This is a genomic window from Gottfriedia acidiceleris, assembly GCF_004138285.1.
Taxonomy (GTDB): domain Bacteria; phylum Bacillota; class Bacilli; order Bacillales; family Bacillaceae_G; genus Gottfriedia; species Gottfriedia acidiceleris_A.
In genome coordinates, this window is sequence record NZ_SCFN01000004.1 from 57,672 (window position 1) to 288,357 (window position 230,686).

Annotated in this window: 223 protein-coding genes, 1 pseudogene and 1 other annotated feature (2 of these 225 only partly in view); of the genes and pseudogenes, 48 read left to right on the forward strand and 176 right to left on the reverse strand. The window is 33.0% G+C overall.

All coding sequences use genetic code 11. From position 1 onward, the window contains the following. From fabG to EP747_RS06980, 9 genes are all read right to left on the reverse strand, one after another. A protein-coding gene (fabG, locus tag EP747_RS06940; protein WP_098861808.1) for a 3-oxoacyl-[acyl-carrier-protein] reductase crosses the window boundary here: on the reverse strand, nucleotides 1-742 show its 5' portion. Its footprint begins 2 nt before the window's first position; the window shows 742 of its 744 coding nt (coding positions 1-742); its start codon is at nucleotides 740-742; the stop codon is cut by the window's left edge — 1 of its three bases falls inside, at nucleotide 1. Continuing rightward, nucleotides 736-1,686 (reverse strand): ACP S-malonyltransferase, encoded by a 951-nt coding sequence (gene fabD / locus EP747_RS06945; RefSeq protein ID WP_129689152.1) that lies wholly within the window; start codon nucleotides 1,684-1,686, stop codon nucleotides 736-738. Before fabD ends, fabG begins: the two co-directional genes overlap by 7 nt. A 13-nt stretch (nucleotides 1,687-1,699) precedes the next feature. After that, the gene (gene plsX / locus EP747_RS06950; protein WP_129689153.1) at nucleotides 1,700-2,695 is read right to left on the reverse strand and encodes a phosphate acyltransferase PlsX; all 996 of its coding nucleotides are present in this window, start codon (nucleotides 2,693-2,695) and stop codon (nucleotides 1,700-1,702) included. 12 nt (nucleotides 2,696-2,707) lie between these two features. Continuing rightward, nucleotides 2,708-3,274, reverse strand: coding sequence for a transcription factor FapR (gene fapR / locus EP747_RS06955; RefSeq protein WP_025568940.1), 567 nt, complete (start codon nucleotides 3,272-3,274; stop codon nucleotides 2,708-2,710). 103 nt (nucleotides 3,275-3,377) lie between these two features. Beyond that, nucleotides 3,378-5,426: an ATP-dependent DNA helicase RecG gene (gene recG, locus EP747_RS06960; protein WP_129689154.1), complete on the reverse strand. Its 2,049-nt coding sequence runs from the start codon at nucleotides 5,424-5,426 to the stop codon at nucleotides 3,378-3,380. Then, nucleotides 5,426-6,307, reverse strand: a complete 882-nt coding sequence (gene sdaAA, locus EP747_RS06965) for an L-serine ammonia-lyase, iron-sulfur-dependent, subunit alpha (RefSeq protein WP_129689155.1) — start codon at nucleotides 6,305-6,307, stop codon at nucleotides 5,426-5,428. The genes recG and sdaAA overlap by 1 nt, the downstream gene beginning before the upstream one ends. 17 nt (nucleotides 6,308-6,324) lie before the next feature. Beyond that, complete coding sequence (gene sdaAB / locus EP747_RS06970) at nucleotides 6,325-6,987, reverse strand: L-serine ammonia-lyase, iron-sulfur-dependent subunit beta (protein WP_129689156.1); 663 nt, start codon at nucleotides 6,985-6,987, stop codon at nucleotides 6,325-6,327. 229 nt (nucleotides 6,988-7,216) lie between these two features. Further along, on the reverse strand, nucleotides 7,217-8,905 hold the full coding sequence (locus EP747_RS06975; protein ID WP_129689157.1) for a DAK2 domain-containing protein: 1,689 nt from the start codon (nucleotides 8,903-8,905) through the stop codon (nucleotides 7,217-7,219). Nucleotides 8,906-8,928: 23 nt separating this feature from the next. Next, a complete protein-coding gene (locus EP747_RS06980; protein ID WP_088012978.1) occupies nucleotides 8,929-9,291 on the reverse strand; it encodes an Asp23/Gls24 family envelope stress response protein in 363 nt (120 codons plus the stop codon). Nucleotides 9,292-9,640: 349 nt separating this feature from the next. Here EP747_RS06980 and rpmB point away from each other — a divergent pair, with 349 nt between their 5' ends. Continuing rightward, a complete protein-coding gene (rpmB, locus tag EP747_RS06985) occupies nucleotides 9,641-9,829 on the forward strand; it encodes a 50S ribosomal protein L28 (RefSeq protein WP_025568947.1) in 189 nt (62 codons plus the stop codon). Nucleotides 9,830-9,926: 97 nt separating this feature from the next. On the opposite strand, the gene spoVM is transcribed toward rpmB, so the two are convergent. From spoVM to EP747_RS07065, 16 genes are all read right to left on the reverse strand, one after another. Beyond that, complete coding sequence (gene spoVM, locus EP747_RS06990) at nucleotides 9,927-10,010, reverse strand: stage V sporulation protein SpoVM (protein ID WP_129689544.1); 84 nt, start codon at nucleotides 10,008-10,010, stop codon at nucleotides 9,927-9,929. A 94-nt stretch (nucleotides 10,011-10,104) separates the two neighbouring features. Continuing rightward, complete coding sequence (locus EP747_RS06995) at nucleotides 10,105-10,746, reverse strand: thiamine diphosphokinase (protein ID WP_165346896.1); 642 nt, start codon at nucleotides 10,744-10,746, stop codon at nucleotides 10,105-10,107. Between the two features lie 90 nt (nucleotides 10,747-10,836). Continuing rightward, a complete protein-coding gene (rpe, locus tag EP747_RS07000; RefSeq protein WP_129689159.1) occupies nucleotides 10,837-11,481 on the reverse strand; it encodes a ribulose-phosphate 3-epimerase in 645 nt (214 codons plus the stop codon). Nucleotides 11,482-11,483: 2 nt separating this feature from the next. After that, a complete protein-coding gene (rsgA, locus tag EP747_RS07005; protein ID WP_129689160.1) occupies nucleotides 11,484-12,365 on the reverse strand; it encodes a ribosome small subunit-dependent GTPase A in 882 nt (293 codons plus the stop codon). Nucleotides 12,366-12,385: 20 nt separating this feature from the next. Continuing rightward, nucleotides 12,386-14,365 (reverse strand): Stk1 family PASTA domain-containing Ser/Thr kinase, encoded by a 1,980-nt coding sequence (pknB, locus tag EP747_RS07010; protein WP_129689161.1) that lies wholly within the window; start codon nucleotides 14,363-14,365, stop codon nucleotides 12,386-12,388. 8 nt (nucleotides 14,366-14,373) lie between these two features. Further along, on the reverse strand, nucleotides 14,374-15,126 hold the full coding sequence (locus EP747_RS07015) for a Stp1/IreP family PP2C-type Ser/Thr phosphatase (protein WP_129689162.1): 753 nt from the start codon (nucleotides 15,124-15,126) through the stop codon (nucleotides 14,374-14,376). 4 nt (nucleotides 15,127-15,130) lie between these two features. Continuing rightward, on the reverse strand, nucleotides 15,131-16,189 hold the full coding sequence (gene rlmN / locus EP747_RS07020; RefSeq protein WP_129689545.1) for a 23S rRNA (adenine(2503)-C(2))-methyltransferase RlmN: 1,059 nt from the start codon (nucleotides 16,187-16,189) through the stop codon (nucleotides 15,131-15,133). A gap of 35 nt (nucleotides 16,190-16,224) precedes the next feature. After that, nucleotides 16,225-17,571 carry a 16S rRNA (cytosine(967)-C(5))-methyltransferase RsmB gene (gene rsmB, locus EP747_RS07025; protein WP_129689163.1) on the reverse strand — a complete coding sequence of 449 codons (1,347 nt, stop codon included), beginning with the start codon at nucleotides 17,569-17,571 and terminating at the stop codon, nucleotides 16,225-16,227. Nucleotide 17,572: 1 nt separating this feature from the next. Then, nucleotides 17,573-18,517, reverse strand: coding sequence for a methionyl-tRNA formyltransferase (gene fmt, locus EP747_RS07030; RefSeq protein WP_129689164.1), 945 nt, complete (start codon nucleotides 18,515-18,517; stop codon nucleotides 17,573-17,575). A gap of 8 nt (nucleotides 18,518-18,525) precedes the next feature. Further along, entirely contained in the window at nucleotides 18,526-18,999 is a 474-nt protein-coding gene (gene def / locus EP747_RS07035) for a peptide deformylase (RefSeq protein ID WP_129689165.1), read from the reverse strand. Nucleotides 19,000-19,098: 99 nt separating this feature from the next. After that, a complete protein-coding gene (priA, locus tag EP747_RS07040) occupies nucleotides 19,099-21,498 on the reverse strand; it encodes a primosomal protein N' (protein ID WP_129689166.1) in 2,400 nt (799 codons plus the stop codon). After that, nucleotides 21,495-22,700: a bifunctional phosphopantothenoylcysteine decarboxylase/phosphopantothenate--cysteine ligase CoaBC gene (gene coaBC, locus EP747_RS07045; RefSeq protein WP_129689167.1), complete on the reverse strand. Its 1,206-nt coding sequence runs from the start codon at nucleotides 22,698-22,700 to the stop codon at nucleotides 21,495-21,497. The genes priA and coaBC overlap by 4 nt, the downstream gene beginning before the upstream one ends. 361 nt (nucleotides 22,701-23,061) lie before the next feature. Further along, entirely contained in the window at nucleotides 23,062-23,274 is a 213-nt protein-coding gene (rpoZ, locus tag EP747_RS07050) for a DNA-directed RNA polymerase subunit omega (RefSeq protein ID WP_129689168.1), read from the reverse strand. A gap of 3 nt (nucleotides 23,275-23,277) precedes the next feature. Further along, nucleotides 23,278-23,895, reverse strand: coding sequence for a guanylate kinase (gmk, locus tag EP747_RS07055; RefSeq protein ID WP_098808997.1), 618 nt, complete (start codon nucleotides 23,893-23,895; stop codon nucleotides 23,278-23,280). Between the two features lie 154 nt (nucleotides 23,896-24,049). After that, a complete protein-coding gene (locus tag EP747_RS07060) occupies nucleotides 24,050-24,919 on the reverse strand; it encodes a YicC/YloC family endoribonuclease (protein WP_129689169.1) in 870 nt (289 codons plus the stop codon). A 147-nt stretch (nucleotides 24,920-25,066) separates the two neighbouring features. Next, on the reverse strand, nucleotides 25,067-27,739 hold the full coding sequence (locus EP747_RS07065; protein WP_129689170.1) for a calcium-translocating P-type ATPase, SERCA-type: 2,673 nt from the start codon (nucleotides 27,737-27,739) through the stop codon (nucleotides 25,067-25,069). A gap of 330 nt (nucleotides 27,740-28,069) precedes the next feature. Here EP747_RS07065 and EP747_RS07070 point away from each other — a divergent pair, with 330 nt between their 5' ends. Continuing rightward, complete coding sequence (locus EP747_RS07070) at nucleotides 28,070-29,770, forward strand: Rqc2 family fibronectin-binding protein (RefSeq protein WP_129689171.1); 1,701 nt, start codon at nucleotides 28,070-28,072, stop codon at nucleotides 29,768-29,770. A gap of 577 nt (nucleotides 29,771-30,347) precedes the next feature. Here EP747_RS07070 and EP747_RS07080 read toward each other — a convergent pair. Together EP747_RS07080 and murI are read right to left on the reverse strand one after the other, a co-directional pair. Continuing rightward, nucleotides 30,348-30,533 (reverse strand): hypothetical protein, encoded by a 186-nt coding sequence (locus EP747_RS07080; RefSeq protein ID WP_129689172.1) that lies wholly within the window; start codon nucleotides 30,531-30,533, stop codon nucleotides 30,348-30,350. A gap of 135 nt (nucleotides 30,534-30,668) precedes the next feature. Continuing rightward, entirely contained in the window at nucleotides 30,669-31,442 is a 774-nt protein-coding gene (murI, locus tag EP747_RS07085; RefSeq protein WP_129689173.1) for a glutamate racemase, read from the reverse strand. Between the two features lie 421 nt (nucleotides 31,443-31,863). Here murI and EP747_RS07090 point away from each other — a divergent pair, with 421 nt between their 5' ends. The 3 genes from EP747_RS07090 to EP747_RS07100 all read left to right on the forward strand — a co-directional run bounded on the left by EP747_RS07090 (nucleotide 31,864) and on the right by EP747_RS07100 (nucleotide 34,583). Next, the gene (locus tag EP747_RS07090) at nucleotides 31,864-32,343 is read left to right on the forward strand and encodes a MarR family transcriptional regulator (protein WP_129689547.1); all 480 of its coding nucleotides are present in this window, start codon (nucleotides 31,864-31,866) and stop codon (nucleotides 32,341-32,343) included. Nucleotides 32,344-32,499: 156 nt separating this feature from the next. Further along, nucleotides 32,500-33,732, forward strand: coding sequence for an MFS transporter (locus tag EP747_RS07095; RefSeq protein WP_129689174.1), 1,233 nt, complete (start codon nucleotides 32,500-32,502; stop codon nucleotides 33,730-33,732). A 218-nt stretch (nucleotides 33,733-33,950) separates the two neighbouring features. Then, nucleotides 33,951-34,583 carry an NUDIX hydrolase gene (locus EP747_RS07100; protein ID WP_129689175.1) on the forward strand — a complete coding sequence of 211 codons (633 nt, stop codon included), beginning with the start codon at nucleotides 33,951-33,953 and terminating at the stop codon, nucleotides 34,581-34,583. An 80-nt stretch (nucleotides 34,584-34,663) separates the two neighbouring features. On the opposite strand, the gene EP747_RS07105 is transcribed toward EP747_RS07100, so the two are convergent. From EP747_RS07105 to spoIIGA, 33 genes are all read right to left on the reverse strand, one after another. Beyond that, nucleotides 34,664-35,221 (reverse strand): DUF4240 domain-containing protein, encoded by a 558-nt coding sequence (locus tag EP747_RS07105; protein ID WP_129689176.1) that lies wholly within the window; start codon nucleotides 35,219-35,221, stop codon nucleotides 34,664-34,666. 543 nt (nucleotides 35,222-35,764) lie between these two features. Continuing rightward, a complete protein-coding gene (locus EP747_RS07110; protein WP_129689177.1) occupies nucleotides 35,765-36,199 on the reverse strand; it encodes a GNAT family N-acetyltransferase in 435 nt (144 codons plus the stop codon). A gap of 23 nt (nucleotides 36,200-36,222) precedes the next feature. Beyond that, entirely contained in the window at nucleotides 36,223-37,998 is a 1,776-nt protein-coding gene (locus EP747_RS07115; RefSeq protein ID WP_129689178.1) for an ABC transporter ATP-binding protein, read from the reverse strand. Continuing rightward, the gene (locus EP747_RS07120; RefSeq protein WP_129689179.1) at nucleotides 37,995-39,734 is read right to left on the reverse strand and encodes an ABC transporter ATP-binding protein; all 1,740 of its coding nucleotides are present in this window, start codon (nucleotides 39,732-39,734) and stop codon (nucleotides 37,995-37,997) included. The genes EP747_RS07115 and EP747_RS07120 overlap by 4 nt, the downstream gene beginning before the upstream one ends. A 358-nt stretch (nucleotides 39,735-40,092) precedes the next feature. After that, nucleotides 40,093-41,292 (reverse strand): hypothetical protein, encoded by a 1,200-nt coding sequence (locus EP747_RS07125; protein WP_129689180.1) that lies wholly within the window; start codon nucleotides 41,290-41,292, stop codon nucleotides 40,093-40,095. A 65-nt stretch (nucleotides 41,293-41,357) separates the two neighbouring features. After that, nucleotides 41,358-42,080 carry a YiiX/YebB-like N1pC/P60 family cysteine hydrolase gene (locus tag EP747_RS07130; protein WP_129689181.1) on the reverse strand — a complete coding sequence of 241 codons (723 nt, stop codon included), beginning with the start codon at nucleotides 42,078-42,080 and terminating at the stop codon, nucleotides 41,358-41,360. A 328-nt stretch (nucleotides 42,081-42,408) separates the two neighbouring features. Then, entirely contained in the window at nucleotides 42,409-42,954 is a 546-nt protein-coding gene (locus EP747_RS07135) for a DUF1572 family protein (protein ID WP_129689182.1), read from the reverse strand. Between the two features lie 364 nt (nucleotides 42,955-43,318). Further along, nucleotides 43,319-43,957 carry an orotate phosphoribosyltransferase gene (gene pyrE, locus EP747_RS07140; protein ID WP_088013014.1) on the reverse strand — a complete coding sequence of 213 codons (639 nt, stop codon included), beginning with the start codon at nucleotides 43,955-43,957 and terminating at the stop codon, nucleotides 43,319-43,321. Continuing rightward, nucleotides 43,954-44,667 (reverse strand): orotidine-5'-phosphate decarboxylase, encoded by a 714-nt coding sequence (pyrF, locus tag EP747_RS07145; protein WP_056471007.1) that lies wholly within the window; start codon nucleotides 44,665-44,667, stop codon nucleotides 43,954-43,956. The genes pyrE and pyrF overlap by 4 nt, the downstream gene beginning before the upstream one ends. Continuing rightward, on the reverse strand, nucleotides 44,639-45,580 hold the full coding sequence (locus EP747_RS07150; RefSeq protein WP_129689183.1) for a dihydroorotate dehydrogenase: 942 nt from the start codon (nucleotides 45,578-45,580) through the stop codon (nucleotides 44,639-44,641). The genes pyrF and EP747_RS07150 overlap by 29 nt, the downstream gene beginning before the upstream one ends. After that, nucleotides 45,577-46,347 carry a dihydroorotate dehydrogenase electron transfer subunit gene (locus EP747_RS07155; protein ID WP_129689184.1) on the reverse strand — a complete coding sequence of 257 codons (771 nt, stop codon included), beginning with the start codon at nucleotides 46,345-46,347 and terminating at the stop codon, nucleotides 45,577-45,579. Before EP747_RS07155 ends, EP747_RS07150 begins: the two co-directional genes overlap by 4 nt. Then, complete coding sequence (gene carB, locus EP747_RS07160; RefSeq protein ID WP_129689185.1) at nucleotides 46,344-49,556, reverse strand: carbamoyl-phosphate synthase large subunit; 3,213 nt, start codon at nucleotides 49,554-49,556, stop codon at nucleotides 46,344-46,346. Before carB ends, EP747_RS07155 begins: the two co-directional genes overlap by 4 nt. Then, complete coding sequence (locus EP747_RS07165; protein ID WP_129689186.1) at nucleotides 49,541-50,641, reverse strand: carbamoyl phosphate synthase small subunit; 1,101 nt, start codon at nucleotides 50,639-50,641, stop codon at nucleotides 49,541-49,543. Before EP747_RS07165 ends, carB begins: the two co-directional genes overlap by 16 nt. Continuing rightward, nucleotides 50,638-51,924 (reverse strand): dihydroorotase, encoded by a 1,287-nt coding sequence (locus EP747_RS07170; protein ID WP_129689187.1) that lies wholly within the window; start codon nucleotides 51,922-51,924, stop codon nucleotides 50,638-50,640. Before EP747_RS07170 ends, EP747_RS07165 begins: the two co-directional genes overlap by 4 nt. After that, nucleotides 51,908-52,819, reverse strand: a complete 912-nt coding sequence (locus EP747_RS07175; RefSeq protein ID WP_129689188.1) for an aspartate carbamoyltransferase catalytic subunit — start codon at nucleotides 52,817-52,819, stop codon at nucleotides 51,908-51,910. The genes EP747_RS07170 and EP747_RS07175 overlap by 17 nt, the downstream gene beginning before the upstream one ends. A 79-nt stretch (nucleotides 52,820-52,898) precedes the next feature. After that, the gene (locus EP747_RS07180; RefSeq protein ID WP_129689548.1) at nucleotides 52,899-54,197 is read right to left on the reverse strand and encodes a solute carrier family 23 protein; all 1,299 of its coding nucleotides are present in this window, start codon (nucleotides 54,195-54,197) and stop codon (nucleotides 52,899-52,901) included. A gap of 138 nt (nucleotides 54,198-54,335) precedes the next feature. Next, nucleotides 54,336-54,878, reverse strand: coding sequence for a bifunctional pyr operon transcriptional regulator/uracil phosphoribosyltransferase PyrR (pyrR, locus tag EP747_RS07185; protein WP_129689189.1), 543 nt, complete (start codon nucleotides 54,876-54,878; stop codon nucleotides 54,336-54,338). A gap of 186 nt (nucleotides 54,879-55,064) precedes the next feature. Next, on the reverse strand, nucleotides 55,065-55,973 hold the full coding sequence (locus EP747_RS07190; RefSeq protein WP_129689190.1) for an RluA family pseudouridine synthase: 909 nt from the start codon (nucleotides 55,971-55,973) through the stop codon (nucleotides 55,065-55,067). Beyond that, the gene (lspA, locus tag EP747_RS07195; protein ID WP_129689191.1) at nucleotides 55,970-56,428 is read right to left on the reverse strand and encodes a signal peptidase II; all 459 of its coding nucleotides are present in this window, start codon (nucleotides 56,426-56,428) and stop codon (nucleotides 55,970-55,972) included. The genes EP747_RS07190 and lspA overlap by 4 nt, the downstream gene beginning before the upstream one ends. Before the next feature lie 71 nt (nucleotides 56,429-56,499). Beyond that, nucleotides 56,500-56,823 (reverse strand): TraR/DksA family transcriptional regulator, encoded by a 324-nt coding sequence (locus EP747_RS07200; RefSeq protein WP_129689192.1) that lies wholly within the window; start codon nucleotides 56,821-56,823, stop codon nucleotides 56,500-56,502. 256 nt (nucleotides 56,824-57,079) lie between these two features. Then, a complete protein-coding gene (locus EP747_RS07205; RefSeq protein ID WP_129689193.1) occupies nucleotides 57,080-57,772 on the reverse strand; it encodes a CAP domain-containing protein in 693 nt (230 codons plus the stop codon). A gap of 115 nt (nucleotides 57,773-57,887) precedes the next feature. Beyond that, nucleotides 57,888-58,253 (reverse strand): hypothetical protein, encoded by a 366-nt coding sequence (locus EP747_RS07210; RefSeq protein ID WP_129689194.1) that lies wholly within the window; start codon nucleotides 58,251-58,253, stop codon nucleotides 57,888-57,890. 160 nt (nucleotides 58,254-58,413) lie between these two features. After that, nucleotides 58,414-61,170, reverse strand: coding sequence for an isoleucine--tRNA ligase (ileS, locus tag EP747_RS07215; protein WP_129689195.1), 2,757 nt, complete (start codon nucleotides 61,168-61,170; stop codon nucleotides 58,414-58,416). Between the two features lie 197 nt (nucleotides 61,171-61,367). Then, nucleotides 61,368-61,590: a binding site (T-box leader), on the reverse strand. Nucleotides 61,591-61,645: 55 nt separating this feature from the next. After that, nucleotides 61,646-62,134 (reverse strand): DivIVA domain-containing protein, encoded by a 489-nt coding sequence (locus tag EP747_RS07220; protein WP_129689196.1) that lies wholly within the window; start codon nucleotides 62,132-62,134, stop codon nucleotides 61,646-61,648. Nucleotides 62,135-62,223: 89 nt separating this feature from the next. Further along, a complete protein-coding gene (locus tag EP747_RS07225; RefSeq protein ID WP_129689197.1) occupies nucleotides 62,224-62,997 on the reverse strand; it encodes an RNA-binding protein in 774 nt (257 codons plus the stop codon). A gap of 67 nt (nucleotides 62,998-63,064) precedes the next feature. Further along, the gene (locus EP747_RS07230) at nucleotides 63,065-63,325 is read right to left on the reverse strand and encodes a YggT family protein (RefSeq protein WP_129689198.1); all 261 of its coding nucleotides are present in this window, start codon (nucleotides 63,323-63,325) and stop codon (nucleotides 63,065-63,067) included. A 4-nt stretch (nucleotides 63,326-63,329) separates the two neighbouring features. After that, nucleotides 63,330-63,839, reverse strand: coding sequence for a cell division protein SepF (locus tag EP747_RS07235; RefSeq protein ID WP_129689199.1), 510 nt, complete (start codon nucleotides 63,837-63,839; stop codon nucleotides 63,330-63,332). A gap of 5 nt (nucleotides 63,840-63,844) precedes the next feature. Next, a complete protein-coding gene (locus EP747_RS07240; protein WP_129689200.1) occupies nucleotides 63,845-64,519 on the reverse strand; it encodes a YggS family pyridoxal phosphate-dependent enzyme in 675 nt (224 codons plus the stop codon). Between the two features lie 4 nt (nucleotides 64,520-64,523). Further along, nucleotides 64,524-65,348: a peptidoglycan editing factor PgeF gene (gene pgeF, locus EP747_RS07245; RefSeq protein WP_129689201.1), complete on the reverse strand. Its 825-nt coding sequence runs from the start codon at nucleotides 65,346-65,348 to the stop codon at nucleotides 64,524-64,526. A gap of 249 nt (nucleotides 65,349-65,597) precedes the next feature. Beyond that, a complete protein-coding gene (locus tag EP747_RS07250) occupies nucleotides 65,598-65,879 on the reverse strand; it encodes a YlmC/YmxH family sporulation protein (protein WP_056471068.1) in 282 nt (93 codons plus the stop codon). Between the two features lie 602 nt (nucleotides 65,880-66,481). Further along, a complete protein-coding gene (sigG, locus tag EP747_RS07255; RefSeq protein ID WP_056471070.1) occupies nucleotides 66,482-67,261 on the reverse strand; it encodes an RNA polymerase sporulation sigma factor SigG in 780 nt (259 codons plus the stop codon). A 269-nt stretch (nucleotides 67,262-67,530) separates the two neighbouring features. After that, nucleotides 67,531-68,250, reverse strand: coding sequence for an RNA polymerase sporulation sigma factor SigE (gene sigE / locus EP747_RS07260; RefSeq protein ID WP_056471072.1), 720 nt, complete (start codon nucleotides 68,248-68,250; stop codon nucleotides 67,531-67,533). Nucleotides 68,251-68,260: 10 nt separating this feature from the next. Beyond that, entirely contained in the window at nucleotides 68,261-69,166 is a 906-nt protein-coding gene (gene spoIIGA / locus EP747_RS07265) for a sigma-E processing peptidase SpoIIGA (protein WP_235832794.1), read from the reverse strand. Between the two features lie 201 nt (nucleotides 69,167-69,367). Here spoIIGA and EP747_RS07270 point away from each other — a divergent pair, with 201 nt between their 5' ends. Beyond that, nucleotides 69,368-70,036, forward strand: coding sequence for a class I SAM-dependent methyltransferase (locus tag EP747_RS07270; RefSeq protein ID WP_129689203.1), 669 nt, complete (start codon nucleotides 69,368-69,370; stop codon nucleotides 70,034-70,036). A 48-nt stretch (nucleotides 70,037-70,084) separates the two neighbouring features. Here the strand turns inward: EP747_RS07270 and ftsZ are convergent, their stop codons facing one another. From ftsZ to EP747_RS07355, 17 genes are all read right to left on the reverse strand, one after another. Next, the gene (gene ftsZ, locus EP747_RS07275; RefSeq protein WP_056471082.1) at nucleotides 70,085-71,227 is read right to left on the reverse strand and encodes a cell division protein FtsZ; all 1,143 of its coding nucleotides are present in this window, start codon (nucleotides 71,225-71,227) and stop codon (nucleotides 70,085-70,087) included. A 33-nt stretch (nucleotides 71,228-71,260) separates the two neighbouring features. Further along, on the reverse strand, nucleotides 71,261-72,541 hold the full coding sequence (ftsA, locus tag EP747_RS07280) for a cell division protein FtsA (protein ID WP_129689204.1): 1,281 nt from the start codon (nucleotides 72,539-72,541) through the stop codon (nucleotides 71,261-71,263). 224 nt (nucleotides 72,542-72,765) lie between these two features. Continuing rightward, nucleotides 72,766-73,521, reverse strand: a complete 756-nt coding sequence (locus EP747_RS07285) for a cell division protein FtsQ/DivIB (RefSeq protein ID WP_129689205.1) — start codon at nucleotides 73,519-73,521, stop codon at nucleotides 72,766-72,768. Nucleotides 73,522-73,691: 170 nt separating this feature from the next. Next, nucleotides 73,692-74,600, reverse strand: coding sequence for a UDP-N-acetylmuramate dehydrogenase (gene murB / locus EP747_RS07290; protein ID WP_129689206.1), 909 nt, complete (start codon nucleotides 74,598-74,600; stop codon nucleotides 73,692-73,694). Nucleotides 74,601-74,675: 75 nt separating this feature from the next. After that, a complete protein-coding gene (murG, locus tag EP747_RS07295; RefSeq protein ID WP_129689207.1) occupies nucleotides 74,676-75,767 on the reverse strand; it encodes an undecaprenyldiphospho-muramoylpentapeptide beta-N-acetylglucosaminyltransferase in 1,092 nt (363 codons plus the stop codon). A gap of 238 nt (nucleotides 75,768-76,005) precedes the next feature. Beyond that, nucleotides 76,006-77,079, reverse strand: a complete 1,074-nt coding sequence (gene spoVE, locus EP747_RS07300; RefSeq protein WP_213083851.1) for a stage V sporulation protein E — start codon at nucleotides 77,077-77,079, stop codon at nucleotides 76,006-76,008. A gap of 61 nt (nucleotides 77,080-77,140) precedes the next feature. Then, on the reverse strand, nucleotides 77,141-78,493 hold the full coding sequence (murD, locus tag EP747_RS07305) for a UDP-N-acetylmuramoyl-L-alanine--D-glutamate ligase (protein WP_129689209.1): 1,353 nt from the start codon (nucleotides 78,491-78,493) through the stop codon (nucleotides 77,141-77,143). Next, nucleotides 78,494-79,468, reverse strand: coding sequence for a phospho-N-acetylmuramoyl-pentapeptide-transferase (gene mraY, locus EP747_RS07310; RefSeq protein ID WP_129689210.1), 975 nt, complete (start codon nucleotides 79,466-79,468; stop codon nucleotides 78,494-78,496). A gap of 105 nt (nucleotides 79,469-79,573) precedes the next feature. Next, nucleotides 79,574-81,040, reverse strand: a complete 1,467-nt coding sequence (locus EP747_RS07315) for a UDP-N-acetylmuramoyl-L-alanyl-D-glutamate--2,6-diaminopimelate ligase (protein WP_129689211.1) — start codon at nucleotides 81,038-81,040, stop codon at nucleotides 79,574-79,576. A gap of 25 nt (nucleotides 81,041-81,065) precedes the next feature. Continuing rightward, nucleotides 81,066-83,018: a stage V sporulation protein D gene (locus EP747_RS07320; RefSeq protein WP_129689212.1), complete on the reverse strand. Its 1,953-nt coding sequence runs from the start codon at nucleotides 83,016-83,018 to the stop codon at nucleotides 81,066-81,068. Nucleotides 83,019-83,150: 132 nt separating this feature from the next. Then, nucleotides 83,151-85,343 carry a penicillin-binding protein gene (locus EP747_RS07325; protein ID WP_129689213.1) on the reverse strand — a complete coding sequence of 731 codons (2,193 nt, stop codon included), beginning with the start codon at nucleotides 85,341-85,343 and terminating at the stop codon, nucleotides 83,151-83,153. 11 nt (nucleotides 85,344-85,354) lie between these two features. Continuing rightward, entirely contained in the window at nucleotides 85,355-85,720 is a 366-nt protein-coding gene (ftsL, locus tag EP747_RS07330) for a cell division protein FtsL (protein ID WP_129689214.1), read from the reverse strand. 12 nt (nucleotides 85,721-85,732) lie between these two features. Next, entirely contained in the window at nucleotides 85,733-86,665 is a 933-nt protein-coding gene (gene rsmH / locus EP747_RS07335) for a 16S rRNA (cytosine(1402)-N(4))-methyltransferase RsmH (protein ID WP_129689215.1), read from the reverse strand. A gap of 31 nt (nucleotides 86,666-86,696) precedes the next feature. After that, complete coding sequence (gene mraZ / locus EP747_RS07340; RefSeq protein WP_129689216.1) at nucleotides 86,697-87,128, reverse strand: division/cell wall cluster transcriptional repressor MraZ; 432 nt, start codon at nucleotides 87,126-87,128, stop codon at nucleotides 86,697-86,699. Between the two features lie 206 nt (nucleotides 87,129-87,334). After that, nucleotides 87,335-88,963: a bacillithiol biosynthesis cysteine-adding enzyme BshC gene (gene bshC / locus EP747_RS07345; RefSeq protein ID WP_129689217.1), complete on the reverse strand. Its 1,629-nt coding sequence runs from the start codon at nucleotides 88,961-88,963 to the stop codon at nucleotides 87,335-87,337. 26 nt (nucleotides 88,964-88,989) lie between these two features. Then, on the reverse strand, nucleotides 88,990-89,382 hold the full coding sequence (locus EP747_RS07350; protein WP_129689218.1) for a DUF3397 family protein: 393 nt from the start codon (nucleotides 89,380-89,382) through the stop codon (nucleotides 88,990-88,992). A gap of 6 nt (nucleotides 89,383-89,388) precedes the next feature. Then, a complete protein-coding gene (locus tag EP747_RS07355; protein ID WP_165346900.1) occupies nucleotides 89,389-90,276 on the reverse strand; it encodes a 2-dehydropantoate 2-reductase in 888 nt (295 codons plus the stop codon). A gap of 147 nt (nucleotides 90,277-90,423) precedes the next feature. Here EP747_RS07355 and EP747_RS07360 point away from each other — a divergent pair, with 147 nt between their 5' ends. Further along, on the forward strand, nucleotides 90,424-90,834 hold the full coding sequence (locus tag EP747_RS07360) for a GNAT family N-acetyltransferase (protein WP_235832782.1): 411 nt from the start codon (nucleotides 90,424-90,426) through the stop codon (nucleotides 90,832-90,834). Nucleotides 90,835-90,885: 51 nt separating this feature from the next. On the opposite strand, the gene EP747_RS07365 is transcribed toward EP747_RS07360, so the two are convergent. From EP747_RS07365 to EP747_RS07380, 4 genes are all read right to left on the reverse strand, one after another. Further along, complete coding sequence (locus EP747_RS07365) at nucleotides 90,886-91,467, reverse strand: RsfA family transcriptional regulator (protein WP_129689220.1); 582 nt, start codon at nucleotides 91,465-91,467, stop codon at nucleotides 90,886-90,888. A gap of 76 nt (nucleotides 91,468-91,543) precedes the next feature. Beyond that, nucleotides 91,544-92,311 (reverse strand): enoyl-CoA hydratase/isomerase family protein, encoded by a 768-nt coding sequence (locus EP747_RS07370; RefSeq protein ID WP_129689221.1) that lies wholly within the window; start codon nucleotides 92,309-92,311, stop codon nucleotides 91,544-91,546. Nucleotides 92,312-92,497: 186 nt separating this feature from the next. Further along, nucleotides 92,498-92,671 carry a 50S ribosomal protein L32 gene (rpmF, locus tag EP747_RS07375; RefSeq protein WP_025672195.1) on the reverse strand — a complete coding sequence of 58 codons (174 nt, stop codon included), beginning with the start codon at nucleotides 92,669-92,671 and terminating at the stop codon, nucleotides 92,498-92,500. A gap of 55 nt (nucleotides 92,672-92,726) precedes the next feature. Continuing rightward, complete coding sequence (locus EP747_RS07380) at nucleotides 92,727-93,242, reverse strand: YceD family protein (protein WP_114341854.1); 516 nt, start codon at nucleotides 93,240-93,242, stop codon at nucleotides 92,727-92,729. Nucleotides 93,243-93,653: 411 nt separating this feature from the next. On the opposite strand from EP747_RS07380, the gene EP747_RS07385 reads away from it, so the two are divergent. Next, nucleotides 93,654-94,889: a nucleotidyltransferase gene (locus EP747_RS07385; protein ID WP_129689222.1), complete on the forward strand. Its 1,236-nt coding sequence runs from the start codon at nucleotides 93,654-93,656 to the stop codon at nucleotides 94,887-94,889. Between the two features lie 97 nt (nucleotides 94,890-94,986). On the opposite strand, the gene EP747_RS07390 is transcribed toward EP747_RS07385, so the two are convergent. Together EP747_RS07390 and EP747_RS07395 are read right to left on the reverse strand one after the other, a co-directional pair. After that, a complete protein-coding gene (locus EP747_RS07390) occupies nucleotides 94,987-96,012 on the reverse strand; it encodes a SepM family pheromone-processing serine protease (protein ID WP_129689223.1) in 1,026 nt (341 codons plus the stop codon). Further along, nucleotides 95,987-96,793 (reverse strand): patatin-like phospholipase family protein, encoded by an 807-nt coding sequence (locus EP747_RS07395; RefSeq protein WP_129689224.1) that lies wholly within the window; start codon nucleotides 96,791-96,793, stop codon nucleotides 95,987-95,989. The genes EP747_RS07390 and EP747_RS07395 overlap by 26 nt, the downstream gene beginning before the upstream one ends. A 140-nt stretch (nucleotides 96,794-96,933) precedes the next feature. Here EP747_RS07395 and ylbJ point away from each other — a divergent pair, with 140 nt between their 5' ends. Then, on the forward strand, nucleotides 96,934-98,190 hold the full coding sequence (ylbJ, locus tag EP747_RS07400; RefSeq protein WP_129689225.1) for a sporulation integral membrane protein YlbJ: 1,257 nt from the start codon (nucleotides 96,934-96,936) through the stop codon (nucleotides 98,188-98,190). Between the two features lie 569 nt (nucleotides 98,191-98,759). Here ylbJ and coaD read toward each other — a convergent pair. After that, the gene (coaD, locus tag EP747_RS07405) at nucleotides 98,760-99,251 is read right to left on the reverse strand and encodes a pantetheine-phosphate adenylyltransferase (RefSeq protein WP_129689226.1); all 492 of its coding nucleotides are present in this window, start codon (nucleotides 99,249-99,251) and stop codon (nucleotides 98,760-98,762) included. Between the two features lie 17 nt (nucleotides 99,252-99,268). Further along, on the reverse strand, nucleotides 99,269-99,826 hold the full coding sequence (gene rsmD / locus EP747_RS07410; RefSeq protein WP_129689227.1) for a 16S rRNA (guanine(966)-N(2))-methyltransferase RsmD: 558 nt from the start codon (nucleotides 99,824-99,826) through the stop codon (nucleotides 99,269-99,271). Between the two features lie 368 nt (nucleotides 99,827-100,194). Between rsmD and EP747_RS07415 the strand changes: the two genes are divergently transcribed. Further along, a complete protein-coding gene (locus EP747_RS07415; RefSeq protein WP_129689228.1) occupies nucleotides 100,195-100,584 on the forward strand; it encodes a DUF7147 family protein in 390 nt (129 codons plus the stop codon). 185 nt (nucleotides 100,585-100,769) lie between these two features. Here the strand turns inward: EP747_RS07415 and EP747_RS07420 are convergent, their stop codons facing one another. From EP747_RS07420 to EP747_RS07445, 6 genes are all read right to left on the reverse strand, one after another. Then, nucleotides 100,770-101,042: a YlbG family protein gene (locus EP747_RS07420; RefSeq protein ID WP_056468449.1), complete on the reverse strand. Its 273-nt coding sequence runs from the start codon at nucleotides 101,040-101,042 to the stop codon at nucleotides 100,770-100,772. A 471-nt stretch (nucleotides 101,043-101,513) separates the two neighbouring features. Beyond that, entirely contained in the window at nucleotides 101,514-101,969 is a 456-nt protein-coding gene (locus EP747_RS07425) for a YlbF family regulator (protein ID WP_129689229.1), read from the reverse strand. 61 nt (nucleotides 101,970-102,030) lie between these two features. Continuing rightward, nucleotides 102,031-102,603: a histidine phosphatase family protein gene (locus EP747_RS07430; RefSeq protein WP_129689230.1), complete on the reverse strand. Its 573-nt coding sequence runs from the start codon at nucleotides 102,601-102,603 to the stop codon at nucleotides 102,031-102,033. 75 nt (nucleotides 102,604-102,678) lie between these two features. Beyond that, nucleotides 102,679-102,960: a YlbE-like family protein gene (locus EP747_RS07435; RefSeq protein ID WP_129689231.1), complete on the reverse strand. Its 282-nt coding sequence runs from the start codon at nucleotides 102,958-102,960 to the stop codon at nucleotides 102,679-102,681. Between the two features lie 11 nt (nucleotides 102,961-102,971). Continuing rightward, the gene (locus EP747_RS07440; RefSeq protein ID WP_129689232.1) at nucleotides 102,972-103,385 is read right to left on the reverse strand and encodes a YlbD family protein; all 414 of its coding nucleotides are present in this window, start codon (nucleotides 103,383-103,385) and stop codon (nucleotides 102,972-102,974) included. 115 nt (nucleotides 103,386-103,500) lie between these two features. Continuing rightward, complete coding sequence (locus EP747_RS07445) at nucleotides 103,501-104,544, reverse strand: CAP domain-containing protein (RefSeq protein WP_129689233.1); 1,044 nt, start codon at nucleotides 104,542-104,544, stop codon at nucleotides 103,501-103,503. 176 nt (nucleotides 104,545-104,720) lie between these two features. Here EP747_RS07445 and EP747_RS07450 point away from each other — a divergent pair, with 176 nt between their 5' ends. Next, a complete protein-coding gene (locus EP747_RS07450) occupies nucleotides 104,721-105,092 on the forward strand; it encodes a YugN family protein (protein WP_129689234.1) in 372 nt (123 codons plus the stop codon). A 61-nt stretch (nucleotides 105,093-105,153) separates the two neighbouring features. Here the strand turns inward: EP747_RS07450 and EP747_RS07455 are convergent, their stop codons facing one another. The 12 genes from EP747_RS07455 to cyoE form a co-directional block, all read right to left on the reverse strand. Beyond that, entirely contained in the window at nucleotides 105,154-105,618 is a 465-nt protein-coding gene (locus tag EP747_RS07455) for a DUF420 domain-containing protein (RefSeq protein ID WP_114341836.1), read from the reverse strand. 11 nt (nucleotides 105,619-105,629) lie between these two features. Next, complete coding sequence (gene ctaG / locus EP747_RS07460) at nucleotides 105,630-106,529, reverse strand: cytochrome c oxidase assembly factor CtaG (RefSeq protein ID WP_129689235.1); 900 nt, start codon at nucleotides 106,527-106,529, stop codon at nucleotides 105,630-105,632. Nucleotides 106,530-106,911: 382 nt separating this feature from the next. Then, nucleotides 106,912-107,985: an ethanolamine utilization protein EutH gene (gene eutH, locus EP747_RS07465; protein WP_129689236.1), complete on the reverse strand. Its 1,074-nt coding sequence runs from the start codon at nucleotides 107,983-107,985 to the stop codon at nucleotides 106,912-106,914. Between the two features lie 71 nt (nucleotides 107,986-108,056). Then, on the reverse strand, nucleotides 108,057-109,121 hold the full coding sequence (locus EP747_RS07470; RefSeq protein WP_328590714.1) for a Xaa-Pro peptidase family protein: 1,065 nt from the start codon (nucleotides 109,119-109,121) through the stop codon (nucleotides 108,057-108,059). After that, nucleotides 109,118-110,221 carry a M24 family metallopeptidase gene (locus tag EP747_RS07475; protein ID WP_129689238.1) on the reverse strand — a complete coding sequence of 368 codons (1,104 nt, stop codon included), beginning with the start codon at nucleotides 110,219-110,221 and terminating at the stop codon, nucleotides 109,118-109,120. The genes EP747_RS07470 and EP747_RS07475 overlap by 4 nt, the downstream gene beginning before the upstream one ends. 366 nt (nucleotides 110,222-110,587) lie before the next feature. Next, a complete protein-coding gene (locus tag EP747_RS07480; RefSeq protein ID WP_129689239.1) occupies nucleotides 110,588-112,279 on the reverse strand; it encodes a sigma-54 interaction domain-containing protein in 1,692 nt (563 codons plus the stop codon). A gap of 560 nt (nucleotides 112,280-112,839) precedes the next feature. After that, nucleotides 112,840-113,013: a hypothetical protein gene (locus tag EP747_RS24190; protein ID WP_165346902.1), complete on the reverse strand. Its 174-nt coding sequence runs from the start codon at nucleotides 113,011-113,013 to the stop codon at nucleotides 112,840-112,842. Between the two features lie 963 nt (nucleotides 113,014-113,976). Next, a complete protein-coding gene (gene ctaF, locus EP747_RS07485) occupies nucleotides 113,977-114,315 on the reverse strand; it encodes a cytochrome c oxidase subunit IVB (RefSeq protein WP_129689240.1) in 339 nt (112 codons plus the stop codon). 4 nt (nucleotides 114,316-114,319) lie between these two features. Next, entirely contained in the window at nucleotides 114,320-114,943 is a 624-nt protein-coding gene (locus EP747_RS07490; RefSeq protein ID WP_088013072.1) for a cytochrome (ubi)quinol oxidase subunit III, read from the reverse strand. Continuing rightward, the gene (ctaD, locus tag EP747_RS07495) at nucleotides 114,943-116,799 is read right to left on the reverse strand and encodes a cytochrome c oxidase subunit I (RefSeq protein ID WP_129689241.1); all 1,857 of its coding nucleotides are present in this window, start codon (nucleotides 116,797-116,799) and stop codon (nucleotides 114,943-114,945) included. The genes EP747_RS07490 and ctaD overlap by 1 nt, the downstream gene beginning before the upstream one ends. Before the next feature lie 32 nt (nucleotides 116,800-116,831). Next, the gene (gene coxB, locus EP747_RS07500; protein ID WP_129689242.1) at nucleotides 116,832-117,872 is read right to left on the reverse strand and encodes a cytochrome c oxidase subunit II; all 1,041 of its coding nucleotides are present in this window, start codon (nucleotides 117,870-117,872) and stop codon (nucleotides 116,832-116,834) included. Between the two features lie 95 nt (nucleotides 117,873-117,967). Continuing rightward, nucleotides 117,968-118,888, reverse strand: a complete 921-nt coding sequence (gene cyoE, locus EP747_RS07505) for a heme o synthase (protein WP_129689243.1) — start codon at nucleotides 118,886-118,888, stop codon at nucleotides 117,968-117,970. 399 nt (nucleotides 118,889-119,287) lie between these two features. On the opposite strand from cyoE, the gene EP747_RS07510 reads away from it, so the two are divergent. After that, a complete protein-coding gene (locus EP747_RS07510; protein WP_129689244.1) occupies nucleotides 119,288-120,223 on the forward strand; it encodes a COX15/CtaA family protein in 936 nt (311 codons plus the stop codon). A 119-nt stretch (nucleotides 120,224-120,342) separates the two neighbouring features. Here the strand turns inward: EP747_RS07510 and pyc are convergent, their stop codons facing one another. The 3 genes from pyc to EP747_RS07525 all read right to left on the reverse strand — a co-directional run bounded on the left by pyc (nucleotide 120,343) and on the right by EP747_RS07525 (nucleotide 125,481). Next, nucleotides 120,343-123,792: a pyruvate carboxylase gene (gene pyc, locus EP747_RS07515; protein WP_129689245.1), complete on the reverse strand. Its 3,450-nt coding sequence runs from the start codon at nucleotides 123,790-123,792 to the stop codon at nucleotides 120,343-120,345. A 79-nt stretch (nucleotides 123,793-123,871) separates the two neighbouring features. Beyond that, entirely contained in the window at nucleotides 123,872-125,014 is a 1,143-nt protein-coding gene (locus EP747_RS07520) for an FtsW/RodA/SpoVE family cell cycle protein (RefSeq protein WP_129689246.1), read from the reverse strand. 176 nt (nucleotides 125,015-125,190) lie between these two features. Beyond that, the gene (locus EP747_RS07525) at nucleotides 125,191-125,481 is read right to left on the reverse strand and encodes a YlaN family protein (protein WP_056468514.1); all 291 of its coding nucleotides are present in this window, start codon (nucleotides 125,479-125,481) and stop codon (nucleotides 125,191-125,193) included. Between the two features lie 278 nt (nucleotides 125,482-125,759). On the opposite strand from EP747_RS07525, the gene EP747_RS07530 reads away from it, so the two are divergent. Next, complete coding sequence (locus tag EP747_RS07530) at nucleotides 125,760-126,248, forward strand: peptidyl-prolyl cis-trans isomerase (protein ID WP_129689247.1); 489 nt, start codon at nucleotides 125,760-125,762, stop codon at nucleotides 126,246-126,248. Between the two features lie 67 nt (nucleotides 126,249-126,315). Here the strand turns inward: EP747_RS07530 and EP747_RS07535 are convergent, their stop codons facing one another. Beyond that, nucleotides 126,316-127,644 carry a PhoH family protein gene (locus EP747_RS07535; RefSeq protein ID WP_129689248.1) on the reverse strand — a complete coding sequence of 443 codons (1,329 nt, stop codon included), beginning with the start codon at nucleotides 127,642-127,644 and terminating at the stop codon, nucleotides 126,316-126,318. 158 nt (nucleotides 127,645-127,802) lie between these two features. Continuing rightward, nucleotides 127,803-128,258: a pyridoxamine 5'-phosphate oxidase family protein gene (locus tag EP747_RS07540; RefSeq protein ID WP_129689249.1), complete on the reverse strand. Its 456-nt coding sequence runs from the start codon at nucleotides 128,256-128,258 to the stop codon at nucleotides 127,803-127,805. A 159-nt stretch (nucleotides 128,259-128,417) separates the two neighbouring features. Between EP747_RS07540 and EP747_RS07545 the strand changes: the two genes are divergently transcribed. Next, nucleotides 128,418-128,618, forward strand: coding sequence for a YlaI family protein (locus EP747_RS07545; protein ID WP_056468526.1), 201 nt, complete (start codon nucleotides 128,418-128,420; stop codon nucleotides 128,616-128,618). 204 nt (nucleotides 128,619-128,822) lie between these two features. Here EP747_RS07545 and EP747_RS07550 read toward each other — a convergent pair whose 3' ends face one another. The 3 genes from EP747_RS07550 to typA all read right to left on the reverse strand — a co-directional run bounded on the left by EP747_RS07550 (nucleotide 128,823) and on the right by typA (nucleotide 131,434). Beyond that, nucleotides 128,823-129,095, reverse strand: a complete 273-nt coding sequence (locus tag EP747_RS07550; protein ID WP_088013082.1) for a hypothetical protein — start codon at nucleotides 129,093-129,095, stop codon at nucleotides 128,823-128,825. 30 nt (nucleotides 129,096-129,125) lie between these two features. After that, the gene (locus EP747_RS07555; protein WP_235832783.1) at nucleotides 129,126-129,443 is read right to left on the reverse strand and encodes a YlaH-like family protein; all 318 of its coding nucleotides are present in this window, start codon (nucleotides 129,441-129,443) and stop codon (nucleotides 129,126-129,128) included. 143 nt (nucleotides 129,444-129,586) lie between these two features. Then, nucleotides 129,587-131,434 (reverse strand): translational GTPase TypA, encoded by a 1,848-nt coding sequence (typA, locus tag EP747_RS07560; protein ID WP_129689550.1) that lies wholly within the window; start codon nucleotides 131,432-131,434, stop codon nucleotides 129,587-129,589. A 200-nt stretch (nucleotides 131,435-131,634) separates the two neighbouring features. On the opposite strand from typA, the gene EP747_RS07565 reads away from it, so the two are divergent. Further along, nucleotides 131,635-131,820, forward strand: a complete 186-nt coding sequence (locus tag EP747_RS07565) for a DUF5325 family protein (RefSeq protein ID WP_129689250.1) — start codon at nucleotides 131,635-131,637, stop codon at nucleotides 131,818-131,820. 80 nt (nucleotides 131,821-131,900) lie between these two features. Here EP747_RS07565 and EP747_RS07570 read toward each other — a convergent pair whose 3' ends face one another. Continuing rightward, nucleotides 131,901-132,704 carry an inositol monophosphatase family protein gene (locus EP747_RS07570; RefSeq protein WP_129689251.1) on the reverse strand — a complete coding sequence of 268 codons (804 nt, stop codon included), beginning with the start codon at nucleotides 132,702-132,704 and terminating at the stop codon, nucleotides 131,901-131,903. A 214-nt stretch (nucleotides 132,705-132,918) separates the two neighbouring features. Next, nucleotides 132,919-133,107, reverse strand: a complete 189-nt coding sequence (locus EP747_RS07575) for a hypothetical protein (protein WP_056468536.1) — start codon at nucleotides 133,105-133,107, stop codon at nucleotides 132,919-132,921. Nucleotides 133,108-133,302: 195 nt separating this feature from the next. Here EP747_RS07575 and EP747_RS07580 point away from each other — a divergent pair, with 195 nt between their 5' ends. Continuing rightward, nucleotides 133,303-133,932, forward strand: a complete 630-nt coding sequence (locus EP747_RS07580) for a YktB family protein (RefSeq protein ID WP_129689252.1) — start codon at nucleotides 133,303-133,305, stop codon at nucleotides 133,930-133,932. Nucleotides 133,933-134,153: 221 nt separating this feature from the next. Here EP747_RS07580 and EP747_RS07585 read toward each other — a convergent pair whose 3' ends face one another. Next, the gene (locus EP747_RS07585) at nucleotides 134,154-134,423 is read right to left on the reverse strand and encodes a UPF0223 family protein (RefSeq protein ID WP_129689253.1); all 270 of its coding nucleotides are present in this window, start codon (nucleotides 134,421-134,423) and stop codon (nucleotides 134,154-134,156) included. Between the two features lie 276 nt (nucleotides 134,424-134,699). Here EP747_RS07585 and EP747_RS07590 point away from each other — a divergent pair, with 276 nt between their 5' ends. Both EP747_RS07590 and EP747_RS07595 read left to right on the forward strand, forming a co-directional pair. Beyond that, a complete protein-coding gene (locus EP747_RS07590) occupies nucleotides 134,700-136,151 on the forward strand; it encodes an aminotransferase class I/II-fold pyridoxal phosphate-dependent enzyme (RefSeq protein ID WP_129689254.1) in 1,452 nt (483 codons plus the stop codon). 154 nt (nucleotides 136,152-136,305) lie between these two features. Then, nucleotides 136,306-137,130: a protein-glutamine gamma-glutamyltransferase gene (locus tag EP747_RS07595; RefSeq protein ID WP_235832795.1), complete on the forward strand. Its 825-nt coding sequence runs from the start codon at nucleotides 136,306-136,308 to the stop codon at nucleotides 137,128-137,130. A 173-nt stretch (nucleotides 137,131-137,303) separates the two neighbouring features. On the opposite strand, the gene EP747_RS07600 is transcribed toward EP747_RS07595, so the two are convergent. Both EP747_RS07600 and EP747_RS07605 read right to left on the reverse strand, forming a co-directional pair. Beyond that, complete coding sequence (locus tag EP747_RS07600) at nucleotides 137,304-137,426, reverse strand: GapA-binding peptide SR1P (protein ID WP_098234026.1); 123 nt, start codon at nucleotides 137,424-137,426, stop codon at nucleotides 137,304-137,306. 166 nt (nucleotides 137,427-137,592) lie between these two features. Continuing rightward, nucleotides 137,593-137,886, reverse strand: a complete 294-nt coding sequence (locus tag EP747_RS07605) for a DUF3055 domain-containing protein (RefSeq protein WP_129689257.1) — start codon at nucleotides 137,884-137,886, stop codon at nucleotides 137,593-137,595. Between the two features lie 160 nt (nucleotides 137,887-138,046). Between EP747_RS07605 and EP747_RS07610 the strand changes: the two genes are divergently transcribed. Further along, complete coding sequence (locus EP747_RS07610; protein WP_129689258.1) at nucleotides 138,047-138,442, forward strand: DUF1885 family protein; 396 nt, start codon at nucleotides 138,047-138,049, stop codon at nucleotides 138,440-138,442. Between the two features lies 1 nt (nucleotide 138,443). Here EP747_RS07610 and EP747_RS07615 read toward each other — a convergent pair whose 3' ends face one another. From EP747_RS07615 to EP747_RS07640, 6 genes are all read right to left on the reverse strand, one after another. After that, entirely contained in the window at nucleotides 138,444-138,683 is a 240-nt protein-coding gene (locus EP747_RS07615) for a hypothetical protein (protein WP_056468558.1), read from the reverse strand. Nucleotides 138,684-139,171: 488 nt separating this feature from the next. Next, nucleotides 139,172-140,584, reverse strand: a complete 1,413-nt coding sequence (gene lpdA / locus EP747_RS07620) for a dihydrolipoyl dehydrogenase (RefSeq protein ID WP_129689260.1) — start codon at nucleotides 140,582-140,584, stop codon at nucleotides 139,172-139,174. Nucleotides 140,585-140,589: 5 nt separating this feature from the next. Beyond that, nucleotides 140,590-141,945: a dihydrolipoamide acetyltransferase family protein gene (locus EP747_RS07625; RefSeq protein WP_129689551.1), complete on the reverse strand. Its 1,356-nt coding sequence runs from the start codon at nucleotides 141,943-141,945 to the stop codon at nucleotides 140,590-140,592. Between the two features lie 126 nt (nucleotides 141,946-142,071). Then, the gene (locus EP747_RS07630) at nucleotides 142,072-143,049 is read right to left on the reverse strand and encodes an alpha-ketoacid dehydrogenase subunit beta (protein ID WP_129689262.1); all 978 of its coding nucleotides are present in this window, start codon (nucleotides 143,047-143,049) and stop codon (nucleotides 142,072-142,074) included. A gap of 3 nt (nucleotides 143,050-143,052) precedes the next feature. After that, on the reverse strand, nucleotides 143,053-144,132 hold the full coding sequence (gene pdhA, locus EP747_RS07635; RefSeq protein ID WP_235832796.1) for a pyruvate dehydrogenase (acetyl-transferring) E1 component subunit alpha: 1,080 nt from the start codon (nucleotides 144,130-144,132) through the stop codon (nucleotides 143,053-143,055). 465 nt (nucleotides 144,133-144,597) lie between these two features. Next, entirely contained in the window at nucleotides 144,598-145,245 is a 648-nt protein-coding gene (locus EP747_RS07640) for a YkyA family protein (RefSeq protein ID WP_165346906.1), read from the reverse strand. Between the two features lie 163 nt (nucleotides 145,246-145,408). Between EP747_RS07640 and EP747_RS07645 the strand changes: the two genes are divergently transcribed. Continuing rightward, nucleotides 145,409-145,552, forward strand: coding sequence for a YjcZ family sporulation protein (locus tag EP747_RS07645; protein ID WP_069035541.1), 144 nt, complete (start codon nucleotides 145,409-145,411; stop codon nucleotides 145,550-145,552). A gap of 187 nt (nucleotides 145,553-145,739) precedes the next feature. After that, nucleotides 145,740-146,297 carry a peptide deformylase gene (def, locus tag EP747_RS07650; RefSeq protein WP_129689266.1) on the forward strand — a complete coding sequence of 186 codons (558 nt, stop codon included), beginning with the start codon at nucleotides 145,740-145,742 and terminating at the stop codon, nucleotides 146,295-146,297. A 63-nt stretch (nucleotides 146,298-146,360) separates the two neighbouring features. On the opposite strand, the gene EP747_RS07655 is transcribed toward def (EP747_RS07650), so the two are convergent. Further along, a complete protein-coding gene (locus EP747_RS07655; RefSeq protein WP_129689267.1) occupies nucleotides 146,361-147,134 on the reverse strand; it encodes a Cof-type HAD-IIB family hydrolase in 774 nt (257 codons plus the stop codon). A gap of 15 nt (nucleotides 147,135-147,149) precedes the next feature. Next, nucleotides 147,150-148,058, reverse strand: coding sequence for a DMT family transporter (locus EP747_RS07660; protein WP_129689269.1), 909 nt, complete (start codon nucleotides 148,056-148,058; stop codon nucleotides 147,150-147,152). Between the two features lie 348 nt (nucleotides 148,059-148,406). Here EP747_RS07660 and EP747_RS07665 point away from each other — a divergent pair, with 348 nt between their 5' ends. Together EP747_RS07665 and rnjA are read left to right on the forward strand one after the other, a co-directional pair. Beyond that, the gene (locus tag EP747_RS07665; RefSeq protein WP_056468578.1) at nucleotides 148,407-148,619 is read left to right on the forward strand and encodes a DNA-dependent RNA polymerase subunit epsilon; all 213 of its coding nucleotides are present in this window, start codon (nucleotides 148,407-148,409) and stop codon (nucleotides 148,617-148,619) included. Between the two features lie 3 nt (nucleotides 148,620-148,622). Then, nucleotides 148,623-150,290 (forward strand): ribonuclease J1, encoded by a 1,668-nt coding sequence (rnjA, locus tag EP747_RS07670; RefSeq protein ID WP_097975708.1) that lies wholly within the window; start codon nucleotides 148,623-148,625, stop codon nucleotides 150,288-150,290. A 75-nt stretch (nucleotides 150,291-150,365) separates the two neighbouring features. Here the strand turns inward: rnjA and EP747_RS07675 are convergent, their stop codons facing one another. From EP747_RS07675 to EP747_RS07720, 10 genes are all read right to left on the reverse strand, one after another. Beyond that, the gene (locus tag EP747_RS07675) at nucleotides 150,366-151,400 is read right to left on the reverse strand and encodes a cytochrome d ubiquinol oxidase subunit II (RefSeq protein WP_129689270.1); all 1,035 of its coding nucleotides are present in this window, start codon (nucleotides 151,398-151,400) and stop codon (nucleotides 150,366-150,368) included. Between the two features lie 157 nt (nucleotides 151,401-151,557). Further along, complete coding sequence (locus EP747_RS07680; protein ID WP_129689272.1) at nucleotides 151,558-152,013, reverse strand: TlpA family protein disulfide reductase; 456 nt, start codon at nucleotides 152,011-152,013, stop codon at nucleotides 151,558-151,560. Nucleotides 152,014-152,261: 248 nt separating this feature from the next. Then, nucleotides 152,262-152,804: a peroxiredoxin gene (locus EP747_RS07685; protein WP_056468592.1), complete on the reverse strand. Its 543-nt coding sequence runs from the start codon at nucleotides 152,802-152,804 to the stop codon at nucleotides 152,262-152,264. Nucleotides 152,805-152,915: 111 nt separating this feature from the next. Next, nucleotides 152,916-154,031 (reverse strand): N-acetyldiaminopimelate deacetylase, encoded by a 1,116-nt coding sequence (locus EP747_RS07690; protein ID WP_129689273.1) that lies wholly within the window; start codon nucleotides 154,029-154,031, stop codon nucleotides 152,916-152,918. A 245-nt stretch (nucleotides 154,032-154,276) separates the two neighbouring features. Continuing rightward, nucleotides 154,277-154,993 (reverse strand): 2,3,4,5-tetrahydropyridine-2,6-dicarboxylate N-acetyltransferase, encoded by a 717-nt coding sequence (dapD, locus tag EP747_RS07695; RefSeq protein WP_069035532.1) that lies wholly within the window; start codon nucleotides 154,991-154,993, stop codon nucleotides 154,277-154,279. 76 nt (nucleotides 154,994-155,069) lie between these two features. Continuing rightward, nucleotides 155,070-155,945, reverse strand: a complete 876-nt coding sequence (locus EP747_RS07700; RefSeq protein WP_056468602.1) for a LysR family transcriptional regulator — start codon at nucleotides 155,943-155,945, stop codon at nucleotides 155,070-155,072. A 118-nt stretch (nucleotides 155,946-156,063) separates the two neighbouring features. Next, complete coding sequence (cbpB, locus tag EP747_RS07705; RefSeq protein WP_069035530.1) at nucleotides 156,064-156,510, reverse strand: cyclic-di-AMP-binding protein CbpB; 447 nt, start codon at nucleotides 156,508-156,510, stop codon at nucleotides 156,064-156,066. A 294-nt stretch (nucleotides 156,511-156,804) separates the two neighbouring features. Then, on the reverse strand, nucleotides 156,805-156,996 hold the full coding sequence (gene abbA / locus EP747_RS07710; RefSeq protein WP_088013915.1) for an antirepressor AbbA: 192 nt from the start codon (nucleotides 156,994-156,996) through the stop codon (nucleotides 156,805-156,807). Nucleotides 156,997-157,049: 53 nt separating this feature from the next. Continuing rightward, entirely contained in the window at nucleotides 157,050-157,523 is a 474-nt protein-coding gene (locus tag EP747_RS07715; protein ID WP_419179289.1) for a ribonuclease H-like YkuK family protein, read from the reverse strand. Between the two features lie 177 nt (nucleotides 157,524-157,700). Then, nucleotides 157,701-157,937, reverse strand: a complete 237-nt coding sequence (locus EP747_RS07720; protein ID WP_056474223.1) for a YkuJ family protein — start codon at nucleotides 157,935-157,937, stop codon at nucleotides 157,701-157,703. A 251-nt stretch (nucleotides 157,938-158,188) separates the two neighbouring features. Between EP747_RS07720 and EP747_RS07725 the strand changes: the two genes are divergently transcribed. Together EP747_RS07725 and EP747_RS07730 are read left to right on the forward strand one after the other, a co-directional pair. After that, entirely contained in the window at nucleotides 158,189-158,422 is a 234-nt protein-coding gene (locus tag EP747_RS07725) for a glutaredoxin family protein (protein WP_129689274.1), read from the forward strand. A 514-nt stretch (nucleotides 158,423-158,936) separates the two neighbouring features. Then, the gene (locus EP747_RS07730) at nucleotides 158,937-159,668 is read left to right on the forward strand and encodes a class I SAM-dependent methyltransferase (protein WP_129689275.1); all 732 of its coding nucleotides are present in this window, start codon (nucleotides 158,937-158,939) and stop codon (nucleotides 159,666-159,668) included. Nucleotides 159,669-159,869: 201 nt separating this feature from the next. On the opposite strand, the gene EP747_RS07735 is transcribed toward EP747_RS07730, so the two are convergent. Next, nucleotides 159,870-161,084 carry an EAL domain-containing protein gene (locus EP747_RS07735; protein WP_165346908.1) on the reverse strand — a complete coding sequence of 405 codons (1,215 nt, stop codon included), beginning with the start codon at nucleotides 161,082-161,084 and terminating at the stop codon, nucleotides 159,870-159,872. 13 nt (nucleotides 161,085-161,097) lie between these two features. Beyond that, on the reverse strand, nucleotides 161,098-161,862 hold the full coding sequence (fadH, locus tag EP747_RS07740; RefSeq protein ID WP_129689279.1) for a 2,4-dienoyl-CoA reductase: 765 nt from the start codon (nucleotides 161,860-161,862) through the stop codon (nucleotides 161,098-161,100). A gap of 122 nt (nucleotides 161,863-161,984) precedes the next feature. Here fadH and EP747_RS07745 point away from each other — a divergent pair, with 122 nt between their 5' ends. From EP747_RS07745 to EP747_RS07765, 5 genes are all read left to right on the forward strand, one after another. Next, nucleotides 161,985-162,818 (forward strand): metallophosphoesterase, encoded by an 834-nt coding sequence (locus tag EP747_RS07745; protein ID WP_165346910.1) that lies wholly within the window; start codon nucleotides 161,985-161,987, stop codon nucleotides 162,816-162,818. 131 nt (nucleotides 162,819-162,949) lie between these two features. After that, entirely contained in the window at nucleotides 162,950-163,318 is a 369-nt protein-coding gene (locus EP747_RS25185; RefSeq protein WP_328590712.1) for a hypothetical protein, read from the forward strand. A gap of 146 nt (nucleotides 163,319-163,464) precedes the next feature. After that, the gene (locus tag EP747_RS07755) at nucleotides 163,465-164,007 is read left to right on the forward strand and encodes a YkyB family protein (RefSeq protein WP_129689282.1); all 543 of its coding nucleotides are present in this window, start codon (nucleotides 163,465-163,467) and stop codon (nucleotides 164,005-164,007) included. 243 nt (nucleotides 164,008-164,250) lie between these two features. After that, nucleotides 164,251-164,514 (forward strand): phage holin, encoded by a 264-nt coding sequence (locus EP747_RS07760; protein WP_088013908.1) that lies wholly within the window; start codon nucleotides 164,251-164,253, stop codon nucleotides 164,512-164,514. 282 nt (nucleotides 164,515-164,796) lie between these two features. Next, a complete protein-coding gene (locus tag EP747_RS07765; RefSeq protein ID WP_129689284.1) occupies nucleotides 164,797-166,110 on the forward strand; it encodes a DUF3967 domain-containing protein in 1,314 nt (437 codons plus the stop codon). Nucleotides 166,111-166,223: 113 nt separating this feature from the next. Here EP747_RS07765 and EP747_RS07770 read toward each other — a convergent pair whose 3' ends face one another. Then, nucleotides 166,224-167,531 (reverse strand): sensor histidine kinase, encoded by a 1,308-nt coding sequence (locus tag EP747_RS07770; RefSeq protein ID WP_129689286.1) that lies wholly within the window; start codon nucleotides 167,529-167,531, stop codon nucleotides 166,224-166,226. Between the two features lie 164 nt (nucleotides 167,532-167,695). Further along, nucleotides 167,696-168,640 (reverse strand): magnesium/cobalt transporter CorA, encoded by a 945-nt coding sequence (corA, locus tag EP747_RS07775; protein WP_129689288.1) that lies wholly within the window; start codon nucleotides 168,638-168,640, stop codon nucleotides 167,696-167,698. A 146-nt stretch (nucleotides 168,641-168,786) separates the two neighbouring features. Here corA and EP747_RS07780 point away from each other — a divergent pair, with 146 nt between their 5' ends. Then, nucleotides 168,787-169,947, forward strand: a complete 1,161-nt coding sequence (locus EP747_RS07780; protein ID WP_129689289.1) for an aminotransferase A — start codon at nucleotides 168,787-168,789, stop codon at nucleotides 169,945-169,947. 44 nt (nucleotides 169,948-169,991) lie between these two features. On the opposite strand, the gene EP747_RS07785 is transcribed toward EP747_RS07780, so the two are convergent. Then, nucleotides 169,992-170,441 (reverse strand): RDD family protein, encoded by a 450-nt coding sequence (locus EP747_RS07785; protein ID WP_129689291.1) that lies wholly within the window; start codon nucleotides 170,439-170,441, stop codon nucleotides 169,992-169,994. Between the two features lie 22 nt (nucleotides 170,442-170,463). Then, the gene (locus EP747_RS07790; RefSeq protein WP_129689553.1) at nucleotides 170,464-171,354 is read right to left on the reverse strand and encodes an NAD(P)-dependent oxidoreductase; all 891 of its coding nucleotides are present in this window, start codon (nucleotides 171,352-171,354) and stop codon (nucleotides 170,464-170,466) included. A gap of 231 nt (nucleotides 171,355-171,585) precedes the next feature. On the opposite strand from EP747_RS07790, the gene EP747_RS07795 reads away from it, so the two are divergent. Beyond that, nucleotides 171,586-172,200, forward strand: coding sequence for a nitroreductase family protein (locus EP747_RS07795; RefSeq protein WP_088013903.1), 615 nt, complete (start codon nucleotides 171,586-171,588; stop codon nucleotides 172,198-172,200). A gap of 65 nt (nucleotides 172,201-172,265) precedes the next feature. Here EP747_RS07795 and EP747_RS07800 read toward each other — a convergent pair whose 3' ends face one another. The 5 genes from EP747_RS07800 to glcT all read right to left on the reverse strand — a co-directional run bounded on the left by EP747_RS07800 (nucleotide 172,266) and on the right by glcT (nucleotide 178,045). Then, nucleotides 172,266-172,565, reverse strand: a complete 300-nt coding sequence (locus tag EP747_RS07800) for an ArsR/SmtB family transcription factor (protein WP_129689292.1) — start codon at nucleotides 172,563-172,565, stop codon at nucleotides 172,266-172,268. A gap of 174 nt (nucleotides 172,566-172,739) precedes the next feature. Next, complete coding sequence (ptsP, locus tag EP747_RS07805) at nucleotides 172,740-174,449, reverse strand: phosphoenolpyruvate--protein phosphotransferase (RefSeq protein WP_129689294.1); 1,710 nt, start codon at nucleotides 174,447-174,449, stop codon at nucleotides 172,740-172,742. Then, complete coding sequence (locus EP747_RS07810) at nucleotides 174,449-174,712, reverse strand: phosphocarrier protein HPr (RefSeq protein ID WP_129689296.1); 264 nt, start codon at nucleotides 174,710-174,712, stop codon at nucleotides 174,449-174,451. The genes ptsP and EP747_RS07810 overlap by 1 nt, the downstream gene beginning before the upstream one ends. A 142-nt stretch (nucleotides 174,713-174,854) precedes the next feature. Then, nucleotides 174,855-176,906, reverse strand: coding sequence for a glucose-specific PTS transporter subunit IIBC (gene ptsG, locus EP747_RS07815; RefSeq protein WP_129689298.1), 2,052 nt, complete (start codon nucleotides 176,904-176,906; stop codon nucleotides 174,855-174,857). A gap of 287 nt (nucleotides 176,907-177,193) precedes the next feature. Then, a complete protein-coding gene (gene glcT / locus EP747_RS07820; RefSeq protein ID WP_129689554.1) occupies nucleotides 177,194-178,045 on the reverse strand; it encodes a glucose PTS transporter transcription antiterminator GlcT in 852 nt (283 codons plus the stop codon). Nucleotides 178,046-178,225: 180 nt separating this feature from the next. Between glcT and EP747_RS07825 the strand changes: the two genes are divergently transcribed. Then, nucleotides 178,226-179,008: an HAD family hydrolase gene (locus EP747_RS07825; protein ID WP_129689300.1), complete on the forward strand. Its 783-nt coding sequence runs from the start codon at nucleotides 178,226-178,228 to the stop codon at nucleotides 179,006-179,008. Nucleotides 179,009-179,475: 467 nt separating this feature from the next. Here EP747_RS07825 and EP747_RS07830 read toward each other — a convergent pair whose 3' ends face one another. From EP747_RS07830 to EP747_RS07860, 8 genes and pseudogenes are all read right to left on the reverse strand, one after another. Continuing rightward, nucleotides 179,476-188,010 carry an InlB B-repeat-containing protein gene (locus EP747_RS07830; RefSeq protein WP_129689302.1) on the reverse strand — a complete coding sequence of 2,845 codons (8,535 nt, stop codon included), beginning with the start codon at nucleotides 188,008-188,010 and terminating at the stop codon, nucleotides 179,476-179,478. 470 nt (nucleotides 188,011-188,480) lie between these two features. Then, a pseudogene (locus EP747_RS24705) lies at nucleotides 188,481-188,643 on the reverse strand (manganese catalase family protein); the annotation flags it as partial. Between the two features lie 287 nt (nucleotides 188,644-188,930). Then, nucleotides 188,931-189,668, reverse strand: coding sequence for a GntR family transcriptional regulator (locus EP747_RS07835; RefSeq protein WP_129689304.1), 738 nt, complete (start codon nucleotides 189,666-189,668; stop codon nucleotides 188,931-188,933). Next, nucleotides 189,668-190,378: a glucosamine-6-phosphate deaminase gene (nagB, locus tag EP747_RS07840; RefSeq protein ID WP_129689305.1), complete on the reverse strand. Its 711-nt coding sequence runs from the start codon at nucleotides 190,376-190,378 to the stop codon at nucleotides 189,668-189,670. The genes EP747_RS07835 and nagB overlap by 1 nt, the downstream gene beginning before the upstream one ends. Further along, a complete protein-coding gene (nagA, locus tag EP747_RS07845) occupies nucleotides 190,375-191,511 on the reverse strand; it encodes an N-acetylglucosamine-6-phosphate deacetylase (RefSeq protein WP_129689307.1) in 1,137 nt (378 codons plus the stop codon). Before nagA ends, nagB begins: the two co-directional genes overlap by 4 nt. A 250-nt stretch (nucleotides 191,512-191,761) precedes the next feature. Next, nucleotides 191,762-192,649, reverse strand: a complete 888-nt coding sequence (locus EP747_RS07850) for a ComEC/Rec2 family competence protein (RefSeq protein WP_129689309.1) — start codon at nucleotides 192,647-192,649, stop codon at nucleotides 191,762-191,764. A 194-nt stretch (nucleotides 192,650-192,843) separates the two neighbouring features. Further along, nucleotides 192,844-193,665 carry an HAD family hydrolase gene (locus EP747_RS07855; protein ID WP_129689310.1) on the reverse strand — a complete coding sequence of 274 codons (822 nt, stop codon included), beginning with the start codon at nucleotides 193,663-193,665 and terminating at the stop codon, nucleotides 192,844-192,846. Between the two features lie 10 nt (nucleotides 193,666-193,675). After that, nucleotides 193,676-194,404, reverse strand: a complete 729-nt coding sequence (locus EP747_RS07860; protein ID WP_129689312.1) for a hypothetical protein — start codon at nucleotides 194,402-194,404, stop codon at nucleotides 193,676-193,678. Between the two features lie 298 nt (nucleotides 194,405-194,702). On the opposite strand from EP747_RS07860, the gene deoD reads away from it, so the two are divergent. Continuing rightward, entirely contained in the window at nucleotides 194,703-195,407 is a 705-nt protein-coding gene (gene deoD / locus EP747_RS07865; RefSeq protein WP_129689314.1) for a purine-nucleoside phosphorylase, read from the forward strand. Between the two features lie 225 nt (nucleotides 195,408-195,632). Beyond that, nucleotides 195,633-196,046 carry a disulfide oxidoreductase gene (locus tag EP747_RS07870; RefSeq protein ID WP_088013893.1) on the forward strand — a complete coding sequence of 138 codons (414 nt, stop codon included), beginning with the start codon at nucleotides 195,633-195,635 and terminating at the stop codon, nucleotides 196,044-196,046. On the opposite strand, the gene EP747_RS07875 is transcribed toward EP747_RS07870, so the two are convergent. Next, nucleotides 196,043-196,891 (reverse strand): DUF72 domain-containing protein, encoded by an 849-nt coding sequence (locus EP747_RS07875; RefSeq protein WP_129689316.1) that lies wholly within the window; start codon nucleotides 196,889-196,891, stop codon nucleotides 196,043-196,045. The two genes, EP747_RS07870 and EP747_RS07875, sit on opposite strands and share 4 nt — an antisense overlap. Nucleotides 196,892-197,017: 126 nt before the next feature. Here EP747_RS07875 and EP747_RS07880 point away from each other — a divergent pair, with 126 nt between their 5' ends. Beyond that, the gene (locus EP747_RS07880) at nucleotides 197,018-198,241 is read left to right on the forward strand and encodes a two-component system sensor histidine kinase NtrB (RefSeq protein ID WP_129689318.1); all 1,224 of its coding nucleotides are present in this window, start codon (nucleotides 197,018-197,020) and stop codon (nucleotides 198,239-198,241) included. Between the two features lie 604 nt (nucleotides 198,242-198,845). Here EP747_RS07880 and EP747_RS07885 read toward each other — a convergent pair. The 6 genes from EP747_RS07885 to EP747_RS07910 all read right to left on the reverse strand — a co-directional run bounded on the left by EP747_RS07885 (nucleotide 198,846) and on the right by EP747_RS07910 (nucleotide 204,324). Beyond that, nucleotides 198,846-199,814 carry a quinone oxidoreductase family protein gene (locus tag EP747_RS07885; RefSeq protein ID WP_129689320.1) on the reverse strand — a complete coding sequence of 323 codons (969 nt, stop codon included), beginning with the start codon at nucleotides 199,812-199,814 and terminating at the stop codon, nucleotides 198,846-198,848. A gap of 18 nt (nucleotides 199,815-199,832) precedes the next feature. Then, a complete protein-coding gene (gene nrdF, locus EP747_RS07890) occupies nucleotides 199,833-200,801 on the reverse strand; it encodes a class 1b ribonucleoside-diphosphate reductase subunit beta (RefSeq protein ID WP_114341736.1) in 969 nt (322 codons plus the stop codon). Nucleotides 200,802-200,937: 136 nt separating this feature from the next. Then, nucleotides 200,938-203,022: a class 1b ribonucleoside-diphosphate reductase subunit alpha gene (gene nrdE, locus EP747_RS07895; protein ID WP_129689322.1), complete on the reverse strand. Its 2,085-nt coding sequence runs from the start codon at nucleotides 203,020-203,022 to the stop codon at nucleotides 200,938-200,940. Beyond that, nucleotides 203,009-203,368, reverse strand: a complete 360-nt coding sequence (gene nrdI, locus EP747_RS07900) for a class Ib ribonucleoside-diphosphate reductase assembly flavoprotein NrdI (RefSeq protein WP_129689324.1) — start codon at nucleotides 203,366-203,368, stop codon at nucleotides 203,009-203,011. The genes nrdE and nrdI overlap by 14 nt, the downstream gene beginning before the upstream one ends. A 359-nt stretch (nucleotides 203,369-203,727) precedes the next feature. Further along, a complete protein-coding gene (locus EP747_RS07905; protein WP_025671747.1) occupies nucleotides 203,728-203,922 on the reverse strand; it encodes a hypothetical protein in 195 nt (64 codons plus the stop codon). Between the two features lie 93 nt (nucleotides 203,923-204,015). After that, nucleotides 204,016-204,324, reverse strand: coding sequence for a spore germination protein GerW family protein (locus tag EP747_RS07910; RefSeq protein WP_129689326.1), 309 nt, complete (start codon nucleotides 204,322-204,324; stop codon nucleotides 204,016-204,018). A 175-nt stretch (nucleotides 204,325-204,499) separates the two neighbouring features. On the opposite strand from EP747_RS07910, the gene EP747_RS07915 reads away from it, so the two are divergent. Next, entirely contained in the window at nucleotides 204,500-204,685 is a 186-nt protein-coding gene (locus EP747_RS07915; RefSeq protein WP_069035503.1) for a YkvS family protein, read from the forward strand. A 213-nt stretch (nucleotides 204,686-204,898) separates the two neighbouring features. On the opposite strand, the gene EP747_RS24710 is transcribed toward EP747_RS07915, so the two are convergent. Beyond that, nucleotides 204,899-205,009 (reverse strand): DUF6254 family protein, encoded by a 111-nt coding sequence (locus EP747_RS24710; protein WP_235832784.1) that lies wholly within the window; start codon nucleotides 205,007-205,009, stop codon nucleotides 204,899-204,901. A 260-nt stretch (nucleotides 205,010-205,269) separates the two neighbouring features. Here EP747_RS24710 and EP747_RS07920 point away from each other — a divergent pair, with 260 nt between their 5' ends. Beyond that, nucleotides 205,270-208,347 carry an efflux RND transporter permease subunit gene (locus tag EP747_RS07920; RefSeq protein ID WP_129689328.1) on the forward strand — a complete coding sequence of 1,026 codons (3,078 nt, stop codon included), beginning with the start codon at nucleotides 205,270-205,272 and terminating at the stop codon, nucleotides 208,345-208,347. 168 nt (nucleotides 208,348-208,515) lie between these two features. Here EP747_RS07920 and EP747_RS07925 read toward each other — a convergent pair whose 3' ends face one another. The 4 genes from EP747_RS07925 to mtnB all read right to left on the reverse strand — a co-directional run bounded on the left by EP747_RS07925 (nucleotide 208,516) and on the right by mtnB (nucleotide 212,245). Continuing rightward, on the reverse strand, nucleotides 208,516-210,210 hold the full coding sequence (locus EP747_RS07925; protein WP_129689330.1) for a M3 family oligoendopeptidase: 1,695 nt from the start codon (nucleotides 210,208-210,210) through the stop codon (nucleotides 208,516-208,518). Between the two features lie 227 nt (nucleotides 210,211-210,437). Next, on the reverse strand, nucleotides 210,438-210,884 hold the full coding sequence (locus tag EP747_RS07930) for a MarR family winged helix-turn-helix transcriptional regulator (RefSeq protein ID WP_129689332.1): 447 nt from the start codon (nucleotides 210,882-210,884) through the stop codon (nucleotides 210,438-210,440). A 74-nt stretch (nucleotides 210,885-210,958) separates the two neighbouring features. After that, complete coding sequence (locus EP747_RS07935; RefSeq protein ID WP_129689334.1) at nucleotides 210,959-211,150, reverse strand: aspartyl-phosphate phosphatase Spo0E family protein; 192 nt, start codon at nucleotides 211,148-211,150, stop codon at nucleotides 210,959-210,961. A 459-nt stretch (nucleotides 211,151-211,609) separates the two neighbouring features. Next, nucleotides 211,610-212,245, reverse strand: a complete 636-nt coding sequence (gene mtnB / locus EP747_RS07940) for a methylthioribulose 1-phosphate dehydratase (protein ID WP_129689335.1) — start codon at nucleotides 212,243-212,245, stop codon at nucleotides 211,610-211,612. A gap of 528 nt (nucleotides 212,246-212,773) precedes the next feature. Between mtnB and EP747_RS07945 the strand changes: the two genes are divergently transcribed. Continuing rightward, nucleotides 212,774-214,516, forward strand: coding sequence for a B12-binding domain-containing radical SAM protein (locus tag EP747_RS07945; RefSeq protein ID WP_129689337.1), 1,743 nt, complete (start codon nucleotides 212,774-212,776; stop codon nucleotides 214,514-214,516). A 582-nt stretch (nucleotides 214,517-215,098) separates the two neighbouring features. Further along, entirely contained in the window at nucleotides 215,099-215,446 is a 348-nt protein-coding gene (locus tag EP747_RS07950) for a DUF3905 domain-containing protein (protein WP_129689340.1), read from the forward strand. A 61-nt stretch (nucleotides 215,447-215,507) separates the two neighbouring features. Here EP747_RS07950 and EP747_RS07955 read toward each other — a convergent pair whose 3' ends face one another. Then, nucleotides 215,508-215,909, reverse strand: a complete 402-nt coding sequence (locus tag EP747_RS07955; protein ID WP_165346912.1) for a DinB family protein — start codon at nucleotides 215,907-215,909, stop codon at nucleotides 215,508-215,510. A 233-nt stretch (nucleotides 215,910-216,142) separates the two neighbouring features. On the opposite strand from EP747_RS07955, the gene EP747_RS07960 reads away from it, so the two are divergent. After that, on the forward strand, nucleotides 216,143-216,622 hold the full coding sequence (locus EP747_RS07960) for a spore coat protein (protein WP_129689343.1): 480 nt from the start codon (nucleotides 216,143-216,145) through the stop codon (nucleotides 216,620-216,622). A 28-nt stretch (nucleotides 216,623-216,650) separates the two neighbouring features. Here the strand turns inward: EP747_RS07960 and EP747_RS07965 are convergent, their stop codons facing one another. The 6 genes from EP747_RS07965 to EP747_RS07990 form a co-directional block, all read right to left on the reverse strand. Further along, complete coding sequence (locus tag EP747_RS07965) at nucleotides 216,651-217,157, reverse strand: DUF3189 family protein (protein WP_129689345.1); 507 nt, start codon at nucleotides 217,155-217,157, stop codon at nucleotides 216,651-216,653. Nucleotides 217,158-217,181: 24 nt separating this feature from the next. Further along, nucleotides 217,182-217,850 (reverse strand): DUF421 domain-containing protein, encoded by a 669-nt coding sequence (locus EP747_RS07970; protein ID WP_129689347.1) that lies wholly within the window; start codon nucleotides 217,848-217,850, stop codon nucleotides 217,182-217,184. Between the two features lie 98 nt (nucleotides 217,851-217,948). After that, nucleotides 217,949-219,160 (reverse strand): NAD(P)/FAD-dependent oxidoreductase, encoded by a 1,212-nt coding sequence (locus EP747_RS07975; RefSeq protein WP_235832797.1) that lies wholly within the window; start codon nucleotides 219,158-219,160, stop codon nucleotides 217,949-217,951. 150 nt (nucleotides 219,161-219,310) lie between these two features. After that, nucleotides 219,311-220,375: a class III poly(R)-hydroxyalkanoic acid synthase subunit PhaC gene (gene phaC / locus EP747_RS07980; RefSeq protein ID WP_098429934.1), complete on the reverse strand. Its 1,065-nt coding sequence runs from the start codon at nucleotides 220,373-220,375 to the stop codon at nucleotides 219,311-219,313. 63 nt (nucleotides 220,376-220,438) lie between these two features. Further along, nucleotides 220,439-221,182, reverse strand: coding sequence for a 3-oxoacyl-ACP reductase (locus EP747_RS07985; protein WP_165346932.1), 744 nt, complete (start codon nucleotides 221,180-221,182; stop codon nucleotides 220,439-220,441). 21 nt (nucleotides 221,183-221,203) lie between these two features. After that, nucleotides 221,204-221,716: a polyhydroxyalkanoic acid synthase subunit PhaR gene (locus EP747_RS07990; protein ID WP_129689352.1), complete on the reverse strand. Its 513-nt coding sequence runs from the start codon at nucleotides 221,714-221,716 to the stop codon at nucleotides 221,204-221,206. 208 nt (nucleotides 221,717-221,924) lie between these two features. Between EP747_RS07990 and phaQ the strand changes: the two genes are divergently transcribed. From phaQ to EP747_RS08020, 6 genes are all read left to right on the forward strand, one after another. Further along, on the forward strand, nucleotides 221,925-222,344 hold the full coding sequence (phaQ, locus tag EP747_RS07995; RefSeq protein ID WP_129689354.1) for a poly-beta-hydroxybutyrate-responsive repressor: 420 nt from the start codon (nucleotides 221,925-221,927) through the stop codon (nucleotides 222,342-222,344). Between the two features lie 47 nt (nucleotides 222,345-222,391). Further along, nucleotides 222,392-222,901, forward strand: a complete 510-nt coding sequence (locus tag EP747_RS08000; protein ID WP_056474090.1) for a hypothetical protein — start codon at nucleotides 222,392-222,394, stop codon at nucleotides 222,899-222,901. A 61-nt stretch (nucleotides 222,902-222,962) separates the two neighbouring features. After that, nucleotides 222,963-223,406, forward strand: a complete 444-nt coding sequence (locus EP747_RS08005) for a MaoC family dehydratase (protein WP_129689356.1) — start codon at nucleotides 222,963-222,965, stop codon at nucleotides 223,404-223,406. A 90-nt stretch (nucleotides 223,407-223,496) separates the two neighbouring features. Then, nucleotides 223,497-223,685: an alpha/beta-type small acid-soluble spore protein gene (locus EP747_RS08010; protein WP_129689358.1), complete on the forward strand. Its 189-nt coding sequence runs from the start codon at nucleotides 223,497-223,499 to the stop codon at nucleotides 223,683-223,685. A gap of 186 nt (nucleotides 223,686-223,871) precedes the next feature. Further along, complete coding sequence (gene nagE / locus EP747_RS08015) at nucleotides 223,872-225,236, forward strand: N-acetylglucosamine-specific PTS transporter subunit IIBC (protein WP_129689360.1); 1,365 nt, start codon at nucleotides 223,872-223,874, stop codon at nucleotides 225,234-225,236. A gap of 293 nt (nucleotides 225,237-225,529) precedes the next feature. Next, nucleotides 225,530-226,636: an SDR family oxidoreductase gene (locus EP747_RS08020; protein WP_235832785.1), complete on the forward strand. Its 1,107-nt coding sequence runs from the start codon at nucleotides 225,530-225,532 to the stop codon at nucleotides 226,634-226,636. A 410-nt stretch (nucleotides 226,637-227,046) separates the two neighbouring features. Here the strand turns inward: EP747_RS08020 and EP747_RS25325 are convergent, their stop codons facing one another. Further along, complete coding sequence (locus EP747_RS25325) at nucleotides 227,047-227,310, reverse strand: cyclic-phosphate processing receiver domain-containing protein (RefSeq protein ID WP_419179290.1); 264 nt, start codon at nucleotides 227,308-227,310, stop codon at nucleotides 227,047-227,049. Nucleotides 227,311-227,693: 383 nt separating this feature from the next. On the opposite strand from EP747_RS25325, the gene EP747_RS08030 reads away from it, so the two are divergent. Continuing rightward, nucleotides 227,694-228,506 carry a CAP domain-containing protein gene (locus EP747_RS08030; protein ID WP_129689362.1) on the forward strand — a complete coding sequence of 271 codons (813 nt, stop codon included), beginning with the start codon at nucleotides 227,694-227,696 and terminating at the stop codon, nucleotides 228,504-228,506. A gap of 100 nt (nucleotides 228,507-228,606) precedes the next feature. Here EP747_RS08030 and EP747_RS08035 read toward each other — a convergent pair whose 3' ends face one another. From EP747_RS08035 to adhE, 3 genes are all read right to left on the reverse strand, one after another. Continuing rightward, a complete protein-coding gene (locus EP747_RS08035; protein ID WP_129689364.1) occupies nucleotides 228,607-229,296 on the reverse strand; it encodes a copper homeostasis protein CutC in 690 nt (229 codons plus the stop codon). 10 nt (nucleotides 229,297-229,306) lie between these two features. Next, entirely contained in the window at nucleotides 229,307-230,215 is a 909-nt protein-coding gene (locus EP747_RS08040) for an RluA family pseudouridine synthase (protein WP_129689366.1), read from the reverse strand. A 99-nt stretch (nucleotides 230,216-230,314) separates the two neighbouring features. Next, on the reverse strand, nucleotides 230,315-230,686 hold the end of the coding sequence (adhE, locus tag EP747_RS08045; RefSeq protein WP_129689368.1) for a bifunctional acetaldehyde-CoA/alcohol dehydrogenase. It continues 2,232 nt past the right edge of the window; 372 of the gene's 2,604 nt are visible here — the last part of the coding sequence; the start codon falls outside the window, past its right edge; its stop codon occupies nucleotides 230,315-230,317.

The window sequence follows — 230,686 nt, forward strand, 5'->3', positions numbered from 1 at the left end:
AATTCATTACAAGTCCACCATCAACATTGATTGTTTGTCCAGTAATGTATCTACTTGCATCCATTGCTAAGAATACTACTGCATTTGCAATATCTTCTGGTTGACCAAAAGATTGCAATGGAATATTCGATAACATTTGTGTTCTGATTTGCTCATTTAATTCATTTGTCATATCAGTTTCAATAAAACCAGGTGCAATTGCATTAACTGTAATATTTCTAGAAGCTAATTCCTTTGCTGCTGTTTTTGTTAAACCTAATACGCCAGCTTTTGCAGCTACATAGTTCATTTGTCCTGGATTACCAATTTGTCCTACAACTGAACTAATATTAATGATGCGGCCATTACGTTGACGAGTCATAAACTTCGCTGCTGCTTTGATACAATTGAATACACCTTTTAAGTTTGTATCAATTACATCATCCCAATCAGCATCTTTCATACGTAACAAAAGACCATCTCTTGTAATACCTGCGTTGTTTACTAGTATATCAATACTACCAAATTCATCAACAGTATTTTTTACTAATGCAGCAACTTCTTCACCATTTGATACATTTGCTTTATATGCAATTGCTTTAACTCCAAGAGCTGTAATTTCTTCTACAACTTTAAGAGCAGCCGCTTCATTACCAGAATAATTAACAACTACATTCGCACCATTTTTTGCTAAAGATAATGCGATTGCTCGTCCGATACCTCGAGATCCACCTGTAACTAATGCAACTTTACCATTTAGCATGATTTTATTTCCTTCCATTCATTTAAAAATTGGTTTAATGTTTCAACATCATAAACATTTACTAATTTTGATGATGGAGAGATCGCTTTTACTAATCCAGTTAAAACTTTACCAGGTCCAATTTCAACGAATGTATCAACACCAAGGTCAACTAATTCTTGAATAGATTGGTTCCATTTTACCGGAGAATATAATTGATTAACTAGCAATTCCTTAATTTCATTTGCATCTGTAACAACTTTAGCAGTAACATTTGAAATTAATGGCGTTACACAATCATTCACATTTATTTTACCAAGCTCATTTTGGAATTCTTCGCTTGCAGGTTTCATTAAAGATGAGTGGAATGGACCACTTACTTTTAAAGGTAATACACGTTTAGCTCCAGCTTCTTTTAGTAAACCAGAAGCAATTTGTACACCCTCTGCATCTCCAGTAATAACTACTTGTGTAGGAGAATTATAATTCGCAATACCTACAGAATGACCATTTTTATTCACTTCAGAAATAACTTCTTCAATTTTTTCTGGAGCTAAAAATAATACAGCTGCCATAGCACCTTGTCCTACTGGTACAGCTTGCTCCATTAATTGACCACGTTTATGTACTAATTTAACACCGTCTTCAAATGAAATGCTATTTGCTGCTACAAGCGCTGTAAACTCACCTAAACTATGACCAGCGACAAAGTCTGGTTTAATTCCAGCTGATTTAATCTTCTCAAGCATAGCAATTGAAGTTGTTAAGATTGCTGGCTGTGCATGATATGTAGCAGTTAACTCTTCATCAGTTCCATTGAAAATAATCTCAGAAAGACTAAAACCAATTTGTTCGTTAGCAGTTTCAAAAATAGATCCACATTCATTATAGCTCTCAGCTACATCTTTACCCATTCCAACTTTTTGTGATCCTTGTCCAGGAAAAATAAACGCCACTTTACCCATTGGAGTGACCCCCTTATGCATTTGATTCGATTTTCTCCATATGATCACTTACTAGTTTTACAACATTATGTTCAACCATCGTTTGAGTTTGCTTAATTGCACTAAAAATCCCCATAGCATCAGAACTTCCATGAGCCTTAATGACAGGTGATTTTAAGCCAAATAACGCTGCTCCACCATACTCAGAGTAATCCATTTTCTTTTTAACACCTTTTAAGTTTGGTTTTAATACAGCTGCTGCAAGCTTCGATGTGAAATTAGTAAGCATCGCATCTTTAATTAATGAAAACATTGCAAGTGCAGTACCTTCAATAGCTTTTAAAGCTATATTTCCAGTATACCCGTCTGTAACTACTACATCTGCTACTGAGTTCATTAAGTCTCTAGCTTCAACATTTCCTATAAAATTCAAATTACTTTCTTTTAGTAACTGGAATGTTTGTTTAGCAAGTTCATTACCTTTTTTATCTTCCGTACCGACATTTAGTAATCCTACAGTCGGATTATGTATACCTCTTACTTTTTGGGCATATACAGATCCCATTATCGCATATTGGAGTAAATGATTTGCTTTTGCATCAACATTAGCACCTACATCGAGGAATACAAAGCCTTTGCCATCTAAAGTAGGCATTGTAGGTGAAAGTGCAGGTCGTTCTACACCTTCCATTCGACCAACAACTAATAGGCCCGCTGTCATTAATGCCCCGGTATTTCCAGCAGAAATACATGCATCAGCATTACCTTCTTTTACTTGGTTTGCCATTAAGACCATAGAAGCATTCTTCTTTCTTCTAACCGCTCTAACTGGCTCTTCAGTTCCTTCAATTACTTCATCTGTATGGATAATCGTTATATTTTTATCATTCGTTAAGAATGGCTTTATTTTAGATTCATCACCAATTAAAGTAATATGTATATCATTCAATTTTTCAATTGCAAGCATCGCACCTTCAACGATAGCTTTTGGGGCATGATCTCCACCCATTGCATCGATAGCTATTTTCATCTTGTTCACTTCCTATTCTTCAATACTTCGGTGGTACATTTCGAACAAGCCATGGAATACATGTTCTTTTTCAACATAGCCATTGATATCAACTGTAGTACGCCTCGGATCTCCTTTTTGCGGTAAAACCTTTGCCTTCGCAATTACTCGATCATTCGTTCTTACTGGTTTAATAAAAACAAAATTGGATTTAGCTGTAAGAGCTAAATCATCATGAATAACTGCAACTGCTAAAGAATTAGCCTGGGCAAATAAGTGATGACCTCGGGCAATTCCATTTCTACTAAAAGTATGCTCTTCCTTAACGTCAAATATAGAAATGGCACTTTCGTTTAAATGAATATCAATAACTTCACCGATTATTTCATCTACTGGTAGTGATTTTACATCTTCTAATTGCTGAGTGGCAACATTTTTGATGCGCTCCCTTAACTCAGGAATTGATAATTCAAGACGATCAAGACGAATAGTTTGTATGCTTACAGATAATTGATTAGCTAAATCTTCATCTGTAATAAACGGATTTTCTTTTATAATTTTTTTTAACAATTCATGACGATCTTTTTTATTTCTTCTCATATTACATACCTCAACTACTAATTTGTGACCAGGTATTAAATACAGTTTATATTAAAAATCCACGTATTACAATAGTTTTTTGACAAACTTTTAATACCTAGTACTAATCTAATTTTTCTGAATTAAATATTCCCGTTCTGTCTAAGTACATTCTTAATCCTTGATAATCATTAGCTTTCCAAAATACATCTGAATTAACTAATAATGTTGCATCATTTCGCGCAACTTCTAATGCACGATAGTCATGTACCATATCAGCCATTTTAAATTCGGGTACACCACTTTGTTGTTTTCCAAAGAAATCTCCTGGTCCTCTAAGTTCTAAATCCTTTTCACTTAACTCAAAACCATCGTTTGTTTCTGTCATGATTGTTAGTCTTTCTTTTCCTACTTCACTTTTTGGATCACCAACTAAAATACAATACGATTGTTCTGAACCTCGTCCAACTCGTCCTCTTAGCTGATGTAATTGTGAAAGTCCAAAGCGATCTGCATCATAAATAACCATCACAGTTGCATTCGGTACATTTACACCTACTTCCACAACTGTCGTTGAAACTAATATTTGAACATCATTAGCTGCAAAAGCCTTCATCACGTCATCTTTCTCTGTTGATGATAGCTTTCCATGCATCAATCCAACCTTCGCTAAATTTTGATAATGAAACGATAGAACACTATGTAAATCTAATGCATTCTGAAGGTCTAATTTCTCTGACTCCTCGATAAGTGGACAGATTAGATATGCTTGTCGTCCATTTTTAATTTCTTTACCGATAAAATCTAAAACGCGATCAAACATTTCTTGTTTGACCCAATACGTTTCTATTTTTTTACGACCAGCTGGATATTCATCTATAATCGATACATCCATTTCACCAAAAGCTGTTATTGCCAAAGTTCTTGGGATTGGAGTTGCTGTCATAAATAATACATCAGGGAAATAACCTTTTTCTCTTAAAACTCTTCGTTGCCCAACACCAAATCGATGTTGTTCATCTGTTATTACAATGCCTAATTTATTAAATTGAACCTCATCTTGAATTAAAGCATGAGTACCGACTAAAATATGTACCTCACCGTTTTTTAAACGTTCCAGGATTTCACGACGCTTTTTACCTTTTACAGAACTTGTAAGAAGTTCAACATTTACTTCTGTATGTTGTAGCATTTTTGCTAAAGATTCAAAATGTTGCTCAGCTAAAATTTCTGTAGGCACCATTAATGCCCCTTGATAACCATTAAGTGTACATGCATACAATGCTATTGTTGCGACAACGGTTTTCCCCGACCCAACATCACCTTGTAATAAGCGATTCATTCGATAAGGACTTTCTAAATCTGTGAATATTTCTTGTACAACTCGATTTTGAGCTGATGTCAGAGGAAATGGTAAGGATTGGATTAGTTGTTGAATTTTTTCAATGTTTAATGTTTTTGGGATACCTTTTGATTGATTACGCTGAATTTTTCGAAGTGCTTGCATTTTTAGTTGAAAAAGAAAAAACTCTTCATAAACAAAGCTTCTTCTAGCTTGTTTTAAACTATTCGCATCAATTGGGTGGTGAAGTAATCTCATTGTTTCTGAACGATTTAAAAGTTTATATTTTTGAATTAGTTCATTTGGCACTAAATCATTTATTAAATGTCCAAATTTTTTAAAAGACTGCTCAACAAATTTACGCATTGTTTTTACAGACATTTTACCCTTAATTGAATAGACAGGCTCAATTTCATGACTATTCGTACGTGAACCAAATACAAGGTCTGATAATGAAATGGTTTGTTTATGTTGGTCCCACTTACCAGAAACAGTTACATGCTCATTTAAGTTTAACTTTGTTTTAAAATATGGTCGATTAAAACAAATAACAGTAATTAAGTATCGATCAACTAAAAGTCGAAATGTTAGTCGTGATTTATTTTTGCCAAAATATTGAAGAAGAGGAGCGCTATGAACAATCCCCTCGACAGTCACGCGCTCTTCATGCTTCACTTCTGATAAATCCTTATTTCGAAAATCCTCATATCGATACGGTAAATATTCGATTAAGTCATTTATAGTAAAAATACCCATATCATTTAATTGTGTTTCAGTTTCTTCGCCAACACCACTTAATACAGATATTTTTTGTTCAAGTTCATTACTCACTATTTTTTTAGCGAAACACCAAATATTTTAGCTTCCAATTCACGTCCTGTTGGCGTTGCCGCTAGTCCTCCTTCTGCAGTTTCTCTTAACGCAGATGGCATTGTTTGTCCAATTCGATACATAGCATCAATTACTTCGTCACATGGGATTCGACTTGTAATACCTGCTAATGCCATATCTGCTGCTACCATAGCGTTAGCAGCACCCATTGCATTTCGCTTAACACATGGTACTTCTACTAAACCTGCAACCGGGTCACATACTAAACCAAGCATATTTTTTAATGTAATGGCAAATGCTTCAGCACTTTGACTTGGAGTACCGCCAGCCATTTCAACGATCGCTGCTGCTGCCATACCACTTGCAGAGCCTACTTCCGCTTGACAGCCACCTGCAGCACCTGAAATTGACGCATTATTGGCTACAACAAAACCGAAAGCACCTGATGCAAATAAGAATTCAATCATTTGCATTCGAGTAGGATTTAATTTCTCTTTTACAGCAAAAAGAGTTCCAGGAACTACACCAGCAGAACCTGCTGTAGGAGTTGCACAAATCGTACCCATTGCAGCATTTACTTCATTTGTCGCAACCGCTTTACTAACAGCATCTAAAAGTAAATGACCTGAAAGCGAATTACCTTTTGCAATGTAATTTTGAAGTAATACAGCGTCTCCTCCTGTTAAACCTGTTGGCGAGTGAACACCTGCAAGTCCTCTTTCAACTGCCTTTTCCATAACAACAAGATTTTGCTCCATTTTACCGATAATCTCTTCACGGCTTCTTCCTGTAAAAGACATCTCTTGTTGGATCATTATTTCTGAAATTTTAACATTTTTTGACTCAGCTAATTCAACTAATTCAGCAACATTTTTAAACATTTAAGTTCCCCCTCTCCTTAATCAACCATTTTCGTAACGCGAATGATATGTGGTAAAGATTCAATTTCTTTAATAATTTTATTATCTAAATCTTGGTCGACCTCAATTGCCATCAATGCAATTTGTCCGACTTCTTTACGTGAAACTTCCATATGGCCAATATTTACCGCATATTTCATTAGGACATTTGTTACACCAGCAATCGAACCAAAACGGTCATTATGAACAACAAGGATTGCAGGGTAATTACCCGAAAGTTTAAGTTCAAATCCATTCAACTCAATAATTTCAATTTTTCCACCACCGATTGAAATTCCCACTAACTCAAATGGTTGGTCATCATCGAGAATAGAAATTTTCACTGTATTTGGATGCTCCGTTACTGCATCTTCTTCAATGAAATCAACTGACATCCCTTTTTCTTGTGCAATATTTAATGATTCTGGAATACGCTCATCAAATGTATCAAAATCTAATAATCCACCAATAAGCGCAACATCTGTACCATGTCCACGATATGTTTTAGCAAATGAACCATATAATGAAATCAAAATCTTTTTTGGTTCTTTTCCATAAAGATTTCTTGCTACACGACCAATTTTAGCCGCTCCCGCTGTATGTGAACTAGAAGGACCAATCATAATTGGACCAATTATGTCAAAAACACTTTTATATTTCATCACGTTTCCCCCAATACGTTATTGTAAAAGCGTATTATATTTAGTTTTTGTTTTGTTAGAACAAATCATTTATATAAAAAGTTGGTATTATGGACAAAACAATGTCCACCTTATAGTGTAATACGAAATTCTACAGAGTTCTACGTTATTTTACATTAGTCTTTAAATAAATTACAAAAAAAAAAGAAGAAGTGATCACACTTCCTCTTTTATCTTGCTATATTTTATCTTATTCAATCGAAAAAATATATGAATATAAAGGTTGACTTCCGTTATGAACTTCAATCTCTAAGTGATCAAAGCTCTCTTCGGCAAATTCGACTAATTTTGAAATTTCTTCATCTGATACGTCTTGACCATATAAGATTGTTAATATTTCAGAATCTTCATCAATCATATCTTGTAATAATTTTTTTGCAGCCTCTAATTGATTTGCATCTGTTGTAACAATTTTACTTTCAAGGATCCCCATGAAATGATTTTTTGTTATTTCAACACCATCAATTTCAGTATCTCGAACCGCATAAGTTATTTGACCTGTTTTTACTGTCTTTAAAGCATCTTGCATTCCAGATTTATTTTCATTTAATGATGCTGTAGGATTAAATGCTAATAAAGCGGACATACCTTGAGGTACTGTTTTAGACGTTACAACTGCTACATTACATTCTGCAACAGATGCAGCTTGCTCGGCAGCCATCACAATATTTCCGTTGTTAGGAAGTACAATAACATTTTCTGCGTTGCATTGTTCAATCGCTTTTACAATGTCTTCTGTACTAGGATTCATTGTTTGACCGCCTTCAATTACAACAGTTGCCCCAATACTTTCAAATAATGCTTTAATCCCTGATCCCATAGCTACCGTAACGATACCAAATTCTTGTTTTTCAGTAGATTGTTCAGACTCATTTTTAGAAGGAGATTCATTTGAAACCTCTTCATGTAGTAAGTTAGTATGTTGTTCGCGCATATTTTCAGCTTTTAGTTTTAAAAAGCTTCCAAATCGTTGACCTAAATTAAATACTTCCCCAGGGTACTCAGCGTGAATATGAACTTTTACAATTTCATCATCAGCAACTACTAATAAAGAATCACCCCACGCACTTAACTCTTTACGGAAAGTGTCTATGTCAAAAGGATGTTTTTTTAATTTATCTTTTTCAAATCGCACCATAAATTCAGTACAGTATCCGTAAACAATGTCTTCAGTATTTAACATACTTTGTACATTACGATGTTCTGCTTCAACAAGTTCCTCAATTGAAAGTGTCGCCTCAGCACCTTCTAGGGAAATTTCTTCACCTTTTAATGCCGCTAAGAATCCTTCATAGACAAGTACTAATCCTTGGCCTCCACTATCAACTACACCAACTTGTTTTAACACAGGTAGTAAGTCTGGAGTACGGTTTAATGATGCATTTGCTTCAGTAATTGTTTCCTCAAGAAAAGGAATAAATTCTTCATGCGTTTTTGCTATGACAACTGCTTTTTTTGCTGTTTCTCTTGCAACTGTTAAGATTGTTCCTTCAATAGGCTTCATAACAGCTTTATAAGCAGTTTCTACCCCTGCTTCTAATGCTAAAGCAAAATCAGTTGTTGAAATTGTATCCTTTGTTTCAATTGATTTAGAAAAACCTCTAAATAATTGAGAAAGGATTACACCAGAATTACCACGCGCCCCCATCAATAAGCCCTTTGCGAAGCTTTGACCAACTTTCCCTACATGACTATTTGGTTTTTCTTTTACTTCCTTAGATCCTGAAGTAATAGAAAGATTCATATTTGTTCCAGTATCACCATCTGGTACCGGGAATACATTTAATGAATCTACAAATTTTACATTTTTCGTTAAGTTATTTGCACCTTGAATCACCATATCTGCAAATAATTTACCGTCAATACGTTTTATCGACACAAATTCTCCTCCTTAATGCGTCTTTACAGGTTAGCTACTTTCACACCTTGAACAAAAATATTAACAGAGTCAACTGACAAGCCTAATGTTTGATCAAGAGTATACTTCACTTTATTTTGTACGTTATTAGCAACTTCAGAAATCTTCGTACCATAGCTTACAATTATGTACATATCGATATTAACGTCTTCACCTACTTGACGAACAATAACACCTTTTGTAAAGTTATCTTTTTTTAGGATTTCTGTAAGACCATCCTTAATTTGTTTCTTAGAAGCCATTCCAACAATACCGTAGCAATCAATGGCAGCTCCACCAGCAATTGTAGCGATCACATCTGTCCCAATCTCGATTGTTCCATATTGAGTTTTCATTTCTAATGACATAATTTGGTCCCCCTTATTGGATAATCCAAGTATAGTTAGTTATACTACTTACTTATTATTGTATACCTTTTTCCAAAATAATTCTATTGACTCACTACTATTATTAGCATTTCAATAATATTCATGGTTAATTATAGAAAATACAATTTTTGAAGAATTTCTTTTCAATAAGTCAGGGAGGTCCCTCTTTAATATTTAGTATATCATACATTTCGATGTCAAGGTTTTTTTCTTGAACAACTTACCAATAACTGTTGCATTAACCGAAACGGTATGATAAATTATAGTAGTGTTTGAATGAAAATAATCATTTGAAATGTTATTCCGTTTTTTGTTAGGAGGGAAATAGATGGCTCGTGTTTGTGTAATCACAGGAAGAAAATCTCGTTCTGGTAACAGTCGCTCTCACGCTATGAATGCTTCAAAACGTACTTGGGGTGCTAACCTTCAAAAAGTTCGTATTTTAGTAAACGGTAAACCAAAGCGTGTTTACGTTTCAGCGAGAGCATTAAAATCAGGTAAAATTGAGCGCGTTTAATTTATTAACGTACTAAAAAGCATAGCGATCCGCTATGCTTTTTTACTTTTTTTATGATACCTATTGCCTCTAACCAAAAAAACCTACTCCAACTAATCTAAGCGTCTTTTTTAAATGTACTCAGCATAGCGCGAACAAGTCCGCCAAGAAATCTAGGTAATTTAATCGTATAAAATTTCATGCTTTCCCTCCTACAAGCTTTCTAGCATTTTTAAGGAAAAGATTAATCCTATTACATTCTACTTGCGATGAGCGAAAACTATGACATGAAATTGTTAATCTTTGCTCCTTACTACTAATGCTATGCCTTCGCTAAATGAAATAGACCCTTCACTCTCTAGCAGTTCATTGCTTACACATAGTGATGATCCAATCTCCAATAAATGATTAGTTAGTGGGTATTTAAACCCCTTTAAAGTTAAATTTTCTACTTTAGCACCTAATGAAAAAAAGGATACGTATTTAAATTGCTGCAGTTTACTAATAAAATGGGTACCTTCCTGAATGACATATATTTCGTTATATTCATCAACGATTTTTATTGGAACACCAGAATCCATAAATTTTATTAATAATGTAATACTGCCAAATTCATGATCTAAGCGTTTTCCCGTTACACAATGGATGAAAATCTTTTCTGGTTTTTGTTTAATTGCCCATTGAATAGCAAGTTCTAAATCTGTTTCATCTTTTTCAGGAGGGTAAATAAAAACATTTGGGACAAGTCTTTTTATCTTTTCTAAATTTTCATCGCTTAAAGAATCAAAATCACCGAATATTGCCTCTGGAATTAATCCTTCTTCAATTAAGTAATGAGCTCCATTATCTACGCCAATCAGCACCTGGTTTTCGTCTTTCTGAGTTATTTCAGTAATTGTATTCGATTTCGGTCCTGCACCTACAATATGTATAGTCAACTTTTTTCCACCTTTAAAAAAATGCAATCGAATGTCGATTGCATTTTTTGTTTCATAATTAGATTTTCCATGCAATTTTAGATGATTACATTATCCTCTAATTTTCGCTATTGCTTCTTTTCTGTCTTCCTTATTATAAACTGCTGAACCGGCTACTAATACGGTAGCACCTGCTTCTTTACAAAGTTTAGCCGTATTTTCGTCAACGCCACCGTCTATTTCGATTTCAACTGATAAATTGCGTTCTTTAATCAAATTAGCAACTTGTTTAATTTTAGGAACAACTGAATGAATAAATTTTTGTCCTCCAAAGCCTGGATTTACTGTCATTAAAAGGACCATGTCAACATCATCTATAATCTGTTCAATTGATGAAACTGGAGTCGCTGGATTAAGAACTACACCTGCTTTAATACCAAATGATTTAATAGTTTGAATCGTACGGTGCAAATGTGTACACGCTTCAACATGAACCGTAATAATGTCCGCTCCAGCTTTTACAAATTGCTCTATGTATTGATCAGGTTTTTCAATCATTAAATGTACATCAAGTGGGAGCTTCGTCACTGGTCTAATTGCTTCTACAATTAGTGGTCCAATTGTAATATTTGGTACAAAATGACCATCCATTACATCGACGTGAATATAATCTGCTCCTCCACGTTCTACATCTAAAATTTCTTCTCCAAGTTTAGCAAAATTCGCTGAAAGGATTGATGGTGCAATTTTAACCATGATTAATACCTCGGCTTTCTATCTCTTATTTCTTCTATGAATGATACATAATGATCATATCGTTTAGGAGAAATTTCCCCACTTTCAACTGCAGCTTTTACTGCACATTTTGGTTCTTTTAAGTGGGTACAACCTCTAAATTTACATTCTTGACTTTTTTCTCGCATTTCCACAAAACAATACGATAAATCTTCAGATTCGATTCCCATAAATTCCAATGAACTAAAACCAGGAGTATCTGCAACTAGCCCCTGTCCAATTTTTATTAATTCAACATGTCTAGTTGTATGTTTTCCTCGTCCTAAATGAGAGGAAATAATACCAGTTTTTAAATCTAACTCTGGATTAATCGCATTTAGTAAAGTTGACTTACCAACGCCAGATTGTCCTGCAAATACAGATATTTTATTTGACATATGTGGAAGTACTTTTTCCAATCCTTCCTCAGTTTTTGAAGAAGTTAAACATACTTCATATCCAATTTGGCGATAATAAGAAACGTATTCATATACTAATTTTAATTGTGTTTCTGAACACAAATCGATCTTTGTAATCACAATTAAAGGTGTAATTTCATTAAACTCAATTAATACAAGGAATCGATCTAATAATATTGGAGAAAAATCAGGCTCTACTGCTGAAAAAACTAAAATTGCTTGATCAACATTTGCAATTGGAGGTCGAACAAGTTCATTCTTTCGCTCTTTAATTTCAAGTAGATAACCCTCTCCACTTTTTTCGATATGATATTCTACCTCGTCTCCAACTAAAGGTGTAATTTTCTTATTACGAAAATTCCCTCTACCACGACAAGTAACAACTGTCTCATCTGTTTCGACATAATAGAATCCACTCAATGCTTTTATGATTTTGCCTTCTGGCATATACTCACTCCTACAGCTCTTTAATTCGATGGATAAGGTACATCTCTTTCTGCAATAACTTGACCATCTTTAACAATTTTATAGGAAGCAGTTTGTCCAGGATCAATTGTCACTTCTACTGGTATAGTAGTTGTTTCGGTGATCGATTTTGAAATTGCAGGTTTTTCACCATTATTATTTTTATCCCTAATAAATACCTCAATTAGCTGAGGTGAACTAGGATTGGTTGGTGTATATGGTACTTGTACATTGATTGTTACTTTTTTCGTCTTTTCTTTTTGTTTTCCAGAAGAAATAACGACATTTAATGTATCCCCTTCTTTTACTGCAACGTTAGCAGATGGAGATTGAGAAATAACATGATTTTCAGCAACTGTTCCAGAATCTTCTTTCGTTACGTTAAGCTTTAGGTTATTGTCGCCTGCATAGGTTTCAACATCTTTTCTAGACCATCCTTTTAGGTCACGAAGAGTGATTGTAGATGACCCTTTACTAATCCATACATTTAAATCTGTTTCTGATGGAACGACTTCAGCCCCAACATTCGGAGATTGGTCTATTATTTCACCTTCTGGTTCATCACTTTCGATAAAATGCGTTGTAACAGAGCGATAATCGTCTTGTAATCGAGATTTTATCGTGTTGTATTGGAACCCTTTTAGGTCTTCCATCTCGTTACTTTTTTTACCTTTTGATTTATAAATCGTTATCGATGAATTTTCTTTAACAGTTTCCCCAATATTAGGAGACGTTTTAACTACTTTCCCTTCATCAACTTCATCATCAAAAATTTCTTTTGGATCGCTTATCTTTAACCCTTTTGATGCAAGCAACGTAACCGCACTTTCGTATGTCATATCCTTAACATCCGGAATTTCTACGTCTTCAGGTAAAAATAACGCAGGAATCAATGTTATAGCTAATAAACCACCAATTAAAAGTGCAATAAATGTACCTATAATAAACTTTGCAAAAGAATTTTTCTTCTTCCGTTTTAATTTATCAGGTTCATTTTTGACAGGTTCTTTTTTGATTGGTTCTTTTTCTTTGTTTGATTTTTTCTTTGTCGGTACGACAACAGTATCATCATTAGTTGATACAGGAATATCCTTTATGATCGGAATTACCTTCGTTTCATCATCATTTGTAGGAATCACAAAAGGTTTTTCATTCAAACGATCACTATTTAAAGCAGTTTGTAAATCTAGCTTCATCTCATCTGCAGTATCATATCGATAAAAGATATCTTTAGCAGTAGCTTTTAAAACGATATTTTCAACGCTTTGTGGTATTTCTGGATTAAATTTTGTTGGTGGTGGAACTTCACTTTGTAAATGTTTTAATGCTATCGCAACAGCACTCTCACCCGAAAATGGTAGTTTGCCAGTTAAAAGCTCAAACATTACAATACCTAAAGAATAAATATCTGATTTTTTATTCGCAACTCCACCTCTTGCTTGTTCAGGTGAAAGGTAGTGAACAGAACCAAGTACTGAATTTGTTTGTGTAATTGTTGCAGCTGTCGAAGCTGTTGCAATTCCAAAATCAGTTATTTTTACATTTCCTTCTTTATTTAGTAAAATATTTTGCGGTTTTACATCTCTATGAACAATTTGAAAATGATGCGCATGAGCTAATGCTGAGGCTAATTGTTCCATAATCCTCAATACTTCTTTTGGCTTTATTGGTGTATGATGCTGAATATACTCCTTTAAAGTCTCACCTTCAACGTATTCCATGACGATATACTGTAATCCATCTTCTTCCCCAACGTCATATGAGCTTACGATATTTGGATGAGATAGCGAAGTAACTGAATATGCTTCACGTTGAAATCTTCTTAAGAAGTCAGGGTCGTTTGAAAAATCAGCTTTCAACATTTTTACAGCTACATCTCGATCTAATATCATATCACGGGCTAAATAAACGTTTGCCATACCGCCAACACCAATTAATTTTAAAATCTTATATCGGTCGTTTAGGCGTCTACCTATCATCAAGCTCATCATCACCCTTTCTCTATATTTCTAGGCTCAAACTTAATAATGGCAAGCGTGATGTTATCTTCTCCACCAAGATCATTTGCGAGTGAAATCAACTGGTTACCGAGAATATCAATTGGTAGATTTTCATTTAATTTTTCATTAAAAAGTTCATTTGATATTTTATTCGATAAACCATCTGAACATAAAATGATTAAATCATCTTCTTCCCAAGTTAAAGTTTTAATATCAACATCAACTGTTTCCTCTGTACCAAGTGCTCGCGTAATAACATTTTTACGAGGATGAATTTCTGCATCCTCCATAGATATTTGCCCAAATTTAACGAGTTCAGCGACAAAAGTATGATCTTCTGTTATTTGCTTAAACCCTTCATCATTCCTCAAATAACTTCTACTATCACCTATATGTGCAATCGTAAAAAATAAAGGAGTACAAATAATCGCTTCAAGAGTTGTCCCCATACCCTTGCACTCTTCATTTTGCTCTGAATGAACTAATAAGTTTGTATTTAATTGCGCTACAATATTTTTTAGCCAAGATTCGGCTTCTATCGGTGTTTCAAAATTACTAGTATTTTTCCACTCTGCTTCGAGGAAATTGATCGCCATCATACTCGCAACCTCACCCGCTAAATGGCCACCCATTCCGTCAGCAACTACAGCTAATACGATTCCTGAATCGTTCGTAAATATACCTACACTATCCTCATTATGCTCTCGAACTTTCCCCGTATCAGTTTGAAAAAAAGTTTGCATTGTTTCACCTCGTCTCCTCTTTACGCTCCTTTGCACGCAACTGTCCACAAGCTGCATCTATATCATGACCTTGTTCACGACGAATTGTAACATTAACTCCATTATTTTTTAGTACTTTTTCAAATGCAAAGATTTGTTCCTTAGGTGTTCTTACGTAATCTCTTTCAGGTACATAGTTAACCGGAATTAAATTAACATGACATTTAACTCCTTTAAGTAAGTTAGAAAGTTCTTCAGCATGCTCAACTTGGTCATTTTCACCACCGAATAAACCATATTCAAACGTTACACGTCTACCTGTCTTTTCAACATAGTAACGAACAGCGTCCATTAAATCCGGTAATTTGTATGCACGATTAATTGGCATTAATTTAGAACGTAACTCACTGTTAGGAGCATGTAATGAAATCGCGAAATTAATTTGAAGTCCTTCATCAGCAAAGCTATAGATTTTTGGAATGATTCCACTTGTTGATACTGTAATATGTCTTGCACCAATGTTAAGACCTTTATCAGAATTAACAATTCTTAAGAAATCCATTAAACCATTATAGTTATCAAATGGTTCGCCTATACCCATAACTACGATTGAGCTAACTCTTTCTTCAACTTCATCAATAGCACGTTGTACTTCTAATACTTGTGCAACGATTTCACCTGCTTCAAGATTTCGTTTTAAACCGCCAAGAGTCGATGCACAAAAAGTACATCCAATTCGACAACCTACTTGTGTCGTTACACATACAGAATTGCCATAATTATGTCTCATTAAAACAGTTTCAATCGAATATCCATCATGTAATTCAAATAAAAATTTCATAGTACCATCTGAAGAGGTTTGTTTAACTAATGTTTTTAATGTCGTTATTGTAAAATTCTCTTCAAGTAACATACGTAGATCTTTTGGAATATTTTGCATTTCTTCAAAGCTTTCAACTCGTTGTACGTATAGCCAATTATAAATTTGCTTAGCACGGAAAGCCTGCTGCTTTTGCGCCTTTAACCAATCCTCTATATCACTCACTTTTAACGAGTAAATTGAGGGTTTATGAGTTTTTTCTATTTTGACTGAATTTGTAGTATTTTCTAATTTCAACGTTACACCTTCTTCCTTAATCTTGCAATAAAAAATCCATCCGTTCCAAAATAATGTGGTAGAAGCTGTACATACCCTTTTTGAACTGATTTATTTTTATTTAATTTTTCCGGAACATGATCAATTAATGAATGATCTAATTCATAATCATGATGCTCATCTAAAAAAGCTTCGACCACATCAATATTTTCTTCATGTCCAACTGTACAAGTGCTATATACTAAAGTTCCACCTGGTTTAACTAACTTTGAAGCTTCGTCTAAAATAGACTTCTGAACTCTTTGTAAATTTGTTACATCAGTAGCATTCTTTTTTAATAAAATATCTGGTTTACGACGAATAACCCCTAAACCAGAACATGGAGCATCTACTAATACTTTGTCAAATAATCTTCCTTCAAACTCTTCAGGTGCTTTTCTTGCATCTAGAGCTTTCGTTTCTATATTATCTAACCCTAAACGATTAGCTTGTTCTTTTATTAGCTTTACTTTATGATTGTGTAAATCTAATGAAGTGACTGATCCAGTACCGCCTAACAACTCAGCAATATGTGTTGATTTCCCTCCAGGTGCTGCACATGTGTCCAATATATCTTCACCTTTTTTAACTCCAAGTGCTTGTGCAACTAACATCGAGCTTTCATCTTGAATTGAAAGGTAACCTTCTTTAAATGCATTCGTATGAGCAACATTTCCTTTTTGGATTTCTATTGCAAATGGAGACAGTTTTCCTTCCTTGACCTGTACTCCTTCATCTTCAAGCATTTTAAGCACTTCTTCTCTTGTTGATTTCATTGTATTTACTCTTGCAGTTTGAAACGGTGGAAGTATGTTCACTTCACAAATTTTTCTCGTTTCTTCTTCTCCGAACTCTTTTACCCATTGTTCAATTAACCAATTTGGATGATTCGTTTCAATTGAAAGCTTTTCGATCGGGTCCTTTATTTCATCGATTGAGCGTAAACCATTTCTTTGAATATTTCTTAAAACCCCATTTACTAAAGAAGCAATTCCTTTATGTCCTCGCTTTTTAGCAATATTAACAGCCTCATTTAAAACTGCGTGAGGAGGTATACGATCTAAAAAATGCAATTGATATAATGAAAGTTTTATTAATATATAAACCCATTCTTCTAATTTCTTCTGATTTTTAATGAATGGTTCTAAATAAAAATCTAATAATTGATCTCTTTGGATTGTTCCATAGATTATTTCTGTTAAAAGTCCTGAATCAGCAGAAGATAAATCATTCTTTTGTATATAGTTATTTACTAACAAATTACTATACGATTGATTTTTATAAACTGAAAGAAGAGCCTCTAAGGCAATCTCTCGTACATTTTTACTCATGTTATTCTCCTAACTTCATTCCACGTTCAATAAAAGAACCTGCACCATTTATATATTGTTTTGCTTCCATTCTCTTTTTACCAGCAGGCTGTAGATCAGTAATTTTGATAGCAGTATGATTACCTGTTGCCACTAATATGCCATCGTTTAAAACATCAATTATTTCACCTGGTGTAGAATTTTGATTCGTATTTGTTTTTTCACTCCACCAAACTTTTAAAACTTCTCCGTTTAATGTAGTATAAGCTACTGGCCAAGGGTGTAAACCTCTTACGTGATTATAAATCTCTTCACCAGTTTTTGACCAATTAATTTGTTCTTCCTCACGCTTAATATTTTTTGCTAAGCTTACTTTACTTTCATCTTGCTTTACTGCAGTAATTTCACCTTTTAATAATGGTGGGATTGTTTCTGAAAGTAAATTCGCACCCGCAATACTTAATTTATCGTGAAGCGTTCCAACGTGATCTTTTTCTTCAATTGGAACAACCACTTTGGCTAACATATCACCAGCATCTAACTTTTCAACCATATACATAATTGTTACACCAGTTTCACTCTTTCCTTGAATGATTGAATAGTGAATTGGAGCCCCACCTCGTAATTCTGGTAACAATGAAGCATGTACATTTATACAACCAAATTTAGGAGCTTCAAGAATATCTGTAGGAAGAATTTGTCCAAAAGCTGCAGTTACAATTAAATCTGGCTTCAATGCCAACACTTTTTCTGTTTCTTCTGGAAGTCTAATTTTTTCAGGTTGTAAAACTGGAATATTATGTTTTAAAGCCTCTACTTTAACAGGAGGTGGAGTTAGCACTCTTTTTCGACCAACAGGGCGATCTGGCTGAGTTACTACGCCTACTACATCATATCCTTCTTCGATTAATCTTCTTAAAACAGGAACAGAAAAATCTGGCGTCCCCATAAAAACAATCTTTGTCATTTTTTTGCCTACCCTTCTAATTCACTTTCTTCATAGTATTTCGAGACTTTAGAAGTGAATAAAACTCCATTTAAATGATCAATTTCATGTAAAAGTGCACGAGCTAAAAATCCACGAGCTTCTATAATAAAATATTTTCCTCGTTTATTTTGCGCTTTGATTTTTGCATAGCTAGGTCTTGTTACATCACCATATAAGTTAGGGAAACTTAAACAACCTTCAACATCAGTTTGCTCGCCTTTTGTTTCCATTACGATTGGATTAATTAAATCAATTCTTCCATTCTCATCTTCAACATCAACAACAGCTACTTGTTGCAGAATTCCAATTTGTGGAGCTGCTAAACCAACACCATCTGCTGCCAGCATTGTCTCATACATGTTATTTAAAAGTTTTACTAAATTTTTATCAAATGTCGTCACTTTTTCACAAGGTGTTTCAAGTACTTCATTTGGATATTCTACTATTTTTAATAAAGCCAATTTCACAACTCCTATCTTGATTGTACGTTTAATTTAATTTCTAAAGAAAGACCTTTGTCTTATGCTTGTCGGGGCTGAGCAAACGCCATCCGCTTTTCTTCACATAAACATAGTAGGTTGAAAGTCGATTGTTAATTGTAGTTTTCCTTTGTCCGTTTCGTCTTGGTAGTATTGTTGGATTCGGTTTAGTACGTCATAGAGTGCAGGTTCAGATTTGTATTTTATCACACATTGATATCGAAAATGGTCTTTTATTTTTGCAATTGGTGATGCTACTGGTCCGAGTACAATTGATCCTTCTGACAAGTACTCTCTTAAATAGCTTGCAATTTGTTCACTTACTTTTACTGTTTTTATCAAATCATTATGTGCTATTGATATTAAAACTAAATAATAAAAAGGTGGATATCGAAATGAACGTCTTATTTTCATTTCTTCTTCATAAAACGCAACATAGTCCTGTGTTTTAGCTAATTCAATACTATAATGCTCTGGTGAATATGTTTGTATAACTACTTCACCTGGTTTTTCATGACGACCAGCTCTTCCACTTACTTGTGTCAATAAGCTAAATGTTCGCTCACTTGCTCTGAAATCAGGTAAATGAAGTGAACTATCTGCTGCTAAAACACCAACCAATGTAACATTTGGAAAATCAAGTCCTTTTGCAATCATTTGTGTACCTAGTAATATATCAGCCTCACCGTTACCAAATTGCTTAAGCATTTTTTCGTGGGCACCTTTACGACTAGTTGTATCATTATCCATTCTAATCACTCGTGCTTCTGGATACGTTTTTGTAATAGCTTCCTCTACCTTCTGAGTTCCAGTTCCAAAAAATCGAATATGTTCACTCTGGCAAGATGGGCATTGTTTTGGCATATATGTTTCATATCCGCAATAATGACATTTTAGATGATGGTTATGTTTATGATAAGTTAAGGAAACCTCGCAATGGGGGCACTGAATTGTGTAACCACAATCTCTACACATTACAAACGAAGAATAGCCTCGACGGTTTAAAAATAAGATGATTTGTTCCTTCTTCTCTAATCGATCAATTATTTTTTCATGTAAAGCTGTAGAAAACATCGTACGATTACCGATTCTTAACTGCTCTCTCATATCGACTATTTCCACTGCAGGTAAAGGGCCTTGGTTAACCCTTTTGGACATTGTATTTAGCTCATAAACACCTTTACCAGCTCTAGCAAATGATTCTAAAGTAGGAGTCGCACTTCCTAAAACGATAGGACAATGATGATATTCTCCTCTCCAAATTGCAATATCTCTTGCATGATATCTTGGATGTTCATCTTGTTTATAAGTCGTCTCGTGTTCTTCATCAATAATGATCATGCCAATGTTTTCAAATGGTGCAAAGATAGCTGAACGGGCACCCACTACTACCTTAACTTCTTTTCTTTGAATCTTTCTCCATTCATCATATTTCTCACCAATAGATAGACCGCTATGTAGAACTGCAACATCATTTCCAAATCTACTTTTAAAACGTCCTACAATTTGTGGGGTAAGTGAAATTTCTGGTACTAATACGATTGCTTCTTTCCCAACAGATAGGACCTCTTGAATAGTTTGCAAATAAACTTCTGTCTTTCCACTACCTGTTACTCCATGTAAAAGATGAATCCTATTCTTTCTTTCATGAAATGAAGAAACTATTTGCTCAAAAGCAATCTGTTGTTCTTCTATTAGAGGTAAAGGCTTAGAACGTTCAATTTCCTTACCTTCATAAGGATCACGATAAACTTCTACTGTTTTAATTGAAATTACCTCGTTTTTCTCCAATGTCTTTATAGGTGAATCAGTAATTCCAAGACATTCTTTTAACTCCTTCACACTTGTTTGACCATTCATACGTAAGTATTCAATAATGTCTTTTTGTTGTGGAGATTTGATCATAGGCAATTCTTCGTCTAATACCTTTAATAGAGAAACTACACGTTCTGTTTTTTTATTTACTTTATTTTTCACTTCATATTCAATTTCAAGCAATCCATCTTTAATTGCTCGTTGAACTAATGAAATTTTACTAACAAGATTTTCTATTTCAGTCCATTCTCTTCTTTTTACGATAGAAAATAGATTTGCTAATTCAGGAACTAATTGATCTAAAGCTTCTTCAGATGTTACTTGAACATGTTTTTTATATACAGCTTTAATGGCAGTAGGAAGCATTGCTTGATATGCAGAAATGAAAAAACAAAGTGTTTTTTGAGATAGATAAGAACCTAACAGAAGAAGTTCTTCTGTTAAAACTGGCATGACATCAAGAACTTCTTCGATTTCTTTAACCTTCTCTAAATTAGTTGTTTCTTTTATAGACAATACGAATCCTTGAACTTTCCTTGGCCCAAATGGAACAATTACACGCATTCCAGGTTGTATTGCATCCTGCCACCTAGTTGGTACTTTATAATCAAAAGGACGGTCTGTTTGTCTGACTGATACATCAACTAAAACTGATGCGTATGTCATCTTTCTACCTCATTTAATAAGTGATGAACTTCAAGTAGTATTTGTTCTGCTACTTCTTTTTTACTCATTTTAGGAAGTGGCTTAACATCACCATTCCGCTTAAAAATTGTTACAATATTCGTATCAGATCCAAAACCAGCCCCTGCTTTTGTTACATCATTTGCAACAATCATATCAGCATTTTTCTTTAAAAGTTTACTTTTTGCATACTCATCTACTTGATCAGTTTCTGCAGCAAACCCTACTAAAATTTGATGTGTTTTATGTTGACCTAAAGTTAGTAGAATATCTTTCGTACGTTTAAAAGGAATTGAAAGATCACCATCAGCTTTTTTCACTTTTTGATCATAAGTAATTGAAGGTGTATAATCAGCAACTGCAGCTGTTTTTATTACAACATCCGCCTCATTATAATAAGACCAAATCGCTTCAAACATTTCCTCAGCAGACTCGGTTTGGATAAATTGACACCCTTTAGGTGGTGTTAAATTAGTTGGTCCAGAAACAAGAATTACCTCTGCTCCTAACGAAACTGCAACTTCTGCGATACTATAGCCCATCTTACCCGTTGAATGATTTGAAACAAAGCGAACTGGATCAATTTTTTCAACTGTTGGACCGGCAGAAATGATAATTTTTTTACCTTTTAATAATCCAGCTTCTCTTTGGAAATGTTCATTCACAAATTGAACAATTTCTTCCGGCTCTGCTAATCTACCTTTTCCTACATATCCACATGCTAAATACCCTTCATTTGGCTCAATAAATCGATGACCAATCTCTTTCAATATGTTCATATTCTTTTGAACAATCGGATGGTTATACATATTAACATTCATAGCTGGTGCGATCCAAACTGGTTTTGTTGCAGCAAGTAATGTTGCCTGAATCATTTCATCTCCAAGACCATTAGCTAATTTTCCAATTGTATTAGCAGTTGCTGGAGCTACGATTATTAAGTCAGGCCAATCACCTAAATCGATATGTGCAATTTTTGAACTATCTTTTTCATCAAAAGTATCTATATAAACATCATTTCTTGATAAAGCTTGAAACGTTAAAGGTGTCACAAATTTAGTTGCGGAGGGGCTCATCATTACTTTAACGTCATATCCTGCTTGTACTAATTTACTTGTAAGTGCTGCTGCTTTATAGACTGCAATTCCACCTGTAACACATAGGAGAATCTTTTTTTGTTCCACTCACCTTCACCCTTTCAAATTTTATTCTTTCTATGTAATATGTCAAAAAATAGGTCTTTTGGATGTTCTATGTCTAAGATACCACAAATATGTTTGAAATAAATGTTATAGGCTTTTCTAAAAAGAGCTCGCCAATGAGCTTAATCGTCAAAGTCAGAAGTTTAGTTGTACTTATCCTTTTTTCTAAAATCAGCCCTTTTCGTCGATTAAACTACTCGGCTATTTTATCACAAAAATAAGACTGCCCCCATTTCCAATTACCACGAAACTTTAAGGAGAGGTGTTAAACACCACGTTGTCCTTTTTAGTCATATGGATAATTAGCAAATGTTTTGGGACAGCCTCATCACACAGTTAAATATTAATCTTCTTTAACTTCTTCAAGTTTTCTATAAGATAATAATCCAGCATTAATTTCTTCTAATGCTTTTCCTACAAATTTATCAGATACCGGTTTTTCAACACGAGTATCTTTACTTACTTGCATTTCGCGAGCACGCTTTGAAGCAACTGTTACTAGCGTATATTTTGAGTCTAATTTTGTTAATAAACGGTCAATCGAAGGATATAACATAGTTTATTCGGCCTCCATCATTCTTTTATAATAATTTGCAACTCGTTCACGTTTTAAATGTTCACTTAAAATAATTGCTTTAATACGGTCACAAGCTAAATCAACTTGATCATTTTCAACTACATAATCGTAAGCATCCATCATTTCAATTTCTTCTTTTGCTGCATTCATACGATTCATAATCACATCTTCAGTTTCTGTACCTCTTGTTACAATTCTATTTTGTAATTCTCTCATACTCGGAGGGGCTAAGAAAATAAAAATCCCTTCAGGAAAAGCTTTTTTTACTTGTAGGGCACCTTGAACTTCAATTTCTAGGAAAATGTCTTTTCCTTCGCTTAATGTTTTTTCAACATAATCAATTGGCGTCCCATAGTAATTACCTACAAACTCTGCCCACTCAAGGAACTTATTTTCATTTATTTTCTGTTTGAAATCTTCTTTTGATGTAAAGAAATAATCTACTCCATGTACTTCACCTTCACGAGGATTTCTTGTCGTCATCGAAATACTATATTGCAGATCTAAGTCCTTATTATCAAAAATAGCTTTACGCACCGTACCTTTACCTACTCCTGATGGACCAGAAAGTACGATTAATAAGCCTCTTTCATGCCTCATTTATGACCCTACCCTTCTAATTCTAGACAGTTTAATTTATTAAAGGTCAATCTATTGATACTTCCTGTGTGTCAGAGTCAATTAATAAAAAATTAATTAGTCTTTTACTTCACATTGTTACCGGACCTTTGCAACTATAAACAAATCTTTTACATTATTCAATATTTTGAACTTGCTCTCTAATTTTTTCAAGATTATTTTTAATTTCAACAACTTGTTTAGAAATATCTAACGAGTTTGCTTTAGAACCAATCGTATTCACTTCTCGATTCATTTCTTGTACGATGAAATCTAATTTTCGTCCAATTGATTCTTTTATTTGTAAAGTTTCATTAAACAATTCTAAATGACTAGTTAGTCGAACTAATTCTTCAGATATGTCACATCGATCTGCAAAGAGCATAATTTCTGTTAATAATCTTTGCTCATCAACCGCTGTTAATTCAACTTCCGCTAATTTAGATTGAAGTTTTTCACGATATGATTTCAAAACAAGAGGAGAATGCACAGTAATCTGTTTTTTACATTCTTCAATCGCGGTTAATCTTTCTATTAAATCTTTTTTAAGTTGTCCACCTTCTTTGCACTTAGCATCAAAAAATTGCTGACATGCATTTTCAGTGGTCGTTAATAATAATTCTTCAAAATTATAATTGATTTGTTCTACTTCACTTACTGTAGTAACTTCAGGTAGCTTTAATAAATCGATTGGATTATAAAAAGATTTATTTTGCTCTTCACCTGAAAGATTTTCAATCGCTTTTTTATATTGTTGAATTAAGCCTTCATCTATTTGTAATGTACGTTGTAATAAGCCCTCAATTGTAACAAAAACCTCAACACGACCTCGACTAGTATACCCAGCTACAATTTTCTTAATTGCATCTTCATATGCTAATAATTGCCTCGGTATTCGAACGATTGTCTCTAAGTATCGATGATTCACTGCTTTCATTTCAATATGTATTTTGTACTGTTCATTTGACAAAATGGCTTTACCATACCCTGTCATACTTACGACCATTGTTCCACTTCCAATACACTAATTTTCTCTCTAGTTTATTTCCCAAATTTCATTCAATATGTAAAAGAGAAAAGGTAATAGAGCATACCTCTACTACCTTAAGGAATTATAACATATTTTAATTTGGTTATCCATTTTGTTCGTAAATTATTTTTTCTTTGTAAATAATGCTCCTGCAAGCATAAAAGTTGGAATTGATGAAAGACCTCCAATTAAGAACCAATCTCTTGGCACGATCGGAATCGTTTTGAAAATAGGTTGTAATGGTGGGTAGTAAATAACAACAAGCATTAATAGCATTGAAACGATAACAGCACCAATTAAATATAAATTTCCAAATATATTTCGATGGAAAATCGAACGTTCACTTCTACAATCAAATACATGAATTAATTGAGCTAAAACTAATGTGGAGAATGCTACCGTTTGTGCGTATTCTAATTGATTCGGATGTTGATTATAGGAAATAATGAAGGCTAATAGTGTGACAAATCCAATTAAAAACCCTCTTGAAATAATTTTCCATCCTAATCCTCTTGCAAAAATACCTTCTGTTAATGAGCGAGGACTTCTTTTCATTACATCATCTTCAGCCGAATCAACACCTAATGCCATTGCAGGTAAACCATCAGTCACTAGATTTACCCATAGAATTTGTACTGGAACAAGAGGTAGCGGTAAAGCTAATAACATTGCAAACAACATAACTAAAATTTCACCAACATTTGAAGCTAATAAATAACGAATAAATTTACGAATATTACTATAAATATTGCGACCTTCTTTAATTGCAGATTTGATCGTAGCAAAATTATCATCAAGTAATACTAAGGATGAAGCTTCCTTTGCTACATCTGTACCAGTAATCCCCATTGAAATTCCAATATCCGCCGCTTTAATTGCTGGTGCATCATTTACGCCATCACCAGTCATTGCTACAATATGTCCATTCGCTTGAAGTGCTTTAACAATTTTTAATTTATGTTCAGGTGAAACTCGGGCAAATACCGCAGTATCTTCAACAAATTCCTGAATCTGCTCTACAGAAAGTGCATCTAATTCTTTTCCTTCTACTACTCTACCGTTATCTCTTAAGATTCCTAGTTTTCTAGCAATACTTGAAGCTGTTAACTTATGATCCCCAGTAATCATAACCGTCCTAATACCAGCTTCTTTGCATTCTTGAACAGCTTGTGCAACTTCTGCTCTTGGTGGGTCAATCATCCCTTGTAAGCCAATAAAAGTTAAATTGCTTTCGAGATCCCTTTCATCAATGACCGAATTTGGTTTTAATGGTTTAAAAGCAATCGCAATCGTACGAAGTGCATTATTTGCATAAGTTTCGATTGTACTTTCCACTGAGTTTTGTCTAAACGTATTTAATTGTTCTTCTCTTTCATGCCATAAAATTGTATTACATTTTGAAAGTAAGACGTCTGGTGCACCCTTGGTAATTACAAATTGTTCACCTGATCGATTTTTTACAACGACCGACATCATTTTCCGTGTACTATCAAAAGGAAGCTCATGTATTCTAGTAAAATTTGAATTTACGTATTCTCGGTCGATCCCAGCTTTATAACCTGCAACAACAATCGCACCTTCAGTAGGATCACCATCTAGTACGATTTCTTTTTTCTTTTGAATTAATTGTGCATCACTACAAATAGATCCGAATACAAGTGTTTGAAATAATTGTTTATTTAAAGTTGGATTAATGGTTCGCTCTTTATTCGTAAATTCTCCATCGATTGCATATCCATTTCCAGATACTTCATAACTAGATCCGCCCGACCAAATATTTGTAACAGTCATTTTATTTTCTGTCATAGTCCCTGTTTTATCTGAACAAATGACTGAAGCACAACCTAGTGTTTCAACCGCTTGAAGCTTTCGAACGATCGCTTTCTTTTTAATCATCCGTTGCACACCAAGTGATAAAGCAACCGTTACAATTGCTGGCAAGCCTTCTGGAATCGCAGCAACTGCAAGTGACACACCTGCTAAAAACATATGATATAATTCATTTCCTTGATAAACACCGATAAATACAACTAAAGCTGTTAAAAATAATGCTAGAACAATTAATATTTTACCTAATTGTTCTAATCGTCTTTGTAAAGGTGTCACAATAGTTTCTGTATTTTGAAGTAAATTCGCAATTTGCCCCATTGCTGTTTTCATTCCTGTCGAAACAACAACACCTTTACCATTTCCACGCGTAACGAGTGTTCCCATAAAGCCCATATTATCTTGATCACCAATACCAATCTCATCGGCCTGAATTGATTCAAATCTTTTTTGAACCGGAACAGATTCACCTGTTAGCGCTGATTCTTCTATGTATAAACTTGATGCTTCGATTATGCGAATATCAGCACCAATCCGATCGCCACTTGAAAACTTAATAATATCCCCAACAACTAAGTCTCTTGAAGGTAGCTTAACAAACTGCCCATCACGCAAAACATTTACTTGTGGAGCAGCCAATTCTTTCAAAGCTTCTAATGATCTCTCTGCCTTAGCTTCTTGAAAATATCCTAAAATCCCGTTAATTAATACAATTGCCATAATCGCAACTGCATCTACTACTTCCTTTAAAAAGATTGATATAATTGTTGCACCTAATAGAACAAATACCATAAAATCATTAAACTGATTTAAAAATAAAACGAGTTTGGAAGTTTTCTCTGATTCCCTTAATTCATTTGCCCCAAAAGTTGCACGCCTTGTCTTTACCTCCTCATCAGTTAAACCGGAGGAAACATTTGTATTCGTTACTTGCACGACTTCTTCCGCTCTCATCCGATAAAAATTCATACCCGCGTTCACCCCTAATTAAACATTAGGTAAGTTGTCCCCCTTACCTCTCATAAAAGCATATTCAGACTCGTCCAAATAAATGATATAATGATGAAAATAAATCTAGCTTTTAGCCAACTAGAACTGTGACAAGACCAATCAAGATATTGTATGATTGAATTCCCTGAGAAATTTCTTGATTGTTTATTTAATGGTTATGAGTCAGTTTATGAAATATGTTGGTTTGAGAAATATATTGAATGTAATTTCTTTAATAGATATTAAGTCATAAATTAATTAAAATTTAAAAAATAAAAATAGTGTTTTATAGAGTAGGACGTGATACATATGTCTTTTGACGGACTTTTTACAGGAGCTATGACAAACGAAGTAGCTTCTAAACTAACAACTGGAAGAATATCAAAAATTGTACAACCAAGTAACTATGAAGTACTACTTACCATAAGAGCAAATGGTGCCAATTACAAACTAATATTAAGTGCTCACCCTAGTTACGCAAGATTCCATTTTACAAATCAAAACTACGATACCCCATCAGAACCATCAATGTTTACAATGCTTTTAAGAAAACATTTAAATGGTGGGATCATTGAAAGCATTACACAGTTAGAACACGAGCGAATTGTTAACATTAAAGTTCGTAGTAGAAATGAAATTGGTGATGAACAATACCGAACATTAATCATTGAATTAATGGGTAGGCATAGTAATATCCTTTTAATTGATGAAGAAAGACAAGTAATATTAGATAGTATAAAGCATGTACCGATGGCTGTTAATCGTCATCGAATTGTACAACCCGGTGCTACTTATATTTCTCCTCCTAATCAAGAAAAACATGATCCATTTCAAGTCACTTCTAAAGAGGAGTTTAATCAATTTATTACTCAAAGTGATCAATCACCATCGGAAGCAATTGTTCAACATTTCTCCGGAATCTCTCCATTACTTGCAAATGAAATTGTCTATAATGGAAAAGAAGATGTGTATAATTCGTTTAAAACAATCATGAATGAAATACAATTAAAAAGGTTTACTCCTTCACTTTTCCGCTTAGAATCGAGAGAAATGTTTTATTTCATAAATTTATCTCACTTACAAGCCGAACAAACTGTTTTCGCTAGCTTAAGTGAGCTTTTAGATGTTTATTACTTTGGTAAAGCTGAACGTGACCGTGTAAAACAACAAAGCGGAGATTTAGAAAAACTGTTACAAAATGAACTTACAAAAAACAAGAAAAAAATTAAAAAGTTACACAAAAGTCTTGAAGATACTGATAAAGCAGATAAAATTCAGTTACAAGGCGAATTGCTTACTGCAAATATGTTTGCACTACAAAAAGGTATGAAAGAAATTGAAGTAATTAATTACTATGACGAAAATGGTGCCACAGTTGTCATACCGTTATCGCCATTAAAAACACCTTCTGAAAATGCACAAGCTTATTTCACCAAATATACAAAGCTTAAAAATTCAGTAGCGCATATTGAAGAACAAATTAAATTAACGAAAGAAGAGAATGATTATTTAGAGACAGTTATTCAGCAAATCGAGTCTGCTTCACCACGTGATTTAGAAGAAATAAGAGAAGAGCTTGTGGAGACGGGTTATATTAGAAAGAAAAAAGCGAAAAAAGCCCAAAAGTCTAACAAACAAAAAGTTACATTAGATGAATACATCTCTACTACTGGTGAACAATTATTAGTCGGTAAAAATAATAAACAAAATGATTATTTAACAAATAAACTTGCGAGTAGAGACGAGCTTTGGTTTCATACAAAAGATATCCCGGGCTCACATGTTGTCATTCGTGCTAAGGATCCTAGTGAAATTGCGATTAAAGAAGCAGCCATTATCGCTGCATATTTTAGTAAAGCACGTCAATCAAGCTCGGTTCCAGTGGATTACACGGAAATTCGCCATGTTAAAAAACCAAATGGTTCCAAACCAGGTTTTGTCATATACGAACAAAACAATACGGTTTATGTAACACCTGATGAAGAACTTGTTTTAAAATTGAAGAAATAAACAAATGGTGCCTATAAAAAGGCACCATTTTTCATGCTGTTGAAAAAAGAATTTGTCAATTAAATTGTTGGATTGTTCATTGATAAGTAAGTTGTGTCATATTGATTTCCACTACAGGGTGCTCGCTTTCCATGGGGCGCGACCTGAGCCTCCTCGGCTCCGCCTGTGGGGTCTCAGCCTTCCCGCTTCTCCCATAGGAGTCGAGCACCCTTTCGTTCCAATCAAGTTCTTTATAAAAAAGAATACTCTTAAAAACAATAGAATAGTCAATTGAACGAATGAATTATCCTTTATTAATCAATTTGTAACTTATGATGATGTCTTACACATCTTTACAAATATTGATCGTCAAAAAAGAAGAAATTTTAATTTTTGCGTTAGTTAAAACATTTATATATCAACCAAAATCACTTGTTTATCAATAAGATGACAGATAAAACAATAATAAATAGACTATTTTTTCAAAGAAATTCATTTAATGTTGTATTTTTCAATTTTGACTACTTTCAACACTCTAGCAAATGTTGTCTATAAAAAGGCACCATTTTTACTAATATACATAACCTACTGAGCTAAACTACTTTACTTTTTCATTTTTACTACTTAGTAATGATCCTAAAAATAGTACAAGTCCTACGCAAAATCCAAAAATTAAATTCGAGAAAATCTCATCTTCTCTTATATATTTTATGATTAAATAAAAAGCAAAAAATAGCATCGTAATGACGCCGAAATACTTTAATACATCCCTTATTTTTACCATTTATACACAATCTCCCCTCTCACATTAATAGAAAAAAGTTTTCAAAAAGATTGACTACTATTATTCGATAATAATCAATATTAGTCCTGTATTTAAAAATAATAAAAAAAAGATAAGCTAAATCTAGCTTATCTCTTATCTTTCATTTTGTAAGTAGCTTAACGCCTGTTTTGTCTTCTCAATATATTCTATGTCATTATTTGAACACATAAATTTGACATTTGTTTGACCAGTTTCATTTAATTGGCCATTTTCTCCAAGTAGTTGCATTAATCTTTTTACTGTACCATTACTTCCATCAACAATTTGAACATCTTCAGGTAAAATCTTTTTTAAGATGTTTTTATAAAATGGATAATGAGTACAACCTAAAACAATTGTTCCATATTGCTCAATATTAAATAATGAAAGTTTACTTTTAAAATAATCAATCATAAAATTTTCATCAAAATTTAATTCCTCACAATAATGAACAAGCTCAGGTAAAGGCAATGAGTCTACAATACTTAGATCGTCCACCCTAGATATAAGCTCATTATATTTTGTTTGCTTTAACGTAAGTGGAGTCGCAAAAACCAATACTCTCTTCCCAGTTGTTCTGTTCATTTCAACAGCTGGTTTTACAGCCGGTTCCATACCGATAATCGGGAAATCATACATTTCTCTCAATTCATTTACTGCAATACTAGTCGCAGTATTACATGCAATTACAAGTGCTTTTACATCTTCTTTAATAATCATTTCAACAGACTTTTTTACAAATGCACTTACTTCTTCCTTCGACTTTGTACCATAAGGAACGTGAAGAGTATCAGCAAAATATAAAAAATCTTCATTTGGTAATTTTTTCAGTGCCTCATTTAAGACAGTTAACCCACCAATTCCAGAGTCAAAAAAAGCTATTCTCATTTCAATTCACCTAATAATTTTAATTTAATGAAGTCATTTGTGAAAGTGTCAACAAGTCATAACATTACTCAACAGGGACAAACTTTTACAAATATATAATACTAAATTAACCTAATTATGGATGAAAGTAAACTTTTCAGAAAATAGTTAAATCGTGAATTGATTATTCGCAATTCTTGTCAAGCTTGCTAAACCTATATTTCACACTATTCCATAAACATTCAAAATGCTTGCGGTGGATTATTTTTAAAAATGAAAAGCTTCTCATTTCGTGTTTACGACTTGTGGGAACAATCTAATTCACTTAGTTGCTTGTAGCCCTCCTGTCACCTATTCCTAAATTAATGATTTTAATATTGTTGAATTAGAAACAATATTTTATATAATATTGTTAATGAACCAACGGGTGGGAGGATTGACCATGAACAAAGAAGAACAGCTTATAATGGGTTTCAGGGACGTATTTAACAAGATGGTTTGGCTTAATAAGTTTAAGATGGAAGAAGCTCTTAAGGGGTATCAATCTTCTGAAGTACATTGTATCGAATACATTGGGAAAAATGTAGATTCCAACGTGACCAAACTCGCTGATTCCTTATATATGACAAGAGGTGCCATTACTAAAATAACGAAGAAGCTTATAAATAAAGAACTGATCGAAAGCTACCAGAAACCGGATAATAAGAAAGAAATCTATTTTAGGCTTACTGAGAAAGGAAAAGTAATAGACCATATCCATGAAGATCTACATAAAAAGTTTCGAGAACGAGATCAAGCTGTTTTTGATCAAATAACCGAAGAACAATTCGATAGTATGCTAAACTTCGTGAACAATTATTGTAATCATTTAGATGCAGAAATAAAAAAACAAGGTATCGATATCGATAGTAAACCGGAATAAATTTGAATAGTAAAGATAATCCACATGCAGCCCAACTCTACCAGAGAGTGGGCTGCTTTTTTATTTCAATATTATTGTTGACAAGGAAACAAAACCCTCGTACGATAAATATGTTTCCAAGGAATCAAAATTACCGTTTTTGAGAGGAGAATTTTATTGTTCAAATTTAGATCACATAAAGTACAGAAACCGGAACAAACCATAGATAAAAAGGCTTTCCTTTTCGGTCTTATGTCCGTCTTTCTTTGCGGAATAGGCTTCAGTATCATAACACCTGTCGTACCATACTTAGTACAGCCTTATATAAGCAATCCAGGAGATCAAGCCATTGTTGTTACGTTGTTAACTTCTGTTTATGCAATATGTGTGTTTTTTGCAGCTCCTGGACTTGGAGCATTAGGCGACCGATATGGCCGTCGTCCAATACTTTTAGTATCCCTTTTAGGTTCCGCTATCGGCTACTTAGTTTTTGGCATAGGAGGAGCTCTATGGGTCCTTTTTGCTGGTCGTATAATAGAAGGGATTACTGGCGGGAGCATAAGCACAATCTTCGCATATTTTGCAGACATCACTCCTAATGACCAACGAACCAAATACTTCGGGTGGGTAAGTGCCGTTGCAGGTGTAGGCGCCGCCATTGGACCTACTCTAGGTGGATTACTTGCCAAGTTTGGTTATTCAGTACCCATGTATTTTGGAGCAATCATAACTTTACTAAATTTTGTTTTTGGAATCTTATATATGCCAGAGAGCCTTGATATGAATAACAGACTGAAAAAGATTACCTATTTCAGACTGAATCCATTCACCCAGCTTGTAAACATACTTTCCATTAAAAACTTAAAATGGCTACTCATCTCAGCGTTCCTACTTTGGATACCGAACGGATCATTACAGGCAGTTTTTTCACAATTTACAATCGATACGTTCAATTGGGAGCCTGCACTTATTGGGCTAATGTTCTCAATTATGGGTGTCCAGGACATCATTTCACAAGGTTTTATCATGCCAAAGCTTTTAATTAAATTTAGTGATTCACAAATAGCAAGTCTTGGTATGGTTTCAGAAATTATAGGCTACTGTCTTATTGCTGCATCGGCTTTGTTCTCATACTATCCACTACTTATCGTCGGAATGTTTATATTTGGGTTTGGTGATTCAATCTTCGGACCATCATTCAATGGGATGGTTTCCAAGACTGTTGATCCTAGTGAACAAGGTAGAATTCAAGGAGGTAGCCAATCTATTCAGGCTTTAGCAAGAATAATCGGGCCGATTATAGGAGGTCAAATCTATGTATCACTTGGTCATGCCGCACCCGCTTTTATGGGTATGCTCCTTATAGCAGTAGCAACATCAGTACTGAATAAGGGTAGGCTTATAAATTGATAGAACTACCTTTTTCGAATATATAATGATTGAACACTTCTAAACATCACCTTTATACGGCGGTCTTTGGAGGATACCGCCGTTTTTTCCCATTCTATCCCTAATGATATGGATTAGTAAGAATTATCTTGATCAATCAAAAATATGCTTCAATCCGACATAATTTATTTTATAATGAAGTACATGGTTCATAGATCAAATACAAGGTGGTTAGTTAAATGAAAGAAGAATTACTTAAAATTTTTGATGAATCTGGTAATCATATAGGAGAAGCCTCTCGAAGTGAAGTACATAAAAAGGGATTATGGCACGAAACATTTCATTGCTGGTTACTTAGTATAGTAGAAGACCAAGCTTCAATCTATTTTCAAATCCGTAGTCATCAAAAAAAGGATTATCCGAATTTATTTGATATTACTGCTGCTGGTCATTTATTATCTACTGAAACAGTTCAAGATGGATTAAGAGAAGTAAAAGAAGAACTTGGAATAGAAGTAAAAATGGAAGATGTAATCCCTCTTGGTATCATTAAAAATTCAATCATTTTAGAAACGATTAATGATCATGAATTGAGTCATGTTTTTTTACTAAAAAGCGATAAACCTTTTACTGATTTCAACCTACAAAAAGAAGAAGTTTCAGGGATAGTGAAAGCTGATTTTAATCAATTTTATCAATTCGCACATGGATTAAGAGATTCCGTTGAAGTTGATGGTTTTCAAATTACTGAAACAGAAGAAAAAATTCCAATTCAAAAATCAGTTGATAAAAATCAGTTTGTTTCACACGAAAGTAATTATCTTTTAGATGTTGTTGAATTAATAAAAAAACACATACATAGTGAATTCTAATTTTAAGAGCCCTTAATTTGTAAAGGGCTCTTAGTTGTTTCTAAATTTTTTTTGAATTTCACTAAACGCAAACAATAATTTTAACCTAATGGATTCTCACCAAATCTTGCCCATAATTTAGGAAACATCGCTTCTAAACCATCAGAATCTTCTTCATCCCAATCAAATTCGATCTCGTTTGCAGGCTTCAGACCTTTTTGATCTAGTTTTTCTAACAGCTCATCATAACTTTCATCGTCCCACTCATGATCGCCTGTTTTTAATAACGTATAAACATCTTGTCCTACACCTAATAATTCTTCGTTTTGAGGATAGCCTTCTTCATCAAGATTTTCATCATTTATGTAACTTGCCAAAAACTCATGATTTTCCATTACTTTATGATAAATTTCTTCACCTTGACCAATAAGCCACCCTCTAAAATAATCAAATGTATCATCTGAACACCCACCCATTATTATATACACAGTAGCCCATAATCTTGATTGATAACTCTCATTCATTAAACCTTGAAAATGCAAGTCGAAATCCACTATTTCATTTAAATTTTTTTTACTTAAAACCTCAAATAACCATTCAGCTTGATTTTCATTACTTTTAGACTCTTCAATTAAACTCCAAAACTCTTTTCTATTCACGGATTATTCCCCCTAATTCAAGTTAACAAAAAAGTAGTCAATATTGAAAAATACAAACCTTAAATGAATTTCTATGAAAAAATAGTCTATTTATTATTGTTTTATCTGTCATCTTATTGATAAACAAGTGATTTTGGTTGATATATAATTGTTTTACCTAACTTACAAAAATTAAAGTATCTTCTTTTTTGACGATCAATATTTGTAAAGATGTATAAGTCGTCATCATAAGTTACAATTTGGATAATATAGGATAATTCGTTCGTTCAATTGACTATTCTATGGTTTTTAAGATTATTATATTTTTATAAAGAACTTGATTGGAACGGAAGGATGCTCGACTCCTATGGGAAATGCGGGAAGGCTAAAGACCCCACAGGCGGCGCCGAGGAGGCTCAAGAATCTCGCCCCATGGAAAGCGAGCACCCTGTAGTGGAAATCAATATGACACAACTTACTTATCAATGATCATTCCAACAATTCAATTGACAAATTCTTTTTTCAACAGCATGTTAAAAACCCTAAATTATTAGGGTTTTTAAGTTATTCAATATTTTTACTAAAAGAATAAGATAGCTTTTTATACTCCATTTTATGTTCATAAAAACGATGCGCATTAATTCTTTGGACACCGGATTGAAGTGTTACTAATTGACATCCATTTCTTTTTCCAAAATCAGAAATAAAATCTAGTAATTTCTTACCGTATCCATTTGAACGTTTACTTTCATCCGTCACTAAATCGTAAACAAATACATGTCTACCATTATAGAAATTGGTTAATATACTAATTCCAGCGACTGCAACCGTCACTCCTTGATCTTCTAACCCAAAGAATTGATATCCTTGTTTTTGCATTTCTTCGTACAAATTAAAAAATGACTCTTCATTTAAGTGGGTACGAAGTTGTTTTAATACTTCAAAGCCTTTTCTTAACTCTTCTTTTGTTTCGTAAAGTTTTATTGAAATATTAGTCATTCTTACACTCCTTTTTAATCTTTTTACGATACACTAATTACATTTTCACCAGTTTCAGCTTCTCTTTTAAATAATCTTGAATAAACGCCATCTTTTTCTAATAAAGAATGATGTGTACCTTCTTCGACTACTTTCCCATTTTCGAGTACAACGATTCTGTCCGCTGTTAATACGGTAGATAATCTATGTGAAATTACGATGACAGATTGTTTTGATTTTCGCTGTTGTATCGCTTCATTTATTTGCAACTCTGTAATCGGATCTAAAGCCGAACTTGCTTCATCTAAAATAAGAATAGGAGAGTTTTTAACTAAAGCTCTTGCTAAAGATAATCTTTGTTTTTGACCACCAGATAAGAGTGCCCCTCGTTCACCAATTGATGATTCTAGACCTTCTGGTAATGAATTTAGATAGTCTGATAATCCACTATCTTTTAGAGCCTGAATCATTTCATCATTTGTCACCAATTCATTTCCTATACGAATATTATCAGCTAAACTACCATTTCTTAGCTGTACATCTTGTGAAACAAACGAGATCGCATCTCTGATCCACTTTGCATTTGCTTTTTCAATTGGTAAACCATCTACTTCAATTGTTCCATTATTTAACGGATAGAAACCTAATAATAAGTCCACAATTGTTGATTTCCCAGCACCACTTGGTCCTACTACTGCCACTGCTTCACCTGGTTTCACATGAAATGACAATCCATTTAACACAAATTCTTCCTTCGTTGGATAGGCAAATTTAACATCTTTAAATTCAATTAACCCATTAACAGAATTTAATTTTTCACCTTCTTGCACTTCAAACTCTGAAACTTCTTCAGCTAACAATTTTTCAGATCGATCTAATGCTGGACCAGTTCTACGCACTGATAACCAGTTTCTTAGCATTCTTTGAATTTCATTAGCCGCAATGGTCACAAGTCCCCCTGCCGTATACATTTGTCCCGTCGTGATTTGATCATTTGAAATCAGTAAAACACTTATAAAATAGACAGCAGCTAAAGCAAATCCATTATAGCTACCGATTACGACAATTGATTGCATTCTTGCTTTTAATTCGATAATTGATTCCTTAATAAATGATTTACGGATATCGGCAACACTTTGAATTTCATAATCCGTTGCACCTAGAATTCTCGAAAGTTGAATCCCTGTAACTGATTCTCGTAATCTTTCTAAATAACGAGACGCTTCAGTTCTAGCTTTAGCCGAAGCAATTCTAGTACGAGCTCCGACTTTGTTAGAAGTCCAGTAAAATAAAACACCTAAAACAACACTCGTAATCATTAAATAAGGATTAATCCAAAGTAAGACAATACTATATATAAATACTCCTTGCACAGAAGCCATAAAAGTAGAGCCTTCCCATGCTAAAAAGTTATGCAGTGTATCTGGATCATCAGAAACTCGTGCTAATAATTCACCAGATTTAGATTGATGAAAATAAGAATAAGGTAAAATTTGCAAGTGCTTAAATAAGCGTAGTTTTTGCCAGTTTGTAACAGATTTAGCAATATGATGACAAAAATACTCATCAATGACCATTAAAATTAAATCAAGAATTGCAGCAATAACAAGCAACCACATTAATCCCCATAAAAGTGTATTGTCATGGTTTGGGAGAATATGATCAATTAACCATCCTGTTCCTAGAGTTGGTATTAATGCTGCACAAACTTGGCTTAAAGCAATTACAAATGAATCTGCAAATACCCATTTTTTATGAGGCTTGAGAAAGTTTATGACTCTTTTTCCATCGCCTATTTTTTTAGTATTTTTCTGCATCATACAGCACTCTCCTTTTCTAGTTCACTGTATTGTGCCATATATAATTGATAGTATTGACCTTTTAATGATAATAATTCTTCATGAGTTCCTTGTTCAGCAATACGTCCTTTATCTAATAATAAAATACAATCAGCATCTTTTACTGTTACAAGACGATGTGCGATTGTAATTGTTGTACGACCTGGAATTAACTTTTCAAGTGATGATTGTACTTTTTCCTCTGTTTCTCCATCTAATGATGATGTAGCCTCATCGAAAATTAATACTGGAGGATGACGTAATATTGCTCTTGCAAGAGCTACTCGTTGTCTTTGACCACCAGATAATTTTAGCCCTCTTTCACCAACAATCGTTTCAAAACCTTCTTGTAGTGACTCAACTAAATCAGATAAGTCCGCTGCTTCAACAGCAAGCCCAAGTTCTTCATCAGTTGCATTAGGTTTGGCATATAGTAAATTTTGCTTTAATGTACTATTTAAAAGAAATGTTTCTTGAGAAACAACACCAATATTTTGGCGTAATGATTGATAATCATGAGAAGATAAATCTTTACGATCAACTGAAATCGAACCTGAAGAAGGCTCGTATAATCCGAGTAATAACTGAATTAAAGTACTTTTTCCTCCACCGCTTGAACCAACAATCCCAATATGTTGACCTGCTTTAATTGAAAATGAAACATCTTTTAGGACTTCTTCAGTTGAATTTGGATAAGTAAATAGAATATTTTTAACTTCTATATCACCTTTCACTTCTCCAAATTTCGGTAAATCATCAGGTTGTTCTGCAGGTAGGTCAAAGTATTCATATATTCTTTGAAGTGCTGGAATCGCTTGTTGAATTGTTAATGCATTTTCAGCCAACGAGCGGACAGGCATAAACATTGTTGGGATGAAGCCTAGAACAGCAATTAATGTACCAACTGTAATTTCATGCTGCCAGATCGAGTATCCACCAATTAACATAATGACCCCTGGTGCACCATTATTAAACACATTTCCTAAACGCCAATTAACCTTCCCAATTAAAGCCAAACGAATAGCAAATCTTTTCCAAACAGAAAGCTTATCTTCTAATTTTTTATTTTCTTTATCCTGTGTTTGAAATGTTCGCACTAGACGAACAGATTCGATACTTTCTTGAGTGTGGTTATATAAATCAGCACTCATATCACGAGCTATAGCCCCCATTTTTCTTACTTTTTTACCAATCATAAATGAAGGAACTAAATAAATTGCAAATACAATAAGCATGACCACAGCCGCTGGCCAATATAAAGGAAACACCGCTATAAATGCTGCAATCGCTGCAATTACTTGTTGAAGAAAACGAGGTATAACTGTATTATTCAAGTTTTGCACAGACTCTACATCATGCGTTAACCTAAATAACATATCTCCTCGAGCTGTTGTTGAAAAAAACGACATCGGTGCTTTTTGAAGCTTTGTAAATGCACGTAATTGCATATCTGTAATTACATCTAGACCAATTTTTACTTGAATAAATTCTTGTAATGATTCAAAACCGACCTTAAATAAGAATGAAAGCATAATCCCTAAAATTAAATAAAAGATAATTTTTGAATCAGGACCACCAACAATCTCATCGACCAACTTACCAGTCAAAATCGGTGGAATAATCGCAAATGCGCCAGCAATTAATGAACATACAAAAGCAATTAGAAATACTTTCCAATACGGTTTAAAATGATTAACTGTTTCGATTAAAATTTTCATCTATTGCCATCCCCCTAACCTGTAACATTTTACAATATTTTCGAACTATTTTCACTATTAAAATTTTTACCAGGATTAAAGTAATGTTGTTGAGATATTTTTGTATTTTTTATGTTGTTTAAAACGTTTCTCCCAGAACTACTTTCCTATCCTAATGTTCTTCGTTATTCCTTTTATCTGGTCTCAAATACATTTTAATCTTTCAATTAATCTATTTCTTCATTAAATTGATTGAACATTCGTACACTATTAGTCTTTAGAGCATAAAAAAAATCTACAACTTAAGTCGTAGATTTTAAGATTATTTATTTACTAGATTATATATGCAATGTAGATTTATAAAATAATCATTCTTTTTTTATTTCAATATTTTAAAATCGTATGAATGAACTGATTTTCCTTTTACTGATGACAAAATTTCATCTACTCCATTCATTTGAACTTCATTTGTTTTTTTGCCAGTTTCTAGAGAATATTGTTCAAAATAATATTTAACTTTCTTTTTTGAATCATACCTTACCACAAACATTGAATCATTTTTGAAATATGTTTGCTCTCCATAGCGATACGGACCTTTTCGTGGATTTTCAATTGTAAATTTCTTTTTCACTATATTACTAGTAGTGTCCACTGTATAAACATCACCTAATCCGTTTGCGTAGAAAAGCTGCTTTCCATAAAGATAGATCGATTGATCAAGGCTGTAAGGAATTGTAGCGGTCAATTGATTGATAGTTTTATTTTTGTAGGAAACAAGTGTGATTATATCTTGCTTTAAAGTTTTCTTATTTATTCGTATTAGTACTTCATTTGCATCCTTCAAATTTCCTTGTTTACTTTCCTCAACTACCATGTAGTAATAATTTTCATCACTAATAATCTGTGATCTAGGACCGTAGGTGTTAAAAGTAGATCGCTTTTTAAGTTGAGTTAAATCTTTTATTTTTAGTTTGTTGTCGTCTAAACTAATTTTCCGTAAATAACAAGTCTCATTATCTTCTGTTAAAATTAGTATTTCATTTTTATCTACACCTGTTGTAAAAATAAAATGGGGGATATTTCCTTTTTCAAATCCTTTTTCATTTCCATATAATACATTTGAAGCATAACCATTTTTTACAAAACCTGAATTAAAAATAGTAAAATAAAGATTTGAACTTTTTAAATATCCTGTTATTTCCCCTGTATGTTGATACTTCATTTTAACTTCTTTATATTTATCTCCAATTATTCGTAGTGTTTCTTTATCCTCTAATAAAAGGCCAGTTTCTCCTAACCCAACACTACCAAGTTCTAATCCTTTCATTTTATACCCTCTTGCTACACCCTCATCATCAACAAAGATCACGATACTGATCCCTCTATCATCCATATCTTGGTCCGCAGTAGAAGAATAATATAAGACGGCTTGTTTATCATCTAAAAAGTTATTCTTTCTAATGGTCTCCTCTTTTACAATAAATGGAGAAACCCTAATCTTATTAACAACAAAATAACAACTGTAAATAACAAGTAAGCAAGTTAGAAATAGTATGATATATTTATACTTTCTTTTCATGTTTTTCTCCTAGACTATACTAAAAGGCAATAAGTCAAACTGTTCAACTTATCGCCTTATAAAATTTATATTTTACGGACTAGAGTTGTATCTTTTGCATCACGAACATCCCTCGGATATACACCTAATCCTTTGTCTTTATCTAAATCTAAGTCCGCTTTTAACTTATATGCAGACCATACTAACTTTGCACAATTTTTATCACCAGTATGACTTGTATTACGATTATTTGCAAAATTGTAAGAGTAGTCATCTTTACCTACTCGACTTTTTGCCCAATCGGCAGCTGCATTTCGATTAGCAGTTGAAGTGTTAACGGATTTAACTTGTGCATCTCCTTTGTCTACTAGTCTTTTTTCGAAATGTAATGAACGAACTCCCACTTTTGGAACAGATTCAACTACAGTTTCAGTATTATAATACATCCCTACATGTCCATGATTTAAGTAGGCAGTTTGTGATGCCGTATAGTAAATCTGTCCTTTTACACCTGTTCCAACCGAAACAGTACCACCACTGCCCCCTCTAGCTTGCAATTTTTTTTCTGACAACCCCTGAGCTTCATCTTGTTTAAGCTCATTAAAAAGTTGTTCTAATATAGCTTCTTGCTTATCACCAGTGTTTTTAGAAATGGATTCTACGTCCTTTAACAATTCTTTTTCCGTAACATCGGGTTGTAATGCTAAAATTTCTTTTACATAAGGTAAATCTGTATTAGCATAGCTAATAGGTGTTGCAGATAAGACTAAACTAGCTGATAAGACACTTACTACGATTAATTTTTTCATTTAAACGTCTCCTTTTACAAATAATTTTCTATATTTGAAATAGAGAGTGATATGTGTCGTTTATTAATTTTACTGTCGAATCATTCATCACAATTCTATACAAGAATATTATATAAGGAAAAGTTTACTAATATTTACTAAATTTTAGTCTCTTTTGTGACACTTTTTAAGTTCTTGAAATGTGGATAAACAAAATTCAATCCGTAATAGTACAGGGGAAAGTGAAAGATAAAGCTAGAAATTTTTAAAGAATAAAATTGGCTACTACGACGAGCTTCCTTCACTGCTGCCAATTTACACTTTCTTAATGCGTAAAAAAATCTACAACCTAAGTCGTAGATTTTTTTGATTCATTCAGTTTGTACTCTAAGAATTCTTGAGACTTTCCTTTTGGAATACTCAAACTCTTAAATTCATCATTTTTTATTAACTTAGCTATATAAACAATTTGACCAATATGATTTCCGTAATGACTAATTTGTCTATGTATTGCTTGTAAAACAGTATGGTCTTCACCACGAATTTTAATCGTTTTTAAAACATCTTCTTCTTGTAGACTCTCTAGTGTGTTAAAAACAACATTCCATCCTTTATTCCAATCAGCTAATAACTCATCCTTTGTTTGGTAAATCCCCTCAAATTCAACGTCACGATTTCTCCATGGTTTTTCACCATCCGTCGTGAGAAAATCCGTCCATCTAGAAATCATATTACCACTTAAATGCTTTACAATTATGGAAATACTATTCGATTCACTAGATGGCTGCAAGTGCAATTCTTCATTATTCAGCTGTTCCATCGAACGATCACCAAGCTTTTTTATCCCTTTGAATTCTTTTAAACTATTCGAAAGAAATTGTTTTGCGATTGACATACTGGACCCTCCAATTTTAAAGTTTCTTTCAATCAATTTTATGAATAGTTTAAAAACTTATTAATTATTTATCAAATAATTTGTTTGGGTTTAGAGGGGGAAAGTACACTAATTTAGTTAAAATTTCAGGTGAGAGTTTTTCATTTTTTATGATTTTTAAAGTGAATCCTAATTATTTTAGGTGATTTAAAGTTTGGAAGCTTATTTTTGATGAATTTTCTATTGTGGAACAGTGATGTTGATGCGAATTTTATGGTTTATTTACGATTTTACTATTTTAAACTGTGATTACAGTCCAAGTTTTTATTTTCACTCCACAAAAAAAAAAGATGACTCCGAAAAGTCATCTTTCCTACTCTAAGTATTAAACTTCAACAGTCATCCAGCTAGCATCTTGTGGATTTTTTCTCCATGCAGTTAGTTTTGCTACATGTTCTGCTTCGATTGAACCTTGTTCTTTTGCTACTTCAACTAGTGTGTCATAGTCAGTTAGAGAATAGTATGTTACGTCGTTTGCATCAAACTTCTCTACTGCTGCTGGAAGATTGTATGTGAAGATTGAAACTACTCCTAGTACTTCGCAGCCCGCTTCGCGTAAAGCTTCTACGCATGTAATTACGCTGCCGCCAGTTGAGATTAAATCTTCTACTACAACTACTTTTTGTCCAGTTTTAATTGGGCCTTCGATTTGGTTTCCTTTGCCATGGCCTTTTGCAGAGCTACGAACATAAACCATTGGTAATTCCATTAAATCACTTGTCCATGCTGCGTGTGGAATTCCAGCAGTCGCTGTACCTGCGATTACATCTACGTTACCAAATTTAGTTTGGATTAGTTCTACTAAGCCTTTTGCAATATTTTTACGAATTTCTGGATAGCCAAGAGTTAGGCGATTATCACAATAGATTGGAGATTTGATTCCTGATGCCCAAGTAAATGGAGTTTCAGGTTGAAGACTTACTGCCCCAATGCTTAATAAGTTTGCTGCGATATTCTTTTTCATATTGTTACGCCCTCCCATTGTGCAATTACTTCTTCATATGCTTCTACTGGATTTTCGCTTTTTGTAATACTGCGTCCTACTACAATATAGCTACTTCCAAATTGTCTAGCTTTCGCTGGAGTTGTTACACGTACTTGATCATCTACACTATTATCTGCTAGGCGAATACCAGGTGTTACAGTAAGGAAGTTCTCACCTTCAACTGCTGCTTGAACTAACTCTACATCAAGTGGAGAGCAAACTACACCGTCAAGACCGCTTTCTTCTGTTATAGCAGCATATAGTTTAATCGAATCCTGTAAAGAAGAAATTCCTTGTTCATGGATTACTTGTTCTTCTGAAGTGCTTGTAAGTTGTGTCACAGCTATTAGTAATGGTCTTTTTTTACCAGCTGGAGTGCCTTCTTCTAGACCTTCTAATGCTGCCTTCATCATTTTCGTTCCACCAGCTGCATGAACATTAACCATGTCTACTTCTAAAGATGCGATATTTTTCATAGCATGTTTTACTGTATTTGGAATATCATGAAGTTTCAAATCTAGGAAGATTTGATGTCCTAATTCTTTTAATTCCTTAATGATCGCTGGACCCTCTTTGTAAAATAGCTCCATCCCTACCTTTACATATAGAGACTTTTGAAATTTTTTTACAAAATTCATTACTTCATCTTTTGATGAAAAATCAAGCGCGATGACCACTTGTGATGACATGTTGTTTCCAGCTCCTTCCAATACATTCTTCAATTGACTGATATCCATATTTGTGTAGCACTTCAGGTAGTTCATCTATAATTGTTGGGCAAACAAATGGATCAACGAAGTTTGCCGTACCTACACCGATTGCACTTGCTCCTGCTAGGAAAAACTCTAGTGCATCTTCTGCATTCATAACCCCACCCATTCCGATGATTGGGATGTTTACTACTTGACTCACATCATGGATCATTCGAATCGCGACTGGTTTAATTGCAGGTCCTGATAGTCCACCAGTTTTATTTGCAAGAATCGGTTTTCCCGTTCTTAAATCTAGTCTCATCCCTAGTAATGTATTGATCATTGTTAAACCATCTGCTCCTGCATTTTCAATTGCTTTTGCGATTTCAACAATATTCGTTACATTCGGTGATAATTTTACGTATAGTGGAACTTCGCTTACTTCTTTGACTTTCTTAGTTACTTCAGCCGCTGTTGCAGCATCCGTTCCAAATGCAATCCCACCACATTTTACGTTTGGACAAGAAATGTTTAATTCTAATGCTTTTACATTACTTACTTTTGAAATTTCTTTTGCGACTGTTACATAGTCTTCAATAGTTGATCCAGCAATATTTGCAACGATTGGTACATCATAATTTGATAACCATTTTAATTCTCCGTTAATTACTTTTTCCAAACCAGGATTTTGAAGTCCAATCGCATTTAACATTCCCGCCTGAGTTTCAGCTACACGTGGTGTTTCATTTCCGTATCGTGTTTCAACTGTTGTTGCTTTTATCATAATAGCTCCAAGAATACTTAGATCGTAAAGATTTGCAAACTCTCTACCAAATCCGAAGCAACCAGAAGCTGGCATAATAGGATTTTTTAAATCTAAGCCAGGAAGTTTTGTTTGTAATGAAATCATAGTACTACCTCCTCAGCTTGGAATACTGGTCCATCGCTACAAATTTTACGATATGATCCGTCTTCAGTATGGCATACACATGCGAAACAAGCTCCGATTCCACAGCCCATTCGTTCTTCAAGTGATATAAAGCCAGCCTTCATACCTTTATATTGCTGTTGTAAAGCCTTTAACATCACAGTTGGACCACATGCAAAGTATTGATCAAATTGAAGCTCTTTTTCACGAATTACATCTGTTACAAAACCTTTCGTACCTAGAGTTCCATCTACTGTTGCCATAAAGGTTGGTCCTAATTCTGAAAATTCTTTTTCATAAAAAGCTACATTACTTGATTCAAATCCTAACACATGAATTACATTTACACCACGAGCTTTAAATTGCTTCGAAAGTTCATACATCGGAGGTACTCCAATTCCACCACCAACTAGTAGTGCTGTATCTCCTTCTGAAAGAGTTTCAACATCATAACCTTGACCTAGAGGACCTAATACATCAACTTGTTGTCCAACGCTTGCTTCTTTTAAAAGCTTAGTTCCTTCACCTTCTGCGCGGAATATCATCGTGAACTCACTTTTCTCTTTGTCGATCGAACATATACTGATTGGTCTTCTTAATAGTGGCGTTAGTCCACCAGTCACTTTTATATGGACGAACTGCCCAGGAGAGTGCATCTCCTGAACTAGTTCACCTTTTAATGTCATTTCGACAATTTGATGGGCAATTTCTCTGTTTGAGACAATTGTCATGAGTTCTTTTTTTATCATACTAATACGCCAGCCTTCATTTCTTTGTTTGGTAGTGCAGAAGTTGAGAATGTTAAGCTTTCAATTACTGATAATATTGCAGTTGCTGTATCAAGTGAAGTTAAGCAAACTACTCCGTTTTCAACTGATTCACGACGAATTCTGAATCCATCACGAGCTGGTTTTTTACCTTTTGTTAACGTATTGATAACAAACTGTGCATCTCCACGCTTGATCATATCTAGCATATTGTTTTCATGCTCGTTAATTTTGTTTACCGCTTTTACTGGTACACCGTGGTTTTCTAAATGATTTTTAGTTCCTTCTGTACCGAATACTGTAAATCCAATTTCATGGAAGCGTTTTGCGATATTTACTACTTCTTCTTTATCTTTATCAGCTACTGTAATGATCACTGAACCATGTGTTGGGATTTGCATTCCAGCAGCAATTAGTGCTTTGTATAATGCTTTTTGAAGACTTACATCTTTACCCATTACTTCTCCAGTTGATTTCATTTCAGGGCCTAATGTTATATCTACTGAGCGTAGTTTAGCGAATGAGAACACTGGTGCTTTTACATATACTTCATTACCTTCTGGATGGTAGCCTGTTGCATATCCGAATGAAGCTAGTGTTTGACCAAGGATCACTTTTGTTGCGATATTCGCCATTGGTACATTTGTAATTTTACTTAAGAATGGTACTGTACGGCTTGATCTTGGGTTTACTTCTAGTACGAATACTTCATCTTTATCTGTTACAACAAACTGGATGTTAAGTAATCCTTTGATGTTTAAGCCTTTTGCTAGTTTGATTGTATAGTCGATTAATTTTTGCTTCGCAGCTTCAGATACATTTTGTGTTGGGTATACTGCGATTGAATCTCCTGAGTGAACTCCAGCACGTTCGATATGCTCCATAATACCAGGGATATATACATCGATTCCGTCAGAGATTGCATCTACTTCAATTTCTTTACCAGTTAAGTAACGGTCGACTAATACTGGATGTTTTGGATTGATTTTAACTGCATTTTGCATGTAGTGAAGAATTTCTTCACGGTGGTAGACAATCTCCATCGCACGGCCACCTAGTACATATGATGGTCTCACTAATACTGGATAACCAATTTCATCAGCGATATCAGCTGCTTCTTCAGGTGTCATTGCTGTTTTACCTAGAGGTTGTGGTACACCTAATTGTTGAAGTGCTTCTTCAAACTTGTCTCTGTCTTCAGCACGATCTAAATCCTCAAGTGAAGTTCCAAGAATTTTCACACCACGTTCTACTAATTTGCCTGCAAGGTTAATTGCTGTTTGACCACCGAATTGAACAACTACGCCCATCGGTTTTTCTAAGTCGATAATGTGCATTACGTCTTCAATTGTTAATGGTTCGAAATACAGTTTGTCTGAGATACTGAAATCAGTTGAAACTGTTTCTGGGTTGTTGTTTATAATGATTGCTTCGTATCCTGCCTCTTTAATAGCTCTTACACAGTGTACTGTTGCATAGTCAAACTCGATCCCTTGACCGATTCGAATTGGACCAGAGCCAAGAACTACTACGCTCTTCTTATCCGTCACAATTGATTCATTCTCGATTTCGTATGTTCCGTAGAAGTATGGTGTTGTAGATTCAAACTCAGCCGAACATGTATCAACCATTTTATATACTGGTATGATTTGATTTTGATTTCTAAATTCGTATATTTCTTTATTTGTAGCATTCCATTGTGATGCAATGTAATCATCACTGAAGCCCATTTTCTTAGCTTTTAAAAGTACATCTAGTTCAAAATGGTTATCTTTAATTTGTTTTTCCATTTTTATGATGTTTTCAATTTTGTGTAGGAAGAAAAAGTCAATTTTTGTAATGTCGTGAATTTCTTCTAACGTCATACCTGTTCTCATTGCTTCAGCAACAATGTATAGTCTTTCATCGTCAGCTTTTGCCATGCGAGTAATCATTTCGTCTTTAGTCAGCTCTTTCACTGCGTTAAGCTCGATGTGACTTATTCCTAATTCTAGAGAGCGCACTGCTTTTAATAATGACTCTTCAAGTGTTCTACCGATTGCCATTACTTCTCCAGTTGCTTTCATTTGAGTTCCTAACTGACGGTTTGCCGTTTCAAACTTATCAAATGGCCAGCGTGGAATTTTTGATACGATATAGTCTAATGCTGGCTCGAAGCAAGCATAAGTTTTCTTTGTAACTGGGTTAATCATTTCATCCAATGTTAATCCTACTGCGATTTTTGCTGCTAATTTTGCAATCGGATAGCCTGTTGCTTTTGAAGCAAGCGCACTTGAACGTGATACACGTGGATTTACTTCGATTACATAGTATTGGAAGCTATCTGGGTCTAGTGCCAGCTGTACGTTACATCCACCTTCAATTCCTAAAGCACGAATTATTTTTAATGATACATTTCGTAGCATTTGATATTCGCGGTCACTTAATGTTTGAGAAGGAGCGATTACGATTGAGTCTCCTGTGTGAATACCAACTGGATCGATGTTTTCCATGTTACATACTACAATCGCATGGTCATTTGCATCACGCATTACTTCATATTCGATTTCTTTAAAACCAGCAATACTTTTCTCTAATAAACATTGTGTTACTGGGCTATTTTTTAATCCGCTTGCTACGATTTCTTTTAAATCTTCTTCATCGTGGCAAATTCCACCGCCAGTACCGCCTAGCGTGAAGGCAGGTCTTACGATGATCGGATAACCGATTTTTTCTACAAAGTCGTACGCTTCTTCTAAAGTATGGACGATTTCACTTTCTGGCACTGGCTCACTTAAGTCGTTCATTAATGTTCTGAATAAGTCGCGGTCTTCTGCACGGTTAATTGCATCTAGCGTCGTACCTAAAATTTTTACTCCACACTCTTTTAACACACCAGATTTATCTAGTGCTACCGCTAGGTTCAGTCCTGTTTGACCTCCTAATGTAGGTAAAAGTGCATCTGGGCGTTCTTTACGAATGATTCGACTAACGAAATCTACTGTTAGTGGTTCGATGTATACTTTATCAGCTGTTTGTACATCCGTCATAATTGTTGCAGGGTTTGAGTTTACAAGAATTACTTTGTATCCTTCTTCTTTCAATGCCTGACAAGCCTGTGTTCCAGCATAGTCAAATTCTGCTGCTTGACCGATTACGATTGGTCCTGATCCGATTACTAAGATTGTTTCAATGTCTACGCGTTTTGGCATTGTAAGTTCCCCTCTCTTTTCTGTGCTTCCATCATGCTCATAAATTCATCAAATAAATAGTTTGCATCTTCTGGTCCAGGTGATGCTTCTGGGTGGTATTGTACTGTGAATGCTGGGTAAATCTTATGTTTAAGTCCTTCTACAGTTCCATCATTTAGTGCAACATGTGTTACTTCTAAATCAGTTCCTTCAATTGAATCAATTTCTACAGCATAACCGTGGTTTTGTGAAGTGATTGCTACTTTTCCTGTTTCTAAGTGTTTAACTGGATGGTTCGCACCACGGTGACCGAATTTAAGCTTTGAAGTATTTCCTCCATTTGCTAGAGCAAATAATTGGTGACCTAAGCAAATTCCGAATAATGGTACTTTGCCCACTACTTCTTTAATCATTTCGATTGCTACTTGAACATCCTTTGGATCTCCAGGTCCATTACTTAACATAATTCCATCTGGAGCAAGTAAGAAAATTTCTTTTGCTGAAATATTATATGGTACGACTGTAACGTCACACTTACGGTTTGTTAATTCTCTTAAAATACCGTGCTTCATACCGAAATCCACTAATACTACACGGTGTCCTCTACCTGGACTTCTATAAGGTTTTTGTGTTGAAACTCGTTCAACATGGTTTGTGAATAGTGGTGCATTTGTTAATTCTGCAACTACTTCATCAACATTTGCTTCCATGCTGCAGAATTTACCTTTCATCGTTCCAACTTCACGAAGCTTTTTCGTTAACATACGAGTATCGATTCCTGCTAAACCTGGAATTCCTTTATCTTTGCAATATTGATCCAAGCTCATTTTGTTTCGGAAATTTGATGGATGCTCAGCATATTCTTTTACAATTAAGCCATGTACTGCTGGTACTATGCTTTCAAAATCCTCTAAGTTGATACCGTAGTTCCCTACTAAAGGGAAAGTGAATGTTACGATTTGTCCACAGTAAGATGGGTCAGTTAATACCTCTTGATATCCTGTCATACCTGTTGTAAATACGATTTCTCCTGTTGTTTCAACTTCGCTACCAAATCCTTCTCCTACAAAAACTGTACCGTCTTCTAATATTAATTGACGCATCATACTGTTAGTTCCTCTCTTTCATATACTAATTTGCCATTTACCATTGTCATTACTGGCCAACCTTTACAGTTCCAACCATTAAATGGAGTGTTTTTACCTTTTGAAAGGAATGTTGTTGAATCGATTTCCTCTTCTAAATCTAAGTCGATTACAGTTAGGTCTGCTACCGCTCCAACTTCAATTTTCCCTCTGTTTAAGTTAAAAACTTCAGCAGGTTTAGTTGTTAAAAAGTTTATTACTTGTTGTAAAGTCATTTTACCTGTTTCGACAAAATGAGTGTTTAATAATGGAAAAGCAGTTTCTAATCCTACAATTCCAAACGGTGCTATTTGCATTCCCTGAGCTTTTTCCTCTTCTGTATGAGGTGCATGATCTGTTGCAATCATGTCGATTGTTCCATCAAGTAATCCTTCGATTAATGCTTCTCGATCGACTGCACTTCTTAAAGGAGGATTCATTTTGAAATTTGTATCTAAGCCTGGGATATTATCTTCACAAAGAATTAAATGGTGTGGAGAAACCTCTGCCGTTACATTAATTCCAGCACGTTTTGCATCGCGTACCACTCTTACTGATTCTTTTGTACTGATATGGCAAACATGATAGTGACAACCTGTAGCTTCAGCTAATAGAACATCTCGAGCAATTTGAACACTTTCACAAATTGAAGGAATTCCATTTAAACCATTTTCTTTTGAAAACTTACCTTCGTGTACACAACCTTTTTGAATCAGTGTGTTTTCTTCACAGTGTGCAACGATTGATACATTTAGTTCAGCTGCTTTTTGCATTGCTTTGTACATCATTTCAGCAGATTGAACTCCTACACCATCATCTGTGAATGCAAAAGCTCCATTTTCTTTTAAGCCTTCAAAGTCTGTTTGCTCTTCACCAGCTTGTCGGATCGTTATTGATGCATATGGTAATACGTTTACGACTGCTGTTTCTTCTATTTTTTTATTTAATGCGCTTATGTGCTCGATTGTATCTGGTACTGGTCGAGTATTTGGCATTGCAGCAATTGTTGTAAATCCTCCTCTTGCCGCTGCCTTCGTACCTGTTTCGATTGTCTCTTTATGTTCACCGCCTGGCTCACGAAGATGCACATGAACATCTATTAAACCTGGTGAAAGCAATTTGCCGTCTAATTCAATTTGAATCGCATCTTCATCAATGATTGTTGCAGCGATGACTGAGATTTTTCCATTAACTATTAATACGTCTCGATTTAGAAGTTCACCATTTTCTTGTAAGATGACACCGTTTTTAAACAAGTACTTCATTTTTCATCTCTCCCCATACTGTTGGTAAGGCTCTTTTTAACACAGCCATTCGTACAAATACTCCATTTTCCATTTGCTTGAAGATTCTTGATTGCGTGCATTCAACTAATTCACTTGCAATTTCAACATCTCGATTAAATGGCGCTGGATGCATGATAATGCTTGTAGATTTCATTTTTGCTGCCCTTTCAACTGTTAGGCCATGCTTTTGTAAGTAATTTTCCATTATGTGATTTGTCTCTTCGTCGTGTCTTTCATGCTGAACTCTTAATAGCATCATGACATCAACTTCTTCGACTAATTCATCTAAATTTTTAAATGTTCCATAAGTATTTTTATCATCTTTCCATTCATCAGGACTTGCGAAGTATACTTCTGCGCCTAATCTAGTTAGTGCTTCAGCATTAGAGCGAGCAACTCTTGAGTGTCTTAAATCTCCAACAATTGCTACTTTTAATCCTTCAAAGCTTCCAAATTCTTGTTTGATCGTAAGTAAGTCAAGTAGGCATTGTGTTGGGTGATTTCCACATCCATCGCCGGCATTCAGGATTGGCATTCCTGCATCTTTTATTTCTTGAAAATACTCGTCTTGTGTATGACGGATTACGACTGCTTCAACTCCAATTGCTTGAAGTGTTTTAACCGTGTCATATAAAGTTTCACCTTTTTGAATACTTGAGCTTTCAACAGCTAGGTTTATAACTTCAAGTCCAAGTTTCTTTTGAGCTACCTCAAAGCTAAAGCGAGTTCTAGTACTATTCTCAAAAAACAAATTTGCAACAAATGTCTGACGTTTTAGGCTACTTATTTCTCCATTTGCAATGCTTTGTGCTTCGTTAAGCAAATCTTGAATTTCTTCGATTGTTAAATCAGACATGGTTAATAAATGATTCATCCGTCATCCCCCTAAATGAATTTCATCTGTTTTATTTTTGGAGTCTTCTCACTGTAAGAATGCCCCATTTAAAAGTCAATTATGAAGTTAAGCTCTCATCCTTATTTTCAATTGTACGATCGCCACCAATGTTTTCTGGTAGGACTAAATTTAGTACAACTCCGATTAAAGCTGATAAAGCCATTCCTTCTAATGCGAATTGATTACCAATGTGTATTGCTGCTCCACCAATTCCTAGTACTAGAATGACTGAAGCGATAACTAAGTTACGTTGTTTAGCGAAATCAGTCTTGTTTTCTACTAGTACTCGTAATCCGCTTGAAGCGATGATTCCGAATAATAGGATGGAGATACCACCCATTACAGGTGTCGGGATTGAGCTAATCACCGCTGAGATTTTTCCGATGAATCCGAATGACATGGCCAAGATTGCAGCACCTATGAATACGTATACGCTGTAAGCTCTTGTGATTGCTAGTACACCAATGTTTTCACCGTATGTTGTAGTAGTAGGACCACCAATTAAACCTGCTATCATTGTTGAAACTGCATCTCCGAATAATGATTTATCTAATCCAGGATCTTTAATTAGATCTTTATTTACGACACTTCCTAGTACTACTTGGTGTCCGATATGTTCTGAGATTGTTACGATCGCTACTGGTACAAAGATAATCAGTAACTGGAATGTAATGTGTGGTGTATAGTCTACAAATGGTACTGAGAAATCTGGTATTGCTATCCATTTTGCTTCTGCAATTTTTGTGAAATCCACTATTCCAAAGAAGATTGAAGTGATATATCCACCGATAATTCCTACTAAGATTGGTATGACTGATAAGAATCCTCTTGTAAACAATGCTGTTATGATTGTGATTGCTAGTGTAATTAATGCGATTGCGATTGATGTTGAACTGTATTTGCCGTCTGCTCCATTCATTGCCATTCCAACCGCTACTGTTGATAAGCTCAGTCCGATTACGATAATTACCGGTCCAACTACGATTGGTGGTAATACTCTGAATAACCATTTCACGCCTACTTTGTTAATGATTAGTGCGATTACTGCATAAATAATACCTGTGATGAAAACCCCTACGAACGCTGCACCAGGTTCTAAATTTGTTTTCGCGTAGATCATCGGAGCGATGAAGGCGAATGATGATCCAAGGTAAGATGGTACTTTACCTCTTGTAATTAGTACGAACACGATTGTTCCAATCCCACTTGAAATTAGTGCGATTGAAGGGTTTATGCCGATTAAGATCGGAGCTAATACTGTCGATCCAAACATTGCGAATAAGTGTTGTAAACTTAGGAAAATCCATTGACCTATATTCGGTTTTTCATTTATCTCTAGGACAGGTTTTTGTTTCATCAAGTTGTTTCCTCCAATTCTCCCAATAAAAAAACTCTTTGTGATTGTACACAAAGAGTCCGAGTGCGTTGCTTTAAATAAGGCAGCAACTAACTAGACCCTTTGTTAGCCTCTCTGGACCAAATTTAAAAGGGACTTCTATTTTTCAAATATACTTACTTTATCGTGGTCATCTGTTTCCTTTAATGCTACGACTACTTTTTCATTACTTGAAGTTGGAATATTTTTACCAACATAGTCTGCTCTTACTGGAAGCTCACGATGTCCTCGATCTACTAAAACTGCTAATTGTATTTGTGCCGGTCTACCTAGGTCCATAACAGCGTCCATTGCGGCACGAACTGTTCTACCTGTGTAAAGCACATCATCAACTAAAATTACTTTTTTGTTTGTTAAGTCAACAGGAACATTTGAACCCTTCACTAATGGTTCTTTGTTTTCTGTCTTTGTCGATAAATCATCTCGATAAAGAGTAATATCTAAATCACCCATTATTACATCTTTACCTTCAATCTGTTTAATTCTATCTGCAATACGTTTAGCGAGATAGACACCTCTTGTTTTAATGCCAACCAAAACAACATTTTCGATACCTTTGTTATTTTCTAGCATTTCATGTGCAATTCTTGTTAAACCACGTCTGATCGCTAGTTCGTCTAAGATGATTGCTTTTTCAGTCATTTACCTTACCTCCTACTTTTATAGTGTAGAAGCAAAAAACCCTCTTGCCCGATGGACAAGAGGGTAGCGCAAAAGGATACAATTATCCCTTTTCATTTTTCCGCTTCCTTCTCAACCTCACGGGGTTGTGTTAAAGGTTCATTCAACTGTCCTCATTATGACCTATAATAAAATCATTGTCAACAGTTATCTGCGTAATTGTTCAATAATATCTTCTAGTACTTCTGGTATAGGTGCTGAAAACTCTATATACTCATTTGTTCTTGGATGATTAAATCCTAAAACAGCTGCATGTAGTGCTTGACCATCTATATCTAATGTTTTACGTGGTCCATACTTAGGATCACCAGCTAACGGGTATCCTATGTATTTCATATGAACACGAATTTGGTGAGTACGGCCTGTTTCAAGCTGACATTCAACTAAAGTAAATTCTTCAAATCGCTCTAATACTCTAAAATGAGTGACTGCTTCTTTACTATTATCTTCAGTAACTGTCATACTTTGACGATCACTTTTATCTCTTCCGATTGGCGCATCGATTGTGCCTTCTTCATGCGGAATTACCCCATGTACAATTGCAATATATTTACGTACAGATGTTTTTTGACGTAATTGCTCTGCAAGCTTCTCATGAGCTACATCATTTTTTGCAACCATTAATAACCCTGAAGTATCCTTATCGATTCGATGTACTATACCAGGTCTTAATACACCATTTATACCAGATAAATCTTTACAATGATACATTAAAGCGTTCACTAAAGTACCCGTTTCATGACCTAATGCAGGATGAACTACCATTCCACGTGGTTTATTTACTACAATAACATCCGCATCCTCATAATAAACATCTAGTGGAATATTCTCAGCTATTACTTCTAATGGCTTTGGATCAGGTACTGAAACTGATATTTCATCGCCTTGTTTTACTTTATAATTACGTTTAATTTTTTCACCATTCACTAATACAAAATCTTCTTTTAACCATGTTTGTACTTGAGACCTTGACCACTCATCATTTTGAGTTGCAATAAACGTATCGATTCTTTCTAAATGTTGATCCTCTTGAACTGTAAAAGCAAAAACTGTCATTTCTTAACTCCTCTTTTATCTTCCAATAAAGTAATAATAAATAATAAAATAACGCCTACACAAAGAGCTAAATCTGCGATATTAAATACAGGGAAATCATAATTAAAAACATATACATGAATAAAATCAACTACTTCTTTACGGAAGAATCGATCAATAAAATTACCTATCGCACCACCTAAGACTAACCCTAAAGATAAACCAAGGAAGCGATCCCCTTTTGCGTGCTTTTGAATAAAGTAAATTACTGCTGCCACAAAAACAAACGTAATTAAATAAAAGAAGCCCATTTTTCCTTGGAGCATTCCCCAAGCCGCTCCCCTATTGCGATGTGATGTTATGTAAAAAATATTTTTAATTATTTCAATATTTTCTCCTAAATACATCTTCTTTAATACTGCAAGTTTTGTCAGCTGATCAATTAAAATGACAATTAACGCAATAATATATGCCACATTTATCCCCTACCTTATTAGATATCTCATCAAATTTTAGCATAGGGGAAACGTTTATACAATGAATAGTATTAGTAATGATTTCTTACAAAACTAAAATCCTCTACCGTTCGACCTGTTGGAAGCACTTTTAATTTTTCAATTGGAATAGCTTGCCCAGTTACTTCACAATAACCAAATAATCCATGATCAATTTTTTGCAAGGCAATCTCAATATCATATAAATCATTTTGCATGTCTTCAACGAGTATATGATGTTTATTTGTCTCCTCGAAAATTGAATGATGCTGCTCAATATCAGAAGAACTTATTGGTTCAGAAAATAAACGATGTAGCAATTCATTTTTAATTAGTTCGAGCTCTTGTTTAATATAGAAAATTTCATTGCTCCTCATCTTCTTCACTCCCAATTTATTATGTAAAAATACTTTTCCCTCAAATTGAAGTCGATAATAGGTGAAACTTTTTCCTTTAAAGGAAATAGCTATAGATATTTCCATTCATAATTATTGCTCTCAAGGATTTTAAAAAAAACAGAATCGGAATATAAATAGCTTAGATCTCAATAAAAAAACCCGCAAAGGCTCAATTTCCTGTTGCGGGTTTTACTTATATCTTGCAAAAATTTCACTAAACCATTGAGTAGTATTATTAATCAGTAAATTGTTGAGTCCAATAAGTTCCTACCTTACCTACTCCAAGTTGTTTAAAGTTAGCGTTCATGATGTTCGCTCTGTGTCCTGGTGAATTCATCCAATCAGTCATTACTTCCTTCGCTGTTGTTTGACCATGTGCGATGTTTTCTCCTTTATATCCACCTTTAAAGCTTAATGTTGAATGATACATATTGTTCGCGTTACTCATTGTTTGTGACCATGCTTGAGCTGTTCCATTTAGATAACTAGATAGTATTAATGGCTTTAATCCACCCTTACCACGCTCGATATTTACTAAATCTAAAATTTGTTGTTGAATCGAGGCATTTGAGCTAGCTGGTGTAGATGGGTTTGATGGTGTTGTTGTTGGACTTGATGGTGTTGCTGGTTTTGTTGTTGGTTTAGTTGGCGGAACATATTTTACGTATTTTTTCAGAATATATCTTGTCTTACCTTTATAGCTAACTTTTACAAATGTACTATTGTAAGCCGAGTAGTTAATTTTTTGATTTTTAGCTAGATATCCAACAATTTTAGCGCTATTGCTGGCTTTGACTTTTACAGCTACTTTAGTAGCTGTTACTGCACCTGAAGTTGCTCCAGCATTTGATCCTAATCCCAAAACCATTGGCGCTGCGATTGCAATTCCTAAAACTGTTTGAGTTACTTTTTTGATGTTTTTATTCAAATTGAATTCCCCCAATGTTTGTTTTTAGTTGTTGTTATCGCTTACAAGAACAATCGTACACTAACACATACATACATACAACCTAAAAATAAAAAAAGGAAGATTTTACTAACAATCATCCTTTTTCATCTTCTAATTCTTTTCTATATTCTTCTTTAAGAATTTCTTTTACATCTTCTCTTTTAATAAAATCTTTTATAAATTCTCTAATTCCTTGTTTTCTCATTTCCTCAAGCATTTCATTCCTAATTCCTTCAATATCAACAGACTTATCAATTTCTTTTTTAAGAATTCCTTTAATATCTGGTTCCTTTATACCTAACAGGTAATATGAGCGTTTGATACTTTGTTGTATGCTTGAACGACTTTTCTGCTCTAAGTCAGCTATTTCTTGGTAGCTGTATCCTTTTTCTCTTAATTCTACTCTCTTCTTCATTAATTCAGTTAATTTATTCCAATTTGGATTATTTTCATAATTCATTATGTATTAACCTCTTATCTCTTATTTTAGTACTGTATACATACCATACACCAATACATCCTTTTTTACAATTTTTGAAAAATATTAAAACCAATCTAAATTAAAAAGAGTCGAAAGTTTAATCTTTCGACTCTTCTCTTAGTGCTTAACCACTTATTGATTACATACCTTTTACAACACTTGCACAACGTAAACAAAGTGTAGGGTGTACTTCATCTTTTCCAACTTCTTCTGTAACTACCCAGCATCGTTCACAAGTTTCACCTGTCGCAGGAGTTACTTCAATATTTAAAGTATCAAATTTTTGCGCTGTTTCGGGAGCTTGCTCATTGCTATTTGCAATTTCTACTTGAGAAACAATTAATAATTGTTTGAAGTCTTCATTAATAGAGTTTAATAACCCTGCTACTTCTGCATTAGGATAGATTTTCACTGCTGCAGTTAGAGATTTACCGATTACTTTTTCATTACGTGCAACCTCAAGTGCTTTTAATACGTCATCACGTAAATCCATGAATTTTTCCCACTTAGCTTCTAAGCTTTGAGTATCGCCGAAATCTTTAATATCTGGCATTTCAGTTAAGAAAATACTATCAACTGCAGTACCTGCCATATGTGACCAAACTTCTTCAGCTGTATGAGGTAAAATTGGAGCTACTAAACGAGTTAGTGCTTGTAATGACTCATGTAATACAGTTTGAATTGCTAAACGATCTTTATTCGTTTTTGGCTCAATATATAAAACATCTTTTGATAAATCAAAATAGAATGAACTTAATTCTGTTGTACAGAAGTTTTGAATTGTGTGGTAAACATTTGCAAATTCATATTTCTCGTATGATTCACGAACAGTTTTAACCACATTGTTTAACTTAACTAGCATGTATTGATCTAATTCGCGTAGCTCTTCATATTTTAAAGCATCTTGTTCTGCGTTAAATCCATCTAAGTTTCCTAGTAAGAAACGGAACGTATTACGGATTTTACGGTATACTTCAGCAACTTGTTTCATTAATGCGTCAGAAATACGAACATCTGATTGATAATCTACAGAAGCTACCCATAGACGTAAAATATCTGAACCATACTGATTCATAATTTTTGATGGTAGGACGATGTTTCCGATTGATTTACTCATCTTGCGACCTTCACCATCTAAAACGAAACCATGGCTTACTACAGCTTTATAAGGAGCTTGGCCTGTTACAGCAACGCTTGTACTTAATGAAGAGTTAAACCAACCACGGTATTGGTCAGAACCTTCTAAGTAAATGTCAGCAGGGAAAGATAATTCCTCACGAGTGTTTAACACCGCTTGATGTGATGAACCACTATCAAACCATACATCCATGATATCTTTCTCTTTAGTGAAGTTACCATTTGGTGAACCAGGATGTGTAAATCCTTCTGGTAATAATTCTTTTGCTTCTTTTTCAAACCAAATATTTGAACCATGCTCTTTAAATAAGTTCGAAACATGTTCAATTGTTTCTTCAGTAATAATTGCTTCCCCGTCTTCAGCATAGAATACTGGGATCGGAACTCCCCATACACGTTGACGTGAAATACACCAATCTCCACGATCACGAACCATGTTAAATAGACGAGTTTCACCCCAAGCTGGGAACCACTTAGTATCTTGAACAGCTTGCATTAATTGCTTACGAATTGCTTCAATTGATGCAAACCATTGTGCAGTTGCACGGAAGATAATTGGCTTTTTCGTTCTCCAGTCATGTGGATAAGAGTGTGTGATAAATTGTAATTTTAATAAAGCACCTTTTTCTTCTAATGCTTTTGTAATTTCTTTATTAGCTTCATCATAGAATAAACCTTCAAATCCAGGAGCTTCTTTTGTTAGAACACCTTTTTCATCTACTGGACAAAGTACTTCTAATCCATATTGTTGACCTACACGGAAGTCATCTTCACCATGACCAGGTGCAGTATGAACACAACCTGTACCAGCGTCAGTTGTTACATGATCACCTAAAATAACGACTGACTGGCGATCATACAATGGATGCTTACAAATGATTCCTTCAAGTTCTCCGCCTTTGAAAGTCTTTTCAACTACTGCATCTTCCCAACCTAGTTCTTTTGCTACAGATTCTCTTAACTCACTAGCAACTACGAACTTGTCACCATTTACAGATACAACATCATAGCTTAATTCAGGATGTAAACATACAGCTAGGTTAGCTGGGATTGTCCATGGAGTTGTCGTCCAAATAATGAATTTCTCTCCACCGTTTAGAACATTTTTCCCATTTTCAACTGCAAATGCAACATAGATTGATGCTGAACGCTTATCTTGGTATTCGATTTCCGCTTCTGCAAGTGCAGATTCACTTGATGGAGACCAATATACTGGTTTAAGACCTTTATAGATTAATCCCTTAGTAGCCATTTTACCGAATACTTTAATTTGTTCAGCTTCATATTCTTTTTCAAGTGTGATATATGGTCGATCCCAATCACCTAAAATTCCTAAACGTTTAAATTGTTCTTTTTGGCGCTCTACTTGCTCGTATGCATATTCTTCACATAGTTTACGGAATTCTGCTACTGACATTTCTTTACGATTTACTTTTTTATTTGCTAATGCTTGTTCAATCGGTAAACCGTGAGTATCCCAACCTGGAACGTAAGGAGAACGGTATCCATTCATATTATAAAAACGTACGATGAAATCCTTTAATACTTTATTAAGTGCATGTCCCATATGAAGGTCACCATTTGCATATGGTGGTCCATCATGTAATATAAATGACGGTTTTCCTTCGTTATGTTTTTGAACAGTTGCATAAATATCTTTTTTGTTCCACTCTTCTTGAATTTGTGGCTCACGTTGAGGTAAATTTCCTCTCATAGGAAATTCAGTTTTTGGCATAAGTAACGTATCTTTGTACTCCATTTGCTTTCCTCCATTTTTAACTTGATTGATTTAAAGCTAGCCGTTTTAGGCAAGTCCAACTACTCTATGCCAGCTTACTTTACATTTTTTAAATTCCACATTAACGCATTGTATCCATCTTACAAGCCTTTTATTAGTGGAGTTGTCTATTATGTATAATAAATCGTATAAGACGCAAAAAACCTTCCTCATCCCAAAAAAGGGACGAGAAAGGTTCCCGTGGTACCACCCTAATTGACAATAAATTTGATTAAATCATTGTCCACTTAGCATTCATAACGTGAATGAAACGTCTTTTCTTACTCATTTTCAGAAAAGCACTCTAGGGTGATTTTCCTTCTATTTTCTATATCAAGCTTACACTATCCTTGACTCGCTACCTAGTTTTATAGAAGTACTCTTCCCTGTCACCGATTTACTATTAATATCTAATAAATTATATGTAAAACTTTACAAATCGTCAAGGCTTATACGACTAGTTTGCGATTTCTTCTTTTTCTTTATCTTCTAAAATATGATCCCAATCTTCATGACCTAACATTTCTAATTGAGTTTCAATTGCCATTCTTAAACGAGTTCGGAAAACTTTGGATTGCTTCTTAAGCTCTTCAAATTCCATCGTAACTTTTCTAGATTTAATTAAAGCTTCATTGATAATACGATCAGCATTTTTTTCCGCTTCTTTAATGATCAATTTCGCTTCTTTTTGGGCACTACCTTTTACATCTTCAGCAGCTTCTTGCGCAATCAAAATTGACTTATTTAAAGTTTCTTCTATAGTAGAAAAATGCTTTAATCTTTCTTTCATATCAAGAATTTGTTCTTCTAATTGTTTCTTCTCACGAATAACTAATTCATAATCTTTAATGACTTGATCTAAAAACTCGTTAACATCATCTTCGTCATAGCCACGAAAACTTTTACCAAATTCTTTATTATGAATATCAAGTGGTGTTAAAGGCAATTAAGCCACCTCCATGTAAGTGTGTTCTTTATTAATAGGTTATAATAAATTTTCGACAGTTTCTACGTTTTTCCTTCTACAATTTCTGACTATTTTTTAACACCGTAGTTTATCCGCCATTTTTCTTTTTTTGATAAGCCATCAATTGACATTAACATTCCTCTACCAAAACCTTTTACAGAGAATAAATCTCCTTCTTCACATAAAAACGAAGTAGAATCAATAACTCGCTGATTTACTTTAACGTGCTCGGCTTTAATTAAGCTTTGAGCTTTTTGTCTCGATATATTATAAAATTCACTTAATAAGACATCTAATCTTAGTGATGATACAGTCCCATTATTAGTTTGCCAAACATCATCTGATTCAATCAATTCTTTAAATGAAATTCTCCTTAATTTAATTGGCGATTTTCCTACAGAAATTAAGTTATTTTCAACAAAACTTGCTATTTCATCAGTAACAATTACTTGAATCATATCATTTTTAATTAGAATATCACCAAATTTTCCTCTTGTGATACCTAAAGACATTAATGATCCTAATACTTGCCGATGAGATAAAGTGTGAAATTTAGCTGCATAAACTAAGTCAAATGCAACTAAAGAATAGTCCTCTTCAACTGGTGTATAAAAACTCGGATAAATAATTGCACGCTTTCGTTCACAATCCTCACGACCACCAAAAAAAGCGACAAAACACTCCCCTTGATTACCGATAATTGATTGCATAATCATTTGTTCTCTTAAATCAAGAAAATCCGTCAACTTAATAGAATAGCGTTCAATTGCTTGTTCCTTCCAACTGAGAACCTTGTCTACGAAAACATGCTCTTCTTTTCGAAAATGATCATAAATACTCATTGATGCAATCCTCTTTTTCATCAAACTATCAATATTAATTAAAAAAGAGAACCTGTTAGATTCTCTCTTAAAAGAAACGAGAAATATTTGCAATACCAATTCCAGCAAATTCTAAAGCAAATAATGCAATAATTGGTGAAAAATCAAACATACCGATTGTCGGAACAATTCGACGGAACGGCTCTAAATATGGTTCTGATAACCTACCAATTAAGCGACCGAAGCCTGATTGTCTTATTTGAGGGAACCAAGATAAAATGATATGAATTACGATGACGATTCTATAGTATGAGATTAATTTGTATAAAATAAAAAAAAGTATATCCATTTAATTACCACCTTTTAATGGAATTGTCTTCCTCAAATAACATATCTGTAATCGTTCCAGAAATATCAATATTATCAGGTGTACAAATAAACGTATTTGTACCAATTTTTTTTATATCTCCACTTATTGCATAAACAGTACCACTTAAGAAATCAACAAAGCGTTTAGCTTGATCGATTTGCATTTGTTGTAAATTGATCACAACTGCTTTTTTTGATTTTAAATGGTCTGCAACATCCTGTGCTTCTGCATATTCACGCGGCTGCGCTAATACAACTTTTGACGACAAAGAAGCTCCTCCTGGTATACTTACTAATTTTTGCTTTGATGCATTTCGCTCATGGTTTATTTCTTCATTTACATGTTTAGAAAATTGTTGTTGTTGATGCTGTTGTTGATATTGTTTTTGTTGTTGTTGTTGTTGATGTTGATGTTGCTGCTCTTCGTATTCATAATCATCTTCATACTCATCTTCCATTGCAAAAAAGTTTCTTACTTTCCCAATAATACTCATCTTCTCTACCTTCCCTTTCCTACTAAATCAGTACCTATTCTTATGAATGTAGCACCTTCTTCTATTGCTATCTCAAAATCATTAGACATACCCATTGATAATTCAGAACATGGAATATTTGCAATCTGTAGATCTTTTACTTTTTCTTGTAATTCCTTTAATCCTCTGAAACTATTTCGAATGATCGTTACATCCTCCGTGAAGGGTGCCATCGTCATTAACCCAACAACTTGTACTTTATTAAATTCTGAAAGCTGTCTAGCAAATTCGATTACATCATTTGGATGTATGCCATGCTTTGAGTCTTCTCCAGATACATTGACCTGTAGGAAACATTTTAATGGTTCAGCTGCTCTTTTTTGTATCTCTTCTGCTAAGGATAGTCGATCTAAAGAATGTAGGTAATCTATTCTATGTATGACGTCTTTTACTTTTCTAGTTTGAAGTGAACCAATAAAATGCCAAACAACATCATTTTTGATGTGATCTTGTTTTTCCTTTAGACCTTCAAAACGGTTTTCGCCTAATTGATGTATCCCTTCAGCTAAAACTTCTTTAGCCACTTCAGTAGATACTTGTTTAGTAACTGCTATTAAAGTGACTTCATCATTTCGATCTGCTCTTACTTTGGCTGCATTAATTTGTTCACTAATACGTTCATAATTTTGTTTGACTGTCATGATGCTAATTCCTCCAACCAATATAACTCATCATTCTTCCTGTTTTCCCACCATCTCTACGGTGAGAAAAAAATATGTTCGGGTTACAACTTGTACAATAATTTGTCATGATTATATTTTCTTCACTAATGCCCGATTTAATGAGTAATTGTTTGTTTGCTTCTTTTAAATTCAATTTGAATTTCCCGTTATGTAAAGTGGTTAAAATATTATTGGGAATCTTGTGTTCAAAAGCTTCATTTAGCTTATTCATCACAAAATCATCCACTTCATAACAACAATCACCAATTGATGGCCCTATTGCAACTTGGATATTTTTTAGTTTTAAGTTTTCTTCTTTAATCCATTTTTCGATTAGACGTCCGCCAATGTTTTGAACAGTACCTTTCCAACCTGCATGAGCTAAACCAATAAATTTACTTGTTGGTTCAAGGAAATACAATGGAACACAATCTGCATAACAAGAAGTTAATAATATATTTTCCTCATTCGTATAAAAACCATCTGTTGTCTCGATGCTAGTTTCGTAATCAGTAACACCTTTGCCACAATCTTTTTTTGTCACTTTTACTACATTATTCCCATGAACTTGTTCTGAACAAATCCATTTCGCCTTTGAAAACTCTAATTTACTCGCAAGGAGTTCTCTATTTTCTACGACAGTATCCTTCGAGTCATTTACATGTAATCCAAGATTAAAAGAAGTGAAACAACCTTGGCTAACTCCATCATTTTTTGTTGTAAATCCTGCAACTAAATGTTTGTATGAGTCTTCCCAAGGTTGAATCATAAAAGTACTTTCAGTCGATTGAATGAAGCTCTCTTTCATATTTATAAGACCTCACAGAAACTAATTTAGTAAATATATATGTAAACCAGTTGATGGTTTCCTATATTTTACCATAGATTTCACATTTTTGATTATTTTTGACAAAACACAGTTATTTTTTTCACTTTCGAAAGTATAAATTAGCAGCAAGGAATCGTACTCGAAGTGGTAGACAATTTTAAGAATAAAGTAAAAATGCAACTACGTCTTTAACTTCGCCTAAAAAGCTCGTCAGTCGACTAGTTTTCTTTATGTGAATTTTACTGGACTTGCTTGGTTTTCATCCAAATCTACAGATGAACGATATTTTACCAAAATAACATCCTCACCTATTTTCACAATATCATTCCAATAAATTGTCATTTCCTCTTCTTTACTAAAAAAATTTAATCCCTTCCCTGGCTTTGTTAGAATAATCGAAGTAATTTTTCCGTTTGATTGATCAATATCTAAATCAACAATATTTCCTAATTTCTTTCCATCGGCAACATTTACAACATCTTTAACTTGAAAATCTGAAATTCTGGCCATTTAACTTCACCATCCTTTTTATAAAATATATGAAGTAAGGGCCAAACATCATGATAAAATTCAAATAAAAATGTGTTAGACAATGTTGTTCGATGTTCATCCATTGTCTAACACATTATTATCGTATTTACATTCTTCCAGTTTAACTATTTAGTAGTTATTGGATTATTTAGTTTATACAATTGTTTGTTTATAAATTTCATTCATTATAATAAGCAATTCATTATACAGGATTGAAGCTTGGCTCCAATTGTTTGCTCCTCGAGGTCATAAGTCGAAGCCCAATGAAAGTAAAAAGCAACTTTCCTTTTGAGTAATTACTCTTTATTCAGGCAAAGAAATATGTTCGATGTCTAGCTCCGGCTCCTAGCTCCTCGAGGTCATAAGCCAATTTCCGGTAAAGGTTAAAAACCAAACCTTTACCGGAAATCGTCTTATGCTTGTCGGAGCTGAACAGTCGCCTCCGCTTTTCGTTATGTCTAGTTCCGCAAGCTAGCTCTTCGGTAATATTCCATTAATCTTCGAAGTGGAAAGACCACCACTTCTTCAGATGAATGGAGATATTCCTTTCAGAGCTGGGCGAGCTTGCTCCACATTTCGGTTTATCCCTGTATATTTTTATTCATTTGTTTTATTGCTGATTTTTCTAGTCTGGATACTTGTGCTTGGGAAATTCCGATTTCTTCGGCAACTTCCATTTGTGTTTTTCCTTGGAAAAATCGTTTGCTTATGATCATTTTTTCTCGATCGTTTAGTCGTTTCATTCCTTCACGTAGTGCTAGTTCTTCAACCCATTGCTCGTCCTTATTTTTATCATCACTTAGCTGATCCATTACAAAAATTGGATCTCCGCCATCATTATATATCGGTTCAAATAACGAAACTGGGTCTTGAATTGCATCTAATGCAAAGACGATTTCTTCATGTGTTACGCCTAGTACTTCTGCGATTTGAACAGGAGTTGGTTCTTTTGAATTCTCTGCTAATAATCGCTCTCTAACTTGTAATGCTTTATAAGCAATGTCTCTTAATGATCTAGACACTCTTATTGGGTTATTATCCCTTAAATATCTTCTTATTTCACCAATAATCATAGGTACAGCATACGTCGAAAATTTTACATTTTGGCTTAAATCAAAATTATCAATAGACTTCATAAGGCCTATGCAGCCTACTTGAAATAAGTCATCCACAAATTCTCCGCGATTATTGAAACGCTGAATAACACTTAGGACAAGTCGCAAATTACCGTTTACGATTGTTTCTCTTGCGCTTCGATCACCGCTTTGCATTGCGTGAAATAACTTACGCATCTCATCATTCTTTAAAACTGGAAGCTTTGATGTATCTACACCGCATATTTCTACTTTGTTTCGTGTCATGATGTTCCCTCCTACTTGGAGTTGCTGTACTATAGGTAAGTATCTCCTTCGGTGGAAAATTTATGCACAAAATAAAATATACAAAAATAATAAATTCAGTATAAAAAAACCTACCAAATAGGGAAAAAGCAAGGGTTTCCTTTGCTGAATTAATGAAAATTAGCAGCTAGGACTTATGAAAATATTTTTAAAAATTATTTGGATATCCTTCATACATAGAAAAAACCGATTAGTATTTGAAAAACTCAAATCTAATCGGTTCTTATATTTTAAACCATTTTATTAAACTCTTTTCGAAGTCTTTTAATAATACGTTTTTCTAATCGGGATATATATGATTGCGATATTCCAAGCATATCAGCTACATCTTTTTGGGTCTTTTCTTCGGTTCCATCTAATCCAAATCGTAGTTCCATTATTTGTTTTTCACGATCATTCAGTTGATCTAATGCCTTTGTTAGTAATGATTTATCGACATTGGCTTCTAAGTCCTTCGTTATGATATCGTCTTCTGTACCTAATACATCTGAAAGTAATAATTCATTACCATCCCAATCAATATTTAATGGTTCATCGAATGAGACTTCAGAACGGTTTTTATTATTTCTGCGTAAGTGCATCAGAATTTCATTTTCGATACATCTTGAAGCATAAGTTGCCAATTTAATTTTCTTTTCCGGATTAAAGGTATTAACGGCTTTTATCAATCCAATTGTACCAATGCTAATTAAATCTTCAATATTAATCCCAGTATTTTCAAACTTTCTTGCGATATAAACTACTAATCGTAGATTTCTCTCAATTAATAGTGATCTAGCACCTAAATCGCCATTCGGTAGTTTCTGTAAAAGCTTTTCTTCTTCTTCCCTTGTCAAAGGAGGTGGTAATGCCTCACTTCCCCCAATGTAGTATACTTCATCTGCTTTCAAACCAAGCTTTACTAATAGCTTATACAAACCTAACTTTAGTTTTAAGAAAAATCGATTCATTTTCTACCTCCTATGCAATTTCATTAATTGTTCCCTGCATCATTTTTGGATGAAGGATACATTCATATAAATTGTCTGAAGACAAAGTAACATGACTCAATCCAATTAAAACCGAACTCGATGAATACCATTTCCCATTAATTTTCAATTTAACAACGGTAGGTTTTATTGCGACGAGGAATTGATTACTTTGACCAATACTTTTGTAAGGTATATAGGTTCCTTGAAAAAAACTTAAGACATCGAGTGCTTCAGTATTATGTAATGTATTTTCAGAGTCCCTAACTAACTTTACTAGTTCTATAGGTAATCCATAATCACTAGTGGAACAATCTAAAATAATAACTGGTTTCCTAGAAAGCGGTTCATGTAGAGAGTTACCACTATCCATTAATCCTCTAATTTTAATTGAAGTGTTCCGCCACACAATTTCCATTTCATACATTTCATTCAATTTCCATTTTGTAAACGAGATCTGATTAATCGATTTTCTAGCGTAAAATATGACAATTGGTAGCATTCCAATTACAAAATACCAGCTAACAGGATCCCCATAAAAGGATGATTTGGCTAAATTTGATTCATTAGTAGCAAATAAATAATGTAAGCCTAATAATGCACCACCTAAAATGAATGTTGAAAAATAGAAGATACTTAATAGCTGTAAAAAAGTGATAATCCGTTGACGTCCAAATGCAAAAAATACGATGAAAAACGATAATAATATTTTCATAAAGGGTGAGCCAACAACATATGCATAAGGAGTAAACGTCATTAAAACAACGATAGAACCTAACAGTGCTCCTAACAATGACCGCAAAATAGATACATTTCTTTTTAGAATTAAGCCTGTCAACTGAATAATCAAAAAGTCCATTAACAAGTTTAATAACCAAACAAGATCGCCATATATCACCAATTTTGTTCGCCATCCTCTATAGAATATTCATTTATATGTAAGTATAGGATGAGCACGGTAAGAAGTCTGTCAAAAAAAGGTATCTTTATTGAAGAGTTTTTCGACAATACATTTTCGAAATATGGATTGGACAGGTCAATATTTTATAGAAATCTTTCACTTTATTTCTATTAAATCTGCCCAATAAGGAGTGAGGTTTTGGATAACTGGCTATTTCATTCACCCATTTTTGAGTTTGACGGAACTAAACCATCAATAAGACAACACTCTGCTTGGAAAGGTCACGCTAAATTTGCTTACGATTTAGTTCAATTCGTGAAACCAAAAAAAATTGTAGAATTAGGTACACACTTTGGCTTTTCTTTTTTCTGTTTTTGTCAAAGTGTGAAAGATCATAATCTGTTATGTGAATGTTTTGCAGTTGATACTTGGCAAGGTGATATGCATAGTGGATTGTATAGTAATGAAGTTTTTGATACTGTGAATGAAGTTGCTCAAAAACATTATCAAAAAGAAGCTAAAATGTTACGTAATTCTTTTGATGAAGCTATTCAGTCTTTCGAAGATAATACGATCGACATACTTCATATTGACGGGTTTCATACTTTTGAAGCTGTGTTACATGATTACACTACGTGGCTACCAAAAGTAGCTAAAGAAGGTATAGTTTTAATACATGATACTGAAGTAAGAATACAAGATTTTGGAGTTTATAAATTTTGGGAAGCTATTAAACAACTTAACCCATCTTTTGAGTTTACACATTCACATGGTTTAGGTGTTTTATTCCCTAAAGGCTGTAACGAAAAGTTCAAGAGTGTCTTTAGTGATCTGACTAATTTACAAAATCACTACTCGAAAGAATGAAAAAAACCAAGGTAAGAGATTCATCTTATCTTGGTTTTTTTACATTTATTAGCGTCTTTTACGATTACGTAAGAACGCCGGAATATCTAAGTCATCAAGACTAGTTACATTTTTAGTCGTTTCTACAACCGGAACTTCTTCGCGAATTGGTTCGCGTTTAATAGTTGGTTGTGGAGTTTGAGTAGGCGTTGAAATTGTTTGTCTTGCCATTGGTTTTGGAGTAGGTGGTGCTGTAATGACACCTTCAAATCCAGTCGCAATAACTGTTACAATAATTTCATCCTTTAAGTTTTCATTGATTACAGAACCAAAAATCATATTTACTTCTGCATCACATGCAGTCGATACGATATCTGCTGCTTCTTGAACTTCATATAAGCTTAAGTTAGTTCCACCAGTGATATTCATAAGTACACCTTGCGCACCATTAATTGAAGTTTCTAATAATGGACTAGAAATAGCTTTTTTAGCTGCTTCAGCTGCACGGTTTTCCCCACCAGCAACACCGATACCCATTAATGCAGAACCTTTATTAGACATAATCGTCTTAACATCTGCAAAGTCAAGGTTAATTAATCCCGGAACAGCGATTAAGTCAGAAATACCTTGAACCCCTTGACGAAGGACATTATCTGCTTCGCGGAATGCTTCTAGCATTGGGGTATTACGATCAACGATTTCTAATAATCGGTCATTAGGAATAACAATTAAAGTATCAACGCTTTCCTTCATTGCAGCGATTCCTGTTGCCGCTTGAGTTGAACGCTTTCTACCTTCAAATGTAAATGGACGAGTAACTACACCTACAGTTAATGCACCTAATTCTTTTGCTACTTGTGCAATTACTGGAGCTGCACCTGTTCCTGTACCGCCACCCATTCCAGCAGTTACGAATACCATGTCTGCTCCTTTAAGAGCTTCTTGTAATTGTTCTCTACTTTCTTCTGCTGCTTTTTTACCAACCTCTGGATTAGCTCCTGCCCCTAAACCACGAGTAAGTTTGCCACCGATTTGCATTTTCACTTCAGCTTTTGATAGATTAAGAGCTTGTGCATCAGTATTCACAGCAATAAAATCTACACCTTGTACTCCATGTTCAATCATTCGGTTAACGGCGTTATTACCTCCGCCACCTACACCAATTACTTTTATCTTCGCTAAAGCATCTACATTTGTATCAAAATCTAACATGATTGATCCCCCTACTTTTCAAATTCATCACAATTAATCCCATAAATATTTAAAAATGCTTTTAACTTTACTCATGACGCGCTCTTCATCCTGCTGTTTTGGTTTTGTATTTGAATTTGAAACAGCTACAGGTTTTCGTTCATTTGATTCGAATGCAATATTAGAGCTAAGTTTTTTTCCACGCATTTTTGATTTATAAAAAGCATACTTGATTAGACCTACGCCAGTAATGTATTGAGGTTCTCTTACACCAATATAATCTGGTGTTGCAACCCTTACATTATTTTTAAATACCTTTTGAGCTAAATCGATTACACCAGTCATTGTTACTGTACCACCAGTTAGAACAAATCCACCTGGTAAATTGCTTCCTCTCATTCTTACAAGCTCATTTTGAACCATTAGGAATATTTCTTCTAATCTAGCTTCAATAATATCGGAAATTTCTTGCTGACTGTATTGTTGGTGTTGTTCACTACCCATTATTGGAACACTTAATACTTCTTCAGGTAATGCAGTATCATAAAAAGCATGTCCAAATTTCACTTTAATTTTTTCTGCATCTTCTGTTGAAGTTTTCAGTCCAATTGATATGTCTTTTGTAATATGGTCCCCTCCAACAGGTAGGACTGAAGTTGCCATTAATACCCCTTCTCTAAAAAGAGAAATTGTAGTTGAGCCTCCACCGATGTCAACAAGTGCTACACCTAAGTTTTTCTCATCCTGCTTTAGTCCTATCGTACTTGCAGCCATAGGTTGTAGACATATATCCGTTACTTCTAACCCCGCTCTTTCAACACAACGAAGTATATTATGTACTAGAGTTCTTGAACCAGTGATTAATGTACCTTCCATTTCCAATCGTACACCAATCATTCCTCTTGGGTCTTTTACCTCAGAAAGGCCATCAACAATGTATTCATGTGGAACAACATCGATAATTTCTCTTTCCGGTGGTATAGAAATTACTTGAGCCTGATCCATTACTCTTAAAACATCTTCATTGTCAATTTCTTTATTTTCTTTAGAAACTGCTACTACGCCGTTAGTACTAATCAATTGCACTTGATTCGCACTAACCCCTACAATTACTTTGTCAATATGAATGCCAACCATTCTTTCTGCTTGATCAATTGCTTTTTTGATTGATTTGACTGTATCATCTATATCAACTATTGACCCACGTTTTAAGCCTGAAGATTTAACATTACCAACACCGATAATGTTAAGTGTGTCGTTAACTAGTTCTCCTATGATTACTTTAATTGTTGAAGTTCCAACGTCAAGACTCACATAGATCTCATTGCTGTTCATGATGGCACCTCCTTTTTCTCTCTATCTATTATAATCGAGCATCAATTCATTCTTAAATATCATATATGACATCTATTCAACATTTACGGGGTTTTTCCTCTTTTTTAAGTTTGATTTTTCATAATCTTTTTAATTTTTTTCATTATATCTCTTTAACTACTAGTCTACACTAACATGTAAAGTTAAAAAAGACTTGAAAGTACTGTTTACTAATGTTAATTCGGCTACTTAGTATCCGTACTATAAGGAGAAAAATACGCACCAACTTCTAAATGGATAACCCCTTTTTGATTTTTAGGTATTGACTTTAAAATTAATGGGTAATTTGACATTTTATTTGAGAATTTTCGAATCGTTGTCCTTACTTCATACCCTTCATTCGTAAAAACCGTTATTAACAAAGGATCATCCTTACTTGGAGTATAATCTATTTCAGAAATTGAATGAAATATACTTTGTGGCATTTTTTTCAATTCGGCAGCCATTTCCTGCAACTCGTCTCCTTGTTTCCAACCAATTAAATCAGGTGCTGTAGTATTTCCTAGTGAATTTTTCTCTTTAATAAGGACTCCGCTTTCTAACAATAGATACTTTTTCCCGCTGAATAAACCTTGTCCAACAGGCTGAAATTCTTTTACATCGATTTCTACTTTATTAGGAAATCTTTTATGTACAATTGCAGATTGAATTGTGTTTTGACTTTCAAGCTGATTTACTACCCTTTTTGACCTAATTGTCAAAAAGCTATCATCAATGTTTACATCGGCTAACTTTTGAATTTCTTTATCAGAGTACAGTTGGTTTCCATTAATTACTAAGTGAATTTTTGAACCAATTGATGTTTGGAAATACAATACACATAAAAGCAAAGAAAAAAACACAAGAATTGTGACCAGTAATCGCATATTTGCTTTTTTACGTTTTTTATTACGTAAAACAGGTACACGGTCTTCTAAACTAATAATCTTATTTTCCTGCATAAATATGCCTCCATTATCAATGTTCAACTAAAAATACCTTTTTAATTTACTTTTGCTTAAGAAGTAATTTAAGAATAATAAAAAATAGAATAGCAAATGAATGCCATTCTATCTTGGTCATCATATGCTATGTAAATTATAGCATATAATATGGTTAGTTTAGAAGAAACTTACATTTTTTTCCCAACAATTTCAACTTCTGTTTCAAGTTGTACATTAAATTTTTCTAATATAGTTTTCTTAATAAATGCAATTAAGTCTAATACATCTTTTGAAGTGGCATTTCCAGCATTTACAATAAAATTACCATGCATTTCAGAAACCTTCGCACCACCAATTTGATATCCTTTTAAATCAGCACGTTCAATTAAATTACCAGCATACTGTGGTAATGGATTACGGAAAATACTTCCAGCACATGGATAATTCCAAGGTTGTGTTTCTCTTCGATAATCTTTGTTTTTTTGCATTAAAGCAGTTGAAGCTTCTTTTGATCCCTCTTTAAGCTGAAGTTCTGCTTCTAATACAAATCCTTTACGTTTATGTTGTAAAACTGAAGTTCGATAAGTAAAATCTAATTCTTCATTTGATAACCATTCCATTGTTCCATCAGGAAATAGAATGTGTGCTCTAGAAGTAATATTTGAAAAATCTGATTGATGAGCACCTGCATTCATATATACACCGCCACCAACACTACCAGGAATTCCACTTGCAAACTCTAGACCAGATAATCCTTTTCTACTAAGTTGAGTAGCTAAACGAATAACTGAATATCCTGCACCCACAACTACTTTTGTACCTTCTACTTCAATGTGGTCTAAGCAATCACTAATTTTAATTACGACACCTTCAATACCTTGATCCGATACAAGTAAATTTGATCCTCTTCCAATTACTGTCACATTTACGCCATGTTCATTTGCAAGGTTAATAATCTCTTTAATTTCATTCACAGTTTTAGGAATGACCAAAAACTCAGCTGGTCCTCCAATTTTCATTGTCGTATGATTTGCTAAAGGCTCATTTATTAGAAGACTCGAGTCATTTAATATTTCCTTTAATTTTGATTCAAACATTCGATATATTTCCCCCTTTAGCTTATAGTATCCTCTATTACATTTTTATTTTATTTCAAACTTGTTCGTGCAAGTTCATTTACTTATTTTCTCTAAAACATTTACTAGTTTTTTTGCAGCATCTGGTACACCCATCTTTAATGATGCATTTTTCATTTCTTCAAGTTTAATAGGATTTAGTAATACTTTTTCAATTTCAGTTACTAAATATTCACTATTGAAGTTTTTTTCTAATATAACAATTGCCGCACCATTTTTCTCAAGTGATCTAGCATTAACTTCTTGATGATTATTCGTTACATATGGGCTTGGTATTAAAATACTAGGTTTTCCTAATGCAGTTAATTCTGCTAATGTAGTTGCCCCAGCTCTTGATACAACTAAATCCACTTCCCTTAAAATTTCAGGCATATTATGTAAAAATGGCTTAACCACTACATTTTCTGGGTTACCTACTTTATTTATTTCCTCAATGACAGAATCGTAATGTACTTCGCCTGTTACATAAATCATTTGGTAATCTTTTTCACCTAACTGATTGACACTTTTTAAAAAGGCTTGATGAATCGGTCTTGCTCCCCTCGAACCACCAACAATTAGTACTGTGCGTTTACCTGATTTTAAACCTAATGATTCTAAAACTGCTGGATTTGATTCTCCAAGTACTTCAGAAGCCCTAGGGTTTCCAGTAAACACTACTTTCTCTTTATTAAAATATTCAGCAACCTCTTCAAAACAAATTGCAACTTTTGTTACATAACGATTTAAGAACTTATTTGTTAGTCCAGGTATACTATTTTGTTCATGTATAACTGTCGGAATCCCTAGTTTTGCTGCTGCGTAAACAACAGGACCACAAACATATCCACCAGTCCCAACGACTACATCTGGCTTAAATTCACGAATTATTTTCTTACTATCTGATACACCCTTTAAGAATCGATAGACTGTTTTAAAATTCTCTAATGATATGCTTCTCTTGAACCCTGTAATAACAATAGATTTAAAAGGTATGTTTGCTTTAGACACAATCCCTTTTTCTAATCCATTTTCTGTACCAACATATAAACATTCTACATTGGAATCTTGTTTTTTTAACTCTTTAATTAGCGCAAGTGCTGGATAAATATGTCCACCAGTACCCCCACCACTAACTAAAATTTTCATAAAGATCCTCCTAAATTACAATACATAAATAACTTTTAGCAGTTTAAGTAGTTATTATACCAATTTTATCTCTATCATTCTAATTGTTTTTTCTATAAAAATAAAGAAAACTCACCGATTGGCAAGTATTTTGGTAAGATCAGGCCGCGTTTTCTTCTTTTAAATAAATAAAAAGGACCGACTCATCTTTGAAAAATTCAAGTACAACATGTACTTGTTTCAATTTGAGTCGGTCCTTTTATGTACGCGCATGTCTACTAATATTTAATAATACACCTACGGCTAATAGCATTAATGTTAAAGATGAACCACCATAGCTTAAAAATGGTAATGTGATCCCTGTAACAGGCATTAAGCCTATTACAACCCCTATATTAATCATTACTTGAATCGCAATCATTGAAACAATTCCTACTGCTAAAAAAGTACCGAATAAATCTGGAGCACTTAAGGCAATTCGGATTCCTCTCCAAAGTAATAAAGAGAATAATAAAATGACAAAAGTTCCGCCTATAAATCCTAGTTCTTCTGATAGAATAGCAAAAATGAAATCAGTTTGAGGTTCAGGCAAATACATAAACTTTTGTCTACTTTGTCCCAATCCTAAACCAAATAATCCACCTGGACCAATTGCATATAGAGATTGAATAATTTGGAATCCAGTTCCTAATGGATCAGACCATGGATCTAGAAATGATGTAATCCTTTTTATTCGATATGGCGCGGAAGCTATTAGGGCAACAAATCCTGCAACCCCTACAATACCCAACCCCATAAAATGAGAAATTCTTGCTCCAGCTACGAATATGATGATTACACAAGTACCTACCATTACTGTACCTGTTCCTAAATCTGGTTGAAGCATAATTAAACCAAATGCTAAAAACACAAGTCCTAATGATGGTACAAGACCCTTTTTAAAAGACGTAATATTTTTCTGATTATCTGCTAAGTATTTTGATAGAAATACCATCATTCCAAGTTTCATAAACTCAGAGGGCTGGATCGAGAATGCACCGATTCCAATCCAACTTCGTGCACCACCACGTACTAGACCAACTCCTGGTACAAGTACGAGTACCAACAAGATAAAACAAGCGATTAATATTTTTTTTGCATGTGTTCTGAAAAGCCAGTAGTCAATATTTGAAACAACAAACATTCCAACTACTCCAACCCCAGCAAATAATAATTGCCGTTTAGCAAAAAAGAACGAATCATGAAACTTATAAGATGCCCATATTGCACTAGCACTGTAAACCATAATCATACCTACTGTTAATAATGATAGCGTAACGAGAACAAGAATCATGTCAGGACTATTTTTCTTTGTTGGCACTTAAATACACCTCAACTTTTGAATTAAACAAGCCTTACATTAATTTATGCACTGCTTGTATAAATTTATTCCCACGTTCTTCAAAAGTCTTAAATTGATCCCAGCTTGCACAAGCAGGTGACAATAAAATAATATCTCCAACTTCTGAATGAGCGAATGCTTCATTTACAGCATCTTCAACATTATCTACCGATTTTACTGCTTTCATTCCTGCTTTTTCTGCTGATTCAATTAATTTTTCTGCTGTTTGACCATAAGTGATCATTTTTTTTACATTTTTAAAATAAGGAATTAAATCGTCAAACCCATTTCCTCGATCTAATCCACCAGCTATTAAAATGACTGGTTTTTGAAAAGAAGAAATTGCTTTTTGTGTTGCTAAAATATTAGTAGCTTTTGAATCATTATAAAACTTTCTCTTATTTATTTCTGTAACAAACTGAAGTCGGTGCTCTACACCAGTGAAAGTTGTTAATACCTTTTCAATGGCATCATTTTCAACATCAAGAAGTTTAGAAATTGCTACTGCTGCTAATATATTTTCTAAGTTATGTTTACCTGGTAAGACAATTTTTTCAACTTCAATCACTTTTTGCTCTTTAAAATAAACAAAGCCATTTTTAACATATGCACCATCTTGCACAAATTTAGTTGTAGAGAATGGAGTAATTTTCGCTCTAATTTGAGAAGCCATTGCCATTACATTCTCATCATCAAAATTAACGACAGCAAAATCATTTTCTGTTTGATTTTTAAATATATTGGCTTTTGCCTTAATATACTCATCTTTTGTACCATGATAGTCTAAATGAGCTTCAAAAATATTTGTGATTAATGAAATTTTTGGACGGAAACTTTCGATTCCCATCAATTGAAATGAAGAAAGTTCAGTTACAATAATATTATCTTCATTTGCATTTTCAGCAACTTCACATGCGACAGTACCAATATTTCCTGCAACAAGTGGTTTTTTATTGCCTTCTTGTAACATATTTAATGCTAAAGTTGTCGTTGTCGTTTTCCCGTTTGAGCCTGTAATTCCGATAAATGGTGCTTCACTTATTAAATATGCAAGCTCTATTTCCGTATAGATCGGAATATTACGCTTTACAGCTTCTATTAATAATGGATTCGTATATGGAATTCCCGGATTTTTAACGATACAAAATGGTTGATTATCTAATAATGATAGTGGATGCTCACCACAAACTACGTTAAAACCTTCACTTTTTAGCTTTTGTGCGATTTCATTTTCTTCTAAAGGAGTTCGATCATTAACAGTTACAGCCGCACCTAATTTTTTTAATAATTTACTGGCTGCATAACCGCTCTTTGCCATTCCTAATACTAATACATTTTTATTTTGAAAGTTCGATATGTTATTCAATTACAACCACACCTCAATATAGATTCCTAATAATGCAAAAAGTAATCCTACAAACCAAAATGTTACAACTACACGCCATTCTGACCATCCAGATAATTCATAATGATGGTGCAAAGGACTCATTTTAAATACCCTTTTACCTGTTGCTTTAAAAGATGCAACTTGAATCATTACTGATAGTGTTTCAATTACAAAAATACCACCAATAATAACAAGTAAAATTTCTAAGTGTGTAACGATTGCAATTGCAGCTAGCGCCCCACCTAATGCTAATGAGCCTGTATCTCCCATAAAGACCTTTGCAGGGTGTGCATTAAATACTAAGAAACCTAATACAGCTCCTACAACTGCGATTGAAAATATTGCAACATCAAGCTGGTGTTGGTTATAAGCAAGGACTGCATATGCGCCAAATGCGATTGCTGCTGTACCTGACACAAGTCCATCTAATCCATCTGTTAAATTTACCGCGTTTGAAGTACCAACTAGCATAAAGATAATTAATAATACATAGATAAAGCCTAAATCAAATGAATAATTTGTCCCTGGTATCGAAATAGATGTAGAGATTCCCATAGCACGGATTGCAAAAAAGACAATGATTGAAACTATAACTTGGCAAATGAATTTTTGTTTAGATGTTAATCCTAGATTTCTTTTTTTAACAACCTTAATATAGTCATCTAAAAATCCAATTACTCCAAAACAAATTGTGACAAATAATAATACATATGTACGTGTTGATAAAACATCAAAATACATAGAAATTAAAAGTGCAGATAAACTTAAAGCAATTAATATGATAATCCCACCCATAGTTGGGGTTCCTGATTTCTTTTTATGAGATTGTGGACCTTCGTCTCGAATACTCTGTCCAAATTTAAGTTTTCTTAAGTACGGTATAAAAATAGGCGATAAAATGACTGCAATGATAAATGCTGAAATCATAGCAACTAAAATTGACGGTTCTAGCATTATACGCCCTCCTTTCTAAGTTCTCTTCTTTGTTGTTTACTTAATAGTTTAATTCTTTTATAAAGAATTATGAAATCAATTTTTCACATTACAAAGAAGAGGATACTATCCTCTTCTTTGCAAAATTGCTTCTTTAGCTTCTTCAACATCATCAAAATGTGAAACATTCGTTCCTACAATCTGATATGTCTCATGACCTTTACCTGCAATAACAATAATATCATGTTTTTTTGCATTTTGAATCGCAAATGTTATAGCTTTTTTACGATCTTCTATTACCGTTATATTATTATGCTCTAATCCGCGTTTCATGTCTTCTAAAATTAAAGTTGGATCTTCTGTTCTTGGGTTATCAGATGTAAAGATCGCTTTTGTTGAAAGATCCGCTGCAATCTTACCCATTAGTGGTCGTTTTGTTCGATCACGATCTCCACCACAACCAACAACGGTAAAAATATCATTTTTTGCAAATTGCTTAACAGTATTTAATACATTTTCTAAACTATCTGGTGTATGGGCATAGTCTACAATAACAGTAAAATCTTGACCAGCATTAACGGCTTGGAAACGTCCTGGTACTCCTTCAATCGTTGCAACTGCGTCTAGGATTGTCTCCATTTCTATATTTAATGCGATTCCTGCACCAATTGCAGCTAACACATTATATACGTTAAATGTTCCAATAAGATTCATTTCTACAACATATTGTTTATTTAAAAAATGTAATGTGAATCTAGTACCAGCATTCGTTAATTCAATTTCATCAGCAAACAAGTCAGCTTCTTGACTTAAACCATAAGTTATTAGATTAGCTTGTGTAAACTTCATATATTCTTCAGAAGCAGTATCATCATTATTTAGAATTGCAAATTTAGGTTTTTGCGTTGAGAAGCTATTGCCTAATTGAGAAAATAATAAACCTTTAGCTTTTTTATATTCTTCCATCGTTCCATGATAATCTAAGTGATCTTGTGATAGATTTGTAAAAACAGCAATATCATATTCACAGCCATGAACGCGCCCTAAATGTAATGCATGTGAGGAAACTTCCATTACAGCAGTATCCACATTTGCTTCAACCATTTTTGCAAACATTGATTGTAAAGTTAAACTATCAGGAGTTGTATTTTTTGTTTCAAAAATCTCTTCTCCTATTTTCATACCAATTGTGCCAATAACACCTGTTTTTTTCTTATTGTGTTTAACGATTTCTTCAATAATATATGAAGTTGTTGTCTTACCATTCGTACCAGTAATACCAACTAGATTTAGATTGTGTGTTGGGTTTTCATAAAAGGCATTACCTATAACAGCCATCGAACGATTTGTGTCTTTCACATAAGCTACTGGAACATTCGTTTCAATTGGTTTTTGTGCAAGTATCGCTACTGCGCCTTTTTCAATCGCTTGATTTACGTACTTGTGGCCATCAACTGTATACCCTTCAATACAGATGAATAAATAACCTGGTTTTACATTTCTTGAATCCATTTCAACTCCAGTGATTTCCGGATTTTCAGATGGAAGATTCACTAAAGGCTTTAATCTTGATAGTAAAGTATGAAGTTTCATAGTAATTCCTTTCGTATTCACTAAATCATTTTTTATCTTTAGTTTTTGATTTAGTTTCTTCTTTCGTTCCTAAATAAATTCTAATTTTAGAACCTTCTTTTAGTTTAACACCTGCTTTTGGTGCTTGGTCAACGACAATGTTTCCACTGCCACTATATTCAATAGTAAAAGTATCTAGCAAAGGTTGCAAATCTTTTTTCTCTAAACCAATTAAATTTGGCACTTCATATGTTGGTATATCACCGTATACGAATTTTTTGGGGATTTGATTTTTTCTAGGTGGTACGCCTAAAACTTGCATACTATCACGAATAATATTCCCTACTATTGGAGCAGCTACAACTCCCCCAAATTGAACAGTGCCTTTTGGATTATCAACTGCAATATAAACCACTATTTGAGGATCGTCAGCCGGTGCAAAGCCTACGAACGAAACGATAAAGCTACTATCATCGTATCGTCCATCTTTTACTTTTTGCGCTGTTCCAGTTTTACCACCAACACGATATCCTTCCACAAATGCACCTTTACCAGTACCTTGTGCAACAACACTTTCTAGAGCTAATCGTACCTTTTTAGATGTATCAGGAGAAATAACTCGTCTTTTTGAAATTGGTGTTTTTCGACTTACTACTTCGTTTGTAACCGGATCTACAAACTCTTTCGCTATATAAGGTTGGTAAAGAATTCCTCCATTAATAGCAGCTGATACTGCTGCAACTTGCTGGATTGGTGTAACTGATACACCTTGACCAAAAGCAGTTGTTGCTGCTTCAACTGGACCGACTCGATCCATGCTAAATAAAATCCCTGAGGCTTCACCTTGTAAATCAATTCCTGTTTTTTGGCCGAAACCAAAATTACGAATATATTTAAATAAACGATCTTCTCCTAAGCGATTACCTAATTCTACAAATCCTGGGTTACATGAATTTTGAACTACCTCTAAAAATGTCTGAGAACCATGTCCACCTCTTTTATGACAACGTAAACGAGCTCCAGCTACTTCAGCAGCCCCATCATCATAAAAATGGTCTTTATTCAAATCTACTAACCCCTCATTTAATGCAGCTGCGAGTGTAATAATCTTAAATGTTGAACCTGGCTCATAATTTGACCAAACAGGTAAATTTCGATTATAAACTTCAGGCGAAACATTTTTAAAATTAGTGGGATCAAAGCTTGGACGACTGCTCATGCCAAGTATTTCTCCAGTATTTGGATTCATCGCAATTCCAATCATTGAATCAGGATTATATTGAGCAGTTGCATTATTCATTTCTCGTTCAAGAATTGTTTGTATACGCGAATCTACAGTTAATTTTAAGTTTAAACCATTAATTGGCGGAATATAGTCGTCTGCAATATTTGGCATTCTTTGACCCTTAGCGTCAGAATAAAATTGTACACTACCTTTTTCACCACTTAATTGCTTGTCATAATATAGTTCTAATCCGTTTAAACCCTGATTATCGATTCCAGCAAAACCTAAAACATGAGAAAGATAGTTACCAAATGGATAATATCTTTTAGAATCCTCTGCTATGTATACACCAGCTATGTTAAGATCACGGATTTGTTTAGCTTTCTCATTTGTAATTTTTATACCTTCTGTTCGAATGTGTTCCATACTAGATCTTTTCGTTAAAATTTTATAAAGTTTTACTTCGGAGATTTTTAAAATTGGGGCAAGTTTTTCAGTCGCTTCCTTAGGATCTTTAATTTGCCTTGGAACGACTAATACAGATGGAGCACTTTTATTTGTAGCAAGAGCAACACCATTACGATCTAAAATTTCACCACGCTTTGGTTCAAATGGAATGTCTCGACTCCACGAATTTTTCGCTCGCTCAGTTAAAAGATCACCCATAGCAAACTGTACATAACCAAGCCTCGTTGCAATAATAGAAAAAATTAATAAACCACCAATGAATACAAAAAATAATCGTTTTCGAACTGTTACATTAGATACTCGCATCGAAACGAACACTCCTCTACATTATGTTCGTTTCAATATATGCTTGTACCAAATACAATAGACCTTCTAGCTTTTTATTGTCCTAGAATGGTCTATTGTCATTTTTATTTAATTAATCTTATTTCAGCCATTTTACTCTTGCACATCTACTTTTACATCTTTTTCTTCGTTGGTCGTTCCATTAGGTTTATCTAATTCAATCGTTAAATAGTCATGATCCCGTAGCTCTGAGTCTTCTTTAATACTCTGGCTTGTAACATATCCAGTTCCTTTTGATGAGATATTTAGCTTAAATAATTTACCTAAACGGTTAACATCCGATTTTGACCAACCAATAATTGATGGCATTGTATTTGTTCCATTTGTCTTAAGATATATTTTAGTACCCCTGACAACTTGAGTTTTTGACTTAATTGATTGACCAGTTACTTCTAACCCATTACCTAATAAAACAGGTTTTAGCCCTTCGGAAGTAGCTAATGATTTTGCTTCATCTAAAGTTAGACCTTTCAAATTCGGTATTTCTATACTTTCTTTATCGATTAATTTGTCTACTTTGGCATTTTCAACAGGCTCAACCTTCATATACTCTAATGCGCCCTTAGTCACTGTTCTAAATATTTCAGAAACACCATCTGAACCAATCTCTGTCGCTTCAAGTTTTGGACGAAGCATCGCTACATAAACGACTAATTTTGGATTATCTGCTGGTGCCATACCGATAAATGAAAATAGGTTTTGACCACGTCCTTTTAGATATTTCCCGTGTTCGTCAACAACTTGGGCAGTACCTGTTTTACCAGCTACTGAGTAACCTTCGATCGCATAGTTATGCCCAGTGCCATGTGGCGCAGTTATAACCGTTTCTAATAATGCTCTCTCTCTTTTTGCTGTTTCTTCTGAAATTGGATTACCAACAACCTGAGATTTATAGTCTTTAATAACTTTATTCGTATCATGATCGACAATTTTATCAACAATATAAGGCTTCATCATTTTTCCATTGTTAGCAATAGCACTTGCAGCTTGGATTATTTGAACTCCTGTTACTGTAGATCCTTGTCCAAAAGCAGTTGTTGTTTTTTCAAGTGGATAATTAAATACTAATTTACCACTTGATTCACCTGGAAGATTAATATTCGTTTTTTGTGTAAACCCAAAGTTTTTATAGTATTGTAAAAAGCGATCTGCACCTAATTTTTCATTAAGAAGAATCGAAATACCTACGTTTGAAGACCTTTGAATCCCTTCGTCAAAAGTAATTGAACCCCATCCGTTTCGATTTACGTCATGGACAGTGCCTCCACCTGGTACTTTATATCGACCTGATTGGAAATATTCATTTCCATTATAAACTCCTTCATTCATTGCAGCACCTAAAGTGAATATTTTCATCGTAGAACCTGCTTCAATTGCATATGAAATCGGGTCATTCGTATAGTTTGTAATGTCATGAAGATTCGGATTGAAGCTAGGACGATTACTCATTGCAACAATTTTACCGGTTTTTGGATCAGAAACGATTGCCATAATCTTTTCTGGCTCATATTGTTTTTCAACTTTCGTCATTGCGTCCTCTAGTAAACTTTGAATCTTTGTATCTATTGTTAAATACACATCATCACCATTATGTGGAGGTGTAACCTTCTCATTTTCATATGGTAGAATATTGCCTTTTCGATCACGTAAAAAGCTTCTTTTTCCATCCTTTTCAGCTAACTCATTATTCAATGCTTTTTCTAATCCCATTTCTCCAATTAAGTCGCCATTATCATTAACATTCGTATATCCTAACGTATGAGAAGCAAATACACCATTTGGATAATATCGCTGCTGTGATGGAGTAAAAACAATACCAGGTAGCTTTAATTTCTCAATTTGTTCTTTTTTACTTTGAGAAATATTTCTTCCACCTGGTCCTAATTCAACTTGATATTTTGGTTTACCTAATTTAGCTAAAAGTTCCGATTCATCGATGTCTAATATTGGTGCTAATTCTATTGCGGTTTTTTCTTTGTCTACGACATGTCTTTTCACTCTAGAGTTTTTTGATGCACTCGGATCTAGAACGGCCGACACAGTGTAAGCTGTCACCTCTTCCGCAAGTGGAACTCCATTTGAGTCATATATAGTTCCTCTTTTAGCAGGAATTTTTTGAGATGTATTGTAATTCTCATCCGCATAAACTTTTAAATTTTTACCTTCTACTGTGTTTGATAATTGAATATAAGAAAGTCTAGCTACCAGTGAGATAAATGCGATTAAAGTAGCTATAAAAAACCAACGAATACCATAATTTGTGTATTTATTCTTTTTCTTACTCATATCACAATCTCCTACTTGCTAGTGTCGGTAAACTTTACATTATTGCTATCAATATTTAACCCTAACTCTTTTGCTTTTTGCCATATGCGCTCATATGTGCTTAATTCATCAATCTTCATTTTAAGCTCAGAGTTATGCTGTTTTCCATTCGCTATTTCATTTTTCACATTTTGAATTTTTAGGTTTGTATCATATATTTCCGCTTGGGTTTTAATGATTTTTGTCCCCATAAAGAAACATGAAAAAATAAATACTAAATAAAGTATTTTCTCAAAAGGTGTAATTTTTGAAACTTTCTTTTGTTTTTTCTTGTTAGAAGGTCTTTGTTGTAAATCAGTAACTTGTTTTTGTTGTAGCTTTCTAGCCAAATTACTCATTATTTTCCCTCCTTATAATTTTTCTGCAACCCTTAGCTTTGCAGATCTTGCTCGTTTATTAAATTCGACTTCTTCATCTGTTGGTAAAAGTGGCTTTCTTGTCACTAGTTTTAACTTCGGCTTAAATTCATCTGGAATGATTGGTAAACCTGGTGGTAACGGCGGAAGTGAACTAGCTTCTTTAAAAATCGTTTTACAAATGCGATCCTCTAATGAATGGAATGTTATTACACTTATTCTTCCTTTTGGTTTAATAAGGGTAATTGCATCTTTTAGAGCTTCTTCAAATACACCTAGTTCATCATTTACAGCTATACGAATTGCTTGAAAAATTCTTTTAGCAGGATGTCCACCTGTTCTTCTTGCAGGTGCAGGTATTGCATCTTTAATGATTTCGACTAACTCAAAAGTCGTTTCAATCGGTTTCTTAGCTCTTAATTCTTCAATCTTTCTAGCAACTTGTTTAGAGAATTTCTCTTCTCCGTATCGGAAGAATATTTTCACTAATTGCTCATAAGGCCAGTCATTTACAACTTCATATGCTGATAATGTTTGTTCTTGATTCATACGCATATCAAGTGGTGCGTCTTGATGAAAACTAAATCCACGCTCAGCAACGTCTAATTGTGGCGAAGAAACACCTAAGTCAAATAAGATTCCATCTACTTCATAAATCCCTAAATTATGGAGTTCTTCTTTTATATGTTTAAAATTACTTTTTACAATTGTTAATTGATTTTCATATTTATTCAATCGCTCTTTAGCATGTCTAATTGCTGTTTCATCTTGGTCAAAAGCGATTAATCTACCCTTTGATGAAAGTTGAGATAGTAAGTATTCACTATGACCTCCACCGCCAAGTGTACAATCTACATAAATGCCATCTTCTTTTATATCTAAAGAATCGACAGTTTCTTTTAATAAAACCGTAATATGTTCAAACATGATGCTTTCACTACTTTCAATTTGTTAATTTTTAGAAGTCAAATCCGATTAAGTTTTCTGCTAACTCACTAAATGACTCTTCTGATTCATTCATATATGTATTCCAAGTTGATAAATCCCAAATCTCAATACGATTTGTAACACCAACTACAACACATTCTTTTTCTAATTTTGCATAACTGCGTAAGTTAGGTGTTATATTAATTCTCCCCATCTTATCCATCTCACATTCCATTGCCCCTGAGAAGAAAAAACGGGTAAATGCTCTTGCATCTTTTTTGGTTAGTGGTAGTGTGCGCAGTTTATCTTCAATTACACTCCATTCGGCCATTGAATAGCCAAATAAGCATTGATCCAAACCTCTTGTAACAATGAAGTTTTCACCAAGCTTGTCTCGAAATTTTGAAGGTATAATAAGACGTCCTTTAACATCGATATTATGTTGATATTCACCGATAAACATCCTATTCCCCCACTTTCTAACACAAACTTACCACATTCCCCCACTTCTTACCACCTTTTCTAAAAAATTCTTTAAAAAAACAAAAAATCCTGCTAACAGTGCAGCAGGATTTCATTTTTATTATAAAATTCAGCTTATTTCAAAGTATTGTTACATATAAAAAACACTTATTCATATTATTAAAAGCAATATTTATGATTAACAGTTTAAATTTTTACGATTTGATGAGCGTAATCCCATGATAGTTCTAAATCACAAAGCTCATGAACAAAATCAAAACCATATTTATTAATATAGTAAAGAATATTTAGCGTTCGTTCCTGTGGTTTCCCATTAGGAGAAATTGAACATATGATTCGATTCCACTTTTCAATCTGCTCTTCATTTTGCTTTAAAATTGATTCTTCTATTTTTCGTTCTAAAAGTAGAATCTGTTCTTCTATCTTTAAATAATTCTTTATAGAAAAATCCTTTAAGTTAGGTGTTACTTTATTCGTTACATCTTGAAGAGGTTTATGCAATTCTTCTAAAGATTTTTTAGCATTACTAAACACTACTTTATAGTCTAGTTTCACTTGATCTTTAATCCATTCAATTTTCTTTTCTTCTAATGATGTTTTCAGTACATCATTAATATCTAATGAAAAATCTTCTAATGCTGATACAATATTTCTTTCAAAAATAGTAAACATATGTCTTAAAAACACAGGTGGCATTTGAAGGTTAAATAGATTAAAAATGTCCTTTAGCTCAGCCCAATAAGCAATTTCACCAGGGCCACCGACAAATGCTAATGTAGGAAATAAATACTCCTGCATGACTGGCCTAGTAACCACATTATTACTTAATAACGCTGGCTGTTCATTAGCTATTTTGATCAACTCAATTTTAGAGAATTGATAATTCTTATTTTTCGTTTGAAAAACATCTTCATTTTCAGACACTTCAAGTAATTGTCTACCTTCATTACTATGGTAAAAAAGATGAATGCTCTGTTCAGAAATTTGAAGTGTTTCGTGGTATCCAGATTTTATTAATCTGCTTTTCGTATCCTTTAAAACTCCTCTTACGATATCTTGCTTTTGAATCATTTCATTAAATAAAGATGATTCCAACTCTCGGACATTCGGATCGTCGGCATCAATTAAGACAAGTCCCTCTTTTTTGAACAATTTAAAAATAATTTTCGCAAAAAAATCTACATAAGTAGTAGATTGCTCAACCATCGAATATAGTTCTTCAAGTAAATCTTTCGAATAATTCGTTTCATCAAAAGTTTTAACGATTTTATCAATCCACTTTCTCATTTCGACCTGATCTAACTCTGTTCTAGAAGCAGCATGAGAATAAGTGTTTTTTTGATAAAAGGTTTGTTTTTTGACTGTATTGTTCTCAATTGTATGAATATGGTTTATTTCATCTATATCGTGGTCTTCACCAGCAATCCAAAATACCGGGACAACTGTTAGACCATGGTCCTTTTCATATTTCTTAGCCAATTGAATAATTGAAATAATTTTATGTATAGAATACAATGGGCCAGTTAGTAAGCCAGCTTGTTGTCCACCAATTACAACAAATGAATCATTATTAAGTAATTTTTTCACATTTTCTAATGATTCATTACTTGCATGATGCTTATGATGAAACTTCTCAAGTGCATTAACTAATCCTGTGCGATTATAAGAACGCTCCATTACATTTTTAATTCTATATTCCATTTCTTCCTTTACTAATGGATTTTCACCAAAGAAAGAAGAAATTACTTCATTTCCATTTACAAAATCATTCAGCAATTTATTTTGCCCGTCTAAATGGACTTTACTAATTTGCATTACGAACTTCCTCTCTCGCTCTTCAATTAAGCATTATACTCAGTTATTTTTAAAACTAAACCAGCCAACATGGTAATGCAGTGAAGAATAATAAACAGAATACATGACATTCTCCAAAAACCTTTTAGTAGCTTAGTAAACCGAATATCTCTTTTTGCTTTCCATTGAAGAATAATACTAATAAATAAGATAACCAATAATAAATTAATTAATATCCAACCTGTTGCAGTCGGAAAAATCATATTTAAAACAAAATAAAATGAACTAATATATAGAATTGTAGATAAATCTAACGTAAAAAGCAAAAGTTTACGCTTGTTATTTTTAAAAAATAATTTTAAAAACATATAGATAAAAATTGTAGAAAAAATCGGAAATTCAATTAATAATGAAATAAAGAAAATGAAAAATTTTTCCAAAAAGAATTACCCCTTTTTCTTCTCAAGTCCTTTTATACTATTGTACACAAGTTCAATTGTCGGTACATTTATTTTTTTATTAATTGCCAATTTTTTAACAAATCCTAGCATACTTTCAATTTCTGTTTGTCTACCGTGAAATAAGTCTCGATTCATTGATGAGTAGTTTTCTTTAGTTTTCTCACATATTTCTACTAATTTATCCCACTCGTTTTGATTATTTAAATCTAGGATCGTTGCAACCTCATTAAATAATAATTTACAAATTGGTTTAAAATACTCATTAGTGATTAATTCACCATTTCGAACGTTCAATATAGACGTTAAAGGGTTAATAACACAATTTATTAAACACTTTTGTTTAAGTATATATTCCCAATCATCTTGGCTTTTGATTGGAAACTCAGCTGTATGTAAACTCGACAAACGATTTAAAGCATCTATTTTCCCTTTTATTTGTCCAACTCGAATAATACCTTTACCAGTATGTGTGATTTCATTCGGAGAAGTTTTTAATGCACCGTGTTCAACTATACCAATAAAACAATTTGGAATGGGTAAATTTTTAACGATTTCAATATGAGACATTCCATTCTGGAGAAATAATATATTCTCTCCCTCATATTGATTTAAAGTATTTACGATTTGATTTAAATGATATTGCTTAACACAAACAATTAATAGATCAAACGTGTTTATTTTAGGTAATAATTTTTTTGCTGTTATACACATTTGTTTCGTTTTTTCATTTACTGAAAGTATAACACCTAAATTATTTATAATATTTGCCTGTTCTTCTGTTCTCGTGAACAATGTAACATTATGTTTATTTTGATACAAATACGATGCTGTAAGAAGTCCGACGGCACCACAACCAATTATTCCTATTTTCATTGATTTCTCCATTTCGAAAAATTATTTTTCACTATTATCTTTTTGATAATAAATTTACACCGAATCTATCTTTTTTTAAATTTAATTGTACGATATAATTATATTTAAAATATTAAAAATTTACATTCTTTTTAAGGGGGAGCTTTTTTGAACATCAAGATAGAACGTTTACAAATAAATTTTAAAACACTTGAACAATTTCAGCAATTTTCTGGTTACGGTTTACAAGAGCTATCAATGCTTGAAGATCTTGAATCAAATTTAATTGATAACGAGTTTCAATCTCCTTTCTATGGTATATACTTAGGCAAGGCACTTATTGCCCGAATGAGTTTATATACACATAGTGAAAATAATGAAGAGATAATTGAAATAAATAAGATGGAAGTTCTACCTTATTATCAAAAGAATGGGTACGGAAAAGAATTAGTAAATTTCGCTAAATCCTTTAAGAAAACGATTAAAACTATACCAAGAGCAAATTCGAATGAATTTTGGAAAAAACAAGGTTTCACTGAGGCAGATTCTGAATTTGTCATTTGGAAACCAGGAAAATAAATAAAGACAAAAAACTCAACACCCCTTTTGGAGATGTTGAGTTTTTTCATTTTATTTTACCTTCGTGTCATTTTTAGAACTAACATTTACTATTTTTCGTTTTTGATCTAAAAAATCAAATAAATGTTCATATTCATTTTGGAGTTCATTTAATTTTTCAACTAATTGTTGCTTTTCAATTTTCAATTGTTCGTTTTCTTGTTTATATTTCAAAAGCTTTTTTTCTAAAGATTGTATATCTTTAATTCGTCCACTGGCATCAACTTTTAATCTCAAATATTCAAGGAATTTATATACTGACTCAAAAGTTATTTCGGAATGGCCTTTCTCTGTTGTAGCCTCTTCATGAATCTGATTCGTAACTGCCTCCGAATCGTGTGTTGGTTCTACTTCATTTGAGGGAACAGCTTGTTTTTTACTACTATTTTTTGCTTTTTCAATCTCTTCTTTATAGAACTTTCTAACAAAAGAATTCCATCGGTAACCACAAGCAGCTGCTGTCCTTGATAAGTTCTTTGCGACAACTTTAAATGCCATTAATTGAGTTGACCCTTCATTTATGGTTTTTAAAACTACTTCAGCTAAGTAGTTATCTTCATCTTTTGTCCATGCATCCTGGCGATTTGCAACCATTTGCAATCCCCTCCAATTTCTTATGCAATAAGCAGATTTTACTAATTCATATGCACAAAAAAATAAAGGTAGAAGATTACTTTTCCAATTTTTTTGTAAATTGTTCGATATTTTTTATATGTTCATCTGAAAACCAAAGTGGCATAGCAGAAATAACTTCTTCTTCCATTCTTCTCTTAAGATTTTGCTCGGTCCATTTACGTATAAGTATTTTTTTATTTTGATGATGAATTTGTGCTGGAATACTTCTAGCTAAACTGATAAAGCTTTCATTATGTAAACTTGTTAAATCTTTTGATAGTTCATGTATAAAGCCGATCTTTTTAGCTTGAAATGCGGTGTAAATATTTGAGGATGATAGTAAAGTAATCCAATCTTGATGACTCATTTTTTCTTGAAGTACGGTACCTCCACCCCATGAGGTTGGGATTCCCATTCTCCCTTGAATAAATCCTATTTTTGCATTGTGACTCGCGTATCTAAAATCGAATGCACTTGCCAGTTCACAGCCACCACCTAAAGCATAACCATTAATAAAACAGATTGTAATTTGAGGTAACATAGCTATTTGATAAATCACTTCACACATTTTTAGATTGAAAGATTCTAATCCATTTAAATTATTTTTAAATTTTAAGATTGTGTTTAAATCTCCACCGGTACAAAAATATTTCATACCTTCCCCAGTTAAAACAACTAGTTTACTTTGGGATTTCATTCGGATTTCTCGGATAATTTCAGAAAGTTTTTCTACAGTATTTTCATCAATGCAATTCCCGTAATTAGGCCTATTTAAAAATATATAATCTATTTCATCTCTTTGAAAAGTAATTACTTCAGACATTGGAATCCCTCTCTCTTTACCTAGTTTCCTATTAGTTTTTATTATACTATACAGGAATTAAAATGGGCAGAGGTAAGAGGAAGCATAGCTACCTGAGGATTAAATCATATATTAAAGACAGTCAAACTACGTTTAAAGACAAAAGGAAAAGCACATAGTTTCCTATGTGCTCATTCAAAGACTAGCTTATTTGCTAAGTACTTGTTTTCCTTTGTAGTGTCCGCATGATTTACATACGCGGTGTGCTAATGTTAATTCACTACAGTTTGGGCATTCAACCATTCCAGGTACCGCTAATTTAAAATGCGTACGACGCTTTCTTTTTACAGTTTTGGACGTTCTTCTTGCAGGTACTGCCATTGATCCCACCTCCTTAAAGTGAGTGTTTGTTATGAAGCCGGTTATCCGGTACTTCTCAATTATCTTGTTTGTCAAAAAATTTTGCTAAACCAGCAAGTCGAGGGTCAATTTTTTGCTCTACTTCGACATGTTCCCTAACTTCCCAATCTGTTCCTGACGTTGGAGCTGTTTCTTTCCCCTCAATATCCTCTGCATAAACCTGCATTGGAATCTCGGCTAAAATACATTCCTCAATCACTGGGGTTAAGTCTAACACGTCACCCTCTAGGATGTGAAAATTCTCATCTTCACTTTTCCATTCAGATGTTGTAAAAAATGTTTCTGTTGTGGTAATCGACAAAGGATATTTTACATCAACTAATGTTCTTACACAAGGTAAAATTAAATATCCAGTTATTGTTAAATGAAACGTATATCGGTTCGTTCCAAAATCAACTCGTCCAGTAACTCGAATTGGAGAAACCTCTCGAATATCAGTATTACGTTCCTTTATTTGACTTACATCAATTGTCTCATCTAAATTTAAACCTTTATGTCTTAATTTCTGCAACTGGTGCACTGACCATTTCATAAATAAACCACCTCAAGGCAACAATGAAAATTATATATTCTTTATAATCACTTGTCAATATTTTTTCTTTACACTAATGAAAAGCGGAGGCGACTGTTTAACTCCGACAAGCGTAAGACGATTTTTAGCTAAGATTTGCACTTTAATCTTAGATGAAAATTGGCTTATGACTCGAGGAGTTAGGAGCCGGAGCTAGACTGAAAAAGTGGCGCTCTTTCCACTTCGAAGATAGACTTGGTTACTAGCTTTCCCCTTAATTCCTTGACCTTGCTTCTTATATGTAACCTATCTAATATATTATTTTCCACAATAAAATTCAATACAATTCACACTAGGTTGCGAATTATTTCTCAAAACTGGTATTCTTATTGTATAAATTCATGAAATTAGTAAATATTGGAGGTGCATTTCTTGCGTTCGGTTGGTGTAGTAGTTGAGTATAACCCATTACATAATGGACATCTTTTTCACTTAACTAGTTCTAAGAAAAGTACAAATGCTGATGTTGTTATTGCGGTAATGAGTGGTCAATTTTTACAAAGAGGTGAGCCAGCAGTCGTTCCAAAGCACGTACGAACAAAGTTGGCTTTACAAGCAGGTGCAGATCTTGTTATTGAAATACCTTATAGCTATTCGACTCAACACGCTAGCATCTTTGCCAAAGGAGCTATTTCAATCCTGGATTCTTTAAAATGTGATTATGTTTGTTTTGGAAGTGAAGAGGGTAAAATTGAGACATTTTATGAGTTAATCAAACAAAAGAAGCAGCTTACTTCTTCAATCAATTCAAGTATTCGTACTTTTCTAGATGAAGGACTAAGTTATCCTGCTGCATATAGCACTGCTTTACAAAAAAATCTTGAATCATCAGAGCTAGATGTTTCACTTCCAAATAATATTTTAGGAATACATTATTTAGAAGCTATTGAACATTTTGATAGTCGAATGGAAGGTAGAACGATTCAGCGAATAGCTGCAAATTATCATGATGAAGAAACCAATCATCATAGTATCGCTAGCGCTACAGCAATTAGAAAAATTCTAAAAGGTGACAATCAATCGATTTCTGACTTTGTTCCAAGCTTTACTAAAGATTCAATTGAGGAATACATAAACGAGTATGGTGCTCTTCATTCTTGGAATGAATATTTACCATTTTTGAAATATAAATTAATGACCTCAACTAAAGAAGAACTTGAAGAAATTTACGAAGCTGTCGAAGGTTTAGAAAGAAGAGTATTACATTCTGTTTTAAACTGTCTTAATTTTGAAGAGTTAATGACATCAATAAAAACAAAGAGATATACTTGGACTCGAATTCAAAGATTGTTAACACATATCTTAACCAATACATCAAAAAATGAAATGTCAGCAATATTAGAGAAAGATCGAGTTCCATATATTCGTTTACTTGGAATGAGTTCAATGGGAAAAACTTATTTAAATAGCAAAAAAAAATTAATTGAATTACCAATTTACACGACTATTAATCAGCAAAATCAAAAAGAACTTAGTACTGATTTGAAAGCAACCCATACTTATGCTTCGATGCTCTCATTAAACAATCAACAAAAATTAATAAAAACCGAATATTCATTGTATCCAATTATTTATGATGAAAAGAGTAATCAATTTAGTAGATCTTAAGTTGTTTCAACTAAATATTAGAAACTCAAAAATGGCAGGTATAGGGATTCTATCCCCTATATTCTGCCATTTTTATCATTCACTTATTCTAATCACATTATTTTTTTGCCTTTAACTTTTCAAGATAATTGATTGCTTGGTCATATGTATCAATTGGTATTATTTTCATTTTCAAATCATGTTTTTTCGCACTTTTTACAGCTTCATTATAATTAGAATTCTTTTTACCGTTCTCATTTGGTGCAAAGAAAATCTCAGCCCCCGAATCAGATGCAGCAATTATTTTTTGAGATATACCACCAATCGGACCAACGAACCCATTTTTATCAATTGTTCCAGTACCAGCTATTTCATGACCTTTTGCTAAATTCTCATCTTTTAATTGATCATAAATTTCTAGTGCAAACATAAGCCCCGCTGAAGGGCCACCTATCTCTTCTGAATTTATCTTAACTTTTGGATTTGTAGTTAGATTTAAATTTTCTGCAATAGAAACACCAATTCCTGCACGATTCGGTTCGTCTTTAAAAGATTTTGATTTAATATTAAAGTATTTAATTTTTCCTTTTCTACTAACTTCTAAATTAAAATTTGTACCAGGTTTTCTACTTTTTACAGTATTGGTAAAATCATTTAATGTACGAATTTCTTTCCCATTGATTTTAGTGATAATGTCACCTAGCATTAATACGTTATGGGCTGGCATATCCTTTAAAACAGATACGACTACTATTCCATTTTCCGTCACTTTATAAGATTTTTTAGCCTGCTTATAAGCGTTTAAAATCGCAGCTTGCTTTGACTCTTCCATGTATCTTAATTGGCGGAACTGATAATCTTCATCGCTTTCACCTTTTACTTTTATTTCATCTATTTTGTATAAATGGTAATTGTCATTAATTTTCGTACCAATATATGAGTAGACATTTGCCTTACCCATTGCTACGGTGGTTAGCATAAATTCACCTTTATCTTTTTTTGCACCTTCAACTTTTACATATGGCCTTAAAGGCTCGGCTAATCCTGGTTTTGTAACATAATATGGTAATGGAATGAAATTTAAAAGAATTAGTGTAATACCAAGTACTAATAGTACATTAAGAATTCTGATCCTTTTTATCACTATTTTTCTCCTTCCATTGCTCAATCTTTTCAAGAATCTCTGGTATTAATTTTTCTGTAGCTTCTTCACCTATTTTGATAACATTTTCAAGGTCAGTAAAGTTTCTAGAATTAACATGGTCTAATTTAGGTCTTATCATAACATTAGAAGCAATTTCTCTATTTCTAACGAGCTCATGCTGCATTATTTCAATACTTTGCATAATCACGTCATAGATAGTCGAAACTTCACCACTAACTTGAATCGGTGAAGCATCTACTCCAATAATAAAATCCGCCCCCATCTCTTTTACAACTGAAACGGGGATACGATCGATGACTCCACCATCAACTAAAAGTCTTCCATTCCATGTTTCTGGTACAAAAATTCCTGGTATTGAAATACTCCCTCGGACTGCAGTAGCAATATCTCCTTTTTGAAATACAATTTTTTCTCCAGTTAATAAATCAGTTGCGATTACCGACACTGGCAAATCTAATTCTTCAAGCTTTCTACCAAATGATAGTACTTTTATCAACTCTTTAACTCTATTCCCAGAAATCAAACCCATTTTTGGAACAACATAGTCAATATAGTATTTAGATTGAAATACTTTTGCAATTTTATATAGACGATCTACATCCGCACCAGCACCGTATAAAACAGCAACTAAAGCACCTATACTACTGCCTGCAATCAAATCTATAGGAATATTATGCTTTTTTAAAACGGAAATTACACCAACATGTGCAAATCCTCTTGCACCTCCTGAACCTAATGCTAAACCAATTTTCGGTTCCAAGTTGTTTCCCCTCCAATTAAACTCTTTGGTCTAAAATTGAATTCCAACAACGTATATTTAATTGTACAAGTTTTTTTTATACATATATTACTATCTTATTTCCTACTCGATGGTCTTACTACAATTAGACAAAAATCTATATGTTTTTTAAGTTTATCTTTGGAGGTTTATATGTGAAAAAAAATTACTTCATTACCTTACTAATTTTTTTAATACTCGTATTTCTGACATCAACAATTATTTTGCATCCAGAGGTAGCATTTAAAGGTTCAATAAGAGGATTAAATATGTGGTGGGGAATCGTATTTCCTTCGCTCCTTCCTTTTTTCATTTTAAGTGAACTTCTAATTTGCTTTGGAATTGTTCAATTTATTGGTGTATTTTTAGAGCCAGTTATGAGACCTTTATTTAGAGTTCCGGGTGTTGGGGCATTCGTTTGGGCTATGGGGATGGCATCAGGTTTTCCTTCAGGTGCAAAACTTTCTGCAAAATTATATAAAGATGGGGAATTAACAAAATTAGAAGCGGAGCGACTTAATTCATTTACAAATTCATCTAATCCATTGTTTATTTTTGTTGCAATATCTGTTGGTTTTTTTCATAACGCAAAAGTCGGGCTCGTAATTGCCCTCAGTCATTATTTATCTAACGCTATTGTAGGCCTCATTATGAGGTTTTATGGAAGAAACCAACCTAACTACTCTCGTAAAGAAAGAATCCATTCTAACCGCTTTAAATACGCTTTTAAAGTTATGCATGAAAAACGATTAAGTGAGAGAAGACCGATTGGAAAAATATTAGGGGACGCAATAGCTTCTTCCGTACAGACATTATTAATGATTGGTGGATTTATTATCGTTTTTTCTGTTCTTAATATGCTTTTAATTGAAATTGGATTTATATCTAATGTTGGAAAAATAATTGCATATTGCTTTTCAAATTTTAGGATTAATCACAATTTATCTACGCCTTTTTTATCTGGATTATTTGAAATTACTTTAGGATCTAAATTAGTCAGTGAATTAGGCAATAGTACATTATTGCAGCAAGTTGCATTAACTAGCTTTATTTTAGGATTTGGTGGTTTTTCAATACAAGCCCAAGTAGCAAGTATTATTTCTGAAGTGAAATTAAGTATGAAACCTTATTTAATCGGTCGTTTATTACAATCTGGAATCGCACCTATTTTAGCAATGATCTTTTGGAAACCACTATATCTTAACCAGTTAACTTCTAATGCTACTAATAATACTTTACCTGTTATAAAGATTTTTACAGAGAAACAGTTAAATCTCGAATCATTGATTTCAACAGGTTCATTCATAACATTAATTTCTCTCTACATTTATGTAATGATCTTAATTTATAAACTGTATACAAAAAAGTTATCTTCTTAAACCTTTCCGTATATAAAAAAAGAAACCTTAGTTTAAATTAAACTTGAGGTTTCATTCTGTTGAAAAAAGAATTTGTCAATTAAATTGTTGGATTGATCATTGATAAGTATGTTGTGTCATATTGATTTCCACTACAGGGTGCTCGCTTTCCATGGGGCGAGATTCTTGAGCCTCCTCGGCGCCGCCTGCTAAGGTCTCAGCCTTCCCGCTAATCCCATAGGAGTCGAGCACCCTTTCGTTCCAATCAAGTTCTTGATAAAAAAAGAATAATCTTAAAAACAATAGAATAGTCAATTGAACGAATGAATGACCTTTTATTAATCAAATTGTTTCTTATGATGACGACTTACTTACACATCTTTACAAAGGTTGATCGTCAAAAAATGAGGATATTTTAATTTTTGCAAGTTAGATAAACATTTATATATCAACCAAAATCCCTTGTTTATCAATAAGATGACAGATTAAAAAATAATAAATAGACTATTTTTCCATAGAAATTCATTTAATCTTTGTATTTTTCAATATTGACTACAATATATTTCAACACTTTGAAACCTCAGTTTAAATTAAATTTGAGGTTTCAAAAATTTTTCTGTTAATGCGGTATTTACACAATCTGGTACTAAATCTTTTACATTTCCACCATATTTCGCGACTTCTTTTACAATTGAAGAACTTAAGAATGAATATTGATTATTTGTCATAACAAAAAACGTGTCAATTTCATCTACTAGTTTTTTGTTCATTGCTGTAATTTGCATTTCATATTCAAAGTCTGATACAGCTCTTAGGCCTCTTAATATTGCAGAAGCGTTAATTTTTTTCGCATAATCCATTAATAGACCACTAAATGAATCAACACGTACATTTGGAATTTCACTAGTAGCTTCCGTAATTAATTCTTTTCTTTCATCTAACGTAAATAAAGAATTTTTGGCCGAGTTATTTAATACAACAACAATTACCTCATCAAACACTCTTGCTCCACGTTTAATAATATCTAAATGCCCTAAAGTAATTGGATCAAAACTTCCAGGACAAACAGCAATACGTTTCATCTTGTACCCCCTAAAAATTACTCCATACAAATATGATACACTGATACGCCACAAATTCCATATTTTTCTGCTTTTGTTCGTATAAATTTCCCTATTTTTTCAGGTAATTCGACATCAGTAGCATGTTCTACTAAAATTGTTCCATCTGATGCAAGTAGATTTTTTTCATCAAAAGTTTCAATTAATGATACGATTTGTTGCTTTTTATAAGGAGGATCTAAAATAATTAAATCAAATTGGATCTCTCTTTTAATAATCGCTTTAACAGCTCTCTCAGCGTCATTTCGATATACTTCAGCACAATCAGTTAGATTACATGTTGCTAAGTTTTCTTTAATCGTCTTAATCGCCTTCATTTCGCGATCTACAATAATCGCTTTTTCAATCCCTCTACTTAAAGCCTCAATTGATAGTCCACCACTACCACCGAATAAATCTAATACAATACCACCTTCAAAGTAAGGTCCAATTATATTAAACATTGCTTCTTTTACTTTATCTGTTGTCGGTCTAGTACTCATTCCAGGTACTGCCTTTAAACTTAATCCTTTATTTTTTCCTGACACTACTCTCATTTAATTTACACCTACTATAAATTTCAATTTACGAAAATATCCTATCATAATTTCACTAAAACAAAAACATTTCTTTCCATATTCTCCTACTAATGTATAAAATCATCCACTTTGGAAATAATTAATTTTAACAACATCTCAGTTGATGTTGTTGCCAACCGCGGAGAAGACTTACGTTTCCCCATAAGTTCTTCCTCCGGTTTCTCCTCTCCCTTTGCCTTCTTTTAAGTGATTACACTTTAATAAGAGGGGCCCTGCAAATGCGGGGTTTTTTTTTATGCTTTTATCCTGTAGAATAAATGTTGCATTTATTACCATACTTTGTTTGAAATACTCGTAAAGTTTTTACGTTTTAAGGGGGAACACTCATGATCCAACGCATGATTGAAATTGGAGAAGGATACTCAGATTTATATGAACTATTTGAAATTGCTAAATCGCAAAAAGATAGAGTTAAATTTTTACTTAAATTAACATCTGAAAATAAGGGCTCAAACTGCTGTTCTTTTGCTGTTATCTTAAGCCCTACTTCTATTGGCGAATTCCAGCCAATATATTATTGTAGAGAAGGTATTACATTAAAAAAAGATTCAGTTACAAAACGTGAAGTGTTGTTTGAAGAATTAGCTACAACTTTAAACAAAGAAATCATCACATTACAAATTAGACACTCAAGCTCATTTCATGAAAACGATTTATTCCACCAATATATTATCGGAATTTTACGTCTAAATCACTTAATTCCACCAATGAAATAACGAATAACTAGTTAAGGTAATAAGATTTACTATTTCCTAATCTTACTCATAAAGTAAAAAGAATACCAGGGATAGTTTTTTCCTATCCCTTACCTCTCAACCATACCACAAGAAAAACGATTGAACGGTTTTTAATTCAGATAGGTTACTTACCCCTTCTAAATTTATTATCCATTCAATCGTTTTTAATCTACTTGATAATCATATTCCTTTGCTTCGTCTGGTTTTGCATTTTCGTACTCAGTCTTAATAAAAGGTTTATATGACAATTCAATTCGTTTTACAAAATGAAATTTTTTCAATCTCTCTATTGTTCGATCTATATCATCCATATTGCAATATAGGACTACGTATTTCAAACGTTTAGAGACAAAGTGAATATTTCCAAATTTACGTAACATTTTTGCCTGTTTTAATGATTGTAAATAAATAATAATACCTTGTCTTTGCACGAACATAGTTTTCTCCTTTAAAAATCCGTTAGAAATAGAATATCATATCCCAAATTTCTTTTGCAATGAAACTTTCATAAATAGTTTTTAGAAAGGATTGAAAATTATGTTAGATGATGTTTGGGAGCAATTTTTTAACTGTATTTCAAATTATAAACAAATTAATCATTTTTCAAACAAACTAATTTGCGGTGCCAATTTCCTATATATTCAGACAGTTTCTCAACAGAGCGAAGAGGCGATCAAAAAACTTCTGATTGATTGCTCAAAAACCGTTACTGAACAGTTTAAACTAATTTACCGAGTTGAATTTATTCGTAATGAAAATAATAATTTCGTATTTAAACATCGATTTTACGTTCCGAATAAAAAAATGTTTTGTTGTGGAAATAATTGTGCTAACTGTACTAGGTTCAGAAAATGAATTTTATTAAAAAAAGACTCATTATTAAATAATGAGCCTTTCAATATAATTTGTTACTTCGTTTTACATCCACACTTTCCACCTGTGCCACATCCACCAGTACTACATCCTCCACCTGTATTTACGAAGAATGGATTACCCGCTGGAACTTTTACTGAAGGCGAAACAGCTTGAGCAATTAAATAGCTAGTCTCATCTAAAAGTAATTGGACTTGATCTTCCGCTTGCCTAAAAGCAGCGATTGTATCGTTTAATTGAAGCTCTCTTTTAACTTCACTCATTTTTTTACGAATTTCTTTATAATCTGGATGATATTTTCCAAATCGCTGAACATCCTCATATAAATCCTTCGTCTTCGTAAAACGGCTAATAATTTCTTGAGCAGTTTTATCATTATTTAATGCAATATATGAAGTTCGATACTGATCTGCAACATCCGATTGCACGATCATTGAAGCAAGTTCTTCTGAGACTGTTATAAGTTGCAAGGTTTCCATTGTTGCATACATTTCCTTACACCTCCAAGTATAAACTATATCACATTTAATTCCGTAAATAAAAGAACTTGTCCTAAGCTTTTATATGATCAGAAATATTAAATTCATTTATCTTCCATTTACCATCTTTAAATTCAATAAAATTTGCACAAGCATTTTTTAAAGTTGTCCTAAAATTAACTTTCTCAGGATCAATCGCATGTAGAATGGCCTTAATTGTATGAGAATGTGCAACAATTACTATTCGTTTACCTTCATATTTTAGAGCAATGTCTTTTAATGCACTAAAAGCTCGATCAATTAATTCTTCATTTGTTTCCATTCCTTCTACATTATTATTATAAATGTTTTCATGATAATCGGAAACAGGTTTTCCACTAGCCTCACCAAATTCTCTTTCTAGAAATCGTGCATCCTCTAAAATTTCATCAATTTTAGAAAACTCTGCAATTGCCTGTGCAGTTTGTTTCGCCCTAACTAATGGACTTGTAATAATTGAATCCCACTTTTGATTACTTAAAAACAATGCACTATCATTCGCCTGTTGTTTACCTTTCGTATTTAAAGGAATATCTTCTCTTCCTTGAATTATATTGTTAAAATTCCAATCAGTTTGTCCATGTCTTACTAAACAAATTTCTGTCATAACTACTACTCCTTTTTAAAACTTGCTTTCTTCATTGTAGCAAAAAGCTATGACAGATTAAATTATTATCCTTTTTTAATCATCCTTTGATTCAGTATCAGAGGATTCACTACTAGTACTTTGTTGATCCTTTAATACATGGAACATATCAATCATAAACGATGCCATTTGAACTTGATTTGACAATTTATCAACTCGTTGTGGAATAGTTTTACCAAAAAACTCAAGGGAAGCCAGTCTAAACTCATCAGTAAGCTCAGGATTTCTAGAAAGTTTACGATACCATTTTGGTTGTTGTCTTAAAAATTTTAAATAATCTTCTTCACTCTGAAGAAATTCCAAAACATCTTTTCTCACTTTAGATCTCCTCAATCCTGTCTAAAATTAAATTGTTGTGACTCTGGCTTTTCTTCTCTTTGATTAGTTGAAGTAGCTGGAGATTTAAATTGTGATATAAGCTGTTGAATATTAGTTAAAGTGGAGTTTACATTTGTTAAATGGCCTTGAATTTGATCTGGATCTAAATTTTTTACAAAAGAAATGACTTTTCCAACATAGCCTTCTTCTGATTGTTCAGTTTTGGCAGTTTTCTTTTGAGACTTTGTATTATTGTCATTTCTATATTCATCCCACATTTCATGGTCTTCACCTTTGTAATACCAATCTTCAAAATATTGTTGCCATGTTTTTTTCCCCGATTTTACTTCCTCACGAAGTTTTGGGTGTTCCATAACGAATTGCCTAAATTGTTCGATAGATGGACGACTATTTTCATTTCCCATTCATATCACTCCAATTAAAAGCATTTACTACAAAATTATGTCTTTAGAATAATTTTGTGCTTGTATGGAAATAAAAAAATCAAGCACCAACTTTCGCTTTTGCTTGATTTTGCAATTATTTTATAAAATTTTGGGTGTAATATTTATTAAAGGCTCCAACTCCAAGTGTGGTATATTCTTTTTTATACATATTTACTCTATGGCCTTTACTATTAATCCATCCATATACAGATGCTATACCATCTACATAATTAGCCGAAATATTTTCGCCAGCAATTCTGTATGGAACATTTGCATCATTTAAACGATCAGCAAGACTACCATATAAATTAGAATAGTGATCAAAATATTTATTTTGAACCATATCTTTACTATGTCCTAAAGCTACTTTAGCAGCATCAGCATTCCAATTTAAAGTATTTAAATTCATTCTTTTACGATAAACATTCGTTAAATTAAATATCTGTCTTTCTTCTTCACGATCAACAATTGCTTCTTGAAATGTATTTAATTTTTTTGCATTTATTAAATTCCCACTATAAATTAGCTCGTACGGTTTTTGCTTAACTAAAGTTTCTGGTGATAAATATCGAACACCTAATAAACTTCCGGTAAAACGGTCAAAATAAAGTTGGGCAAAACAATTATTTAATGAAACAAGTGGACGTTCGTGTAAATCGGTTGTCGATAATTTAAATGTGTATTGATTACTTAATATCGAAAAAGAGACTTTATCATGCAAAGCTACATTATCCATTGTTTCTTCATAGTGGCTCCCCATTACAAATGGGGTAATATCAACTTTATTACCAGCAACAAAAATAGTTACAACTTTGCCATTTAGTACACCAAATTGAGTATACTTTGTAGCATCCTTATCATAAACAAGCCAATCATAGTCATATTGAGAAGGAACCTTTCTTGACGGTTTACCAAAGGTTTTAAAAATTTCTTGTTCACTTTTACCAATATACTGAGAAACGGCATATGTAACATTTTCAGTACTTGCATTTTCGATCATTGGCATATTCACTTCTTCTACTTTTTGATATTGTTTAAATGATGAAATATTGGTGATCCAATCTTTAATAAGTGGACTGAACATAAAAACTGTTATAAAACTTATTGTAAAAAAGAAAAGTTTTATAAGCTTTTCCATTTAGATCTTCCCTTCCCAATTGTTAACTCTATGTTTATATATCCATTGTAGCCAAATTATTCAAAAAAATATATAAATTAGTTAAAATACATTTATCAGCTTTTCATTGCTAAATATTGTCATAGATAATATTATATTAGTAGGGATTTTTTCTAAGTAATTTAGGGGGTAATAACATGAAATTTGAGAATACAAATTTAGAAAACCATGTATTAAATGTAAATTTATTAACTGAAATCATGGAAGAATTAGGCTTTGTCCTTGCTGGTCAATGGGATTACGAAAGAGTAACTTACGATTATAAATTTGAACAACGTAATGAAATCTACTACTTACGCGTTCAAGGTTTCGCAGTAGAAGGACATGTAGAGTCAAGTAAAGGTAAAATCCAATTACTAACTCCACTTTTAGGTAAATACTATTATCCTCACGGTGTAGAGTATGGAGAAGGCGAAAACTTCCCTGAAAGCATCGTTAATAAAAGTAAAGAATTACTTAAAAAAGCAGAAGAGCAAATTTCTCTAGTAAGCAAGTTCATTATTCTATAATTATTAAAAAGAGTGAGTAAAAAGAAGTACAACTTCTTTTACTCACTCTTTTATTTTTTACTTAAAATCCTAAAACAGCTTTAATAACTGAAGTAGTGTCTCCACCTTTGTAGAAAACGTATAATAAACAATAAACGACTACACCTGTAATTGCAGTAAAAAACCAAATAATACTAGTAATCGGTCCAATTTTTTTGTGTAGTTTTAATTTGTTTTTAAAACCTGAAATAATTGATACTAGACCAAATACTCCGCCAGTTGTAGCTAAGAATATATGGAAAAATAAAAATATATGATAATACAACTTTAAACTTTTTGGTCCCCCAAAAGAAGTATTTCCGATAAAGATTGTTCTCGATGCGTATACAATGAAAAACGAGAGCGCAAAGACTCCAGCAAAGAACATAACTTTCTTATGTCCCTCTACATTTCTTTTTGCAATAAGATACCAGCCGATTGCAACTAATATGGCACTAATTACAATAAAGCTTGTACTTATTGTTGGTAAAATTGGTAAAGAATTCAAAATTTCCACCCCTACGATTTTTTAAGCAATAACGGATTACTACTGATTGGATCAATTTTATTTCCATTTTGTTCTCTCTTAGCCCATTTGAAAAAATTATAACCAATAACAGATCCATAAACTATTTCCTGGATAATTTTCATGATAACTCCGCCAACCTGTTGATCTTCCCTTGCTGACATAAAGTTAAATACTTCTGGACCTGAAATATTTAGTGATTTTAATAAATCTGGTGATACGCACAATTCCATTGCTTTACTCCATAACACTGGATCATTGTAAGTCGCGTAAAATGGATGACCTGCAAAAATAATAAGTGCACATGCTGGTGTTAATAAAATACCATTTCCAAACATATAACCAATCTTTTGGATATCAGAAAGTGTTTGTCTATCAGATAAGTTATTAATAACAGGAAACCACATAAATACTGCCATGAAAAATAATATATTTGTAAATAAGAAATGATAGACATTATTCGTTTTTACAGTATCAAATACTAATGGGTAATGGTAAATCGAAAATACTACATTAAAAATAAGTAAAGCGATTAATGGTTTTGTAGCAAAAGTAAAAAACGAATTAACGAATTTTGGTTTAAGTATGGTTCTCCATAACCAATTTGGAATTCCATTAATAAGAAAGATCGGTGCAACTAAGTATAATACTGCCATTTCGGTCATATGTGCACTAAAAATTATATGACCTATTAAATCGATTGGACTGCCTTGTGCGGTGTAAACTAACAAAATTCCAATTACGAAATACACCTTTTGTTTAGTCTCAGTAACTTGGTTTTTATCTTTATATTTATTAATTATGTAAAAATAACCTAAAATGACTAAAACTAAAAACACAAATAAATATGGACTCCAAAGTGCTTTAAACCCGAACATCCCTAAGCTAATCATGAATGCACACCCTTTAATTATTCTATTCACACTTATTATTTTTACCTAATGTTTAAATTAATATTGGACTATGTAAATATACCTGTAGATTTAAGAACTATAAACAAAAACTTCACAAAGACAAAAAAAATTTAAACATTACTTCTATCATATAATATTTAATGAAATTATCCAAACTATTATACTACTAAATTATATAACAGTAATAACGGTTTATTCAAATTAAAATACGATTTGAAAACGTTATTCATTTTTAAATGATTGGTATTTATAGTGAATGAAAACCTAGGGTGCTCACTTTCTGTAGAGTCTTACTGCATCCTGCTTTCCCCAAAGGATGTGAGCCCTTAAAATTTCAATCTACTTCTCTATTATTAATAATTCATTTGGCTCCACGTTTTGACACTAGCAAAGCCAATGCAACAGCCAAAAACCCAGCGGTCAGTTTGCCGACAATCAGTGGAATGACAAAATTCTTCTCCACACCTGCCACAAACCCTAAGTGACTGCCAAAAACAAATGCGCCGCTTACGGCAAATGCGGTATTTATGACTTTCCCACGGTCATCCATCTCATGGAGTGTCGCAAACATAGGAATGTGATGAGCGAATGAAGCAATGAATCCACCTAATGCTTGTTGATTCATACCTAACTTTTTTCCGAGTAATGCAAAAGGCTTCTTTAATACTTTTACTAACACAAAAACAAACGGAAAAGCACCGGCAAGTATGATCGTTATTTTCCCAACTGTTACAAAGCCTTCAGAAAGCGGCATCATACCTGGAATAATAACAATACCTGTTAAAGTTTTAATGATAATCGAGACAAGACCAATGATAATTACGATTTCAATTCCTTTTCCGAACCATTTAAAACCACGAATCATTATCGATTGAGCCGATAGCATACCAATTCCAATTAAGACAGAAATTAGAATAGAAGGAATCAAATTTTTCAGCATCCATATAAAGCCAAATCCTGCAACGAATCCTCCCGCTAAGCATCCAATTGGAATAGTCATTAGTCCTATTAAAATTCCTTTAGCAAAAAAGGGATGATCATTTTTATGAATGATGCTTAAAGCAACCGGAATGGTAAAAACAATAGTTGGCCCCATCATCGTTCCTAAAAACACCCAAGAAAATAAAGCAGCATCACTCGATTGAGCCATTTCATTTGCTAATGAGTATCCACCCATATCAAGAGCTAAAAACGTAGATGAAAACATCGATGGATCTGCTCCAAGAAATTGGTAGATGGGTGATACAATCGGTGTTAACCATTTTGCTAATACAGGCGATAGTGAGATCATTCCAACCATTGAAAGGGCTAGTGCTCCCATGGAATGGAAGGCTTCCTTAAATTTTTGTCCGACTCCATACCGATTACCCAACAGATAATCTATTGCTCCTAGGACCATAAATCCTGTCATAATATATAAGATAATTTCATTCATATCGAATACGCCCCCATTCAAAAGAAAGGTCATCTATAATAAAAATTCATTAGATGACCGTTTAATACTTTTTATAAGATAATTAAGTGCTTAGGAGAATGGGTAATGATTTCATAACCATTCTCTGTTACTACAATATCATCTTCAATCCGGCAGCCACCCCATCCTGGGATATAGATTCCTGGCTCGACTGTAACAACCATACCAGTTTGAAGTATTTCTACACTTTTGTCAGAAAGCCGGATTGGTTCGTGAACTTCCATACCTAACCCATGACCTGTTGAGTGCCCAAAACGATTTCCGAATCCTTTTTCTGTAATATAGTCTCTTGTTAAATCGTCGATCATTTTCGCTTTTGCACCTGATTGAATTCCTTCTGTTCCGCGTTTAAGAGCTTCTAATACGATGTGATAAATGTTGTGGAACTCATCCGAGCAGTTCCCAACGGCAATAGTTCTCGTAATATCAGAGCAATAACCATTGTACAATGCACCAAAATCAAGGGTTATCATGTCACCATGTTCGATCACTTTTTCGGAAGCCACTCCATGTGGTAGGGCAGCTCTCTTACCGGAAGCAATAATAGTATTAAAGGATGATGATGTGGCCCCTTGCTTACGCATATAGAATTCCAAATCATCTCGGATTGCTAATTCCGTAACCCCTGGTTTAATGACATTCAAAATATAATCAAACGCCTTATCAGAGATTTTAGCAGCCGTTCTCATTAATTCTAATTCTAACGACTCTTTGATTTCTCTAACCTTTTCAACGATATTTTCCAATTGGATCCATTGTACATCTCCATACTCTTGTAGCGTTGAGAACGTTCTCAATGTCATGGCATTTGCCTCAACAGCGACTTTTTTAAGACCTTGACGTTCGATTTCATTGGCAACTTCTTTTTCAAGATTTCCCTCATGGATGATAATTTTAGCGTTTTTCACTTCATTTTGAGCCTGTTCAGCATAGCGGAAGTCAGTGATAAAGGTAGCAGCATTTTTTGATATTAGCACCATACCTGCTGTTCCTGTAAAACCTGTAGTATATCTACGATTTTCACTCTTTGAAATTATTATTGCATCGACATTGTTCTCTAAAAGTTGTTTCTGTATTTTTTCGATTCGGTTCATTATCGTTCAGCTCCTACAACCATTAATTTTTTTGGAAACTTCGTTAATACTTCATACCCATTATCCGTAATGACAACATCGTCTTCAATGCGAACACCACCAAGGCCATTAAGATAAATGCCAGGTTCAATGGTGATGACCATCCCTGATTTCAATACCCCCTCATTTCCATCATTTATAGAAGGTGCCTCATGAATATTAATTCCAAGGCCATGACCGATGCGATGTGGAAAAAAATCACCGTAGCCAGACTCATGAATGACTCGTCTTCCAGAGATATCAACATCACCAATTCTTGTTCCAGGTTGAGAAGCATCCACCCCTGCAAGATTGGCTTGTAAAACTGCATTGTAGATTTTAACGAGTTCACTATTGGGATTGCCATAAAGGACGGTTCTTGTAATATCAGAGCAATATCCCTTATATTTCACACCTAAATCAAATAGGGCAGTATCTCCTTTTTTTAACATATTGTCACCTGAAGCTCCATGTGGGTTACTTGCATTTTGGCCAAACAATACAATGGGAGGGAATGACATTTCTTTAATCCCTTTTTTCTTTAATTCAAATTCAATTTTCCCTAATACTTCAAGTTCTGTGATTCCTTCTTTTAATGCTTCAATACCCACTTGTACACCGTAATCAGCAAAAGCGGCAGCTTCACGTAATATTTCAATTTCATTAGCATCTTTAACTAGTCGCATTTCTGTAAGTATAGAATCTAGTGATGCAAACTCTACTTCACCAAAAATCTGTTGCAGACTTTCAATGTAAAAATAGGAGATATCATGTTTCTCAACAGCAAATAGTTTCATTTTGTTTCTGCTTTCAATCACGTGGTGAACAAGTGTCCACGGGTGATCGGAATCTGTGTAACTTAGGATTGGATGGTTCCAGCCGGCATCCTTTATCATTTGCACTTCCATTGCCGGTGTAATAAAAATGGGTTCATCATTTTGGAAGACAAAAATACCTACAAATCGTTCGTGCGGATCGTAATCAAAATCCGATAAATAAAAAATATTTTGACGCGATGTGACCAAACCACCTGAAATACCTTGTTTTTGTAAAAATGTTTGCAATTTTTGCAATCGATTATTCATAATCATTTCCCCTTTAATGTATGGATTATTTAGACATGAAGTATTAATGCAAGTTCTGTGCCATTTTTATAATCTTTTATATAGGGGATTGTTTAGGAAATAGTGTAAATGTTATTAGACACTGTATATCTCTTATTGTCTAAATGTTTAGACAGTAGATTTGATAGAAAAGTAGGGCTTGCTATAAGTGGAGTTTTATTTAAAGATAGGAAGCTTACTTACGGGTAGAAGAGAAGTTCTTTCGGTAAGGGAAGATAACTTTAGACTAACTTTACATAACGTTCGTAAACCTTTGAATTCCAGTTTCTAAATCAGCCCAGGAGTTCTTACGCTCGTCTGGACTAATTTAGGGACAGGGGCTTTTAGTCATTTAAGTTCAATCTTTAATTTTTTCATTTTATTGTATAAAGTAGCTCGAGATATTCCTAGTTTTTTTGCTGCTGCTTGCTTGTTCCCTTTCTCTGTTTGAATGGCCTCAATGATTTTATTTTTTTCAAAATCATTTAAATCATTATGTAAGGAGTCATCGTATCCATTCGTTAACAATGTAGATTGGAACAGCTTTGGCGGTAAGGCTTCAGCAGAGATCATTCCTTCACCTGACAATAATACTAATCGTTCAATAACATTTCTCATCTCCCTCACATTTCCAGGCCAATCATATTGTAATAATGCGGAAATTACCTGAGGATCAACGACATTAATCGTGCGATGATATAGCAATGAAAACTCATATATAAATTGATGAAGGAGCTCCATAATATCTTCTTTTCGTTCTCTCAATGGGGGAATCGTAATAGATAAAATGTTAAGACGATAATAAAGGTCTTCTCGAAATGTATTAGCTTCAACCATTGCTTCTAAATCCTTATTTGTAGCAGCGATGATTCGGCATTGAGCTTTCAGTTGCTTTATACCACCAACCCGGTAATACGTTTTATCTTGCAATACTCGGAGTAACTTCACTTGCATATCCAATGGCAAGTCACCAATTTCATCCAGAAAAAGTGTTCCTCCCTGCGCCAACTCTAGTTTTCCTTTTTTACCTTTTGCATCTGCACCAGAAAATGCTCCTTTTTCATAGCCGAAAAATTCACTCTCAAACAATGATGGTGAAATCGCACCACAGTTTACAGCAATAAACGGAGAAGTTGATTCACGATAAAAATGTATAGCTTTTGCAAAGACTTCTTTTCCAACCCCAGTTTCACCAAGTAATAAAATGTTCGCACTCGTATCAGACATTTTCTTTGATAATGAAACTGCTTCTTTCATCAATTGACTCGATCCTTTAATTTGTTGAAAAGAATCATGTGACAATTGCAACCTCGAAACCTCTTTCTCCAGTTGAAGAATTTTGGAGGAAGCATTCATCAGTTCTTGATTCAGTATCACTTGACTCGTAATATCAGTTTCTGCAGCAACTGCACCTACGATTCGATTGTTGATGAAGATCGGACTGCTATTAATCATGACAAAGAGATCCTCACGTGGTTTATGCTGCTGATTACGAAAAGATTGACCTGTTTCCATCGTAACTTTATTTAATAACATATCTTTTGGAAAAAACTGCTCCATTTCATTCCCGATAATTTCTTCTTTTGGAATTGAAAAGATCCTCTCTGCACCATGAGTCCAAACAACCGTTTTTCCAGCTTCATCCACAATCGAGACCGAACCATCCATGGTATCAATCATCGTTCGGAAATAGGCATCTAAATATTGGTAAGATTCAAACACTTTTGAAAGTAAAACAGCAGAAGTGATGTAGCCCTTGATTTTTCCTTCTCCATCCGTGATGACTACAACATCTGATGTTTGTACTTCTTGAATTACGTCTTGAATAACAGCTTTTTCATTGAATACGCCTGCTTTTTTCCAATAAAATTCATTGATATTCTTGCTTTTAAAATGAAGATACTCATTTATCGTTAACATCCAGACTTCACTATGATGCTGTTTAAATATATAATCTACTTCATTATTGACACCCATATCAGAGAGCAAAGAAAAATTTGTTTGCAACAGATCTTCTATACTCGGAAGAAGATGTTTCATGATAATTCCACCACCCAATTGTCTATTTTTCATATTACTCTATTATTTGGTGAGTTTGTGCCTTAATTAATGTCTTGTGAGTAATAACACTCCACAAATGTCACCACCAAAACTCCAGCCATTACTTTCAAGAAAATACACAAATTCATCTAAAAAAACATTCATATTCATAGATTGTTGAAAGTCATTTTTAAAATTCTTCCTTCAATTTTTATATTTATTAATTTGTCATCACTCAGTGGTTCTTCCGTTTCCCACACTAGCTTCCATAAAGGATATAACTGATTGTTTTTATGGCTTTAGTTTAGCATATCTTAAACAACTATAGGCCATTTAGACAATAAAAAACGGACCACCGAAGTAGCCCAGATTTTATAACGCATACACTTGTTATATATCAATATTTATTCACGAATAACTTGGTTGAAATGAAATGGAACTGGATCTAACTAGAGAAATCAATTCTATCCATAAAAAAACACCTTAGTATACAAGGCTTTATATTTCCATTTCTGACTTTGAAATCTCCACATATTTTTCACTTTTTACAATTTCTCGACTTATTGATATCGGTTGCCTAAATATCTTTTTCTGTACGTCTTGCCTTGAATTGGAATATCCATGAATCCTTGTGCGCCCCAAATTTGATGCTCTGTTAATTTATCAATACTTCCAGTTAGCTCAACTTTTTCTTCCATTTCAATATCATCATCTTTAGGAATTTCCATATCCATCGTTGAATCATCCTTTCCATTTTACTTATGAACCTAAAATTATGTCGGCTTTATAGTTTTCTTCCACGGAACATTTTTATACCAATAAAAATGTCTATAGTAGAATTAGCCCCTTGATTAACCCCAAGTTGTTTGTAATGAACGTAACGTATAAGAATTTATACTTACGATTTACTCTTTAATTTACTAAATACTTCTTTCTCTTTAGAATGAAACGCAATTGCAACCTTCATGATGTTCAACTAATGCATTGATTTAGTTGAATAAGGATTTAACTAGAAGCGGTTATTGAACTATCACATGCAATATAAAAAAATAAATATGCACTTTTTTACTAACATAATTTATCCGATTCATCTACTTTAAGAATAAATAGAAAAGGACATTCTCATTAGAGGAGAATATCATTTTTGAATCAAGTGTATTAATTTAATAAAATATATAATTTAATGGGTAAAATATAAAGGATTTATCAGAGAAATGAAAAGAAAGGATGGATGTAGATGGAGAATATAAAAAACAAATCCTCCAAAACGAACTTTAATTGTCCAAACTGTAATTCAAACGTTTCCATTAATGACGAAAATTCAAATAGTAGTAACGTAATTCAAGAACATTACGAATATGAGTGCCCAAATTGTGGAAAACCAGACCTTTTTTATAATAAAAAATAATTATATAAACGACTCTTATGAGTCGTTTTTTCCATGCTGTTGAAAAAAGAATTTGTCAATTAAATTGTAAGTTATGATGACGACTTATACATCTTTAAAAATATTGCTCGTCAAAAAAGAAGGTATTTTAATTTTTTTGCAAGTTAGTTAAAACAATTATATATCAACCAAAATTACTAGTTTATCAATAAGATCAACACAACCTGCCATTTTTCCCCACAAAATATCAACAATCTACTTTAAACGATCATAAAAAAAGGAAGTGAATAAAATTCACTTCCTTTTTAAATCATAACCAGATTAATGTTAAGAATGTTAATAGTGTAATTACAGCAACTGTAACTCCTGAATATAGGAAGAAAGCTGGTGTGCTGTGACCTTTATTTTTCATGTGCATGAAGTAATAAAGTTGGAACACTAGTTGTACTACAGCAAGTAATAAAATAAATGGTACTGTAAAATACGGATCCATTTTATCTCTGTAAATTACTGCTGCAAATGATGCAAGTGTTAATAAGATCATTAACGCGAATGAAATTAATTGTTGTTTCATTTCTTCTGCATGTTTACGACGGTGATACTTTACTTCAACTTGATTTCTTTGATGAGAGTTTGTATTTGTACCCATTTTCTTATCCCACCATTCCCATTAAGTATACTACTGTAAAGATGAAAATCCATACTACGTCGATGAAGTGCCAGTATAAACTAGCCACATAAAACTTCGGAGCGTTGTATAAATTTAAACCTCTTCCACCATTTCGAAGCATTAAAGTAGTGATCCATAGTAAACCAACAAATACGTGGGCACCATGAGTACCTACTAATGTATAGAATGAAGAACCAAATGCACTACTCTTAATTGTAAAATGATATTCGTGCATATAGTGTCTAAATTCGTAAATTTCTAATAATAAAAATCCTAGACCTAATAAAACTGTAATCCCTAACCATAGCATCATCTTTTTGTGTTCAAAGTTTTTCATGTGGTACATTGCATAAACACTTGTAAGAGAAGATGTTAAAAGTAACATTGTAGCAATGAAAACTAATTTTGGTTCGAACATTTCTGCAGCACTTGCTCCACCAGCAGTAGAGTTTCTTAATGCTAAGAAAGTACCAAATAATGATGCGAATAATACAGTTTCTCCACCAAGAAATAGCCAGAATGCTAAGAACTTATTTTTACCTTCTTCTGTAGCTTTTTCAGGGTTATGAGGAAACGTTTCAGCTGTAAATTTTTGATTCATTTCCATTATGCCTCAACCCCCTCATCAGCTATGTCTTCTTTATGGATATGGAAACCATGATCATCAATCCAAGAACGTAAGAACATTGAACCGAAAGTAATAAATAAGCCAAGAATTAATACACCAACTGCAGTGTGGTTCTTAAGTTGGTCATTATACAGTGCCCCAAATGCTGCAATAAATAAGCCCACTGACATAACAAACGGTAAAATAGATGAGTTTGGCATATGAATATCACCTAATGGTTCAGCAGGTGTCATTTTGCCGTCTCCTTCCATTTTTTCTACCCATAGAGCGTCTAATCCACGTACATATGGAATTTGAGCAAAATTATATTCTGGTGCAGGAGAAGGAATTGCCCACTCAAGTGTACGACCTACACCCCATGCATCTCCAGCAGCTTTCTTACCTTTTATTGCTGTATAAACTACATTGATTAACATAACGATTGTAGCTAGACCCATGAACATTGCACCGATTGTGCTAATCATGTTTCCAGTGTCTAAGCCTTGTCCAGGTAAATATGTAAAGTAACGACGAGGCATACCCATTAAACCTAAGAAATGTTGGATAAAGAATGTTAAATGGAAACCGATAAAGAATAAGAAAAATGTAATTTTACCTAATGTTTCATTTAAGATTTTACCAAACATTTTTGGCCACCAGTAATGTGCACCGGCAAAAAGACCAAATACTACCCCACCTACGATTACGTAGTGGAAGTGAGCTACTACGAAATAACTATCATGGAATTGATAGTCAGCAGGAGCTGCTGCGTTCATGATACCAGTTACCCCACCAAGTACGAACGATGGAATAAATGCTACTGACCAAAGCATTGGTGTTGTGAAACGAATTTGTCCGCCCCACATTGTTAATAACCAGTTAAAGATTTTAACCCCTGTAGGTACTGCAATTGCCATTGTTGCAACAGCGAAAATTGCATTTGCTACTGCACCAAGACCGTCTGTAAACATGTGGTGAGCCCATACCATGAAACCTAAGAAACCAATTAAAACTGTTGCGAATACCATTGAAGAGTATCCGAATAAACGTTTCTTAGAGAAAGCTGGAATGATATCTGAGAAGATACCAAATGCCGGTAATACAAGAATGTATACCTCTGGATGTCCGAAAATCCAGAATAAATGTTCAAAGATCATTGAGTTTCCACCTAAAGATGCATCAAAGAATGCAGTTCCAAATAGGCGGTCAAACATTAATAACGCTAACCCGATTGTTAATGCCGGGAACGCAAATAAAATAAGTGCTGATGTTACAAATACTGTCCAAGTAAATAGTGGCATACGCATGTATGTTAACCCTGGAGCACGCATGTTAATAATCGTTGCTAGGAAGTTAATACCACCTGCTAATGTACCAATACCTGAAATTTGTAGTCCTAATAAGTAGAAGTCTACACCATGTGATTTACTATGTAGAGCTAGTGTCGCATATGAAGTCCAACCTGCGTCAGGTGCTCCACCTAAGAACCAACTTAGGTTTAAGAAAACTCCACCAACGAAGAATAACCAGAAACCTAAAGAATTTAAAAATGGGAAAGCTACGTCACGAGCACCAATTTGTAAAGGTACTACCGCGTTAAAAAATGCAAAGATCATCGGCATCGCCGCTAAGAAAATCATTGTTGTACCATGCATTGTTAATACTTGGTTATAAGCATCACCAACTAAAAATGTGTTGTCTGGCTTAATTAATTGTATACGAATAAATAACGCTTCCATCCCACCAACTAAGAAAAAGAATCCGCCTGCAATTAAATACAGGATGGCAATTTTCTTATGGTCGACTGTCGTTAAGTAGTCCCACAATAGTGGTTTCTTTTTCGCTACAGAACTCACAGTATTACCCCCTTTGCTTCATATCCATTAATTTATTTTGCAATTTTTAAGCTAGTTAAGTATGCAGTTAATGCATCAATCTGATCCGCTGATAAGTCACCATATTTACCTGTCATAAGGTTTCCTGGCTTCATAGCTTCCGGATTTGTTAACCATTTTTTTAAGTTTGCTTCATTATTTTTAGCAATACCAGCAACCATATCACGATCACCGAAGTTAGCTAAGTTTGGAGCAAGTCGTGCAGCAGGTGGTCTTGTATCATTTGCATCAGCAGCATGACAACCAATACAGCTTTGTTTGAAGATTTTTTCACCTTCTTGTGCATCTGCTGTTACAGCTTGACCTTTCTGATTCTTCATATCAGCTAACCACTTATCGTAGTCGGCTTGACTTACAACTTTAACTTTAAATTGCATTAATGAATGTGAAGGACCACAAAACTCTGCACAGAATCCATTATATGTACCTTCTTTATCTGCTGAAAGCCACATTTTGTTTTCGCCTTCAACGTTTGTATCAATTTTACCTGCTAATGATGGTACCCAGAATGAGTGTTTGATATCTTGACCTTTTAGGTTTAAGATAACTTTTTTACCAACTGGGATATACATGTCTTGAGAAGTAATGAATTTTTGTTTTGGATACTCAAATTCCCACCAGAAAAGATGAGCATTTACATTAATAACAATTGCATCTTTTTTCTTCTCATCTTTTGATATTTGCTTCTCATCTGAAAGCTTAAACGTTTGTGATACTGTTGGTACTGCTAAAACAATAAGTAAAATAACAGGAATAATCGTCCAAAGAAGCTCTAAAAAATGATTGCCTTCTACTTGCTTTGGAATAATATTCTCTTGACCTTTACGGTGACGATATTTCACGATTACGTAAAGGAAAAGAACTGTTACAACAGCAACAACGAATACCATGATCAACGTACTTAGCTTCATAAGATCGTATTGCATTTTTGCTACTTCACCTTGAGGATTCAGTGTAGATTGATTTGCATGTCCACATGCACTCAAAATAACTGCTATCAAGGAAATTAGCGAGACTAATCGCCAATGTTTCATAAGTATACTTCCCCCTCTTTCAATTTAAAGTGTTTCATTCTTATTTAAAAATAAGATTAAACAAACAATAAAAAAATCCCCCGTAATACCCCTAATTAAAACGAAATTGTAAACACTATCATTGACATAAATAGAAGAGTTAAATAGTTAATGGAGTATATAAACATCAGTTTAGAGAACTTTTGATCATCCTTTTGTTTATAACAATATAATCCTAAAATAACCCATCCAATATTCAATATTGTTGCAAAAATAATAAATGGTAAACCTAGAGCTTGCATGTAAAATGGCAGTGGTAATAAACATAATACCCAGATCATCACTTGACGTTTTGTCATTTCAAATCCGTAAACCACTGGTAGCATTGGAATTCCCGCTCTTTTATATTCTTCAGAACGTCTCATCGCAAGTGCTAAGAAATGAGGTGGTTGCCATATAAACATGATTAAAAACAGCATCCAAGCAATTGGATGCAAATTCGCATCGATTGCTGCCCATCCAATTAATGGGGGTGCTGCACCAGATATACTACCTACTACTGTGTTTAACGTGTAATTACGTTTCGTCCAAAGAGTGTATAGTACGATATATGTAAATGCACCAATAAATGCATATACAACAGCCATTAAGGTTGTGAAAGCCATAAATGTAAAGCCCACAATTAATAAAAGAATACCAATTGATATTGTAACGCTTGGTTTAATATTACCGGTTACAGTTGGTCTGTTTTTAGTTCTCTCCATATAAGGATCAATATCACGATCAATATAGTTATTGATTACACATGATCCTGCAATAATAAGTGATGAACCAATTACAGTAATAATTGCTTTTGGTAAAGAATCTAATATATCTAATCCATTTATTTGGATTGCTAACCAGATACCTGTAAAAGTTGTCAGTATATTAGAGTTTACGATCCCTATTTTCATTAAAGAAAGTAAATCTTTCTTTAGTGAACTAGAAGGATGATTAGTTTCTTCGTTATTAGAAACATTATTAGCTAATTGTTCCAAGTCAATCCTCCTCTTTTTTTACAAAACTTCATTTTTCATACCCATTTTTTAATGGTTCATAATGAGTTTTTAATTTAGACATACTTCTATTAAACTAAATTGAATGAAATTTTTGTGATAAATATATGAACAAATTGTGTACGTTTCAAAAAAATTTTATCCTAAACAGTCCTTCTTTTCAATACTAAATACTATTTAATTATAAAATTAATTATTTCTATATTTTAAAAATGAATACATCCAAAGTTAAGAAAAAACAAATATTATGTCTAAATATGAAGGTTACCTTTGAATTTTATGTCGTAATCTTATATGATATAGAAGTATTATTAGCAGAATAATTTTTTTAATAATTAAATTTTAAAATTATTATTATTTTATAAAAGTGGGTGGATATACTTGCTACGTGTTTTAAAAGGGGTATCGTTAATAACCTCATTCATTCTTTTAATTGTTTTATTGGGTGGTGCACTCGTAACAAAGACTAATTCTGGACTCGGTTGTGGAAGATCATGGCCTCTTTGCAAAGGTCAAATCATTCCTGATCATCTAACTATTCAAACTGTCATTGAATTATCTCATCGTGCAGCATCAGGCCTTGCGGGGATATTTGTTTTATTATTAGCTGTGCTTGCTTGGATTGTCATTCCTCATAAAAGAGAAACAAAGTTTTTAGCAATCATTTCTTGTATTTTTCTAATTGCTCAAGCATTAATCGGGGCAGCTGCAGTTGTATGGGGTCAAATCCCAGCTGTAAAAGCAATTCATTTTGGTATTTCTCTAATTTGTTTTGCTGCAGTAGTCATGTTAACATTATTAATTTTTGAACGCGATCGCAATTACCAAAAAAATTCTTTTTATGTCGGAAAAAGAATGAAATTTCATACTTACGGTTTATGGATTTATTCATACTTAGTAGTTTACACGGGCGCTCTTGTTCGTCACGAAAATGCAAGCTTAGCTTGCCCTAGCTGGCCACTTTGCAGTAAAGCAAACAATGGTATTCCTACACAAGTTCATGAATGGATTCAAATGGGGCATCGATTTGCTGCTTTTCTTTTATTCGTCTGGGTAATTATTGCATTTGTACATGCTTATAAATACTATCGTAATGAACGTGGCATTTATTTTGGTTGGTTTGTATCTTTAATCCTTGTTACACTTCAAGTAATTTGTGGAGCGGTTATTGTGTTTACAAACCTAAATATTTATGTTGCATTAACACATGCTATTTTAATTTCGTGTTTGTTTGCAATATTTAGTTTCCAAAGTTTAGTTTGTACAAGAAGTAAAAGCTCAAATTCTGAGTTACTTCAAAATAAAAATATCTCCTAAAAAAAGGTATTTCTTCCACTTAATTGTAGAAGAAATACCTTTTTTTACATTTAAATTTAAAGCGAAGAAGAGTTGCCCTTTTACTATAGCTTCTCTAACTTCGCTATTCATTGTACTTTTTATCTTTGTTCTAGTTCTATTAGTAGATCACCTGTAGAAATACTTTCTCCCGACGTAATCAAAATGTCTCTTATTACACCAGTAAATGGAGATTGGACAGTTGTTTCCATTTTCATCGCTTCTGTGATTGCTAAAGTTTGACCTTTTTCAACTACATCGCCCTTTTTAACAAGTACATTTAAAACAGTACCTGGCATTGTTGCGTTAATATGGTTTGGATTACTAGTTTCCCCTTTTCTTTTTTGAACGACAGTAGATTTGACTGAGTAATCTTTAACTACAATTTCACGAGGCTGACCATTTAATTCAAAATATATAACTCTTGTTCCATCAGGCTGAGCTTGACCAATCGAAACAAGTTTAACTATCAGTGTTTTACCACGTTCAATATCTACTTTAATCTCTTCATCTAATTTCATTCCATGGAAGAAAGAAGGTGTATCAAGTACAGATAAGTCTCCATAGCTTTCTACATTTTTTTGATAGTCCATATATACTTTAGGGTATAGGCAATAAGCTAATATATCAAAATTAGTAACCTGGCGATTTAACGTCTTGAATAAATACTCCTCAACATCTTTAAAATCGATTGGTTTTAATGTCTCCCCAGCTCTTTCAGTTAATGGCTGTCTACCTTTTAAGATAATACGTTGTAAACTCTTTGGAAATCCACCGTGAGGTTGTCCCAATTTTCCTTCAAAAAACTCTATTACTGAATCAGGAAAATCGATATTTTCTCCTTTTTCATATACAGAATCTTCGTCTAAATTATTTTGAACCATAAACAATGCCATATCTCCAACTACTTTAGAAGATGGTGTTACTTTAACGACATCTCCAAATAATTGATTTACCCTACCATACATATCCTTAACTTCTTCAAATCGGTCTCCTAAACCAACACCCTTAGCTTGTTGTTTTAAGTTAGAATACTGACCACCTGGCATTTCATGTTGATACACCTCTGTATGAGGTGAAATCATACCACTTTCAAAACTACTATAATACTTACGAACACCTTCCCAGTAGGTTGATAACTGCTCTAAGCCGTTTATATTTAAGTTTGTCTCGTTATTTGAACCTTTTAGTGCATAATATAAACTATTTGCACTTGGCTGAGAAGTTAATCCAGACATACTTCCAATTGCGATGTCTACAACATCTACGCCAGCTTCTATTGCTTTTACATATGTGTATAAACCATTTCCACTCGTATCATGAGTATGTAAGTGGATTGGTAAATCTACAGTATCCTTCAATTCACTAATTAACGCATAAGCAGCCTGAGGCTTTAATAAACCAGCCATATCTTTAATAGCTAAAATATGTGCACCAGCCGACTCTAAATCCTTTGCAAGCTCTTTATAATACGCCAGATTATATTTTGTTCTAGTAGGGTCTAATATATCTCCTGTGTAACAAATCGATGCCTCAGCAAGCTTTCCACTCTCTCTTACAGCATCAATTGCGACTTCCATCCCTTTAATCCAATTTAGACTATCAAATATTCTAAATACATCGATTCCTGCTTGAGCCGATGCTTCAATAAACTTTCTAACAAGATTATCAGGATAATTTTTATATCCAACTGCATTTGATCCACGTAAAAGCATTTGGAATAACACATTAGGAACTTGTTCTCTTAAATTTAATAATCTTTCCCATGGATCTTCATTTAAGAAACGGTACGCTACATCGAAAGTCGCTCCGCCCCACATTTCCATAGAAAATAAGTTAGGTAATAATTTTGACGTTTGTTCTGCTACTGTAATTAGGTCTTTTGAACGAATTCTCGTTGCAAGTAGTGACTGGTGAGCATCCCTAAACGTTGTGTCTGTAAATAAAACATTTGGTTGATTTTTTAACCACTTCGAAAATTCTTCCGCACCTAATTTATCTAGTAATTGTTTAGTTCCACTTTCAGCACTTTTAATATGATTTACATTTGGAACGATAATATCATCATAAGCTGGTTTTTCTTTAACCGATATGCCTGGAAATCCATTCACTGTTACATTTCCGATATAATTTAATAATTTTGTTCCACGGTCTCTTCTTTTTGCAAAAACAAATAATTCCGGAGATGAATCTACGAATGAAGTATTATACTCACCAGACAAGAAATCTGGGTGTGTCGTAACATTTTCTAAAAATGGAATATTTGTTTTAATACCACGGATACGGAATTCTTTTAAATTTCGATTTAACTTCGCAATAGCGCCTTCGAATGTTAATGCATGAGTCGTTACTTTTACTAATAATGAATCATAGTAAGGTGTAATAACAGCACCTTGGAAACTATTACCTGTGTCTAACCTTACACCAAAACCTCCACCTGAACGATATGCCATAATTTTTCCTGTATCTGGCATAAAATTATTTAGTGGGTCCTCAGTTGTAACACGTGCTTGAATCGCAAAACCAATTCGTGGAATCTCATCTTGTAATGGAATTCCTACTTTATCACTATGTAAACTATTACCTTGTGCAATTAAGATCTGTGTTTGAACAATATCAATTCCTGTAATCATTTCAGTAATTGTATGTTCAACTTGTACGCGAGGGTTAACCTCAATAAAATAAAAATCATTACCAGATACTAAAAATTCAACTGTACCAGCATTTACATATTCTACTTCTTTCATCAATTGAACAGCTGCATCACAAATTCTATTTCTTAAATCTTCACTAATCGAAGTACATGGTGCAACTTCAACTAATTTTTGATGTCTTCTTTGGATTGAACAATCACGTTCAAACAAATGAATGATATTCCCTTGGTTATCCCCTAATATTTGAACTTCAATATGCTTTGGATTTTCAATAAACTTCTCAACATAAACCTCATCATTACCAAAAGCAGCTTTTGCTTCAGACTTAGCACGCTCGTATGCATCTTTTAATCCTGCATTCGTACGGACAATCCTCATTCCACGACCGCCACCACCTAGAGCAGCTTTAATAATAATCGGGAATCCATAAGTTTCGCCAAATTCCTTTACATCATCCAATGAGTGTACTGGACCATTGCTCCCTGGAATGATAGGCAAATTAGCTTGAAGAGCTTGCTGCTTTGCTTTAATTTTATCTCCAAAAATATCTAAGTGTCTTGAATATGGCCCGATAAAAATAATGCCCTCTTCTTCACATCTCTGAGCAAATTTAATATTTTCTGATAAGAATCCATATCCTGGATGTATTGCATCTACATTGTTTTTCTTTGCAATTTCAATAATACCTTCAATATCTAGATAAGCATCAATTGGCTTTTTACCTTTTCCAACTATGTATGCTTCGTCAGCTTTATAACGGTGATATGACCCTTCATCTTCTTTAGAATAAATACCAACTGTTCTAATTCCTAACTCAGTGCAAGCTCGAAATACTCGAATTGCAATTTCACCTCGGTTAGCAACTAGAACTTTTTTAATCTGTTTCGTGTAAGTCATTTGTAAGCCTCCTGTATTTATGAAAGATAATTATCAATAAATTAAGAATAAACTTTTTCAAAATGCATTTTTGAAGATTTTATAAAGTTTCTTTATGAATCTTATTTCGTATTGAAATATTCATTAAAATACCAACCATAGAAAGCATAACGATTAACGAAGTTCCTCCATAACTTACAAAAGGTAACGGAACACCCGTAAGTGGAATTAACGAAGTAACTCCTCCAATATTTACAAATGATTGAATGACGATGATTGCACTAATCCCTGTAGCTAATAATGAATCAAAAGAATCCTTTGATTGATGAGCTATTAACAATCCACGCCAAACAATTATGAATATACATAAAATAACTACAATTACTCCTATTAAACCTGTTTCTTCACCGATTACAGCTAGAATAAAATCAGTATGAGGCTCAGGTAAATAACCTAGTTTTTGAATACTTTTTCCTAATCCAACTCCTGTAAAGCCACCATTTGCAAATGCGATTAGTGAATTTACGATTTGAAATCCGATTCCTTGAGCATAGTCAAAAGGATTTCGGAATGCTAAAAATCGATTAACTTGTACATCTGTTAAACCAATTCCTAAACTGATACAAATACTAATTAATGGATATAGTAATCCAATCCCACCAACGAATAGGAGAATTAATCTCTTAACAATAAAACCACTACAAAACGAAACTACTGCGCAAGTACCGATTATTAATAAAGCCGTACCTGTATCAGGTTGTAATCTCAATAGGATGATATAAATGGCTACAATCCCCCATGGAGCAAATAGCATCTTCCAGTTCTTTGTGATTCGCTTTTGTCTTTTGGAGTACCATCCTGCTAAAAGAACGATCGATCCTAATTTGATTAGCTCGGCTGGTTGAATTCCAAATACCCAGCTTTTTGCATTATTTCTAACTTCACCAAAGAATAGAACTGCAAGAAGTAATCCAATACTTACAGCTACATTTAATAACAAGGCAATTCTTTTTCTAAAGAAAGTTGCAGGTAAAAACATTAAAAAAACAAATGCAAACATCCCTACTTCAAAGGCAATTAATTGCTTATGAAAGAAATAGTCACTAGGCCAATGTTCACTTTGATAACGAATGGATGGTAATGGTGAGCTTGCGCTATACACCATAATTAATCCAAATAAACATAAAACTAATAATGGAACAAAAATCATATAATCAATATTTTTTAGATATTTTTTTAACATTACTTAATCATCCCTGCTTTGATTAATTATACTTTATGTATTCAACTATTTTGCTAAATTCCCTTTTTAAATAAAAATATTGTAACATAGATTAATAGATTTATTACTTATAACAATTAAAAAAATTCACAAAAAAAAGCTCAAACATTATTTGTTTGAGCTTTTGTTGCTAATAATTATTTATTCTTTTGATCTGTAAACGCTTCATGCAGAGCAGATAGTTGACGCTCAAGTTCAGAAAGAAGTTCTTTACCTTGTTCTGCTTCAATTAAACCTAATCGAGAAGCAAAATCAATCTCTCTTGATAATCCAAACATTTGAGTATCTAAAACCTCTTCATATAGAGGGCATTGTGGCATCGTTAAATGATCAAGTTGCACATTTATTAATTTTAATATCTTTTCAGCATCTTTTTTTAATAATTCAAATGCTTTATCTTTGTAATCTGTTACAGCATCAGACCTCAATTTTCTCCCTCCGCTTCCGTACAAGCTATCTATTTAATATTATAGTTCTTTTGTGGAAAAATCAACTTAAATAATAAGTTTTGCAAAGATGGATTTTAGAAAATTTTATTTTTGCAACAGTTTATTTATTAAAGTTTTCTTATGTAAGGATGTAAATTTATATAATGATCTAATTTCTTCAAAAAAAAAGCACCCTCTAGATAATGACTATTGATTGTCTTTTTACATAGAATAGTCGTACACTATAGAAAGACTTAGTACATAAAAGGGGTTTTGGTATGAGTGATGTTTTTCAATTAACAGGTAACGTAGAGTTTCCGTTAACGATTGATCCAAGTGTTTGGATTTTTGATGAAAGAAAGGTTAAATTAGAGAGTTTGTTAGCTGGTGATTTGAAAAAGATTGATGAGCTTGAGCAATATACGAAAAGTGTTTCAAAGCATTGGGATCGTGAAATTGTTGAAGGTGCAAAGGTTGATAATAGTCCTTTATACGCTACTCAAAAAAAAGAATGGCTTAAGGAATCGTATGCAATGCCATTTTCTTATTTTATAGACAATAGTAAACCGAAAAATCGTGATTCAGAAGTTACGATCGAAACAGAAGGTGAATTAATAAAATTACCTTTTGAAACTGTATATGAAAGTTATTTAGCATTTTCGTACAATGGCAAGAGAATCCTTGAAGATGGGCCAGTACATTTATATTTTGTTGATGGTACAAATAAAGAAACACCAATTACTTCAATCAAGAAAATTATTTTATAATTTAAAACAAAAGCAACATCTTACCGAATGATTTGGGTAAGATGTTGCTTTTTTAAGCATTTAATTATTACAATATATCCGCTGCAAGTTGAGCAATTGATGAACGTTCGCCTTTTATTAATTTTACATGTCCACTTATTTTTTGATCTTTAAATTTTTCAACTACATAAGTTAATCCATTGTTGTATTCATCTAAGTATGGATGATCAATTTGTTCTGGATCCCCCATTAATACAATTTTACTCTTATCTCCAACGCGAGTTAAAATCGTTTTTACTTCATGTCTAGTTAGATTTTGTGCTTCATCTATAATAATAAATTGCTCTGGAATACTTCTACCTCTTATATAAGTTAAAGCTTCTACTTCAATCGATCCCATTCCAGCTAATATGGCATCAAGTTCACCTGGTTTTTTCGTATTGAATAAGTATTCTAGATTATCATAAATCGGTTGCATCCAGGGACGAAGTTTTTCATCCTTTTCACCTGGTAAATAACCAAGATCCTTTCCAACTGGAACAATCGGTCTAGCAACTAATAACTTTTTATAGCTTTGCAGGTCCTCACTTTGCATTAAACCTGCTGCTAAAGCTAATAAAGTTTTTCCGGTACCTGCTTTACCAATCAATGTGACTAATGGTATATCGTCACGAAGTAGTAATTCTAAAGCCATGGACTGTTGTGCATTTCTTGGCCTTATACCCCAAATATGTTCATTTGAGAAAACAAATTTCTTAATTTTTGTACCTGTTTTATCAACAACTCCAAGAGCTGAGCTCTTACCACCGAGAGCATCCTTTAATACGATAAATTGATTAGGATAAAATGGATGGTTCGCTATATCTGAAACAGGAAGTTCAGTTTTCTCGTAAAACTTGTTTAATAAATCTGTATTTATGTAATACTCTAGATAACCGGTATAAATATGATCTACTTCTACTACTCGATCACTTAAATAATCTTCAGCTAATAAATTTAATGCATCCGCTTTTACACGAACTAATGTATCTTTACTAACTAAAATCACTGTTTTTCCGCTTGCTTTTGCTTCTTCTTCAAGTGATAAGTTTTTTGCAACAGCTAAAATGCGATTATCGTTCGTTTTTTCAACAAAAATCTCTTGCAATTGTTGAAAAGAGCGATGATTTAATTCAATTCTAAACGAACCACCATTTTCAAGAGGAATACTTTCATGTAATTTCCCTAGTTCTCGAAAGCTATCAATAAGTTTGGATACATACCTAGCATTACGACCAACTTCATCCATATATCTCTTCTTTGAGTCTACTTCCTCTAATACAACAGCTGGTACAACTACTTCATTATCTTCAAATGAAAAGATTGCTAGTGGGTCTTGCAGTAGTACATTGGTGTCGAGAACATATATTTTACTCAATCCTTAACCTCCTGACTAAAAATAACTCAGATTAGAATAATTAGTTTTAATTCTAAATTGATTGGTCTTACATATGGTTACTAGTCGAAGAATGGACGAACCGTTAATATATTATATGAAATTCTCTCTACTTTAGAATATTTTTTAATGTTTAAAGCTCAGATGGATCTAAGACCACTTAATACTGCTACATCTAATTTTTTTGCAGCTCTCTCATCATAAGTTTTTGCATACTCTGGTTCGACTGTTATTTTAGACCCATAAAACAATATATTTTTTACTTCATTAACTTCTACTTCTATACACGCTAATTTTAATGGAATCCCAGGCATTTGCTTCGTTAAAATTTTTGCATTTCCTGAAATACTATAAACTGTTTCATTTGAGAAAAAGCTTAATGATACCCCTTCAACCACTTCGATATTAGATATAATTGCTGATCTTTGATCTACTGCAAAACGAATCGTCTTATCGTCTAAAGCAGCAAGCCAAGAAATAGCATTCGTAACTGGTGCATTCTTTTCGGAGTTAAAAGTACTTAAAAAAACAATCTTTTCTTTATTACAATCTTCAAATAAGCTTGGTGATAATGTTTTCTCAATACTGTTTGCCATCACTATTTCATCTCCTTCAAATAAAGAGTATACTAATATAATTCAAAGTTTATTGAAAACTTCCTGCTAAAACCACTGTTTTCTAAAAATATATTCTAAAACCTGTTATAATTATGTTAACTTAAGTTCCATATACATATATAAGGAGAGAAATTTCACATGAGAGTTAAATGCATGATTTGTGATAAAAGCGAATCTATTAGCGATGAATCACCTATTGCAAAAAAATTAAGAAATCGTCCTATCCATACATATACATGCTCTGAATGTTACGATCGAATTAAAATAAAAACAGAACAAAGAATTGCAACTGGAAATTTCCGTTTCTTAAAACCGGTAAAGGACAATGACGAGTGGTAAAGAAATTGAAGTCAATTTGGCTTCTTTTTTTTTGGAGATAAAAGGGAGTTAACACTCAAAAATTCCATTGGAAACATGGAATACGAGCAGCCCGTAGTGGAAAAAAACATTACTTCACTTCCTAATATAGTGTAAAATTTGGAAATAAGTCGACAAGCTCATTTTTTCAAAACAATTAAAAAACCTAGATTAATTTCTAGGTTTTTAATACTTCTCTGGATTAACTTTTACTTGATCTAAAAAGCAATCAATCATTTCAATTGGGAAGCGCGTAGTACGCTCTTTTTCTGCTTGTGTAAATGTAATTAAATAAAAATCTTCCATTTTTTCTATTTTTACGTTAGATACTTGATGATCCTCTTTTAAAATCGAATCAAACATCTCATACGTCTCTTTAGCAGCTTCATCCGAAGGTCTACCTTCATATATTACTTTTATCGTTAACCAATTATATAAAGCGTCCTGAACAGATTTCATCTAAATACCAACTCTCTATAAAGTGTTACGTTATGTAGTAGCATTATTCTTTTTTGATTGATGTAAACGAATCTTATATACACCTAACACGAAAACACTTGCAAGTAATGCTTCCACGATTGGTATCCTTAAAGCTAAGAAAGTAAGGAAACTACATCCGATCATAAGTAAAACATAAATGATTAAACTTTTAAGAATGCTCAATTTTTTTGCGAAACCTAAATGATATACCACAATACATAGTACAACAATTAAACCATATAATATCCACATTGAAAGATGAACATCATGAGTTATATTTATTAACTGTGTTATAACAAATTCAAATCCCTTTGGAGCTTTTTCCAAATCCATATCCCCCTAATAAAACTAAATACTTCTATTCGTTTTTAGATCGACTAAAATATTAATTTTTTGTACTTTTTCTACAAAAATGAAACCGACTATTTTCTAGTCGGTTTTATTATATCATAATTATTTTTAAAATTTAATTAGTCTTGTTCAGCGAATTTTTTCTTTTTCGCTGCACGCTCGCGCTCATTTTTATCAAGAAGCTTTTTACGTAAACGAATTGATGTTGGCGTAACTTCACAGTACTCATCATCATTTAAGTATTCTAAAGATTCTTCAAGCGTCATAATACGTGGTTTTTTCATTGTTGTTGTTTGGTCTTTATTCGCTGAACGGATGTTAGTAGCGTGTTTAACTTTAACAACGTTTACTGATAAATCATTATCACGGTTGTGTTCACCAACAATCATACCATCATATACATCTGTTCCTGGCTCAAGGAAAATTACACCACGGTCTTCTAGACCCATAATTCCGTATGTTGAAGCTTTACCAGTTTCCATTGATACTAATACACCTTGACGACGTCCACCAACTTGACCTTGAATAGCTGGTTGGTAGCTATCGAATGAATGGTTAATAATTCCATAACCACGAGTTAAAGTTAAGAACTCTGTAGTATAACCAATTAATCCACGAGCTGGTACCATAAATGTTAAGCGGACTTGACCGTTACCATTATTTACCATATCTCTCATTTCACCTTTACGTGCACCCATTGACTCCATGATTGAACCTGTATATTCTTCAGGTACATCGATTTGAACATGCTCAACTGGCTCACATCTTACACCGTCAATTTCACGAATGATAACTTCAGGTTTAGAAACTTGAAGCTCGTATCCTTCACGACGCATATTTTCAATTAAAATTGATAAGTGAAGTTCTCCACGTCCACTTACGATCCAAACGTCAGGAGAATCTGTATTTTCTACACGTAAACTTACGTCTGTTTGAAGTTCTTGTAATAATCTTTCTTCGATTTTACGAGAAGTTACAAATTTACCTTCACGACCAGCAAATGGTGAGTTGTTTACTAAGAAAGTCATTTGTAGAGTTGGCTCATCAATACGTAAAATTGGAAGAGCTTCTTGGTGTTCAGCAGGACATACTGTTTCACCTACGTTGATATCTTCCATACCAGATACTGCTACTAAGTCTCCAGCTTTTGCTTCTTGGATTTCAATACGTTTTAATCCGATAAAACCAAACATTTTCGTAATACGGAATTGTTTAACAGATCCATCAAGCTTCATTAATGCTACTGATTGACCAACGTTCATTGTACCGCGGAAAATACGACCGATACCGATACGACCAACATAGTCATTGTAGTCTAATAATGTAACTTGGAATTGTAATGGCTCTTCGCTATTATCGATTGGAGCTGGAATATGCTCAATAATTGTATCGAATAATGCATTCATATTTGGTTCTTGTTTAGAAGGATCAGATTCTAAGCTAGAAGTACCATTGATTGCTGATGCAAATACTACTGGGAATTCTAATTGATCTTCATCTGCTCCTAATTCAATAAATAAATCGATTACTTCGTCTACAACTTCATCAGGACGAGCAAAGTCACGGTCGATTTTGTTTACAACTACGATTGGCGTTAAATGTTGTTCTAATGCTTTCTTAAGAACGAAACGAGTTTGTGGCATACAACCTTCATATGCATCTACAACTAAAAGTACACCATCAACCATTTTCATGATACGTTCTACTTCTCCACCAAAATCAGCGTGTCCAGGAGTATCCATGATGTTAATACGTTTACCTTCATATTGGATTGCTGTATTTTTAGCTAAAATTGTAATTCCACGTTCACGTTCTATATCATTAGAGTCCATTGCACGTTCATTAACGTTTTCGTTTGAACGGAATGTACCTGATTGTTTTAATAACTCATCAACTAACGTTGTTTTCCCATGGTCAACGTGCGCAATAATTGCTATATTGCGTAAATCTTCTCTTTTTTTCAAAATATATTCACTCCTAAAATGTCTACACATCTATTTTCATTATTAACTAAAACATTATAGCACATGCACACGGAAATATATCAAGAAAATGTTTAATCAAAAATATAAATTATTAATAAATATTAAGTAAAGATTTACTTTTTTCAAATTTACATCCGATTCGACAAAGAGTAAAATAAGAATTATGAACAGGAGGATTCACCATGTCTAGCATAAAATTTAGACTTTTCTGTGTAGCACTTTTATCCGTAATCTTCTTAATTCTAGTTGGTATAATGCTAGCAGAACTAAGTACTATTGGCGCTGTCATTTCACTAATTATTTCAATATCATTAGTTGGTTATGGTTTCTCATTACGTGCTAAATTAAAAAGAGAAGGCAAGTTTTAAACCTGTCTTCTCTTTTTTTGAACACTGTCTACACACTAAAAAAAGAAGGCAAGTTATAAACCAAACTTACCTTCTTTTTACTATTTTTGTAAAAATTCGATATAATCAGTGAGTAATTCGTTATGAATCGATGCGTTACTTACTAGCACTGAGCTTTTTTTAAGAATTGAAAGGCTTTCATTTTTGAGAGTAGTACATATTCCGCCTAGTTCTTCAACAATAATTTTACCCGCAGCAAAATCCCAAGGTGATAATCTTGGGGTGATATATGCATCAATCCTTCCCATTGCCACATAGACCATTTCCATCGCTGCAGATCCATATGATCTACTTCCTCTAACTCTTCGAACAAGCTTACTTAATTTTTCATGGTTTAAATAACGATTTTTAGTTAACCAAATAGCATTCACAGCTACAATAGCCTCTTCTAGTACTACATTTTTCAAAGGTGTTAATTCGTGATCATTTAAATATGCTCCTTCACCTTTTTTAGCAAAATATAGTTCATTATGTATTACATCCATTATAAATCCCATTTTACCGATTCCATTTTCATAAATACCTAAAGAAATCATAAAATTACGTTTTTGGTGAACAAAATTCATCGTTCCATCGATTGGATCAAGAATCCATACAACTCCATTTACTTGATCCAATTCATCGCCTTTACCCTCTTCACCTAGTAAGTAATGATTTGGAAATTTCTTTTTTATTTTTTCGTAAAAGAATTTTTCAATTTCTTCATCTTTATTTGTTACTAAATCATTTTCGTTTGATTTAGTATTGATTGTTATGGAGTCGTATAAAGAGCTTTTAATATTTTCAGCTGCCTCTTGAAGCAAATTCCTCGCGAATTGTTCAATTTCTTTCCAGTCTACATTCATAATTAAACACTCCAAACTCTACGTGCTAAAACTATATTATTATTGTCCTGTTTATCAGTTTACCAATTTTAACCTAAAAAAACCTAATGAAATGATTTTTATTTAATGATGAGGAACTATTTTGGAGGGTGGGCATACGATAGACCATTGGGCTTAAGCGGAAGATGAGCACACAGAAAAACGAACCTATTTAAAGGTTCGGTAAATAAACTCGCTAAGCTTCTAGACGAATTAATTCTAATCTTAATAATTCTAATTTCTTCTTAGACTCAATCATTGCTTCATTATCATTGACTGTCATAGCATCGAATAGTGTAGCTAGTTCGTAATCTAATTCTAATCTAAGTACAGGAATTCTCTTTTCTGCATCAGTTCTTTTTAACGCATTAATCACTTGTCTCATCATTATCCCTCCATAGAATATAAGTTGGCAAAACAAATTGTAAAAGTTAATTAACAAAATTTTCTGATTTTTATCTTGCTACTAATATATGTTATTTAAGCTTATAATGTAACTATTTTATGAAGAAACATATTACCCATTTGTTTTGGACAAACATGGTATACTAATTAGATAATGTAACTAGGGGGTTCGAAAATGACTCAAACTTTTTTTAAAGAAAGTGATTTTGAAATATTTACAACTGACTCAACATTAGAAACTAGAATGAGTGCTATACAAAATGAAATCCAACCAAAATTTAAAGAAATTGAAGAAGAAATATTACCATTTTTAAATGTACAAACTGATCAAAACTTTTTTGGCCATATTGCTAAGCATGCTCGTCGTACTGTGAATGCTCCAAAAGATACTTGGATTGCTTTTGCAACAAATAATCGTGGATACAAGATGCTTCCTCATTTCCAATTTGGACTGTGGGGTACTCACCTGTTTGTTTACTTTGGAATTATTTATGAAAGTCCAAATAAGCAATCGATTGCCATTAATTTTGAAAAGAATAAAAATAAACTTTACAAAATGATTCCGAAAGATTTTGTTGTATCTTACGATCATATGAAGCCTGATGTGCTACAAAAAAGTAAAATGAATAAAGATGAATTCATTAAAGGTATCCAAAGATTTCATGATGTAAAAAAAGCAGAATACCTATGTGGAATTACGATACCAAAAGATGAAGCAATTACACTTACAAAGGAAGAACTAATCCAACGTATTATAGAAACATATAATACTTTAATTCCTTTATACAAAATAAGTATAAACTGAATTAATATAAGTGTTGTTTAATTATACATATGTCAAAAACAAAAGTCTATGCCCATTCTTTACACATTTTTCGACAGGACGAAATATGATATTGATTTACTTAGACAATTCATACATATGAAAAGCCCATTGAAGGTAGCTAATGTTCCTTTTATGGGCTTCTATTTTTTACTTAAGATTTTTTCTTACTATTTAATTCTTAGCTATCAACTTATTTAATATTACATTTTAATTTTATCACCAGGAGCACCATTTTTAGCTTTTTGCATGACTCTGTATGCAGAATAGCCTGATAACTCCTCTAACTCATTACATAATTTTTTTTCTTCTGCAATACTAGGTACAATTGATTTAAACTGTTTGTATGTAGCCATTAATACTTCACGATCTATTCCCTTTTCATACGCTTTTTCTACTGATGTGTAGAACTGTATTACCTCAATTGTCTCATCAGTTGTCCAATCATATGAAATTGGGTATTGGTAATCCATTTACTTCACTCCTACTATTTTCTAATTAATTCCATTTTAACACATTTTTTAAATTCCATTCTTATTTTAAAAATTGATATAATTTCATTCAGATGAATAAAATTTCATAAGTTTATAATATTTTTCTATACAGAAAATTCATAGAATGATATAATCTTTTTGTTTTTCAAATGAAGGTAAGACAGTTTATAACTTAATGAGAGTAAACAGTTGAATTGTTTACAAACATATCACTTCCGAAAAACACTATTATTCATTAAATGGGGTGTATGTTAAATGAAACAAATTGAAACGCCGTTATTTTCTTCTTTATTAGAACATGCAAAGAAGAACCCAATTCAATTCCATATTCCAGGGCATAAAAAAGGAAATGGAATGGATCCAACATTTAGAGAGTTTATTGGTGATAATGCATTATCAATCGATTTAATCAACATTGCTCCTTTAGATGATCTACATCATCCAAAAGGTAAAATAAAACAAGCACAAGATTTAGCAGCAAAAGCATTTGGTGCAGACCACACATTCTTTTCAGTTCAAGGTACAAGTGGAGCAATCATGACAATGGTAATGAGTGTTTGTGGACCTGGCGATAAAATTATCGTTCCAAGAAATGTTCATAAATCTGTTTTATCTGCAATCATTTTCTCAGGCGCTACACCAATTTTTGTTCATCCTGAAATTGATAGTGAATTAGGTATTTCACACGGTATTACGACAAATGCAGTGAAAGAAGCCATTTTAAATAATCCCGATGCAAAAGCAGTATTAGTCATTAATCCTACATACTTTGGATTTGTAGCAGATTTAAAAAGCATTGTTGAATTAGCACATTCACATGGAATAGCCGTATTAGTTGATGAAGCGCATGGTGTACATATTCATTTCCATAACGAATTACCGATCTCTGCAATGCAAGCAGGGGCTGACATGGCTGCTACGAGCGTACATAAGCTTGGTGGCTCTATGACTCAAAGTTCCATTTTAAATGTAAGAGAAGGCATTGTGAATGTCCACAGAGTACAATCTGTACTAAGTATGCTAACAACTACTTCAACATCCTATTTATTGCTTGCTTCACTAGATGTTGCGAGAAAGAGATTAGCAACTGTTGGTGAAGAATTACTAACTAATACTATTAGACTAGCAAATAATGCACGAAATAAAATTAATTCAATCAATGGTCTATATTGCCCTGGTTATGACTTAGTTGGTAAAGAGGCAACATTCAACTTTGATCCTACTAAAATATTAATCAGCGTAAAAAAACTGGGTATAACCGGCCATGACGTTGAAGTTTGGCTAAGAGAGCGATTTAATATTGAAGTTGAAATGTCAGATTTATATAATGTTCTTTGCATTTTAACACCGGGTGATAGTGAAGAAGACATTCAGCAGTTAATTCATGCACTTGAGGTATTAGTAACTGAATTTGACATCTCAGAACGCAATACAAATTTAAACGTTGAGATCCCAACAATTCCAAATTTAGCAGTCTCTCCTAGGGATGCATTTTACTCTGAAACAGAATCTGTTCCACTTGAGGATTCTGTCGGTAGAATTATTGCTGAATTTGTAATGGTTTACCCACCTGGAATTCCAATCTTTTTACCTGGTGAAGAAATTACACTTGAAAATCTAGTTTATATTAAAAAGAATATTGAAGCGGGATTACCTGTTCAAGGTCCTGAAGATGAAGAATTATTAACGTTAAAAGTATTAAAATAACTAAAGCTTTCATGAAGAAACTAGGAAATGAATCCTAGTTTTTTTGTATTCTAAATCACATCTAAATTATATAGGCATATGATAGGTAAGGTAATTATATTGATTTCGCACGAAAAAATTGTTTTTATGTTAGGATGTGAACTAATTGATAGTCGTGAATAATAAAATTGTTCATGCTTCATTAAAAAATAGCGAGGATTCAAATAATAAACTTTATCAAGAAATATTGTCTAATTTAACAAACAGTAAAAAGTCTCATATTTATAAATCGAACCGTGAATTATCTTTTGATTTGACAATTAGAACTCTCATACTTCAAGCCTCTAAAGATTTATTAACAAGCGGCATGCAATTTAGGGTTTTTAGAAGAGCATATTGTAATCCTATGTTTTGGATTCGTACACCAATGGGAGGATTTAGACTTAGGCCAGGCATAAGAACTTCAATGGGAATATATGATATTTTTCGCAACGGACAATTTTACGCAACAGAATGTGCAACTGCAATCATAATGGTATTTTATAAAGCACTACTAGATCTTTACGGCTATGAAATTTTTGATCAAATATTCGATAATGGAATATACTTATACACTTGGAATTACGACCCTAAATTAGCTATTTTAACGGCTGAAGTTGATCGTCCAGCTCCTGGTGACGTTGTTTATATAAAAAATCCTCAAGTTGACCCAATGACCCCAGAATGGCAAGGAGAAAACACTGTTTCTATGGGAAGTAATTATTATTATGGTCATGGTATCGGAATACGTACATTACAAGAGATTATTTTCCATTTAAATATGCATAGATATCCTTTTGCGATGGTTTCTGCCTTTTTAACAAACTTAAATACTAGAATTGACTCGAACGAAATGGCTCAATATTTAAAGGATAATTCAAAATTAATTCCAGTAACAACAAGCGAAGCTTCATCCGACGTTATAACTGCAAGAATTGGAGATCAAACTCAAATTGCATAAAGAGAAAAGTGGGTGATTCTTAATTGAGTCTCCCTTTTTGTGCGTTTTTAAAACTTCTTACTCTTAAAGAAAAACATAAAAAACCACAAGGAAAAACGATTCCCTTGTGGAATTTCTCATTTTATAGATGTCTATAGATTTTCTCTTAGACTTTATATATTAATTAATTATAATTAGCAAACTTCATTATCAGTTGGTTCACAATCTTCACAGTTTTTAACGTAAAGAGTTGTTACTTTTTCATCCTCGAAATGACCTACTGTTTTTTCACAACATTTACATACGAACGTTCCCATCTTTGTAACCCCTTTCATAATGTTGTATCAATTAACTAACTTCATTATAATGTGTTATACTTATTTACGCAAGTGGTAAATAAGTATAACTTAAATTTTCTAATACTAGATTATTCAAGGGGTTTCATAACGTGTATGTTATTCAATTAGTATAACACATTTATTTTTATTCATAGCTCTCTTCTATACTTGGTAACGGTAACCAGTCAGCTAAATATTCTGCGAGCTCCATTGCCTCTTCCTCGCTTTTTAGTTTACATAAAAATTTCAACTGATTTGGAAATGAAACATCCTGTCGATCTAATACAATGCATTGTCTAGACTGCATGCAGATGACGAGGGGCTTTCCAATGAACATGTTCGTATATACAATACCAATATCGTATCTTGTATCGTTCGTAACGAAGCCAACAAATCGGACTCTTACATTTTCGTGATCGTCATATAATTTCTCAAACATTGTTTCACCCACTCCTTCGGTTTAGTATTGTAAGTTAATACATATGAAGAAAATATTAAATTCATACCGAATACTTGTCTAAAAATTTGAAATAATGTTATGATAAAAAAGATTAAAAGTGATGTTTTTCATAAAAACATCTTAGGGGGAAAATTTAAAAATGGTTCAACAAGCTACCATTCAATTAGTGGATAAATCAAAATACCAAGAAGCAAATTTAGATTTAATAAATAATTTAATAAATGATTACATACAATCTTCAACTAAAATCGGTCAACAAGTTGACTGGAATTATGAAAGGGTTTCCTTTCCATACACTATTTCAAATAAAAAATTAGATGACCAAGATGCACTTTATTTACAGAGCAATGATTCTCGTTACAAACATTTTGTTGTTTCAATTCAAGATGATAAAAATATCGTGATTACATTGCTACCAAACTCAACTTATGGTGATAAAGGAAAAGCGAATGAGCTATGTAGATATTTAGCTCAAAAAATTGAAGCAAAGCTTGAATTATTTAACAATCGAATCATGTATTTTTACAAACGATAATTTAAAATAAATTTACGATCGCCTGACAAAAGAAAAATATCGAAGCATAAAAGCAAGTAATAATAATACTTGCTTTTCTTGTGTTTCCAACGTATTTTGCAATTAAATATAGCTGGTAAAAGAATACTAGAAACAATATGACTTTAGAATATATTTGATCCCTTTTCGACAAGAATAAAACAAATGAAAATCCTACCCAAAATAGTTGATGAATCATTAATACTATTAATTGTTTTCGCATCAATACTCCCACCAATCAATCATCAAATACTAGAAAGCTTGTTTTTTAAACGTTATGCGAGACATGCCTTAATCATGCAAAAAAACCTCCTAACAAATAGGAGGTTGAAGACCGTCGATTTCTTCGTTATTTTGCCAACACACAGTTCTAAATGCATCAATGGTTAACTTAACTCAAAACTAACTAAATAAGGCGTAATAAATCTGTATGAATCGCATTTTAAAGTAAGATACTACTAAGTAACATTGCTTAGAATTTCCCACGACCTCTTAGAATTTGCGATTGAAAATAATTTACTTGTACTTTATCTCAGTGGAGAAGCATGTATCTGACCAGATTTCCTTGACTTACGAACATGCACGAGACTATCTCGTACAAGAATTGGTTTTTAACTAAATTACTTTTTTTAATTAAACGCACATTTCGAAAATAAAAAGACCTTCAATTTAATGAAGGTCTTCTTTATTTATATCATTTTTAACGAAGCATTACTTAAGAACGTGGATTGGATGACCCATCGCTAATTCTGCAGCTTCCATTGAGATTTCACCTAATGTTGGGTGAGCATGAATTGTTTGAGCAATATCCTCAACGCTCATGCAAGCTTCAATTGCAAGACCAAGCTCAGAAATTATATCTGATGCATTTACACCTGCAACTTGAGCACCAACTAGTACTCCATCTTCTTTACGAGAAACTAATTGTACGAATCCTTCAGTTGAATTTAGAGATAATGCGCGACCATTTCCACCGAATGGGAATTTTGCTACACTAACAGCTAATCCTTCTTCATCAGCTTGTTTTTTAGTATAACCAACAGTTGCTAATTCTGGATCTGTAAATACTACTGCTGGGATTGCTAAGTATTCGATTTGACTTGACATACCACTGATTGCCTCAGCAGCAACTTTACCTTCATAAGAAGCTTTGTGTGCTAATGGAGGTCCAGCAATTACATCACCAATTGCGTAAATATTTTTAATTGTTGTACGAGCTTGTTTATCAGTAGTAATTACACCACGTTCGTTAATTTCGACACCGACATTTTCTAAGCCCATGTCACGAGAGTTCGGGAAACGTCCAACTGTTACTAATACGTAATCAGCTTCGATTTCTTTCATTTCGCCATTAGTTTCGAATTTAACTGTAACGCCATTTGCAGTTTCTTCAACGCCTTTACCGAACGCTTTCGTTACGATATCTACATTACCTTTTTTCTTTAATCCACGTTTAACAATTGAACTCATAGATTTTTCGAAACCATTTAAGATTTCGTCACCAGCTTCAAGAATTGTTACATGTGTACCAAAGTTAGCATATGCAGTACCTAATTCCATACCAATATAGCCGCCACCAATAACAACTAATTTTTTTGGAATTTCAGGTAAGTTTAATGCTCCTGTTGAATCGATTACACGGTTGCTCCATTTGAAACCTGGGATTTCGATTGGAGTTGAACCTGTTGCGATGATCGCATTGTTAAAAGTATAAGTTTGAGCTGATTCTTCAGTAATTACACGAAGAGTGTTAGCATCATTAAAGTAAGCTTCACCTTTAATAACTTCAACTTTATTTCCTTTTAATAAACCAGCTACACCGCCAGTTAATTTATTAACTACACTGCTTTTCCAAGCTTGAACTTTTGTAAAATCAACTTTTACATTTTCTGCTGTAATACCGATGTCTTCAGAATGCTTAGCTGTTTCATAACGGTGACCAGCTGTAATTAATGCCTTTGAAGGAATACAACCAACGTTTAAACATACCCCACCAAGATTACCTTTTTCAATAACAGCAACTTTTTGTCCAAGTTGTGCTGCACGAATAGCTGCAACATAACCACCAGGACCGGCACCGATAACGACCGTATCTAGTTCAATTGCAAAATCTCCTACTACCATTTATCTTACGCCTCCATTAATAATAATTCTGGATCATTTAATAATCGTTTAATATGGTTTAAAGCGTTTTGAGCAGTTGCACCATCGATCATACGGTGGTCAAAGCTTAATGATAACGCTAATACTGGAGCCACAACGATTTCTCCATTTAATACAACTGGTTTTTCAGCAATACGACCAATTCCTAAAATAGCTACTTCAGGGTGGTTAATTACTGGAGTAAACCATTGTCCACCAGCTGAACCGATATTTGAAATTGTACATGAAGCACCTTTCATTTCTGCAGGAGCTAATTTACCGTCACGAGCTTTTGTAGCTAACTCATTAATTTCAGCAGAAATAGAGAAGATAGCTTTACGATCAGCATCTTTAACAACTGGTACTAATAAACCTTTATCAGTATCTGCAGCAATACCAATGTTATAGTAATGCTTGTGGATGATTTCGTTAGTAGCATCATCAATTGATGTATTTAACGCTGGGAATTTACGTAATGCTGAAGTTAAAGCTTTAACTACGTAAGGTAAGAATGTTAATTTGATACCTTGTGCAGCAGCAACTTCTTTGTATTTTTTACGGCTAGCAACTAGTTTCGTTACATCTACTTCATCCATTAATGTTACGTGAGGAGCAGTATGTTTAGAGTTAACCATTGCTTTAGCGATTGCTTTACGAATTCCACTCATTTTTTCACGAGTTTCAGGGTATGCACCTTCTGGAATTGGCATTGCTTTAGGAGCTTCTTGCGTTGCAGCCGGAGCTTCTGTTACAACTTCAACAGCAACTTCAGTTTGTGCTGCAGCAGCTGGTGCTACTCCACCTAATAAGAATGCATCTACGTCTTGTTTTGTTACGCGACCATTTTTACCTGAACCTGGTACAATACGTAAATCTACGTTTTTCTCACGAGCATACTTACGTACAGATGGCATTGCAATTACATGAGCTTTTGGTTCAATAGCGGCAACAGGTGATAGTGGTGCAGCATCTGTTTTTGGTTCACTTTGCTCATAAGATTCTTGTACTTTTGCTTGAACTGCTTCAGCAGCTTCTGGTACTGGAGTAGTAGTTGGAGCTTCTTCAGCATGTTGTCCTTTGAAGCTAATGTTTTCATAACCAGGGGCATCTAAACGTACTAATACGTCACCAACAACTGCAACTGTACCTTCTGCAACTAATACTTCTAATACTTTCCCTTTTACAGGTGATGGAATTTCTACTACTGATTTATCGTTTTGAACTTCACAAATGATATCATCTTCATTTACTTCGTCGCCTGCTTTAATAAACCATTTTACAATTTCACCTTCGTGAATACCTTCACCGATATCTGGTAATCTAAATTCAAATAGACTTGCCACTGAGTTTGACACAGATTTCTACCTCCGAACAAAGTTAAGTTAATTTTTTAAAATATTTTATCTATAATGTAAGAAAGGTATTGATGTATTCATCAAATACCTTTCACTATTTTTGTTATAAACTGATTAGAAGTTTAAAACTTTTTGAATACCTTCAACTACATCTTTATGGTTTGGTAACCAAACTGTTTCCGCTTCTGAGAAAGGGTAAACAGTATCAGCTGCAGTAATACGAACAACTGGAGCTTCTAATGAAAGGATACAACGATCGTTAATTTCAGCAACTACATTTGCAGCAATACCAGCTTGTTTTTGTGCTTCTTGTACAACTACTGCACGTCCAGTTTTCTCTACAGACGCAACAATAGCTTCGATATCTAATGGGTGAACAGTACGTAAGTCAACAACTTCTACTGATACGCCATCTTTTTCTAATTCTTCAGCAGCTTTTAATGCAGCGTGAACCATTGCACCGTAAGCAAATACTGATACATCTTTACCTTCACGTTTAACATCCGCTTTACCTAATTCGATTGTGTACTCACCTTCAGGTACATCTTCACGGAATGAACGGTATAATTTCATGTGCTCTAAATAGATAACAGGATCATTATCACGAATAGATGAAATTAAAAGACCTTTAGCATCTTTAGGTGTTGATGGAATAACTACTTTTAAACCAGGAGTTTGAGCCATTAATCCTTCTAAACTATCCGCGTGCATTTCTGGTGTATGAACCCCACCACCAAATGGTGAACGGAAAGTAATTGGTGAAGTAAAACGACCACTTGTACGGTAACGCATACGTGCTGCTTGACCAGCGATTGAGTCCATAATTTCGAATAAGAATCCGAAGAATTGGATTTCTGGTACTGGACGGAAGCCTTCAATTCCAAGACCGATTGCTAATCCGCCGATTCCTGATTCAGCAAGTGGTGTATCGAATACACGCGCTTCACCGAATTCTGCTTGTAAACCTTCAGTTGCACGGAATACACCACCGTTTACTCCAACGTCTTCCCCGAATACTACTACAGTTGGATCGTTTTTCATTTCAACGCGTAATGCATCTGTGATAGCTTGAATCATTGTCATTTGCGCCATGACTTACTTCGACTCCTTCTCTTTGAAAATTGCATATTGCTCTTCTATATTACTTGTCATTGTTTCGAACATATTAGCCATTAAATCAGTAACTTTTTGTTTTGGCTCTTGGTCAGCAAGTTTGATAGCATCTTTAATTGCTTCTTTTGCTTCTTCGATAATTGCATTTTCTTCATCTTCAGTCCAAAGACCTTTTTTCTCTAAAAACTTACGGAAACGAACGATTGGATCTTTTGCTTCCCACTCATTTTCAGTATCTTTTGTACGGTAACGAGTTGGGTCATCACCAGCCATTGTATGTGGTCCATAACGGAATGTTAATGTTTCAATTAATGTTGGACCTTCACCATTGACTGCACGTTTACGAGCTTCTGATGTAGCTGCATATACTGCTAATGGATCCATTCCATCAACTTGAATACCAGCAATACCTACTGCAATTGCTTTTTGAGCAATTGTTCTAGCTTTTGACTGCTTAGAAACTGGAGTTGAGATTGCGTATCTGTTATTTTGAACAACGAAAATCGCAGGAGCATTATAAGCACCAGCAAAGTTCATACCTTCATAGAAATCACCTTGAGAAGATCCACCGTCACCTGTATATGTAATGGCAACAGATTTTTGGCCTTTCAACTTCATACCAAGTGCAACACCTGCAGCTTGAATTATTTGAGCACCAATAATAATTTGTGGGAAGATTGCATTTACATCTTCAGGAATTTGGCTTCCTACTAAATGTCCACGTGACCATAAAAATGCTTTATATAATGGTAAACCGTGCCAGATCATTTGAGGTACATCACGGTAACCAGGTAAGATAAAATCTTCTTTTTCAAGAGCAAATTGACTTGCTAATTGAGAAGCTTCTTGTCCTGCAGTAGGAGCATAGAAACCTAAACGACCTTGTCTGTTTAATGAAATTGAACGTTGATCAAGAACACGAGTCCATACCATACGTTTCATTAATTCTTTTAATTTCTCATCCGATAAATCAGGCATCGCTGCTTCATTAACGATTTCGCCCTCTTCGTTTAAAATTTGAAGAGTTCCAACTGAATCACCAAATTGAAGCATTTGATCCATTAATTCAGAAACAGTTTGTGTATTCTTCATTTCTGTTGTTTCCTTTCCAGCTACTTTCTTCGTAGTAGTTGCCACTAAAACCCACACCCTTCTTTAATTATGGAGGATTTATTTTCTTTATCCATCATGTGTATTTTCTTAAGAGTAATTACAAGTAACTTGAACTTATAATTAAAATCTGTACTTATACTATTTGTGTATTACACTAGTACAACATTGAACACTAGTACAGTTTATAACACGTTCATAAACTCGTCAAATATTTTGTTGTATTATTTTATTCATGATTTTTCGGAAAATTTGTCGCAAAATTTTCACCCTGTACTACCTTTGAAACAGCAATCTGTTATACAATAACAGAAACTCTTTTAAATTATACTCAAATAGCTAATAACGGATTTTTTTTATCATAAATTTCAAACTGTACTACAACGATTTTTGTTTAGTAATTCTAATACCAATGTGTTATTTTCCATATTTTTCATATATGTCTTTTTGTAAATTATTTAATTTTTGAGTATAAAGATTTAATTGATCATTATATTTAATGACATCTTTATAAATGTGATTTGTATCCTTTGTCTCATTCTTTACATTTTTTAAATCAACTTTTTTCTGCGATAATAAGTTATAAATTGAAAGATCCGTTTCCATTGCATCTTTATATTTTGAATTCAATTTATCGTATAACTCAGTTCTTTCTCTCCATGTTTTAATAAAGTTATTAACTTCATTTCGAAACTGTTCATTCTTCGTTTCAATATTTATTGTTTGAAGTTCTTTAATTTTTATGTCTATATCATGAATTAATTTTGACTCCTCGTTTACTCGTTCTTTCCGTTCATTTAATAAATTGATTGCTTGTTTGGCCGACTCTTGTCTTTTATTTACTTCGCTGATTTTATATAAATAAATTTTTTCATAATACTCTAATTCTTTTATTTCCAGTTTTTGAATACGTTCCCCAGCTTTTTGAAAATTCTGTTCCATTTTTGCAATTTGACCTAGTTGATTTATGACTAAATTCTTTTGTTTTGCTTGAGAAGTACAACCCGAACAAAGAATAAAGAGTATGCTTATTACAAGAAATAAAGAATTGAATTTTTTATACATAATTTCACCCAATTTTTTTTCATTATTATTTCCATGTTGCATCTTTTCAGACTTTTTATACGTCCTAAAAAATAATCTGGTCACATACCCACACACTTTATGTAGTTTTTCATAATTTGTAGTATCCGCTATATGCGGAAACAGTTTAAAGGGAGGTTATTATATGTACGGTTACGGATACGGTGGAAAAGGTGGATACCCTGGTTATGGTTACGGTGGCGGATGCGGATGCGGTTACGGCGGTTTCGCATTAATCGTTGTTCTATTCATTTTATTAATTATCGTTGGTGCAGCTTTCGTTTTATAATTCACACTAGTAAGCCTCTATTATTAATGTATAACCACAAACTTTGAGGAGCGATAATTTATCGCTCCTTTTTCCATTCATTGTTGGTGACTGACAATTTAAAAAAGATTTGTTAGACTAAATTAATAATACTAGTGAATAGTACATACTTATATTTATGAAATAATTAGACAGGAGTGAAATTCATTTGATTACAATGAAAGATATAATTCGAGAAGGCGATCCTAGATTAAGGGAAATCTCGAGAGAAGTAAGCTTACCTCCATCGGCTGAGGATATTAATTTAGCTAATTCATTATTAGAGTATGTTATTAATAGTCAGAATCCAGAAATATCTGCCGAATATGGTCTACGATCAGGTATCGGATTAGCTGCACCACAAATTGGAATTCTTAAAAGAGCAATTGGTGTTCATGTTACTGACTTACAGGGTAATTTATATAGTTATGCATTATTAAATCCTAAAATTGTAAGTCATTCTGTTGAGGTAGTTTATTTATCAGGTGGTGAAGGCTGCTTATCTGTTGATCGTGATGTTCCTGGATATGTTCCACGTTACGCAAGAATAACAGTTACTGGCTTTGACACGAGATTAGGAGAAGTAAAAATCCGTTTAAAAGGTTTACCAGCAATTTGCTTCCAGCATGAGATTGACCATCTAAATGGAGTAATGTTTTATGATCGTATTAATAAAACAAATCCTTTTTCTCCTCCAGAAGGAGCTTCACCTTTAGAGAGAAATTAAAAAAGAGCGATTGGAAAACCAATCGCTCTTTTTATTCAAGTTTTTTGTACTTTGTCTACATACTTAAAGAAGTCCGGCCCATCTTAAACCGTTTAAAATTCCATCTTCATCAACATTCGTTGTAATATGATTAGCTAATTTTTTAAGTGGATCCACTGCATTACCCATGGCGATACCCGTACCAACTTTTTCGATCATTTCTAAATCATTTAATCCGTCACCAAATGCGATAACATTTTGCATATCGAATCCAAGATGGTTTACCATTTGAAGTATTCCATTCGCTTTAGAGCCTCCCATTGGTAAGACATCTGACGAATACTCATGCCAGCGAATAAAATTAAAATCATTAAATCCATCAGTTAGTGACGGCTCTTGATGCTCTTCACAGAAAAGTAATACTTGGTAAATTTCACGATTATGATAAAAATCATGCTGAACTTCAGGGTGATGCATTCTAATCGATGTCATTGCTTCTTTTATATGAGGATGTGCATCAATTGACGCTCTCATTGTCTCGTTATTTAAATAAACTAGCGGAATATCTAGTTCTTTTGCTTTTTGAGTAAATTGGTGAAGTTGTTCTGGATGTAGAGCATGTTTGTGAATAGCTTCACCTTCAAATTCAGCATATTGTCCATTTAAACTTACAAAACTATTTATATTTAACTCTTCACGAATTTCTTTAAACATGAATGGCGCACGACCAGTTGCAATCGCTACGTGGATATCTTTATTTTGAAGTTCCGAAATTGCTTTCTTTGTACTTTCCGGAATTACTTTATCATGATTTAAAATCGTTCCATCAATATCAAAAAAAACGATTGGTTTAGTCATATTATTCTCCCCTCACTAAGACGCTGCATTTGCTTTTGAGTTATTCATTTTTGACTTCTGTTTACTATTCGTAATAAATACTCCAAGAAGTATGATTAATAGTCCCAAAATCATTTTGAAAGATAAAGGTTCGTTTAAAAAGAAAAATCCCCAAATAGAAGCAAATACAGGTACTATATAAGTAACCATTGTTGCAAATTCTGCACTTCCCTCTTTAACCATATAATAAAATAATAAATATGCCAACCCCGAACATATAACGCCTAGTCCAAACACTCCACTAAAAACTTCAAAATTAACAAATGGTTTTAAAGTTCCCTTCCCCAAGACGACCATATAAACAAAGCCGAATACACCAGAAATACCTAAGGTTAAAAATGAAACAATCATGACATCAATTTTTTGTAAATACTTTTTAGTTAAATGTGAACCAAGCCCATAACAAAAAGTAACAAATAACATTAATATTGAATAAATTATATTATCGGAGAAAATTGTTGATGGATTAAGATTCATCATAATCATAACTCCAATGATTCCGATCATAAGTCCAATCCATTGTTTCTTATGAATTTTTTGAGAAAAGAAAAAATAGCCAATAATGAGTGTTGCAATTGGCGTAAAAGCATTTAATACTGCGGCTTCATTACTTTGCAGATGGGTCTCACTAAAAGAAAGAAAAAGCCACGGAATTGCATGATTAAATAATGAGATGGCAATAATTAAACCCATTTTCGGTAGATTTTTATAATCAATCTTTACCTTTTTTATTAACATAATAATTAATAATGTCATAGCACCAAAGAAACAGCGATAAAATACAATTGCTTCTGGCCCTATATCGTTTAAAAGGAGCTTAATAAATAAAAAAGATGTACTCCAAATAATACTTAATAAAAACAAAGCTGCATATAACTTCTTCACATTCTTCTCCCCTTAACTTTAAGATACCCTCTATTTTAACTGCTTTTTTGATTATATTGAATGAAAATGTTTTTTCGATCAATACTACACATAAATATACTGTGTCCGTGTTCTCTACAAATAAGTTTAATTTTATGACTTGGAGGTAAAACTAGTGTTACGTAAACTAAGAAAAAAATTAAAAAAACGGCTAAAACAATTATTGAAAAGGAAGAAATATATCTCAATAATTTCAAAATTTTTTTTAAAATGACCGTATTTTAGGTAATCTTCAATAAAAAGAATGAAAATATATAGAAAATCACTTATAATATTGAGAAGATAGTGATTTGACAAGGAGAGATTTAAATGATTTTTAAAGTATACTATCAGGAATTACCTTTAGAGGTACCTGTAAGAGAAAAAACAAAAACAGTTTATGTAGAAGCAGATAGTGAAAGAGAAGTTCGTGCGAAATTATTACCTTTCAATTATAATATTGAGCTTGTTCAAGCTTTAACCGGTGCTCATCTTGAATTCGAAAAACAAAGTGAAAGCTTTAAAATTTTGGAGCTAGCGTAATTTATGAAATTTCTTAAAAATGATCAAGCTGCCGTATTCGCACTAGGTGGCTTAGGGGAAATTGGAAAAAATACATACGCAGTACAATACCAAGATGAAATTATATTAATAGATGCCGGAATCAAATTCCCTGAAGATGAGCTACTAGGGATAGACTATGTTATACCTGATTATTCCTACTTAGTTCGAAATGAGGAAAAAATTAAAGGTTTATTTATCACTCACGGACATGAAGACCACATTGGTGGTATTCCATATTTATTAAGAGAATTAAACATTCCAATTTATGGTGGTAAACTTGCCTTAGCTTTAATCAAAAATAAACTTGAAGAGCACGGTCTATTACGTAAAGCTAAATTAATAGAAATCAAAGAAGATGACATCATCAAATTCAGAAAAACTAGTGTTACATTTTACCGTACTACACATAGTATTCCTGATTGTTATGGTATCGTCGTTAAAACTCCTCAAGGACAAGTTGTCCATACAGGTGATTTTAAATTTGATTTCACACCTGTTGGAGATTCGGCTAATTTAACTAAAATGGCTGAAATAGGAAAAGAAGGTGTCTTATGCTTACTTTCAGATAGTACGAACAGTGAGGTTTCTCACTTTACGATGTCAGAAAGAAAAGTTGGTGACACGATCAGTGAAATTTTCCGTAAGGTTGATGGTCGTATCATTTTTGCTACTTTCGCTTCTAATATTCATCGTCTTCAACAAGTTGTCGAATCTGCTATGGCAACTGGACGTAAAATTGCTGTTTTTGGTAGAAGTATGGAAGCAAATATCGAGATCGGTCATGACCTAGGTTATATTAAATGTCCTAAGGATACATTTATTGATGCATCTCAAATTAATCGTATTCCGGCTAATCAATTAGTCATTTTATGTACAGGTAGTCAAGGTGAGCCTATGGCTGCATTATCACGTATAGCAAATGGTACACATCGTCAAATTCAAATTATTCCTGGAGATACTGTAGTATTTTCTTCTTCACCAATTCCAGGTAATACAATGAGCGTAAATCGTACAATCAACTTACTATATCGTGCTGGTGCTGAAGTAATTCACGGCTCATTAAATGATATTCATACTAGTGGTCATGGTGGTCAAGAAGAGCAAAAATTAATGCTTAGACTGATGAAACCTAAGTATTTTATGCCAATTCACGGTGAATATAGAATGCAGCGCATGCATGCTAAGCTTGCTATGGACTGTGGAGTACCTGAAGAAAACTGCTTTATCATGGATAATGGTGAGGTTTTAGCTCTTCGTGCAGATGAGGCTATGGTTGCAGGAAAAGTACCGTCTGGTAATGTTTATATTGATGGAAGCGGTATCGGTGATATTGGTAATATCGTATTAAGAGACCGTAGAATTTTATCTGAAGAAGGTCTTGTAATCGTTGTCGTAAGCATCGATATGAAGGAATTTAAAATCTCAGCAGGACCAGATATCATTTCACGCGGTTTCGTTTATATGAGAGAAAGTGGCGATTTAATAAACGAAGCACAAGCAATGATTTCTACTCATTTAAACAAAATCATGGAACGTAAAACTTCTCAATGGTCAGAGATAAAAAATGAAATTACTGATACTTTATCACCTTTCTTATACGAAAAAACAAAACGTAAACCAATGATTCTCCCAATTATTATGGAAGTTTAATCATTAGTACATGTTAAAAGGGCGATCTCAAAAGTCAAATTACTTTTGAGATCGCCCTTATTTTATATCTTCTAATTAATCTTGAAAGTCATTTTTTTCATTACTTTTTAAAAACACTTTCATAAAAAAAGGTTTATTAAGAACTAAAAATATAAAATACACAGTAAATAAGATAAAAAATACAACAAACAGTATAATTAGTACGATCGCTAAACTACTCTTAGCAAAACTTGTTTCGATTCTTAGATAAGGATATAAGATAAATGGTAGATGACTTATTCCATACCCAAAAAATGCGAAGAAATATTGCAATAATACTAATATAAACGCTAAACCATATCTTTTTCTTTTTATAACAAAATAAATTGCTATACAAAAGCAAATCAAAGATATAAGAAAGAATTCCCATACATTATGCATTCGATCAAAATGAACTTTATTATGTAATTTCATTGACAAAAATACAATGATACTCGAAATAATAGTTGGCAATGACCACACTAGAACATACTTTCTTAATTTAATTTCCGACTCCGAATCATTGATTAGTTTTGCAGAATAGATTAAAAACATTGCACTAATAAATAGGACTGAACATACAGCCAATAGCATAACGGATAGAGAATAAAAATTCGTAATCAATTTAAATGGATAAAATCGTATATCTGTTCCATTCTCGATAATAAATCCACCTTCAGAAATTGTTAAAACAGTAGATAATGTAACAGGTATTAATAGACTTGTCGCCCCATACAAAATTAAAAAGAACTTACTCCTATTTCCTCCATATTGCTGAAAAGTATAAAACGATCCCCTAATTGCTAAAAAAATCATTGCTACACTACCTGGAACTAATAGTGGAACACCATAATAATATGCTACTCTTGGGAATATACCAACTACACCTACAAAGAAGAAAATGAAAAATAATGTAGCCAGTTCCCAAATAGATGAAAGATGTCGATTTATTAAGCCAATTAATTTTGGTTCTTCTTTAGTTGTAATCGCATAGAACGCATAAAATCCTGCACCAAAATCAATTGAAGCAATAATCATGTAGGCATATAAAAACAACCATAAGATAAAGATTGCGATTGTTTGAATCTCCAAACTTTTTTCCTCCTACAGAATATTTCCATAAACTAAAGATTAGTTTTCTTTAATTATACCTATAAAATACGCTTTCTACTAGTTTCAAAATGAAGATTACGGAAATACAAAAAGAGACTTTTAAAAAAGTCTCTTAAGTGATTGATGAATCTAAAAACTATTCTACTTTCGCCGCTTCATCTAGTACTCGATTAACACGCTTTTCTAGCATTGGCATTCCGCCTTCTCCAGCTTGGAAGTGGCGTAATACACCTGTTCTATCAAATACGTAATATGATGGTACATATTTATTTTCAAAAGCATCTGTAATTGTATGTTGGTTATCAACTAATATTGTTTGTGTAATTCCGTGTTCTTTTGCAACTTCTTTAATTTTATCAATATCTAAATCATCTTCAGATCTTGGCATATGAACACTTACTACATTTAATCGATCTTTATATTCATCTCTAAAAGCATTAATGTTTGGCATTGCAACTTTACATAAATGGCAACTAATAGACCAAAAATGAATTAATGTTGGTCTGTCACCGATTAGGTTTTCTTTTTGAATTTCTCCATTTAATACTGTTGTTGCACCATCTAATTCAGGCATTGGTGAGCGAAGTCTCATTTTATACTCCTCCTACTTGTTTCATTAGCTCTATGTGAGCTTGTTCTACTTTTAGTGTTTGTCTAGTTCCAGGCGTTAGACCCTCGAGGTCATAAGTCAATGACCGATAAAAGTAAAAACCAACTTTTCTCGGTCCTTGCCTTATGCTTGTCGGGTCTTTAGCAAACGCCTTCCACTTTTCATAACTGTGTTTAAAAAGGCCTAACTATAAGTTAGACCTTTGACATTAATTCTTAATTGCCTGTGAATTATAGAGTTGCTTGACCTGGTTTCCAGTTAGCTGGGCAAAGTCCACCAGTTTGTAAAGCTTGAAGTACACGTAAAACTTCATCAACTTCACGACCGATGTTGTTGTGGTGTACTACTTGGTACATTAATTCACCCTCTGGGCTGATGATGAATAATCCACGTAATGCAATACCTTCTTCTTCAATTAATACGCCATAGTCACGAGAAATAGCGTGGTTTGTATCTGCACCTAATGCATATTTTAATTGTCCTAAGCCATTATCTTTACGATCAGTGTTGATCCATGCTAAGTGAGTGTGAATTGTATCTGTAGAAACACCTACAACTTCTGCATCAAGATCTTCAAACTCGTCGTAACGATCAGAGATTGCTACGATTTCCGTTGGACATACAAAAGTGAAGTCCATTGGATAGAAGTATAATACTGTCCATTTATCGTTTTTCATGTTTTCTTCTAAGCTTACTTTACCAAATTCTTTATTTGCTAAAACTGCTTCCATTTCAAAGCGTGGTGCTTGTTTTCCTACTAAACGTTCTGCCATCGTTATTACCTCCAATATTTATGTAACTATTTATCATACAAGTGATATTATAGTAAACTACTTATTTAAAGTCAATATCAATTTATAATTATTATTAACTGAAAATCATTTTCATTGATTTTGTTTCATAAAGTCAGAAATAAATCGAATCATTAAAGGAATCACATTTTCATCTGGGTTTAATTTTTGGTTATGGAGTCCGAATTCCGAATTTACGCCAATCCAAAACATTAAGCCTGGAATTTCTTTCGTCATATAACCAAAATCTTCACCTGTCATTGCAACATTACATAGGACGGCCTCAATACCGTCATATTGTTTCGCAAAATTAAAGAATTCATTCGTCAACGATTCATCGTTTATTACTCCATAGTAATTACTTCCAAAATCTACTTCTATTTTACACTGAAAACTCTCTTGAAATCCATTCACAAGACTTTCAATTCTATTTTTTAATTTTAGCATCGCTTCTTCACTTAATGCTCGCATTGTACCTTCTATTCGAACATGATCTGCAATAACATTTTGAACTGTGCCACCAGTTATTTTTCCAATCGTAATGACAGCACTATCTAATGGATTTACATTTCTTGACACAACCGATTGTACTTGAGTGATAAAATGACTTGATGCAACGATCATATCATTCGTTAAATGAGGGAAAGCTGCATGACCGCTTAAGCCATGAAAATCAATAAAAAGCTCTGATGTATGAGCAAATAACATACCAGGCTTCGTTGCAATTGTACCAACAGGATATTCAGGCGCTATATGTAAACCATAAATTACATCTGGTTTAAATGATTTAAATTCATCACTTTTAAGTAAAGGTTCCGCTCCACCTGGACCTTCTTCAGCAGGTTGAAAAATAAATACGACATCGTCATTTATTGGCTCATTAACTACATTAGTAAGAACACCAAGAGCAATACTCATATGTACATCATGTCCACAGGCATGCATATTGCCTTCATGAATCGATGAAAACTCTAATCCTGTGTTTTCTTTCATTGGTAATCCATCAATGTCTGTACGGTAACCAATCGTTCTAGTCGAATTTAACCCTTTTACTCGAACGAAAATACCTGTTCTCCATGTATCAATTACCATTCTTTCTTGATCTAAACTAGATAAATAATCTAGTAAATACGCTTGTGTTTTGAATTCTTGAAATCCAAGTTCGGGGATTAAATGTAAATCCCGTCTAATTTTAATAAATGAATCCATTTTAACTCCTCCAAAAAAAGCGTAGAAATATAAATTCTACGCTTCAGACTGCCCAACAAACGCGCGCTTTCTTCGTTGATTCGCTAGCCTGCGCGGTGCTCATTACCGTCTAAAATGGTAACTACCCCTTATCAGAATTTACGTCTCGAAAGTCAAATGCTTGTGGATCAGTTCTGAACTCATATTTTAGTATAATGTCTATAAAGTAAGCGTAGAAAAATAAATTCTACGCTTACTTCTTGTTATTATTGATTTAGTTGTCGTAAAGCCTGAATGATTTCAGTTTTTGAAATTGTTTTATCATCGATATCTTTGATTTTTCTAGCAGGAACACCTGCAACCACAGTATAAGGAGCAACGTCTTCAGTAACAATTGCACCTGCAGCTACTACTGCGCCTTCCCCTACTTTAATACCTTCTAAAACTACTGCATTAGCACCAATTAATACATTGTCTTCAAGAATAACTGGGTTTGCTGATGGTGGCTCAATTACGCCAGCTAAAACAGCACCAGCACCAACGTGACAGTTTTTACCTGTTGTAGCACGTCCACCAAGTACTGCGTTCATATCGATCATTGTACCTTCTCCAATTACAGCACCGATATTAATTACAGCACCCATCATAATAACTGCATTGTCTCCAATTGTAACTTGATCACGAATAAACGCACCTGGCTCGATGCGAGCTTTAATACCCTTAGCATCTAAAAGTGGAATTGCAGAATTACGACGATCTGATTCTACTACATAATCTTCTATGTATTCTTTTTGCTCTTCAAGGATTACTTTAACATCATCCCACTCACCAAATAAAACTCCAGAATTTTGAGAAATAAATGATTGAACTGATTCAGAAATAGTAAGCTTGTCTAATTGACCTTTTACATAAACCTTTACAGGTGTTTTTTTCGTGCTATTTGCAATAAATGCAATAATTTCATTTGCGTCCATTAATTTCATAATGAATTGCCCCCTTTATTATTATCAATAAGAATACTCTATCAAATCTACTAAGTAACTAGCAACATTTTGTCGATTAATCTTTATTTTTTTTTCGAATTGATTCTATAAATCCTTCTACTTGTTTTAATTTCATCGCATCTCGATTATAAAGTAAGTATGTATCGCGATATAACCCTGATTGTTCTTTTGTAATTAAAGGTGTTTTTATAATATTTTCATCACTAACATCATGTAATACAGAGGAAGGTAAGATCGCAAAGCCTAGACCATTCAATACAAATTGCTTACATGTTTCAATTTGATCGACTACAATTTCATGTTTTGGTAATGAATTAAAATGCTCATACCACCATGACTGGATAAGCTGATAATAATTTGAATTACTTTTAAACTGAATAAAAGGTCTTTGTATAGTTTTATATTCCTCAAGACTATGTTTTTTTGTATCAACTAACAATAATTCATCAGAAAAAAGTAATTCCTTTTCTCCAAACCAATTTTGATTTCCTCGTACAATTGCTAGATGAACTTCATTTTCATATAAGCGATTTGTGATTTCACTACTCCAACCAGTAAAAAGTGAAACTTGTACTTCTGGATAGCTTGACACATATTTTTTTAAAACTGGTGGTAACCAGTATTGCGCAACAACAGATGAAACGGCAATCTTTAAAGTACCCGAAATATCGGATTTTAAAATTTGTAACTGCTCTAACATTGTTTGATATGTTTCTTCCATCTTTTTCGCGTAATTTAATATGATTTCCCCAGAGGCAGTAATAATCAATCCTTTTTGAGAACGAATAAACAATTCACTACCAATCTGCTTCTCTAAATTTTGTAGCCTTTGACTTAAAGCTGGTTGAGAAACAAACAACCTCTCTGCTGCCTTCCTCATATTCTTCTCTTCAGACAAAGTAATTATTAAACGTATGTCATCAATTTGCACATAATCCCCCCTTGCCTTTATACATAAAAATTCGATTAGACTCTTCAACTCTTCTTTTTACTAAAAAACCAATACTAAAAAAGTAAGTCAATTTGATGATGACTTACTTTTTTAATCGTTAATGCTTATTATATCTTCTCACATTTTTATTCAATTGTTTTAAAATCGCTCTACGAGTTAAAATACCTTCAAAAGTATTATTAGCATCAACCACACATACAAAAGGATGATCAACTACAGATTCAAGCCCTTTAGCGAGCGTATCAGTCGTTTTTAATAAAGGTATTTCAGTACCCATTACCTCTTCAACTTTCATATTACTTAAACGTTCGAATTCAATTCTTTCTAATCCAAGTATTCCGTCTAATATCATGGACGTACTAATTAAACCTAGCAACTGAAACTTCGGGTTTAACACTGGAATTGAAGAATATCCAGATTTTGTAAGTACTAATAATGCATGCTCCAAACTGTTACCAATTTGCACATGAGCAACTTTTTCACTTGAAATAATAACTTCTTCTACTTTATGTTCAAAAAATTGTGAACCATCAATACTAATCAAAAACATCGTCCCCCAATAGAAAAGCAAAAGTATTTAAAAATGGTAGAATTATCAATTCATAAACAAACATCAAATAAATACACATACAACTTTGCTAATCATCTGTATAGAAAAAATACTATACATTATTTTATTCGATTAAGGACTATGTCCCCATCCCTATATTATCAGATTTGTAACCCCTTTCCAATTTAACTTTTCTTAAAAACTTACTTATTTAACTATAACTATTCAAAAAACAAAAAAACGTTTAGATAAATAATTTATTATCTAAACGTTCATCTATATTTGTCTTCATAACCCTAAATCCCTTAATTTTTGATATAAATGTACTAATCTTTCGTATTGATCCTCGCCTGCATCCATTAAACCATTTTCTATATCAGTTATCTGTGATGAAATGAGTTCAATTGCATAATTTTGTTTCATCACTGTGTCGACCAATAAAGACAATTCATCTTCTGTGAAATTTTGTTCACTTAGCATCCATCATCCCTCCTAATCCTCATTTTAATCAATGTTTATTTAGTTTAAACTTCTTATTTTGTAAATTTATTTGCATAACTAAACGCTGTATAAGAATCCGGTTTTATCTTAGGAATGATGCCCATTGCACTTACTTTAGATGTCATTTCTTGTATAAACTCTTTCGTTAGTCCAATCGTACCAATATCTAGATGAATTTCAAAACTAAAATTATTCGAATTAGCATTTTCATGAAGAGGACTAAAAATTTTTTCTAAATGAAAAGGTGATAATAAAAAAGCTATTTCCTGACTATACATAGTTTCTAGAAATATTTTCTCTTTTAAATTTCGGATTTTCTTGTGATGCCAACAAGTATGTAAACATCCCCAAGCTCCATTACCTACCCTATGCAAATGAAGTGCTGTAATAAACTTAGTTCCATTACTATGAACCTGAGAATCCGTTCCAATGGAAAGTCGATATTGTTTATTAGGATCACTTTTTACAAAGTGATATAGCCGATCAACTACATGATCAAAACTCATATTTCTTTCACTTACATTGTAAAATCGATACTGATCTTTATTCACGTATATGACCTCCCTTTTCATAACAATACATAATAATGTATTCATTAAGAATTGGGATTAGCACGACCTTACTATTTTGTAATAAAATATTAAAAAAAAAGAAAAAACAAGCTAAGCTTGTTTTTTCTTTTCTTATGAAATAATTTCGTATATTTCAATTGCTACCATATCGATATTATCGAATGGGAACGTTTGTGGTTTTTCACCTTGTTGAAATACTTCTAATTCAAATGTTTCATTTTTCTCAGAATACTTTACGCTACACTTTCTTTCACCGTTAACTTCAAAATATCTTTGAGCAACCTCACCGTTCGTAGCTTGTTGTTTTAAACTTTCTAAGCGTTCTAAAATTCCTAATAATAAAGACATATTAGAACTCCTTTCTACCATGTGTCATTCCCTAAATATAGGTTTTACTTTCTTACAATTTCTATCCAAAAAACTTCTGATAGATTTCAGCTATGTAAGTGTCCATTAATAAGAATACTTGTATTTCAAGATAAATTCAAGAAAAATAGTCGTTTCAACTAAAAAACAAATTACTTTATATACTATATTTTTCTATGTCATAATAGTTTTATACAATTGCTTTAAGAAAAAATAAAAAAGGATGTCGTTTTATGAAGATCGAATTATTCACACAAGATGGATGCCCTCCCTGTGAATTTTTGAAAAATTATTTAAAAGAAATGAATGTTTCTTATATTGAATATAACGTTTCACAAGATGAAAGTGCTAAAAAAAGAATGATGTTTGAGTTAGATTCATACTCAACTCCTACTTTAAAGATTGATGATGAGGTAATTAGAGGCGTTCAAATGGAGCAAATTGAAGCTGCATTACAAAAACGTTAATCCATTATCTATTCGCTCTCCTTTTCAAATTAAAAACACCTAAATGAACATTCATTTAGGTGTTTTTTATCAATTTATACTTCATTTGTTTTTAAGATCGTTTCAAGGACTTGTCCAGATATAGTTTCTCATTACCCAACTCCTATAAAATGAAAAACAAAAAACATGACGGACGATGTAAAAAGAACTTTCGAAATAAGTCCTCTCAAATAAAATCCTCCTCGGGCTGAACTTTTACTAATCGTATCATTATTATATTGAAATTTACTATACGAATCGTTCTTATCTTTTTTACATTAGTTGACAGCGAAAAACACTACTTTTAATTAAAATAGGCTTTTATATATGAATTCGTCGATTTTTGATTAAGATCAACTAAAACTCTATGTTCCAAATCAAAATTTTTTCTGGGTAATTTCTCCCTTTTTCTAGATCAAATTTAATGTTAAAGTTAGATAATTTGTGTCAACTTTTCAATTTTTTAAAAATTTTTGAACTGTTAGGGAGTGGTATTATGGAGTATCGTGGTTCAACGGTTTACAATCAAGATGATTTTTTTTCAGAATATATTCGACGAAGGAATAGAGAAGATAGTCCTAACAATGCGATCGAAGGACCAATCATCAATGAATTAATTGGGAATGTTGATCGAAAAAACATATTAGATTTAGGTTGTGGTGACGCATCATTCGGTAATGAACTTCTACTACTTGGAGCTAAAACTTATACAGGTATAGAGGGATCAGAGCACATGTTTAAAGCAGCCTTGACCAATTTAAAGAATACAGTAGGTACCGTCCATCATACTTCAATCGAGGATTATCACTTTCCTACGAATTCATTCGAACTTGTCACTTCTAGATTTGTACTACACTATATTTCAAACATTGAGCTATTATTTCAAAAAATTTTTAAAAGCTTAACAGAAAACGGGCATTTTATATTTAGTGTGCAACATCCACTTACTACTGCTTCCTTTTTAAGTAAACTCTCAGGAGATCGACGCGAAAATTGGATTGTAGACGATTACTTTCTAACTGGCGAAAGAAAAGAACCATGGATGAATAAAGTAGTAGTCAAATACCATCGCACAATTGAACAATATTTTAATCTTTTAAGAAATACTGGATTCCAGATTGATCAATTACATGAAGGTACTCCAAAACAAATACATTTTAAAAGCGAAGAAGAGTTTTTGAGAAGACGAAGAATACCAATCGTACTTGTTTTTTCTTGTTTTAAATAAAATTATTAATTGTGGGAGATGCAAGGTGGCTAAAGACGCCACAGGAACGAACGTGATGAGGAGGGCCAGGTCTCTCCTCACTTAAAAGCGGGCATCCTGAAGTGAAATCAACATGACATTACTAATAAATTAGCAAAGCAAAAAAATGACTGCCTTTTTTAAAGAGACAGTCATTTTCTGTTAAATCTTATAAAAGAGTCATTAAAAAAGTAATTCATTATGTTTAAATAAAAAATCATAACTTAAGTCAATATATAAATAGCTTCCATTATTCAATGGATAAGAAAACGTTCGAATCTTTTCACCGGTTTCAATATCTCTGTACATATCTGATAATTGACCCTGATCATTTGATTGCATTTTCAAAACGGTTTCTAAAAAATATGGCCTCCAGCTCCAGTTTCTACCTTTATACTTTTCTTGAAGCTCCCACTTTTCACCATTAACTTTAAACAAGTTAGCTGATTGCTGAAAACCATCCTCATCACAAATATACATCCTAAAACAAAAGGAATTTAATTCACTTGATATATTAATTAAAAATGAATTTAAATCTACTCCCAATTTAAATTTATTAATTGCCGATTCGACTTTTTGTTGTATTAAATTAGTCATATCTCTAAGCGCAATTAATTTGTTCTTTTCGCCTCGAATATATTTTAAGATGTCATTCTTTAGTGGCTCACATTCATGATTTAACTGACTAATTGATGGTTGTGGTATAAACAAGTATGCGCCTTGATAGAATCTTCCACCATTTTTCCATGCATTCCTTAATTGTATTGAATCAATTATTCCATCGTAGTACATCGATGCCCCTACTTTTCTTGCCACATAAATTACGGAATTTAATAAATCTTGAAATGATGATGTATGAAGTTGTTGAACCATTTTAAAATCGATTTTAATGATATCAGGAGACAAAAATCGAAGTTTTTCTAAGTTAATTAACTTCTCATTTACGCTATTAATCGCAAATTTAATACCATATGTTTGATAATATGTAATTAAATTTTTTAGTTCTTTCTCAAAACCATAAAAAAGTTGATGTTGAAGAATAATGACAATTTTATTTAGTTGTATTCCCTTTTCTTCATATGATTGTAAAATCGATAAAAGATTTTCTGGGTCATCTGAAAGAAGCGCTGAAGGGTGACGATTAATAAAAATACCACCATCAAATTTAGATTGTACAACTTCATCGAGAGCTTGAATTAATATATGATTGTCAACCTCTAATAAGTAGTCATCTGGCACCAAATCATTTGCAAAGAAGAATTCAAGGCTGTGTAAATTTTCAAGTTTAAGTCTACCAACAACCTCTACTCCTACACAATTTTGTGTATCGGCTCCATATATTGGTTGAAAATATGGTACGACTTTATCTAAGTTACTTATTACGTCTAAAGGATCCATTTTGAACCTCCTTCTAGAATGGGTATTGATGTAAGGACTGTCCTCCATCCATTGTAAAACAAGAACCATTAATATAACCAGCCTCATTTGAAAATAAATATGCACAAAGTCCCGCTATTTCTTCCGGAGTACCCAATCGGCCTAGTGGTACACTTTGTATTGTGCGGTTTTCTAATTCATCAGAAAGCCATAGTTTGGCCGCACCACCTGTTCGCTCAATAGGTCCAGGAGCGATCGCATTGACTCTAATTCCATATTTCCTACCCCACTCAACGGCTAATGTTCTTGTCATAGCAAGAACACCAGCTTTAGCTGATGCTGAGTGAATGACTCCAGGACCCGCATCCCAAGCATATGTAGCAATAATATTTGTAATTGCACCTTTTATTTTATGTTGTATCATATACCGTCCAACTTCAGAACTACAATAAAAGGTTCCATTTAACACTATATTTATAACCGTGTTCCAACCGTTTACAGACAAATCCTCTGCAGCACAAATAAAATTACCAGCTGCATTATTTACTAAGAAATCTATCGTTCCAAATGTTTGATCAACTTCATTTACCATATTTTTAATTAATTCAGGATCCCGTACATCCATAGCTATTGGTAATACTTGACCATCAAATTGTTCAATTTCTTCCTTTGCACTATTTAATTTTTCTAAATCTCTTCCGACAATAACCACCCTTGCACCTTCCTGTGCAAAACGCATAGCCATTGCTTTCCCCATCCCACTAGAGCCACCAGTAACGATCACAACCTTATCCTTCACTCGTATCACTCCCTTTGTATTCTATAGTTTAACAACTTTTTGTTATTTTGAGAATATTTTTAACAATTAAACTATTTAATATAGTATGTAGTATTTATTTCTTTAAAAAGGTCGGGGGACAATTGAAAATAAAACTTATATTATTTTTTTTACTATTAATTTGTACAATCTATTATTCAGTCTATGTTGAGCCAACATCAATTCGAACTAAGAATTTAACCTTTTCAGACAATCGGTTAAATTCGAATACTACTATTAAATTAATACAAATCTCTGATACTCACTTTAATAATAAAAAAGATTTAGAGCGATTTAAAAAGGTTGTAAATAATATAAACCAAATGAAGCCTGATTTTATACTATTTACTGGGGATTTGGTTAGTGATATACGAAAGTTTTCTTACAAGCATGAAGTTATTCAGCTTTTAAAAGAACTTAACCCAAAAATAGGAAAGCTTGCAATATACGGTAACCATGATCATGGAGGTTATTTTACTGAACAATACGAAGAGCTGTTAACCCAAAGCAATTTTATATTGTTAAAAAACGAAGAAAAAACTTATTTCGTTCAAAAACAAAAAGTTTCATTTATCGGTCTCGATGATTATATGCTAGGAAACAAACAATATAATGACATTTTAGAACGAATTCAAAAAAATAGTTATACAGTTGTACTAGCACATGAACCTGACATTGCTGATTTGACGAAAAACTATCCGATAAATCTTCAGCTCTCTGGCCATAGCCATGGCGGACAAATTTATTTACCTTTATATAAGTCCTTTATAATGCCTCCATATGCAAAGAAATACAACCGAGGTGTTTACACCCTATCAAGTAAATTTAATAGTCATTTAGTCGTTTCAAATGGAATTGGAACAACTAAACTACCAATTCGCCTATTTACTCCACCTGAAATAGTATCAATTGAAATTACAAGCCAATTTAAAAAGTAATAATGACCAAGAATTATAATTCCTCACAGTTCTCACACATACTAGGTTGGTTACCTATTTTTATGGGTACTTGCTCAATTATTTTAGTACCCCATACACTAATATTAAAGACAAGAGAGGAGGTTAAATATATGAATTATCAATATCACCCTAATTTAAATCATTATTATAGAGAAGATCATGCTCCATCCTACTACTATGATCATAACGAACAACGCTTTGTTCCTTTTTTCCCATTTTTGCCAATAATAGGAGGATTAGCGGGATTAGCAGGCGGATTCGCGTTAGGTGCACTAGCATTTAGACCACCTTATTATCCGCCTTACGGATCTTTCCCACCATATCCAGCATATCCTCCGTACGGTGGTGGGTTTGGTGGTGGGTTCGGTGGTGGGTACCCGGGATACCAACAACCTTACCCACCTGTAAATCCTGGTGCTTATTTACCTAGTAATGCGGGATTAAATACACCAGGTAATATAGGACCCTATCCATACTAATTAAATAAAAAAGCTAGTCGTATTAATGAATATTATTTCGATTAGCTTTTTATTATATAACCACTTCTCTAGATTTGATTTGAAAAAATTTAAACTAAAGATATAATATACTCATATCTATTATTTTTTGGAGGTAACCAAGAAGCATGAAATCGAAAGAACCTAGCCTGAATAAACTAAATTTTACAAATGAAGAAATTTTTCAGGCAATATTTGTTGTAAATAAACATGCTAAAACAGCACTTGAACCAAGTGAACTATATTCACTAAAAAGACAAGCTATATTAAAGCTTATTGATAAAGGAATTGCTAAGAAAGTTGGATTACATTTTTCAAATAACCCCAAGTCAAGTAAACAACAATCTGATGTGTTGATTGCTTGTGGAGATTTTTTCTTTCATATACCACCGTTAAAAGAAGACTTTAAACTTCTCCCGCATTTAGGAATATTAGAAAATACTCACCGTAACCCAAAAGTATCCATGTCATTAAGCTATGCAAAAAAAATACTTCATCATTTCTTAGGTATTCAAAACGTTAAATCTGAAAAAAATCTTTTTAAAAACGGATCTAACTACCGAAGAAATACCCCAGGGCAATTTTTAAGAGCTTCTTCATTTCTAAATAACTCTACATTTACTTTTCCGAGTGAACCAATTCGTAAAAATAAAGGTAAGCAAGAGAAATAAGTTGAAACAAATCTTACTAAAATAACATTAATATAGATTAAATGGGAAGATTAAAGACATTTTAAATTAAATGGTTTTTAATCCTTCCTTTTTTTATTTGAATGTACCGAAATTCAGCTTGAAAGTTTTTATTGGTGATTCATATTTTTCCCTTGATACATATAATTTCCCTCTCATATTTTAGTAGATTTGTCTCACCTATTACCTGGGGCAAGCATACTATATTAATAGGGGGTGATTGATATGTTCGGTAATAATAACTTACAAGATATTATTCGTTATGTTGCTGGGTTCTTATTTGCACTTCAATTGTTACTAAATTCTTTTGGGTTTAAATTCCTAAATAATGAACAAATTGATGCTGTAATTAATATAATTTCATTCCTTTTCATTTTATACTTCGGTGCTAAGCATAATTATTTAGGTAAAAAAGGACAAGCTCAAAAGGCTGTACTTCAAGAAGCTGGATTAGAAAAAACAAATAAGCAGACAAATTCAGATCAATAGATTACTTTATGTCTACTTTTTAATAGATTAGATTACAAATTTAAAGATTTGGTTTGAGAGTGATTAAACATTGATTCACTCTCTATTTTTCGAGTCGAATTTATGCTACTTTTTAAGTAATATTTTCTATTTTTCTCTATTTTTCTTCATATATTGATTTTAATTTTAGTAATCATATGGACTTTGTTATACATTGTAGAATTATTTTAAGTAGATTAGGTAGGAAAAATTTAACTTTGTATTGAATGTTCTAAAAACACATATTTTTCAGGAGGATCTCAAATGTCAGTAATTTTTACAAGTAAAGACATTTCAAAGAAATTAAAAATAGGTAAATCTCGTGTAAGAGAGATTAGTAAAGAACTAGAAAAGAAAGAATATCATTTTACAAAGAACCAAGATACTAGGATCTATAATCAAAACGATTTCGAATTATTTCAAATGATTATTAAAGAGTACCAAAAGAATGAAAATCTTTTACAATCAGTTGAATATGCTTTAAATAACCAGTCAGTTCTAAGTCAATCTGAAGTTCATGTAATCGAAACACCTTCAATTGAGAATGAAATTACAGAAAAAAATACTGAAATCGTTACAAATAACACCCCGAATATTCCTCTAGAAAATAACATACATAAAAATTTTGACATGAAGAATGACATGGAACTAATTGAAGTACAAAAGAACGATATTGTTGAAGTAGCAGATTCCCATATTGAAACAATTGATTCGGAATTAATCCATCATTCACTTTTACAAGAAGAAGCACCTTTAGAAGCGTCTAGATTCCAAGTAGAATCAATCGAAGTAGCAGAGATAAGTCAAATAACTTCACAAGATACAAAACATTTAGAAGAATCCCTTTCTCAACTAGAAACAATTGATGAATTCCAAATGGAGCAAACTTTTTCACAAGATACTGAGAAGTTTGTAGAATCCGTATCACAATTAGAAATAATTGAAGAAGTCGTAATAGATCAATCTATACAAAAAGAAGAAGAGAAAGTTACAGTATCTGGTGCAACATCAATGCAAACAGATGAAAACTCTGAGGATGAAGAAGTCCAACAATATCGTTTTGAAGAAATGACTGTTGAACAAGTTCTTGAGGAGAATAAAAAACTACCAGATGAAGTAGTTCTTTCTAAATTAAATGGATCAAACGTAGTAACTGAAACTATTGTTTCAAAAGAAAATGTTACTACTTTTGTACCGACAAATTCTAATCAAATTATGTTTGAAGAGTTTATGTCTCAAATTACGAATCTAGCATATCAAAATGAACAGATTCTAACTCAAAATCAAACGCTAATTAAACAGAACTTGGAGAAGGATCAAAAGTTAGAAAAAATATTATATTCAGTTGAAGAAAAAAGTGAAGAGCTTCAAGGGTTAGCAACAGTAATTGAAGAAAAAGATGAAAAATTAGAGCAAATGTTTGAAGAAATTAAAACAAAAGAATCTGGTCGAGATGCTCAACTAATGAGGATGATTAGAGAATTACAAGAAACAAAGAAGATGGTAGCTGCCTCAAAAGAAAGAGACTGGAAGAATGCAATTAAATCACTCTTTTTTAAACCTAAGTCAGTAAAATAATTTGTTTATTATTTAGCACTTATTACTATTTCATGAGTTATAAATGAACGTTAAATTTAAAGATTATTAGTTTGAAAAGAGAAGGGAATTATCCCTTCTCTTTATTCTTTCATTCATTGTACCTCTTCACTCTGTTCTTGATGATATGCTGGTAATATAATATGAACTTCAGTACCTTTTCCTTCTTCACTTAAGTACTCTATCGTTCCCTTATGGGCTTCGATGATACTAAAGGTAACCATTAGTCCTAGACCTGTTCCTTTTTCTTTTAAAGAATAAAAAGGTTGTCCTAAACGGTCCAATTGTGCTTTCGACATACCTACTCCATTATCTTTAACAACAATTCGTATGTACTCTCGATCTCTTACCTTCTCTATATTTGCTTCTATCTTAATATAGCCTTTCGTGTCCTTTATAGCTTCTACACCATTTTTTAGTACATTAATGATCGCTTGTTTAAGCTTAGCACGATCTCCGACAGTATACATATCCTCATTTACATTTACTTGTAAGAAAGCACCCTGCAGTGAGGCATAACTTGACATTAATGTTGTTACTTCATTCAATTGTTCTGTCATATTGATTATTTTCTTTTCTTCAATCTGAGGTCTAGCTAAGTTTAAATAATCCGAAATGATATTTTCTGCCCGGTCTAGTTCAGCTAATACAAGTTTCATATATTCTCTATTCGTTCCACTTTCTTGATTCTCAATTAACTGAATGAAACCCCTTACAACCGTTAATGGATTTCTAACTTCATGAGCTACACTCGCCGCAAGTTCACTCACCATATTTAATTTCTCGGATTTCTGCATTTGAACACGAATTTCAGCATTTTCAAACAAAAACTCTCTTAAATAAACATGAAACAGCATTGTAATTGTTAAAACAGTAAAAAATATGCACGCCGAAAAAATTGTCTGATCTGATTGGTACTCTTTTATACCATTTACCGTTGCTTCATAATAAAGCAAACAGACCATGCTGAACGAAAATAAAATTGGCATTAAAATACTTAAGGCAAATTTCTTTCGTTTAGAAAAACTAACCCAATGCGGTGAAACAATAAATGGTAAAATACATGAAATCACTTCAAAAGGAAAAGATTTCAAAGATGCTAAACCATATAGCAAATACACAAAAACTGCTTTCGTTAAAATAATAATCGTTCCGATCAATCTTCCACCATATAAAATAGATGAATAGATTAATAAAATACTAAAAGTAATAGCCATGCCTTTACTAATGTGAATTGGGTAAAGCAAGCAAATAAAAATATTAAAAAAAGTTAGCAATCCAACTAATATTCTATTTTGTTTCGGGCTTGTATTGTGGTATCTACTAAGCCAGAACATTTCGTATAAAAAGACCGGAATGATTATGATTGCAAATTGAATTAATAAATCTTTTAATTGCAGCATTAAAGTGTCCCCCACCCCTTCTTTCAACAAATTATAACATAGTTATTTAAACTTCTAATTATTAATACAAAAAATTCGAAAAAAACATTTCTACATAGTACGTCACATTATTACAAAGTATTCTAAAATATAAGAAAAGTCGTCAAGCTTAAGTGCTTAACGACTTAAAACCATCCTTTTCTTTTAAAAAATATGTACATTAGGATCGTAACAAATCCCATTAAAATTAAGATAAATAAGTATCCATATTTCCATGTTAATTCTGGCATATAATGGAAATTCATTCCATATAAACCTACGATAAACGTCAGTGGTAAAAAGAAAGATGATATGATTGTTAATGTTTTCATAATATTATTCATTTTTTCTGAGCTTAATGAAAAATAGCTTTCTCGAATATCGGAAGCTAAATCTCGATTCGTCTCAATCATATCCGAAAGCTTCATTAAATGATCGTGTATATCTTCAAAATAAATTCGATGTTCAGATATATCTTTAAATCGATTCGAGTTAAGGATTCGATATAATAAATCACGAGTTGGTAAAATCGTTCTTCTTAATTTCGATAAATCCGATTTAATATCATATAATCTTTCTACAGCATTATTTACTTGTTTCTTTAATGGATCAATTTCTAGGTCTGATAGTTCATCCTCCAAACGATAAATTAGTGGAAAATAACTATCTACAAGCTCATCAATAATTCGATGAGTTAAATGAAGAGGACTTTTCGAAGCCCGACGATCTGACTTTATATTATCTAAAACTAGTTGTACAGTGGCACTTTTATGGATATGAAATGTGATGACATAATGATCACTTACAAAAATATCCAGTTCCGTCTCCTCTAAGTCTAATTTATTTAATTCGTGCAAAATTAAAAAATGATATCCTTCATAATAGTCAAGTTTAGGTCGTTGTACATATTCCAAACAATCTTCAATCGCTAATGGATGAAAATTAAATTCAGTTGATAAAAGTTGAATCTCATCTTCGGTTGGTTCATTAATATCTACCCAATACCATAAGTATTTATTTGATTTTGCATCGGCAATTGTTATATTTCGATCGATTACTTTATTTTTAGTTATTCCTATTACTTGTAACAAGTTTTTACACACCTTCTTTAGGCAATCAAATTATTTCACTACTAAATACTTTTTTTATTATATGGTAAAATGAAGGAAATTTCATTGAATAGTTCGATTAAAAAGTTTTAATTTTAATATAAAAATAATAAGTTGAGGGATTTAAAATGAACAGATATATAAACGAAAGTGTAAAAGAAATACAAATCTCTGGTATTAGAAAATTTGCCCAAAAAATTGAAAAATATGACAATGTCATTGCATTAACATTGGGTCAACCTGATTTTTCAACTCCAGCACCTATTAAAGAAGCTGCTATTCATGCAATTAATCAAAATCATACAGTCTATACTCCGAATGCAGGACTGCCTGCACTTAGAAATGCTGCTTCTAATTTTTTAAAGAAAAAATATTCTTTAACATATGATCCAACGAACGAAGTAATCGTTACAGTAGGGGCTAGTCAAGCACTCGATGTTACATTTAGAACGATCCTTAACGATGAATGTGAGGTTATTCTTCCTGCACCAATCTACCCTGGCTATGCACCAATTATTCAAACATGTGGTGCAAAACCAGTTTTTGTAGATACATCTAATAGTGGTTTTAAAATTACACCTGAATTATTGGAAGAACAGATCACTGAAAAAACACGATGTATTGTTTTACCTTATCCAAATAACCCAACAGGCGTCACATTAACGAAAGAGGAACTTGAGAATTTAGCTAACTACTTATCTCAGAAAGATCTATTCATTATATCAGATGAAATATATAGCGAACTGACATATGGTACTACTCATACTTCTATTGCAAGTTACCCTGGAATGAGAGAAAAAACAATTGTCATAAATGGTCTTAGTAAATCACATTCTATGACTGGTTGGAGAATTGGTTTTATCTATGCGCCTGCTTACTTAGCTCAGGAAATCTTAAAAGTGCACCAGTATAACGTATCATGCGCTACATCAATATCTCAATATGCAGCAATTACAGCATTAACTGATTGCATTGATTCTCCGATCGAGATGGCAAAGGAATATAAAATAAGACGTAATTATATGATTGATCGATTAGAAAAAATGGGTCTACCTTGTATTAAGCCAGAAGGTGCATTTTATTTATTCCCATCAATTAAAGAATTCAATATGCCTTCCATGGAATTCGCACTAAATCTAGTAGAAAAACATAATCTGGCGGTTATTCCTGGAGAAGCTTTTTCTGAATATGGAGATTCATATATTCGATTATCTTACGCTTATTCAATGAAAGAACTAGAAATTGCATGTGATCGATTAGAAGAGTTTGTAACTAGTCTTAGAAATTAAACTAAAAAAGCAGGGGTGGATTTCTTGATCCTCCCCTGCCTTTTTTATCTAGCTTGTATTACTCTTGTTTTGAATAACAAGTCCTGAATTGTTTTATGATCTTTTCTAAATAACATTAAATAGACATTAGCTATTAATGGTACACCTAAAAGTAGAACTGATATTCCTGCTATAAAGATAAAACGAATGAAAAATAGTATCATTGTCGTTTCTTCATAATTATCTTTTATCATTTTAATAGCTAAAAATCTTTGACCAAATGTCATCCCTTTATTAAATTGTGGAACAACTACAAATAATATGATCATAATAATTGAAATAACGATTAAATCGACAGTTGAATTTCCTGATGTAGAATTAAAACGACTTAATATCTTCTCAGGGTTCATTGTAATAATAGCGATAATCATCCCATAAGCTACTGAAACAATAAACGTATCGAATAAAAATGCACTTAATCGTTGATAAAACTTTGCAAGTTGAAAATTCTGCACTTGTTAACCTCTATTCATTAAATTATTGAATGTGGTGAGACGGATCGTATAAAGTATAAAGTGCTTGCGTTCCTTTTTCATCTAAACCATTTTTAGACAGTTCATCGTAGCATTTTTTTGCAAGTAAAAGTCCTGGTAGATTTAATTCCATCTTTTCAGCTTCTTCAATTGCGATTCCCATATCTTTTATAAAATGTTTAATATAGAATCCTGGCTCGAAATCGCCTCTTAAAACGCGAGGTGCTAGATTAGATAATGACCAACTACCTGCTGCACCAGTAGAAATACTTCCTAATACTTTTTCACCGTCTAATCCTGCTGCTGAAGCATATGCAAGGGCCTCACAAACTCCTAACATACCTGAAGCTATTGCAATCTGATTACACATTTTTACATGTTGCCCACTACCAGCTTTTCCATGATAAGCAATATTTTTTCCTAAAACATTAAATAATGTGGACATTTTGTGAAAAGTTTCTTCTTCTCCACCAACCATAATCGCTAATCTAGCTTCTTTTGCCCCTAAATCCCCACCTGACACAGGTGCATCTAATGATGACATACCTACTGATTTTGTTAGCTCATCAATTTTTTTGGCTAAAGTTGGTGTTGAAGTTGTAAAGTCGATAAATGTAGTCCCTTTTGAAGCCGATTGGATGATCCCATTATCGCCAAAATATACTTCCTCTAAGTCACTTGGATAGCCGACCATCGTACAAATAACCTGACAATTTGGTGCTAATTCTTTAGGTGTATCATACCAAGTTGCACCTAAATCAATTAACTCATTTGCTTTTTCTTTTGTACGGTTGTAAATATGTAATTTTGCACCTGCATTGATTAAATGCTTTGCCATACTTTTACCCATAACGCCAATTCCGATAAATCCAACTTGTAAATCTTTTAAATTAATTGCTTCCATATTACACACTCCTCTATTATTATCCATAAATAAACTAACATAAAAAATATTAATAAAAAAGCTTGAGCTACTCTTATAAAAAAATAAGCAAACTAAACCTTATTTCAAATTAAATTTAGGTTATTTCAACACTAATTTGTTGACTCTAATAATGGAACTATCTATATTAAAAAAGTACATAAAAATGTATCTAATGCACCTAATTTTTGGAGGTATTTTCATATGAAAAATGAACAATTTTTTGAAATGATTAAAGAACGAAACTCTACTCGAGTATTCGATTCTTCTACTGAAATCAGTAGTAGCGAAATTACTGAACTTCTTGATGCTGCAATGACTGCACCATCTGCTTGGAATTTACAACATTGGAAATTCGTTGTATTCCATGGTGAAAACGCGCAAGGTAAATTATTACCTGTTGCATATAACCAAGGTCAGATTAAAGATGCTTCATGTGTAATTGCTGTATTAGCCGATACACAATCAGCAAAAAATGTTGATTTAGTTTTCGGACCTGCAGTGGAAGCTGGTTTTATGACCCAAGAAGCAAAAGACAAATTAAAAGCAAACGTTGAAAATGCTTATGCAACAGAGCAACGTAATCGTGAACAAGGTATCTTGAATTCTTCTCTTGCTGGTATGCAATTAATAATGGCTGCTTCTGCAAAAGGTTGGAACACTTGTGCAATCGGCGGATTTAACGAACAAGCATTTAAAGAAACTTTCTTAACTGATGATCGCTATATTCCAACGATGTTGATTGCCATTGGTAAAGAAAAAGTACCTGGACATCATACAACACGTTTTTCTGCAAAAGAAATGTCTATTTGGATTTAATCGAATATGAATAGTAAAAGGGATTCTGACAAAAGTCGGAGTCCCTTTTATGTCATTACGATTAATTAACAATGTTGTTCAACAGTAATGATTAACTTCTTAAGTAATTCTAGAGAAGAATCAATTGCTAATGAATAATATCTATGAGTGCCTTTTTGCTCAATTTGTACTAAGTGATTATCACGTAATATCTTTAAATGATGTGATATAGCGGGTCTAGATAATGAAGTTTTTTCTGTAATTTCATTAACAGTTAGCGCTTCGCCCTCTGATAACATTAAAATGATATCCTGTCTGTAAGGATCGCTTAACGCTTGGAACAAGGGAATACATTCTCTAAATACCTCAATTGCTTCTTTACTCAAATCTTCCACCTACTTTTATTATCCAAAAATAATCTTATTCGTTTAATAATTTAAACATACACTAAATTAAAGAAGCGAATTTGTCAACAGTAGGAACTTTTCGAGTCGGTTTGTCATCATACTGAATATATATAATCTTAAAAATAAAACAACAGGTTTCCCTGTTGTTTTAAATTAGATGCTATTTACTAAGTTAACAACCTCTTCAGCTGTAGACATAGATAAAGCTTTTTCAGCTAATATCTCCATCTCTGCTTTAGAAAGTTTAGCCATTTGACTACGAGCAGGTAGGATTGAAGTAGCACTCATAGAGAATTCATGTAAGCCTAATCCAACAAGTAATGGAATAGCTAATGCATCTCCAGCCATCTCTCCACACATTCCAGCCCATTTACCTTCTTTGTTTGCAGCATCAATCACCATTTTAACTAATCTTAAAATAGATGGGTTATATGGTTGATATAAATATGAAACCTGTTCATTCATGCGATCCGCAGCCATTGTATATTGGATTAAATCGTTTGTCCCGATACTAAAGAAGTCAACTTCCTTAGCGAATACATCTGCTAGAACAGCAGAAGCAGGGATTTCTACCATCATACCAATTTCGATATTGTCTGAGACTTGAACATTTTCTTTTAATAACTGTTCTTTTTCTTCTAATAAAACAGCCTTTGCAGCTCTGAACTCATCTAAAGTTGCAATCATCGGGAACATAATTTTTAAATTACCATATATACTAGCACGAAGTAATGCACGTAATTGAGTACGGAATATTTCCTTCTGATCTAAACATAAACGAATCGCTCTATATCCTAAGAATGGATTCATTTCTTTTGGTAAGTGTAAATAAGATAATTCTTTATCTCCACCGATATCTAGTGTTCTTACTACTACCGGTTTATCACCCATACTTTCAAGAACTGATTTGTATGATTCAAACTGCTCTTCTTCTGATGGGAAGTTATCGCGTCCCATATATAGGAACTCAGTACGGTAAAGGCCAACACCTTCACCTCCATTATTGATAACGCCTTCTACATCATTTGGTGTACCGATGTTAGCTACTAACTCAACATGATGTCCATCTTTAGTTACAGTTGGTTCATTTTTCAGTTTAGCCCATTCAACTTTTTGAAGCTCGAATTTTTCTTTTTTAGCTTTATATTCTTCTAATTCTTCATTAGAAGGATCTACTATTACATGACCATCTAATCCATCAACAATGACCATTACGCCATTTTCGATTTTACTAGTTACTTCTTTTGTCCCTACAACAGCAGGAATTTCAAGAGAACGAGCCATGATCGCTGAGTGAGATGTACGACCACCAATATCAGTTGTAAAACCTAAAGCATATTTACGGTTTAATTGTGCTGTATCAGATGGTGTTAAATCTTCTGCAATAATAATTACTTCTTCAGTAATATTAGCAGGGTTTGAAATCGTAACGCCTAAAAGATGCGCCATTACACGTTTCGTAACATCGCGGATATCGGCAGCACGTTCCTTCATATATTCATTATCCATGCTTTCAAACATTTGAACGAACATTGAAGCAACTTCATTCATAGCAAAATCAGCGTTGACACTTTCAGACTTAATTTTATCTTTAACTGGGTTAACTAGCTCTGGATCATTTAAAACTAAGATGTGCGCAGAAAAGATTGCAGCTTTATCTTCACCAAGTTCAGCATTCGCGTGATCACGAATTTTTTCTAATTCAGTGTTAGAAACTTGAATTGCATCGTCAAGTTTAGCAATTTCAGCATCAACATCTGAAATTTGTTTTTTAACAATGTTTAATTCAGGATTTTCTAAGCGAAATGCTTTTGCAATTGCAATTCCACTAGAAGCGGCAATACCTTTAATATGTAAAGACATTATTCGCCTAAACCTTCTTTTTTCATTGTATCTTCGATTGCAGAAAGAGCTTGTTCTGCATCTTCACCGTTAGCGCTAATTTTGATCTCAGTTCCTTGTTGAATTCCTAAAGACATTACACCCATGATTGATTTTAAGTTAACTGTTTTACCATTATATTCAAGATTGATATCAGAATTAAATTTACCTGCTACATTTACTAATAATGTTGCTGGACGAGCGTGGATTCCAGAATCAGCTGTTACTTTAAAAGTTTTTTCCATAATAATTTATCTCCTTTGTGATTAAATCTACATTTTTGGTATAGACGTTTGGCCTACTATAAATATTCTATTAAAAGGGGTGCATAGTGTCAACTATACTACCCCTTTTAAAATCAAACATTTTTCGTCTATTTAATTAGATTTATTTAATCTTAATGATGCCTACTTCACCTTTTGATTGCTTACCTGGTTTTTCAATTACAACTTGTTGTCCTTCAGTTAAGTTTGTAAATACAACAGGTGTAATTGTAGAAGGTGCATTTTCACGAATAAAGTGTAGATCAATTTTAACTAATTGTTGACCTTTTGTTACTTTCTCACCTTGTGATACCAATACTTCAAAGCCTTCACCATTTAGTTTTACAGTATCGATCCCAATATGGATTAAAATTTCTTTTCCACCATTTGATAAGATACCAATCGCATGTTTTGTTGGGAATACATTTACAATTTCACCATCAACTGGAGATACAACTGTACCTTCTGAAGGAATAATCGCAAATCCATCACCCATCATTTTTCCAGAAAATACCTGATCTGGTACTTCTGTAATTGGGATTATTTCCCCTTCAATTGGATTAATAATCGTTTCTTCAATAGTAGTATCTACTGCTGAAGCTGTTTCTTTATGTGCCTCTTGACTAACAACCGGTGTTTTTCCAGTCATAATGTCTTTAATTTGTGATTTTAATGTATCTGATTTAGGTCCAAAAATTGCTTGAATATTATTTCCAACTTCAAGAACTCCAGCGGCACCTAATGCTTTTAAACGATCTTTATTTACTTCATCTTTTGAATTTACTTGTACTCGTAATCGTGTGATACATGCATCTAATGAAGAGATATTACTTTTTCCACCTAAAGCTTGTAAAATTTCATATGGTAATTCATTAGCTGGAGTATTACTTGTAGTATCTTCAGCGATTGCATCTTCACGTCCTGGAGTTTTTAAATTCCATTTTCTAATTGCATATCGGAAACCGAAGTAGTAAATCACTGCTAATACTAAACCGACGATGATTACCCACCACCAGCCAGTTCTATTCGGTAGAACACCGAATAATAAGTAGTCGATTAGACCACCTGAGAACGTCATACCAATTTTAACATTTAATAATTGCATGATCATAAATGATAAACCAGCAAAGATAGCGTGAATTCCAAATAATACTGGAGCAACAAATAAGAATGAGAATTCAATTGGCTCTGTAATACCTGTTAAGAATGAAGTTAACGCTGCTGATGCTAAAATACCACCAGCAATTTTTTTATTTTCAGGTTTTGCTTCATGATACATAGCTAGTGCAGCAGCAGGTAGACCAAACATCATGAATGGGAATTTACCTACCATGAATGTACCAGCAGTTAATTTTACTCCGTCTTTTAATTGAGCGAAGAAGATTTTTTGATCCCCGTGTACAACCATACCAGTTTTATCAGTATATGAACCAAACTCAAACCAGAAAGGTGCATAGAAAATATGATGTAAACCAAATGGAATTAATGAGCGCTCAATAACACCAAATATGAAGGCTGATAAAGTTAAGTTCGCATCAATCATAGTATGTGAAAATGTGTTTAAACCGTGCTGAATTGGCGGCCAAATAAAGCACATTAAAATACCAAGTAATACTGAAAACGCTGCTGTAGCAATTGGTACAAAACGTTTACCTGCAAAGAAACCTAAGTATGATGGTAAATCAATTTCAAAAAATTTATTGTAAGCCCATGCAGCTAAAATACCAACTATAATACCACCAAATACACCAGTTTGCAGTGTAGGAATACCTAATACAAACGCATATGATGGATCATCAAATTTTGCAATATTTAATACTTTATCTAAAACAACAAAATGTCCAACATCTTTGAACACACTCATTGTTTTATTCATAATCAGGAATCCAACGATAGCTGCTAAACCTGCAACCCCTTCTCCTCCTGCTAAACCAACGGCAACACCTACTGCAAATAATAATGACAGATTACTAAAAATGATGTCCCCAGATTGTTCCATAACTTTTGCTACTAGTTGGAACCAGTGCGCGTCAAGAAACGGTAAATACTTTAATGTTTGTGGATTTTGAAATGCATTACCGAATGCAAGTAACAATCCAGCAGCTGGTAAAATTGCAACTGGCAGCATAAGCGCTTTACCAACTTTTTGTAAAACTCCAAAGATTTTCTTAAACATTGTCTTCCTCCTTTTATCCAAACAAAAAAGGCATGAGCAGAAAAAATGAGATTATTGAATCCTGGATATAGTTTCCCCTACCCAAGTATAATAATTCACATTTTTTCAACTCATGCCTGATCGAATCAGTAACACGTTTAATGTGTACAATATTCAATTATGTTTTTATATGATTTCGCTTTCATTATATCTATAGAATTTAAAAATTTCAAGCCAAATTACCTATTTTTTTTAATTATTTATTTACTATGTTAAAAAAGCGCTAATTTCTATTTAGGCTTCTTAAATTATTTCTTAATTTTACTTTGAACAAGTCGTTCTAAGTGTAAGGTTAAGTATATTACTTCAGCTTCACTTGCTTTTTTATTTAATGAAACTTGGATTGATTTTAATATTTTCCATGCTAAATCATAGCATACAGGGTATTCTTTTTTTAAGATTATGCCCAAAGCTGGTGACTCTTCAGATGAATTACCATGAAATATGCGGTCAATTAAAAATCGCAAATGGCGAACTAATCTTGAATAATGAATACTTTCTTTATCAATTTCAATTTGTAAATATTCTTCTATATAGATGACTAAATCTTTAATGATCTGAGAGAACTTATTTACATCCGATACAACTTCCATCGATAAATTACTAACGATATGAAGAGTTACAAATCCTACTTCTTCGATAGGTAAATTAATATCTATTTCTTTATTTATCAAATCAATAACTTCTTGTGCAATTTTAAAATACTCTGGATACATTGCTTTCGTTTCTTGTAGGAACGGATTATCAACATTATAACCTTCTCTAATACGTTTAATTGCAAATATTAAGTGGTCTGTTAACCCAATATGAATTTGCTCATTTAAAGTACATCCTGTTCTTTCAGAAATTAAATAAATCGCTTGTTGCAGCGTACCCATTAATTTTTCATCCATAAAGTTAATTAATGATTTATATTGTTTTTGTTTTTGTTCATCTTTTAAGATAAACATTTTTTCTACTACACCTTCGGAAATTAAGTCTCCTCTAGTTTTATTAAAACCGATGCCTTTACCCAACAAAACTACTTCGGTATGATCGGGATTTTTCGCTATTAAAACATTATTATTAAGAACTTTTTTGATTGTATAGCATACTGACATCTCTGACATTTTTTTTATCACCCCCAAGTTTAAAAAATCGCTTTTATATCATAACATAATTTTTCTGAAAAAGTTAAAACACAGTTTAAGTTTCATAAATTAATCATATTTTTTTGATTATCTATTATAGTAGGATAGAATATAAAAGTATAAATATTAATTGAGTAGGTGTTAAGAACAATGATTAAGTTATTTGTTAGTGACCTGGATGGGACGATGTTTCACCAAGGTCAACTATTTGAACATGATGTAGAAGCATTAAAAAGCCTTTTAGATCGCGGTGTTTTATTATGTTTTGCTTCCGGACGTTTAGATTATGAAATCGTAAAAATTATGGAAAGCTTAGAAGGAAATTTTCACCGTATTAGTATGAATGGAACTTATATTTATTCAAATGATGGCGAAGCATTGTTAGATGCAACATTCCATCCGAGTGTAATCGATAAAGTTTATGATATGATTTCACACGATAAATTTTTAATCTATGTAGCTGATAATTCAACATACTATATCGAAGAGAAAACTGATTTAGTTAGAGAAATTGAAAAGAACTCTAGCATGAATGCAGTTGAACTCAAAACACTTAAAACCGATTTAGGTAAATCGATTACACCAAAAAAATATGTAGTTTTAGGTGAAGATGAGGATTTACTTGAGCTACAAAAGGAATTACAAAAAGAACTACCTGAATTTGTGACTTCATTTATTTCTGCTAAAAATTGTTTAGATATCGTTCCAGTTAATGTAAGTAAAGGTTCAGCAATTCAAATACTAATCGAAAAATTAGGAATTAACCCTGATGAAATTGCTTGTATCGGTGATGCATACAATGATATCTCAATGTTTGAACTAACACCTAATAGCTTTGCAATGGAGAATGCTGACGATGAAGTTAAGAAATATGCTTCGTATATCGTTCCTTCTGTAGCCGATGCGGTTAAAATTGTTTTACAAATTAAGTAAGATGAAAAGGGTGCTTCGAGGGGCATCCTTTTTCTTTTTGAAATTATAATCATCATAAGTTTTGAAATTTTACCTATCCATGAGCTTCTTATGAGTAAGATATTTCATCTTTTTACTTTTTTTCCTTACTCATGAACCCCTTTTAAGCCTAACAAAAAATATAATTTAGAATCAATGATACTTAATTTGGTTTTAATTTTTAATCAAACAAATAAAAATTTTGTTGAAAAAGATTATATCAAAGAAAATAAAACCACTCGTATTAATATAATGTACCTCAATTGTAAGACCAATTGGAGGTGCATTACTCATTTACGAATGGTTTATTTATTTTAAGGGAAAGTTTGTATTTTGAAAAAAGTTAATCTAATTTTTTTACAAGAAGGGTGTTTAATCAATTGCCTCAATATGATAAGCACCCTTTTTGATTTTCCTTAAACTAATTTGTACTAATTTTACTTAAACATTTATAGTTTGATCGACATAACGCTTGTCCAGTCACTATAGATTTTTTTCGATCCAACAATTTTGAAAGAACGAACTTTGTAATAGTAAGTTTTACCTTTACTTAATCCATTATTTGTGTAAGATGTCGTTTTTACGTCGCTTAGGTGAGAATATGAACCTGTTTTTGATGTTGACTTAACAATTTCATAACCTGCAGCGCCTGACACACTTGACCACGTTAATTTAGCCGAAGATTTTCCGCTCTTTGTTGCTTTAAAATTTGATGGTTTAGCTGGAATTGCTACCCATTTAGCGTAAATCGTCGTGTTTGCTGTAACTCGATCCTTCGTAAAGTTCCAAGCTACTTTACCCGCAGCATCTTTGTACCATCCAAGGAATACAAAACCTTTTCTTGTTGGTGACGCTGGTTGGCTAATTGTTGAATTGTAATTTACTGTTTTTGAAGTAACTGAACTTCCTCCGTTACTGTTAAATTTAACAGTATACGTGTTAATGTTCCATTTTGCATAAAGCGTGATGTTGCCTGTTAATTTTAAAGAATTTCCTACTGGTGTTTTTAATGTAGCATCTTTGTACCATCCTGCGAACGCATAACCCGTTCTTGCTGGTTTTGGTAAATTAACGACGCTATTGTAATCTGCAGTTTGAGCAGGAACTGTTGAACCACCATTGCTTACATAGTTCACTTTATAAGAATTAATTTTCCACTTCGCATATAACGTTGTATTACTTGTTACTTTATCTGCTGCAAAGTTCCATGCTACTTTACCTTCAGCATCTTTGTACCATCCAACTAACGTGTAGCCTGTTCTGTTTGTTGTTGGTGCAGTGATCTCCGAGTTATATGTTGCAGTTTTGTCAGCAACTTGACTGCCGTCATTACTATTGAAATGAACAGTGTAAGAATTAATATCCCATTTCGCATAAAGGATCATATTGTCTGTTACTTTGTCAGTTGCAAAGTCCCATGGTGTTTTACCTTCAGCATCTTTATACCAACCAAGGAAAGTATAACCTGTTCTTGTTGGTTTTGTTTCATCAAGTAATGTGTTGTACTCAGCTTTCACTGATACGACTAGTCCAGCATCTTGTGTGTTATAAATGACCGTGTATTTCGCTGGTTTCCATGTTCCGTAAATTGTTTTTGCAGAGTAAATTGAATTCGTGAAATCCCATGGGATTGTGCAATCTTCATCTGCGAACCATTTTAAATCGTATCCGTGTACGGTTGGTTCTGTAATACGACGTACGACGATTTGGTCTTTTACTTCAAATGGCGCTTTTTCACCTTTTAGAACATAGTGAATGATGTTTCCGTTTACGATTTTTTGCGTCACTGTAACATCTGCATATTCATTTGCGCTAATGTTGATGGCAAATTCACCTATTTTTTTGAATACACTTTGATCAATTGTCAGCGTGCCATGTGCTGCATCGATTTTGTATTTTGTTGCATCGATCCCTGAGCCAGCCACTTTGATATTCGTAATGGCATTTGCCCAATCTTTGTCGCTAAATTCGAGTGTGATTTCATTGCCTAACGCATTATCCGTTGTATCGGCTGTTACGATTGATGTTGCTAAGGCGTATTTTGCATACAGTTTCATTGGTTTTGTCACAACGCTTGTGAAATCAAACGGCGTTGTTAACGCTTCGTCGCTGTACCATCCTATAAATTTGTATCCAACTTTTGTTGGGTCAGTTGGCTTCGTGACACGTGAGTCAGCGATTTGCGAATCGATTGCATCGCCTCCGTTTGTTTCAAATGTGACCGTGTAACCGATAATTTGGTCTGTCACCTGCGCGTCTAAATAGCCTTCTGACGCAATGTTTACATTGATTTTTTGTCCTGCTGTAAATAATGATTTATCAAGTGTAATTGACCCTTTGTGTGTAACAGGATCATACGCTAGTTTATAATCTGTCCCAACGTTTAGTGTTTTTGAACCAATGCTAACTGTCTTGATATTATTTCGCCATGTTCCGTCATCTGTAAAGGCTAACGTAATATCACTTCCAACCACATTTCCTACCACATCTTTTGTGACTTGCGGTGGTGCTTTCATCCAAGCAATGTAGTATGTTTCGTTGGTTTTCAATACCTTACCAGTTGCTGTTGAAATCGGTACATCTTGTCCGCTTGTTCCGGCCGCATCATAATAAAGAGTTGGCATCATTGAAAGGGTGCCGTTTGTTACTTTTTTTGCTGCTGTCAGCATATCAATCCCAAATACTCTCCCGTTGACTAGTTTGTCAATGAAGAATGTATCATTCGGTGTAATTAATGTGCCCCCATTTAAATCAATGTGTCGGCGGTAACCTAACTTCACATTTGGAATCGTGAGCGTGTCACCTGCGTTTGATGTTAGTGTCAGTTGATAGCCAGTTGAACTTGGCGCTTGACTAAATGCAAACTTTTCAGTTGGATGAGCAGTTGCATAAGCTTCTGTCGCTGTTGTAAACGTTAATGACCCACTACCGTCATGATTATCGACTAAATTATACGTACTTCGATCTAATGTAACCGTACTGTCTGTTGTTTCAAACGTGCCATCTGCTTTCATTTTTTTGTACGTTGCGTCAATTTTTGCAATATCACTCTTTGTTTTTAACCATGGTGTATTCGTTGTATAGTCTGGGAGTTTAATCGTAACTGGACCTTCACCCAGTATATTCCCAGCCAATTTATCGCCATCTGGTTTTGATACATCAACAGGTGAATTGTTTTGTGTGTAATTCACTTGCCACTTCGCCGCAACTTTTATGTCTGATGTATAGTTTTTATTTATTACATCCCAAAGGACATTTGTCATTTCATTCGTGATTGGATCAACAAGATACCAACCAACAAAATTATAGCCTGGTTTGACAGAAAGTGGATTACTTGCATTTGGCTGCGCGCTATTTGAAATTGTCGGGCTACTTGATGTTAGCGGTGACCCATATCGAGAAAAACTTGGTTTAAAGCCGAATGCGATTGGGTTAACCGCACTTCCACCTTTCGAATCAAATGTAATGCCATACCCAATTGCTTGCATCGCACTATACGTGCTATCTCCACCGATCGTAACGAGTGGGTAAATCGTCCCATCTACACCAGTTGAATTGATCTCAAATTTATACTGTTGTGGTAAATAGTTCGTTCCACCTGGATCAATCGCTGCATTATACGACGTTGTGGCATTCGGATCAAGTGTTGCATTTGTTTTAAATAAATCTGCTTTAAATGTAATTTTTCCCGGTTGTGAAATGTCGTAATACAGATTACCGTTTCCATCTTTTAGATTCGTAATATCGATTCCTGTTGCATACCCTCTTGTTTTGACAACGATTTTATTAATGCCATTTCGCCAATTTGCATCGTCAGCAAATGTATAGTTAAACGTGATATCGTTTCCGATATGCGCTTTTGCTGGATCTGTGACCATTGAAATAGTAGGAGTTGGAATCGGTACAGATGCAATGGTAAAGCTTTGCGTGACTAGTTGGTAGCCAGTCGCTGTGATGCGAACGGTGTACGTACCAGTCGTATTAAATAACGAACCGTGTAATGTTAGTTTAGCCGGTACATATATGTTTCCTAGTTGCGGATCAAACTTAGCATAGCCGGTTGTCATCGATACTGCTGGATCGTTTGTATTTGGTACGACTGCATTCGTTACGTCTGTATAGTTACCGCCTAATCCTAACTCAACCTTTGTAATCGCATTTCGCCAAACCACATCATCTAACATGACATTGCTTGTTGGGATCAACGAAACAGTTGAACCATTTTTCAAATCTTGTAAGGTTGGTAATTGTGTGACGGATGTTTTTTGCGCTGGACCTGCAAAATTCAGCTTTGTCATGACTTCCTTCAATCCATCATTTTTTGCAAGTGTGATGCTTCCACCATATGGCGTCGAAATTGTCGTATCATCTGTTACGTTTAGTTGCGCTACTGGTACTGTTTTCCCAGCGTCGATTGCACTTTGATTTTGTTTGCCAAAGTTTTTGAAGATGAAATAAAAGTCATTGTAATCAAGTCCAGCACCTAAATTTCCTGGTTTAATCCAGTAAATATCCGCACTTCTGTTATCGTTTAAATAAGCCGTTTTGCTAGCTGTCGTCGCTTTTACAGGATTCGAAGCCGATATCAGGTTATTGTAATTATAATAAGCTGTTATTTCAGCGATTAAGTCTTTCATATCAATAACATTGTCGCCATTTACATCACCACCTAATAAAAGTGGTGTGTTCATATTTGCGAAATTAAAGTACGTACCTGATTGATATCCGAATTTGTTGTAACCAATCACTGGCGTTGTTTGATAGCCTTTGAAGTGACCCGGCATATACGTTTCAATTGCATATGGTTTGTCACTTACTTTCATTGAAATCGAATACGCACCTACCGTTTGACCTTGGTATTCAACGGTGTTTGCGTTACTTGTGTTATCGGTTACATACGTATTACCATCAGCATCTTTTGCCGTAACGATCGCACCTGAATCCTTCGAAATATTCGCAAAACTTCCACTTAGGCTGTTTGCTCGGAAGCTTTCTGCAAACAGTCCCCCCGTCACTTGTGAGTTCGGTTGTTTGAGAAGTGGCATATTCGTTAAGAACGCAGGAATGACTGTGTCTTTTCCAGCCAATGTTAAGCTCGAATGTTCTACGTTGAAATCTTCGTCGATTGGGCCAACATACGCTTCATCATCTTTATACGTTAGATCAGCTTCTAAAATCTTCATGTCTTGCGTTAATGCACCTGCTTCAGAAATACCAGAAATGGTCACATCGATTGAATTTCTGCCTGTTTTTTGATCTAAATAAGGTTGACCAACTGTTAGTGTCGGTGTCACACCTTTACTACGTAAATAGTTACTATATTCGTCAGAAAGCTTAATATTCGAATATTCAAGGGTATTTCTAGCATTAATAGTAAACGTACCACCGGTCATGCCGATTCCATTTTTCGTCGCAAGCGACATGTTAAATGGTTTTTTCGGTTCAACGACTACGTTTCCTTTACTTTCTAGTGCTGGGTCCACACCTCCAGAAGTTGTGACGGTTACGTACGGCGAACCTTTTTTGATCACGTAATACTTTTTCTTCCCTGTATACCAGTCGCCTGCTCCAGCAAAGTCTTGTGGATAGATGACAAACTTCATACCACTCGCTTTAATGTCATCAGGCTCTAAGCCGAAACTGAAACGACCGTCTCCATCCGTTCTGAAAGTTTGTGTGACAAACGGACCATCTTGATAACCATACACAGTGTTCTGTCCTTGATTGACAGGTGCAGGTTGCTTCGTATCGATATCTTTTAACGTCGTTTCGCCATTATTTTTCATGACATCAATATTTGAGTCATAAACGGTACCATAGAACTTCTTCACCTCTTGACCAGGATTGTATCCGGTTGGGTCAATTTCATAAATACCCGGTTGCGAATCACTATCCATCGTTAAGGTAGGTGCTTGATAGTCTACGTAAAGCGTGTCTTCTTTTGTAAATTTTTTTCCATCTTTGTCTGTTGCAATCATCTCAACGGAATAGGCACCCTCTTTTAACGCCGTAGGCTTTCCGATCCCACTTTGATCAAGCGACCCATCATATGGTTTTGTAAATGGTAAATACAGTCCACCAGACAGCATTGGGATCGGACCATAAACGACCCCAGGACCAGCCCCGCTGATATTGGTCGCATTTTGTACAACTCCGATATAGTTTCCATCTTTATCTTTCAATAACACATAGACACTGTCCATCGCACTGTTGACAGAGAATTTATAGCCTGAACCAGGTGCGCCAATATTTGGATTATAGTTTCCAGTATAACGCTCTGTTAGTGTCATTGCTTTGATGTCTACATTAAAATCAATTCCTTTTTCAGCAATCGTGATGGTAAACGGCATGCGGTATGATTCGTTCGCATCATTTGCATTTACAACATTGACATATCCTTCATACGTACCGTCTAATGCGTTTGCTGGTACGGTAATTGTCGCTTTCGCTTTCACTGAGCTTTTTCCGTCCACACTGACAGACGTTACAGTTGATTCGCCGGTCGAAAAGTCGATTTTGACATCATTTCCGGTACCTTGTCCAACTGGATTTGAACCCGCAAATTTTGTTGTGACGAACGTTGAACTTAGTTTGAATGTTTTACTTGTCGAACCTTGGTTTGTAATCGCGAAGTCTTTTGATTTAACAACATCATCCGAACCGGGTTTCGCCCCTTCTCCGCGTCCATTGAATCCAAACGAGAAGCTACCTGTCGTGTTATCGATTGGTGTATACTGATCTTGCCCATCGATCGTTGTAATGGTTGTCGCTTTGTCTAATACTTGGATTTTGATGTCTGAATGAACTGCTCGGACTGGATCGACACGTCCTGCACCAATTTGGTACACACTGTATGTTTTTGAATCCGTATTCACATCTTTTGCTGTATTCATTAATGCCGTTTTGACATCAGCTGGTGTGTAATCAGGATGTGCAGCTAGCACAAGTGCTGCAATCCCTGCTACGTGAGGTGCAGCCATTGATGTACCTGACATGGATTGATAAGCATACTTATAATCTTTCGTAGGATTTGGTTCCCACACATCGTATGGTTGCGTTGAGAAAATATCAACACCTGGTGCGATGACGTCTGGTTTGATACTCCAATCTTTTACTGGTCCTGTTGAACTGAACGACGCCAATTGATCAGCCGGTTTGTTGAGTGGCGCATCAAGCGTCATTGGGAACGTAATCTTTGCGTTTTGAGGATCAGCTTTGATTGCGTTCACAAGTGCTTCACCTTGTGCTTGTGTAATCGAAACTGAATACACATTAGCAGCGCTAATCCCTAAAAAGTTTGGATTGTACCCTTGGGTTTCTTCATCCGCTTGGTTATCCCAAATGATCATCCCTTTTGCCCCAGATGCTTTTGCATTGGCCATTTTTGTATTTAACGTATCGGTTCCGCGTTTCACAAGGGCGATTTTTCCGCTCATGTCTCTTCCTTCGTAATCACTTTGACTTCCTCGTCCAACATCGACGATTGGAATTGACAATCCTTTGAACGCATCATCAGCGTCTGCAAAATGTTTCCCGAATAAACGCGCTTGAATAGGTGTGTTACCGAATTTTAGGGTTTGCACTGGAATTTGTTCTGGAACGGTACTCGCACCCACCGTAATGGCAAGTGGTGAACTTCCTGGTGAACCAAGTGTCGCGACGCCTGGTCCTGCATTTCCTGCAGAAACGGAACAAACAACACCTTGTAAGGTTGCGTTATTGATCGCGATACTCGTTGGATAAAATGGGTCATTCGTGATCGCACCGAGTGATAGATTCACCACGTCCATTTTATCTTTTACGGCTTGTTCAACTCCACTTAGTACAGAGTAAGTATTACCATGCCCACCCGGACCAAGTACACGGTATCCGTGAAGTTCAACATCTGGTGCAACACCATCCGCTGAATAAATGGCATTATTTTCTGTCGTACTTGCCGCAATCGTACCGGATACGTGTGTACCGTGTTCCGTAATGTAATCTTTATAATTATCAGATACGCTTCCAGGTGCATCATCTCTTGCTTTTTCCCAATCTGGATAGACCGTTTCCATCGGGTCATGATCATCTATTTGGATCTCGTTTCCATCTGCATCGATTTTCGAGTTAATAAAATCGTGCCCTTCATATAAATGACCGTCCGCATCGTGTGTTACTTTATATAAATCAGGATGGTTGTAATCAATCCCTGTATCTAGTACCCCAACTTTCACTCGTTGACCCTGTCTTGGACCTGACACGAATTTCCCTGTAATACCTTCTGCGTGTAGTTTATCGACTCCCATTAATGAAAGCCCTGCAGTTGGTTTTCCAGTCGAAGCAGTTTCAGTTGTTGCCTGTGTTTCGCCAGATGAAGGCGTTCCTTCTTCTACATTGTATTGAACCACTGACCATACAGAAGCTACATCCGCTTGGCTAGCAATTGTTTCAACCATACTCGGTGGAACCGATAATGCAACCCCGTTGAATGAATCCGTGTATTCTCTTGTGATGTGGATAGCTGCCGAAACGTCTTTTCCACCGGTGATTTGTTTACCCGGTTGTGTTGTAACAAACGCTTTAAATTTCGCATGTGCATCCGCAACTTTTTGTTTTGCTTCTGTGTAATCAGCAGCAAATGTTTGCGCACTTGCGCTTCCTTTTTGAAGTGATTGCTTTATGATTTGGATCTTTGCTGGATCCACTTTAAATTGAACGATGACGTCAATATTTTTTCCGCTTTTTAAATCTTTCTGATCGACGTGGATTTTTTGTGTGTTATCCGCACCGGTCAGCTTATTAATGCTCGCTTTTTGTTCTGGCGTTAATCCAGCCAAAATGCGGTTCACTTCATCTGCTGTAAATTTCCCATCAGATGGATTTTTTTGATCAACATTCGACTCTGCGTGTGCATGAATGGCACTTTGTGGTAAGACCATATTTAGCAACATCGCACTACTTAACGCAACAGCCGATATTGTTCGTTTATTTTGTCTCTTTTTCATGCTACTCCCCCCATTTTAGTCGTCTCTGATTAAATTAAAGAGATCAACGAAAAATTAAATCAGTATTTCAAATACTAATCTACAATTCAATAATACTTCACTAAAAGTGACTGAGTATTGGGGAATTTGCAACATTGTGTCGGAGTTTGACGAAGAGAACTTAATGGTTTTGATGCAAAATAAAGACTTTTCACTCATTTTCCTGCCATAAAAATGCCGTTTTTTAATTATTTTAAGTTCTATTTACCTTAACCTTCAGTTATACAGAGGTTTCTTTAAATGAAGACTAAACTTATTAAAATTGGGGAATTTTATCAAAATTTTTAAAAATTTCACACGCTTTTTTAAAAATTCCAAATATTTCTTTTAAGCATTCTTTGCCATTATTTGTTTCTATGTATTTATGAAAGGAAAATTCCGATAATTAAACAATCTTTTTTTAGTAAAATTATAAAATAAACATCATAGCATTAAGCTATGTCAACAGTATTAAAAAACCTTCCCTGTTGACGATCTTCTTTCAGAATTTCAACTACTTCTCTAAATCTATCAATGGACTATCTCATTTCCCCTTAGAAACCTAAGGCAATCATTTAAGTCTGAATCATCTGACAAATCGATAATCCAATGGTATAAACGATTCCATCTTAAACAAAAAAAACACCGCAAAGGATATTCTTTGAGGTGTTTTTTTGTTTGATTTTAACGCACCGCAACCATTACTACATCTGATTCTTGAAGCTTTTGTTTATAAGTATTTGATGTTACGATTACTTGAAGTTTCGCCTTTTTATTTGCAGTTTCAGGTTTTTTATTAACACCTTCTACGAGGAGGAGTACAGCTCGCTCATACTTACCAACATAATTGAGAAATTTCTTTTTCCAAAAAATGAAAAAGGATGCTTATTAAAGCACCCTTTTTAACGGTCAATATCAATCGTAAAACGATAGCGATCCGCTCGGTAAATACAACTTACATATTCAAGTGGTATACCTTCATTAATAAACGTTACTTGGTGTAATTCTAAAGCAGGAGAATCCTCCGCTACCTCAAGAATTAATGAATCTTTTTCTGTCATTAAAGATGCTTTAATCCATTTTGTAGCTTTTTTAATTGAATAACCTAATGTAACTTCAAAATATTCATATAAGGAATGATTCAATGCTTTTTCATCAATTCGATTTACTAATTTTTTTGGTAGGTACGTTGTTTCGATTGCAATGGGATGATCATTTGCTAAACGACATCTTTCAATTTTAAAAATTTCAGATCCACTTTCAATTGATAACACTTCTGCTAAATATTCATCAGCTTCGATCGTTGAAAAACCAAGTAGTTTATTAGTAGGGGTCAATCCTATGGATGTAATATCCTCAGAAAAACTCCTTAATGATTTTAATGATTCCTCAACTTCAATTCCATCTTTTACTGATACAAACGTACCAATTCCACGTTTCCGGCTTATTAATGATTCCTTTACAAGATTGTTTAATGCTTGTCTTATTGTCATCCTGCTTACATTTAACATCTCACTCAATGTTTGCTCAGAGGGAATTCGCTCACCAGGTTTCCATTCTCCTGAGTTAATTTTCAGCTTTAAAATCTCTTGTATTTGAAAATAAATCGGTAACGGTGAATTTTTATCAAGTTTTAACATTATTTAGTACAAAGTGAGTATGCTTCTTCATCAACAACAATTGTTACGTTATTGTGGTTTTGAAGTGCTGTAGCAGGACAGTTAATATCTAATTTTCCATTTAACATTTCCTTAACTGCTTCAGCCTTTTTAATGCCTGAAGCTACTAAAATGATTTCTTTAGCTCTCATAATTGAACCAATCCCCATAGTTACTGCATGTGTAGGGACATCTTCTTCGTTCTCAAAATAAATTTTATTTGCGTTACGTGTTGATTCTGTAAGCTCTACAATATGAGTCGGTGTATCGAATGGTGTACCAGGTTCATTAAATGCAATATGACCATTCTCACCTATTCCTAAAAGTTGTAAATCTACAGGATGCTTTTGTAGTAATTCTTCATAATTTTTACAAGCTTCTTCTAAATTCTTTGTATTTCCGTTTGGTAAATGGTTTTCTTTAAAATTTAAATGGTTAAAAAGTTGTTCTGACATATAAGTGTGGTAGCTTGTTTGATCATCTTCAGCAAGTCCAACATATTCATCAAGATTTACAGTAATGACGTTTGAAACATCTGGTTTATGGATACGGAAAAGTTCATAAATACCTAATGGAGATCCACCTGTAGCCAATCCTAATGTGAATTCCGCTTTCCCTTCAAAAGCTTTTACCATTTTTTCATATGCTACTTTTGAAATTTCTTCTGCATTTTTTACTACGATTACGTTCATAAAGTCACCTCATTCATATTTTTACCTTGTCTAGTTGTATCAATAACGAAGAAATCAGGTGTCATTTGCACAAAATCAGCATCTTTACCTGGTTCTAATGCGCCCTTATGTTTAAGACCAAATTCTTCAGCTTGGTTTATTGATGTCATTTGTACTGCTTCTTCAGGACTACAGCCAGTAAATGCCATAATGTTTCTGAATGCATCATCCATTTTTAAAATACTACCCGCAAGCGTTCCGTCTTCTAATCTTGCACTTTTATCCTTTACAAATACAGGTTGGCCACCTAATTCATACTTGCCGTCCTCTAACCCTTTTGCTCTCATCGCATCAGTAATTACGCTTATTTTTTTAGCACCTTTTAGGCGATAAGCAAGTTTTACCATATCAGGATGAATATGAATTCCATCGGGTATCATTTCTACCATTACTCGGTCATCAAGTAATACATGTCCAACTGTACCTGCTTCACGATGATGCATAGGTCTCATTTGGTTGTACAAATGTGTAGCGTGGAAAATATTTCTACCTTCAAAATCTGAACTGATCGCATCAGAGTGACCTACAGTACCGACTACATTAGTCCGCTCTAGCTCTTTTTCTAACTCTATAGCACCTTCAACCTCTGGCGCATAAGTAACTAATTTAATTAATCCACCAGAAGCTTCTTGCCATTCTTTAAATAGTTCAACGTCAGGGTTAATAATGTATACTAATGGTTGTGCTCCAGCTTTATTTTTATTTACAAACGGTCCTTCTAAATGAATATATTCAAAATGTGCACCAAGTTTTTTAGCCTCGTTTAAAGATTTTAAAGCATTTTTAATATTTTCTTTAGATTGTGTCATTGTAGTTGGGAAGAAGGTTGTTACCCCTTCCTTCATCATTTCTTTACTCATAGTTACCATTGAATTTGGATCAGCATCCATTGCATCGACATCATATGCTCCGTGTATATGGATATCAATCATTCCAGGAATAATAACTGTTCCTTTTCCATCAATTACTTCTTCTCCTTCATTTTCGTAATCATTCATTTGACCAACAGAAGAAATTTTTTCATCGTATCGAATATAACCATTTTCAATTACTTCTGTACCTGTGTAAATTTTTACATTAATAATTGATTTCATTTACTCTCCTCTTTCCTTTGCTTAAGAAGTCTTCGCCAATACCCCAATATAGAAAGTAGTGTTTACTTAATCATCATTCACATTCATTTATATAAGTGCCTTGATTTCTTCATAACTATTTTATGATATATACTCCTAGTTGTCTATACTACTAAATAACAATTAACAAAAACGTCACAAATAATGTCGAATTTGCAGATTCTTTAAATCTCCTTACCACTAAAAAAGTAGAAGTATTGGTTCTTGTCCTTCATGGATCAACCAATACTTCTTCTTTTTCGATATATAATTTATGACCATTTGTTGATAATTCGATATCTCCAAATTGGTCCGTTGTATATTGCTTAATTCCGAGGTGATTTAACCGCTTCATTACTGACCGATGTGGATGACCAAATAAGTTAAATTTATCATATGAAAGGATTGCGACTGTAGGATTTACAGCAAATAAAAACGCTTCTGAAGTTGATGTTGATGATCCATGATGCGGAATTTTTAGTACTTGTGCATTGATATTCTCATTTTTAATTAATCTTTGTTCGGCTTTTCTTTCAATATCTCCAGTTAATAAAATTGAAATGTCATCATATTTTACCTTCAATACAATTGAACTATTATTATTCGTATACGATTTTTTCCCGCTATTTAAAACCGTGATATCTACATTAGGGTCAAGCATTATTTTTTCATTTAACTTTGCAATACTAATAGGAATATTCTTCTGATACGCTTCTTTCTTATATAAGTAATAAGAATGTGAATTATATTTTTTTCCACTATCCAGGATTTTTGTTATCTTAACACTATTCATTACTTTTAATAACCCACCAATATGATCGATATCTGGATGTGTACTGACTAATAGATCAATCGCATTTATATGTAGTCGTCTAAGTTTTTTTATAACGACTCCACCATGTTCAACATCTCCTCCATCGATCAGTAATGTCTTACCATTTGGTAAAATCATAACCATGCTATCTCCTTGACCTACATCAAAAAAATAAATTAATAACGGGTGAGTAATATAGCCATAATTTGTAGTTCTTGCTTCAGTATTTATGTTATGACTAAAAAAAGCAGTAAAAAAAATAAAGATAGAAAATATGAGAGAGTATAGTTTTCGATTTTTGTTCATTCACACTTCCTCCTAACATTATTTTCTCATAGCAATTTCAAAAGTATGTATGAAGCCCTATAAAAATAAGTTGGAAATAGAGTATACTTCAAATTGGAAATGTAATTCAAATCGGTGTTAAAAATCAGTAAATTATCAATAAAAATCCACAACAAAAAAACTGTAAGCAATTTTTCGCTTACAGTTTTTTAAAGTTACTCAAATACTTCTTCTAGTCTTTTTACAACTAATAAGGAGTCACTAACTTGTATAGTCGTTTGATTTGTAATGTAAACTCCGTGCATACCTAATTTTAAAGCAGGAGAAATTTCATTAATGAAATTATCACCGATTGACACAATTTCATGTGGCATAACATTGAACTTACTCATTATACTTTTAAAATGGTTTCCTGTTTCTAATGGCTTCTTTCCATCCGTAATTTCTAAATGAAATAATTCGTTTAAATTAAGTAACTTCAGTAATCTAGTTACATCTTCTCGATCAGAGTTCGTTAACAATATTAATTTTTTTGAATCCTTAACTTTTTCTAAAGCCTCTTTTAAACCTTTTATATAAGGAATACTAAACTCTTTTGTTGCCATATACTCCTTTGTTTTATCATAGCAGTGATATACGTCTCTTGCACCATAGTGATAACTTGCTACTAAAGGAATCCACCAACCATCACCTACTGGGATATATGGTAATTCATAATTAATTTTTTCAAGATAATTCTCTGGAAGTTCGTCTTTAGAGAGTAGCTGTCCTTCCCAAGTGAATACTTGAATTGGCTTCAGCGTAATGGGGTCTAATGATATGATTAAATCATTTTCTGTGTCATAAATTTTTCCAATTGTTAAAGCATGGTCATAATCTTTTATTTTTTTATAATCCGTTAAAAAAGAATCACGCTTTTCTGAACTTATTTCATTTGCAAGTAAATTGGCATAGTAATCGTAGTGCTCTGTGCCATCATACAAAGTACCATCTAAATCAAAAACTAATACTTTTGAATTCATTAATAAATTGTGCATTTCCTACTCCTTAGCTGTCTTTGTCTTTTACGTCTAAAATAAAATTAAATGATTTTCGATCGTCATTTAATTTAAATTCATAAAATATTTTATACATACCTGCTTCAGGTAAATCAAGTTCATAGTTTACTTTTGAATGATTATTAGGATTACTAATTAGTCTAAAGTATGTTCCTTCTTCATTCATAATATAAAATTGCTGATCTGTAAATTTGGAACGTTTTTTAAATTGATCAAAATCAAATGTAATTTTACTCTTAGTTTTTGGAAGAATTGAAGTATATAGTAGCGAAACTCTGTAATCATCAGTCTTTTTTGTTAAGATTGCTGTCGGAAATACTTCTTCTTTTTTGTCCTTTTGTTTTTGGAAAATCTTTGTATCAAGCGTTTGATTGTTTAAAAAAATACTAACATAATAAGGAGTGTCTTTCTTAAAGGAATACTTAAATGTAAATTGATTATTTCCATTATATACAGGTTCAATGACTTTATAAGAATTTAATTGATCTGTCGTAATAAATATTCTGATTTTTTCACGTTGTAACACATTCAAAGTTCTAGATGAAACGGTTACTTCTTGTGAGTTTTTTTTAGTCGTAAGATTCCATTTTACTTTTTGAACTTTAAGTTGGCTAATCTGGCTACCACTTGATAATATACTATGATTAACTAGTCGATTGCTAATTAATAGAATAATTAATATAGCTATACATAGAGCTGCAATAAAACGAAATTTCATAGATCATTCTCCCTTAACTAGTTAAAATTAATAATTTTTAGTTATTTCAAGAAAGCTGAAATTCTAATTGTAAACTCTTTCATTATTTTATCACCTGTGCAATAATTAAAATTCGCCATAAATTATCTGTATTGGTTAATTTTGTCTATGAATATTTCTATATTTAATATGTACTACGTCCATCTTACTTTTTCCTTTAAGTAGCGATACAAATAAGAATGTTTTTTATTTAAATGTAGAAACTAACATACTGATAATAGATGGGCTATTTACCAACAGTTTTAAGGAGGATCTTTAAATGAGTATACATATTGGTGCTGAACAAGGTGCAATTGCTGATAAAATTTTATTACCTGGGGACCCATTAAGAGCTAAATATATCGCAGAAACATTTTTAGAAGATGTTGTTTGTTATAATGAAGTACGTGGAATGCTTGGTTTTACTGGTACATATAAAGGCCAAAGAATTTCCGTTCAAGGTACTGGAATGGGAATACCTTCAATTGGAATTTATGTAAATGAACTGATTAATAGTTATGGTGTAAAAACTTTGATTCGCGTTGGTACATGTGGTGGACTTCAAAAGGATGTAAAAATTCGTGATGTCATTATTGCGATGACGACTTGTACAGATTCAAATATGAATCGTCAAACATTCCCTGGTTTCGATTATTCTCCATGTGCTAGCTTTGATTTATTAAAGAAAGCGTATGATGGTGCAGTGAATAAAGGGTTAAATGTTAAAGTAGGAAATATTTTAACTTCAGATATTTTCTACCGAGATAGTATGGACATGTATGAAAAATTAGGTAATTACGGCGTTCTTGCTGTAGAAATGGAAACTACTGCATTATATACAATTGCAGCGAAACATAATGTAGACGCACTTACTGTTTTAACTGTAAGTGATCATATCTTCACTGGTGAAGAAACATCTGCACAGGAAAGACAAACTACTTTTAATGACATGATTGTCATCGCTTTAGATGCAGCAATCGCTTAATAAATCTTTTAAAAATACCTGGGATTATGATCTCAGGTTTTTTTGCTTTTAAAATATTCTTTTTTTCACAATCAAAAAAGCCCAGAATATTCTTTTTCCAGACTCTTTAAATAACTAAAATTTAAATTTCTAAAAAATTAGTGACCATACATCGTTTTTGTACCACTTTACATCCAATCAAAGGTACAATAGCAATATCGAAAATCTAATTAAGGATGGTAAGGAATGAAGAAACAGCAATCAATTTTATTTTTCACCTGGATTGTAAGTATTATTGCAACACTAGGTAGTTTATCATTTTCAGTTATTAATCATTGGACACCATGTTCATTATGCTGGTATCAGCGAATTTTTATGTACCCGATCGTTTTTATTATCGGAATCGCTTTTTATAAAAATAAAATAAAAGATGTTATTTATGTTTTGCCTTTATCATTAATAGGTATGTGTATTTCAATCTATCATATTTTAATTCAAAAAGTTCCTGCACTTAAGGAAACAGCAACACAGTGTGGTCCGGTCCCTTGTACTGGGGATTATTTAAATTGGTTTGGATTCATTACAATTCCAATGTTAGCATTTGTTGCATTCCTACTTATTAATATTTGCTGCATAACTCTTTTACGTAAATCAAATTAAAATAATTCAAGCTGCTCGGTAGAAGATGGTCCAAATTCGATGCCTAGCAGCTTCATTAATTGTTTAGCATTATCCGCTGCATCTCCACCAGAATTATTATTAAACAGTATACAAATTTCTTTTGTGTTTTTTGATAACTGTTCAATTCTTTCTATCCATTCGTATAATTCTTCTTCATTATATCGGTATAAATAACGTACCTCGCGCCAATTATCTTGCCCATTGTGATTCCATCCATATATATTTCGGCCATGGAAACGGATTAAAGTTAAATTCGGATTCGTAGGATGTAATACGATTGGTATGCTACCATTACCTGCTTGTGGCTCATCACAAATTGAATGAATCCATCCTTCTTCCTCCATAAACTTCAAAGTTTGCTCATAAAACCTGGGATAAAACCATGTCTGATTACGAAATTCTAAAATTGCCGGAAGTCCTTTAAGTTTACTTTTCAAAATTCTTAATAAGTCAACATTTTCCTTTTTACAATTAAACCATGGTGGAAACTGAAATAATATACCTTTTAATTTATTCACTTCAATTAAGGGCTGTATCGATTCCAAAAATGGAGTTAACAGTAAAATTTGTTCCTCTTTAGAATAGTTTTGCCTTGAATGGCCCGTTATTCCGCCATATGCTTTAACGATAAATGAAAAGTCATCTGTTGTTTGATTTACCCATTTTTGATAGTTTGATTGTGGCATAATGCTATAATAGGAAGAATCAATTTCAACAATTGGAAAATGCATACAATATTGTCTCAATTTTTTTGAAGAGTGTATCCGATCAGGGTATAAACTATCATGATCGCCCCACCCAGTAACTCCAATTTTTATTTCCATACTTCTCTCCCATTAGTTCTTTCATTATTAATTAATTATTTCTAATTTTCATTAAAATAAACGAATTAGTTTGATATAATGTTTACAGTATAATCTTATTTTAGTAGAAATTGGAGTATAGTGTAAATGATTAACGAGACAGTACAGGAACTAAAAAATAAAATTACCGAGCTTGAAGAAAAAGTAAAATCGTATGAAACAATTTTAAATACAATAACTTCCGGATCTATATTTTCAAATGAAACTCGTGAATTATCTAATTCAAATCATTTAACTAGAAATACAACTTTTTGTAATAAAAATAATGAAACACTTCCATTACATACTAAATTCTCTAACTTTTTATCTAATAGTAGAAGAACTTTACAATCGATCTACGATGCATTACCGCATCACATAGTATTTATCGATAAAGATGGGATCATTACGCTATATAATCAACAAGTTGCGATTGATTTTAGAATTACTAAATACGAATTAATCGGAAGACATATTAGAAATTTATTAAAAATAGACGACAAAGACATTTGTTTACTACAAACACTTTATTCAGGTGAAGAATTTTATAATAAGGAAATTTTAAATATTAACTATGGGATTATCAATACTCGTATCATCCGTGATTTAAATGGAGAAATTTCAAGAGTAATTGGTGTTTTTCATAATTTAAACGAGGCAAGGGATTCTGAAAAGCTAGCAATGTCAGGTAGAATTGCTGCAGGTATAGCACATGAAGTCCGTAATCCACTTACAACTGTTAGAGGTTATTTGCAATTCTTGCAAGAAGAAGCTCCCCCTCAATATAAGCAATTGTTTAATGATTTATTGATTCCAGAATTAGATAGAGCAAATGGAATAATTACTGACTTTTTATCTATTACAAAGAATGCGAACTATAAACCAGAGCCTATTAATATTAACGATTTTTTATCAAATCATATAAAACAACTATTATTTAGCGAGACTGTTTTAAATAATGTTAAGATTGAATATTACCTTTCTGAGGAATTAATAGGAGCACATATTTTCTTTGATAAAAACCAACTTGTACAAGTAATTTTAAATTTATTTCATAATGCATTAGATGCAAAAAAAGAAGGTCTGCTTACAATTATCATTGCAACTTATATTGATAAAGATTTTATTTATATCTCATTAAGAGATGATGGATCAGGAATTCCATCATCAGATTTACCATATATATTTGATCCGTTCTTCTCAACTAAAGATGACGGTACTGGACTAGGTTTATCTCTAACGAAAAAACTGATTCAAAATCATAACGGTACCATATCTGCAATAAGCGATAATAATGGAACTACTTTTACAATTACATTACCAATTAAATAGCTTTATCCATGAAAAAAGACCAAAACATCAAAGTTTTGGTCTTTTTTAAGAGTGTTGAAATATAAAATGGTCAATAGGGAAAACGGACATTAAATGAACATTTATTTAATGATGAAATTATCATTTTTTGGATGTTCTATTAATGGTTTTAAATGTTAATATGTTTGAACTATTTTATGATTCCAATAACACTAGTAATGGTTTTTTTCAGAAGTTAAAAATATTATGAGCTAATTTTTAGAAAAACAAATTCAATTAATTAGTTTAATTAATGTTCGATCTTAATTGACCTGCAAACTGATTAATAAACAACTGTTAGATTACTCTAAGTAAAGGCTATTTGATTAGTATTTATTGTAGACTTTTTTTGATGAATAAGTTGATTGGAACGGAGGGATGCTCGACTCCTATGATATAAGCGGGAAGGCTGAGACCCCACAGGCTCGCCGAGGAGGCTCAGGTCTCGCCCCATGGAAAGCGAGCATCCTGTAGTGGAAATCAACATCACTCTACTCCTTTTACGAAAATTTGGTAATTTAATTGACAAGGTTGTTTTTCAACAGCGTGGAAAAAGACCAAAACATCAAAGTTTTGGTCTAATTTATTAAACAGATAAGATGATTTTTCCAGTTGATTTTCTACTTTCTAATAGATCATGAGCAAGCTTACCATCTTTTAAAGGAAACACAGTAGGTTGTTGTACGATTAATTGTTTAGTTGCAATCCAATTAAATAGCTCATTACTTCTACGTAGTCTCTCTTCCTTCGAAATTAGCACATTCCACAAGTCTCCACCAGTTAGCGTTTTTGAGGTATCCATTAACATTCTTGGATCGATATGAACTGGATCCCCTCCAGCCATTCCATAAAATACAACTGTACCGTGAACTTTTGTTGCTTCAAAGCTATCCATTATTGTAGATCCTACTGATTCATATACAACATCTACACCATTTTTTTCTTTTGTTAATTCTTTGATTTGTGAAACCCAATTATCAGTATATAAAAATACTTCTTTTGCACCGATTGATAAAGCTTTTTCTCTTTTTTCTTGTGATGAGGTTAAACCGATTACCTCTCCACCTTTTAAAAGAATCATTTGAGTCAATAATTGGCCCACACCACCTGCTACTGCATGAACAAGTGCAACATCACCTGCTTTTATTTTATAACTATCATTAATTAAATAATGTGCAGTTAACCCTTGTAACATAATAGATGCAGCAATTTCAAAGTTAATTTCATCTGGAATTGGTACAATATGAGATTCCTTTGCAGCAACATACTCTGCATTCGAAAAAGGAACATCTGCAAACGCTACGCGATCTCCTATTTTATAGTCCGTTACATCAGAACCGACTTCAGTAATAATTCCAGAGCCTTCATACCCTAAAATATATGGAGGATCACCTGCTAAATGATAATTTCCTTTACGACGATAAATATCTGCAAAATTAACACCTACAGCCTTCATTTCAACTAATACTTCATCATTTGAAATTTTAGGTGTTGCTATTTCTTCGTATCTTAATACGTCTGATTGACCAAATTCTCTAAAAACAAGTGCTTTCATTTACATACTTCCTTATATTTAAAATTCAAAAACAAAATCCTCATCTGTTAATTTTTCCACTGTAACTGCTTTTACATACCCATTACCTTTAACAGAGAAGAAATCATGATTTTTAGTATCCGTTTTTAAACCATTTAAAACTATCGGATTAATATCTTCTTCATCAAAATAATAATCAAATCCTAAGTTCATTAACGCTTTGTTTGCATTATATCGAATAAACTTATTAACTTCATCTACTAAACCAATTGAAGAATAAATTTCTTCTGTATATTGCAACTCAATTTCATATAATTGAACTAATAATGACATTGTTTCATTGTAAAGTCGAGTTTTTTGTTCATCAGTAAATTGATCATAAATTTGTTGCGCTAATAGCCCTACAAATACACCATGAATACTTTCATCACGTAAAATTAGATTAATAATCTCTCCACTAGCAGTCATTTTACCTTGACCAGCTAAGTATAATGGGAAGAAAAATCCACTATAAAATAAGTAACTTTCTAAAAATACACTTGCAACCATTGCCATGTATAACTCTTCATCCGAAACATCACGCTTTAATAGATTTAAATAATAGGAAGAAATTAATTCCGATTTTTTAGTTAAAATTGGATGCTCGTCCACCCATTTAAACAAATCTTCAATTTCATCTTCTGTAGCTAGAGTTGTAAAAATATGCGAATAGCTTTTCGCATGTACTTCTTCCATTGCACCCATAAATGCTAGTACACTTTTTGCTTGTAAATTTTTAAGATGAACTAAGATTAAAGGCATACCTTCTCCGCCTTGCTTAGTATCTAATAATGTTAGACCACCTAAAACCTTTTTAAATGCTGATTGTTCCTCTTTTGATAATGTATTCCAAGTATTTTTATCAGATGAAACGACAATTTCTTCTTCAGTCCAAAACTGCGATAGATTTTGCTTCCAAAATACTAAACTAAAATCATCTTCTTTTTTATTCCAGTTAACAGCTTTCATTTATATTTCCCCCTAATCATAAAGAAAGCTCGATGATATAGAAAAATATGCATAAAGCATTCTATATTCGAGCTTTTCATTTTAGATCATTAAGTAATTTAATTTTGATTCAATTTAGAAGTTCAATATTACTTTTTTATACTGAGCAACTAATACATTCTTCTACACTCAATTTACGAGTACGTGTGTAATATAAACTCTTTAATCCTTTTTTATTAGCATAAATATAGTACCTAGCAAGCTCTCGCGTTGAGATATCACTGTTTACATATAAGATTGTACTAATCCCTTGATCGACATGCTGCTGAATTTCAGCAATTAAGTCGATTAACTTAAATTGGTTAATATCATAAGCTGATTTATAATACCAGAAACTATTTTTTGATAAATATGGCATCGGATAATAAGTTGTTGAATTTGCGTAAGTTCTAGATTCAATAACATTTACAATCGGCATAACCGATGAAGTAGCATTTTGAATGTAGCTAATCGATTGAGTAGGCGCGATTGCTAAACGATAACTGTTATATAATCCATACGCTTGTACTTGCTTACTTAACGTAACCCAGTCAAATTCATTCGGGATATAGATCCCATTAAATAATTCCTTTACCTTGCCTGTTTTAGGTTCAAATGATTTTGAAGTATACTTTTCAAAATAAGTACCTTTAGCATATTCACTCTTTTCAAAATCCTTAAACGTTTTACCAGTTTCTTTAGCGATTAACATACTTTTTTCAATAGAATAAAAGTTTACCATCATAAAGAATGTATTCGCAAAATCTTTAGCCTCAGCACTTTCATATGAAATTCCATTTTTCGCTAAAAATCCATGCAAATTCATTGCACCTAGACCAACCGAATGAAGTTCTTCATTTGCCTTTTTCACTGTAGGTGCATTCTCTATTTCCGTCATATCAGTTACAGCGGTTAATGCCTCAATCCCAACATGTACAGATTCTCTGATCGCTTTATTTTCCATTACGTTTACAATGTTTAATGATCCTAAATTACAATTCACATCACGTTTGATTTGATCTTCTTCACCATAGTTATTAATGACTGATGTTTCTTGTAGTTGAAAAATTTCTGTACACAAATTAGACATTTTAATTTCGCCAATATCCTTTAATGCATGCTGTTGATTAGCATTACTTTTATACATCAAATATGGATAACCAGATTCTAACTGAATCGCGGCAATTTTTACTAAAAGATCACGTGCACTTAAATCTAGTTTTTTCTTTTTAACTCGCTCATTATTTAATAATTCTTCATATCTTTCATCTATATCAAAATCATCTAAATGAATTCCATATTCTTTATACACTGTATAAGGTGCGAATACATAGAATGGTTCATTTTTTTCTGCTAGTTCAAAAAATTTATTTGGAACAATTAAACCGATTGATAGTGATTGAATTCTACTCTTCTCATCGGCATTGATTTTTTTTGTATCAAGAAATTCAACTACGTCCCAGTGGAAAATATTTAAATATGATGCACCAGCACCTTTACGTTGTCCTAGCTGGTTAGCATATGAAAATGAATCTTCTAATAGCTTCATAACAGGAACAACACCACTTGCAGCGTTATCAATTTCTTTAATTTGTTCTCCACGCGCTCTAAGTTTTGATAGATTTAGTGCAACACCACCGCCGATTTTTGACAGTTGCATTGCCGTATTAATTTGGAATCCTATTGAATTTAAACTATCGTCCATTTCTAGTAAGAAACATGACACCAATTCGCCTCTTCTACTTCTTCCAGCATTTAAGAAAGTTGGAGTAGCTGGCTGATAGTTTTGTTGAATCATCATTTTTGCTAATTTCAATGCTTTTTCAATATTGCCTCTTCCTAAATATAGTGCAACGATCGCAATTCGATCTTCATATCCTTCTAAATAATGCTTTCCATCATTTGTTTTTAATGCGTAATCTTTAAAGAATTTTGATGCGGCCATATATGATTGAAAAGTGAAACCTGCATTGTATACTAACTCATATAATTTTTCTATTTCATCAAAGGAGTAATCCATCTCGACATTATAATAGTAGTTTTCTTGAATCATATAGTTTAAGCGTTCTTTTAAAGAAGAAAACTGAATCTTTTTATCTTCAACTTCTTTTAAGAAACAAAGAAGCGCTTCTTTATCTTTTGCGAGATCAAAAAAACCATCTTTTTTAATCGTCAATTCATTATTCAGCTCAATATGTCTCAAGCTTTTCCACTCCTTCAATAAAATATTGTACATCTCGACTTGTCCCTGACAGTTCAAACTTTGATAACACTGGAACTTGATAGTCTGATGCTATTTTATCTGCACTTGCTGCAAAAGAATCTCCCCAGTTTTTATTACCACTTGCACTGACTGCTTTTAAATACTTCGAATTACCCTCCAAAAAAGTACTTACGTTTTCAGGTACGTTACCAAATCCTGTAGTATAGGTTACGAGAATATACGGTACTTCAATTTTTAGTCCATCTTTTATTTGGATTGACGGCATTCTAACTTTATTGACAAATCGCTTAACATTGCCAGTCATTGAACTGTAAACTATCACCATATTATCACCTCGTTAATATGTAAGAATATTGAAAATACTTATATTATATACCTACATATTGTATTACCTTTTTAGAACAAACACAACATATAGGTAATTATTTTAGAAAATAAACATTTCGACAATATGTCTCGAAATAAAGCAATATATGAAATTTAACAAATTATGGAGAAGAGTGCAATAAAGTGTAAAACGATTTTTTTGTCAAATGAGGTCATAACATTTTCACAAAAAAAGTACTCATTAACACCTTGCGAAATAAGAAAAAAAGCTAAAAAAACTTTTTTTTTTTTCGCAAACTTTTAATGAGTACAAGATTAAAATAATATTATTTTGGCTTTAGATTTTAACAAAAATAGTCAACTTCTAGCTTCTTCCAAGTAAGTATAAATTACATGGCCTCCATGCTGAGCAATCCCACGAAAGTGCTTAAAGTCCTCTCGATTAACGATTATTTGTCTAAATGTTAAAAAATCATCTTTTGTAACGCTAATTTCTGAAATCTCACCTTTTACTAGCTGATCAATCAAATTGATAAATTCATTTTGTTCCATATAATCACCCTTTATTATTTTGATCGTTTTTTTTGATCGCTACAAGAAATAAACTTCAAACATAACATTAACAAAGAATGTACTTAATGGAAACTAAATAGTTACATCAAGAATTTTTTCTGTAACAGCTAAATTCATATTTTTATTATTTACTAAAATCACTTCACTTTTTCCATCTTTTAAAACTAAGAATGCTTTGGGAATTACTTCTACTCCTGTTCCAATACTTGCAAACTCGTATGATGAATGTGCTTCGCCTAGTGCTAAAATCATTTCAAAAAATGGTACTAAAATAATTTTTTCAAAAAATAATATCGGATCACCAATAAGTGTATTACTACTAACCAAATTTTTAATTTCATTTGAAATTTCTACTTCAAACTCTTCAAACCATTCTTTCAACAAACTAACCTCCTGAAAGTGCTACAACCATTTTTGCCTATCAAAAGGTTTTTAAACATAGTTTCTTATGAAAAAAGACATAATTGTAAAAAAATTTAAATTTTCTCTTTACCTTTAAACCGTTTTCATGCATTATAGAAGGTGTCAAGTCAAAACTTTGTTAGGAGATATGCTCATGAAAATTGCAGAAGCAGGAAATATCATTGAGTTTAAACAGGGGTTGAAAGGTAGAGTACAAAAAGTTAATAAAAATTCTGTCATTGTTGACATATCCATAATGGAAAACTTCAGAGATTTAGAAATGGAACCACTAACAGTCGTAAACCATAAGAATTATAAAATAGTAAGAACAGCAGAATAGTTTAAAAATAGTAGATTCAGCTTATATTCATATTTTAAAAGGTTCGAACTACATAGATTTCGATTCTATTAAAATTTTATTAGAATTCTTTACCAAATCAGTCTCAGGTCCCGTGTATATCACGGGACTTTTTTTTATGATTACAAATGAAAATGTGATAAATGATATTCATGGAAAAATCTGGTACCAATCACTCTTTAGTAAAGGAGATGGCTATTTTGTTTCTTTGTCCAATTCTTTAAACGATTTTACTTTATCATGTGGCTGATGGTTCGACTTTCTTTCATTCCAAAATCGTTCCTTTTCTTTTTTTGATTTTGTCATTTTCATACCTCCTAAAATTAATCAATTTCTTGCCATCTTATCATTTCACAAAAAATGAAAATATATGTTAATTATTTTTAGAAGGATTGAGAAAGAAAATCGTATAAAACTTTAAGAGCTTTTTCTTGAATTTTAAAGCAGCATCCTAGAGTTGAAATGAACATTCTTCTTTCTGTGAGTAAAAACGTCAATAAAAGATTGAAAATTCGGATTATATTTATTTATTACTTTATCACGATCTATAGAAAGGAAGGTATTTAATGAACTTTTTAACTAAGTTTAGTTTAAAAAACTCTGTAGCAATTTTTATTATTTCGTTTTTATTAATATTTGGAGGATTATATTCTTATTCAAAATTAAAAGTTGAAGAGCTTCCAAATATCGAATTTCCAGCAATCTCTGTTCAAGTTGTTTACCCTGGTACCGCACCGGATGATATAAATGAGCAGATTACAACAAAACTTGAAAATTCATTTAAATCAATCGAAGGAATAAAGACACTTTCAAGTTCTTCTTTCGAAAGTGTTTCTGTTATTAATTTAGAATTTCCATTTAATACGGATATGGATAAAGTTGAACAACAAATAAATACAACTTTAAAGGATGCTGGATTACCTGAAAATGTAACAACAAAAGTAGACCGTTTTTCGTTCGGATCATTCCCTATTTATTACATCTCTATGTTTTCAAAAGATGGTTCAAATATCGAATCAACTTTAAATGACGAAATCGTACCAGCTTTAAATAAAATTGAAGGTGTAAACAGTGTTTCGATAGGTGGAGGAAAAACTACTTCTTTATCAATCGAAGTTGATAAGCAAAAAATTGCAAATTTAGGGCTTTCTTTAACAAGTATAAAAGATCAAATTAATGCAAAATTCCTATCCTTCCCGGCTGGAAAAATAACTGATGGTGATATTAAAATTCCAATTCGTGTCGAAGAGAAATTAGATACACTCCAAAAACTAAAGGATTTAGAATTACAACCTGCATCATTTACTTCTACTGCACCAAACCAAAATGCTCAAACTCCGAAAGTCTTATTAGGAGATATCGCTAAAATTGAATCAGTAGACTCTAAAGACGAATTAATTCGTTATTATGAAAATGATGCTATTTCAATGGCAATAACAAAGAAACAAGATGCAAATACAGTTGAAGTAGCTGACAAAGTAATAAAAGTACTAGATAAGTACAAAAATGAAATTTCATATAAAGTGGGCTATAGTTCTGCTGAAGGCGTAAAGTCATCTGTTGAATCTTTAATTAAAGAAGGTTTATTAGGCGCATTATTCGCCTCATTAGCAGTATTGATTTTCTTACGTAACTTTAGAGCTACATTTATTGCTATTATATCGATACCTTTATCATTATTAATTACATCGATTTTCTTGCTTAAATTAGATATAACGTTAAATATTATGACCCTAGGTGGTATGGCAGTTGCAGTAGGGCGAGTAGTTGACGATAGTATCGTTGTAATTGAAAATATTTTCCGAAGAATACGTAAATCAAAAGAAGGCATTTCAAATAATTTAATTTTATCTTCAACAAAAGAAATATTAAAAGCAGTCACATCTTCTACTATTACTACAATTGTAGTTTTCTTACCTTTAGGTGTTGTAGGTGGATTTACTAGTAAAATATTCCTGCCTTTTGCTTTAACAATTGTTTTTTCTTTACTTGCTTCATTGTTAGTTTCGATTACAATAGTACCAATTTTAGGTCGCTATGCATTTAAGAAAGTGCCACCTGAAGAAAAAGAAGAAAAAATTCAAGTTTGGTACGGTAAAGTGATTGAAAAATCATTAAATCGCAAATGGATTGTCATTGTACTAGCTATTGTATTACTTGCAGGTTCTTTCTCTTTAGTAGGTAGACTAGGTTTCACATTTATTCCAAATGAATCTTCACGATCAATCATTGCTTCATTAGAACTGCCATCATCAACATCATTAGAAAAAACAAATGAAGTTTCATTAAAAATGGAAAAGATGTTCTTAAATATGAAGCAAGTGAAAGAAGTTTCTACTGGCGTTGGTAGCCGTGACTTTATGACAGGCCTAAAAACTGAGAATAAAGCTAGCTATTTTATTAATTTAAAACAAAGTGCTGATGTTGATCAATTTATTAAAGATACAAAAAGTAAAATGGAAAAAGTAGTAGCTTCAGAAGTTCAAGGTGCTAAAGTAGGATTACAAGAAAACTCTTCTGGTGGTCCACCTTCAAATAATAATGTTGACATCAATTTATATTCTAATAACTTAGTTGCACTTCAAGAAAGTGCAAAAAAAGTTGAAGACTATATGAAAAAGAATGATCACCTAAAATATGTTACGAATAATTTCTCTGAAAAACAAAAACAAGTTATTGTTTCAGTTAATGAGAAAAAAGTTTCTGAAAATGGTCTTTCCGCTGGCATGATTTTAGGTTTAGTTGCAGACCAAACAAACCCAATCAATATGGGAACATTAAAAATTGATGGAAAAGACCAAAATGTGCAATTAACTTACAATAAAGAACTCCGATCTGTAGAGGATATTAAAAATATCAAATTGCTTGGTAAATTAGGACCAATTAAATTATCAGATGTAGCCGAAATTAAAGCAGTTGAAACATATTCTGCAATTCAAAAATTAGATGGTAAAGTATTTGCGAAGGTTTCTGCTCAAATAAAAGGTAAAGACATTGCTAAAGTGACAAATGAAGTAATCGATGATGTAAAAAAAGACGTAGATTTACCATCTGATGTAGCTTTAAAAGGTGGTGGCGGTAGTGATGATACAACCCAAACATTTAAAGACTTAGGTGTTGCGATGGGAGTTGCAATCGGATTAGTCTATTTAACCATGTTAATTACTTTTGGAAAAGCTCGAATTCCATTTATTATTTTATCTGCATTGGTATTTGTACCAATCGGTTCATTCGTTTCACTATTCCTTGCAGGCGAACCACTTTCAATTAGTGTAATGATTGGTTTACTAATGTTAATTGGAATCGTAACAACAAATGCAATCGTTCTAGTCGATCGAATCGGACAAAATATAGAACAAAAAAGATTACCTCTTCGCCAAGCAATCATCGAGGGAGGTAAAACACGTCTAAGACCTATATTAATGACCGCATTTGCTACAATAGCTGCTTTATTACCTTTAGCATTAACAACGTCTAGTGGTACACTTATTTCGAAAGGATTAGCTATTACAGTAATTGGTGGTTTAACTTCATCGACTTTATTAACGCTAGTATTTATTCCGGTAGTATATGAACTGTTCTTTTCTAAGAGAAAAAAAAAGCATGCTAATTCTGAGGAAACTGCTAAGGTAGTTAATAATTAATTTGATAAATAGGAAAAGAGAAAGGTAATAATCCTTTCTCTTATTTGTGTTTTTTAATTGGTTCTACTAGATTTTATCTTGACATTCTTCTTAACCTAAACTTTCTAACTCATTCATTTCTAGATAAAAAAACTCCGACTTTTAAATAGTCGGAGTAATTCCAATTCCTTATAAACTTTGATCGTTAACTCCTGCTAGCCATTTTCTAACAGGTTCTAGTGTTTCCTCAATACAGCCATCATTAAATGGAGATTCAAGTTTAGCCTCTTTAACTAAGCCTAAAAATGATTTACTTCCTCCTAATTGGCAAAGTCCAACATAATCGGACCACGCTGAACTTCGATCTTCATGCATTTTATTCCAAAATTGTAATGCACAAATTTGAGCTAATGTATAGTCAATATAATAGAATGGTGATTGGTAAATATGCCCCTGTCTTTGCCATAAACCACCTTTTTCTAAATAACTATTTCCATCATTTGCTCGATGAGGTAAATATTTTTCTTCTATGCTCTTCCAAAGTCCGTGGCGTTCCTCAGGTGTTAATTCAGGATTTGCGTAGATTTCATGCTGGAATTCATCTACTGCCACACCATAACTAATAAAAGTAATTGCACTACTTAAATGTGTAAAATAATATTTTTGTGTATCTTCCTTAAAGAATTCTTCTTGCCAAGGCCATGTGAAAAATTCCATACTCATTGAATGAATCTCACACGCCTCGTAAGTTGGCCAGTTATACTCAGGTATTTCAAATTTACGACTTTCATAAACCTGGAATGCATGACCAGCTTCATGTGTTAGTACGTCAATGTCACCAGATGTTCCGTTAAAATTCGAGAAAATAAAAGGAGCTTTATAGTTTGGAATATAAGTACAATATCCCCCACCTTGTTTTCCTTCCTTAGCAACTAAATCTAGTAAATTTTCCTTTAACATAAAATTGAAAAACTCACTTGTTTCTTTCGATAATTCATCATACATTTTTTTACCATTCTCAATAATCCACTCAGGACTACCTTTAGGTGTTGCATTACCAGTTACAAATTCGAATTTATCGTCATAGTAATAAAGTTGTTCTACACCAATTCGATTAGCTTGTCGTTCTCTTAATTCGGTAGCGATTGGAACAATTGTTTCAAGAACTTGCTCTCTAAACTTCTTAACATCATTTGCATCGTAATCCGTCCTCATCATACGAGCATATCCTAGTTCAATAAAGTTTGAGAAACCAAGTTTGTTTGCAATACGAGTTCGGATTTTTACTAATTTATCGTAAATCTCATCAAATTTATCCTGATTCTCCGAGAAGTATCCAAAGTATGTATCGTAAGCTGTCTTTCTAACCTCTCGATCTTTATCCTCGAAATGTGCTGAAATTTGTGCTAACGTTTTCACTTCACCATAAAACGAAAGTTTAGCTGCTGCTACTAACTTAGCATATTCAGTCGTTAGTTTATTTTCTTCCTGTAAATCTGGAATTACTTCTTCACTTAAAATTTTCACTTCACATTCAGCTAAAGCAAATAATTGATGGCCATATTTTTCTTCAAGTTGCTCTCTAAATGGAGAACCGATTAATGCTTTATAATATTGTTGCCCATATGATTGAACAATTGGAGTGTTCTCATCAAAAAACGCTTGCTCATCTTCATAAAACTTATCGTTTGTATCAACTGAATGGCGAACTGCACATAAATTTTCCATTGTTGAAAATTCATTTCTTAAATCATTGATTTCATTCATTGCTAATTCTTGTTCATAGACAGTTGAAGCATCATAAAAATTTTGAAGTGAACGTTTAAATTGTTCCCCAAAGTTCTTAATATTTGGTCTAGAATACTGGTAATCTTGAAAACCCATGTTAATCCCTCCATTTTTTGTGATATTGCTATTATATAAAAAATCTCCTTGTAAAAAAACCTAAATCTAAATAAATTTCTGAAAATTTAAAAATTATTCACTTAGAATCATACAATATAATTGCTGAGAAACTAGTTTTTAACAGCATTAATAAGTGTTTATAGAAAAATAATTTAAAAGATAATTGTTCAAAAAATAAAAAAAAGCTCCATCAAATGAGAGCTTTTTTAGTTAGACCCATGGTATCCAATTTTCTTCAATAAGTGAATTAGGAAATTTTTTTCTTCATTAGATAGATCACTCATTTGCTCATGTAAAAATTCTTCGTGCACAGGAAATATTTCTTCCATCAGTTTATTTCCACTATCAGTTATTTCTGCATAGATTACTCGACGATCTGCACTACAAGGATTTCGATAAACTAGACCCTTTTTCTCAAGTTTATCTACTACATAAGTAATACTTCCACTTGCAATTAATATTTTTTCTCCAATATGTTGAAGTGGTTGGTTTCCTTTGTGATACAAGAGCTCTAGTACTGCAAATTCAGTTGGATTTAAATTAAAACTAGCAATTGATTTGTTTGCAGAATCATTTATCTTTCTATGTGCTCTCGATAATACAATAAATAGCTTTAAAGAAAGCTCTATATCTTTTCTATTTGTCTCTTCCATAATAATACCCCTTCAATTTCTTTTACATAGTTCATTCTATATTATTATTTTACACTTATTAATCATTCTTAAGATTATTTCAATGAAAATGACTTATTTAATTCCGTTAGCAATTTTTTTTGGTATGAAATAATTAACTCGTCCAATTCTTGACTGGCCTTTAAGGTCAAATGTTCGTTTATCCCTTTAGTTTCCGCAAAAAATACCATTTCTTCCCTTTTTAATGAAATAGATAATAATAAACGGCTGAGTTGATATTCATTCATTAGACTGATTCCCTTCTACAGGATGTTTTTTAACAAACCTTTTCATTAATCTTCGAATTAGTTACTATTATTCATTCTAACTAAATTATTTAAAATAGATACAATATGAAACCTACTAAGCAAAATTACCTAGTAGGTTTATTTTTTTTATGAAATAGCTCTTTTATCTATTGTTCTTACTTAATAAATTAGACGACTTTTTATTAAATCCTGCTTAAAATGATTTAATTTTGATTTAGGTAAAATTCTATAGGCACTTTATCTAAAGTTTAGTAAATTTTAGCTATGAACAAATAGTATTTTTTAATTCCTTTATATACAGTATACTCTAACAAAATTTTATTCAACCCACTAGAAATGATCACTTTTCAAAAATAGTATAATTTTATTATAAAATAAAAAAGCTGAAATGTAATGGAATTTATTTACCACTACTATTTCAGCTTATTTCGCTTCTATTTAGTTGCCTGCTTTTATTTTATGACCTTGAATCATCATTAGTTTTACTTTATAACTTATTAGAAATTCAATTCCTTCAAGCCACTTCTTCGTTTCTAGTGGACTTCTTCCCCAAACAGTGATCCCGTGATTTCTAACAAGAACAGCCCCAAAATCCTTTGTTAAAAATGGAGTGTATGCATGTTTAAACGTTTCCATGTCTTGTGCATTCTCAATGATTGGAACTGTTATTTTATTTTCAAAATAAGAACTTGTTAATATATGAATCATTTCGTTATTTTCAAGTTCTACCTGCCCCTCATCACCAAATAATTCAGAAATAACATTATTATCTACAGTATGTACATGGAGCACACAAGTAGCAGATGTTTTTTCGTAAATATTTGCATGAACCAATGTTTCAAGTGATGGCTTTAATACCGTATCAAATACTGGTTCACCAAGGTTATTAACTACAATAAATTCTTCATCACAGCGTGCTCTCTTATCCTTCTCATCAGCTGTTACAAGAAATAATAATGGATCGTCTGAAATTTTCATAGACAAGTTTCCACTCGTACCATAAAACCAATCTCTTTTAGCCAAATCACATTTAATATTCGCAAGCTTCTTCCATTGTTCTAAAAATAAACTCATATTTACACCTCCACTTATTTAGACTATCTATTTGGACACCGTTAAAAATTCAAACTATTCATACTATTTAATAAAATTATGTCATGTGTCGGTCTTTATTGTCAATAGTTCTAAGCAAATGAACAATCATCAATTTTCTACAACCTTTATCCATTTTTGATAGTAATTAATGATTTAGTACTTTTTTTACATCCTGATTTGACAAGACTCCTATTTTATTACATAAATACGTAAAAAATAAAACTTTCCTACTCATTTGTTTATCCTTTCTTTCCCTAAGGAAACTTTTTTGTATTTAGTAAATCATATGTCTTTTTTATAAAAAATGTGAAGAAAATCTACTATAAAATCGAGCAAGATTCAACTTATTTATTAGGTTATTTTAGTCCGTATCTTCTTCTAAATACTTCCCCCTGAATTGATTTTGTTTAATTTCTTCATTCATTTTCTATTTCGCTTTTGAAAATTTAGTAATCTCAATATTTTATGATAAAATAAATCGATAATAATTTAGAACGAGGTATATAAATGAACATTGTTTTAGCAACATTAAATGCAAAATATATCCATACTAATTTGGGTATTCGATACATTAAAGCTTATGCTCAGCCTGAATATTATATAGAGCTTGCTGAATATACAATTAAAGACCCAAGTCTTAATATCATCACAGACTTATATAAGCGCAAGCCAAAAATTCTTGGCTTTAGCTGCTATATTTGGAATATTGAACAAACAATTGAAGTGATTCGTATGTATAAAAAAATTGATCCTTCAGTTATTATTTTTGTTGGCGGACCAGAAGTAAGCTATGATGTGAATTATTGGCTAGATCGCGTAAAGGAAATTGACATCATTACGATTGGTGAAGGAGAAATTACCGTTAAGAAATTAATTAAAGCTATTGAAAATGGAAATGATTTCACTTCCATAAATGGCATTGGTTATCGTGATGAAGGAAAAAATATCATTAAACCACAAACCGAAAAAATAGATTTAACAACTATTCCTTCACCTTATCGCTTTAAAGAAGATTTACCTTTTTTAAGTAAAAGAATTCAATATATCGAAACAAGCCGAGGTTGCCCATTTAATTGCCAGTTTTGTTTATCTTCTATTGAAGTTGGGGTTCGATATTTTAATCGAGAGGTTATCAAAGATGATATTCGTTACCTTATGGCAAACGGAGCGAAGGTTTTTAAATTCGTAGACAGAACTTTTAACATAAGTCGTAGTTATGCAATGGATATGTTCCAATTTTTAATTGACGAACATGTGGAAGGAACAGTATTCCAGTTTGAAATTACTGGTGATATTATGCGACCAGAAGTCATCGAATTTTTAAATCAAAATGCACCAAAAGGCTTATTCCGATTTGAAATAGGTGTTCAGTCTACAAATGATGCTACAAACGAACTAGTTATGAGAAGACAAAACTTTGAAAAGCTTTGCAGAACTGTCACACTTGTACGAGATGGCGAAAAAATAGATCAACATTTAGATTTAATTGCTGGTTTACCTGAAGAGGATTACAATTCATTTCGTCAAACATTCAATGACGTTTTTGCTTTAAGGCCAGAAGAGCTGCAACTAGGGTTCTTAAAGATGCTAAGAGGAACTGGAGTACGATTAAGAGCGCATGAACATGATTATATATATATGGATTATGCCCCGTACGAAGTATTAGGTAATAATGTACTATCATTCGATGATATTGTAAAAATTAAGCAAGTTGAAGACGTACTAGAAAAATATTGGAATGACCATCGAACAAATAGTACGATTGAATATTTAATCAAAAATGAGTTTGAAAGTCCATTTGATTTCTTCCAATTATTTGGTTCATATTGGGAAGAAAGAGGTTGGTCAAGAATCGGCCACCAGCTTGAAGATTTATTTAAGCGTCTAAATGAGTTTTTAACTCAATATCAAATTAAAAACGATACAATCGTTAAAGATATTATGAAAATTGATTATTACTTAAATCATAAATATAAACCGCGTAAACCATGGTGGGACGAAGTAACAAACCATGATTTTGCGAAGGAAATTTATAAACGAATTATCGAAAATCCTGAATATTTAGGTTCAGATTTTATTTCACTTAATTTAAACGAAAAAGAAATCTATAAGCATACAATGATTGAATCACTTTCATTTGATATCGATCATTTCTTACTAACTGGAGAGTATAGAACTGGTAATTATGCGATGCTAGTTTATTTCTCACCTAAAACATTATCGCCTTCATTTTTTACAATTGAAGTATAAGTGGAAGAGGACAATATTTTTTAATATTGTCCTCTTGCTGTTAAAAAAAGAATTTGTCAATGAAATTGTTGGATTGATCATTGATAAGTAAGCTGTGTCATATTGATTTACACTACAGGATGGGCGAGACCTGAGCCTCCTCGGCGCCGCCTGCGGGGTCTCAGCCTTCCCGCTTCTCCCATAGGAGCCTGGCACCCTTTCGTTCCAATCAACTTCTTTATAAAAAAATAATAATCTTAAAAACAATTGACTAGTCAATTGAACGAATTACCCTTTATTTATCAAATTGTAACTTATGATGACGGTTTACAAATATTGATCGTCAAAAAAGAAGATATTTTAATTTCTGCAAGTTAGTTAAAATATTTATATATCAACCAAAATCACTTGTTTATCAATAAGATTACAGATAAAACAATAATAAATAGACTATTTTTTATAGAAATTTATTAAATGTTTGTATTTTTCAATTTTGACTACAATATATTTCAACACTCTTGAGGACAATATTTTTTAATATTGTCCTTTTGTATTGAATTCACTAAATAGCAAATAATAATTTGTAAGTAGAGGTGATATATAATGAAGAGAAAAAATGACAAAACCGAAATAGATTCACCGGTAATGCATGATACTTTACCCCATATTTCAAATTTTCCTTCTTTTAAAGGAACAGACATCAAAATGGAAGAACCTTTTGTAAATTCAAAGGGTGTAGTTATTGGAGACAGTAAGTATAGCTCTCCTAACTCTCCATTAAATAATTGGTCTGACGATGTTGATCCATCAGTTATGGCAGGTGACGAATGGGTCCATCCAACAAATGATATTGGTTGGGCAAGTGCAGAAAACACCGACCTATTAGAATCAAGAAAGCGTGAACAACCTGCAAAACAATTTATGCATCCACAGCACGAAACCAAAGACTAATAAAGTGCAAGATTTAGGGGATAGGATGAAATGATCATTTCTTCTATCCCCTACTTTTTCTTTAAAATAGTGTGATATTAATATCTCCCTTTTTTTGGACTAGTAGCATATGTAATTGCGCTCTGTGGTGTGTGAAGTGGACTAAAATCTCTAGTAACCATTCGAATTTAGAATATTGAAGACCCCAATATGAAGTAGTTTTTTCAACTAAATCATTTTCTTTCATATTAAAATAGAATTCCTTTAATTCATGAAAGTTTTTTTGTAATAAACTTTTCATTTCAACTAGTGATTTACATTCAACTACGGTATAGTAATTAGCCATCATTTCTTGACTAGCACCGCTCATAATTTCAATATCCGCCCCAATAAGCTCACATAGATGCTGGACTAACTCCCCAATCGATTTCTTCTCATCAACCGGTCGAAAATTTAAATCTTCCTCATTAATTAAATCAATCATTTCTAAAACACTCTTTACACATAAACTCAACTGATGAATCACATTTTCTATATACATAAGTTGGGCGGGAAAAGAATGGCAGAATCTTTTCGAATTGGAATGTTCTCGTCAATCCCTGAATAATTTCCAACCTTCTCCCTTTCCCTCCTTTCCTAAAATGGCCTCTACCTTTTTTTATTAGTCATATAACCCCTTCCTACTGAATAGGCTTGTACAATAGAGGAGGGATATGATTGAGAACATTGGCTTGGCATGAAACATTAGAATTACATGAAATTGTTGCTACAACTACTTACTATTTATTTAAGCTTAAAACAAATATAAAAAATATAAAAGATTCAGGATTAAAAGAATTATATAAAACTTCTATTACATTATTTGAAAATAACTTACGGGATTTACTTAAATTTATGAGCAATATTACAATTGGAGAAAGGGATGTAGCAAGCGATAAATTAGCAAGCGAAATGAGTGCTGAAGATTTATTATCAGCAACAAAAGTATTAACAAAAATGTATGCGCATGCACTTACAGAAACAGCTACTCCTGACTTAAATAATTTATTTATTAAGCACCTAGTATCCGTAAACAATTTGCATACTCAAATTTTTAGCTATTTATCAAAACAAGGTCAATATTCCGTATTTAATATTAATAAGTTAATCGAAAACGATGCTAAAAAAGCTATGGACGTCTTAAATATGCCGTATTAAAAAATGGACGTAATATAACGTCCATTTTTTAATCTTTGTTGAAGTTTTTATTAGATAAGTCTGTGACCTTTTCAGCAGCTATGTTGTGATATCTTTTCGTATTTTCAACTAATTTTATCAAATTAAGATAAGTTTGCTTAGCCCCTAATACAAGTAATGGTACCCCAATAAAATCGATATGCAAAAATCTTGATGTAAAACCACCAAGAGTCATAGCTAATGGTACTGTTGGCGATGTACTTGATAAAATAATTTTGTCTTCTTCATTTAATAAGATTTTACCTAAACTTTCAATCGCTGTCGGCACATTTTTAGTATATCTTTTTGCTACTGTATACACTTGGTCTCCATTTTCGTCTTCACCGTGATAAAATAGTTTTCCACCATCTTTTGGTTTTAGTTTATTAAATAGGTAGGTATTCTTTACTTCTTCTGTTGTCGGCTGGCGATCAAGTGGTAATTGCTTTAAATGATATGCAGCAGCCAAAGGTGAAGAATGTGTTCCTCCAAAACAGTAATAAATATAGTATTTCATTTATCTCATCCTCAAATTTTTATATTAATACGTATGTAAATGTAATTGCTTTGAATCCCATTCTGCAAAGCACACTTGTTTAAGTGATAAATTTGACTCAGAAAGTTTTTTATGTACCCACTTTTCGTCTTTTTTCAGCGAGTTAAGAGCTCTTTTAATTATTTTTCCATCACTAATTACGACTATAGGTAAAAATTCTTTTTCCATTTGAATTTTTAAATCCTGTTTAGTAGGCGTATCGAAATTTGATTTCTTCAAGACACTAATCGTACCGTCATTTTCTAAAATAGCATACGCAACTTCACTGACTGCAAAAGTATCCTTTGCTCTTAGTAATTGCATCAATTGATCAGTGTCCAAACGATTCCTTTTCAATTCTTTCCATTGAATTGCTCCGTGTTTTATAACAACTGAAGCATCACCTTCTAAGAACTTTCTAGCCCACATTGACTTTTGTGTTAAGACCTCAGTAACAAATATTAATGCACCCCAAATAAAAATACTAAAAAGAATTTTTGGTAGATTTGCTTCTTTATCATATATTCCATCACCTAGTATATTTCCTAACACTAGTGAGGAAATCAAATCAAATGGCGTTATTTGCGTAATTTGTGTTTTCCCATTAATTTTAACGACAATAAAAAGAGCTATATATCCTAAAAACAACTCAGTAAACATTTCATGATAACTCATGTAATACACTCCTAAATTTTTATTACCTATTAAATTTTCTTACTACTTTACTCTTTTTATACATAAAATTGGTATTTGATCATCATTCTAATTAAATTTTAATTATCCATATAAAGATATGCGTCTGGATGAGAACCGACAGTAACTAGATCTTTTAATATTTTAGCTAATATATAACTATAAACAGTTCCATTGCCACCATAGGCCATTAAAAAAAGGCAATTAGGATATTCATCGTATTGTCTAATCATTGGTAATCCAGAATGTGTTCCTCCAAATGTACCAGTCCAATAATATTCTGGCTTAGCATCTTTATAATTAGGAAACAAATCTATTAAATTTTTTATAAGCTGGTCTTTTTTATGAAATAACATAGATTCACGTTTTTCTGGTATTATTGTAGGTTCGTCAAGTCCTCCGACAATTATTCTCCCATCAACTGTAGTCCGAAGATATAAATATGGTCTTGCCGTCTCCCAAATTAAACAATTTTCATACCATGCATTGTTATTCTCAATAAGGGGTTGGGTTGCAATCGCAAACGTTGAAGTTAAAACAGCATTTTTCTCACTTTTTACTTCTAAGGATTCATAGCCTCCAGCAAAAATAATTTTTTTTGCTCGAATCGTATGTTTATTTTTAGTAAATAATTGTACCCCTTCATCCGTACCAATAATCCGAGTTACCTCTGTATCCGAATACACCTTCAATCCTCGTTTCAGAGCATATAAAAGTAGGCCGTGTGCGTATTTATATGGATTTACTTCAGCATCATCCCCTGAATAAAGTGCAACTTCTTTCGAAAAATTAAACTTTTCTTCAATTTGCGATTTTGTAAATCGTTCAACATTGAAACCATTTTCTTTTAATGTTTTATATTCCAAATCAATCATTTCTTTACCATCTAAATTACTAGCATAGTATAAACTTTTTCTTTTTATAAAATCAGGATTAATATCAATTGTTTTTGACACATCTTCAAGACCTTTAATTGCCTCTACACATAATTGATAATGACGGACAGCTTTTTCTTTTCCATATGAATTAATAAACGAATTTAAAGTTTTGTCATTTGAATATTGTAAGAGCCCCGTGTTTCCACTAGTACTTCCCTGTACAACTTTTTTTCGTTTATCTAGTAATATAACTTTAGCTCCCGTTTGACTTAAGAAATATGCACATAAACTTCCTGATTCACCACCCCCAACTATTACAAAATCACAATCTAGATCTTCATCGAGTGGTTTTATATTTTCAAGCTCGGGATGCGATTCAGTGTAAGTCGTTGGCCAATACAAGACTCCGCTCATACTTTTCACGTCTATTCTCCTTTCTACAGATTATATTTAAGGTAGTTTTTGTCAGTTGAATAAAAAAAATCCCACTTTTTTAAAAGTGAGATTTTTTAACGTAATATAAAAAATTTTAAATACGATAGGATTTCTAGAAATCTACTGAAATTATGATCTTTCAGCTAACCATTTACCAATTGTTGGATATGTCGTTTTTAATGAGACAGGTCCAAACATGATTGATACATGGCCCGATGGAATCGAAACATACTGCTTATCTACGCTAGAAATATGCTCATTTAATGCTTCAACTTGGCAAGGCATCGCAATATGGTCTTTCGTAGCAGAAATATTTAAAACATTAGCTTTAATGTTAGAAACATCTACTTTTCTTCCTCTAATTTCTAAGTCACCGCTTAATAATTTATTTTGCTGGTAAAACTCTCTGATCCATTGGCGATATGCTTCACCTGGGAATGGAATACCATCTGTAACCCATTTTTGCATTAACTGCCACGATTTAATAAATTTTGTATTATCAGAGCGATCCAATAATGTTACATAAGGCCCAACAAAATTAGTAACTGGTTTTAACATTTTGTTACCAAAATCGATCATTTCAGGAGGAATATTCCCTAATGTATCAACAGCTTTATCAAGTGCAAAGTATTTTTCATTTAAAAATGCACCATATAATCCAGTATCTGAAAAATCGAATGGACTAGTTACAAAAATTAAGTTTTTAATTGGTGCATTTTCATAAAGTGATGCATAAATACTTGTTAAAGTACCACCCATACAATATCCTAACATTGATAATTCTTTTGCACCTGAAAAACGAAGAACCTTATTTACCGCTTTTGCAATATAGTCATGAATAATATCGTCAAATTTCAAATGACGATCTTCATGACCAAAAGTTCCCCAATCTAATAAATAAACATCAAATCCTTCATTAACAAGATACTCAACAAAAGAGTTCCCCTTTGTTAAATCAAGAATATACGGTTTATTAATTAAAGCATAGATAAGAAGGATTGGAGTCTTTTTTACCTTTTTTGTCGTTGGAATATAATGATATAATTTACTTTTATTTTTAGTCCAAATCACTTCTTTAGGAGATTGCCCTACTAAAGGTTCTCCCTCTTTTATAAGAATATCTGCAGTTTTCTTTAATCTTTTGTATGATTCTTTTAATCCGCTCGGAAGCGATTCCGTAGCTTCTTCTAACATTTGTGAATTAAACACACTTTTCCCCCCTTTTGATCTTAAAAAAAGGTCATCTACAAGTAAGACTTAAACGTAAAGTCCGCCATTTACATTAATCTGTTGACCAGTAATGTACTCTCCACCTTCACATAAGTAAACAACAGCTTTAGCAATCTCTTCTACAGTACCAAATCTTCTTTTTGGTATTCTTGATTTAATTTGCTCTTTTACATTTTCTGGAATTTCGTTTACCATGTCAGTTTCAATAAATCCTGGACATACAGAATTTACTGTAACGTTTGTTTTTGCTAATTCAAGTGCTAAAGATTTAGTAAATCCAATCATACCAGCTTTTGCAGCAGAATAGTTTGTTTGGCCGAATCCGCCTGCCTGACCAATAACTGATGAAATATTAACGATACGAGCGTTATCAGATTCAAGTAGATGTGGTAAAGCAGAATTACATGTGTTATAAACACTGCTTAAATTCACATCAATAACCTCATGCCAATCTTCTGCACTTAGTTTTTTGAAACTACGGTCTCTAGTAATACCAGCATTATTAACAATAATGTCTAATCGTCCAAAATGCTCAACCGTACGATCAATTAATGCTTTCGCTTGATCTAATTCAGCAACATTAGCTTGCACTGCTAACGCTTCATAACCATTTTCAAAAAGTTCATCTACCACTGCTTTTGCGTGTGCTTCACTATTATTATAATTGATTACAACTTTTGCGCCTTTCTCTGCTAAAGCAAGTGCTATACCTTTTCCAATCCCTTTTGCTCCACCTGTTACGATCGCTACACGATTTACTAAATCCATTATCATTTCTCCTTTTTTAACTAATTATTGTTTTGTTGGTTGTTTAGTAGTTAATTGTTGTAAAAGTTGTTCAATGTTAGCCATTGAAGACTTTAGTTGTTCAATGTTTTCCATTGAAGACTTTAATTCACTAACTTGTTGATGAATTGATTTGGTTTCAGCTTTCAATTTTGTAAGTTCTCGTTTAACTGTCACAATGTCTAACTCTTTTTTCAATGTTGCTACATCTAACTCAGGTTGGGAATCTAAAAATAATTGATCTTCTAATGTATCTACTTTCGATTCTAAATTAATCACTAAGCTAGCTACATTTGCGATATCATCTTTAGAAGCAATATTTGAAGCCTCTAAGAAGGTTTTTGATTGATCATTCAATATCTTTTTACAGAATAGATTAAAATCTATTACAGAACCCATCCACTCGGAAAATTCTTCTTTCTGAACATATTCGTTCATCATTTTTCCAAAGTATTTTTCATTTACATCATACATTTGCTTCCACATTTTCAATGGATCTGAATAATTTTGCTCTGACATGTTAATCCCCCTCACTACTTTTAAGTATAGAAAACAAGCTAACGACAAAACAATCCAATGTTTTCGCGATATTTCTACATCTCGTGTCGAAATTTGTTTTTTAATATTCATTATATTTAAAATACATTGACAATAAATTTAACTAAGTGTAAATTACACCTAAGGGATGATGATTCCATTACTACGATATAGGGGGGAACATAACTTTATGACAACAAATGAAAAGGAAACAAGTAAAAAAAATAAACACGATACTTCCGAATCGATCACATTGCCTAAAAACTTCTTAGTTCCCTTTCTACTTCTTAGCCTTAAGCAATGGAATATGCATGGCTATAAATTAATGCAAGTATTATTTGATTTAGGTTTTACTACGCTTGATTCAAGTAATGTTTATCGGATTCTAAGACAACTTGAAAAAGAAAGTTATATTAAATCTAGTTGGGAATATGGAATGGAAGGTCCGGCAAAGCGAATTTACTCAATTACAGATGCCGGAGAGGAATATCTAAAAACTTGTCATAATTCATTTACTCAATATAATCAGATGCTCCAAACATTTTTTTCGATTTACACAAATTCATTCTTTCCATTTAGCAACTCTGATCAAAGTTTTAAAGATGATTGAAATTGCAGCAATGCATTCAATAATAAATTTTTTTGGAGGAAACACTAATGACTGAAAAAACAATCGAATTACAAACTGAACTTGCAGCTGAGAATTTTCAAAAAATGCTTCAATATTTGTTAGACAATCAATTACAAATTCAACAATGGACAGAGTCTTTATTTCAAGAACAAGCAAAACAATGGAAAACGTTAAATGAGCAAGTACAAGTACAACAACAAGAGTCTTACGAGCAGTTCCAAGAAATGATTAAGTTATTAAATGAAATTAAGCCTACAATTAATCAAGAGACTTATGAAAAAACTTGGAAAAAATTATTTGATCAGTTTGCTCCATTCCAGTCTTTATGGACAAATATGAATCAAAACCCATATCAATCGTTTTTTCAAGCTATGAGTACATTTTCAAATCAACAACAACAATTTTTTCAACAATTTTTTAAACAACCATTAAATAACACACCTTACACTGCTTGGACGAACATGTATCAACAGTTCCAAAAAACTCAAGAAGATTGGTTTAAAAACTTACAAGAATTCTCATTCACAAAACTATAATCAATATTTAACCAATTCTCTTGATTAGCTAGGCATTTCATCAAGGAGAGGATGAAACAAAATGAATGTTTTCGAAAGTGCAAGACATGTACAGGAAGTTCATTTTGACTCCATTTCAGTTGGTGACGAAGCTACTCTTGAAATTAAAATTACTGCAGAGTTAATTGAACAATTTGCTGCAATTTCAACAGATGTAAATCCAATTCACTTATTAGATGATTTTGCAAAAGAAAGCATCTTTAAAGAAAGAATTGCACATGGCATGTTGATTTGCAGCTTTATTTCCTCAGTACTAGGTACTAAACTACCCGGCAAAAACACCATCTACCTATCTCAAGAAGTATTTTTCAAAGCACCAGTAAAAATTAATGACACAATTAAAGTGATCGTCAGTGTTGTACGTAAAAGAGATGATAAAAAATTATTAACACTTCAAACAAATGTATATAATCAAGAAAATGTACTTGTCGTTGAAGGCTCAGCGTTGGTTAAAAAGTTAACATAACCCTAATATGACTGTATTTACCAAGCATGAGAAAATCCTAAATGTAAAAAATAGAATTGTAAGCTATTACTTACAGAAAGGGAGATAATCATGACTAGAAACAATAAATTATTAGTTCCAGGTGTAGAACAAGCACTTGATCAATTTAAATACGAAATCGCTAACGAATTTGGTGTAACTTTAGGATCCGATACAACTGCACGTTCAAACGGTTCAGTTGGTGGCGAAATCACTAAACGTTTAATTGCTCAAGCGCAAAGTCATTTAAAGGGTCTTTGATTGAAGTAACAACAAACTATATAACATGGCTTAATATAGGGGGGAGATTTGATTCTTCCCTTTTTATTTTTAATTTTTTTGGAAGAAAATAGCATTTTTATCTTAACTAGTTGTATAGACAAGTTAAAACTTTTAGGTTAATATTGAAAGCGTAATCATTATAATAATTTTCGGAGGGAAAATAATATGCTTAGTTTCTTACAACGTATTGGTAAAGCATTAATGCTTCCAATCGCTGTCCTTCCAGCTGCAGGACTTTTACTGCGCTTTGGACAACCAGATCTACTAGACATTCCGTTTATGGCGGCTGCTGGTAATGCAATTTTCTCTAATCTTCCATTAATCTTTGCAATCGGTGTTGCAATCGGTATTTCAAAGGATGGAAATGGAGCCGCTGGTCTTGCAGGTGCAATCGGTTACTTCGTATTAACTGCAGGAACAACTACGATAAATAAAGATATTAATATGGCTGCCCTTGGTGGTATTATTACAGGGGTTGTAGCTGGTCTTCTTTACAACCGTTTCAGTGGTATTAAATTACCTGAATGGTTAGGATTCTTTAGTGGACGACGATTCGTTCCAATTATAACGTCAGCTACTATGCTTGTATTAGCAGGAATATTTGGTTATGTATGGCCAACAATTCAAGATGCAATTAACTCAGTTGGTAACTGGATTATTGATATCGGTCCAATCGGAGCTGCAGTATTCGGTTTCTTAAACCGTATTTTAATCCCATTAGGATTACATCACGTATTAAATACAATTTTCTGGTTCAACTTAGGTGACTTTACTGATGCTGCTGGTAAATTAGTTCACGGTGACTTAAACAGATTCTTCGCTGGTGACAAATCTGCTGGTGCATTCATGACTGGTTTCTTCCCAATTATGATGTTTGGTCTTCCAGCTGCTGCATTTGCAATGATCGCTGCTGCAAAACCAGAAAGACGTAAAACTGTAGCAGGTATGTTTATTGGTCTTGCTTTAACATCTTTCTTAACAGGTATTACTGAACCAATCGAATTTGCATTCATGTTCATTGCTCCAGTACTTTATACTTTCCATGCAATCTTAACTGGTTTATCAATGGGTATCGTAAATGCTTTAGGAATTAAAGATGGCTTTACATTCTCAGCTGGTTTTATGGACTACATTCTGAACTACAATATTGCAACTAAACCAATTCTGTTAATCCTAATCGGTTTAATCTTTGGAGTAATTTACTTTATCGTGTTCTACTTCGCAATTAAGAAATTTAATATTAAAACACCAGGTCGTGAAGACGAAGAAGTTGAAACTGATGAAGTAACAACTGAAATTGGTGATTCATTATACCTACAAGCTCTAGGTGGAAAAGAAAACTTAACAAATATTGATAACTGTACAACTCGTTTACGCTTACAAGTAAAAGATGCTTCTAAAGTAAATGAAGCACTTCTTAAAAAAGCAGGTGCTCGTGGAGTTATTAAATTAGACGATAAAAACGTACAAGTAGTTGTAGGTACAAACGTAGAGTTTGTTGCTGAAGACTTGAAAAAACAAGTTAAATAATTGAAATTTAAAGCTTGTCCATATGGGCAAGCTTTTTTCATGCTTACTTTACTCAATTAAAGGATTCATGAGTTGTTGAAAAAGGTAATACTTGAAGGAAACATATTTATAATCGGTTTATAAGTAACTATATAAGCTAATACATGTATCTGACTTACTCATAAAGGGTCAGAAGTCGGTAAAAAGCAGATGTATGACAGATCAAAATACCTATAATATAAAGGATGGAATATTACATTAAATGAATATTTCTTTAATAAAATAAACAAAGAGATTTAATTTACATAAAGTAGGTGGTTAGAATAGAAAAAACGTACTTTATTACTGGATTTCCTGGATTTATTTCGAAGCATTTGCTCCTCAAAATTCTTGATAATGAAATGTCTTTTCAAAAAATTTATTTACTCATTCTTCCTAATACTGAAAAACAATGCCGAGACTTTTTATTTACATTAGATCAAAAGTATCCAGATTACACTCTTTTAAAAATAGAACTTTTAAGTGGTGATATTACCCAGAAAAACTTTGGACTCAGCCTAAAAAACCTTAATATACTTATTAATAATATAACGGACTTATTTCATTTAGCTGCAATTTACGACCTTGCTGTTCCTAAAAAAATTGCATATGAAGTAAATGTGAAAGGAACAATAAACGTAAATGAATTTGCACTTAAACTGAAATCTTTGAAGCGTTACACCTATTTTAGTACTAGCTATGTATCGGGAACTCGTGAAGGAAGAATTTATGAACATGAATTAGAAATGGGACAAACATTTAAAAACTTTTATGAAGAAACGAAGTATTATGCTGAAATAGAAGTTGAGAAACTAAAAACTCAACTTCCAATCACCATCATAAGACCTGGAATTGTAGTTGGACATTCAGAAACTGGTGAGACAAGTAAATTTGATGGACCATATTTCATTTTAAATTTCTTCACAAAACTTCGCTATTTACCTATACCACGAATTGGTAAAGACGATGCTTATTGTAATTTCGTTCCCATCGACTATTTAATTAATGCTGTATACTATTTGAGTCATGCAGAAATCGGAGTTAACAAAACTTATCAAATTACAGATCCCTCTCCTTACCCTGTACAAGATGTTTATAAAGACTTTCTTTCCTGTTATTTAAACAAAACTACCGTAGGAATTATTCCAATTAAATTTATTAGTCCTCTCCTTTCTATCCCATTTATTAGACGATTACTTAAAGTTGAAAAAGAAGTTTTATCTTATTTTAATTGTAAATCCGAATATGATTGTATTAATACCTTAACTGATCTACAAAACACAAGTATTAAATGTCCGGACTTTAAAGATATACTTCCTGTTATTACAAATTATTATAAAGTGCATAAGACAGTAATAGAGAAGCATGTATTAATTAAATAAAACAGGTTATGTGATTTCTCTTCCTATATATAGGAAGGAAAAGTTGAAAGGACACTAATATAATTAGTGTCCTTTCAAACTGTTGAAAAACAATCTTGTCAATTAATTACCAAATTTTCGTAAAGGAGAAGGATGAGGTTGATTTCCACTACAGTATGCTCGCTTTCCATGGGGCGAGACCTAAGCCTCCTCGGCGCCGCCTGCGGGGTCTCAGCCTTCCCGCTTCTCCCATAGGAGTCGAGCATCCTTCCGTTCCAATCAACTTATTCATCAAAAAAAGTATATAATAAATACCTAATCAAATAGCCTTTACTTAGAGTAAAATAACATGATCTTTATTAAACAGTTTGTAGGTTAATTAATATCGAACATTAATTTATAACCTAATAAATTGAACTTGTTTTCTCAAATTAGTTCATAATATTTTTAACTACTGAAATGCTCTTTATAATTTTAGTGTTTTGTATCTTTTCTTCTATTATTAATGATTTTTTCATTTTCCATAAGTATGCGCTATGTAGATTTATATGCATTACATAATAACCTTCTGCAATAAACCTCTTTATAAAGTCTAATCCATTTTCTTTTCTAAATCCTAGATTATAATCTAGGGATATTTGTTCAATTTGTTGATGTTTACATTCTTTAATGCTTCCTGGACGGATCTTACCAATTTAAAACTGGATGGTACTGGCCTGGTATCTTCTATAAATAATTCACCCTCAATACTTTCATTACAGAATGATTACATTCGTAACTGGATAACAACAAAACTGGATTTTTCTTCCTGTATTATAACGGGGAAATATGACGTTTTCTTAACTTCAAACTTTTTTAATGGAAATTTTAAGCAAAAATTTATGATAATGGTTTAATATTATTCTAGTAAAATAGTTGTCATAACAACGATTTTTTTTATTTCTGTACTAAAACAGTACTACCAAAAAAATCCTCAAATTTGGCTCCCCATTATTTCCCATAATTATGTCATGCGTTTTCATGCTAAAGTATTACTTGTACAGCGAGACAATAACCAAACAAATGGAGGAGAAAGAACATGAAAAAAATCGTAACTTTATCAACTGTGGCTGCTACTCTACTAGTGGGTGCTCCTGTAGGTGCAGTAAACGCAGCGACTATTACTAAGGATACTACTAAATCATATACACAACATATCAACTTAAATGATACTTTATTCAATTATTTTAATCTACCAAACTTAGCAACTTCAAATGGTACTATTAAAATCGATTTAAATAAATTATTTACTAGCAATGGAATTGATATGAAGCAACTTCAAGATGCTATTAAGCAACAATTAGGACAAGCTTCAACACCTAAGCCAGCAAACCCAGGAACTACACAACCAACAGTTCCAACAACGCCGGCTAAACCTGAAACACCAACAACAAAACCGACGGAACCAACTACACCATCTAAACCAACAACTCCGTCAACTGAAACACCATCAACACCATCAAATTCAGCATCATTATCAGCCTATGAATCAAAAGTAGTTGATTTAACAAATGCTGAACGTACAAAAGCTGGTTTAAAACCATTTACTGTTAATGCAACATTATCTAAAACAGCTCGTTTAAAATCACAAGATATGACTGACAAAAATTACTTTGATCACACTTCACCGACTTATGGATCACCATTTGATATGATGAAACAATTCGGAATCACTTATAGCTATGCAGCAGAAAACATTGCTAAAGGTCAAAAAACACCTGAAGAAGTAGTTACTGCTTGGATGAACAGTGCTGGTCACCGTGCAAATATCTTAAATCCTAACTTAACTCAAATTGGTGTTGGTTATGATTCAAGATCAAATGCTTGGACTCAACAATTTATCGGTAAATAATAAATAAAATTTGTATAAAGCTGTATTAAAAGTAGTCCGTTTTTGCGGACTACTTTTTTATTATGTACAAATAATTCTGATGTATTCAACATTATTTGCCTTATCCCCGTACTAACCTTCTTCGCAAACTTTCCATTAAAGAAGAATCAATTACTTCAATTGCAGAGTTATTTTTTCGAACCCCAGAACCAAAATGAATTTCTTCCACATTCGTAAATTCAATGAAGTTTGATACATTTTCAATGGATAATCCGCTTCCTGCTAAAATTTTAATATTCGATTTATTTGTAAGTTCGATCATATTTTTTATTGTTTCTTTTCCATCAATAGCACTAGCAACACCGCCAGATGTTAATACATGCGTAATCTCAGAGTAATTTTTTAATGTATCAATAGCTGTTAGCAGATCATTTGATTCATCGATTGCTCTATGAAACGTAAAGTTCATATCTTTTACTCGAGCTGTTACTTTTTTTAAAAGATCTTCATCAATTGTATTATCTTTTGTCAAGGCACCAAAAACGATACCAGCTGCTCCGAGCTCATTACATATATCAATATCGGTTAAGATCACTTCTTGATCATACTGATCATATAAAAAAGAACGACTATGTGGTCGAATCATTACATGTACTGGAATTGAGACACTTTGAACAACATGTTTAATTGTCGCATAACTTGGAGTCAATCCTCCCTCTTTTATTCCAGTAACTAATTCGATTCGATTTGCCCCAAACCTTTCTGCATCTATTGCATCTTTTACGTTTGTGGCAATTACTTCTAATAACATTTCATTCATCTCACTTTTCGTTAAGTATTTGTTTTATGTCCGACGGGAATGGGATATGAATGGATAAACTATCTTTCGTAAAAGGATGCGTAAATTGTACATTACTAGCGTGTAATCCTTGACGATTCAATAATTTTTGTTTCCCACCATATAATAGATCTCCAATTAATGGATGACCTAAAAAACTTAAATGAACTCGGATTTGATGTGTACGACCAGTATCTAACTGACATTCTAATATCGTTACATTCAACTTTGATATATATTTTATTTTTTTATAATGTGTAATTGCATTATCGCCTTTTGGTGAAACCCTTCTTCTAGTAGGATGATGTCGATCTCTTCCAATTGCTTCATTTATTGTCCCTTTTGGTGATTTAACATTCCCTTCAACTATAGCTGTATAGGTACGTTTTATTTTACGTTGACTTAACATCGAATCCAGAATTGCACTACTTAATGCATGTTTAGCAAATACGACTCCACCGGTAGTGTCTTTATCGAGGCGGTGTATATGGCGTACTTTTGTTTTTAATCCATTTTCTAGAAAATGAAATGCTACCCCATTTGCTAATGTATTTAACTGTCCTTTTTCATTCGGATGTGTGTCGACTCCAAACGGTTTATTTGCAATAAGTAAATGTTCGTCTTCGTAGCAAATCTCAATAGATTGTTCCTGTGGAATTACACCATAATCCTCCTCTATGAACAATTGCATTTCAACTTGGTCTCCACTTATAAGGATCGTATTCCAAGATTTAATTTCTCCGTTAATCCTACAACCTTTTGCCATCCTTAATTCGTGTAGCAACTTCTTTGGAAACTGCCACACATTTTTTAAATATGACTCTACTGTTTGATTTTTATGCTCAACGCCTATTATTACCTTAAACCATGGATTTTGTTGCTTTAACTCCATCTTTTAATCACCACTTTCAATATGACTATTATATCAAAATATAATTAGTCAAAAAAGAAGCACCTGTTTAGGTGCTCCTTAATGAAAAATTTAAATTCATTAACATCCTTTGAAAGCATTCAGATAAACTTCTTCTAATTCTTTAACTAGAGGTAGCTTCGGATTTGCAGTAGTACATTGATCTTCGAAAGCACGATCAGCTAAATATGAAACTTTTTCTAAAAATTCTTTTTCAGTAATTCCTTGAGCCTCGATACTCATATTAATATTTAATTCCTTAGCTAACTTGATAACTGCTGTAATTAAACTTTCAACGCCTTCTTCAGTAGTTGCAGCAGGAAGACCTAGGAAGCGAGCAATTTCAGCATATCGTTCATCTGCAATGAAATGTTTATATTTAGGGAATGCTGTAAACTTAGTTGGTTTTTTTGCATTGTATCTTATTACATGCGGCATTAATATTGCATTTGC

What these genes read in the sequence shown, in the direction of transcription:
- ftsL (WP_129689214.1), bottom strand. Translation starts at nt 85,720, where the DNA reads ATGAGTAATTTGGCTAGAAAGCTACAACAAAAACAAGTTACTGATTTA.
- EP747_RS07770 (WP_129689286.1), bottom strand. Translation starts at nt 167,531, where the DNA reads ATGCTGCAATTAAAAGATTTATTAATTCAATTTGCAATCATAATCATT.
- EP747_RS07640 (WP_165346906.1), bottom strand. Translation starts at nt 145,245, where the DNA reads ATGTATAAAAAATTCAATTCTTTATTTCTTGTAATAAGCATACTCTTT.
- EP747_RS07060 (WP_129689169.1), bottom strand. Translation starts at nt 24,919, where the DNA reads ATGGTCGTAAGTATGACAGGGTATGGTAAAGCCATTTTGTCAAATGAA.
- EP747_RS07230 (WP_129689198.1), bottom strand. Translation starts at nt 63,325, where the DNA reads ATGGATATACTTTTTTTTATTTTATACAAATTAATCTCATACTATAGA.
- rpmB (WP_025568947.1), top strand. Translation starts at nt 9,641, where the DNA reads ATGGCTCGTGTTTGTGTAATCACAGGAAGAAAATCTCGTTCTGGTAAC.
- EP747_RS07165 (WP_129689186.1), bottom strand. Translation starts at nt 50,641, where the DNA reads ATGATGCGTCAATTAATATTAGAAGACGGTACAGTTTTTGTAGGAGAA.
- EP747_RS07760 (WP_088013908.1), top strand. Translation starts at nt 164,251, where the DNA reads ATGTTCGGTAATAATAACTTACAAGATATTATTCGTTATGTTGCTGGG.
- EP747_RS07370 (WP_129689221.1), bottom strand. Translation starts at nt 92,311, where the DNA reads ATGTCTGAAGTAATTACTTTTCAAAGAGATGAAATAGATTATATATTT.
- EP747_RS07190 (WP_129689190.1), bottom strand. Translation starts at nt 55,973, where the DNA reads ATGACAGTTTTTGCTTTTACAGTTCAAGAGGATCAACATTTAGAAAGA.
- carB (WP_129689185.1), bottom strand. Translation starts at nt 49,556, where the DNA reads ATGCCAAAACGCGTAGACATTGAAACAATCTTAGTAATCGGATCAGGA.
- pyrR (WP_129689189.1), bottom strand. Translation starts at nt 54,878, where the DNA reads ATGACTGAAAAAGCAATCATCTTAGACGAACTAGCGATCAGACGTGGT.
- bshC (WP_129689217.1), bottom strand. Translation starts at nt 88,963, where the DNA reads ATGCAAATTAGTAAAGTCCATTTAGACGGGCAAAATAAATTGCTGAAT.
- EP747_RS08005 (WP_129689356.1), top strand. Translation starts at nt 222,963, where the DNA reads ATGAATGTTTTCGAAAGTGCAAGACATGTACAGGAAGTTCATTTTGAC.
- eutH (WP_129689236.1), bottom strand. Translation starts at nt 107,985, where the DNA reads ATGAATGAAATTATCTTATATATTATGACAGGATTTATGGTCCTAGGA.
- EP747_RS07600 (WP_098234026.1), bottom strand. Translation starts at nt 137,426, where the DNA reads ATGGGAACGTTCGTATGTAAATGTTGTGAAAAAACAGTAGGTCATTTC.
- pyrF (WP_056471007.1), bottom strand. Translation starts at nt 44,667, where the DNA reads ATGTCATCACAAGTGGTCATCGCGCTTGATTTTTCATCAAAAGATGAA.
- EP747_RS07120 (WP_129689179.1), bottom strand. Translation starts at nt 39,734, where the DNA reads ATGAAAATTTTAATCGAAACAGTTAATCATTTTAAACCGTATTGGAAA.
- fabD (WP_129689152.1), bottom strand. Translation starts at nt 1,686, where the DNA reads ATGGGTAAAGTGGCGTTTATTTTTCCTGGACAAGGATCACAAAAAGTT.
- nrdF (WP_114341736.1), bottom strand. Translation starts at nt 200,801, where the DNA reads ATGAAAGCTGTTAACTGGAATAAAAAAGAAGATGATTTTAGTTTAGTA.
- EP747_RS07550 (WP_088013082.1), bottom strand. Translation starts at nt 129,095, where the DNA reads ATGAAATCTGTTCAGGACGCTTTATATAATTGGTTAACGATAAAAGTA.
- EP747_RS07235 (WP_129689199.1), bottom strand. Translation starts at nt 63,839, where the DNA reads ATGAGTATTATTGGGAAAGTAAGAAACTTTTTTGCAATGGAAGATGAG.
- abbA (WP_088013915.1), bottom strand. Translation starts at nt 156,996, where the DNA reads ATGCTAAGTGAACAAAATTTCACAGAAGATGAATTGTCTTTATTGGTC.
- EP747_RS07925 (WP_129689330.1), bottom strand. Translation starts at nt 210,210, where the DNA reads ATGGGTTTTCAAGATTACCAGTATTCTAGACCAAATATTAAGAACTTT.
- EP747_RS07115 (WP_129689178.1), bottom strand. Translation starts at nt 37,998, where the DNA reads ATGATGCAGAAAAATACTAAAAAAATAGGCGATGGAAAAAGAGTCATA.
- EP747_RS07440 (WP_129689232.1), bottom strand. Translation starts at nt 103,385, where the DNA reads ATGGGAAATGAAAATAGTCGTCCATCTATCGAACAATTTAGGCAATTC.
- EP747_RS07685 (WP_056468592.1), bottom strand. Translation starts at nt 152,804, where the DNA reads ATGGCAGAACGTTTAGTAGGAAAACAAGCACCACGCTTTGAAATGGAA.
- rnjA (WP_097975708.1), top strand. Translation starts at nt 148,623, where the DNA reads ATGAAATTTCTTAAAAATGATCAAGCTGCCGTATTCGCACTAGGTGGC.
- EP747_RS07250 (WP_056471068.1), bottom strand. Translation starts at nt 65,879, where the DNA reads ATGGCCAGAATTTCAGATTTTCAAGTTAAAGATGTTGTAAATGTTGCC.
- EP747_RS07730 (WP_129689275.1), top strand. Translation starts at nt 158,937, where the DNA reads ATGGAGTATCGTGGTTCAACGGTTTACAATCAAGATGATTTTTTTTCA.
- EP747_RS07130 (WP_129689181.1), bottom strand. Translation starts at nt 42,080, where the DNA reads ATGAAAAAATTAATCGTAGTAAGTGTCTTATCAGCTAGTTTAGTCTTA.
- pgeF (WP_129689201.1), bottom strand. Translation starts at nt 65,348, where the DNA reads ATGAAAGAGAGCTTCATTCAATCGACTGAAAGTACTTTTATGATTCAA.
- EP747_RS07540 (WP_129689249.1), bottom strand. Translation starts at nt 128,258, where the DNA reads ATGGCAAACAGTATTGAGAAAACATTATCACCAAGCTTATTTGAAGAT.
- EP747_RS07585 (WP_129689253.1), bottom strand. Translation starts at nt 134,423, where the DNA reads ATGGATTACCAATACCCAATTTCATATGATTGGACAACTGATGAGACA.
- EP747_RS24710 (WP_235832784.1), bottom strand. Translation starts at nt 205,009, where the DNA reads ATGACAAAATCAAAAAAAGAAAAGGAACGATTTTGGAATGAAAGAAAG.
- EP747_RS07825 (WP_129689300.1), top strand. Translation starts at nt 178,226, where the DNA reads ATGATTAAGTTATTTGTTAGTGACCTGGATGGGACGATGTTTCACCAA.
- spoVE (WP_213083851.1), bottom strand. Translation starts at nt 77,079, where the DNA reads ATGATTCTTGTTCTCGTTACGCTATCATTATTAACAGTAGGTATGATT.
- EP747_RS07520 (WP_129689246.1), bottom strand. Translation starts at nt 125,014, where the DNA reads ATGTTAAAAAAATATCTAAAAAATATTGATTATATGATTTTTGTTCCA.
- ptsP (WP_129689294.1), bottom strand. Translation starts at nt 174,449, where the DNA reads ATGTCTTTACATATTAAAGGTATTGCCGCTTCTAGTGGAATTGCAATT.
- rsgA (WP_129689160.1), bottom strand. Translation starts at nt 12,365, where the DNA reads ATGCCAGAAGGCAAAATCATAAAAGCATTGAGTGGATTCTATTATGTC.
- EP747_RS07880 (WP_129689318.1), top strand. Translation starts at nt 197,018, where the DNA reads ATGATTAACGAGACAGTACAGGAACTAAAAAATAAAATTACCGAGCTT.
- ylbJ (WP_129689225.1), top strand. Translation starts at nt 96,934, where the DNA reads ATGTTTTTTAAGTTTATCTTTGGAGGTTTATATGTGAAAAAAAATTAC.
- EP747_RS07570 (WP_129689251.1), bottom strand. Translation starts at nt 132,704, where the DNA reads ATGAATGTAGACTGGAAAGAAATTGAACAATTCGCGAGGAATTTGCTT.
- nagE (WP_129689360.1), top strand. Translation starts at nt 223,872, where the DNA reads ATGCTTAGTTTCTTACAACGTATTGGTAAAGCATTAATGCTTCCAATC.
- EP747_RS07415 (WP_129689228.1), top strand. Translation starts at nt 100,195, where the DNA reads ATGATCCAACGCATGATTGAAATTGGAGAAGGATACTCAGATTTATAT.
- EP747_RS07935 (WP_129689334.1), bottom strand. Translation starts at nt 211,150, where the DNA reads ATGAATGAATATCAACTCAGCCGTTTATTATTATCTATTTCATTAAAA.
- coaD (WP_129689226.1), bottom strand. Translation starts at nt 99,251, where the DNA reads ATGAAACGTATTGCTGTTTGTCCTGGAAGTTTTGATCCAATTACTTTA.
- EP747_RS07610 (WP_129689258.1), top strand. Translation starts at nt 138,047, where the DNA reads ATGGTTCAACAAGCTACCATTCAATTAGTGGATAAATCAAAATACCAA.
- EP747_RS07615 (WP_056468558.1), bottom strand. Translation starts at nt 138,683, where the DNA reads ATGCGAAAACAATTAATAGTATTAATGATTCATCAACTATTTTGGGTA.
- sdaAA (WP_129689155.1), bottom strand. Translation starts at nt 6,307, where the DNA reads ATGTTTAAAAATGTTGCTGAATTAGTTGAATTAGCTGAGTCAAAAAAT.
- EP747_RS07855 (WP_129689310.1), bottom strand. Translation starts at nt 193,665, where the DNA reads ATGCACAATTTATTAATGAATTCAAAAGTATTAGTTTTTGATTTAGAT.
- EP747_RS07420 (WP_056468449.1), bottom strand. Translation starts at nt 101,042, where the DNA reads ATGTTCGTGCAAAGACAAGGTATTATTATTTATTTACAATCATTAAAA.
- murI (WP_129689173.1), bottom strand. Translation starts at nt 31,442, where the DNA reads ATGAGAATAGCTTTTTTTGACTCTGGAATTGGTGGGTTAACTGTCTTA.
- EP747_RS07180 (WP_129689548.1), bottom strand. Translation starts at nt 54,197, where the DNA reads ATGAAACAAAAACCTGTCCTAGAGATAAATGAAAAACCGAATATAGGT.
- EP747_RS07325 (WP_129689213.1), bottom strand. Translation starts at nt 85,343, where the DNA reads ATGAGTAAGAAAAAGAATAAATACACAAATTATGGTATTCGTTGGTTT.
- EP747_RS07945 (WP_129689337.1), top strand. Translation starts at nt 212,774, where the DNA reads ATGAACATTGTTTTAGCAACATTAAATGCAAAATATATCCATACTAAT.
- EP747_RS07580 (WP_129689252.1), top strand. Translation starts at nt 133,303, where the DNA reads ATGACTCAAACTTTTTTTAAAGAAAGTGATTTTGAAATATTTACAACT.
- EP747_RS07875 (WP_129689316.1), bottom strand. Translation starts at nt 196,891, where the DNA reads ATGGAAATAAAAATTGGAGTTACTGGGTGGGGCGATCATGATAGTTTA.
- glcT (WP_129689554.1), bottom strand. Translation starts at nt 178,045, where the DNA reads ATGTCAGTATGCTATACAATCAAAAAAGTTCTTAATAATAATGTTTTA.
- EP747_RS07155 (WP_129689184.1), bottom strand. Translation starts at nt 46,347, where the DNA reads ATGATAAAAAAAGAACTCATGACAATTGTCTCAAACAGAGAAATTGCC.
- EP747_RS08010 (WP_129689358.1), top strand. Translation starts at nt 223,497, where the DNA reads ATGACTAGAAACAATAAATTATTAGTTCCAGGTGTAGAACAAGCACTT.
- EP747_RS07355 (WP_165346900.1), bottom strand. Translation starts at nt 90,276, where the DNA reads ATGAAAATAGGAATAATTGGTTGTGGTGCCGTCGGACTTCTTACAGCA.
- EP747_RS07100 (WP_129689175.1), top strand. Translation starts at nt 33,951, where the DNA reads ATGAAAGAAGAATTACTTAAAATTTTTGATGAATCTGGTAATCATATA.
- EP747_RS25185 (WP_328590712.1), top strand. Translation starts at nt 162,950, where the DNA reads ATGAATTATCAATATCACCCTAATTTAAATCATTATTATAGAGAAGAT.
- EP747_RS08030 (WP_129689362.1), top strand. Translation starts at nt 227,694, where the DNA reads ATGAAAAAAATCGTAACTTTATCAACTGTGGCTGCTACTCTACTAGTG.
- EP747_RS07725 (WP_129689274.1), top strand. Translation starts at nt 158,189, where the DNA reads ATGAAGATCGAATTATTCACACAAGATGGATGCCCTCCCTGTGAATTT.
- priA (WP_129689166.1), bottom strand. Translation starts at nt 21,498, where the DNA reads ATGACATACGCATCAGTTTTAGTTGATGTATCAGTCAGACAAACAGAC.
- EP747_RS07575 (WP_056468536.1), bottom strand. Translation starts at nt 133,107, where the DNA reads ATGAGACAAGTGATTAATGCGTTAAAAAGAACTGATGCAGAAAAGAGA.
- EP747_RS07915 (WP_069035503.1), top strand. Translation starts at nt 204,500, where the DNA reads ATGAAAATTGCAGAAGCAGGAAATATCATTGAGTTTAAACAGGGGTTG.
- rpmF (WP_025672195.1), bottom strand. Translation starts at nt 92,671, where the DNA reads ATGGCAGTACCTGCAAGAAGAACGTCCAAAACTGTAAAAAGAAAGCGT.
- EP747_RS07285 (WP_129689205.1), bottom strand. Translation starts at nt 73,521, where the DNA reads ATGCAGGAAAATAAGATTATTAGTTTAGAAGACCGTGTACCTGTTTTA.
- EP747_RS07665 (WP_056468578.1), top strand. Translation starts at nt 148,407, where the DNA reads ATGATTTTTAAAGTATACTATCAGGAATTACCTTTAGAGGTACCTGTA.
- EP747_RS07090 (WP_129689547.1), top strand. Translation starts at nt 31,864, where the DNA reads ATGAACAAAGAAGAACAGCTTATAATGGGTTTCAGGGACGTATTTAAC.
- fapR (WP_025568940.1), bottom strand. Translation starts at nt 3,274, where the DNA reads ATGAGAAGAAATAAAAAAGATCGTCATGAATTGTTAAAAAAAATTATA.
- ileS (WP_129689195.1), bottom strand. Translation starts at nt 61,170, where the DNA reads ATGGAGTACAAAGATACGTTACTTATGCCAAAAACTGAATTTCCTATG.
- EP747_RS07200 (WP_129689192.1), bottom strand. Translation starts at nt 56,823, where the DNA reads ATGAGGAGCAATGAAATTTTCTATATTAAACAAGAGCTCGAACTAATT.
- mraY (WP_129689210.1), bottom strand. Translation starts at nt 79,468, where the DNA reads ATGCTAGAACCGTCAATTTTAGTTGCTATGATTTCAGCATTTATCATT.
- fmt (WP_129689164.1), bottom strand. Translation starts at nt 18,517, where the DNA reads ATGACAAAGATTGTTTTTATGGGGACGCCAGATTTTTCTGTTCCTGTT.
- mraZ (WP_129689216.1), bottom strand. Translation starts at nt 87,128, where the DNA reads ATGTTTATCGGTGAATATCAACATAATATCGATGTTAAAGGACGTCTT.
- EP747_RS07955 (WP_165346912.1), bottom strand. Translation starts at nt 215,909, where the DNA reads ATGATTGATTTAATTAATGAGGAAGATTTAAATTTTCGACCGGTTGAT.
- EP747_RS07425 (WP_129689229.1), bottom strand. Translation starts at nt 101,969, where the DNA reads ATGTATGCAACAATGGAAACCTTGCAACTTATAACAGTCTCAGAAGAA.
- EP747_RS07430 (WP_129689230.1), bottom strand. Translation starts at nt 102,603, where the DNA reads ATGACAGAAATTTGTTTAGTAAGACATGGACAAACTGATTGGAATTTT.
- EP747_RS07015 (WP_129689162.1), bottom strand. Translation starts at nt 15,126, where the DNA reads ATGCAAACTTTTTTTCAAACTGATACGGGGAAAGTTCGAGAGCATAAT.
- EP747_RS07975 (WP_235832797.1), bottom strand. Translation starts at nt 219,160, where the DNA reads ATGAGCGGAGTCTTGTATTGGCCAACGACTTACACTGAATCGCATCCC.
- EP747_RS07480 (WP_129689239.1), bottom strand. Translation starts at nt 112,279, where the DNA reads ATGAAACATCTTCTTCCGAGTATAGAAGATCTGTTGCAAACAAATTTT.
- EP747_RS08035 (WP_129689364.1), bottom strand. Translation starts at nt 229,296, where the DNA reads ATGTTATTAGAAGTAATTGCCACAAACGTAAAAGATGCAATAGATGCA.
- nagA (WP_129689307.1), bottom strand. Translation starts at nt 191,511, where the DNA reads ATGAAATCAATTATTAATGTAAAAATTTACACAGGTACAGAAGTAATT.
- ftsZ (WP_056471082.1), bottom strand. Translation starts at nt 71,227, where the DNA reads ATGTTAGATTTTGATACAAATGTAGATGCTTTAGCGAAGATAAAAGTA.
- EP747_RS07110 (WP_129689177.1), bottom strand. Translation starts at nt 36,199, where the DNA reads ATGACTAATATTTCAATAAAACTTTACGAAACAAAAGAAGAGTTAAGA.
- EP747_RS07490 (WP_088013072.1), bottom strand. Translation starts at nt 114,943, where the DNA reads ATGGAAATGAATCAAAAATTTACAGCTGAAACGTTTCCTCATAACCCT.
- EP747_RS06980 (WP_088012978.1), bottom strand. Translation starts at nt 9,291, where the DNA reads ATGTCATTAGAAATGAAAACTCAATATGGAACAATCGAGATTGGGACA.
- EP747_RS07860 (WP_129689312.1), bottom strand. Translation starts at nt 194,404, where the DNA reads ATGAAATTTCGTTTTATTGCAGCTCTATGTATAGCTATATTAATTATT.
- rpoZ (WP_129689168.1), bottom strand. Translation starts at nt 23,274, where the DNA reads ATGTTATATCCTTCGATTGACCGTTTATTAACAAAATTAGACTCAAAA.
- ftsA (WP_129689204.1), bottom strand. Translation starts at nt 72,541, where the DNA reads ATGAACAGCAATGAGATCTATGTGAGTCTTGACGTTGGAACTTCAACA.
- EP747_RS07545 (WP_056468526.1), top strand. Translation starts at nt 128,418, where the DNA reads ATGAGAGTTAAATGCATGATTTGTGATAAAAGCGAATCTATTAGCGAT.
- EP747_RS07765 (WP_129689284.1), top strand. Translation starts at nt 164,797, where the DNA reads ATGTCAGTAATTTTTACAAGTAAAGACATTTCAAAGAAATTAAAAATA.
- EP747_RS07970 (WP_129689347.1), bottom strand. Translation starts at nt 217,850, where the DNA reads ATGAGTTATCATGAAATGTTTACTGAGTTGTTTTTAGGATATATAGCT.
- EP747_RS07905 (WP_025671747.1), bottom strand. Translation starts at nt 203,922, where the DNA reads ATGGAACAAAATGAATTTATCAATTTGATTGATCAGCTAGTAAAAGGT.
- EP747_RS07445 (WP_129689233.1), bottom strand. Translation starts at nt 104,544, where the DNA reads ATGGAAAAGCTTATAAAACTTTTCTTTTTTACAATAAGTTTTATAACA.
- ctaF (WP_129689240.1), bottom strand. Translation starts at nt 114,315, where the DNA reads ATGGGTACAAATACAAACTCTCATCAAAGAAATCAAGTTGAAGTAAAG.
- EP747_RS07930 (WP_129689332.1), bottom strand. Translation starts at nt 210,884, where the DNA reads ATGGAAGAGACAAATAGAAAAGATATAGAGCTTTCTTTAAAGCTATTT.
- EP747_RS07630 (WP_129689262.1), bottom strand. Translation starts at nt 143,049, where the DNA reads ATGGCGCAAATGACAATGATTCAAGCTATCACAGATGCATTACGCGTT.
- EP747_RS07530 (WP_129689247.1), top strand. Translation starts at nt 125,760, where the DNA reads ATGAGTGATGTTTTTCAATTAACAGGTAACGTAGAGTTTCCGTTAACG.
- ptsG (WP_129689298.1), bottom strand. Translation starts at nt 176,906, where the DNA reads ATGTTTAAGAAAATCTTTGGAGTTTTACAAAAAGTTGGTAAAGCGCTT.
- sigE (WP_056471072.1), bottom strand. Translation starts at nt 68,250, where the DNA reads ATGAATCGATTTTTCTTAAAACTAAAGTTAGGTTTGTATAAGCTATTA.
- pyc (WP_129689245.1), bottom strand. Translation starts at nt 123,792, where the DNA reads ATGACTTACACGAAACAGATTAAAAAAGTTCTAGTTGCTAACCGAGGT.
- nrdI (WP_129689324.1), bottom strand. Translation starts at nt 203,368, where the DNA reads ATGGTGATAGTTTACAGTTCAATGACTGGCAATGTTAAGCGATTTGTC.
- EP747_RS07365 (WP_129689220.1), bottom strand. Translation starts at nt 91,467, where the DNA reads ATGGTTGCAAATCGCCAGGATGCATGGACAAAAGATGAAGATAACTAC.
- EP747_RS07680 (WP_129689272.1), bottom strand. Translation starts at nt 152,013, where the DNA reads ATGAGACTTCGCTCACCAATGCCTGAATTAGATGGTGCAACAACAGTA.
- EP747_RS07320 (WP_129689212.1), bottom strand. Translation starts at nt 83,018, where the DNA reads ATGCGAGTATCTAATGTAACAGTTCGAAAACGATTATTTTTTGTATTC.
- EP747_RS07755 (WP_129689282.1), top strand. Translation starts at nt 163,465, where the DNA reads ATGAAATCGAAAGAACCTAGCCTGAATAAACTAAATTTTACAAATGAA.
- EP747_RS07175 (WP_129689188.1), bottom strand. Translation starts at nt 52,819, where the DNA reads ATGAATCATTTATTAACCATGTCTGATTTAACAATCGAAGAAATTCAA.
- rpe (WP_129689159.1), bottom strand. Translation starts at nt 11,481, where the DNA reads ATGGTTAAAATTGCACCATCAATCCTTTCAGCGAATTTTGCTAAACTT.
- coxB (WP_129689242.1), bottom strand. Translation starts at nt 117,872, where the DNA reads ATGAAACATTGGCGATTAGTCTCGCTAATTTCCTTGATAGCAGTTATT.
- EP747_RS07210 (WP_129689194.1), bottom strand. Translation starts at nt 58,253, where the DNA reads ATGAATTATGAAAATAATCCAAATTGGAATAAATTAACTGAATTAATG.
- pdhA (WP_235832796.1), bottom strand. Translation starts at nt 144,132, where the DNA reads ATGGATCAAATGCTTCAATTTGGTGATTCAGTTGGAACTCTTCAAATT.
- gmk (WP_098808997.1), bottom strand. Translation starts at nt 23,895, where the DNA reads ATGAGGCATGAAAGAGGCTTATTAATCGTACTTTCTGGTCCATCAGGA.
- EP747_RS07780 (WP_129689289.1), top strand. Translation starts at nt 168,787, where the DNA reads ATGAACAGATATATAAACGAAAGTGTAAAAGAAATACAAATCTCTGGT.
- EP747_RS07240 (WP_129689200.1), bottom strand. Translation starts at nt 64,519, where the DNA reads ATGACAGTCAAACAAAATTATGAACGTATTAGTGAACAAATTAATGCA.
- ctaG (WP_129689235.1), bottom strand. Translation starts at nt 106,529, where the DNA reads ATGATTAGCTTAGGGATGTTCGGGTTTAAAGCACTTTGGAGTCCATAT.
- EP747_RS07990 (WP_129689352.1), bottom strand. Translation starts at nt 221,716, where the DNA reads ATGTCAGAGCAAAATTATTCAGATCCATTGAAAATGTGGAAGCAAATG.
- spoVM (WP_129689544.1), bottom strand. Translation starts at nt 10,010, where the DNA reads ATGAAATTTTATACGATTAAATTACCTAGATTTCTTGGCGGACTTGTT.
- EP747_RS08040 (WP_129689366.1), bottom strand. Translation starts at nt 230,215, where the DNA reads ATGGAGTTAAAGCAACAAAATCCATGGTTTAAGGTAATAATAGGCGTT.
- EP747_RS07950 (WP_129689340.1), top strand. Translation starts at nt 215,099, where the DNA reads ATGAAGAGAAAAAATGACAAAACCGAAATAGATTCACCGGTAATGCAT.
- EP747_RS07065 (WP_129689170.1), bottom strand. Translation starts at nt 27,739, where the DNA reads ATGAATTTTTATCGGATGAGAGCGGAAGAAGTCGTGCAAGTAACGAAT.
- EP747_RS07920 (WP_129689328.1), top strand. Translation starts at nt 205,270, where the DNA reads ATGAACTTTTTAACTAAGTTTAGTTTAAAAAACTCTGTAGCAATTTTT.
- EP747_RS07810 (WP_129689296.1), bottom strand. Translation starts at nt 174,712, where the DNA reads ATGGAAAAAACTTTTAAAGTAACAGCTGATTCTGGAATCCACGCTCGT.
- EP747_RS07735 (WP_165346908.1), bottom strand. Translation starts at nt 161,084, where the DNA reads ATGGATCCTTTAGACGTAATAAGTAACTTAGATAAAGTCGTACCATAT.
- pyrE (WP_088013014.1), bottom strand. Translation starts at nt 43,957, where the DNA reads ATGAAAAAGAATATCGCAGCAAACTTATTAAGCATTGGGGCAGTAAGT.
- deoD (WP_129689314.1), top strand. Translation starts at nt 194,703, where the DNA reads ATGAGTATACATATTGGTGCTGAACAAGGTGCAATTGCTGATAAAATT.
- EP747_RS07850 (WP_129689309.1), bottom strand. Translation starts at nt 192,649, where the DNA reads ATGAACAAAAATCGAAAACTATACTCTCTCATATTTTCTATCTTTATT.
- EP747_RS07565 (WP_129689250.1), top strand. Translation starts at nt 131,635, where the DNA reads ATGTCTAGCATAAAATTTAGACTTTTCTGTGTAGCACTTTTATCCGTA.
- murB (WP_129689206.1), bottom strand. Translation starts at nt 74,600, where the DNA reads ATGTTTGAATCAAAATTAAAGGAAATATTAAATGACTCGAGTCTTCTA.
- EP747_RS07715 (WP_419179289.1), bottom strand. Translation starts at nt 157,523, where the DNA reads ATGAGTTTTGATCATGTAGTTGATCGGCTATATCACTTTGTAAAAAGT.
- EP747_RS07150 (WP_129689183.1), bottom strand. Translation starts at nt 45,580, where the DNA reads ATGATTTCATTACAAACAAAACTTCCTGGCTTAGATTTAAAAAATCCT.
- EP747_RS07835 (WP_129689304.1), bottom strand. Translation starts at nt 189,668, where the DNA reads ATGTTAAAACTTGATAAAAATTCACCGTTACCGATTTATTTTCAAATA.
- EP747_RS07315 (WP_129689211.1), bottom strand. Translation starts at nt 81,040, where the DNA reads ATGAAACTTCATACTTTACTATCAAGATTAAAGCCTTTAGTGAATCTT.
- phaC (WP_098429934.1), bottom strand. Translation starts at nt 220,375, where the DNA reads ATGTTAGAAGAAGCTACGGAATCGCTTCCGAGCGGATTAAAAGAATCA.
- EP747_RS07830 (WP_129689302.1), bottom strand. Translation starts at nt 188,010, where the DNA reads ATGAAAAAGAGACAAAATAAACGAACAATATCGGCTGTTGCGTTAAGT.
- sdaAB (WP_129689156.1), bottom strand. Translation starts at nt 6,987, where the DNA reads ATGAAATATAAAAGTGTTTTTGACATAATTGGTCCAATTATGATTGGT.
- rsmB (WP_129689163.1), bottom strand. Translation starts at nt 17,571, where the DNA reads ATGAGTAAAAATGTACGAGAGATTGCCTTAGAGGCTCTTCTTTCAGTT.
- EP747_RS08000 (WP_056474090.1), top strand. Translation starts at nt 222,392, where the DNA reads ATGACTGAAAAAACAATCGAATTACAAACTGAACTTGCAGCTGAGAAT.
- rsmD (WP_129689227.1), bottom strand. Translation starts at nt 99,826, where the DNA reads ATGAGAGTAGTGTCAGGAAAAAATAAAGGATTAAGTTTAAAGGCAGTA.
- EP747_RS07645 (WP_069035541.1), top strand. Translation starts at nt 145,409, where the DNA reads ATGTACGGTTACGGATACGGTGGAAAAGGTGGATACCCTGGTTATGGT.
- EP747_RS07590 (WP_129689254.1), top strand. Translation starts at nt 134,700, where the DNA reads ATGAAACAAATTGAAACGCCGTTATTTTCTTCTTTATTAGAACATGCA.
- EP747_RS07720 (WP_056474223.1), bottom strand. Translation starts at nt 157,937, where the DNA reads ATGTCTTTATTATTAGGAATTTTAGAACGCTTAGAAAGTTTAAAACAA.
- EP747_RS24190 (WP_165346902.1), bottom strand. Translation starts at nt 113,013, where the DNA reads ATGGATATGGAAATTCCTAAAGATGATGATATTGAAATGGAAGAAAAA.
- EP747_RS07655 (WP_129689267.1), bottom strand. Translation starts at nt 147,134, where the DNA reads ATGACTAAACCAATCGTTTTTTTTGATATTGATGGAACGATTTTAAAT.
- EP747_RS07225 (WP_129689197.1), bottom strand. Translation starts at nt 62,997, where the DNA reads ATGAGTATTTATGATCATTTTCGAAAAGAAGAGCATGTTTTCGTAGAC.
- EP747_RS07885 (WP_129689320.1), bottom strand. Translation starts at nt 199,814, where the DNA reads ATGAAAGCACTTGTTTTTAGAGAATTTGGTCAATCAGACGTATTAAGA.
- EP747_RS07870 (WP_088013893.1), top strand. Translation starts at nt 195,633, where the DNA reads ATGAAGAAACAGCAATCAATTTTATTTTTCACCTGGATTGTAAGTATT.
- EP747_RS07475 (WP_129689238.1), bottom strand. Translation starts at nt 110,221, where the DNA reads ATGAATAATCGATTGCAAAAATTGCAAACATTTTTACAAAAACAAGGT.
- EP747_RS07965 (WP_129689345.1), bottom strand. Translation starts at nt 217,157, where the DNA reads ATGAAATACTATATTTATTACTGTTTTGGAGGAACACATTCTTCACCT.
- plsX (WP_129689153.1), bottom strand. Translation starts at nt 2,695, where the DNA reads ATGAAAATAGCTATCGATGCAATGGGTGGAGATCATGCCCCAAAAGCT.
- murG (WP_129689207.1), bottom strand. Translation starts at nt 75,767, where the DNA reads ATGAAAATTTTAGTTAGTGGTGGGGGTACTGGTGGACATATTTATCCA.
- mtnB (WP_129689335.1), bottom strand. Translation starts at nt 212,245, where the DNA reads ATGAGTTTATTTTTAGAACAATGGAAGAAGCTTGCGAATATTAAATGT.
- EP747_RS07135 (WP_129689182.1), bottom strand. Translation starts at nt 42,954, where the DNA reads ATGTCAATCGCAAAACAATTTCTTTCGAATAGTTTAAAAGAATTCAAA.
- EP747_RS07380 (WP_114341854.1), bottom strand. Translation starts at nt 93,242, where the DNA reads ATGAAATGGTCAGTGCACCAGTTGCAGAAATTAAGACATAAAGGTTTA.
- nagB (WP_129689305.1), bottom strand. Translation starts at nt 190,378, where the DNA reads ATGAACGTAATCGTAGTAAAAAATGCAGAAGAAATTTCAAAAGTAGCA.
- EP747_RS07170 (WP_129689187.1), bottom strand. Translation starts at nt 51,924, where the DNA reads ATGAAGTACTTGTTTAAAAACGGTGTCATCTTACAAGAAAATGGTGAA.
- EP747_RS07070 (WP_129689171.1), top strand. Translation starts at nt 28,070, where the DNA reads ATGTCTTTTGACGGACTTTTTACAGGAGCTATGACAAACGAAGTAGCT.
- EP747_RS07690 (WP_129689273.1), bottom strand. Translation starts at nt 154,031, where the DNA reads ATGGATTCATTTATTAAAATTAGACGGGATTTACATTTAATCCCCGAA.
- EP747_RS07605 (WP_129689257.1), bottom strand. Translation starts at nt 137,886, where the DNA reads ATGTTTGAGAAATTATATGACGATCACGAAAATGTAAGAGTCCGATTT.
- EP747_RS07795 (WP_088013903.1), top strand. Translation starts at nt 171,586, where the DNA reads ATGAAAAATGAACAATTTTTTGAAATGATTAAAGAACGAAACTCTACT.
- dapD (WP_069035532.1), bottom strand. Translation starts at nt 154,993, where the DNA reads ATGAAATTAATGGACGCAAATGAAATTATTGCATTTATTGCAAATAGC.
- EP747_RS07080 (WP_129689172.1), bottom strand. Translation starts at nt 30,533, where the DNA reads ATGGTAAAAATAAGGGATGTATTAAAGTATTTCGGCGTCATTACGATG.
- lpdA (WP_129689260.1), bottom strand. Translation starts at nt 140,584, where the DNA reads ATGGTAGTAGGAGATTTTGCAATTGAACTAGATACGGTCGTTATCGGT.
- sigG (WP_056471070.1), bottom strand. Translation starts at nt 67,261, where the DNA reads ATGACACGAAACAAAGTAGAAATATGCGGTGTAGATACATCAAAGCTT.
- EP747_RS07125 (WP_129689180.1), bottom strand. Translation starts at nt 41,292, where the DNA reads ATGAAAAGAAAGTATAAATATATCATACTATTTCTAACTTGCTTACTT.
- rsmH (WP_129689215.1), bottom strand. Translation starts at nt 86,665, where the DNA reads ATGTTTGAACATATTACGGTTTTATTAAAAGAAACTGTCGATTCTTTA.
- EP747_RS07450 (WP_129689234.1), top strand. Translation starts at nt 104,721, where the DNA reads ATGAAATTTGAGAATACAAATTTAGAAAACCATGTATTAAATGTAAAT.
- phaQ (WP_129689354.1), top strand. Translation starts at nt 221,925, where the DNA reads ATGACAACAAATGAAAAGGAAACAAGTAAAAAAAATAAACACGATACT.